Source organism: Cognatishimia maritima, assembly GCF_900129685.1.
Lineage (GTDB): Bacteria > Pseudomonadota > Alphaproteobacteria > Rhodobacterales > Rhodobacteraceae > Cognatishimia > Cognatishimia maritima.
On sequence record NZ_FQWM01000005.1, the window covers coordinates 65,172 to 241,157 of the forward strand.

Consider the following 175,986-nt stretch of genomic DNA (forward strand, 5'->3'; position numbering starts at 1 on the left):
GGCTCTTTGGTGCGGACCGCAGAGTGCGCAATCGCCGCGGAACCAACGCCCGCTTCGTTCGAGAACGCAGCCCGTTTGAAGCCTTGGATCAGTGCACCAACCATACCGCCGGCAACACCGAGGCCTGTAAATGCGCCTTCAAAGATCTGACCAAATGCCCAGCCGATCTTGTCGAAGTTGATCAAGAGGATCACAACCGCAGTCACGACATACAAAACGCCCATGAACGGAACGACCTTTTCGGTCACTTTCGCAATGGATTTCAGGCCGCCAACGATTACAGCGAATACCACTGCAGCAAAGACGACACCGGTGATCACACCAGGGAAGTCGCCAACAACGTTGGTGATCTGCGCGTGCGCTTGGTTCGCTTGGAACATGTTGCCGCCGCCGAATGCGCCAAGGATACAGAAGATCGAGAACAGAACCGCCAGGATCTTACCACCTGGGATGCCGCGCTCTGCGAAACCTTTGGTGATGTAGTACATTGGGCCACCAGAAACGGTGCCGTCTGGGTACTCGTTCCGGTACTTCACACCAAGCGTACATTCGGTGAACTTGGATGCCATCCCCATCAGACCCGCGAGGATCATCCAGAAGGTTGCACCCGGGCCGCCGATGCCAACCGCAACAGCCACACCGGCAATGTTACCAAGGCCGACGGTGCCCGATAGCGCGGTCGCAAGCGCTTGGAAGTGGCTTACCTCACCTGCGTCGTTTGGATCGGAATAGTCGCCTTTGACCAAGGAGATCGCGTGGCCGAAACCTTTCAGCTGAATGAACGCGAAGTAGAGTGTGAATACAGTCGCCGCAACGACCAGCCATGCCACGATCCATGGGAAGGATGTGCCCGGAAATGGAGAGAAGATAAAGCCAACGAACCAGCCAGTGGAGTTGGCAAATACTTCGTTAATCTTCTGGTCAATCCCCTGCGCTGCCGCTGGCATGGCTGCCAGAGAGAGCGCTGTCGCAGCAGCCGCTGCGCGCGTGTAGATGGATGTCATAGTGTTTGTCCCTGTTTTATGCTTTATGGCACGATCGTGCACGGTACAGGCGATGTCTGTACCAACGAGCCCGCAACCGACCCGAAAACACGGCTGCCGATGCTGCTGTGCCCATTACGGCCAATAACGATTTGCGTGGCGTTGTTTGCCGCGGCAACGTCGCCCAGCGTATCCGCGATGTGACCGTATTTGATGACGGTTTGAATCGCGACACCGCTGTCACCCAGCCCATCAAGGACAGGTTTCATTACAGCAGTCTCTGCGCGCTCAAGCTCTTCGGTGCGGCGCTTATGGCGCTCTTCCAGCTCGTTCGGTGTCAAGAAAGAGTAAGGTGACCATTCCAGAACGTGAATGAGTACAACTGAACCCCCTTGCGCCTTAGCGCGCCCGATTGCGAACTCAAGCGCGCGCTTGGCCGCATCGCTACCGTCAAAGCCGACGGCGAATTTTTCGGACATAGTGTCACTCCCTTATTATTATAGGACGCCAGCTTGGCGCGTGCGCAGTGTACCTGTCAACAAATTGCAAAAAATCTTTAAGTTTGCACAATATTCGAAAAAATTCGAAACTGAGCCGAAATTTGATACAAATCTCGGGAAAAATTCCAATGGATAGAATAGACCTTCAAATCCTTTCCATTCTTCAGAAAAATAGCCAAATTTCGATGTCGCGACTTTCAGAGCGTGTCGGTTTGTCCTTATCCGCGTGCCATCGGCGCGTGAAAATCTTGGAGGCTGATGGGAAAATTTCCCATTATTCTGCGCAAGTTGATCGAGAAGCGGTGGGTCTACACATCCAAGTCTTTATCGAAGTGAAGCTAAAGTCTCATGGTCGCGAGGACTTCGATGCCTTCGAGGAAGCAATTTCGCGAATCGATGATGTTTTGGAATGTCATGTCATAACCGGGGAATTCGACTACCTGATTCGCGTCGCGGCCCCGAATGCCAGCAGCTATGAGAGCGTTCTCATGGACCGACTCGCCAAAATCCCGGCGATTCTGCACACGAAGACAATGCTGAGTCTGCGCACCGCCAAAGATTTTCGCGGCTATAACCTGGCAGGCCTTGGCAGTTAATGTGCTGGCGCTCCGCTGCGGTGCCGACAAGGGCCTGCGATGGCCGCCAGCGCAAGCAAAAGCCCAGAGATCGTCGCGATCATCCCGGCTGCGCTTACCGCGTGATTGGCTCCAAGCCAAAGCGGCCCGTACCCAGCGAGGACATAGCCAAGAATTGCGCTGAGCATCGCGAACACCACGGACCAGCCGATTTGTTTACCCAATTGGTTCGTCATCATGCGCGCCGCTGCGGGCGGGCAAATAAACATCGCAATCACGATAATCGAGCCAACCGCATCAAAGGCAGCAACCGCCGCAACGGCAGCCACCACCACCAACGACAGTCCGATCAATCCGGTGCGCATGCCCAAAGCCTCTGCAAAGCCCGGGTCGAAAGTTGACACTTTCAAAGGTCTCCAGAAAAGGCCGATGAATAGGCAGACGCCGATCAAGGTCATAAATATCCGCAGCAACTCGTCAGGCAGCCCGGCAAGTGCCGAAGCGTCCAGCAGGCTCTCCCAACCAATGGCATCAAGCCAGATGAGGCTTTCAAGATTGCCATAAAGCGCATGTTCCACGTCAAGGTGAACGCTGGATGTGTCCGTCTGCTCAAGCAAAAGAACACCACCGGCGAACATCGCTGTGAAGGTCACGCCCATCGCTGCGCCGGGTTCAATTTTGCCAAGGCGTCTGATTGCCTCGATCAGACCCACCGCGACCAAAGATGCCAAGGCCGCCCCGATCATCATCGGCCAGGCGCTGACCACGCCTGTGACAAGAAAGGCAACGACAATCCCCGGCAGCACCACGTGGCTGATCGCGTCGCCGATCAAGGCTTGTCGTCGCAGCACAAGGAAGTTCCCCGGCAAGGCGCAGGCAATTGCCGAAAACACACCAATCAGCAAAGGCGTCAGGCTTAGGGGGACAAACTCTGCTCCGCTCATACCGGCACCCCCTGAGGTCCGCCCAATTTTATGTCGATCTCGGCGATCTGGTCTGCGGTCAGCACGGTTTCGAGGTCGCGCAAGCCATCATATAGCGCCGCTGCGCCCTCCATCGCTTGATCGGCGCGCACGAGTTCCCAGCGCTTTTCGTCGCGCAATGCCTTGGCAGCACGTGCTTTGCCGCGGTCGGTTGCGACCCCATCTGCCTGCACGAGCCCCGCAGATTTCAAAAGGCGCAACGTGTAGCCCTCGTAGATCGGCTGTGCCTGCGCCAGCGCCAGCAATCCCTGCCGCATGTGCACGCGTCGTTGAAACCGCCGGTGCCGCAAGACTGCCGCCAGAACGCCACGTCCGGGCGCGAACAGCAAAGACGCCGCAAAGAACGCGAAGCTGACCAAAACGATAATCGGCCCGGTCGGCAAGGCAGGTGCAGAGGCAGAAAAAGCAGCGCCAATATAGGCCGCAGCTCCGCCCAAAACCCCTGACAATATGACGACATGATCCGTGCGGTCGCTCCAGAACCGGGCGGTGACAGGGGGGATGATCAACATCGCCACAATCAGGATCAAACCGACAATTTTCAGGCCGACAACCGTCACAGCCATAACAAGCGCCATGATCGCCAGATCAATCCGGTCTACATTCACGCCGCGCGCCGCCGCATATTCGGGGTCAAAAGCAACCAAGGTCATCGGTCGACGCATCGCCACCACAAGCAACAACGTGAGCGTGCCGCCCACTGCGATAATGATTGCATCATTCCACAGCATGCCAGCGGTAGAGCCGAGCAAAAAGCTTTCCAGCCCCGCCTGCCGCCCTGCGCTGAGGTTTTGGATGATGGTCAAAAGCACAATGCCAAAGCCAAAAAACACCGAAAGCACCGCGCCTATGGCCGCATCCTCGGCCAGCCGGGTGTATTTGGTCAGCCAGCCGATGCACAGCAGACCAAAACCTGCAGAAGCCGCAGACCCCAGCAGCAAACCGATCAAGCTGCGCCCGTCGCCTCCTAAAGCAACCATCAGCATAAAGGCGATGCCGACGCCCGGTAGGGTGGCATGGCTGATCGCATCGCTGACCAATGCGCGTTTACGCAGAAAGAGGAAGGTGCCTGTCACACCGGCAGCAATACCCAGTGCCATCGCACCCAGCGTGACCAGCGTCGCATTGTAGCCAAGTTGTAGGGTCAGGGCCTCAAGCCACATATCAGCCCGCCGCGAGGTCCAGCTGATCAATCTGTGCTGTGGCCAGCCGACCGCCGTAAGCCGCTATCAGGTTGCCAGACGTAAAGGCCTCTGACACCGGACCCTCAGCCACTTTGCGCGTGTTTATCAGGAATACGTGGTCGAAATATTCTGTCACCGTTGCAAGATCATGGTGCACGGCAACTACGGTTTTGCCCTCGTCGATCAGAGATTTCAGAACCGAGATAATCGCTTTCTCTGTCGCGGCATCGACACCTGCAAAAGGTTCGTCCAGCAGATAGAGGTCTGCGCCCTGCGCTAGGGCGCGGGCCAGAAAAACACGTTGCTGTTGCCCGCCAGACAGCTGACCGATCTGACGATCCGCAAAGTCAGCCATGCCAACGCGGTCCAGACAATCCGTCGCCTTATCGATGTGATGTGCCCTTACGCGGCGCAACAGGCCCAACTCGCGGTAAAGTCCCATCATCACAACGTCGAGCACACGGGTCGGAAAATCCCAATCTACGCTGGCGCGCTGCGGCACATAGGCGATCCGGGCGCGCTGCGTTTTGAGCGACGCGCCAAAAACCGTCGCTTGCCCGGCAAGCGGTTTAATCACGCCAAGCGCGGCTTTCAACAATGTAGATTTGCCAGCTCCGTTCGGCCCGATGATGGCTGTCATCGCGCCTTCGGCCACAGTCATATCCACCGAAAAGACGGCAGGTTTTTCGCCATAGGACACGGTCATGCCACGAATGGCCAATGGGCTTTCCGCAATCAGATCGACCGCCGCGATCCCCTGTTCTGTAGCCAATGCCACTGTCATGCTGATGCCTCCGCCCCTAAGGTCAAGATCCTGCGCTGAGTTTGTCTTGCATCCCGCGCGTTGGGACGTTGCCGCCCAAAGCGGACGCGATAGTTGTGATATTGTGATCAATCATGCCAACGTAGGTGCCTTCATAAGTGCCCTCGATGCCCATGGCGTCACTAAAGAGCTCTCCGCCAATTTTGACGTCATGCCCCTTGGCCGCAGCCCCTTCGATCAATGCGCGAATGCTGCGATCTGACACCGAGCTTTCGACAAACACGGCGGCCACTTTGCGTTCGACAAGCATGTCCACCAACTCACTGATGCGATTCAGACCTGCCTCTGATTGGGTGGAGATGCCTTGAATGCCCAGCACCTCGAACCCGTAAGCCGTACCGAAATAGCCGAACGCATCATGTGCGGTCAGCAACACACGCGCCTCTTCTGGCACTGTCACCATTGCGGTCTGCGCGTATTCGGACAATCTGGAAATCTCTTCCAAATGCGCAGCGGCATTGGCCTCAAAAATCGCAGCGTCTTCGGGGCGCGTTTCGATCAGTGTATCACGCACTTCGGTCACCACTTGCGCCCAAAGCTCTGGGTCCATCCAGACGTGCGGATCAAACTTGTCCGCATAATCGTCATGGCCTTTCAGGACCTCTTTCGGAAGCCCCTCTGCCACCGCGATGACACGCCGTTTGCCTTCGAGGTCATGGAAGAAATCCTCCATCTGCGCTTCAAGGTAGAGCCCGTGCCACAAAACCAGATCAGCGCGAGTCATCGCGACGATATCTGTGCGGGTTTGGCGATAGGCATGCGGGTCAACGCCCGGCCCCATCAGCCCACGCACATCCACAAGATCACCACCGACCTGACGCACGGCATCGGCAATCATACCGGTCGTGGCCACCACGCTCAGCTTTTCAGCAGCATATACGGGCGCTGCGACGATGGCTGCAGCTACGGTCATGAACAGACGACGAGAGAATCGCATTTCGGGTTTCCTTCTTCTTGCAACTGAATATGAGAATTATTCGCAACAAAGTCAACGCAATTGAGAATTATTCGCAATAAGATTTGACCAAATGGACAAAAACATGACGTAACTTCGCCGACTGTCCCTTGAAATGGCGGGGTTTGCATGAATAATTGGGGGTAATCTAAGCTTAGAGACCGTCATGCAAACAACCATCCAGCAAGACGCGACCCATCAGCTGCCGCAAGCTGTTGAGCCGCGCAATCCCGGCATGGAGTTGGACCTCGACTGGGTCCGCGCCGTGCAAGCCAATACGTCGGCCATTGAACGCCGGGCAGCGACGCTGCCGGGGCGGCGGTCTGTAAAGAAAGAACATCAGGCGGCTTGGCTTCTAAAGGCCATTTCTTTGATCGATCTGACCACACTTGCCGGCGACGATACCGAAGGGCGCGTCAAACGGCTTTGCGCCAAGGCAAAACAGCCTGTCCGAGCAGAGTTGCTGGAGAAGCTTGAAATGACCGGGCTCACGACTGGCGCGGTCTGCGTGTATCACGACATGATCGAAACGGCTGTGACGGCGCTTGACGGGACCGGCATTCCGGTGGCAGCCGTGTCCACCGGCTTTCCCGCAGGTCTGTCGCCCTTTCATTTGCGTGTTGAAGAAATCCGCCAATCCGTAGCGGCGGGCGCGGCTGAGATCGACATCGTCATCACCCGCCGCCATGTGCTGCAAGGCAATTGGCAAGCGCTGTATGATGAGATGAAAGCCTTTCGCGAGGCGTGCGGCGATGCGCACGTCAAAGCCATTCTGGCGACTGGCGAGTTGGGTACTTTGCGCAATGTCTACAAAGCCTCGCTGGTTTGCATGATGGCAGGTGCGGATTTTATCAAAACCTCCACCGGCAAAGAAAGCGTGAACGCGACCCTGCCAGTCTCGCTCGTGATGATCCGCGCGATCCGGGAATACTATGACCGCACTGGCTTCCGAGTGGGCTACAAACCTGCGGGTGGCATCTCAAAGGCCAAGGACGCTCTGGTCTATTTGGCCCTCATCAAAGACGAACTCGGAGATCGCTGGCTGCAACCTGACCTTTTCCGCTTCGGGGCCTCATCGCTTTTGGGCGACATTGAACGCCAGCTTGAACACCACGTGACCGGCAAATACTCGGCGGGCTACCGCCATGCGATGGGGTAAGGAAAGACCATGACCGTCAAAGAAATTTTCGAAACCATGGATTATGGCCCGGCCCCGGAATCTGCCGCTGACGCACTGGCATGGCTGGTGGATCAGGGCTCAGCGTTTGGTCACTTCATCAATGGCAAGTTCACAGCGCCTTCCGAAGGGTTTGACAGCAAGAACCCAGCCAACGGCGAAGTGCTGGCGCAGTTGTCCCAAGCATCTCAGGATGATGTCGACACAGCAGTAAAAGCCGCGCGCGCGGCGCAAAAGAAATGGGCGGCACTGCCCGGCCACAGTCGGGCGCGGTATCTCTATGCCATCGCGCGTTTGGTCCAAAAACACAGCCGCCTATTCGCGGTGCTTGAAACGTTGGACAACGGCAAGCCCATCCGCGAAAGCCGCGACATCGATATCCCCTTAGTGCATCGCCATTTCTACTATCACGCGGGCATGGCGCAACTGATGGACAGCGAACTGCCAGACCGCGAGGCGCTGGGCGTTTGTGGGCAGATCATCCCTTGGAACTTCCCGCTTCTGATGCTCGCATGGAAAATCGCGCCAGCCATTGCCATGGGCAACACGGTTGTCCTTAAGCCCGCCGAATACACATCTCTCACGGCGCTACTTTTTGCGGACATCTGTCGCCAAGCGGGCCTGCCAAAAGGCGTTGTGAACATCGTCACGGGTGACGGTGCCGTGGGTGAAATGATTGTGAACCACGAGGGCATCGAAAAGATCGCCTTCACCGGCTCCACGTCTGTTGGACGCAAAATCCGCGAAGCCACGGCTGGGTCATGCAAAGCATTGACTTTGGAACTGGGTGGCAAGTCACCCTATATCGTCTTTGAAGATGCCGACATCGACAGTGCCATCGAAGGACTGGTGGATGCGATTTGGTTCAACCAGGGTCAAGTCTGCTGCGCAGGCTCTCGTTTGTTGGTTCAGGAAGGCATTGCAGATCGGTTCTACACCAAACTGAAAGCCCGCATGGACGGGCTGCGGATTGGCAATCCGCTGGACAAATGCATCGACGTGGGTGCCGTGGTTGATCCGGTTCAACTGAAAACGATAACCGATTTGGTCGACAGCAACGACGACGGCGAAATCTACCGCGCGGCGACAGCGGTGCCGGCCGAAGGCTGTTTCTACCCACCAACCTTGATCACCGGGCTTTCGACCGCGTCCAAGCTGATGCAGGAAGAAATTTTTGGCCCAGTGTTGTGCGCGATGACATTCCGCACACCGGGTGAAGCCGTCGAGATCGCCAACAACACCCGCTACGGTCTGGCGGCAACGCTTTGGACCGAGAATGTGAACCTTGCATTGGACATTGCCCCGAAACTCACCGCCGGTATGGTCTGGGTCAACGCCACCAACCTCTTTGACGCGGCAGCGGGTTTTGGTGGCGTGCGAGAAAGCGGTTTTGGACGTGAAGGTGGCTGGGAAGGCTTGGCGGCCTACACCAAACCAAAAGCCAGCACGAAATCCCTCACGAAAATCGAAGCGTTCATCGGCGAAGATGGCCCTGTCGATCCTCTGGATCGCACCGCCAAGCTTTATATCGGAGGCAAGCAAGCGCGGCCTGATGGTGGTTATTCGCAGAATATCTATGCCAAGAATGGCAAGCTTCTGGGACAGGCACCCATCGCCAACCGTAAAGATGTGCGCAACGCGGTCGAAGCTGCTGCGGGTGCCAGTGCATGGTCCAAAACCACAGGCCACCTGCGGGCACAGATCCTTTACTACATTGCCGAAAACCTCTCTGCCCGCGCCGATGAATTCGCAGCACGCATTGATGCGCTGACCGGCAAAAAGGGTGGCGACAAAGAGGTGCAAGCAGCGATTTCGCGCCTGTTCACCTATGCCGCTTGGGCTGACAAATATGATGGGCAGGCCCATGGCGTGCCGATCCGCGGTGTCGCTTTGGCGATGAAGGAACCCGTTGGAGTCATTGGCGCGCTCTGCGCGGACGAAGCACCCTTGCTTGGCCTTGTCTCGGCGATGGCCCCGGCGATTGCGATGGGCAACCGTGTGGTTTTGACCGCATCCGAAGCTTACCCCCTTGCGGCGCTCGACTTCTATCAAGTTCTGGAAACCTCGGACGTTCCAGCCGGAGTGGTCAACATCCTGTCGGGCAATCATGAGGAACTTGCAAAGACGCTCGCAGACCATCTGAACGTCGATGCGGTCTGGAGTTTCTCAAGCAGCGATATTTCTGGGCTGATCGAAGGTGCAAGCGCGGGCAACCTGAAACGCACTTGGGCCAACAACGGACAAAGCCGTGACTGGATGGGGGCCGCAGGCGAAGGCAAAGACTTCCTAGAGGCAGCGACAGTGGTCAAGAACATCTGGATCCCATACGGCGAATGACCGGGTCGCAGGGCAAGAATGTCGTCATCCTTGGTGCCACCGGCGCGGTCGGCACCGAGGTCCTGCGCGAACTGGCGGTGACGCCTGAAATTGCCAAAGTCACCGTTTTAACCCGCCGGGCGCTGACCGCCGTGCAATCTGACAAATTTGCTGAGCACATTGTCGACCCGCTTGATCCCGAAACCTACCAGCATCTGCTGGCAGGGCATGAGGTGGCCATCTGTACGCTCGGCGTTGGCGCAGTGTCGTCCGTGTCGAAAGAAGAGTTCCTGCGCATCGACCGCGATGCCGTCATCGCTTTTGGCGAAGCCGTGCGCGCAGCGGGTTGCGCACATTTTCAGCTACTGTCCTCTGTCGGGGTCTCCGCCGAGTCGCGGATGTTTTACCTGCGCAGCAAAGGTGAACTTGAAAACGCCCTAAGCGAGATGGAGTTCAAGCGCCTTAGCCTGTTTCACCCGTCAAATATCCTGACGCCGCAAAACCGGTATGGGTTGGGGCAGGCCATCGTTCTTGCGGTCTGGCCGCGATTGACCCCGATCTTATCTGGCCCCCTGCGCAAATTTCGCGGCGTCCGGGTGGAGACATTGGGTCGCGCAATCGCGCGGAACAGCGCTGTTGCCGGGTCTGGGACAGAAGTGCTGGAATGGGACGACTTTCAATCGCTTACGATTGGCTAAACGCGCAATAACTCATGCCTTATGGTTTGTGAAGCACGAACATCTGCGTGTCTTCTGACGAATGGTCATCGCTGATTGTGAATCCAGACCGTTCCAACACCTTTGCAGAGCCGGGATTGTCGTGACCGACACCTCCCATCACAGTGATATTCCGACCTTCGGGCAGACCTTTCACCAGCCCAGCCACCAGTTCAGTCGCAATCCCTTTGCCCCAAGCCTCCTCTGCCAACAGGTAGCCGATATGCAGCTGAATGGGCGCGGGGCTTTCGCCAAAAGCGGCCAAAATCAAGAGACCCAGCAAGGCACCGGAATGGCGATCTTGCACAAGGTATGTCTCACCCTCGCCCGCTTGAAGCGCGACCCAATCGGCAATCTCTGACTTTCCGCCCGACAGTTGCAGCGACGGCGGGAGGTGTTCAAGCACTTTAGGAGTCAGAAGCTGGGCGAGCCCTTTTTCAAGCCAACGCGGAGCCATGCCGTTTGAAAGCACGTCCTTCCAGTTTCGAACCCGCAAGCGGGACGTTTCAAAATCGGTGATCATTTGGCTCCTTCCCAGAGCGACCTTCGCCGCGCCTAGCCGTCATCATTCCGCAAATCGTTACCCTTCTGGCTGACCGACAATCACAAAATGCAGATCTTCCGGGCGCAGAATGCGCTTGGCGACACGGCGGATGTCCTCAAGCGTGACCGCATTCACCTTGTCATTTCGGGTCACCACATAGTCGATGGGCAAGTCATCCATTTGCATGCCGACCAGAATATTTGCGATTGGTCCGTTGCCATCAAACCGCAACGGATAGGCACCGGTCAAATAGGTTTTGGCACGTTCAAGCTCTTCGGCGGTGGGGCCTTCCTCTGCCATCCGGGTCCATTCCGCCCGGATCACGTCGGTCGCCTGATTGATGCGGTCATTGGCGGAGGCAACGCTGCCGAGGTAAAGCTGGCCAAAATCCTTGGCGATCAGGAATGACGAAATGCCGTAGGTCAGGCCGCGTTTCTCGCGCACTTCGTTCATCAGTCGGCTTTCAAAACCAGACCCGCCAAGGATGTGGTTCAGGATATAGGCCGCAAAGAAATCTGGGTCATCTCGTTTGATCCCCTCATGGCCAAAGATGGCGACGGATTGCGGCGTCGCAAAATCAACCAATGTCTCCCCGCCCGCCAGTTGGTAAGTCGCATCGCCTGGCAAAGGCGCAGAGTTTTCCGGCAGCCCGGCCAAAAGCCGGTCGATCAAGTCTCCCAACTCTTCTGCCGTGATGTCACCAACGGCAGAGACATAGACATTGTCTAAGGCCAATGCATTTTGATGTGCTTTGACGATATCATCGCGTGTCAACGCGGCGACGGATTCTTCGTTGCCATTTAACGAGGTCGCGTAAGGATGACCGGCGAATGCCAGCGCGTCGAATGTCTGGCTTGCTATCTTATCCGGGTCCTTCGCGTCCGAGCGGATGATCGACAGCACCTGCTCCCGCACGCGGTCCACGGAGATTTTATCGAAGCGCGGTTCGACCACGGATTTGCGCAGAAGGTCCACCGCCTGATCCCGGTTTTCTGTCAAAAACCGGGCCGAAATGGCAACGACATCGTCATAGGCTTCGTACTCGAACTCTGCTGCCAGTTCTTCGGCTTCGCGGGCGAAGTCCTGCGCGTCCATGTCGCCGGTGCCTTCTTCAAGAAGGCCCACCATCAAGTTTGTCGCCCCACGCTTGCCGGGCAGGTCCAATGATGCGCCGCCCCGGAACCATACATTCAGCGCGACAAATGGGATCGAATGTTCTTCGACCAGCCAGGCCTTTGTGCCTTGTGGGCTGGCGATTTCCTTAATCTCGATTTCAGCGCGCGCCGGGAGGGCCGCCATCAGGACAATCGCTGCCAAAAGATATCGGATCATTGGCTTACCCCCTCTTCTGCGGCCTCAGTCACCGGACGCATCAACCAGCCCGTTACCGAATTGTCGATTTCAAAGACGCGATCTGCCGCCGCTAAAATGTCTTCTTCGGTGACGGCTTGAAGCAGATCGGGCCAAGCCTGAATATCTGCAATTGTCAGCCCGCTGGTCAGTGCACGACCATAACGATTGCCGACACTGTCAGAAGAGTCCCGCGCATAGATCTGCTGCGCACGCAGCTGCATCTTGATCCGTTCAAGATGTTCCGCGTCGACGCCTTCTTGCATGAATTCGGCGACGGCCCCGTCAAGGGCGGCCTCGGCCTCCTCAAGGGTCACGCCCTGCGAAGGCACGATCACCAAATTGAAAGTCGTATCATCCAGTGAAACACCGCTGTAGAACGCTGAAACATAAACCGCCTGCTGCGTGCCAAACTGCAATTTCTGCGCCAGAACAGAGTTGGGACCGCTTCCCAAAACCTGTGCCAAGATCGTCAGCGCAGCGGCTTCCTTTTGATCCCCGGCGTCCCGTTCCGGCGCAAGATAAGAGCGCGTCACATATTCCTGCGCGACGCGCGCATCAAAAAATTGCATGCGCCGAGCAGACGTCTGTGGCGGTTCTTGCGGCCGCGCTCTTTCCTTTAGGTCAGGGTTGGGCGGGATCACACCGTAATAGGTTTCGGCCAGCGCCTTCACGTTTTCAGGATCGACATCCCCAGCGACGATCAGGATCGCATTGTTAGGGGCATAGAACTCTTCGTAGTAAGCCAGCGCGTCCTGCAGATCGAGTGTCTCCATCTCGTGCCGCCAACCGATGATCGGCACGCCATAGCGATGATTGAGATACTGCGCGGCATTGCGTTGTTCACGAAAAAGCGCACCGGCGCTGTTTTCGGTGCGTTGGTTGCGTTCTTCGATGATGACATCGCGCTCGGTCAGAATGTCACCTTCGGACAGGCGCAGATTAACCATCCGGTCGCTTTCCATCTGCATCATCAGTTCCAACCGATCGGCTGCAACGCGCTGATAATAGGCGGTGTAATCGTAGCTGGTAAAGGCGTTGTCACGCCCACCGTTTTCGCTGACCACGCGGGAAAATTCGCCGGGTTCAAGCTTATCTGTGCCTTTGAATAGCAAGTGCTCTAGGAAGTGCGCCACGCCGGAAACACCGGGGTCTTCATCGGCGGACCCAGCTTTGTACCAAACCATATGGGTCACGACAGGCGCGCGGTGATCTTCAACCACAACGACTTGCATCCCATTGCCCAGCACAAAATCCGTAACCGCCTCTTGCGCCTTCAAAGGCAGGGCAGTTGCCATCGCAATCCCGACCAGTACCAGCAAACGCCGCATACAACTCTCCTTGGTTCATCTACAGATGATAGTTACGTCGTGCAGAAAGGGCTTCAACCCCACAAACATCTTTGTGAGGCGCAGGTCAGCTGCTTAACAGATCAATTTGGAGGCGGGGCAGTGGGTGTTTTCACACCGGCTGCACGCCAGCGCGCCAATTCTGAATAAGGGTTCAGATGATAGAACCGATAGACTTCGTTGTAGCGGTCCGGGTTGGCCAAACGCCATCCGGTGAAGCGTGAGAATCGCCCGCGCACTGCCTCGTCATCGGTTGCCAACTGTTCGCGGATGCCCGCTGTGCCGCCATTGCGCGCCACATAGCCAACCAGCGCTGAATCAGCGGCAGCAAACGTGCCTGCCTCTGGTGTGGGCTGCGCACGGCCCCCAAGCGCCACATTGACGTCGTTCAGCGGGTCTTGGTCAGTCAGGTTCGACCCACCGGGCGTTGGTGCAGGCAAGGACGTGTAGTTTTCAGGCTGGGTCAGCGGTTTGGACGGGATGATCGCGAATTCGTCCGGTCCATTATCATCAGAAGACAAAACGCGGATGCCGCGCTCATTGGCACAGGCTGACACCAGAATGGCTACTCCAAAAATGACCGCTCGCGTCGCGCGCATTGAGAAACTCCTGCCGTTTCGCCCAGCTTTACCCCATCACTGGCCCAAGGTCACGCCTGCTTTTGCGACCCGCCCCAAAAGGCAAGGCCTAGCGCGCCCGCGAAGATCGATATGTCGGCGACATTGAACGCATAGGGATTCACAACGCCGCAACAGGACATGTTCAGAAAATCCGCGACCGCACCGTAAAGCAGCCGGTCCACAACATTGCCCAGCGCGCCGCCGATCAAAAGACCTGCGGCGATCAATCCAAGTTTTCCGGGGCGATCTTTGGTGACCCAGTAATACACAAAACCCGAAATCAAGAGCGCAATTGCGATCAGGATCCAGCGCGCGATGTCAGAGCCATCGGCAAAAAGCCCAAAGTTGATACCTTTGTTCCATGCCATGTGGAAGTTCAACAGCGGCGGGAGAACTTCGATCTGCCCAACTTCGCGCAACGCCAATACGTGCACGACGAAATACTTCGTCGCCTGATCCACAAGGAACGCCCAAAATCCTGCCCAAAAGACGAGTTTCATCACTCGTTTCCTTTCCAATAACCACCCCGACCGTGGTTTGCGGTTGTACCGCGATCCCTGGCTGGACCCTTTGGGCCTCTACTGGGAGCCATCTGGCCCGCCCAATGGTCTGGACAGGCCATGTGCTGTGCCACCTTAGTGACGGAAGTGACGCATGCCGGTAAATACCATGGCGATGCCCGCGTCATCTGCTGCTTTGATCACTTCTTCGTCACGCATAGAGCCGCCCGGCTGGATCACGCAAGTCCCCCCTGCTGCTGCGGCTTCGAGCAAGCCATCGGCAAATGGGAAGAACGCGTCAGAGGCAACCGCAGACCCTTTGGCGAGGCTTTCATCCAAGCCCAACTCCTTGGCCATCCGCTCTGCTTTGGCGGCGGCCACGTTGGCACTGTCCAAGCGGCTCATTTGACCGGCACCAACGCCAACGGTTGCGCCGTTTTTCACGTAGACAATGGCGTTCGACTTCACGTGTTTCGCTACTTTCCACGCAAATTGCAGGTCAGCCATCTGTGCGTCGGTCGGCGCTTTCTTCGTCACAACTTTCAATTCGTCTGCAGCCACGGCGCCAACGTCCTTGTCCTGCACCAGCATGCCACCTGCGACTTGTTTATAGGCCATGATCGGCTTGCGCGGGTCGGGCAGGCCATCGGTCAACAGCAGACGTAGGTTTTTCTTGGCCGCAAAGATTTCTTTCGCTTCATTAGACGCGCCCGGCGCGATGACGACCTCGGTGAAAATCTCGGTGATCTTCTTTGCGGTCTCTGCATCCAACGGCTGGTTCAGTGCGACAATGCCACCGAACGCAGAAGTCCGGTCACAGTCAAACGCCTTTTGATAGGCTTCGACCAGTGTTTCACCAACCGCCACACCGCACGGGTTGGCATGTTTGATGATTGCCACAGCAGGGCCGTTTTCTGGATCAAATTCCGCGACCAGTTCAAATGCCGCGTCGGTGTCGTTGATGTTGTTATAGGACAGTTCCTTGCCCTGCAGCTGGGTCGCGGTCGCAACGCCCTGACGACCGGACCCGTCCGTGTAGAACGCTGCTTGCTGATGGCTGTTTTCGCCATAACGCAATGTCTGGACCAACTCGCCAGCAACGGCGCGGCGGCGTGGCGTTTCCTCGCCAATTGCAGCGGCCATCCAGTTGGACACTGCTGCGTCATAGGCCGCTGTGCGCGCATAGGCGATCTGTGCCTGCTTGCGGCGGAAGGCATAGGTTGTCTGACCGTCGTTTGCGTCCAGTTCCGCCAGCAGCGCGTCGTAGTCTTGAACGTCGACGATCACAGCCACATCATCGTGGTTCTTGGACGCCGCGCGGATCATCGCCGGGCCGCCAATGTCGATGTTTTCGATACAGGTCTGATAATCGCCGCCCGCCGCCACGGTGGCTTCAAACGGATACAGGTTCACGACCAGCAAATCGATCCCACCGATGCCGTGCTCTTCCATTGCAGCAACATGTTCAGGATTGGACCGCAGCGCTAGCAAGCCGCCATGCACCTTCGGGTGCAGCGTCTTAACGCGACCGTCCATCATTTCTGGAAAGCCTGTGACATCGGACACGTCTTTGACCGTCAAGCCAGCATCACGCAGCGCCTTGGCGGACCCACCAGTGGACAAAAGTTCCACACCGCGCGCAGCCAGCGCTTGGCCAAGATCAATCAGGCCGGTTTTGTCGGAAACAGAAAGCAAAGCGCGGCGAATAGGTGTCAGGTCGGTCATCAGGTCAGAAGTCCAATCAATAGGTCAGGTCCAGCTCATCCCGGTTGAGGTCTCGAATGGCGATTGACGTTTCCTGCGCCTTGGCCAGTGACCACCGGATGCGCGTCGCATACTCCATTGCGACACCGGATAAAACGATCTGTTTGGCCGCACGGGGCTTTAATCGGCCTTTTTCTAGGTAAACAGAGGAGCTCAGCGTCATAGTCGCCTTTGAGTTGTGGCGAAAGACCCAGATTTCACCGCTTTTGAGCGCGATGGAGACCGCAGCGCCGCCCAAATCAACTGTCGCGTCTACATCAGGGTGCAGATGGAATCGCGCTTGAAAGGGTACGCCTTGAAGGTTCTTGGCATCAAGAACCCGGTCAAATTGCCGTTTGGCCGTGTCATTCAGGGCAAGCAGAAGGTCCTCACCCGCCAGCCCGCGACCATCGAAGGTCAGTTCCAGTGTGCGTGCATGGGTCAAGCCATGGGTGTCGACATAGCCATTGTGCCCACCCTCAAGCCGAATACCATCATTGGCATTGCTCATCTGCACCGGCACTTCTGTCGGCGCATCCACCAGCTGTTCCTCGCGCCAGCCCTTGCCGCTTTCGCCGAGGCGCGCGGATGAAAACCCATCCAGAGAAATTGTGCTGTGGCTTGGCGTGGCGCGCCCGGCACGCCGCCAGTCTTCACCAAAAGAAACGCCGGAACCGCAATTCACAATGACCGGGCGGCGACCACTGGTCATTTCGAACGCCAAGGTGGACGCATGCGCGTTATAAGAATTCTCACCTGTCGGGGGTTTGCTGGCATCCATAATGATGCTCGTGCGTCCGGCTGACAGCCGCGCATAGCCCATCGCCAACCCGTCCGCTTGGCGATCTTTGACACGGCAGGCAGCAAGTGCCGCATCAAGCCGACCCTCTAGGCCGCGCCCGCCGCCATGAAACCGCGCCAGCCCGCCGTCAGCATGGCGCAGGGTGCGCAGCGTGGGCGCAATACGGCGTATGGCGTCGCGGTGCGTGTCACTCGGCGTGCGGCCAACATCTTCAAGCGCCGTGCGCGCCCAAGTGAGCAGCGTCAGCACTTCAAGCAGTTCCTCGGGATTGCGCGTCGCCAAGCCGCCCTGCTCATCAATCTGGCGCTTACATTCACGGGTGAGCGCCTTCAGGGCCGGGTCCACGTGGCGCGCCATGCCTTCCAAAGCAAGACCGGCATAGATCAGCCCGGTCAAAGCCTCGAACTTTGGCAAGCCGGGCACAGCGGTTGAATACCGACGGCTCAGAAAGATCACCTGCTGCCCGAGCGAACGATAGAATGCATCGGTCTTGGATTTATCCTGCCCTTGCAGCAAAAAGATGGCGTGGTTGATCCAGCGGATCAAACGACGGCCCGTAAGTTCCGGCAGCCACCCCGCCCCGCGCCCTGCCCCGCATGTGTCGATCCATTGCCAGGTCCAGGCCTGCGCCTTTTGGCGCGCTATGCTATCCCCTACGGCCGCAAGATCATCAAGCCAAGCAAAGCCGTGCAGGTCGTGTTCAAATTCAAGGTCGGGTGGGTCGATATCCCAGATCGAGGCTTTTGGGGACACAATCAGGTGGCCCGCAAGAAGGAAATTCCCCGCAAGCAACTGCCGCCCCTTCGCAAAAGAGCCAATCGTGCGCGGTTCTGGCATTGATGTCAGCAAGGTGGCAGGGCGCGCCAAAGTGCTCAGCCGCGCTTGAAGGCGGTGCATGGCACGTGTGTATCGCGTCCCAAGGCGATTTGGGTTGAGCATTGGTCTGCCTCTTACGCTCTGGTGGCGTTTCGGCAAAGTCTACCCGGCATTGCGATCAAAGTCACCGATTCAATCACTGGCTGCCCGACAGGCAGATGATCGCCGGTAGCGTGATTAGGCCTTTACGAGACAGGCAATGTAAAATCCGTCCATGCCGCCTTTGTCGGCCCAATAATCTGGGCGTAGTCTCAGGCCGCCTTCTTCGGTGATCCAGTCTTCCTCAACTCCCGGAATTCGCAAGGCGTCGACATCGGCTTTGACATTCGTGTGACGCGTCAAAGCGTCTTCGACCTGGCATTCGCCTTCGTCTGGCAAGAGCGAGCAAGTGCAATAAACCAAGCGCCCACCGGGCTTGAGCAGGTCAATCGCGTGGTCCAGCATGGTGGCTTGCAAATGGATCAACTCCCCAAACTCACTGCCATCTTTGGCATGCGGCAAATCCGGGTGGCGGCGGATGGTTCCGGTCGCAGAACAAGGTGCATCTAGCAGGATCGCCCCCCAGGACCCGGTTTCAACCAATGCATCACCCACCACCAATTCGGCTTCAAGCTTGGTGCGTTTCAGGTTCTCGCGCACGCGCTCCATGCGCGAGGCGTTATTGTCGACTGCGCGCACCTTGGCACCTGCTGCGGCCAGTTGCATGGTTTTGCCGCCCGGGGCGGCGCAGAGTTCTAGAATCGCTTCCTCTTGCTGAGGTTTGAGGATTTGCACGGGTAAAGCCGCCGCTGCATCCTGCACCCACCAGCTGCCTTTCTTAAAGCCCGGCATCATCGAGACCTGCCCGGCCTCCTCCAACCGAACGCTACCGGTCTCTAACAACGTGCCGCCGAGTGAACGCTGCAACGCGCCTTTGTCACCCTTGGCTGTCAAATCCAACGGTGCACCGTCAAAATGCGCTTTCTCGATCGCTTGCATAACATCGCCGCCATAGGCAGAAACCAACGGTTCCCGCAGCCATTTCGGCAGACGCGGAATGCGCAGGCTATCCCATGCCTCTGGTCCGGCGTCGGCCACTTTGCGCAAGACCGCATTGACCAAGCCTTTCATGGTCGCGGTCCGCTTGTTGGCGCCAACGATACTGACGGCACTGTTCACAATGCCGTGCGCCGCTCCGCCTTGGCACAGCTCTACCGTCGCCACCCGCAGCGCATTGCGCACGGTCAGCGGCGGGTACTTCTGCAAGTGTTTTTGCAAAAGGCGATCCGCACGCTCCAACCCACGCAGAGTCTCCAGCGCCAGCCGCTGCGCTGTCGCGCGTTCTGCCGGTTGTAAGCGTTCCAGCGCGCCTGCCGCGATAACTTCAGACAGAAGCCGCCCCTCGCCGATCACCTGATCCAGCAGATAAACTGCCGACCGTCGTGCCTGAACACCTGTTTGCGCCATGTGGGACCTCTTTTGCCATGCCCCACCTTGGTCTTGTCCAAGCGGGATGGGGGCGTATATCAAGAGGCATATTAGAAAGGAAGGCGCACAATGAGCGAATCCGAAAGAGATATCTCGGCATTGCCTGCCGCAGCCCAACGCGCATTGGCAGAGGCAGAGGAGCGCCGCAAGAAAGCTAAGGAGCTGGAACTTGCGCCAGAACTCGGCGGCCGCGATGGCCCGGAACCCGTGCGTTACGGTGATTGGGAAAAAAAGGGAATTGCGGTAGACTTCTGATGTACCCTGCACATCTGTGCCTTGCACTGCGCGCAACCGTGCGCCTTGGTCGCAGGTCTCAGAATTGAACTAACAAGGTTCAAGGCGTAGGTGCAGGTTGTAAACAATTGGAACGCGCTATGACTGAACTGACGATGGACCGCCCATTGATGCCTGCGGTGAAAAAGGGTCTCGCGTTGCGATGCCCAAACTGCGGCGAGGGCAAGATTCTGCACAGCTACCTGAAGGTGCACGACGAATGCTCGGTTTGCCACGAAGAGTTTCATCACCACCGCGCTGATGATGGCCCGGCCTATGTGACCATTCTGATCGTGGGTCACGTGATGATCTTTGCGCTCACCATGATGTGGGAATTCTGGCGTCCATCCGCCTTGACCATGGCGTTGACGATCAGTGCAATCGCGTTGGTAACGGCTTTGGCCATGCTACCGCGCGTCAAAGGCATGATCGTGGCGTATCAGTGGGCCAAACGTATGCACGGATTTGACATCCGCTGACCGCTAAGTCAGAGAATAGCTGGGGTCAAAGCCCCAGCACATCCAACATACTATAGTGACCGGGCATTTTGTCCTGACCCCAAAGTGCCGCCTTTAGAGCGCCGCGCGCGAATATCGCGCGATCGGTTGCGACGTGGCGCAGGGTGATCCGTTCCCCTGCTGCTGCAAAGAGCACATCATGTTCGCCCACGATATCGCCGCCCCGGATCGCGGTGAACCCGATGTCGCCTTTTTTGCGCGCGCCGGTGATGCCATCGCGCCCACGGTCGGACACATCCGCTAGGTCAACGCCACGCCCTGCAGCAGCGGCTTCACCCAGCATCAATGCGGTGCCAGAGGGGGCATCCACTTTGTGGTGGTGGTGCGCTTCGATGATCTCAATGTCAAAATCTTCATCCAACGCGGCCGCGACTTTCTGTGTCAGCACCGTCAGCAGGTTCACCCCAAGGCTCATGTTACCGGCACGCACGATGACCGCATGATAAGAAGCAGGCTCCAGCTGTTTGATCTGTGCATCGGTCATGCCCGTCGTACCGATCACGTGGACCGCACGCGCCTGCGCCGCCAGTTTGGAGAATTCAAGCGTTGCCTCAGGCGCGGTGAAATCGATCACGGCCTGCGCATTGGCAAAGGCTTCAAGCGGTTTGTCGGTCACAGTCACACCCAAGGGTGCGCCCCCCATCGCAACGCCAACATCTTGTCCGATCCAAGCGTGGCCCGTCCGCTCCACCGCGCCCGCCAGTTTCGCCTTATCGCTTTCGACAACAGTCTTGATCAGCATCTGCCCCATGCGGCCCGATGCCCCTGTAATCACGATCCCTGGCAGGTCTTCCATCTTAGTCTCCTATGCGCTATGGCCCTGCCTTTACTGCAATCCGCCCCGCTTGGCAAAGGGGCCGAAAGAGCATAAGTGACGGCTATGGCAAAGAAGAGCTTTCAAGGCGACGCGGGTCCATCCCAGCGTCAGTTGCGGGTCGGTGAGGTTATTCGCCGTGCCCTGTCCGAAGTATTGATGCGTGGCGACCTCCACGACCCGGACCTGAACCGCATGTCGATCACCGTCGGAGAGGTCCGCACCTCGCCTGATTTGCGTATTGCGACGGCCTATGTGCTTCCGCTTGGCGGCAAGGGCAAAGAGGACGTCCTGAAACTTTTGTCTAACAACACTTACGAGTTACGGCGCATCATTGGCAAGAAGCTCGGCCTGAAGCACACGCCGGAGCTGCGGTTTCAGCTTGATCGCACCTATGATCAAATGGACGAAACGCGCCGTCTGCTGGACGATGAACGCGTGCGTCGAGACGTCGGTGCACCGGACGGGGACGAGGGTTGAAGTTTCTGATTGGCCTGATCGCAAGCTTTGCAGTCTGGCCGATTGCCGCCAGCGCGGTCACCTGCAACGAGGATGCCTATCAGGGTGATCGCTACACGGTCTGCAAGGTCGACGCCACAACCGAGGACATCCGACTGTTTCTGCGCGATGATTCCGGCAATATCTACGGTCACTTTGATGCCATCGCGCAAGCACTGCCCGAGACGCAAACCTTAAGTTTTGCGATGAACGGCGGCATGTATCACCCAGACCGCCGCCCGGTTGGATATTACGTCGAAAACGGAAACCAATCTCAGGAGCTTTTTCCGAATGCGGGTCCGGGGAATTTTGGGCTCGTCCCAAACGGTGTCTTCTGCATCCGCGCGGGTCGCGCTGATGTGATTGAATCCAAGCGGTTTCAAAAGGCTGCGACCGCATGTGAATACGCGACTCAATCCGGCCCAATGTTGGTGATTGATGGTGCCCTGCACCCAAAGTTCTTGGAAAACAGCACATCGAAATTCATCCGCAATGGCGTTGGCACCTCAGAAGATGGAACAAAGGTTGTCTTTGTAAAATCTGAGAACAGCGTCACCTTTCACACCTTCGCCAGTTTCTTCAGGGATGCGCTTGGCCTGCCGCAGGCACTGTTTCTGGACGGCAAAATCAGCCGCCTCTATGCGCCATCCATCGGGCGCGACGATCCCGGCTTTTGGATGGGACCGATCATAGGCGTGGTCGAATAAGGCAACCCAAACACCATCGTCAATTGACGACAGGCCCGCTATTTTGTAGGCCGCGCGACTTGTAACAACACCACACGTGAGGACCGCATGGGGCGCACACGCAAAGGCCGCGACATCTCTGGTTGGCTGATCATCGACAAACCCGCCGGGATCACATCAACCGGAGTGGTGAACAAAGTGCGTTGGGCGTTCGGTGCCAAAAAAGCGGGCCACGCCGGCACATTGGACCCAGAAGCGACAGGTGTACTGGCGGTCGCCCTTGGTGAGGCGACAAAGACAATCCCGTTCATCACCGATGCATTGAAATGTTATGAATTCACTGTGCGCCTTGGTCAGGCGACCAATACCGATGACGCCGAGGGAGAAGTGATCGCGGAATCTGATCTGCGGCCCGATGACGGCACGATCAAAGCCACGCTGGGTCAGTTTGTCGGTGATATTCAGCAGGTGCCACCCAAGTTTTCGGCTGTGAAAATTGATGGTCAAAGGGCCTACAAACTCGCCCGCGACGGCGAAGAGGTCGAAATCGCGGCGCGGCCTTTGTGGGTTGAAAGTCTGATCATGCTGGATCGCGAAGATGACGATCATGTGCTGCTTGAACTGACCTGCGGCAAGGGCGGCTATGTGCGGTCCATCGCCCGAGATTTGGGAGAGGCCCTCGGATGTCAGGGGCATGTGCGTGAGTTGCGGCGGGTCTGGTCTGGTCCCTTTGACGTGCAAGATGGAGTGGACCTGGAACAGATCGACGCCCTTGCGAAAACACGAGAGATTGATGACCTTCTCCGCCCGCTGACGGCGGGACTGGTGGACATCCCGGAGGTTACCTGCAGCGATGAGGCCGCCGTAAAGCTGCGCAATGGGAACCCGGCCATGGTGATCACCTCGGGGTTGGACTATGGCGATACCTGTTGGGCCAGCTGTCGCGGCGTCCCAGTTGCCATTGGTGAGTTCAAATCAGGCGAGTTGCATCCAAGCCGTGTATTCGTCCTGCCCGACGCCACATGATCAAGCGACGGTTTCAGAAAGACGACGCGGCCTCTGAGGCGGTTTATTCTGATTGCGAAACCTATCGCTACGCTTTGACGCGCGTTTGGGATGAGCAGAAGCCGCGATTGCTTTACATCATGCTGAACCCCTCAAAGGCGACGGAACAGCAAAACGACCCCACAATTGAACGCTGCGAGCGCCGTGCCCGCGCGCTTGGCTTTGGCGCCTTCTGCGCGGTTAATATCTTTGCCCTGCGCGAAACTGACCCACACCAAATGCGCCGCCACCCTGCGCCTGAAGGTGCAGACAACGCTGCAGAAATCCTGAGGGCTTGCCAATGGGCGGACCACATTGTGGCCGCTTGGGGAGTGCACGGCGCGCATCTTGGGCAAGGACCTCGCACAAAAGACTTTATTCACTATGCAGGTTTCCAATTGCACCATTTCGGATTGACCAAAGGCGGTCACCCAAGGCATCCGCTATATGTACCCTATGCGCAGAAACCAGAACTCTGGCCGCAGGAAGGATAACGATATGACACCTGAGACAGACAAGGCGCTCGACAAGCTGACGGCAGAGGTTCAGCGGCTCAACAGCCATCGCTTTATCCGTGCTCAGAATTCTGTCTGGCGGTTGATCGGCTTTCAGTTCGTGCGTGGCCTTGCCTTTGGCCTTGGATCGGTATTCGGCGCGACACTGCTGGTTTCGATATTGGCATGGAGCATTGCGCAGTTCGAATTCCTGCCTGTCGTCGGGGATTGGGCCGTGCAGATATTGCAATACATCGAGTTGGCGCAATAGATTGCCTGCAAGAAATGGCTTTCAATCCAATAAAATTGGGCTTATACGCCCGCATCCGCCTGTGACTCCGAAGGGAATCGCTGGCACCTCCATGGACCCTGCTGGACGACATCCCGGCTTGTGCCCGTAACCCTTTTGAATAGGAGACCCCGATGTCGATCACTGTTGAAGAAAAAAGCCGCGTGCTGAAAGAATTCGCAACCAAAGAGGGCGACACAGGTTCCCCTGAAGTACAAGTTGCAATCCTGTCTTCCCGCATTGCGACCCTGACAGAGCACTTCAAAACCCACAAAAAAGACAACCACGGTCGTCGTGGCCTTTTGAAAATGGTTGCTCAGCGCCGTAAGCTGCTGGACTACCTGAAGAGTAAAGACGAAGCGCGTTACGCTGACCTGATCAAGCGTCTGGGCCTGCGTCGCTAAGGAATTTCACATTCCGATTTATAGAAACACCCGCTCAATTGAGCGGGTGTTTTTGTTTCTCCGCCCCTGAGAGAATGAACCGATCCGCGTTTCGTGCGTTAGGATTGTGAAGACAGCCAGCACTGAGGGAAAGACCATGAAATGGAGAGGACGGCGGACCAGTCGCCATATCGAAGACCGGCGTGGGCGCAGAGGCATGGGAATCGCCGGAACCGGTGGTCTTGGCGTTCTCGCGATCGTCGTTGTCGGCGCGCTATTTGGTGTCGACCTGACCCCTCTCCTACAGGGGACCTCGACCAGTTACCCGCAAAGCCAGAGCACTGGGACCATTACCGCGGCTGATGAGGAAGCCGCACAATTCGTAAGTGTCACATTGGCGGACACCGAAGAGGTCTGGCAGGCCATTTTTCAGCAGCAATTTGACAGACCCTATGATCCCGCAACACTGGTGCTGTTCAAAGGGGTGACACAATCCCCATGCGGTGGCGCGTCAGGCGCAACTGGCCCCTTTTATTGCCCGGCTGACAACAAGATCTATCTAGATACGCAATTCTTCACAACAATGCGCAGCCGCCTCGGCGCAGGTGGCGACTTCGCAGCTGCCTATGTCGTCGCCCATGAGGTCGCACACCACGTGCAACATGAACTTGGCATTTTGTCCGAAGCAAACCGCATTCGGCGCGCAGCTTCAGAACGTGAATCAAACGCGATTTCCGTGCGTATCGAATTGCAGGCTGATTGTTTCTCCGGCATTTGGGCACGGCGCGCGGATCAGAAATTTGGCTCGCTCGAACAGGGCGATGTTGAAGAAGCTATGAACGCCGCGAAACAAATCGGCGACGACACACTTCAGCGCAACGCGGGCCGTGTTCCACGACCACACACCTACACCCACGGTACAAGTGAACAGCGCCAAAGCTGGTTCTTGCGTGGCTTTCAATCCGGCGACGTGCGTGACTGTGACACCTTCAGCGCGGCCGCTCTTTAACCTCTAGATCAGCAGGACGAGCGTTCGGCATGTGCGGGTGAAATGCCCCAACGCTCACGCAGGTCTGCGACAGGGGTTTTCCTTCCCTTTGCCAGAAAAGTGATGTATGGCCCGAACCTATCTGAGACGAGTGCACAGGCCTCGGCACGCGAAAGAAAGATAGATGAGGTCGGTGGCAATGGGGCCACCATGTAATCGGGAGACCCGGAGGGCCGGGAGTGCTCCTACTTAGGATACGATGATGTTCACAGAAACTAAGAATTCGATGCAGTGGGGGGAAGAAACCCTCACTCTGGAAACGGGCAAGGTTGCCCGTCAGGCAGACGGCAGCGTTATCGCCACTTTGGGCGAAACCAGCGTCATGGCCAACGTGACCTTTGCGAAGGCACCAAAACCAGGTCAGGATTTTTTCCCTCTGACCGTGCACTACCAAGAAAAATACTATGCTGCCGGTAAAGTCCCTGGCGGCTTCTTTAAGCGCGAAGCGCGTCCAACTGAAAAAGAAACACTGACCGCGCGCCTGATCGACCGTCCGATCCGCCCGCTGTTCGTTGAAGGCTTCAAGCACGAAGTTCTCGTGATGTGTACAGTTCTGTCCCACGATCTGGTCAATGACCCAGACATCGTGGCGATGATCGCGGCCTCCGCAGCGCTGACCATTTCCGGTGTTCCATTCATGGGCCCAATCGCGGCAGCGCGTGTTGGTTTCGTAGATGGCGAATACATCCTGAACCCTGAGGTTGAGGATATGGATCAGCTGCGCACCAAGCCAGACCAGCGTCTGGACCTTGTTGTCGCAGGGACCAAAGACGCCGTGATGATGGTCGAATCTGAAGCATACGAACTGTCCGAAGCAGAAATGCTGGGCGCAGTGAAGTTTGCACATGAAAGCTTCCAGCCGGTTATCGACCTGATCATTGATCTGGCGGAAGATGCTGCGAAGGAGCCATTTGATTTCCAAGCGCCTGATTATTCTGAGCTTTACGCAGCAGTGTCTGCCGCAGGCGAAGAGCAAATGCGTGCGGCATTCGCGATCACCGACAAACAAGAGCGCACAACAGCTGTTGCTTCAGCCCGCGAAACGATCAAAGCAGCGCTGAGCGAAGAGCAACTCGAAGACGCGAACCTCGGTTCGGCGATGAAAAAGCTCGAAGCAAGCATCCTGCGCGGTGACGTTGTCAAAGGCGGCAAGCGCATCGACGGTCGTGACACCACAACCGTACGTCCAATCGTTGCGGAAACTGGCCTCTTGCCACGGACCCATGGTTCTGCCCTGTTTACACGCGGCGAAACCCAAGGTCTGGTTGTGACCACTCTGGGCACCGGTGACGATGAACAGATCATCGACGCGCTGCACGGCAACTTCCGTTCGAACTTCCTGCTGCACTACAACTTCCCTCCATACTCTGTTGGTGAAGTTGGTCGTGTGGGTGGCCCAGGTCGTCGTGAAATCGGTCACGGTAAACTGGCATGGCGCGCGCTGCAGGCGGTTCTGCCAGCGGCAACCGATTTCCCATACACCGTCCGCGTTGTGTCTGAGATCACTGAATCCAACGGTTCGTCTTCGATGGCATCCGTTTGTGGTGGCTCTCTTTCCATGATGGACGCAGGCGTTCCGCTGAAATCTGCGGTGGCTGGCGTTGCGATGGGTCTGATCCTCGAAGAAGACGGCTCTTACGCGATCCTGACCGACATCTTGGGTGACGAAGATCACCTCGGTGACATGGACTTCAAAGTAGCGGGTACCGAAAACGGCATCACGTCGCTTCAGATGGACATCAAGGTTGCGGGCATCACACCTGAAATCATGGAAAAAGCTCTGGCACAGGCGAAAGACGGCCGGATGCACATCCTGGGTGAGATGAACAAAGCACTGTCTGGCACATCGGAGTTCTCTGTCCACGCGCCTCGTATCGAGACCATGAACATCCCAACCGACAAGATCCGTGAAGTGATCGGGTCTGGCGGTAAGGTGATCCGTGAGATCGTGGAAGTGTCTGGCGCGAAGGTCGACATCAACGACGAAGGCGTGATCAAGATCGCATCTCCGAACGGTGAATCGATCCAGAAAGCCTATGACATGATCTATGCGATCGTGGCAGAGCCAGAAGAAGGCGCGATCTACACCGGTAAGGTTGTGAAAATCGTCGACTTCGGTGCTTTCGTGAACTTCTTTGGCAAGCGCGATGGTCTGGTGCACGTATCCCAGATCGAAAACCGCCGCCTGAACCACCCATCTGACGTTCTGAAAGAGGGTCAAGAAGTGAAAGTGAAACTGCTTGGTTTTGATGACCGCGGCAAGGTTCGCCTGTCCATGAAAGTGGTTGATCAGGAAACCGGCGAAGAGGTCGTCCCTGAGAAGAAAGAAAAAGCGGACGACTAAAAAGTCGCCTTGCTAGTTTAAAACGCCCCGTTCTTTGCGGGGCGTTTTTTTATGGGCGTTTAATTGAGCCTAATATGCGCTTGGCCGCCGCGCGATATCTGCGAATTACTCTGAGCCGTCCTCGCAGCAACATATCAAGATTGAGACGGTGCCAAGGCTTCCATGAGCCAGTGAAATGTATCACAGCGGGCTGATCCAATGCTCCGACCTCCGACTCGCGCAGGAAATCAAGGTTTTCTAAATTTCTGGAGAGTTTCTGTCTTTCCGCCCATGCGTCGTTCCATCGTAGCGGTAGGAACGATGTTTGTCCTATGAAGAGGGAGTTCAAGTGGTCTTGGTCCAACATTGGATATTGGTTCGCCCGTGAGACATCTGTCATGGCGTCGACAAGTGCTGGTTTTTCGCGAATTCTGTCACAGTCGAATAGCAATAATCCGGCGTTAAAATATTCGCTGATCGGCGCATCGTGCATGATCGATTGAATATGAAGCAAAGTTTTGTCTTCTGCGGACCTACCTTTAGCCAACCGTGACAGCATCAAAGGATCTCTGACGGCACCCAACAGGGACTGCCCCAGATCAATTTCGAAAAGTTTTGCGACGTCGTCACAGATCAACATATCTGAATCAAGATAGAGTATTTTGCCTGTGATCCACTGCGGCAGATACATACGCGCCAATGTAACCAAGGTTATCTTTGAATTTTTCTGCTCGGCTCCAACGAACAATCCGCTGCTAAGTTCGTGAAATGTCAGCCGAGCGTTATGCAGAAGACACAGCTTCTCAATGGCATTTCGATCGACCGCAAGGAGAGCGTATCCAAGAAAATGAACATCAACGCGATGCCTGCAATTTTCCAGAACCGATCCGAGTGCAACTATGGCTGCATCGAGCATGTTTCGGTCGGTCGCAATAGCAATCTGTATTTTGTCTATTTCTGACACGTTTTCCGCTCCAGAGAATTGAGCTAGTTTCGCTTCTTAGCGTCACGATGCAGGATGTCTTGTGCGCGGATTTGTCCACGTCGCACAAGGTCTTCATCTGGAAACTGAGCCGCACATAGATAAGCCATGAAAACGTTGCGATTGCCAAGACTGAACGACCAATTTTCCGGATCCTGAAAGTAATTCCGCAGGTCATCTGGACCTTTTATCTTTTCGACCAAACCCGTAAGCCCAAACATGGCGTTCCCCATGATTGCGACTGGTTTGTCATAAAAAAAACCCTGCAATCCGACTGATGAATTGATGGTAATGACGCCGCGACTCGCTTGAAGTTGCTGCACTGTATCGGTCGAATTGTCTATGCGGAACTTTTCGTTCTGCATTGCCATCAGATCGTTCGTCATTGAGTGACGCGAGGAGGGATGTTCCTTGACTCTTACGTGCCAACCCGCTGGAAGATACGCACTAGCCCGGTAGATTTCATCGACCGAATGTCTGACAGAGCGTACCCAATCTCCGTAGACTGTAATCTGACTGTCGCCCTCTACCTGCAACGGAAAAAAAACATAGTTCTCTTTTCTGAGTTCTGCGCATGCATCATTTTGTCCGACTGATGCATTGTGCGTCGCCTCTCGCGATTTAAGGGCACGACCCATCGCGCGCCATTCTGTGTCATCCACCGTGTTCTCTTCGCACCAATTTTCATAAAATTCTAATTGGTGCGGTAAGCTACTACCGTAGTTTACGCCACGAGTGTCGATAGCGAGCTTCCCTGGTAGAGGAGCTTCCTCGAAGTAAAAAACTCCGATCCCAAGTTCTTTTGCCGCTTCCACAAGGAGAGCCCGGTGACCTTTAATACCGTTCCAAACCAGCAGATATTCTGGCTTCCGTTGTTTAAGGAAGCGATGGCTCCAACGGTATTGTGACTTCAAAACCCATCGCTTTAGAGCCAGCTTCAAACCTTTGGCGCTATTTGAGCGGCTGGATTCCAACGCTTGTTGCAACACCTGACGCGATGGAGCACCTCCCCAAAAAAGTAGCCCGACATTGTCGAAGTATTCGACGGTGTGCCCAGCGCAAAAGCCGGTAGCGATTTCGCGAAATCGCTGTCTGCGCGCAGTGTGGACAAGGAATTTCTTCTGTTGACCATTATTTGCGGGAGCATAATTCAACTAGTTGTCACCGTAGCTAATTTGGGACTTGCTCTTCGACAGCCCAGGTTAAATTACTCTTACTCTGTGTAATTCTCGTAAAGCAAGTGTGCCAGTTTTTAGGTCGCACTCAAACTCTCTGACCAAATGCCAAAAGTCTCATTTGATTGTTGAAGGCACGGAAAAGCAAAGTATCTCAATACCCCGCCTTTGCCCTGAAACTCAGCCCTTTACCGCTCTCAGGATGGTTGATCCGCAATTCCTCGGAATGCAGCATAAGGCGCTGATGCTCTACTGTCGTTTCGGGCGCGTATAGTGGATCACCCAAGATCGGATGCCCAAGCGCCAGCATGTGGACGCGCAGTTGGTGGCTGCGACCTGTTTTTGGGAACAGTCTTATGCGGCTTTCTGAATCACTGACTTTCAGCACACGCCAATCCGTCACCGCAGGCTTGCCTGTTTCGTGGCAGACCTTTTGTAGGGGGCGGTTTGGCCAATCGACAATCAGCGGCAGGTCGACGGTGCCAGTCTTCTCTGCCACCCTGCCCTGCACGCGTGCGACATAGGTTTTCTTGGTGCTGCGTTTTTCAAACTGCATCGAGATATCGCGCTGCGCATGAGGTGTAAGCGCAAAAACAATCACGCCTGATGTGTCTCGATCCAGCCGATGCACCAGCAAGGCATCCGGGAACACCGCCTGTACGCGGCTCAGCAGACAATCCGCCAGATGCGCGCCTTTGCCCGGCACGGACAATAAACCACTTGGTTTATTGACGACAACAATGTGGCCGTCCTCATAGAGGATATCCAAAGGGTCTTGTGGCGGATCATATGGCGTAATCTCAGTCATGCGCCGGGGATAGCCTCCCCTGCACAATTGAACAAGATCACGCGCTGCGCATTTGGCGCACCATGCTGATCGTATAGATCACCAAGGCGGTCCAGATCATCGGGAATGCTATGAGCCGACTTTGATCCAAATCTTCACCAAATAAGAAGACCGCGATGATAAAGATCATGCTGGGCGCGATGTATTGCAGGATACCCGCCGTCGAGAGGCGGATCAGTTTCGCGCCATTGGCATAAATCATCAAAGGCACTGCGGTGACAACGCCAGCCGCCAGTAGGATCCAACTATCGCGCGTGTTGGTCAGGAACACACCGTCACCCATGGCTGCGATGTAGATGAGGTATCCTGTGGCTGGAATGGAAAGGATCAGGACCTCTAGCAGGAAACCTTGGTTTGGCCCAATGGGCAGTGACTTTTTGCAATAGGCATAAAAACCCCAGCTGAGTGTCAGTCCGAGAGGTATCCATGGTGGGGCAGGCGATGCCACAAATAGGACGATGACGGCGAGAGCGGCTAGCGCGATGGAAACCTGCTGCGCCCTGCTCGGACGCTCCCCCAGCAGGACCGTAGCAAGAAACATCGAAAACAACGGATTGATGTAATAGCCGAGCGCAGCATCTGCCGTGCGACCAATCGAAATGGCATAGACGTAGATGCCCCAATTCAGCGACACGAGCGCCGCGGTGACACAGGCCATGGCCAACATGCGCGGGTTCCGGATGGCATCGCGCAAATCATTGGTACGCCCAAGATACCACAAAACAGCACCGGCAATCGGCACGGACCAGATCACTCGATGCGCAACCACTTCGACGGGCGGCACATGCGTCAAGTGCTTCATGTAAAGGGGCAAGAACCCCCACATCACGTAGGCTGTTATGGCCAAAGCCAATCCGCGCGGCGTGTCCTGATTTTGCTGGGTCATTGGCGAAGTCCGTTCAAACGTCTCCGCTACTTAAACCGCTATCGACGGCGACGTCATCACGCATCGCATGAATTTTCGTGATGCTAGAACCCGCCGGAAGTGATGAGTTGCCGCTACCTCTGGTTGCGGCAACTCTGATTTTCGCAAAAATTACGCTTTCACGCGCTCTGATGTCGGGTCGTACATCGGCTTCAGCGAGGCCTCGGCCTTCACGCGTGTGCCCATGACGTCGATCTCATAAGTGGATGCCAAAACATCCGCCGCTTTCTCGCCTGCAGACGGCACGTAGCCCAAACCAATGGCTGCCCCAAGGTGGTGGCCATAGGCACCAGAGCAGAGGTAACCAACCACTTCGCCGTCCCGCAAAACAGGTTCGTTGTGATACAGCAGCGGCTCTGGGTCGGTCAGTTTGAATTGCAACAAGCGGCTCTGTGGACCAGTTTCCTTACGCTCCAGCACCGCTTCTCGGCCAATGAAGTCTGGCTTATCGGTTTTCACGGCAAAACCCAGACCGGCGTCGACCACGTGGTCTTCGCATGTGATGTCATGACCGAAGTGGCGGTAGCCTTTTTCGATCCGGCAGGTATCCATCATGTGCATGCCGCAGAGTTTCAGGTCGAGGTCCTGACCGGCTTCCCACAGGGTTTCAAACGCATGGCCAGCCATGTCGGAGGAGACATAGACCTCCCAACCCAGCTCACCCACGTAGGTCACGCGGTGTACACGCGCGAGGCCCATACCCAGCTCGATTTCCTGAGCGGTGCCAAATGGGTTTGTGGCGTTAGAGAAGTCATTCGGGGAGACCATTTCCAACAGTTTGCGAGAGTTTGGACCCATTACAGCCAGCACGGCTTCGCCAGCAGTCACGTCAGTGATGACAACGTTGAAGTCACGCTTGTTGCGCATCATCCAAGTTTGGTCCGCCAGTCGTGTCGCCGCCGGTGTCACTACCAGATATGCGGTTTCAGAGATGCGTGTCACGGTGACGTCCGCCTCGATACCACCGGTGCGGTTCAGGAACTGGGTGTAGACAATCTTGCCCACTGGCACGTCATACTGACCGCCGCCCACGTAGTTCATGAAGGCAGTCGCATCTGGGCCTTCCACGCGGATTTTACCGAAGGAAGACATGTCATACATGCCAACGTTTTCGCGGATCGCTTTGTGTTCGCGCGCAACGTTGTCAAAGAAATTCTGACGCTTCCAGCTGTATTCGTATTCCGCTTTCTGGCCCGCATCCGCGATCCAGTTCGCGCGTTCCCAGCCTGCGAACTCACCCATGACGGCATTGTTTTGCAGCAAGTGGTGATGCACCGGGGATCGGCGCACGCCGCGTGCAGTGTCTTTCTGCTTGAATGGGAAGTGGTCTTTGAACAAGAGACCCAGCGTTTCGCGAGAGCGCTCTTCCAGGTACTTTGTGTTGCCTTGGAAGGGTTGCATCCGCGCGATGTCAACGTCGCCCAAATCAAATGGACGCTCGCCTGTGTCCATCCACTCTGCCAGCGCCATACCTGCGCCGCCTGCGGATTGGATACCGATGGAGTTAAAGCCCGCCGCGACCCAGAAATTGTCCATCTCTGGCGCGAGGCCAAGGTGGTAGGCGTCATCCGGGGTGAAGGATTCAGGACCGTTGAAGAAGGTGTGAATACCCGCTTCTCCCAAGAGCGGCATCCGCTCAACCGCCATTTCGAGGATCGGTTCGAAGTGATCGAAATCTTCTGGCAGCTGGTCGAATTCAAAGTCTGACGGGATGCCATCGACGGCCCATGGCTTGGCTTCTGGTTCAAAAGCCCCGAGCAGCATCTTGCCGGCGTCTTCTTTGTAATAAGCGTATTCGTCAGGCACGCGCAGAACGGGCAGCTGTGTCATACCTTCGATGTTTTCGGTTACGATGTAGAAGTGCTCACACGCTTGCAGAGGCACGTTCACGCCAGCCATCTTACCGACTTCACGGCCCCACATGCCGCCACAGTTCACAACCATGTCGCATTCAATGGTGCCAGACGCGGAACCGTCATCAGATTCCCAAGTCACGCCGGTGACCTTGCGACCGTCCTTGACGAAACCGGTGACCTTTGTGCGTTCTTTCACCAAGGCGCCGTTCTGTTTGGCCCCTTTCGCGAGTGCCAGCGCGATGTTGGCTGGGTCTCCCTGACCGTCCAATGGCAGGTAAACCGCGCCTTTGATGCCTTCGAGGTTGATGTGCGGATAAAGCTCTTTCACGCGTTCGTTAGAAATCTCTTCGACCTCAACACCAAATGCGCGGGCCATGGCTGCCTGGCGGTAGATCTCTTCTTTGCGCTCTTCGGTCAGAGCGACGGTGATCGACCCGTTGCGCTTGAACCCGGTTGCAACGCCGGTTTCTTCTTCCAGCGTGCCGTAAAGCTCTTGCGAGTATTTCGCGAGCTTCGTCATGTTCTTCGTCGCGCGAAGCTGAGCGATCAGACCAGCGGCATGCCACGTGGTGCCGGAGGTCAGCTGTTTGCGCTCAAGCAGAACAATGTCGTTCCACCCTTTTTTCGCCAGGTGATAGGCGACCGAACACCCGATAACGCCGCCGCCAACGATGACAACACGTGCTTTTGCTGGAATATCGCTCATGACTTATGATCCTCTGAATTCTGGAATCATTGCTGCCATGATTTAAAGACATCTAATGCATTGTTTGCGACTTAAATGGCGGAAATTCCACGCTGGGTCACAGATTCTGCGCGGCCCTGCGTTGCTTCCTGAGGACGGCCGGAGTGATGCCGTAAAAGCTTTTGTAGAGACCTGAAAACCCGTTGCTGAAACCGCAGGCCAGACCCACGTCGCGCACGCTCATCGTGGTGTTCAAAAGCAGGTTATTGGCCTTGGTCAACCGCAGTTCCCGATAGAACCGGTTTGGCGTCGTATTCAGGTGTAGCCGGAATTTTCGCTCCAGCGAACGGTTGGACAGGCTAAGGACCTTGACCAACTCTCCAATCGGCAGTGGGTCTTCGATATTGGCCTGCATAATCTCGATACACTGGTCCAGCTCACAGTCGCCCGTAACCGTCCCCATCGCGCCGGAAAACGGCTGCATGGTCGAGAAATCGCGGATTTTGTCGTGTAACAGAATGTTGGCAACTGCCAGCTTTGTGGCCGGAGAGACGTGCTGGCCAATCATGGCAAGTGTCACGTCATAGGTTGTGCCCATGCCGGCACAGGTCACAATGCCACCATCCTGCGCGGCAATCGCGTGGCCGGTTTCAATCAGGCTGCCGCGTTCTTTCAGAAGTTCGGTGTTTTCCCAATGGGTGGTATGGGAGGCTATCTTGTCGCCGCTGTCCTTGATGTATCGGCTTGCTGCCTCGGCCAACAAGAAAACGATTCCCTGCCGGTTCGTATAGCGATCTATGACCTTTTTCAGGGCAAGCGCAGGGCAATCCGGGTCGGCGTTCCCAATCACAAAAAGATAGGCCGCATCAGGGCGGTCCTCATAGGGCAGCGCATTCACCATGGCGCCGCTGCTAGAGGTGACCGACCCGCCATTGGCGGATCGGTAGTTCCATTTGAAAACAGGCAGGGCACTTACGCGGTTGGCCAATCGCAAAGGGTCCACAACCCCGGCAAGTTCGGTCAGAACGAAGCCATCTGCGACGATGATATCAACTTCTGTAATGTGCCCTGTGCCATTCATGCGCGTAGACGCTCGTTTTCTGGGTCCCAAAGTGGTTGGTCCGGCTGGACAACTGCTTTGCAGCGTTCGCCAAAGATTTCGACCTCGAGTTCGGTACCGGGTTCAGTCAATTCGCTGCGGACGACGCCCAAAGCGATGGATTTGTTCACACGGTAACCGTAGTTGCCCGATGTGGTTTCCCCCACAACTTCGCCGTCTTTCCATACTGTAGACATGTATGGGGCATCGGCGAACGGTGCGTCAACAACCAGCGTGACAAAGCCTTTTTTGGATCCGGCTTCTGCTTCGGCAGCCAAAGCTGCCTTGCCAGGGAAGTCCTGTTCCTTGTTCAGGCGCACGAAACGACCCAAGCCGCCTTCGAACATGGAGTAGTCGGTCGATAGATCGCCCTTCCATGTGCGATAGCCTTTTTCGATCCGCATTGAGTCCAGAGCGAACATGCCAAACGGTGCTGCCCCTGCGTCGCGAATAGCTGTGTAGACCTCTGCTGCGTTCTCGGTTGCAACGTGAACTTCCCAGCCGAGTTCGCCAACAAAGCTGACCCGTGCCAGTAGCGCGTCGTGACCTGCCACTTTGCCGCTCTGCAGGCTCAACCAGCCGCTGGTCAGGTCCGCATCAGAGATCGAAGACAAGAGATCGCGCGACTTTGGACCGGTCACCAGCATGGTGGTGAACTCTTTGGAAACGTCCTTCAGTTCCAGACCTTCTGGCAGGTTGTTCCGCAGCAAGTCAAAGTCGTGCCACTGGGCAACAGCTGCCGTCATCAGGGTGAAGTCATCTTCACCGTGACGGATGCAGGACATCTCTGTCAGGATACGACCACGGGAGTCAGCGAAGTAGATCAGGTTCATGCGACCCGCCTTTGGCAGAGCGCCCGCAACCATGGTCCGCAGCCATTCCGCCGCGCCTTCGCCTTTCAGCGTGAAACGAGAGAAGCCGCACATATCGATGACGCCAACGCCATCACGCACTGCTTCGACTTCTTCTTTGACGCGTGCCGTCCAAGAGCCGTCACGTGCCCATGTTTCGGTCCCCTCTTCAGAGGTATCGTCACCGTCCTTGGCAAACCAGTTCGCGCGTTCCCAACCGTTGTAAGCCCCCATTTGGCCGCCATCAGCAACCAGACGTTCGTGGTTTGGCGACAGCTTTTTGTCGCGTGCCGCAGGCCATTCGTGATGCGGGAAGTGCATCGCGTATTCGTGGCCATAAGTTTCCAGCGCTTTCTTGAGGCTAAAGTCCGCATCCGCGTGGTCGGTGTAACGACGGCCATCAACCGCCCACATATCCCATTCGGTCTCGCCGTGCATGATCCATTCAGCCATGGTTTTACCTGCACCACCGCCCTGCGCGATGCCGAAGGTAAAGCTGTGCGCTTCAAACGCGTTCTTAACACCAGGCATTGGGCCCATCATAGGCAGGCCGTCGGGCGCATAGGGGATTGGGCCGTTGATCACCCGACCAACGCCTTGGGTGCCGAGCAGCGGCACACGTGCCATCGCGTCTTCGATGTACCATTCCAGACGGTCCAGATCGTCCGGGTACAGCTGGAACGAGAAGTCATGCGGCATTGGGTCGTCTTCGGTGATCCAATGCGCTTTACAGTTACGCTCGTATGGGCCGAGGTTCAGACCGTAGTTGTCCTGACGCAGGTAGTAAGACGTGTCCACGTCGCGGATCATTGGCAGGTGGCCGCCGCCGTTTGCGATTGTCCATTCTTTGATCTCTGGGATCTCTTCGGTCAGGAAATACTGGTGAGACATAACCGTCAAAGGCACGTCACGACCACCGTAAGGCTTGAACCATTCGCCAACGCGCGCGGCGTAATAGCCTGCGGCGTTCATCACGTAATCGCAGCTGATGTCGCCTTTTTCTGTGTGCACAATCCAACCGTTGCCATCACGGCTTACGCCGGTCGCTGGGCAAAAACGTTGGATGTTTGCGCCTAGATCACGCGCGCCTTTGGCCATCGCCTGTGTCAGCTGAGCCGGATCGATGTCGCCATCCAGCGGATCCCACAGCGCGCCTTCCAAATCATGGGTTTCCATGAACGGGTAGTAGTCTTGGATCTGGTGCGGCTCCAGCATGTCCATTTGCAGACCTTGGTAGCGGCCCATAGAAGCTACACGCTCAAATTCCTGCATACGCTTCTTGGTGTGCGCCAGACGGATGGCACCGGTCACGTGGTAGTTGATCGGATAATCGACGTCGTCGGCCAACGTGCGATACATTTCCAGCGAATACCGCTGCATGTTCATCACGGCCCAAGAGCCTGCAAAGTTCGGAGTGTTCCCTGCCGCGTGCCAGGTTGACCCTGCTGTCAGCTCGTTCTTTTCGACAAGCACACAGTCAGACCATCCCGCTTTGGCAAGGTGGTAGAGCGTTGAGACACCGACGACACCGCCGCCAATGATCACAACACGTGCAGTTGTTGGAAATTCAGCCATTATTTTCTCTCATTTGAAGTGTGGGGTTTGGCCCCGTTTTCGCAGTAGTGGCCTTGCGCTGTGCAAGGCGCTTTGTTTCAAGCATTGCGAGGCCTTTGCCATCGCTTTGCTCGGAATTCGTTATGACGCCGCGCTGCATGTCGACCTCAATAAACGGGCGGTGCGATCACCCAGATCGCCTTTGCCGGTTCATCAAACGGATTTGCCCAAAGATAGGCTTCGCCACGAATGCGGAAACTGTCGCCGGACTGGATCAGGAATTCGCGTTCACCAATCGTCAGCTGCAGCTTGCCAGAAATCAGGTAGCCGACCTCTTGCGTCGGGCGCGAAATCCGCTGTTTTAGTCTCGAATGCGGCTGAAAGGTGGAGTGCACCATTTCAAAGTCGTCCGTCAGATCGGGCGAGAGCAGTTCTTCGATCAATCCTTCTTCATGGGAGCCAATGGGCCGACGAGACCCGGCCCGCACCACGTAGCCAAGCTCCGCTGCCGGCGTATCGTTTTGCCCAAAAAGCAGCGACATCGGAACATCAAGGCAACGCGCAATCACTTGCAGATCTGAAATCGAAGGCTCTGATTTGTCCCGCTCAACCTGGCTGAGCCACCCGACAGAACGGCCCAGTTGCTCTGCCATATCAATCAGGGTCAGCCCCCGCGCCTTGCGCAGGGCGCGCAGGTCGGCACCCAGTGATTTCGCAAAAGAAGTTGGGCCTTGCAGCATGACTCGTCCGTGAAATTTTCTTTCAGTTTTTCATCGTGCGACATAATTATGAAAATATAAAGCGTTTTTTCACGCAGACCCAAGTGATTGCGCAAACGCACATTTTTTGTGTCGTAAATTGCGAATGTGACGTGTGCGCGGGCTAAAGCGTCGCGTTTTTGAACGCCTGCCGGAGAATCAGATCAATCTGATCCGCATCTTTTCGCGTAAAGGCCGCAGGCTGATCGCTATCGATGTCAAACACGCCCAGTAGGTCTCCGTCGCCGTTTTCAACAGGTATAACCAGTTCTGAACGAGTCGACGTTGAGCACGCAATGTGGCCTGCAAAATCCTCTACATCATCCACCAACTGAATCGCGCGCTGCTTGGCTGCTGCACCACAGACACCACGTGAAAAGGGAATCACAAGGCAGCCATGGCCACCTTGATAGGGACCAATTTTTAGTAACTCCGGCCCGACCACGCGGTAAAACCCAGTCCAATCGAAACGATCATCGGCTTGGTTCACCTCGCAAGCGATGGTGGCCATCAGGGCAACAATATCTGTTTCGCCCTCGGTCAGTGCCGCAATCGTCTGCGCCAGTTCGGGGTAGTTTACGGTTTTCATGTGGCCTCCGAAAAACCGAAGCGCTGGACTGCGCTCCGGCTCTGTTCGTCACATAGCTGACCGATTAGACACGCTCAATCGCAATTGCTGTGCCTTCGCCGCCGCCAATACAAATGGCCGCGACACCGCGTTTCAGCCCCCGCTTTTCAAGTGCGTTCAGAAGCGTCACCATGATCCGCGCTCCAGACGCCCCAATCGGGTGGCCAAGCGCACAAGCGCCGCCGTTCACATTGACCACATCGCGGCTTAGGCCCATTTCATGCATGAAAGCCATCGGAACCACGGCAAAAGCTTCGTTGACTTCCCAGAGGTCAACATCCTCATTCGTCCAGCCGATACGCTCTAGCAGTTTTAGCGCGGCTGGCACCGGTGCTGTCGTAAAGAGGTTCGGTTCCTGCGCATGTGAGGCATGTCCGACGATGCGCGCGCGGATATTCAAACCACGGGCCTGTGCGGCCTCCTCCGACGCAAGAACAAGCGCCGCCGCCCCATCCGAAATCGATGAGGAGTTCGCTGCGGTCACTGTTCCGTCCTTGCGGAAAGCAGGTTTCAACTGTGGGATTTTTTCAGGACGCGCCTTCGCGGGCTGTTCATCCTCTGAGATCACGATCTCACCCTTGCGCGTGTTAAGAGTGACCGGAGCGATTTCACCTTCGAACGCGCCCGATTTCTGTGCCTCTAACGCGTTGGACAGCGATTTCAGAGCGTATTCGTCCTGTGCGTCGCGGGTGAATTGGAAGGCTTCGGCGCAATCCTCGGCAAAGGTGCCCATCAGGCGGCCCTTGTCATAGGCGTCTTCCAGACCATCAAGGAACATGTGGTCGATCACTTGCTGATGGCCGATCCGCGCCCCATTGCGCATCTTGGGCAAAATATAGGGCGCATTGGTCATGCTCTCCATGCCGCCTGCGATCATCACATCTGCATGGCCCAGCGCGATCTGATCAAAGCTCATCATCGCGGCTTTCATGCCAGATCCACACATCTTGTTCAGCGTGGTTGCGGGCACTTCTTTGCCCAGACCGCCCGCAAACCCAGCTTGTCGCGCAGGCGCTTGCCCCTGCCCGGCGGGCAGGACGCAGCCCATCAGGACTTCATCAACGGTGGCAGCACCTGCGTTTTGCAAAGCGCCTTTGATGGCTGCGCCACCAAGGTCTGCGGCGGAAACGCCATCGAAATCCCCTTGAAAACCCCCCATTGGCGTTCTTGCAGCGCCAGCGATTACAACCGTCTTCATGCTTTCCTCCATTGCAGGTTCCTGAGGCAATTGGCCCATTGTCGTCCATTCGCCTGTTGTTCAGTTGCCCTTCACCTAGTCAATCAAAGCCGCTCTGAAAACGGGTCTTCGCAACGACGCTGCGTCGCTTAGAATTTGGTAAGAATTCGATATTACGCTGCAATTGCGAAAATCGAAGGGCTTTTGATGGAACTGCGATCTGAAATAAAACGCGGCGTACTTGTGATATCCGTCTGTGAAAATCGGATCGATGCCGCGGCTGCATTGCAGTTTAAGGATGGCATGCGCCGTGCGACTCAATCCGCACCGGACCGCGTGATCTTGGACCTCAGTGAGGTCAATTTCGTCGACTCCAGCGGCCTCGGCGCGATTGTTGGCGTGATGAAGCAACTTGCGCCAGACCGGACACTGGAAATCGCCTGCCTCTCGGCCACTGTCGCAAAGGTATTTGCCCTCACACGTATGGATAAGATTTTCACCCTACATGGCGACTTGGACGACGCATTTGCTGAGGCGCGGGCGTGAACCGGGTCTCTGCCCGCGCTGGCACCGTGCCGCGCTCGGGTGAAATTTCATTCCGCAGCCCTAGTGGTGCGACGCTCAAGGACATGCGACACGCGGTCATGGCCATCATCGCAGAACTTCAATCGTCTGGCTTTAGGGATGACGAGATTTCAGATGCAGAGATCGTTTTGGGCGAACTGCTAAGCAATATCGTAAAGCATGCGCACCTTGGCAGGGCAAATGGTTGGTTTTTCATCCAGGTGCGATACAGCGACGACGCTTTGCTGGTAGAGTGTCACGACAACGGCTCCGCCATGCCACAACGCCGCGTCCCAGATGGACGATTTCCGAATACGGCACGGCCCACCAATATGTTGCCCGAAGGCGGTTGGGGATGGTGCCTCATTCGTGCGCTTTCCAATGACATTTGCTACGAACGCAGCGCTAACGAAAATGTCACACGCCTTGTCCTGCCAATATTTCCCTCAGCCCATTGAATTTATATGAACACTGGCTACGATCCCTAGAAATTTCGGGGGAGCAGTATGCGGGATTTTCAAACGCCGGGCCGATCTGCGGTCTTCGCGCAGAACGGTATGTGCGCGACGTCGCACCCATTGGCGGCGCAGGTTGCCATTGATATTCTGAAACGCGGTGGCAATGCGATGGACGCGGCCATCGCAGGTGCTGTGGTTCTGGGATTCTGTGAACCGCAGATGACCGGCATTGGCGGCGACTGTTTTGTTTTGATGTCACCTGCAGGTCAGGACAATGTCGTTGGCATGAACGCAAGTGGCACGGCCCCGCTTGGGGCACGTGCTGACCGCCTGCGCGCCCGTGGTGTCCAGCAGATCAAACACGACACGCCCGAAAGCATCACGATTCCTGCTGCCGTCGATGGGCTCTGCCAGATGTCGGAGAAATGGGGAAAATTGGGTCTGGACACGATCCTGCAGCCTGCAATCCACTATGCCGAAGAAGGCGTGCCCGTCGCGCCACGGGTCGCATCAGATTGGAAAGACGACTGTGGTCACCTCAACGAGGCCGCGCGCAACTTCTATCTCTCTGATGGAAAGCCCTTGAAAACAGGCGACATCTTCCGCGCACCCCAACAGGCAGAGGTTTTGCGGCGCATTGCAAAGCAGGGGCGCTCTGCATTCTATTCGGGTGAAGTGGCCGAAGACATGGTCGGCTCTCTGCGGGCCGCTGGCGGGGTGCACCAACTTGCGGACTTTGCAGCCCTAAAGGCGTTCGAAACCACGCCGATCAGTGGCAGCTACAAAGCGCATGATCTGCTCGAACATCCGCCCAACGGGCAGGGCGCAACCGCGCATTTGATCCTGAACATCCTGTCGCATTTTGACCTCAGCACGATGGACCCATTTGGCGTCAAGCGGACGCATATCGAAGCAGAGGCCACCAAACTGGCCTATGACACACGCAACCGGTTCCTGTCGGACCCGGATCACATGCGCAAACTGGATCATATGCTGTCGCTTGAAACCGCCTCAAAACTGGCGGCGCTGATTGACCCCAAACGCGCGATTGCCAACACCACATCTATTTCGGAATCGGTTCACAAAGACACTGTCTACATTACCGTGGTCGACAAAGACCGCATGTCGGTCTCGCTGATCTATTCCATCTTCCACGGCTTTGGATCTGGTATCGCGAGCGAGAAATTTGGCATCCTGTTTCATAATCGCGGCTCTGGCTTTACTCTGACGCCGGGCCACCCCAATGAATACGGACCCGGCAAGCGCCCGATGCATACGATTATTCCCGGCATGCTCGCCAAACAGGGGCGTGTTGTGATGCCGTTCGGGGTAATGGGAGGGGAGTATCAAGCGAATGGCCACGCGCGTCTTCTGACCAATATGCTTGACTACGGCATGAACCCGCAGGCGGCGATCGATGGACCACGTGCCTTTGCCTATGACGGCGTATTGAACCTAGAGCGTGGCCATGCCCCAGATGTTGCGCAGAGGCTTGCGGATATGGGCCACAAAATCGCAACGCCGGGGACGGCCATTGGCGGCGCACAGGCGATTTACCTGCACGAGTCGGGCGTTTTGGAAGGCGGATCAGACCCGCGCAAGGACGGATGCGCGCTGGGGTACTAACCCCGCGCGCTTAGTTCATGTTGAAATGCAGCGGGTATTGGCCGTCTTGGAACGGACCAAAGAGATCGCCAATGTCTGGGTGGTCGACCGGCTCGCCAGAATAATCCGCAACCAAATTCTGCTCGGACACATAAGCCACATAATAGCTTTGGTCGTTCTCAGCCAAAAGGTGATAGAACGGCTGGTCCTTGATTGGGCGGCTTTCTTCGGGAATAGCGTCGTACCATTCTTCGGTATTTGCGAATTCTGGGTCGACATCAAAGACCACACCGCGAAACGGATGCTTGCGGTGACGGACAACTTGTCCGAGGTGGTATTTCGCGTATGCGGTATTCATAAATTCAGCCCCTACCGTCACAGAGTAACGCTTTCAAGGCCAATTTGTCCATTTTGGTGAGCACACTTTTCTGGAAACAGTTTGTGAACATAAAAGCTTAGCGGCGGATTTTGGCCTGTGCATATTGTGGAAATTCCCACAAGTTTCCTGTGAATGTGATTTCAAATTCGCGCTTATTTCGGTATGATAGGAAAAAAACAAAGACATAAGCGAGAGGCCCATGAGCAGACACTTTCGCGCCTTGATTGTCCTTCTTCTGGTCGCCGCATGCGGTGGCGGTAACAATTCGGCGCCCCGAAACCTGAATGACGCGTGTTCGATTCTGAATCAGCGTCCGAAGTATGTCCGCGCCTTTAAGGCGACAGAGCGCCGTTGGGGCGTCCCGACCCACGTTCAAATGGCGATGATCTACCAAGAGAGCAAGTTCATCGCCAACGCGCGCACGCCGTTCCGCTATGTGCTGGGTGTCCTTCCCATGGGACGGCAAACCAGCGCCTACGGCTATGCGCAGGCCCTAGATGGCACGTGGGACGACTACCGCCGCGAGAATCGCCGCTACGGCGCTGATCGGGACGATATCTTTGACGCCTCTGATTTCATGGGTTGGTACATGAACCAAACGCGCGAGAAGAACGGCATCTCCCTATATGACGCGCGCAATCAATACCTTGCCTATCACGAGGGCCACACCGGCTTTGCCCGGGGCAGCTACCGCAGCAAACAATGGTTGCTGCGCGTCTCAAGCGAGGTCGCGTCTCGGTCCGACATGTATCAAAAGCAACTGGCAAGCTGCCGTCGATATCGGTGAATGTAGCTTGAATGAACATAGCTGCCGGGTTGATCTCAACCCGGCAGTTTTGGTTTCAGGGTGTCAGTTATCGTCACGCTGAGGCGCAATCTGATTTGTCATCCGCGTGATGTTGAACAGGCTATTGTCCAGCTCAACCGAACGATCCAGATCCCGCAACACAACGGTTGTCTCCGACCCGCCCTCGTCCTGAATCACCCATTGGCGCAGCTGGACCGGGTTGTCAGTGAAATGCAGTTCTATCGAACCGCGTTCTGGGTTCTTGGGGTCAAGCGCCGTCACCTTGGTTGTCGTACCATCGTAGGAATGCCCAACCACCATATCCCGCGCTTTCAGATCGACATTGCGTTCCAGAATGACCCACAGCGGAGTGCGCCGCAGTGGGTAGTTCTCTGGCGGTTCGTTGGATTTCTTGTCAAAAATCGCGATCTGGCCACCGCCCGCCATCACCAGCGCTGCCGCTGGTGGGTCATATTCAAACCGCGCGCGCCCCGGCCGCTTGATCATCAAGGTGCCGGTGGAAATTGAGTTGTCGTCGTTGACCTGTGTAAAGCTGGTCTGTGCCGCACCAATCCCGTTGAGATAGGCCGATATGTCATCAAGCGACAGCTTTTCAGCAGAGGCGGTGCCTGCCATTACGAGGATCAAACTCGGAGCGATCAAAGAGCGAAGTGTTTTCATAGGTTTTATGTAGGGAGGAAAAAAGGGCGGTTCCAGCCCGCCCTTTCAAAGAATTACCCATTCGGCCTAATTTTGCCGCTTATTGTTCTGGCACCAAGATTTCGCGTTTGCCAACGTGGTTTGCCGCGGACACGACGCCTTCGTCTTCCATCTGCTCCACCAGCTTCGCGGCCTTGTTGTAGCCAATCGACAGTTTGCGCTGAATGTAAGACGTCGAACATTTGCGATCCTTGATTACAATCGCAACGGCCTGATCATAAAGCGCGTCTTCGCCGTTTGTGTTGCCACCTAGTCCAAGCACCGCGTCGATATTGTCGGCCTTCTCGTCAGCAGGGCCATCTAGGACACCGCCGACATATTCGGGCTCACCATAAGACTTCAGGTGATTGACAATCTCTTCGACCTCTTCGTCGCTAACGAAGGGGCCGTGACAACGGGTGATCTTGGCCCCGCCCGCCATGTATAGCATGTCACCCATGCCCAAGAGCTGCTCTGCGCCCATCTCGCCAAGGATGGTGCGGCTGTCCACTTTGGAGGTCACTTGGAAGGAAATCCGGGTCGGGAAGTTCGCTTTGATGGTGCCGGTGATCACATCCACGGACGGACGTTGAGTCGCCATGATGATATGGATGCCTGACGCCCGCGCCATCTGCGCAAGACGCTGAATGCAAGCTTCGATCTCTTTGCCAGCGACCATCATCAGGTCGGCCATCTCGTCAACGACAACGACGATGTAGGGCATCTTCTCTGGAATGATCTCTTCGGTTTCAAAAACCGGTTCGCCGGTTTCATCGTCAAACCCGGTCTGGACAGTCCGGCTAAAGGTCTCACCCTTCGCAAGCGCATCGGCAACGCGGCTGTTGTAGCCGTCGATGTTGCGCACACCCATTTTGGACATTTTGCGGTAGCGATCTTCCATCTCGCCCACGGTCCATTTCAGGGCCACAACCGCCTTTTTAGGGTCTGTAACCACAGGCGACAGAAGGTGCGGAATGCCGTCATAAACCGACAATTCCAGCATCTTCGGGTCGATCATGATCAGGCGGCATTCTTCTGGCGTCAGCTTATAAAGCAGCGACAGGATCATTGTGTTGATCGCAACCGATTTACCCGAGCCGGTGGTCCCTGCAATTAGCAAGTGGGGCATCTTGGCCAGGTTTGCGACAATCGGATCACCACCGATGTCTTTACCCAATGCGAGCGGCAGTTTGCGGTTACCAGATTCATACTCGCGAGAGCTTAAGATTTCGCGGAAGGCCACCATCTCGCGCTTTTCGTTTGGCAGTTCGATACCAATCACGCTGCGCCCCGGGACGGTCGAAACACGGGCTGACAAGGCGCTCATCGAGCGCGCGATGTCGTCAGACAGGCCAATCACGCGGCTTGCTTTCAAGCCCGGCGCAGGTTCGAGTTCATACATGGTCACAACAGGACCCGGGCGGACCGAGACGATCTCGCCCTTCACGCCGTAGTCATCCAGCACGGTTTCCAGCATGCGCGCGTTTTCTTCCAAGGCCTCGTCGCTTAGGACGTGACGCTCGATGCTAGCGGGGCTGGAAAGAAGGCTGAGGGGTGGCAATTCAAACTGCGCCGCACGCTCATCAAACGCCAGCTGTGGCTGGGCTTCTGCCTTCGCACGGGCTGATTGCTGAACCGGTTTGCGCGGCGGGTGCTGCACAACCTTGCGCGCTTCGACCGCTGGGATTTGCTGCGGTGCCTGCGGCATTGGCGCGATGATGTCTGCATCGTCCTCTGCTTCGATATAAGGCGCAACGTCATCGCTGGGCTGCGCGTATTCAGGCGCATGCGTCGGAACTGGTGCAGGCTCTGCCACAGGCGCGGCATGCGCTGCGGTCAAAGGCGGCTCTGCCCGAAGTGGCGACGCGCCGCTTGGTTGCACGACCAGCGGTTCGGGACCACGGCCCAAGCCCTTGGTCACCGGCGCGAGGTCTGGTGCGTAGGTGGGTTTGTTGCTGCGAATGCGGCTTTTGATGACATCGTTGATCTTAGCCTTGATGCGGTCATCGCCCGGCATACTGTCCAGATCATATTCAGCCTCTGACACAACCAATTCTGGCTCTGGCATCGGCTCTGGGCGTTTGATCAGGCTGGGCACGCGCGACAGCAATCCGGGTTTCGGTTGCTCGTCCTGAATTGGAGCGGCTGCGGGCATTGGCTCGTCGTCGATCAGATCGGCATGCACGGCGTGTGACCAATCCTGTTGAGCGGTAGCCTGCGACCGGCGTTCGTTGCGACGCTCTTGCATGGCCTGTACTGCGCTGACGGCACCCGTAGCCCCGCGCCCCAGAAGATGCATGATGTTGGCATAGGTCACGATCACGCCGATCATCAGGAACCGAGCGATCCATGACAGTTCAGGACGTGTAAACCCGGTGACAAACAACATCAGCGCCAGAACGCCCAAACCCATCAGGAAGGACATGATCTTAAGGCCGATGACCGCGCCAACCGGCAGGATCGTCAGCAGCGCGCCCAGCGCCGTATCGCCAAAAAGCCCGCCAAGGCCAAAGGAATGGGTCCATTGCGCATTTGGCACCAAAGTCGCTGCATAGATTGAGCCCAAGGCCAAAACAATCGGTGCAAAGATGGCACGGCTGATGGCGCGTTCTTCTCCGCGGTGCAAGGCAAACCGGACGCCCCAAGCAAGCGCCACAATCGCGACACCCCAGCTGCCCCAACCGATGATCATAAAGAGCGGTGCGGAGATCGACGCGCCTAAGCGGCCCATCCAGTTCTGCACCGGGGCATCTGTTACCGACATCCAGTTCGGATCTTCAGGCGTGTAAGACGCAATCATCGCCGCCGCCATAAGCCCGACGAGGATCAGCGCAATGCCGATCAACTCTTTGCCACGCTTTTCCAATATGGCCTGAGTGTTGCTGTCCAGAAGTGGATCGCGTCCACGTGCCTGATATGCCATCTTTAACCCTCGATACTTATTGGTAAAGGCAGTCACGCAGAGTGATCAGCGCCGCCTTCACGTCGTTTTTTGGGGCCACCAAAGCGACCCGAATATATGGTTTTCCGGGGTTCTCCCCGTTTACGTCACGGCTGAGGTACGCGCCTGGCAGCACGCGCACCCCTGTCTCTTTCCAGAGCTTCAAGCCCGCAGCCTCCCCGTCTTCTGCGGGGAGCCATAAAAAGAACCCGGCCTGAGGTTTCAGGTAGCCCGGAACATCGGCAAAAATCTCGTCCGCGATGTCGAACTTCTCTGCATACAGGCGGCGGTTTTCTTCGACATGGGCCTCATCCGCCCAAACCTTTTCAGACGCGCGTTGCAGCGGTAGCGGCAGCGGTGCACCGGCATAGGCGCGCAGGCGTTTGATGTGTATCATGCTCTCAGGGCCAGCAGCCACAAACCCAGACCGCAGTCCCGGCAGGTTGCTGCGCTTGCTGAGGCTGTGGAAAATCACAACACGCTCTGGATCAGCGCCCAAATCCTGCGCAACCCTAAGCGCGCCGTCAGGCTTCTGGTCGCGATAAATTTCCGAATAGCATTCGTCGGCAAAGACTTTGAAATCGTATTTCTCGGCCAGCTTAATCAGGTTTTCAAGGTAGTCGCGGCTGGCGATGGCCCCTTGCGGGTTGGATGGAGAACATACAAAGGCGATGGCGACGCGGTTCAGAACCTCTTCAGGCAGTTGCGTGTAATCGGGCATGAACCCATTGTCAGTCGTCGCTGCGCAGAAATAGGGTTGTGCATTCACCGAAATCGCACCGATCATATAGACCTGATAAAACGGGTTCGGCATCAGGACGATAGGCTGTTGGCCGTTTTTCGTTTCAGGACACAGCGCCATGGCGGCGTTGTAAAGCCCTTCACGCGTGCCATTCAGCGGCATGATTTGCGTGGCAGGGTCGACCTTTGCACCAAAACGGCGATCCAGCCAATCGGCGATAGCCGCCTGCAGTTCGGGGGTGCCGTCATTTGGCGGGTAGCTGTTAAAACCCGCAGCGTTTTCTGCAATAATATCAGTGACCCACGCCGGAAAGGCATGTTTCGGCTCTCCAATGGTCATATGGACCACTGGACCTCCGGGTTCGTGAGAATCCAGAAGGCTCCGCAGGCGCGGAAACGCATAAGCCGGAAGGTTCGAAAACCGCTCGGGAAACATCCAATACTGCCTCAGTTGTCGGGATCATTTACGCCCCGTTTGGGGATAAGTTACCCAATAGGGGCGCTTTCGTCCAGAAAAACCATGCGCTTGCAGGAAGTTGTGGCTTTTCAGCCAAGCCCTACTGCAAGCAGCTTTCCACAGCCGCCGCGACCCGCAAAAGACGCGCCTCGCCAAAGGGTTGGCCAAGGATCATCAGGCCACAGCTTGCAGCGCCCGTCGGCAATGAGATCGCGCTGAGGCCCAGAAGGTTACCGATACGCGTGTTGCGGAGGGCAAGGATGTTTTCGGTCACGTAATAGTCGGGGTCGTTTTCCAGCCGTTGCAAATTCGGCGGCATGTTTGGCGTGGTGGGGCAGAGCACCCCATCAAAGCCAGCAACGCGCCTGTTCCAACGCAGGCGCGCGGTTTCAAGCGACTGCCACGCGGCCACATAATCCGCGCCAGGCACCTGCCGGCCCAAACGGAAACGTTCCAGAATTTCTGCAAACATCAGATGCGGATTAGCCTCGATCACGTCCTTCCATGTGCCGTAGGCCTCTGCGGTGAACAGTGTTCCGGTCAGCGCCATTGCATCGGCCACCTCTGCGGCGCGGATCGATATGATCTCAGCGCCTGCTTTGCGCAATTTTTCCACGCTCTCATCAAAGGCGATCATGGGCGCGGCCCTAACGTCATCAAGCGCAATGGTCTCTAGCACGGCAAATCGCTTGCCCTGCAGGGCAGCACCGCGCAAATCCACCGGTGCCTGCCCGGTCAAAGCGGCCAACCCAAGAGCGGCATCCTCCACCGTCCGACAAAGGGGACCCATGGTATCAAATTTCGGACAAAGCGGGACGGCACCTTGGGTCGACACAAGCCCGGCAGTGGTTTTTAGCCCCACAAGATCATTCCAAGCCGAGGGAACGCGGACTGACCCCCCGGTGTCAGAGCCGATGCCCATGGCCGCAAGTCCAAAGGCAACCGACGCCGCAGCACCAGAGCTTGATCCACCCGGCGCGGCGCTTAGGTCATTCACACAGGGTGGCGTGGCCGTAATGGGGTTCAGTCCCAGCCCGGAAAACGCCAGTTCCGACATATGGGTTTTACCAAGGCAGACCAAACCGAGGCTGCTTGCCGTCTTGAGCGCGGCCGCGTCTTTGGTAGGGACACGGTCTTTCAGCAGCGCAGAGCCTGCTTCTGTCGCTACACCAGCTGTATCAAACAGGTCCTTCCAGCTGACAGGCACCCCGTCCAAGGGTGACAAACGCAGCCCTGCACGGGCCCGCTCGGCGGCAGCTTCGGCTTCGGCCATGGCGCGATCATGGGTGACACGCGCATAAATCCGGTCGCGCATATCGTGGCTGTCAATTGCGCCCAAAAAAGCCTGCGTCAAAGCGACAGGATCAATCGACCCATTTCCAATTCCACGCCCCAATTGCGCCGCGCTCATCTTCAACCAGTCGAACATGTGGTCTCCTTCACTGTTTGCGGACGGTAGCGGCCCCAAGGCGCATGGACAATCCCGAAGTCATGCACATATTGAAGGGCATGGATTATGACTGCGATATTCTCATTGCCGGTGGCGGGCTGAATGGCCCGGCCTTGGCGCTCGGCCTCGCACAAAAAGGCTTTTCTGTCATCATGGTGGATGCGCGGGCGAAACGCGCGCGGGCCGACAGCAATTTTGACGGACGGGGCTATGCGCTGGCACTGGCCTCTAAGCGCCTGTTGAATGCGCTCGGCGTTTGGGATGACGTCGCGAAAGACGCGCAACCAATGCTGGACATCAAAGTCAGCGATGGCCGCGCTGGCGAGGGCCCCTCCCCTTTCTTTCTGCACTTTGACCACGCCGAACTGGAAGAAGGCCCCATGGGCTTTATGGTCGAAGATCGCTTCTTGTACCGCGCCTTTCTTTCGGCGGTTGAAGAAGAAAGCGATATCACCACACTGAACGAAGACAGCGTCATAGCGCAGGACATCTTTGCTGACGGTGTGACCGTTAGCTTGGCGTCAGGCAAAGCAGTGAATACACGGCTTCTGGTCGGCTGCGACGGGCGTCAAAGCGGGGTGGCGCAGCGCGCAGGTATCAAACGCACCGGGTGGGAATACGGCCAAACGGCGCTTGTCTGCGCGATTGAACATGAACGGCCTCACAACGGCGTGGCGCATCAGTTTTTTATGCCGCCCGGACCGCTTGCGATCCTGCCTTTGCCCGGCAATCGCAGTTCCATTGTCTGGACGGAAACGGATGAGATGGCCAAAGCCATCAACGCGCTAAGTGATGACGACTATATGGACGTCTTGCGCCCCCGGTTCGGAGACTTCCTAGGAGAGATTTCGCTGGCTGGTGCACGGTTCACTTATCCGCTGGGACTGACCGTCGCGAACGAGTTTGTGTCAGAACGCGTAGCGCTCGTAGGTGATGCGGCACACGGCATGCACCCAATCGCTGGACAGGGCCTGAACGCTGGTCTCCGCGATGTTGGGGCGATGGTTGATGTGTTGACAGAAGCAAGACAGCGCGGAGAAGACTTTGCTACGCTGCAAGTGCTTGAACGGTATCAACAATGGCGCCGTTTTGATGTGCAGGCCATGGTGGCCGCTACGGACCTCAGCAACCGGATATTCTCTAACGACAATCCAATTCTGCGCGCGGGTCGCGATATCGGGCTTGGCGTGATCAACCGCCTACCCATGGCGCGTCGGCAGTTTATGAGAGAGGCTGCTGGCCTGACCGGAGATTTGCCAAGCCTGATGCGCTAGCGTTATTCTAGCGGCGTTGCCTCTGACACCAGCATGATCGGGATGCCGTTGCGAATGGGATAGGCCAGCGATGCTGCCTTAGAGACCAGCACCTGCTTTTCGGCGTCATATTCCAGAAGCGTCTGTGTTTGCGGGCAAATCAGCGCTTCGAGCATCTTTCGGTCAAAACCGGGCGTATCACTCATTGCATTCGGTCCTCTGTGTCACCGCCAAGCAATGCAAACTCAAGCAGTGTCGTCAAAATCTTGCGTCGCTCAGCCAGCGATTTCGCTTCGAGCATGGCTTGCTTATCTTCAACCTGCAGTTCCAGCAACATGGCAAGCGAATTGATCAGCATTTCGTCATCCGCTTCTTTCATAGCGTCCCAGTCCGTCGACAGAGCCTGCGCATCAAAATATTTCTGCAATAAGCCCAGGAAGCTCGCGCGCTGAAATTCTGGGTCATGCTCATGCATGCCTAGATCGCGGTCATAATCCTGCCAATCCACCAAACAGCGACGATAGGCTTGAAACCCGGCTTCTTCTTTGAGAATCCGAAAGCGCGAGACGCCCGCCAACGTGATCATATAGCGCCCATCCTCGGTTTCTGAAAACTGGGTGACGCGCCCGGCACAGCCAATGCGATGCAGCGTGTTGTCGCTGTTGGGCAAGGGCTGCACCATGCCGATCAGCCGGTGGCGCGATTTCAGGCAATCATCCAACATCGCGAGGTAGCGCGGCTCAAATATATGCAGCGGCAGCCGAGCGCGCGGCAGCAGCAATGCGCCCGGCAAAGGGAACACTGGCAAGGTCTCTGGCAAATCTGCGGCTTTGAACATGCCTGAAAGTTTAGCGCGCTGCGCCAATTAGGCAAATATCATAGAACTTAGACGACGACGCCCATTCAACACCACCGGATCTTGCGGTTTCAGCGCTTCAAAGATCGTGAAAAGCTGTGCCTTTGCAGCGCCATCGTTCCATTCGCGATCCCGGCGGAAAAGCTCTAGAAGTTCTTCGACTGCAGCTTCGGCGTCGCCGGTTGCATGCAGCGCCTGGGCCAAATCAAACCGCGCTTGGTGATTGTCTGCGTCAGCCTCGACCACTGCACGCAACTCATCCACCGGACCCGCATCTGATGCTTGACGCGCCAGTTCGATCTGCGCGCGCACGGCTTCGATTTCTGGTGCTTCGGCAATCTCAGCCGGGGCGCCGTTTAACACGGCTTCGGCTTGATCGACGTCATCCATCGCAAGATGACACCGGGCAAGCCCCGCAAAGGCTGCGGCACTATTTGGGTCCTCGCCTAAGATGGCCGCGAATGTCTGCGCCGCATCGGTCACTGCGCCTTGCTCCAGCATTTCTTCAGCCGCTTCCAGCGCCTCGCCAAGGCCACCATCAGCTTGACCGCCGCCCTGCTCTACCACGCGGGCAACAAAAGCGTCGATTTCGCTTGGGGGAACTGCACCTTGAAAGCCATCAACGGGCTGACCTTTGTAAAAGGCATAGACCGTGGGGATAGATTGCACGCGCATCTGGCCGGCAATCATCTGGTTTTCGTCCACATTCACCTTGGCCATTCTCACGGCACCCTTGGCCTTGGTCACCGCAGCTTCCAGAGCCGGGCCAAGCGTTTTGCAAGGGCCGCACCAAGGGGCCCAGAAATCCACAATCACCGGCACCTCTTGCGAGGCTTCGACAACGTCTTGCATAAACGTCGCCTCGGACACGTCTTTGATCAAATCAGCGGCGGGTGCGGCGGCACCTTGTCCAAGTTCCAACATCGTCTTTGTTCCCCAATTAGTCGTCAGGCCCTATATGGCGCTTCAATGTGCGGCTGCCAAGGTGTGCCGCGCGTTTGCCGAGATCAGAGATCAAATGTCGCAAGAACCGGGGCGTGATCGCTTGGCTTTTCCCAGCCCCGCGCATCGCGCAAGATCGCACTGGAATGGCCCGCATTGGAAATATCTGATGTGGCCCAGATATGATCCAACCGACGGCCCTTATCAGCAGCGTCCCAATCGCGTGCGCGATAACTCCACCAGCTATAAAGCAGACCCTCGGGTATATCCTGACGCGTAATATCGACCCAATCACCAGCGTCTTGCGTTTCCGCCAGATGCTCGACCTCTATCGGTGTGTGGCTAACGATCTTCAAAAGCTTCTTGTGATCCCAAACGTCATCTTCGCGTGGCGCAATGTTCAAGTCCCCGACCAGTATCGATTTTTTCGGCTTTTCTTGGCGAAACCAATCCCGCATGTCTGTGAGGTAATCGAGTTTCTGTCCGAACTTTTCATTGATCTCACGGTCCGGCTTGTCGCCCCCAGCGGGCACGTAAAAGTTGTGGATTGTCACACCGTTTTCCAAAGTGCCCGCGATGTGCCGCGCGTGGCCCAGTTGAGCGAAATCCTCGCTCCCTGCCTCGACCATCGGAATTTTGGACAGGATCGCCACACCGTTATAACCCTTTTGACCACGTGCAACCATGTGTGTGTAGCCAAGCGCGCGAAACCCCTCCATCGGGATTTTTTCAACCGGACTTTTGCATTCCTGCAGACAGAGCACATCAGGCGCGTTCTCACTCAGAAGCTTGAGCACAATCGGCTCGCGCAGGCGGACAGAGTTGATATTCCAAGTCGCGAGTGAAAATGACATTGCTGGCTCCAGAAGTTCACGGTTTGTGCCAAACTAGACAAACCCAAGGCGTCACGCCACCGCAATCCGAATGTTGTGCAAAAAAAGAGGTCCGGAACATGTCCGGACCAGTCCAACAGGGAGGTACATATCTTAACCCGGATATGCGCGGTGTCTCATATTAATACTACATGGGTGCCATGAGTCCTCTTGCCAAGTCAACGCAGGCAATAATTTTTGCGCTGACCTGTTGCAGAAGAAACTCATCCCATAGTTGTTAGGCCACCAAACGGTATCCGCCGCTCTCTGTCACCAGCAGACGCGCATTTGAGGGATCAGGCTCAATTTTTTGACGCAGGCGGTAGATGTGGGTTTCAAGCGTGTGGGTCGTGACGCCAGCGTTATAGCCCCAAACCTCATGCAGCAGCACATCCCGCGCGACCACGCCATCGGTGCTGCGATACAGGTACTTCAGGATATTGGTTTCTTTTTCGGTGAGGCGAATTTTCTTGTCGTCCTCCGTCACCAGCATCTTCATCGCCGGTTTGAACGTGTATGGCCCAAGGGTAAACACGGCGTCTTCGCTTTGCTCATGCTGGCGAAGCTGCGCGCGGATGCGGGCCAAAAGGACGGGGAATTTGAAGGGTTTAGAGACGTAGTCATTCGCACCAGCGTCCAGACCCAAGATGGTGTCTGCGTCGGTATCATGGCCAGTCAGCATCAAGATCGGGCTTTTCACGCCTTGTTTACGCATCAGACGGCAGAGTTCGCGCCCATCTGTATCGGGCAGACCGACGTCAAGGATGATCAGATCATAAAGACCTTCCTTGGCGCGGGCCATCGCCTCACTGCCATTCCCGGCTTCGAACACATCGAAGTCTTCGGTCATCACCAACTGTTCCGACAGCGCCTCGCGCAGATCGTCATCGTCATCAACCAGCAAAATTCTCTTGAGCTGTCCCATCGGGCGTCTCCGTGTTTCTGTTTCCAAAGACTTGCGCCCGGTGCGGCGCATTCTCAAGGTATGCTGCAATAAATTCACGCCGTCGTGTAAATGCGTGTGGAAATGTTTCACAATGCTTCAAAAGAGGCTACATCAAGCAGGCTGAAACGGGACGAGGCGCATATGAGTTTTGCACCTGACATTTTAGAACGTCTGGCCCGCGCCCGCGCGGACCTGCGCATGGGCGTGCCCATTCTGGTGCTGGATCAGGCGCAAGCTTTCATGGTTCTGGCTTCAGAAACCATTTCAGATCAACGCCTTGCCGCTGCGCAGGCGCTTTCCAACGACCTAGTGCTTGTCTTGACCGCCCGCCGCGCAGAGACCTTAAAGGCCCGTGCCTATGACGCAGATCTCGCGCGCATCAGGATGAGCCGCGACGCGACAACCGACTGGGTGCGTTGCGTTTCCGATCCGGCAGATGACCTGAATACGCCCTTCAAAGGCCCCTTCCAATCGCAACGCGGCGGCGATGCATCGTTACATTTGATGGCTTTGAATCTGGTCAAATCGGCGCAATTGTTACCGTCTGTTGTCATGCTGCCCGTTGATGACCCGGCAAACTTTGCCTTGGCAAACGGGCTGACGGTGATTCCGAAGGTCTTAGCCGAACCCTATCTCTTGGCCTCTAGCCCAATGAACCCCGTCGTCAACGCGCGCCTCCCGATGCGCGCGGCACAGGCCGGACGTCTGCATATTTTCCGCCCGGATGACGGCGGAGAGGAGCACTATGTCATCGAAATCGGTCGCCCGGATCGCAGTAAGCCTGTGTTGGCGCGGCTGCATTCGGCCTGTTTCACCGGGGATGTACTGGGATCATTGAAATGCGATTGCGGCCCGCAGCTAAACGCCGCGTTGGCGCAGATGGGGTCGGAGGGCGAAGGCATCTTGCTTTACCTCAATCAAGAGGGCCGCGGCATTGGCCTTGCCAACAAAATGCGGGCGTATTCTCTGCAGGATCAGGGATTTGATACGGTCGAAGCCAACCACCGCCTCGGATTTGAAGACGATGAACGCGACTTCAGGATTGGTGCCAATATCCTGAAGAAGCTCGGCTTCTCCTCTGTCCGCCTGCTCACAAACAATCCACGCAAGATCAAGATGATGGAGTGCACAGGAATCAGCGTTCCTGAACGTGTGCCGCTGCGCGTGGGTGAGAACGCCCATAACAGCGACTACTTGGCGACCAAAGCTTCTAAGTCCGGGCACCTGCTTTGAGTGATCTGACCGTCACCCCAACCGGGCTGCGTTTTCTTGGGTATAGGTTTCCCTGCGTTGTCGGCAAAGGCGGGATCAAAACAGACAAACGCGAAGGGGATGGGGCAACACCGGTCGGGCAACACCGGATCGTTGGGATCTTCTATCGCCCGGATCGAATTTCTCAGCCACAGCCATGGGCGGAACCCATTGGGCTATCGGACCTTTGGTCAGATGCCAGCGGGCACCGGGACTATAATCATCACGTCCGCAAACCCTATACGCACAGCCACGAAGCCTTGCGGCGCGCAGATCCGCTTTACGATCTGATATTAGTAACAGACTACAATTGGCCAGATTCCGTTGCGGGCAAAGGATCGGCGATATTCCTGCACCAATGGCGTCGTCCTGGCTGGCCGACCGAAGGCTGCATTGCCCTTCGACGCGGCCATCTCCGCTGGATTGCAGAGCGGGTTGAGCAAGGTGCTACGTTGATTGTGCCCGAGGCCTTAGCGGATCAGCCGTAATCGCGCGCGCCAAAAATTGCGGAGCCAACCCGCACATGCGTCGCGCCCAAAGCAACCGCCTTTTCAAAATCGCCACTCATCCCCATGGATAGGCCCGCAACGCCATTACGTTCTGCAATCTTGCGCATAAGCGCGAAATGCAGGCTGGGTTCTTCGTCTACCGGCGGAATGCACATCAGGCCCACAATGGGCAGATCAAGCGCGCGGCAGTCCGAGATAAAGGCATCCGCGTCGGCAGGCAAAACGCCCGCTTTTTGCTCTTCCTCACCGGTGTTCACCTGAATGAACAGATCGGGGCAGTGGCCCAGTTCCTGCGCCAGCCGGGCGATGGTATTGGCAAGCTTTGGCCGATCCAGAGAATGGATAGCTTCAAACAACTGCATCGCCTGTCGCGCTTTGTTGGTCTGGAGCGGACCCAGCAGGTGCACCTTGGCATCCGGGTAGGTCTCTTGAAACGCAGGCCATTTTCCGGCTGCTTCCTGCACTTTGTTTTCACCAAACAAACGATGCCCTTCGTCCAGCACCGCCTCAACCCGTTCGTTGGGCTGCACCTTAGACACCGCAATCAACTGCGTCACGCCGGGCGCACGACCTGCGGCCTCTTCGGCTTTCAGAATGCGCGCTTGAATTTCGGAAAGAGACATTTGCTTTGCCCGCCGGTTGTTATCGCCATTTCGGTTTGAACGGCACAAAACATCATCTGCGGGCAAAAGAAAAGGGCAGGTCCGAGGACCTGCCCTAATTTGGGATCTTCAGCTTCTAAAATTAGAAGGAGAAGGAGATACCCAGGTCTGCAACAGTGTTGCCGCCTGCTTCGCCGATGCCACCTGCGAGGGTTGCGCCGCCCAGGTCGTATGCAACACCAACGCCGTACGCTGCGTCTGCTGCGCCTTCGTTGTCTGCGTATACACCAGTTACAGTTACGTCACCGGAAGTGTAGGAAACTTCAACACCTTGGCCAGTGATGGTGTCGTTGTCTGCGAAGAAGATTTTCGCACCGAACGCGCCAGCAGAGTAGCCCAGAGTGATGTTGGTGTCGTTTGCGCCACCGGTTTCACCGAAGCCAACGTCAACGGAGAATGCGTCGAAGGAAGCAGATGCACCGATCGCCCACTCGTCGCTCATGGAAGAGTCCATGGAAACCGCAACTTTGATGTCGCCGAACGCGTAGTCTACGCGGACGTCATGGGAACCGTAGTTGTTGATTTCTGCGACGTTGTCGATGCCGATGCCGTCATAACCCAGGTCGGCCAGGCCGCCGCGGTCGTTTGCTTCACCAACGTCACCAACAGTCAGTGTCAGGCCATTGTATGCGATGAATACTTCTGGATCAGCTACGGAACCGGTTGTGTTCACGGAGTCATCGGAGGATGCGTCCAGATCAACGGAAGCGCCGAACGTCAGGCCACCGTCAGTTTCACCGGAACCGACAATGTTGAAGTCGATTTCGTTGTGAACTGTTGTGTCTGTACCGTCGTACTTCAGACCCATGTTTGCTTCGCCGGTCACGACAACGTCTGCGGCTGCTACACCGGCGGACAGAACCAGCGCGGTAGAAGCGAAGAGAACTTTTTTCATAGTTTTTCCCTCGGATTTTCAAATTTCTGCCCTAGCCGGGGAATCCGGAAAGGGTATGACGAGGGTTTCGCTTTTTTCGGGGTACTTTTGCAAGCGTCGCAAACAAGGCGATGTGATTGCGGAATATAGTTGATGCATGTTTGTCACACTTCACTGGATGCGCCGGACCTTTCGGCTGCAATTTGCCGATATTTCTATGGCAGCACAGCGATCTAGCACCTGACACCTTGAAACGGCAAAAAACCTTGCTCTGCCTTACCAGCTTGGCTAGGACGGTACAGAACCGGGCAGATTGGGCGGCACTATGACATTCAAATCCGTTGCGAAACTAACGATTCTTGGCGTTGCCCTCGGCGCGCTTGTCTCTTGCGGCGGGTTGCGGCGCGGTGGCGATGCCGATTCCTATGGGCAGGGTGGCTCTGCGGCTGATCCGACCAATCGCGCGATTCCCGTGCAAGAGCGCGAAACGACGATCTGGGACATCTTTAAGAAAGACAACAGCGACATCACCGTGAAGGTGAACAAGTACATCTGGGCGGCGTCGCTGGAAGTGCTGGATTTCTTGCCAGTGGAATCGATTGATCCTTTCTCTGGCGTGATTGTCACCGGCTTTGGCACCCCTCCGGGTGGCGGTCGGTCTTATCGGGCGACAGTTCTGGTTCGTGATCCGGCGCTGGATGCGCGGTCGTTGCACGTTGCGTTGCAAACGCGTGGCGGCGCGGCTGTGTCAGATAGCACTGTGCGTGCGGTCGAAGACGCGATCTTGGCCCGCGCGCGGCAGCTGCGGATCAGAGACGGTCGGTTCTGATCCCAGCCGATAGCGATAAATGTGTCAAAGCTCGGTTCCGCCGGGCTTTTTCTTTGCCAGTTGCGCGATCCACTCCAATTGTCGCGGCAAGCACACTGTCGCAAGATCATAGTCTGCATTGATCAACGCCCGCGCTGCGGCTCCAAGGCGATCCCGCAGAGTTTCATCCTCCAACAAGGTGCAGACCTCAGACACCAAAGCCTCTTGGTCAAAGAAATCCACTAAGCGGCCGGTCTGATCATGTGCAATGACTTCCCGCACGGGAGCGGTGTCGCTTGCAACAATCGCGGCCCCGGTGCTCATGGTTTCCAAAAGCGACCAAGAGAGAACAAAGGGGTAGGTCAGATAGATATGCACGCGGGTTAGCTGCAGCAGAGACAGGAACTCATTATACGGAAGCTTCCCAACAAAATGCACACGCGCCCAGTCAGCGTCTGAAATCTGAGGGCGCACTTCGTCAATAAATATCTGCTTCCACGTCGTTCCTTTTGGGGCGGCAGCACCATAAGAATGGCCGTCCCCACCGACAATCACCACTTGCGCGTTCGGGCGTTGTTTCAGCAGCTGGGGCAAAGCCCGCATAAAGACGTGATAGCCGCGATAGGGTTCGAGGTTCCTGTTCACGAAACTCACCACCTCATCGGCGCGGGTCAGGGTGAGGGTGTCAGAAACCTTCAACGAAGCCGCTGCACTGGGCGCAGCTTGCTTTGTATTAATGCCATCGTGAATGACTTCTATACGATCCTGATATTTCTGCGGAAATGTGCTGGCTTGATAGCGGGTCGGGCTGATCCCCAGATCGCCCAATGGATAATGCAACGCGTTGTTCAGGTTCTTCAGCCGCAGCCGCAGCGGATCAAACGGCCCGGCCGGATTTGGGAATTCCGGATCAAACCCGATGTCCCCGGCCTCGGCTTGATAATAGAGCTCATAATAAAGCCCGATCCGCGCGTCCGGCCAAACATCGCGGAGGAACATGGCCTCTCCCCAACCGGGGTGCGCGACAATCACGTCCGGCATAAACCCGCGCTTCTTCAGGTCAAGCGCCGCCAGCATGCAGGATTCGGCGCGGATGACCTTGGTGTCGAGGTCCTGAAGCCAGGGATGCATACCGCCCCCCTGTTTGCGCTGGATCTTATAAGGCAGGACTTGGACGCCCTGCCATTGCGTCGGCTCCTGAACGCGCAGTGTCAGTGCAACGCATTGGTGCCCTTGCGCCACCAATGCGGGCGCAAGGTGTTTAAATTGACCGGGAAAATTCTGGTGAATGAAAAGAATGTTCATTGAGACGTGTGCCTGAAATCAGTTGTCATTCGTTATAGCCACGTCCATTCGATCCGCGAAACCGCATTTTTTCCTTAATGCACTGGACCAACCGCGCCGCGAGGCCTATCACCTTCGCGACCATGCCCTTGGGATGGGGCCAGAGACAGAAAGAAAAGGGTTCACCCGCATGACGCGTTACACCCCCGCCGAGATCGAAGCAAAGTGGCAAGCCGCCTGGGACAAAGCGGGCACCTTCAAAGCTGTGCGCGATGAGAGCAAGCCGAAATACTACGTGCTAGAGATGTTCCCTTACCCGTCGGGCAAGCTGCACATGGGGCACGTGCGCAACTACACCATGGGCGATGTGATCGCGCGCTATAAGATGTCGACCGGCCACAACGTTCTGCACCCAATGGGTTTTGATGCGTTTGGCATGCCGGCTGAAAACGCAGCCATGGCCTCGGGCGGTCACCCCAAGGATTGGACCTATTCCAACATCGACACAATGGTTGAGCAGATGAAGCCGCTTGGCCTGTCGCTTGATTGGTCGCGCATGTTTGCAACCTGTGACGTGGAATATTATGGCCAGCAACAAGCACTGTTCCTTGATATGCTCGAAAAGGGCCTCGTTTACCGTAAGAACGCCGTGGTGAACTGGGACCCGGTCGATATGACCGTCTTGGCGAACGAGCAAGTTGAAAACGGCCGCGGCTGGCGTTCTGGCGCCTTAGTAGAACGCCGCGAACTGACCCAATGGTTCTTTAAGATCTCTGATATGTCCGATGAGTTGCTTTCGGCGCTGGACGGTTTGGAGAACTGGCCCGCCAAAGTGCGGCTGATGCAGGAAAACTGGATCGGCAAATCGCGTGGTCTGCAGTTCGGCTTTGAACGTACAGACGGCGAAGCTCCGATTGATGTCTACACAACACGCCCTGACACTTTGATGGGCGCGTCATTTGTGGGCATCTCACCCGATCACCCGATTGCTAAGCAGTTGGAAAAGGACAATCCAGAAGTCGCGGCTTTTGTTGCAGAGTGCCGCAAAGGTGGCACCACTGAAGAAGCCATCGAGACCGGCGAGAAGCTGGGCTATGACACCGGCATTCGTGTGAAACACCCACTGGATCCAAATTGGGAACTACCGGTCTGGATCGCGAATTTCATCTTGATGGACTACGGTACCGGCGCGATTTTCGCGTGCCCGGCGCATGATGATCGCGACTTTGAGTTCGCGACCAAATACGACCTGCCAATCATTCCTGTCTTTGAACCAGCCAATGGCGATGCTGTTGAGGGCGCCTACGTTCCGGGCAAGACCGACAAGGTAAACTACATAAAAGGCTATAGTGCCGAAGGCGAAACCACTGGCGAGGAGGCCGTGAATGCCGCCGTAGATGCTGCGGAACAGGCCGGCTGGGGCGAAGGCGTGACGAAATTCCGCCTGCGCGACTGGGGCTTAAGTCGCCAGCGCTATTGGGGCTGCCCAATCCCGGTTGTGCACTGTGATGACTGCGGTGTTGTTCCTGAAAAGAAAGAAAACCTTCCAGTTGAACTGCCTTATGACGAAGACGGCAAGGCGATCGATTTCTCTGTCCCCGGCAACCCGCTGGACCGCCATCCGTCTTGGCGTGACTGCAGCTGCCCGTCCTGTGGCAAGCCGGCTCAGCGTGAAACCGACACGATGGATACATTCGTCGATAGCTCTTGGTATTTTGCACGGTTCACCGCCCCGCGCGCTGAAACGCCAACCGACCTAGCCGACGCCGAATATTGGATGAACGTCGACCAATACATCGGCGGCATCGAGCATGCGATTCTGCACCTGCTTTATTCGCGCTTCTTTGCCCGCGCGATGAACATCACCGGTCATCTGCCAGAGAAATCGAAAGAGCCGTTTGACGCGCTCTTTACCCAAGGCATGGTAACTCACGCGATCTTTAAGAACGCAGAGCGCACAGACGACAACGGCCGCGCGATCTATCACTATCCAAGTGAAGTCGAAGACCGCGATGGCGGCACATTCGTCAAGGAAACTGGCGAAAAGATCACCGTGATCCCGTCTGCGAAAATGTCCAAGTCCAAGAACAACGTCGTGGACCCGCTGGCGATTATCTCGTCCTACGGTGCGGACACGGCGCGCTGGTTTGTGCTGTCTGACAGCCCGCCCGAACGCGATGTAGAATGGACAGCCTCTGGCGCTGAAGCGGCTCACAAGCACCTCAGCCGCGTTTATCGAATTGCCGCTGAGGCTTGCGAAGCAACGGGCGACGGTCAGGGCGACGAGGACTTGCTGCGCGAAATGAACAAAGCGATCCGCGATGTGACGCTTGGTGTCGAAAGCTTTGGCTTTAACGCCTCCATCGCGAAACTTTACGGCTTCACCAACACGCTTGCGAAATCCAAGGCCGGCGCGGCAGCAAAGAAAGAAGCCGCCAAAGTTCTCGCGCAGCTGATGTCACCGATGACCCCACACCTCGCCGAAGACATCTGGCAGATGCTGGGCGGCGAAGGCCTGATTGTTGATGCGCCTTGGCCGGTCGCTGATGAGGCAATGCTGATTGAGGCCAACGTGACCCTGCCGATCCAGATCAACGGCAAACGCCGCGCGGAAATCAGCGTTCCGAAGGACATGCCGAAGGAAGAGGTTGAAAAACTGGCGCTGGCCCACGAAGCTGTGGTGAAGGCGCTGGATGGGGCCCAGCCGAAAAAGTTGATCGTTGTCCCCGGTCGGATCGTGAATGTCGTCATTTAACCGCCGTTCGGTACTATTGCTGGCCGCTGGCCTGCCAACTTTTGGATTAGGGTTGGCGGGCTGCGGCTTTGAGCCTGCCTATGGCCCAAACAGCGCGGCCACCCGGCTGCGCAATGCCATTCTGGTGGATGAACCCAGCAACCAAGACCAATTCGAGCTGGTGCGCCAGCTCGAACATCGCCTTGGCGCAGCGAATGACGCGCGCTTTGGCCTGTCGGTCGCCTTGGACATCCGCGAAGAGGGCGTTGCCCTAACATCGGACAATAGAACGACCCGCAAGGAAGTCATCGGCAAGGGGACATACGCGCTACGTGATCTGGCCAGCAAAGAAGTGCTGCTGTCGGGCAAGGTGGACAGTTTCACTGGCTATTCGACCACGGGTTCAACAGTTTCGGAATTGGCAGCCCGCCGCGATGCGCGGCGTCGCCTGATGATCATTTTGGCCGACCGGATCACAACCGAACTGATCGCCAAAGCAAACACGCTGCCCGGATGAAGCTAAGTGCCCGCGACGCCAGCCGCTATTTCGGCAAACCGGACCCGGACCGCACGGGGCTGCTGATCTATGGCCCGGACGCCATGCGTGTGGCGCTAAAACGCCAAGAAGTCATTGCTGCGCTCATTGGTCCGCAAGGCGAAGAAGAAATGCGCCTCACGCGCATTCCCGGCGGTGACTTGCGTAAGGACCCCGCGCAATTGGTGGACGCCATCAAATCCGTGTCCTTCTTCCCCGGCCCCCGTGTCGCTTTTGTCGAAGACGCAACCGACACCGCCTCCCCAGCGATTCTGGCGGCTTTGGAAGATTGGGCCCCCGGCGATGCGCAGATTATCGTATCGGCAGGGCAACTGAAAGCATCCTCCAAAATTCGCAAGGCGTTTGAAGGGCACAACAACGCCTATGCCGTCGGCATCTACAATGATCCGCCCAGCCGCGAAGAGATTGAGGCTGAATTGGCCAAGGCCGGTCTGAATGAGATCGACCGCGAGGCGATGACGGACCTGACGAACTTGTCAAAAGAACTCGATCCGGGTGACTTCCGCCAGACCCTGGAAAAGCTCGCGCTCTATAAATATGGCGATGCCACTCCGGCAACGTCTGCCGATGTCGTGGCCTGTGCACCCACGTCGACAGAGGCCGCACTGGATGATGTGTTGAACATCGTCGCCGAGGGACGCGCGCAGGAAATTGGCCCTGTGATGGCGAAGCTGCAGGCGCAGGGCACGCAGCCCGTTGGGCTTTGTATTGGTGCGACGCGGCATTTCCGTGCGCTTTATACCGCCGCCGCCGACCCCGGCGGCGCAGCACAGGGCATATCTCGCATGCGCCCACCCATCTTTGGCCCCAGACGGGACCGTATGGTTCGGCAAGCCTCCGGCTGGGGTGCGTCCAAATTGGAACAGGCGCTCACAATCCTAACGGACACCGATTTGCAATTGCGCAGCGCCGGTCAGAACGCCCCCGCCATGGCATTGGTCGAGCGCGCCTTGCTGCGTCTTGCAATGCTCGCACGGCGTTAAGCGGAAAGCCATTCGGCTGCGCGCAACCCTGCCCATCGCCCTGTGGCAAGGCAGGCGGTCAACAGATATCCGCCTGTCGGCGCTTCCCAATCAAGCATTTCTCCGGCTGCAAAAACGCCGGGTTGGGTGCGAACCATTAAGTTTTCATCCAACACATCAAAAGGCAGACCACCCGCCGTTGAAATCGCCTGATCCAGCGATCGCGGGCCGCGTAGGGAAATGGGCAGCGCCTTAAGCATGGGCGCAAGATCACTCGGCAGCGGTCGCCCGAATTCCATCAAAAGCGCCTGTTTGACCGGATCAAGCTTAAGCGTTTTGCGCAAGTGATTTGATAGGCTGGCTTTGCCGCGTGGTATCTCCATACGTTTACGTATGTTTTCAATCGTCATGTCCGGCAATAGGTCGATCTGCAATGTCTCTCCGTCCCGGATAAAGCGAGACAGTTCATAGACACCGCCACCTTCAATCCCGGTCTTAGAGATTACAAACTCACCACGGCTCTCCTGCGGACCCGCCATCAGGCGTACGCCTTTTACAGGAGTACCGAAGTATTTCTCCATATGTGTGGACCATGCCACGTCAAAGCCCATATTTGTGGGTTTGATGGGTGCTATCGGAAGATCAACAAAGTCCATCCACGCGCCATCTGACCCGAGGCGCGCCCAACTGGATCCGCCGCAGGCCAGCACTACAGCGTCCGCTTTCATAGTCAAACGCCCATCCGGCGTTTCAAAGACGTAGCCGTCTTTCATACCAACCCAACGATGGCGGGTTTTGACCTCAACACCCTGCTGCGCCAGTTTGCCAAGCCAATTGCGCAATAGAGGTGAGGCTTTCATGGCTTTCGGAAAAACGCGCCCTGTCGATCCGGTGAAGACCTCTTGGTCCAGACTTTCGGCCCAGGCCTGAACTTCGGGTGGCCCGAAGGCAGAGACGATCGGCTGTAAGACAGAACGCGCCTCACCATAGGAGTCCAAAAACTGATCAAGCGGCTCGTCTTTGGTCAGGTTCAGACCGGACTTGCCCGCCATCAACAGTTTACGTGCCACGCTCGGCTTTGACTCAGCAACCACTACCTTGTGCCCGCGCGCGGACAAAACATCTGCCGCCATCAGCCCCGCCGGACCCGCGCCGATGATCAGGGCTGTTTTGGGTGATGGTGCTTCGTTATTCACTCGCACATCGCTTTGATTTTTTTGGCAATCAATGGATCCGCCGCCAAAGTGTCCTGCGCGATCTGGCGCGCTGCTTCCAAAAGACCTTCGGCGGGGACAATGCGGTCAATCAGCCCGAACGACAGCGCCTCTTCTGCACAGATTTTCTGGCCGCCCATCAGCAAAAGCTTCGTGCGGGCCGGGCCGATTAAGGCGCGCATTCGAACTGGGTCTGAGGGTTGCGGCAGATAGCCAAGCGACATCACGGGGTAAAAGAACTTGGCTTCTGGCACCGCAATACGAATGTCACAGGCCAGTGCCATCCCATTCGCGCCGCCTGCCAGCGTTCCGTTCAGCGCAGCAATCGTAAGTCCCGGCAATGCAGCAATGGCAGAAGACAGTTGCTCCCAAAGCGGACTTGTCGCCAATCCCTTGCTCACTTCTTTCAGGTCAGCACCCGCACTAAAGACGCGCCCGCTTCCTGTGAATATCACGGCACGTGCATCTTGCGCACGTTCAACCGCAGCGATGAGATCGGTCAGCATGTCTGACGTCAATGCATTGGCTTTGTCCGCCCGATCAAGGCGCACAATCCAAAGCCCGTCAGATTGGGTTTCAACGCGGATCAAATCAAGCCCACCTTCTTGCGGATCGCCTCATCGCGCAGTGAAACTTCGCCTCCACACCATGCGTCGGCCGCTGGCCCGCACATCCACAGGAGCGTCTTTGCGACCCACTCGGGTGGGATGTGGTCTTCCCAATCAAGCTTTGACACGGGGTTCATACCACTCGCCTTGATGTCTTTCTGCATCTGCGTCGCAACGGTGCCCGGCGAAAGGCTGATCGCACGGATACCCTTGGCACCGGCCTCAGCATCAACTGTTCGGGTCATCATCAGGGCCGCCGCCTTGGAAGCACAATAGGCGCCCCAGCCCTCATAGGGTTTTTGGGCTGCGCCAGACCCGATTGTCAAAATCGCCCCCGCGCCCTGCGCAATCATCTGCGGCAGCGCCAGTCGCATGCCATTGAACACCCCTTTCACGTTGACATCGATCAGCGTGCTCCATGCCTCTGGGTCGGCGTCGGACATATGGGCAATGGGTTCAAGCAAGGCAGCATTGTTGATCAAAACGTCCAAACCGCCGAAGTGTTCGACACAGGTCTGCACCGCCGTCGCAAGATCAGCAAACTGGCTGACATCGCAGGGAATCGCCAAGGCGTTTGCCCCAAGTTCATCCGCCAGATCGCGTATGGCGGCATCGCTGCGCGCAACCAGTGCGACATTCGCCCCAGCATTGGCAAATTCACGCGCGGCGGCGGCCCCGATGCCACGGCTTGCGCCCGTGATCATCACCGTCTTTCCCTGCAAATCCATCACAAACCCCCGACTGACCCAAATTGCGCCCCTTCGTAGCACGAGAAATCTGATCGTCCAGCCCCTGCCCCCTTGACCCTCGGAGGCGCAACCCCGAGATTGGGAGCGAATTTCATTGTTTGGAAAGGTTCATCATGTCCCGTTGGACTCAATTATCCGGGGCCACCGCACTGGCCTGCGTTTTTTCAGCATCTGCAGGCTTCGCCGATGTGACCGCACAGCAAGTCTGGGGCGATTGGAAATCCTATTTAGAAGGCTTCGGCTACACCGTCTCAGCGACAGAGACCACAGATTCTGACACCCTGTTGGTCAGTGAAGTCACCATGGCATTCTCGGTTCCTGAGGCAGATGGTACCTTCGAAATCACCATGCCCGATATGGCGTTTCAGAACCTTGGTGATGGCACAGTCTCGATTGACATGCCGGGCACTTCAACCATGGTCATCGAAGGCGAGGCCGAGGGCGAAGAGTTTCGCGTGGTCATGGAAATGGACCTATCAAACGCGACGACGCTTGTTTCCGGCGACACAGATGATCTGACCTATCAATATGATGCCACAAGCATCGCTGTGGCGATTACTGAATTCACAATCGTCGAGGAGGACGCCCCCGACGACATCCAGATGTCGATGGTTATGAACAACGTCTCTGGTTCTTCGTCCGTTAAAGTTGGCGCGACGCGCGATATGGCGCAAACCATGTCGGTGGGCAGCCTCACCTACGATATGCAGATTGCGGATGATGGCGTAAACGTCGCTCTAAAGGGCGCGCTAAGCGACGTGGGTTTTGATGGCACCGCGTCGATGCCCATTGAATTCGATCTCGAAGACCCGAATGCGCTTTTCACAAGTGGTTTTTCAACCGGCGGCACATTCACGCAGGGCAGTTCGTCTGTCTCGATGAATGTCGTGGAAAATGAACAGGCTTTTTCATTGCAAAGCAATGCGGGTGTTGGCGAGTTGGAAATGGCGATTGGCGAGGACGGTCTGCGGTATCTCGGCGGAGCGAAGGACCTTTCGATTTCAGCAACGGGTGCGGAACTGCCCTTCCCAATTTCGTTCGCAATGGAAGAGATCGGCTACAAGTTTGTGATGCCGCTAGCTGCCTCTGATCAGCCACAAGATTTCGGTCTTGGCCTGACCTTTGCTGGTGTGGCTGTTCCAGATGTTCTGTGGAATATCTTTGACCCATCCGAAGTTCTGCCACGTGAGCCTGCGACCGTCAGCTTTGACCTCGATGGGACCGCAATTCTGACAGAAGACCTAACGAACCCAGAGATCGAAGATGCCGAGGAATTCCCCGGCGAGCTTCTCTCCCTGAGCCTGAAGGACCTCGTCGTGGAAATTGCCGGGGCCGAATTGACCGGTCTGGGGAACTTCACCTTCGACAATTCTGATCTGGATAGCTTTGACGGTATGCCGCGCCCATTGGGCTCTGCTGATTTCCGACTGCTGGGTGGCAATGGCTTGCTCGACAAAGTCGTACAGATGGGCTTCGTTTCCGCAGAACAAGCCATGGGTGCGCGTATGATGATGGGCCTCTTTGCCGTTGCGGGACCTGCAGAAGATGAGCTTCGTTCGACGATTGAAGTCAACGAAGAGGGTCATGTGCTGGCCAACGGTCAGCGCATTAAATAAAAGCGATCAATGCGAAACCGCGGTGAGCGACAGGCTAGGCTTGGTCGCTCACCCGCAAGAATAGTGCCGCTGGCACAGTCTGATGAACGCGCCACAACGGCACGCTTTGAACCATCCACGGAGATAACATGACCTCCCAGCTCGAAACTCTCACCGCTCAGTTGCTTGACGCAGCAAAGAAAGCCGGGGCGGATGCGGCGGATGCGATGGCTCTAAGCGGGACTTCCGTCTCTATTGATGTACGTGCTGGTAAGCTGGAGCATGCAGAGCGGTCAGAGGGAACGGACATCGGCTTGCGTGTTTTGGTGGGCAAACGTCAGGCGAATGTGTCGGCCTCTGATACCAAACCCGAAACCATCCGCGAAATGGCAGAGCGTGCCGTGGCCATGGCCCGCGAAGCGCCAGAGGACGCCTATGTTGGATTGGCTGACGCCGCACAGCTGGCGTCCGGGTGGGATTTGGCAGCGCTCGAATTATGTGATCCAACGCCAGAACCCGCACCGGAAACACTGCAAGCAGATGCGCAGGCGGCAGAGGCCGCAGCGCTTGCGATAGACGGCATATCTCAGGTTCAATCTGCGGGCGCAGGCTTTGGCAGAACCGAGGTGCAACTTGCCGCCAGCAACGGCTTTACCGGCACCTACACGCGCACAGAACGCGGGACATCCTGCGTTGCAATTGCGGGCACGGGAGCGGCGATGGAACGCGACTACGATGGCGACAGCCGCGTGTTCCAATCAGACCTGCGCGATCCGGCAGAAATCGGTCTGCGCGCTGCCGAACGCGCGCTTGCACGTCAGCATGCGAAACAGCCGCCTACCGGAGCCTATCCGGTGTTGTTTGATGAACGCATCTCGAGTTCGCTGATTGGGCATCTGCTTGGGGCCGTGAACGGAGCAGCGATTGCGCGCGGGTCGTCTTGGCTCCTAAATGCCTTGCACGAAGAGGTCCTTCCCAAGGGTATCTCCTTGGTCGAAGACCCGCACAGACCGCGTGTCTCTGGTTCTCGTCCCTTTGATGCCGAAGGGCTTGCGACCCAAAAACGTGCCATTGTGGATGATGGCGTTCTGACCGGCTGGACTTTGGATTTGGCAAATGCGCGCAAACTTCAGATGACCAGCACAGCCAATGCCGCGCGCGGTGTTGGCGGCCCGCCGTCACCCAGCACGTGGAATGTTGCCCTGACACAGGGCACACAAAGCCGCGATGACCTGATCAAGAACATGGGGACCGGATTGCTTGTGACATCGTTGATCGGCTCGACCATCAACCCAAACACCGGCGACTATTCTCGCGGGGCGGCGGGGCTGTGGGTTGAGAACGGCGAAGTCACCTATGCAGTCAATGAATGCACCATCGCAGGCAATCTGCGCGACATGCTGCGTTCGATTATCCCTGCAAATGATGGCCGGAACCATTTATCGCGCGTCGTACCCTCCCTACTGGTCGAAGGAATGACCCTTGCCGGTCAGTGATTATGCGCGCGACCTGAACCTACTGAAGGCAGCCGCGCAAGAGGCCGGCCGCATCGCCAGCAAGTTTGCGCAGGGGTCGCCAGAGGTCTGGGACAAGCCAGATGGCGCTGGCCCCGTGACCGAGGCCGACCTTGCGGTCAACAAAATGCTCGAAGCCGAGTTACAGGCAGCGCGCCCAGATTATGGCTGGCTGAGCGAAGAAACCCCGCCGCACAACAAGCGGCTCGGGTGTGAACGCGTGTTTATCATCGATCCCATCGATGGCACGCGCAGCTTCATTGAGGGCAGCAACACATGGGCACACTCGCTTGCGATCGCGGAACGCGGACGGATCGTGGCGGGCGTGGTCTTTCTGCCGCAACGAGATCTTTTATATACGGCTGCGTATGGTTTGGGTGCTAAGCTGAACGGTGCGCAAATCAAGCCAAGCAGAAAATCCGACATGGCCACCGCTTCGGTTCTTGCGGCGCGCCCGACGATGGACCCGAAGCACTGGTCAGACCTGCCGCCGGAATTCGCGCGCAGCCATCGATCTTCGTTGGCCTATCGTCTTGCGCTCGTGGCCGATGGTCAGTTTGACGCCATGCTCACATTGCGCGCGACCTGGGAATGGGACATCGCTGCGGGGACTATTTTGTTGCAGGAAGCGGGCGCGACTGTGACCGACAAATCGGGGGCGCCATTGGTATTCAACAACGCTGACCCGCGTCTGCCGGGCGTCGTCACCGCAAATGTTGCACTGCATGGCCAGTTGCTCTCGGCGCTGCGTTAAGCACCGCGACTGTAGCGGGTGACAAAGTTCTTAAGGATCAGTTCAGGCGCATGCACATCGGCCGCGCGGCACATCGCGACCAATTGATCGGCCTCTGTGGGGTCAAAATAGCCTTTGTGTTTATAGATCTCGATCCGCACTTCAAAACCTGCGGCATCTGCCTCGGGATGGAATTGCGTCGCATAGACATTTTGCCCAAAGCGCACCATCTGATAGGGGCAAGTGGGCGACGATACGAGATGTGTGCACCCGTCAGGCAAGGTCTGCATCGCTTCCTTATGGCCGACAAAAGCCTGAAAGGCATCGGGCAACCCTTCGAGCAGCAGGTCGGCGCGCCCGGCATCGGTCAACGTACAATCCGAGGTGCCGACCGGCTCTGCATAAGCGTTTTTGTTGACCACTCGCCCCAGATGGTGACCCAAAACACCAATGCCATAACAGCAGCCGAGAAACGGAAAATCGCGGGCCGTGATATCTGGCATAAGGCCAAGCACAGCCTTTTCGATGCGCGCTTCAACAGGTGTTTTCTTCTCAGGCGCGTCGCTGACACAGCCGGGACCACCACCAACAATCACGCCAGAGTAGTCATCCAATTGCAAATCTTCGGGCAAGTCTTCGCGATCCAACTGAACACGATGTACCTTGTCGCGGCTCAACCCCGATTTTTGCAGGATTGCGGCGAATTCATTATCGCTGGCTTCCGCTTCCGGGCGCAGTTGCAGGATCAGGAAAGGCTTCATCGCTGCCCTCATAGAAATCAGTCGTCGAAGTTAGGTGCCCTATCCATTGGGCAAGGTCAACGGGCAGAGGGCCACTTGTGGTGCGTCAAGCGAGGCAATAGTTTGTCCCCAAATCCGGCTTGCGCCTAATCTGGAGTCTCATGGCACCCTCTCTTTCCCTGAAAACCTATCTGACGCTTGCGCGACGGGAACCATTGGCGTGGAGCCCAAACCTGTCGCGCGACCGGGATAAGGCCCTGATATGGCTCCACTGCGCTGAACCCGGTCACTATCGGGAGCTGTTGCAATTGGGTCAGCGGTTGCAGAAGCAGCGGGGCGGGTGCCAAATTTTGATAACGCAAGGGCCCGATCAGCCACGGATGACCGACTTGCCAGAGGGGGTTTTGTCCTGCAACTGCCCTTCGGAGAATCCGTTGGATGTGGCCAAGTTTCTAAATCATTGGCAGCCGGATGTATTGATTTGGAAGGGGCGGTGGCTGCGTCCTAGCCTACTGTCTGGCGCACAAAAGACCGGTGTGCCCATGGTTCTGGTCGACGCCTCGGAACCTGCGATTGAAAATAAGAGCCTGCGTTGGATACCCGATAGTCTGCGCGCCACGCTTGATCTGTTCGGGCGCATCTATGCGGTTGACCCGGCAAGCGCCTTTCGATTGCGGCGCATTCTGGGACCACAAGCGCTGATCGATGACAGTGGCGCGCTGCAAGAAGACAACCCCGCACTTGGCTGTGTTGAAACCGACCTCGAAGACCTAGGCGAGGCCCTAAAAGGCCGCCCGGTGTGGTTGGCGTCCTATCTGCATAAAGGAGAGTTGGAGGCGGTTCTTACCGCGCACCGCGCCAGCATTCGCCTCTCTCCGCGCATGGTGCTGATCATTGTGCCCAAGGATCCGCTTGATGCAGGGGCCGTTCTGACGGCCTGCGAGGATGGCGGCTGGCGCGTGTCGCTTTGGGACAATGGTGAGATGCCTGAGGAGAAAACCCATATCCTTTTGGCCGAAGATGCGCGTGAACTGGGCTTGTTCTACCGCATCGCACCGGTGAGTTTTCTGGGCAGCTCTTTGGTCTCTGGCCAAGGCGGAAGCAATCCGTTTGAACCTGCAGCGCTGGGGTCGGCGATTCTTTATGGCCCCGGGATCAGCAATTATCTTGAGGCCTACTCACGCCTCGCCAAAGCAGGGGCCGCACGCATTGTGAAAGACGCCGATACGCTCTCCGCCGCCCTCGCCAGCTTGATGGCACCGGATAAGGTTGCCAAGATGGTGCATGCTGGATGGGAAGTGGTGTCCGAAGGGGCGCTGGTCAGCGATCGGATTATCGATCATTTGAACGACGCCATGGATCAACGGGGGATTTCCTGATGCGCGCACCTCGGTTCTGGCAGAACAGTCCGGACGCGCCCGGTTGGCAGGCGCGCTTGCTTGCACCTCTCGGAGCGGCCTACGCGCGTGCAACGGCAAAACGGGTCGCCGAACCGCCATCCTATCGCGCGCCTGTCCCGGTTCTGTGCATCGGTAATATCAACGCCGGCGGCACCGGAAAAACACCCACGGTCATTGCCCTGCTGCAGCGCCTTCAAGCGCGTGGTGTGAAGGCGCATGTGGTGACGCGCGGCTACGGAGGATCGTTGGCCGGACCAGTTCAGGTCAATGAACGTACGCACGCGGCGTCTGAAACCGGGGACGAGCCACTGCTGCTTGCGGCATTTGCACCGACATGGGTCGCCAAAGACCGATCCGAAGGCGCACGCGCTGCGGTCGCTGCCGGGGCGGATATCATCCTCTTGGACGATGGTTTCCAGAACCCGGCGATTGCCAAGGATGCCTCAATCGTCGTCGTAGACGCGCATGTCGGTTTTGGGAACGGTCGATGCATCCCCGCAGGCCCCCTGCGCGAACCAGTCAAAGCTGGACTAAAGCGCGCCGATCTAATCCTGACAATCGGGCCAGACAAGGCACAAGAGCGATTTGAAACGACGTGGTCCACCAGCATCGAATTGCCCCGCGCCAAGGGCGTTTTAGCACCGCTCCCCACCGGTATGGATTGGAAAGGCACACCTTTTGTTGCCTTTGCAGGTATTGGCCGCCCCGAGAAATTTTTTGAAACGCTGCGCGGTCTTGGGGCCAATTTGGTGCAAACCCACGCGCTTGATGATCACCAGCCGCTGACAAACAGCCTGCTGACGCGGCTTGATGCCGATGCCAAACGGCTTGGCGCGCAATTGGTGACAACTGAAAAGGATGCCGTGCGTTTGCCCAAGGCCTATCGGACAAGCGTTCTTAGCCTGCCTGTCCGACTGGAGTTGAACGACTGGTCACCGGTCGATGCTTTGTTGGACAAGCTTTTGGATACCACCCCACCAAAAACATAAACGCCCCCGGCTGGACCGAGGGCGCGAAACGTCGAGGTTCTGGCTGATTAAAGCAATCCGTCCAGAATAGCCTTCATGTCGCCATAGGACATGTTGCTGTATTTTGTGCCATTGATGACAAAACTTGGCGTGCCCGTGACGTCGTCTTTGGCCGCGTTGGTTTGATACCAAGCAACGAGCGTTTTGGCGTTGTCTTCATCCTGAAGGCAGGATTGCAGCGCTTCATCTTGTAGACCTGCAAGGCGACCGATTTTGCGAATCGCGTCTGCAATCTCAACCGGGTCATCTCCACGCGCCCACTCAGACTGGCTCTTCATCAGAAGGTCCGTGATGCCAAAGAAGCGTTCCTGCCCACCACAGCGCGCAATCATCGACGCCCAGAGACCGTAGCGATCAAAGTAGACTTCGCGGAACACAAACTTGACCTTGCCGGTGTCAATGTAATCGGCTTTCAGGTTTGGGTAAGTGTTCTCATGAAAGCTCGCGCAATGCGGACAGGTGAAGGACGCATATTCGATCATTGTGATCGGCGATTCGGCATCGCCCAGGATCATCTCTTGCACGCCAGATGTGTCCATTTCAGATGCATCCGGTGTTTCGACGCTGGTTTGCGCAACAGCGGGTTCGCTGCCTTGCGACAAGTAGAAGGCCCCGCCTCCGATACCGATCAGAAGCGCAACAGCAATGGGGATCAAACGGTTCATACCAGTCAGGTTCCTTAGTGTTTTGATTTCGATAATACGTTTGACGCGAGCTTTTCAAGCGCATCGCGCAAGCCTTCGTCGTGAACAGGCGCCGCAATTTGCGTCGCTTCGCGCGCCACCTCGGGACTTGTTTCTTTCGGAGCGCTTTTTGTTTGGGCGCCAAATTGCGCCCGACCTTCGGAAAACCCACTGGGGGCGGTCTGGGTGATACGCATTCTCGTGATCGCGTTATATCCATAGGCCGCATTCACACGCTGCCGAAGTTGCTCTTTCTGCATTTCAAGCATTGGCGCATTTGCGCCGGTGGTCAGCAGCGTCAATGTCGCGCCAAAGCCCTGACGGCCGTATTTGATATCCACCGGTTTACAGATGGCGGCAATATCCTGCCCCACGATCTCTGCCCAATGGGTCAACACCCGCGTCACTGCAAACCCACGACTTTCGCCCGCCTTGCGAATGCGGTCACGCAACAACGTCGACGTGCGCTGAAAGCCTTTATAAGAAGATTTGCGCATCCGGGCTTGCATCCTTTCCTGCGACACTATTCTAAAGCCCAACGGCCCCATGACCAGAGAGTTTTCAAGAAAGGGTATAACACTTGTGTGAGCAGCCGAAAGCCGCGGATTTGCTAGAGTGGTATGATCGGCATGCCCGCGCCATGCCTTGGCGCGTTGGCCCTGCTGACCGGCAGGCTGGGGTATTGCCTGACCCTTACCGCGTCTGGCTTTCTGAAATCATGTTGCAGCAAACCACGGTGGCGGCGGTCAAAGATTATTTCCTGCGTTTCACCGCGCGTTGGCCGACAGTGCAAGATCTGGCTGCGGCGAAAGATGCAGACGTCATGGGCGAATGGGCCGGTCTGGGATATTATGCACGGGCACGCAACCTGCTGAAATGCGCGCGGCTGGTCGCGCAGGACCATCAAGGCCAGTTCCCGCGCCACTATGACGACCTCCTGAAACTCCCCGGCATCGGCCCCTATACTGCAGGTGCAGTCAGTGCGATTGCCTTTGATCAGCCTTCAACGGTGGTTGACGGCAATGTCGAACGGGTGATGGCGCGGGTTTACGATGTGCACACGCCGTTGCCGGTCGCAAAGCCCGAACTGACCCAATTGGCAGCCGAACTGACACCCAGCAAACGCCCGGGCGACTACGCGCAGGCGGTCATGGACCTTGGCGCGACGATCTGCACGCCGAAAAACCCTGCTTGCGGCATCTGCCCATGGCGCACACCATGTCAGGGCCGCGCCAACGGCACAGCGACAGAACTACCGAAGAAGACCCCGAAAAAGCCAAAACCCACCCGGTTTGGGACCGTCTATATTGCCCGCCGAGTGGACGGAGCGATTTTGCTAGAGCGACGTCCAGACAGCGGTCTTTTGGGAGGCATGCTGGGCTGGCCCGGATCGGACTGGCAAGAGGGCAGCGTCCCAGATCATAGCGCCCCGATCCGCGCAGAGTGGAAAATCTTGCCAACCGAAGCGCGCCACACATTTACACATTTCCATCTGCGCCTCACGGTCAAAACCGCGCTGGTGCCGATGGATCGTGCGCCAAAGGTCGGCGCATTCCTGACACTGGATGAATTCCGACCAAGCGACCTGCCCACCGTGATGCGCAAAGCCTTTGACTTGGCGTCAGCAAAATCTGGCAATTGATCCGCGCCCGATTGCGACGCAATATGCAGATCAAACGCGCGAGGACGAGCAGATCGGAACCGCAATGACAGATAAGAAGACCACCCCATCTCTGGCCAAGGCGCTGCCCTTCTGGCTGCCTTTGATCTTGCCTGCCCTTGTCTGGCTAAGCGCGATCATGGGCGGCTGGTGGGTTGTGATGGTGCCGCTTGCGGCTTGGTATCTGGTTTCCATTCTTGATGCAGCAACAGGACTAAATCTTGAGAACTTGGACCCTAATACGCCTGAAACGGCGCTCCATTGGTATCGCGTCGTAACACTGATCTGGCCACCCCTTCAGTTTGTGACGCTGTTCGGAGCGATGGCCTACGCGATCAACGCTCCGCATCTGGGAACATGGGAAACCATCGGATTGTTCTTTGGCGTCGGTGTGATGACCGGCACAATTGGCATCAACTTCAGTCACGAATTGATGCACCAACGCAATCGCCTTGAACGCTGGCTTGGGGACATCCTTTTGGCCATGGTGCTATATTCGCACTTTCGCAGCGAACATCTTTTGGTGCACCACATCTATGTTGGTACGCCCAAAGACACCGTGACCGCCCGCTATAACGAAGGCTTCCACAGGTTCTTTCCGCGCGTCCTGCGCCAATCTCTGATCAGCGCCTTCGCAGCAGAGAAAAATCTGCTCAGCCGTAAAAACCTGCCTTGGAAAGACCGACGCAACCCGTTCTTTCGCTACTGGGCCCTGCAGGCGCTGATGCTTGCCACCGCGGCCCTCATCGGTGGCTGGGCAGGACTTGGTCTGTTCCTCCTGCAGGCCTTTGTCGCAATCTGGCAGCTGGAACTTGTAAACTACGTCGAACACTATGGCCTGACCCGCGAACACCTTGGCAACGGTAAATATGAGCACGTCAAACCGCGCCACAGTTGGAACGCATCTCATAAAGCGTCCAACTGGCTGTTGATCAATCTGCAGCGTCATTCTGACCATCACTACAAACCCGACCGGCGCTTTCCGCTTTTGCAGAATTATGATCCCGACGAAGCGCCGCAACTGCCCTACGGCTACCCCATAATGACGATGGCAGCGATGGTCCCACCGATCTGGCGGCGTGTGATGAACCCAAAGGTCCGCGCCTGGCGCAAAGCCAACTACCCGCAGATCACCGACTGGCAGCCCTACAAAAACGCCACGAATCCTCTGCCGCGCTAGTTCACCTTTGTAAAAATACTCTGGGGTGAAAGCGCAAAGCGCTGAGGGGCAAAGCCCCTGTAACCCCTCAACCAAAAAACCCCGCCAAAGCTGGCGGGGCAAGTCATGGTGCCTTGTGTAAGTCAGTCCACAGGCACCGGCGGTACCTCTATCAACTGAGGGTCCAATGGACGGGGTATAACACCCCGCCAAAGTATTCCTGTGAAATGACGGCTTAGTTCGGCCGTGCCATCTCGGCACGGATTTCCTGACGCAAAAGGTCAATCGGAACCTTCTTGCCCTCTTTTTTGTAGGTCCAGTAGGTCCAGCCATTGCAACTTGGCGCACCTTCATAGGCTGCGCCCACCTGGTGAATGGAACCCTTGACATCCTTGCCCACCAAAGTGCCATCGGCGCGCACCTTGGCCTTGTAACGCCCGTTCATGGAATAGAGTTCTTCGCCCGGACGCAGCATGCCACGTTCAACCAATTGGCCGAAAGGTACACGTGGCTGCGCACGTTTCGATGTCGAAACTTCCAGCGCTTCTTTGTCGTATTTCTTGACGGACTTGATGCGTTTCTCAGCCACCTCACGGTAAGCCGCTTCGCGTTCGATCCCGATGAACTCTCGACCCAGCATTTTGGCGACAGCGCCCGTTGTGCCGGTGCCAAAGAACGGATCAAGCACAACATCACCCGGATTGGTCGAGCCAACCAGCACGCGATGCAGCAGGCTTTCGGGCTTTTGCGTCGGATGCGCTTTATCACCGTTTTCGTTTTTCAGACGCTCGTGTCCGGTGCAAATCGGCAGCACCCAGTCAGAGCGCATTTGCACGCCTTCGTTCAGCGCCTTTAGCGCTTCGTAATTAAAGGTGTATTTAGAGCCTTCAGATTTGGACGCCCAAATCATGGTTTCATGCGCATTGGTAAACCGTTTGCCGCGGAAGTTTGGCATTGGGTTCGATTTGCGCCAGACGACGTCGTTCAAAATCCAAAAACCCTGGTTCTGCAGCTCTGCACCCATGCGGAACACATTGTGGTAACTGCCAATCACCCAGATCGCGCCTGTCGGCTTTAACAAACGACGCGCCGCAGCCAGCCATTCGCGTGTAAATTTGTCATAGGCCGCAAAGGACGCGAATTGATCCCACTCGTCATCCACCGCGTCGACTTTGGAATTGTCAGGCCGGTGCAAATCGCCCTTGAGCTGCAAGTTGTAGGGGGGATCTGCAAAGATCAAATCGACCGAGTTCTCTGGCAGACTGTTCATCACATCGATGCAGTCACCATCAAGGATCGTGTTTAAAGGGAGCGCTGCCGCGCCCTTTTTCTTGGGTTTATTCGTCATTTTTACTGCCTCAGTAGCGTTGGCCGATTTTTCGGCTCATGTTTTTAACCCGGCATTTTTATGCTCTTGGTTATCCACAGGATCGACGAAACGGGATTCGAGGTCAATTTGTTTTTTGAATCAAGAAGTTAGGTTTTTTCCTTGATACAACATGTTGTGGATAGGCTTAAATGAACGCCTATGATGTGGTGTTATCCCCAGCCTGTGGATAGCTTCTTTGTGCTCTGGCGTCGGATATCCGGCGTTGCGTTCCCAGCCATATCCCGGAAACTGTTGCGCCAAAGACTCCATCCGCTGATCGCGCCTAATTTTCGCCACAATTGACGCCGCTGCGATCGAGACACTTTTTGCGTCCCCCTTGACCACGCCTTCCGCAGGAATGTTCAGCGCTTTGGGGATGAACTTGCCGTCGACCAATGCGTAATCTGGCAAAGTCGTCAGGTTGTGGACGGCGCGTTGCATCGCCAAAAGGCTGGCTTGCAAAATGTTGATCTCATCAATCTCTTCAACCGAGGCTTCACCAAAGCCAACGTCGGCGGTTTCAAGGATCTGCACATAAAGCAGTTCCCGTCGTTTCACACCGAGCTTTTTAGAATCATTCAGCCCCTCGGGAATATGTTCCGGGTTCAGCACAACAGCCGCCGCCATCACCGGCCCTGCCAGTGGCCCACGCCCCACCTCATCTACGCCCACAACACTGGTCGCGCCGCGAAAGATCGCGAGTTTTTCCAATTCATAGTCTGGCTTTATCATGGCCATCCACAAAGCGCATGTGCCCGCCCCCCGCAAGAAAAAACCGACGCCAGTCTTCCGAAAGGCGCCGGTTTCCCGGAACAGTCTGGGGATGCAGGTACCTGCTCCGGTGCTCGATCTCTATGTTAGCGATAGGCGACGGAATACCCGCGCTCACGTAAGCAGTGCATCGGGTAGCCTTTGCGGTATCCCTGATGCGTACGGACGAATGTCAGGCACTGCTGCGGCAGGTGATAGGAATACCGGTAGTGATCTTGCAGGCAATATTGGCTCATCAAACGCACAAGACCTTCATGGGTGCGGTAGCGGCGCATACATTCTGCTGGCAGAATTTTGGTGTGACTATAACGTGCGTCCGGCTTGCGATAACGATGCCGATCCTCGGGCTTTCTGTAGCGATGACCATCGTCTTTCTTCCTATAGTGACGGCCTTCATCCCGGTTCGGCTTTTCCTTTTTCACGGTCTGCGCCTTGGCTTTGGAATTGTTAATCGCGCTGCCAATAATGATCAGCGCTGTTGCCCCAAAAAGAAGCTTTGCGATGTCGTCGTCCCCAGCTTTTGCCGGCGAAGCCATGGCCAGCGAAAAGCCGGTGACCGTAACGGCAGCGATCAGAATAGATTTGATAAATGTGCGTGACATGGCAATGTGCCTTTCCTGGGTGGTTCGGATCCTGCGCCGGTAGCGTGGCGAAGGTGATGCAACCACCCTGGGCCAGCCCACAAAAGTCAGGCAATAACACCCCCCTGATATCGGATAACATCGACGGAAAGACCTGTGGTTATTGAATATCTACGCGTTTCACATCACAGTGAGTGACATGAGAAAACACGCCAATATATCGCTTTCCGCACTTTGCCTGAGCTTGCTTATCGGCACGGCAACGCAGGTGTCGGCCCAAGAGTGCTTTGCGGACTATAAAGCCAAACAGAACAACCCGCTGCGCCTCCACTATGGTGTCGCAGCCGTGAATGGCAGTTGCGAAAAGGCAAATGCCGAAAAGCAACTACCGCCGCGTTTGAATGCAGACGGTTGGGTTTTGCTGAATGTTCTGTCAGTCTTTGACACGTCCGGGTTAGAGGGAAGGAAAGCCGATGCAGGAGAGTTCTACCTCCGCTATTGAGGCGCGCCAGATTGGCAGCCGTGTGGTCACGCTTGGCATCATCGCCATCGTGGCCATTTTGCTTGGCGCGGGTGCTGTCCTGTTGCTGACCTTGCCAGATGCCAATGCCTTCAATGCGCGTGTCGAGCGGCTGTTTGTCGAAAACGATGACCTGACCACGCAGGCCGAATTGAAGCTTCTGGAAATCCTCGCACAGTCCGGCACCAGCTTTGCCGAGATTCTGGAAAGCTACCGCATGGTGATCTTTGTTCTGCTGATCTTCGCCACCGGCATGATGATCGCGGCACTAATCTTTCTGGTGATGCTGATCACCATGAATCGCCGCATGGCGCAGATCGAGCGCTCGGGGATTCAGGTGAATTCCCTGCTGATCAGCCGCGATGAGAAAAAGGTCTACCTGAACAACATGGGCTTTAAGTTGACCGATGCCGCGATGGAGACTTTGTCGATCTTGGCCGAGGCGCGAATGGATGATGAGGTTCTAACCGGTGTGGCTATCGAAGCCATGATTTCTGGCCGCACTGAAGCCGATTGCGAAGAGGCCGCTGGCGCGACACGGATCAAGCGGTTGCGCGACAGTCTTGGCAACCAAATCGTCAGTGAATTGTTGGTCAAAAACATTGCACGCCGTGGCTATATGTTGGGGATTGATAAAGACGTAATTCGGGTTTTGTAGCCGAACCACTTGTTTGGGCTCTGATCACCCCATATGGGTGACCGGAGACAATCAGGAAAGACGCATGGTATTTTGGCTAGTTGCAGCGTTGGCAGCCTTTTTGATGGGCTTGTCAAAAGGCGGCGTCCCGATGATCGCCCTTTTGTCAGTTCCCTTGATGTCGCTTTATATGGAACCTGCAATTGCCGCAGGGCTTTTGCTGCCCATCTACATCGTTGCGGATCTCTATGCAGTCTATCTGTTTCGCAAATCTTTCTCTGCCAAGAACCTGAAGATCATGCTGCCTGGAGCGGCCGCTGGCATTGCCGTCGGATTTGGCTCGGTCAATTTTGTACCGGGTGATTTTGTGAAGCTTTTGGTCGCGACGATCGGCCTTGTCTTTTTGGCGAGCGCTCTGAAGTCGCGCCTTTCCAAAACAGAAATTCCGCCGCGCCCTGCAGACGTCCCTCGAGGAAGGATGTGGGGGGCACTCGCAGGCTTCACCAGCTATATCTCGCACGCCGGTGGCCCACCATTTCAAGCCTATGTCTTGCCGCAGAAGCTTGAAAAAATGACGTACCTTGGGACCACCACCATTTTCTTCGCCGTGGTCAATTTATTGAAAGTGCCGCCCTATATTCTGGCAGGCCAAATTACCTCTCAAAGTACGCTGCAAATTGCAATGGTTGCTCCGGTGGCCCTGTTTGGTGCTTGGGTCGGCATAAATATTTCGCGCCGCATCCCTGATCAAATATTCTTTGTGATTGTCGAGGTGGCGCTGGCGGTTGTGTCGTTGAAACTGCTCTACGACGTCTTTGCATAGTGCCGGTTTGAACGCTGCTAAGGCTTTCCGTCACTCACCCTGCACTTTCCCTCGCAAAGCCTTAACCTCTCCGCGCTCTTTCTTTGCCTTCAAGCGCCGCTGCTTACTCCCATAAGTCGGCTTGGTCGCGATCCGACGTTTCGGCTTCACCAGCGCTTTGCGGATCAATTCTGCCAGCCGTTCGCGTGCCAGGTCCCGGTTCCTTGCTTGGCTACGCGTTTCATCGCATTGAATGATCAGCGCGCCTTCTTTGGTCCACCGCCGTCCGGCCAAACGACGCAGACGATTTTTCACCGGCCCCGGCAGGTTCGGAGACCGCTCGGCCTCAAAGCGCAGCTCAACCGCCGTCGACACTTTGTTCACATTCTGACCACCCGGCCCAGAGGCGCGCACGAACTGTTCGGTCAGTTCCCAGTCTTGAATTGTAATTGTGTCGTTGATTTCCAGCATAGGCGTAACATGGGGGATGTATGGGCAAACGAAAAGGGCTGTTCCACGCGCGGGAACAGCCCTTCGAGATTTGAGGAGGCGCGCCGGTTAGGCGAACACCAATCCGGGTTTTCTGTCAGCCAAGGGCTGCCCTAGCTGCAGTCCTCCCGAACTGTTCCGACACCGTTCTCCATTCCTTCTCTAGACAATGGGCACCTCCTTTCAATTGTTTCGCGTACCCCTAGCCTGCCATAGAATTTTCATTTGTCAAAACAAAATCATGTGGTTTTTTATGAAGGTTTCGCAAAATACTGCGGAGTGCCATAAAGTTGATCACAGAGAATTTGGCGCGTGGATCATCCACGCGGCCAAGGATTTCGATATGCTTTTATCGGCTCAGGACGCCGCCGGGAGCCGGTATTCAACGATCTCGGTGCGTTGATAAAACATAAAGTTGTCGTCTGAGATCATGGTCAGCCGAACCTGACCATCGCTGTCTTCCCACACCGCAAGGCCTTCAAGGTTGTCGTGCACGCCTGTGCGCGTTTGCAACACCGTTTCTTCAGACCGAACCACGCCATCAGAGAGATCAAACCGCCTAACCCGCGTGCGAAACCCGATGCCATTGAACTTCCGCTCCAACAGGTAAAACAACCCATCCGGTCCAAAATCCGCCCCAACCGGGCGAAAGCCGTTGCGCGCGGGCAATGCGAAAGCCTGTGTCCAAACGCCTTTTTCAAAGCGATAAACCGCCAGATCAGCGCCCTTTGGGTTCGGCGTCTCAGCCAATGTGTAAAGCCGCCCATGCGCGTCGATGGCCAAGGCTTCCAAAGAGCCGTTCGGTGCCATCTTCTTAAAATCCGCATGCCGTTTCAGCGGCTTCCCCAGCGTGCCGGGTTTGGCGTATGAAAACACGCGGTGACGGCCCTCAAATGACACGAATAAATGCCCATCTGCCCGTATCGCCAATCCTTCGGTGTCTCGATTGCGATCCCAGCGGATCGGGCCCTTGTGGTCATAGACCGGCAAGGCACGATCCATTTTGACGGCGCTTAGCTGTCCCTGCGCACGCTGCAGCTGACCCATCACAAGCGTGCCGCTATCGCTTAGCGCGGTGAAATTCGCGCCATCCGACGCAACTTCGATGGCGGAAAACCCACCAAACCAAGCATCACTGCGGTTCCACTTCAATGTCGACACGTGCTGCGCCACCCCGTCGGGGGTCGCGCTGACTTGCCAACCGATCAGAACCGCGAGGCCTAGCGCGATTGCAAGACGTTTACGCATTGGTTCGGAAGGTCCGCAATTGTGAGTTCTCTTTTGGGTTTTGGCTTCGGCGCGTTCGGATCAGGCGGTGGCGGGTTCAGGATACGATCGACCCAGCCCTCGGCCTCTTTGCAGCCATCCCCTGCCGGAGGTGGCGCTTGGTTCACGCAACCGGCGGCCCCATTCGGGCAACTGAGACGCACATGGAAATGATAGTGATGTCCCCACCACGGGCGGATTTTGCGCAGGTAGTCGCGATTGCCCGTTTCATCTTTGCACATCTGCACTTTGGCACCAGGGAAGACAAAAATTCGCGCCGTGCGCGGATCTTCGGCCGCAGCCTTCAGAATTTCATGGTGCTGCGGCGTCCAGTCACTGTTTACGTAGGCCCCGTTTGCGCGGCGCATGCTGATCGAACTGATCGCTTCCCGTTCAGCCGGTGTAAGATCCAGCCGTTTCGGCGGCAGCATCCAGATGTCGATATCCATGCCGATCTGGTGGCTCGCGTGCCCGGTCAGCATCGGCCCGCCGCGTGGCTGGCTGATGTCACCGATATAAAGCCCCTCCCAACCGGGCTGGCGCGCGGCTTTGGCGGACAAGGTTCTGATAAAATCGATTGTCTCTGGATGGCCCCAGTTGCGGTTTCTCGAGAGGCGCATCGCCTGCCAAGTCGGCCCGGTTTCGGGCAGCATCGCCGCCCCAGCCATACAACCCTTGGCGTAGCTGCCGAAAGGCGCGGACGATTGCGATGACCCCTGCTTATGTGCCCCAAACAACTGCTTGGCCTCGACGCCTTGCATGGCGGCGGGAATCTCTTGGCGCGTCGACACGCGCGTCGTTTCATGCTCGGATTTACAGGCTGACAGTGCCGCCATCAGGCCTATGAGTGCGAGGATGCGTCCCATTCTGCTCGGTCCCCCTCTGGTTTTACCCAGAATAGCAGCACAAAGCCCACAAGGAAAAGAATGATTAGCGGTGTGATCCCAATCTGCTGGCTTCCGCTTATTGTGGTCGCCAGACCGATCGACAAAGGTGCGATAAACCCGGTGGCTTTGCCTGCCAATGCATACAGTCCAAAGGCTTCGGTCATGTGCTCTGGGTCGGCTTGGCGGACCATCATCGTCCGGCTCGCAGATTGCAACGCGCCGCCTGCTGCGCCAATCAGCGCACCGATCACGTAAAAGACGATATCGGGTAGTTTCGATCCCTCAGCAACGGCCATGCCAAAGACGCTGTCACGCGACACAAAGATGATCGCCACGGCCACCGCTGTCAGCACTAGGATGCAAAGGATGATCACCGGGAGCGGGCCAAACCGTTGGTCCATCCGGCCCCCCAAAACTGCAAAAATCGCGCCTGCGATGATCGCCAAGATAGCAAACTGGCCGATGGCCGGAACACTCCATCCCAACACACCCGCCGCGTAGATGCCACCGAAGGTATACATCCCATTCAACCCATCGCGGTAGAACATTGAACTGCCCAGATAGGCAAACCGAGAAGGCGTCTTTGGCAGGTTGCGCACCGTCTGTTTGACGCGTGCAAGCGCCTCGGACATGGAAACCGACGCCGCTCCGGCAACCGGTGTTTTGTCGCGCACCCAAAGGAAAAAGGGCACCATGAAGACCATGAACCAAATGGCTGTCAGAGGTCCCACAGCGCGCGTGCCTTCTCTGGCGCTCCCGTCCAACAGGCCAAAGCCCGGTGACAAACCGATCAAGGTTTTCCCGGTCTCAGCATTTTCAGCCAGAAACAGAAGCATGATCACCAAAGCAATCAGCCCGCCGAGGTAGCCAAAGGCCCATCCGTTGCCAGAGATGCGGCCGATTTCCTCTTCTGTGCCAAGATCGGGCAACATGGCGTTGGTGAAAATCGTCGCGAATTCCATGCCAAAGAGGCCAATCGCAAAGAGCACCAAGGTCAGCGTCAGGTTGAAGCTATCTGGTGCGGCGGTCCAAAGCCCGGCCGACCCGACGATATACATGACAGAGAAAAGCCAGATCCAGCGCATCCGGCGGCCAGAGCGGTCGGCGGCGGCGCCAAGGATCGGGGCCATCAAGGCAATCACGATCCCCGCAAGGCCCACACCCCAGCCCCAAGCGGCTTGTGCTGCGGCACCGCTGCCCATCAGCTCTTTGACGTAGGGCGCAAAGATGAATGTCAGCAGAAGGGTCGCGAAGGGCTGGCTTGCCCAATCAAAAAAGAACCAGCCCCAAATGCGTCGCCGTGTTGAATCTGCTGTCATGCCAACCCCCTTTATGCAGGCCGACTTACGCAAGGTAATCTATCGAGCGCAAGGTTTTCCTGCCACTAAGCCGCTTTCTGATCGAAACAGGGCTGATCTTGCATCGGGGGCCAAGGGCGGATGTCTTCTGCCTTGATCCATTGTGCAACCCATTCGGGCGGCGCGGCAGAAGCTTCATGGTGCCCCATCGCGTCGGCAACGCGCGCCGGTTTCACGATCCCCTTGGCATCGGTTACAGCGGTGCGAAACACCGCGTGGTTGGCACAGTCGCCGTTCATCTTCCAAATGGATTGTTCCACATACAGGAATTTGTCGTCCCAGCAGAGCCCCCGGCTGCGCATTTCGAACTTTTCAAACGGAAGGATACGGCGGCGATAACGTACAACGCTGCCTGCAACGGTCAGCCCCCACCGCTCGCGTTTCAGGGTGTCCATCAATCCCATCCGCACGGCCATTGGAATGCGCCCCAGATCATACATCGTCAACGTGCGGCCGTTGTTCAGTTCCATCCACATGTCGATGTCCTGCGGCCAGCAGCGGTGAGTGGAAATATGAGTGTCATAGATGCCCAACTCGGGCAGGGATTTGGCACGTTGCCAGCCCCAGATCATACGCAAATACGGGTACACAGGCGGACTCCTTCGCGGTCAGAGATCGACACGCACGGGTTGATCGTCAACCGATGACCTCACGGCACCTTGTGATTTGACGTTACGGTGCTTAATTGTTTGGCCAACCAAACAAAGGAGTGATCGCCGTGGCCGCTATTGGTGCCCTATTCATGCTCGTACTGAACGCAGCGTTTTTCATCATGCTGATCCACATCATTATGAGCTGGCTGATTAACTTCAACGTGCTGAACCTGCGCCAGCAGTTCGTCGCGCAAATCTGGTATGGCCTGAACCGACTGCTAGAGCCTGTCTACCGCCCGGTCCGCAATATCCTGCCAAACACTGGCCCTCTGGATCTTGCGCCGCTGGTGGTCTTTATCCTGATCATCTGGCTGCGCGATTTTGTTGTGCCGATGGTCTTTTTCTGAACCCATAAACCTTGCTGCAACCGGCGGTATGTGATTCATTTCCTGCGAACGAGCAGACGTCATCGCAGGAAAAATCATGGCCGCCGCATCGCTATTGCGCGATATCTTTGGGTTTGACGGGTTTCGCCCCGGCCAAGAAGAGATCGTTGACGCTGTCGCCGCAGGCCAAAACGTTCTGGCAATCATGCCCACCGGCGGCGGAAAGTCGCTTTGCTTTCAACTTCCGGCTTTGATGCGCGATGGGATCACGGTGGTGATCTCTCCCTTGATTGCCCTGATGCGCGACCAGGTCCGCGCCCTGCGCGAAGCCGGGGTCGAGGCGGGTGCCTTGACCTCTGGCAACACAGAGGAAGAAACCGCCGAGGTTTGGGAAGCCATCGAAACGGGCCGCCTGAAACTTTTGTATATCGCCCCAGAACGGCTCGCCTCTGGGGCCGCGTTGGGGATGCTGCGCCGTATTGGGGTTTCGATGATTGCCGTCGACGAAGCCCATTGTGTCAGCCAATGGGGCCATGATTTCCGCCCCGATTATTTGCGGATCGGAGAGCTGCGCCGCGCCCTGAATGTACCCGTCGCTGCCTTCACAGCGACCGCCGACAAAGAAACGCGCGAAGAGATTGTTCAGCGACTGTTTGACGGCGAAGCGCCTGAAACCTTCCTTCATGGATTTGACCGCCCCAATATCCACCTGGCGTTTGGGGCCAAGGACAGCCCGCGCAAACAGATCCTTGACTTTGCAGCCGCCCGCAAAGGGCAATCGGGTATCGTTTATTGCGGCACCCGCGCCAAAACCGAAGCCTTGGCCAAAGCGCTGCGCGATGCAGGCCATTTGGCAGATCACTACCACGGGGGCATGGACCCAGAAGACCGCCGTTGGGTCGAAACCCGGTTTCAGCGCGAGGACGGGTTGATCGTTGTGGCCACGGTTGCTTTCGGCATGGGGATCGACAAGCCCGATATCCGCTGGGTTGCCCAAGCTGACCTGCCGAAATCCATTGAAAGCTATTACCAGGAAATCGGCCGCGCGGGTCGTGATGGGGCACCTGCCGAAACCCTGACGCTTTTCGGCCCCGAAGATATCCGCCTGCGCCGGTCCCAGATTGACGAAGGCCTCGCACCTTCCGAACGCCGCGCCGCCGATCACGCGCGCCTGAATGCACTTTTAGGCCTTGCCGAAGCGCTGCATTGCCGTCGCTCTTCCCTGCTCCGGTACTTTGGCGAAACGCAGGTCACCTGCGGCAATTGCGATTTGTGCGATTCTCCTGCCGAGGTTTTTGACGGCACCGAAGCCGTGCGCAAAGCGCTGTCTGCAATCCTGCGCACCGGCGAATGGTTTGGCACCGGGCATTTGATCGACGTGTTGCTTGGCAATGAAACGGACCGCATGCGCCAAAGGGGGCACGATGCATTGCCAACCTTTGGAGTCGGGCGCGAGTTTGATAAACGCCAATGGCAGGCGGTGTTCCGGCAAATGATGGGCCACGACCTTGTGCGCCCAGACCCAGAGCGCCACGGCGCGCTGCGCATGACTGACGACGCGCTGCCTATTCTGCGCGGCGAAGCATCTATTCAGTTGCGCAAAGACAGCATTCGCAAGGCTTCTCGTGGGCCTTCCGTGAAGTCGCTGGTGAATGAAGAAGACGCGCCTTTGCTGTCTGCTCTCAAGGCAAAACGCCGCGCCTTGGCGGAGGCGGCCAAAGTGCCCGCTTATGTGATCTTCAATGACCGCACCTTGATCGAAATGGCCGAAACACGACCTTCATCGTTGGATGAGATGGCCCGTGTCGGCGGTGTTGGTGCCAAGAAACTTGATCGTTATGGCGATGCTTTCCTTGCGGTTATCAATGGCGAAGCCGAAGCCGTACACCCGAGCCGCCGGAAACTGGCAGGGCGTCAGGCGGGGGATGTCTTTGACCGACTTTTGGAAGCGCAGGCAGATTTGGCACGCGGCCCTGAAGGCATCGACAAACCGCTAAGCTGCTCTGCATCCTTGCTGGCCAAGGTCGCCGAAATACGGCCAAGCGATGAGGGCGCGATGCAGCGGCTGTTGGGGGACAAACGTGCCGAACGCTTTGCGACAGCCTTTCTGGACGTCCTGCAGCGCGCGGACTAAGTGTCTTGAAACCTGAGGTGAAGGAGCAGCCATGTTAGTCGTCGTTTCCCCGGCAAAACGTCTGGATTGGGACCCGGTCGCTACAGAGACCACGACCCCAGCCTTGCATGATGAAGCCGAGAAGCTGGTGAAAACCGCGCGCAACCTGACGCTGGGCAATCTGCAGAAACTGATGGACCTCAGCCCCGACCTTGCAAAGTTGAACCGCGACCGATTCAAAGCCTTCGAGATGGTGCCCGACTCATTTGCAACCCGCCCGGCAGTCTATGCTTTCGCAGGCGACACCTACATTGGGCTAGAGGCCAAATCTCTGGATCAAGACGAAATGACGTGGGCGCAGGATCACCTGCGCATTCTGTCGGGCCTCTACGGTATCCTTCGCCCGTTGGACGCAATCCAGCCTTATCGCTTGGAAATGGGCAGTCGATTAAAAACCCGCCGGGGCAAGAACCTTTATGAATTCTGGCGCGATACCCTGTCCAAAAACCTCAACGCGCAGGCCGAAGAGATCGGGGCCGACACATTGATCAACTGCGCCAGCCAAGAATATTTCGGCGCGGTGGACCTAAAACGTCTGAAGCTGCGGGTTGTCACACCGGTGTTCATGGAACTCAAAAACGGTCAGCCCAAGATCGTCAGCTTCTTTGCCAAAAAGGCGCGCGGCAGCATGGCACGGTTCATCATTCAAAACCGCCTGACCGAGGCCGAAGCGATCAAAGACTTCGAACTTGGTGGCTACGCCTATCAGCCCGAGTTGAGCGAAGGCGATAAATGGGTGTTCCTGCGCGACTACCCGGAAAGCTAACCAGCTAGCTGGTCAAACACTCTCAATCGCCAGCGCAATACCCTGCCCACCGCCGATACACATGGTGATCAGGGCTTTGCCGCCCCCAATGCGCTCCAACTCATAGAGCGCCTTAACGGTAATGATTGCACCTGTCGCGCCAACCGGGTGACCCAAAGCGATGGCCCCGCCGTTGGGATTCACCTTTGACGGATCAAGCCCCAGACCTTTGTTCACGGCAATCGCCTGAGCGGCAAAGGCTTCGTTGGATTCGATGACATCAAAGTCATCGATCTTAAGTCCCGTCTTGGCCAAGAGATTTTCAACCGCAGGAACGGGACCGATTCCCATCACCTCGGGCCGCACGCCGGCGTGGCCATAACCCAGAATACGGGCGCGCGGTATGTGCCCTGCGGCCTCGGCAGCATCAGCACGCGCCAGAACCACAGCCGCCGCGCCGTCGTTGATGCCTGAAGCGTTCCCAGCTGTGACCGTGCCGTCTTTCTTGAACACGGCGCGCAGGCTGGCGAGTTTTTCTGGGGTCGAAGCGGTGGGGTGTTCGTCTGTGTCAAAAGGAACCACCGCGCGCCGTTGCTGAATTTCGACCGGCGCGATTTCCGCCTTAAAACGCCCCTCGGCAATGGCCTTGGCCGCGCGCGTTTGGCTCTCCATCGCAAAGGCGTCCATGTCCTCGCGCGTGACACCATGCTCCGCCGCAACATTCTCTGCGGTGATGCCCATGTGGCCGGTGCCAAAGGGACAATTGAGCGCACCAAGCATCATGTCGAGCGTGCGGACATCCCCCATTTTCTGACCCCAACGTTGGGCGGGCACAACAAAGGGCGAACGGCTCATATTCTCGGCCCCACCTGCCAAGGCATAGTTTGCGTCTCTGAGCATCAAGGCCTGTGTGGCAGAAACGATGGCCTGCAATCCCGACCCGCACAGGCGGTTCACATTCATCGCAGGCGTTTCAATCGGCGCCCCCGCCTGCCTTGCAACAACACGGCTGAGATACATGTCGCGCGGTTCGGTGTTGATCACATGCCCCATCATAACGTGATCGATGTCATCGGCCTGAACGCCTGCGCGTTTAATCGCCGCCTTCGCCGCAACGGTGCCAAGATCAATCGGCGTAACGCCTGCCAGGCTTCCGCCAAAGGCCCCAATCGCAGTGCGAGCGCCGCCAAGTATTACGATATCTGTCATCTGAACCTCCCAATGCTGCGCGCAGTCCTGTCAGTATGCTGCCGCAGCCAGCGGAAAACACAATGCTTTACGTCACGGCGAGTTGACAGAAACGACACTTCGGGGCAGGTCAGTGCCATGAACACCGATAGCGAAATTCTAAATCTTCTTCCGGCCCGCCTGAAAGAAGCCCGCCGTGCGCAGGGGCTGTCTTTGGATGCCGTGGCCAAACTGTCCGGCGTCTCCCGCTCTATGGTCAGCCAGATCGAGCGCGGCGAAAGCAGCCCGACGATTGCGACTCTATGGAATTTGACGCGCGCGCTGCAGGTGGATTTTGCGGGGCTATTGGAAGATGGCGAGGCGACAGACCGCGTCGAGGTGTTGCGCGCCGCCAATACGCCTTCGATTGAGAACCGTGGCGAAGGCTGCAATATCCGCATTCTGTCCCCGCCCGAGGATGCCGGGCACCACGAGCTTTACGACCTGCGCTTTGCGCGTGACGGGAAACTCGACAGCAAAGCGCACAGCCGTGGCACGCGCGAACACCTCACGGTGATCGAAGGTCAGCTTCGCGTGGTCTCCGGCAATGCAATCGAAGAGGTTCACGCGGGTGATACCGCGCGCTATGCCGCAGACGTGCCGCATCGGATCGAAGCGATCAACGGCCCTGCGCGTGCTTTTCTAGTGGTGCAGAACGCCTGATCAAGGCTAAGCGACCAGCCCCAACTCTTCGTCCGTGGCTTTGTGGCCGTACTTGTCTTTTGGCGGCCAGAGACGTTCTTTCCAGTCCGGTTCAAACACAAAACTTGAAAATTTGCGTCCCGGAAGCAAGGCCCCATTCCCTGCGCCCAGCGCGTAATCGTAGTAAAGCTTAACAATCTCTTCCTTGCTGACCTGCGCGGTGGCCGGATGCGCAAGGCAGGCGTCTCGCCATTTACGCACACGATCGTATTTGGCCTCGTCAGGCAGGTCGAACCCCTCGTAGTAGTCCAAGAACCAGAAGCGCATGAACATCGGGGTAAAGACCGCCTCGGCCAGACCAAAGGCGTCAAATAGGAACGTCCCATTTGGATTGTGATGCTCCAGAAAGTCGCTTAGGTCGGCATAAAGCCCCAGCATCTTCTCTTCATGTTTCGCCCGAGCGTCGTGGTCTTGGTTCATTACAAACATGTAGCCCGTTCCCGTGAACGGGCCTTCCTTCGCGACCATCATCGACTCAATTGCATGTTTGACCGGGTCAGCCTGCCGCAACATCGTCCCCGGCAACACCTCATCGAGGTAGCGCAAGATCACGAGGCTTTCCTTGATGATCGCGCCGTCCGGCGTTTCCAGAACGGGCAAAGCCGTCGTCCCTCTTGTCTTCTCCAAAAGCTCTGGGTCACGCGGTTTGGTGATATCCACGACCCGGAATTCAATGGCTTCCGTCATACCCCGCAGCGCCAACATGATTTCCAGACGCTGCGAGAACGGGCAGACGGGGATGTGATAAACAATGTGTTTTGACATGACGATTTATTCCAACGGTGGTCCGGTAAAAGTTAGGTGGTGGCGCTCTCCAGATTCGACAATTTTGGGCATGTCGGCTGGAATTTGAAATTGCTCTTCGGCCATCTCTTCAAAAAATCCCTCAAAGCCGCCGGGTGTCAGGATCACAAGATGTCGCGAGGGTTCGTGGCCGATCACCTTGAAGGTATGCTCTTTGCCGCGTGGGATGAAAACACTTTCGCCTGCTTTGGCTGTCACTTCTTTTCCTTCGATCCATACGAGGCATTCACCGGTCAGGATCACAAAGGTTTCGTCCTCAGCGTGGTGAATATGGCGCGGCGGTCCGCTGTTCACAGGCGAGATGCTATCAACAATCGACATCGCTCCACCCGTGGTCTGAGAGTCGAGGATGGTTCTGTAGGAGACGCCGTTCCACTCTATGGTGCCTTTGGCCAGTTCTGAATCTTTCATTGTTCCAGTCCTTTTGCAGATTTGAAACAAAAGCGCTTTTGTTGACAGAAACGTATCGTAGGCTCAGGCTATCGAGCAAACCGTTATTTGTAATACAAGGTATCGACCAAATGAATTTCGCAACTTTTGACCTCAATCTATTGCGCGTTTTGGACGCTCTCTTGACCGAAGGTTCAACGGTCAAAGCTGGCGAAAAACTGGGCCTATCCCAATCCGCTGTTTCAGCTGCGCTTGCACGACTAAGGCACAGCCTTGATGACCCTCTGTTCATTCGACAGGGCAATCGCTTGGTCGCAACAGAGTTTGCAGAAAACCTCCGTCACCCTTTGCGGCAGGAACTGGAGCAGTTGGAACAGATATTGTCGCCACCAAAAGCCTTCGACCCGATGACCGCCAGTGGGAACTTTAAGATATCCTCTTCAGACTTCTTTGCAGAGATGGTGATGCCGCAACTAGGTGACATGCTTTACAAGAAGGCCCCTAACATCACCGCGAACCTCGTTGACTTGGTCCCCTATGACTATCTCGACAGCCTAGAACGTTACGATGCGGATCTCGCCATTATTCCAGACACCGAACTGCCCGAGTGGATTAACAAGCGCGCGCTTTTCTATTCGCCGTTCCTTGTGATCGCGCGAGATACAAACCCTCATGTCGACTCGCTTGCGACGGGTGACACGATGCCGCTCGACCTGCTTTGTGATCTGCATCACGTCTTGTTTTCTCCAGAGGGTAAGACCAGTAGCATCGGCGATGCAGCGCTTGCCAAAGTGGGGCGCCGTCGACGCATCGCTATGACGGTGCCGGTGTTTTCTGGCGTCTGCCGCGTCGTCGCCGAGAGTGACCTGATTGCGCTCATCCCCTCGCAGCTAGCGTTCAAGGTCGCCTCGGAGATTGGGTTGAAATATTTCGAGCCGCCGATGGACCTCCCTGCGCCGCTGATTGTTGGCGTTTGGCACAAGCGATTTGACAAAGCTCCGCTTCAAAGCTGGGTGCGCGAACAAGTGTTTGACCTGATGCGCCCACTTGATCCGGGGCTGCTGCCGGCGCGCCATCCGGCATAACGGATTTTTTCCGCCATGATGAATTTCCCCTATTCCGGATTCGCATCCGCTATGATAGATGTTCGTCCGTAATCAAGGAGACTCGCTCATGTCTGATCAATTCATCGCGCACATCAACGCCACTTTGGAACAGATCGAATCCGAAGGTCTGATGAAACGCGAGCGAATGATCACCTCCCCTCAGGGGGGCGAGATCGAGGTTGGCGGGCATAAAGTCATCAACCTTTGCGCCAACAACTACCTTGGGCTGGCGGATCACCCCGATCTGATCAAATCCGCAAAGGATGCGATGGACCCCAAGGGGTTTGGCATGGCTTCCGTGCGCTTTATCTGCGGCACGCAGGATATTCACCGAGAGCTGGAACAGCGTATCGCGAAGTTCCTGAACAAAGACGACAGCATTCTGTTTGCCGCTTGCTTTGACGCCAATGGCGGGCTGTTTGAGCCACTGCTTGGGCCAGAGGACGCGATTGTATCTGATAGTTTGAATCACGCGTCGATCATCGATGGCGTCCGCCTGTGTAAGGCGAAACGCTATCGCTACATGAACAATGACATGACCGATCTTGAGGAATCGCTAAAGCACGCGCGCAACGAAGGCGCGCGGCAAATTATGATCGCAACCGATGGCGTTTTCTCGATGGACGGCTATCTGGCGAACCTGCCGGAAATCACACGACTGGCGAAAGAATACGATGCCGTGGTCATGGTGGACGATTGCCATGCGACCGGCTTCATGGGGCCTCGTGGCGCGGGAACGCCGGATCACTTTGGCGTGGATGTCGACATTCTGACGGGGACGTTGGGCAAAGCACTTGGGGGGGCCATCGGCGGTTATATCGCCGGGCCGCAGCCAGTGATTGACCTTTTGCGGCAGCGCGCGCGGCCCTATCTTTTTTCTAACTCGCTGCCGCCAAGCATCGTTGCCGCCGGGATCGAAGCCATTCGCCTTGTCGAAGAAGGTGAGGCCCTGCGTGCGCAACTGTTTGAAAATGCCCGCTACTGGCGCGAAGGTCTGACGGCGCTGGGTTTTGACCTGCTTGAAGGTGAACACCCAATCATTCCCGTCATGCTTGGTGATGCTAAAGTTGCGCAAGAAATGGCACGGCAGTTGTTTGAAGAAGGCGTCTATGTCTCTGGCTTCTTCTTCCCTGTGGTGCCGCGCGGGCAGGCCCGTATTCGCACGCAAATGAACGCAGCTCTGACCAAGGATGAACTCGACCGTGCCCTTGCAGCCTTTGGCAAGGTCGGCAAAGCGATTGGGGTATTGAAATGACACGACCCAACACGATGAAAGCGCTTGAGAAATCCAAACCCCAAGAGGGGCTGTGGATGGTGCAAGCGCCGGTGCCTGAGATCGGTGATGATGAAGTGCTGATCCGCATCAATAAAACCGGCATATGTGGGACGGATATCCATATCTGGAACTGGGATGAGTGGGCTAGCCATACGGTGCCGTATCCAATGATCACAGGTCACGAATTCGCGGGCGAAATCGTTGAGATCGGCAAAGACGTGACGGGCCTCGAAATCGGTCAGCGCTGCTCTGGCGAGGGGCACCTGATCGAAACCGACAGCCGTCAAAGCCGGGCAGGCAAGTTCCACCTTGATCCGGGCACACGTGGCGTTGGCGTGAACGTGCAAGGGGCGTTTGCGCAGTATCTTAAGCTACCCGCCTTTAACGTCGTCCCCCTGCCCGATGATATCCCCGATGAAATCGGCGCCATCCTTGATCCATTGGGCAACGCCGTGCACACCGCGCTAAGTTTTGATCTTTTGGGTGAGGATGTTCTGATCACCGGTGCTGGTCCGATTGGTATCATGGCCGCCGCAGTAGCGCGTCACGCCGGTGCGCGGAACGTGGTGATCACCGACATCAACGACGACCGACTGACGTTGGCCAAACACGTTGTGCCCTCGGTGCGGCCAGTGAATGTCACCAAAGAAGAACTGAAAGACGTCATCAAATCGCTTGGACTGAAACAAGGGTTTGACGTTGGATTGGAAATGTCGGGCAGCCAACAGGCGCTAGATCAGATGGTCGAAGCTCTCGTGATGGGCGGCAAGATCGCGCTGCTTGGCATCCCACCCGGCAAATCCCCGGTCGATTGGAGCCGCATCGTCTTCAAGGCCATCACCATCAAAGGCGTCTATGGCCGCGAGATGTTTGAGACCTGGTACAAGATGATCGCCATGCTGCAGAATGGATTGGACGTCAGCCGGGTCATCACCCACAACTTTGACGTGGACGATTTCCAACAGGGTTTCGCCGCGATGAAATCAGGGCAGTCCGGTAAGGTCGTTCTGAACTGGCGTTAAAACAATAACGCCGCCCGGTTTGGGCGGCGCTTTTTTTGTTTGAGTCAGATGATCAGGCGACGTCGAATTGCAGCGCCTTGACTTGCTTGAACATGCCAGTGTCGCATAGCTTTTGACGGATCGGCTCTGGCACTTCGTCGTCGACATAAAGCAGCGCAATCGCCTCGCCGCCGACAGCCGAACGGCCCAGTGTAAAGTTCGCGATGTTCACGCCGTTTTCGCCCATGGTCTGACCCAGTGTACCGATGATACCGGGTTCGTCTTGGTTGGTCGTGTAAAGCATATGTGCACCAATTTCGGCGTCCACCGTGATGCCTTTGATCTGAATGAACCGTGGCTTGCCATCAGAGAAGACCGTGCCCGCAACCGAGCGTTCGCGCTTGTCGGTGACAACGGTCACTTTGATATAGCCATCAAACGCGCCGGACTTGTCTTGGTTCGTGGTGGAAATCTTTACACCACGCTCTTTCGCGATCACTGGCGCAGAGACCATGTTCACGTCTGGGTTCGCCTTCTTCATGATCCCGGCAATCACAGAGCAATTCAGCGCTTCGAGGTTCATGCCCGCCGCGACACCGTCATACAGGATGTTGATGGCTTTGATCGGCTCGTCTGTCATCTGACCGGCGAAAGCACCAAGGTGATCGGCCAGTTTGATCCAAGGCCCCATGATCTTGGCTTCTTCGGCAGTCACAGACGGCATGTTCAGTGCGTTTTCAACGGCACCGGTCAGCAAATAGTTTGACATTTGCTCTGCCACTTGCAGCGCCACGTTTTCCTGCGCCTCGGTGGTTGCCGCGCCAAGGTGCGGAGTCACAACAACGTTTGGCAGGTTGAAGAGCGCGTTTTCTTTCGCTGGCTCAACAGCAAAAACGTCAAACGCAGCGCCTGCCACATGGCCGTTTTGCAGCAGTTCTGCCAAAGCTTCTTCGTCAACCAAGCCACCGCGTGCACAGTTCACAATGCGCACGCCTTTTTTGGTTTTCAGAAGGTTTTCACGCGACAGGATGTTGGCTGTGCTTTCGGTGTATGGCACGTGCAGCGTGATGAAATCTGCGCGGCTCAGCAGCTCGTCCAGCTCGACCTTTTCGACACCCATTTTGTCGGCTTTTTCCTGTGACAGGAACGGGTCAAAGGCGATGACTTTCATCTTCAAGCCGCGCGCGCGGTCACAGACGATGCCACCGATGTTCCCGGCGCCGATCACACCAAGGGTCTTGTTGGTCAGCTCAACGCCCATGAACTTGGACTTCTCCCATTTACCTGCGTGTGTGGACGCTGAGGCCTCTGGAATCTGACGCGCCACAGCAAACATCATCGCAATTGCGTGTTCTGCGGTGGTGATCATGTTGCCGAAAGGTGTGTTCATTACGATCACACCTTTCTTGGACGCCGCTTCTTTGTCGACGTTGTCGGTGCCGATACCCGCGCGGCCAACAACTTTCAGGTTGGTCGCTGCTTCCAGAATGGTCGGCGTCACTTTGGTGGCAGAGCGGATCGCAAGGCCATCGTATTGGCCGATCACTTCGGCCAGTTTCTCTTTGTCTTTACCGAGGTCCGGCATGAAGTCGACATCGATGCCACGATCACGGAAGATCTGAACGGCGGTTTCGGACAGTTTGTCAGATACAAGAACTTTAGGGGCCATGGTTTTGGTCCTTTTTTGTCGGGCGGTGGGGAAAACCCCACCCTACGGTTATGGGAATGTGTAGGGTGGGGTTTCACCCCACCACCACGTTAAGCTTGTGCTTCGATTTCGGCGTCAAAAGCCCACGCGAGCCATGGCAGCATGGCTTCGATGTCGGCAGTCTCAACCGTACCGCCACACCAAATCCGCAGACCGGCTGGCGCATCACGATAGGCACCAATGTCCAGCGCGATGTTTTCCGCTTCCAGACGTTTCGCAACTGCTTTCGCGAAGGCTGCGCCGTCTTGGATACGATCATCGGTGAACTTCAGGCAAACCGACGTGTTGGAGCGTGTCGCGTCATCTTCGGCAAGATTCGCGATCCAATCGTTGGCCTCACAGAAATCAAAAACGGCTTGTGCGTTCGCATTTGCACGCGCAATCAAACCCTCCAAACCGCCAACAGAGCGCGCCCAATCGAGTGCAAACAGGTAATCTTCGACCGCCAGCATCGATGGGGTGTTGATGGTTGCACCGGTAAAGATACCTTCGATCAGCTTGCCGCCTTTGGTCATGCGGAAGATCTTTGGCAGAGGCCATGCAGGTGTGTAGCTTTCCAAACGCGCCACAGCGCGGGGGGATAGAACAATCACACCATGCGCCGCTTCGCCGCCCAGAACCTTCTGCCAAGAGAAGGTGGTCACATCCAGCTTGTCCCAAGGCAGGTCCATGGCAAATGCAGCGGAGGTCGCGTCACAGATCGTAAGGCCTTCGCGGTCGTCTGCAATCCAGTCGCCATTTGGCACACGCACGCCAGACGTGGTGCCGTTCCAAGTGAAAACAACGTCGTTGGCAAAATCGACAGAGGCGAGATCAACGATCTGACCGTAGTCAGCAATTTTGGCTTCAGCGTCGATTTTCAGCTGCTTGACCACATCTGTGACCCAGCCCGCGCCAAAGGATTCCCAGGCCAGCATCTCTACCTTGCGTTCGCCCAAAAGCGACCACATGGCCATCTCGACCGCGCCAGTATCAGACGCAGGAACGATGCCGATCTTGTAATCAGCAGGAATGCCCAGAACCTCGCGTGTGCCTTCGATGGCATCCTTCAGCTTGGCTTTGCCAACAGCTGCGCGGTGGCTGCGACCCAGAGGCGCGTCCGCAAGTTTAGACAATTCGAATGTCGGGGGTTTGGCACATGGGCCAGAAGAAAACCGCGGATTTGCCGGCCGCGATGCCGGTTGTGCAATAGCCATTTTAGCTACCCTTCCAGATAAGCGCCTCTCGTTGGGGAGAGGTGTCCCGCAGCCGGAAATAGTCGGGCTTTGCGACTCGGGCAATCCCAAAAGATGCCGGTTTTGATCGAAGATGCGCCGTTTTCAGGAGCGTTTGTCTCCGATCGGAAACATCACGGGTCTGGCTGGTAATGGCATTCAAGCTACGGTAATGGGCGGATAAAGCTGCTTTAGAGGGACGGATCATGTATATCGCAACGCTTTTGACGAACCCTGCCGCGCCGTCCCTAGACGCTGCCACGGTAGAAAACCTACGCAACGCGTGGGGTGGCGGTGACGCCCAATGGCTCGCGACCGGCGAAGCGGCAGAATTTGCACTTGGTCAGATACCCGATAACCTTGAAGACGTCTGGACTGCCCTGCAGGCTGAAAAGATTGACCTGATCCTTCAGCCTGCTGAAGGGCGCAAGAAGCAGATGCTGATTGCCGATATGGACAGCACCATGATCCAGCAAGAGTGCATTGACGAATTGGCGGCCGAGGCAGGTGTTGGCGCGCGTGTCGCTGAGATCACGGCGAAGGCAATGAACGGCGAACTCGATTTCGAGGGAGCGATTGACGAGCGAGTCGGCCTGCTGAAAGACTTGCCAGAAAGCATCATCGATCACGTCCTGCAAACGCGGATCGAATTTATGCCGGGTGGCAAGGCTCTCGTGCAAACCATGAAAGCCAATGGGGCCTATGCGGCGCTTGTGTCGGGTGGTTTCACTGCCTTCACCGCCAAGGTTGCGGCTGAACTTGGGTTTGATGAAAACCGCGCGAACACGCTTGAGATCGCCGATGGCGTCCTAACCGGCAAGGTTGTGCGCCCGATCCTTGGCCAAGAGGCAAAGCTGGAAGCGCTAAACGAGATCACGGCGAAACTTGGTATCTCGCCAGCCGATGCACTGGCTGTGGGGGATGGGATGAACGACCTGCTTATGCTGAAAACCGCAGGAACAGGCGTCGCACTGCATGGCAAGCCCGCCCTGCAAGCCAAGTGCAAAGTCAAGATCAACCACGGTGACCTCACGGCGCTGCTTTACTTACAAGGCTACGCCAAATCCGAATTCGTGGCGGACTAGATGTTCGAGGTCAGCACCGAAATTCTGCTGTTCCTGATGGTCGCAGGTTTCTTTGCCGGATTTGTCGATTCCATTGCGGGAGGCGGGGGTCTGATCGCCGTACCCGCCATGCTTTTGTCCGGCATGCCCCCCCTGACCGTGCTTGCAACCAACAAAATCCAAGGCCTATTCGGGGCGGCCACTGCGGCCTTTAGTTATGCCCGGGGTGGCCATGTCGATCTCCGCAAACAGATCGGACCCGCCGCTATTTCATTTGCGGCGTCAATCGTTGGTGCGCTGATCATCTCGCAATTGCCGACAGATCTTATTCGCGTTGTCCTTCCCCTGCTTCTTGTTGGTGTTGCCATATTCTTTGCCCTGCAGCGGGGTCTTAGCGACACCGACCGAGTGCGCCGCATGTCCCCGCTGATTTTCAATGCCAGCATGGTGCCCCTGATCGCTGCTTACGATGGTGTTCTTGGGCCGGGCACCGGCAGTTTCTTCATGCTCGCGTTCGTTTCGCTTGCAGGCTACGGCATTCTTAAGGCGACAGCAAATACGAAACTCCTGAACTGCGCCTCAAACGCAGGGGCGCTTTTGGCTTTCGCTATTGTTGCAACACCTTGGTGGATGACGGGCCTTGCTATGGGTGTTGCCCAAATCTTTGGAGCGCGTCTTGGGGCCTCCCTTGCGCAAAAGATCGGTGCGCGTTTGATCAAACCGCTTTTGGTCTGCACCACCTTGGCCATGGCCGCGAAACTCCTCTGGGACTTGATCTAAGCCCCTCGTTTCATCTTTCCAAAATACTCAAAGTACCCGCGCGCAAAATACATCCACGCCCGATTTTAGGCGTCATCGCCCCTGCACATGCGCTAGAGTTTGGGCATGATGTTTGATTTGCCAGATACCGACACGCTCTACACCGCGCTTTGTGCGCGCGACGACAGCTATGAAGGCCGCGCATGGGTTGGGGTGACCTCGACCGGGATATTTTGCCGGCTGACCTGCCCCGCCCGCAAACCCCTGCCTGAAAATTGCCAATGGTTCGGCTCGGTCGGCGCTTGTATTGAGGCAGGCTTTCGCCCCTGCAAACGCTGCCACCCGCTTGCCCCCATGGCTAAAGCAGAACCGGTCATCGACACCTTGCTTGCGGCGCTTGAAAAACGACCAACCCATCGCTGGGGTGAGGGCGATATCCTGCGGATGGGACTGGATGCCTCCACCGTGCGCCGCGCCTTCAAACGGCATTTCGGAATGACCTTTCTGGAAATGGCACGCCAGCGTCGATTGCGCGAAGGTTTCACAACGCTGGCCAAAGGCGGGCCGGTCATCGAAGCGCAACTGGATGCAGGCTTTGACAGCCCCAGCGCCTTTCGGACGGCTTTTGCCAAATTGCTCGGGCAAAGTCCCGGCACATTTGCCACCAATGCCCTTTTGCGTGCGGATTGGATCGATACGCCACTCGGCCCGATGGTGGCTGTCTGTGACAGGCAATCTGTCCACCTTCTGGAGTTCGTGGACCGCAAAGCATTGCCCACGTCTTTGAAAAAACTACAAGCTGCCGCAAAAGGCTCGCTTGGCATCGGGCGTTTTGACATCAACGACCAGTTGGAGGATGAGCTTCGGGCGTTTTTTAGCGGGAATAGAGCCGCATTTAACGTGAAGCTTACCTACCACGGCTCCCCCTTTACCCAAGGTGTTTGGGATGCGTTGCGCACCATTCCCGCCGGAGAGACGCGATCCTATTCTGAACTTGCGCGCACGATTGGGCGACCGCAATCCGTACGCGCCGTGGCCCGGGCGAATGGGGCCAATCAGATTGCCTTGATTGTACCCTGCCATCGCGTCATAGGGGCAGACGGGTCGTTGACGGGCTATGGCGGTGGACTATGGCGCAAGCAGCGGCTGATTGAATTGGAACATCGATTTAAGGACCAAAGCGCAGCATGAGTGAAACAGTCTCTATTCAAGCCGAAAAGGCCCGGAAATTTGCTGACTTGCACCAGCCCGGCAACCCCTTGGTGCTGTACAATATCTGGGATGCAGGCTCTGCAAAAGTCATTGAAGAGGCCGGGGCAGAGGCTGTCGCCACAGGGAGTTGGTCTGTCGCGGCCGCACAAGGATTTGATGACGGAGAAAAGCTGCCGCTTGAAATTGCTCTGATGACCGCGCGGCGGATTTGTCAGACGGTTGATCTCCCCGTCTCTCTTGATTTTGAGGGGTGTTACGCCGTTGGTCCAACGGGCGTCGCCACCAATGTCACGCTTGCTTTGCGGCAAGGCATTGTCGGCATCAACTTCGAAGATCAGGTCGTCGGTGGAAAAGGCTTGCACAAAGAAGCAGAGCAAGCCAAACGGATCGCCGCCGCGCGGGCCGCTGCGGATGAATTTGGTGTACCGCTGTTCATCAATGCCCGCACGGACCTGTTCCTGCATGAGGCAAATCAAGATTGGCATGCCGGTCTGATGCCGCAGGCCTTGGAACGGCTGGCCGCCTATACGGACGCTGGGGCCAGCGGCTTCTTTGTCCCCGGCTTACAAAACCCAAATCTGATCGCTCGCATTTGCGAGGCTTCGGACCTGCCCGTCAACATCCTCGCCAAACCCGAGGGGCCGAGCGCAACAGACCTTGCGGCGCTTGGCGTCGCCCGGATCAGCCATGGCCCAGCCCCATTCCGGCAAGCGATGCGCGATCTCGCCGCACGCTATGTTGAAACAATGAACTAGTGCATTTCCTGATCAGGCGCTTATATCAGGCGTCAGATCAGGAGACGTCCCAGATGAAAATCGCCTATACGATGACCGAAGGCAAAGGTGACCTTGATGAGGTACTCTACCGCTTTGCCAAATCCGAAATGGCAAACGGCACCAGGGTCGTCGGTGTGGTGCAGGTCAACACAGATCGTGATGACTGCCCGCTTTGCGATATGGATGTTGAGGTGCTGCCGGATGGCCCCACCATCCGTATTTCGCAGGACCTTGGACCCGAAGCCAAGGGGTGTCGTCTTGACCCAGACGCATTGGAAACGGCTGTCACCGAAGTCGAGAAGCGCCTGACAGATGATGTCGCGCTTCTCGTGCTGAACAAATTTGGGAAACACGAGGCCGGGGGTCGCGGCTTCCGCGATACGATTGCAAAAGCGATGGCGCTTGAGGTGCCGGTGGTTTGCGGCGTCAACGCCCTGAACCGCGAAGCGTTTGAGGCGTTTTCTGGCGGCACCGCGGAATATGTGGAGCCAACGCCCGCAGCCTTGGCGGATTGGTTCAAACGCTAGGCACGCGCAGTCGTCCAACAATCAAGCTGAAAGCGAACAAACCTGCTGCCACGCAAACGATGCTTGGCCCAGCGGGCGTATCATAGATCAGGCTCATCCTAAGTCCTAAAATGGCCGACAGACCGCCAATCGCGGCCGCAATCATCGCCATGCTTTCTGGCGTTCGCGCCAATGGGCGCGCGGCGGCAGCGGGGATAATTAGCAAGGCAACGATCAGCAATACACCCACGACCTTAATGGCAACCGCGACGACGACTGCAAGGCAAAGCGTCAGGATCAATTGCTCTCGCTTAGGGTCAATACCGCTTGCCATAGCGAGGTCCACGTTCAGAGTCGCCGTCAAAAGCGCCGACCAACGCCAGAGCATGAATAAGATCACCAATCCCGCGCCCGTCCAGATCACTGCCAAGTCTGATTTGGACACGGCAAGGATATCGCCGAAGAGATAGCCCATCAGGTCAATACGCACGCCTTGCAAGAAACTGACGGCCACCAAACCAATCGCCAAGGCAGAATGCGCCATCACACCCAAAAGCGTGTCCATTGCATAGCCACGGCCCGAAAGTGCCGAGACCGTCAGCGCCATGATCAAGGCCACCGCCAGCGCCCCGGTAAAAACTGACATCGACAGCGCCAACGAAAGCGCGACTCCTAAAATCGCCGCATGGCTGGTGGCGTCGCCAAAATAGGCCATGCGCCGCCAGACAACGAAACATCCCAGCGGGGCCGCCGCCAAGGCAACACCAATGCCCGCCAATGTGGCCCGCAACAGAAAGTCATCAAGCATGGGTGCACCCTTCGTGGTCATCAACCTCATGGCTGTGATCATGGTCGTGCCGATAGAGCGCCAGCGCACCATGGGTGCCGGTCCCGAACAAGGCGCGGTATTCCGGGGCAGAGGCAACAATGTCAGGCGCGCCGTGACAACACACATGCCCATTTAGACAGACCACACGATCAGAGGCGCTCATCACCACGTGCAGTTCGTGGCTGACCATCAGCACAGCTGCGCCCGTTTCACGGCGCAGGTCTTCGATCAGGGAATAAAGCGCAGCAGAGCCGGGTTGATCCAACCCGGTGGTCGGCTCATCTAGGATCAGGATTTCAGGCTTTTCCAACAGCGCCCGCGCCAGCAGAACACGCTGAAATTGTCCGCCTGACAGGGAATACATCTGTTTGTCATCCAGATCGCTTGCGCCCACTCGCGCTAAAGCAAATGCGATGTCGTCTTCCGCGCGTTTGTGCGGCAAAGACAGAAACCGCCGCACTGTCAGGGGCAGTGTCGGGTCGATATGCAACCGTTGTGGAACATAGCCAATGCGCAGGCCGGGTTTACGGGTAACTTTGCCCTCACTGGCCCGCACCGCGCCGATCAACGCCTTTAATAGGGTCGATTTTCCCGATCCGTTCGGGCCAACCACTGTCACGATTTCACCCGCTGAAATCGCAAAATCGACGTTGCGCAGGGCAACGTGACCACCAAGGCTGACGCTCATGTTTTGGGTCGACAGCAGACTCATTGGGCGGGACGGCAATTGGGGCAAAGGCCCTCGGCTTCGATCACGGTCGCCTCAATGGCAAAGCCCAGATCATGCGCTGCGGCGTTCAAACCCACACCCGGACGGCTTTCGGTTTCCACCACCCGGCTGCATTCGCGGCAGATCATAAAGGCAGGGGCATGCTCGGTTCCCGGGTGCATGCAGGCTACGTAGGCATTCAAGCGCTCAATTTTATGCACGAAGCCGTTGGTCGTCAGAAACTCAAGTGCGCGGTAAACGACAGGCGGCTGCTTCCCCAATCCCTCTTCGCCAAGGATCGGCAGAATATCATAGGCCCCCATTGCGCGATGCTCTTGCAGCAGAATTTCCAGAACGCGACGGCGCACCGGCGTGAACTGCAAGCCGTGTTCGGCACAATGGGTCTGTACCGCAGCCAATGTCGTGTCGATGCAACTGCCGTGATCGTGATTTTGGAACCCGTGAGAAGCCATGCGCCATCCTTCAAGAATGCAGTTGATATAGTATAACATCTTCTGTACATGCAACCAGATGTTATATCATAACGCGAGTTGTCCATGTTCATCCGTCTAGTAACCGCTCTTTCCTTCGTCGCGCTACAAGCTCAGGCAGAGACGCCAACCGTCGCCACCGACATTGCACCCGTGCATTCGCTGGTGTCCCGCGTGATGAGTGGTGTCGGGGAACCGATGTCGGTCATGCCCCAAGGTGCATCCCCACATGGGTACAGCTTGCGCCCGTCCGAGGCGCGGACGCTCTCGCAGGCCGATCTTGTGATCTGGATGGGAGAAGACCTGACCCCTTGGCTGGAAGACGCAATCGAGAACCTGGCCCCGGACGCAAAGTCGCTGGAACTGCTGCATCTGACAGAGACTCATGTGCTGGAAACCCGAACCGAAGCGGTGTTTGAAGATCACAACGACGATTATGCCAACGAAGAAGACCACCACGCGGACGAACACGGCGACCATGGCGACCATGGCGACGACCATAAAGATGAAGATGGGCATGACGAGCACGCCGAAGACCATGAGGATGACCACGGTCATGGTCATTATCACGACGGTCACGATCCGCATGCTTGGCTTGATCCAGAAAACGCGGTGATCTGGCTGACCTCGATCGCCGCTGCTCTATCAGAGTTGGACCCGGCGAATGCCGAACTATACGCCATGAACGCCAAGGTCGCGGCGACAGAAATCGAAGCCGTCGCAGAAGACAGCCGCCGCCTTTTGGCTCCCCTACAGGACAGGCGTTTTGTCGTCTTCCATGACGCCTATCAGTATTTTGAACACGCCTTTGACCTAAACGCGTTGGGTGCATTGCAACTGTCTGATGCCACCCCTCCGAGCGCCGCACGATTGGTGCACCTGCGCGACGAAATTGCAGAGCATGGCGTGGTGTGCGTCTTTGCTGAACCGCAGTTCAATCCCGAATTGATTGCATCAGTTGCGCCAGAAGGCACTAACACAGGTACGCTGGACCCGCTTGGGACACAGCTGCCCATGGGGCCGAGTTTCTACACGCTCCTTTTGCGCGACTTAACCGAACGGGTGGCGAACTGCCTCAGCTAAACTAGCGGCGCGTCTAAATCCGACCCCGACTTCGCCCCCTGTCACCTGCCAAAAGTTTGCAGCGATGCCCCCGTGCGTGGTATCACTGGAAAAAAGAGCAGTAAATTAATGCCCGTGTAAGGGCGTGACAGGTAATATCGCCCATGCAGGCCGCCTTTCATCACATCCAAATTGCGCATCAGCGCGTTGGCGATGCTGTTGTGCTTAATGCGGTCGCAACCGCGAAACGCGGGGGTGTCAGCAAGGGCTGGGTGTTCTTTGCGGCGGGACGGGACGAGCAGGCACCAGAACCCGCTGGCGACACAAAGTTTACCCAGCGCCGTACCCTCGGGGCGACCCTTGCCGTCCAGACAGCGAGCCCCGAACCGCCTGAGGTCGTATGCGGGGATCACTCGGGAACTATCCACCTTTCCGCCGCACAGCATCGCCTGCTCAAAGGTCAAAACACTGCGCTAGCGTTTCGCAATGGTCAGACCGCCGAGATCACGCTTGATTGGCTGAAGTGGCATGTCACCCATCACGGGATGACGGCTGCATTGATTGTCGACAGGGCCAAACCGGGCGAGAACGACGCATATCTGGCTCAGCTCCGGGATGGCCTCAGTGCAATTACCGGATTGAAGACGGTTGTGGTTGTGCAATTTGACCACCCGCTCGGACGCCACGACCTCCCGTCTGAAATGCACCCTTTTTGTGCCCCCGACGCGCCCGGCAAAGACCGGATGGAGATACCAGAGGCGGATCCATGGACCGCACCGCTTGGCGAACTCGGGATATTTGAACTCTTGCGTCACCGGTTTCTGGCAAAGGCGCGCGCCGTTGCGCAGATCGACCTCACCGACCTGTTGCTTATTAAGGATGATGCGCAGGACGAGACCGTGTTTGACCGCGCACAGCAGTCTGGCGTCGTACCATTGGTGGGCCAACACGTGTACCCGTGGCGCGTGAGGTCCGGGCAAACTGCCCATTTCGCGGACCACGCCTGCCGACAATTTGACAAAGACACCACAAGGGACCGCTGGTGCGTCGCGCCTGAGAAAGTTTCAAAGAACACAGTCTGGCGGTTCGTGCGCATCGTCGGCGCTGTGACGGATCGCGCAGCCGCACAGCCATTCGCGCGCTTCATGGGTTTGCGTCATCCGGGACACAGCGTGTCGCAGATCGTGCCCAAATCATCGCTCATCGAAGACATGCGCCTTCTGTCCATCGCTCAGGATCATTTCGCACATGACCCGGTGCGGATGCCGACCTTGGCTGCTCCGGTCGTGGACACAACGAAAAACGCCGTAACCATCATCACCACGATGAAAAACGAAGGGCCGTTTATTCTTGAATGGATCGCCTACCACCGCGCCATTGGGGTGGAAAACTTCCTTGTTTACACAAATGACTGCACTGACGGCACCGACGACTTTCACGATCTCTTGCAGGCCAAAGGCATCGTGCAGCACCGGCAGAACCCCTATCGCGACAGCGGCATGAAACCCCAACACGCCGCGTTGCAGGCGGGCGAACAGGAAGACGTGATCAAAAACGCTGGCTGGGTCATCTGCATGGACGTTGATGAATTCATCAACGTAAAAACAGGCGACGGCACATTGGCTGCGCTTTTTGACGCCACCGGTGACGCCAATATGATTTCGCTGACATGGCGGCTGTTTGGCAATTCGGATGTGCATGCGTTCGAAGACAGGCCAATTCTTGAGACCTTCACGAAATGCGCCCCGGAAATGGCGCGCAAACCGCATCAGGCTTGGGGATTTAAGACCCTGTTCCGCAATATCGGCCTCTACAAAAAGCTTGGCGTTCATCGGCCAAAAGGCCTCAACCCGCAGCTTTGGCAGGACATCAAATGGGTCAATGGGTCCGGCCACCCAATGCCCAAAGACACTTACCGGAATGCATGGCGGTCCACCCAAAGCACTGTGGGATATGACCTTGTCAGCCTGAACCATTACGCGGTGCGGTCTGCTGAAAGCTTTCTGGTGAAACGGGACAGGGGCCGCGTCAACCATGTCGACCGTGATCAGGGCCTCAATTACTGGTTCCGCATGAACCACAACGTGACGCAGGACACCTCTATTCAACGCATCTTGCCCGCCCTGCGTGCCGAGATGGATCGCCTGTTGCAAGACCCAGAGATCGCCGCCATGCACCGGCGCTGCGTCACGGCGCACCGTGAGAAAATCAATGCGTTGAAAGCCACGCCCTCCTACGCTGACTTTTACGAAACACTGACCAGCGACCGCATGCAGCGGCTTTCGAAACTGCTGCCTAACTTCGGCGCAAACGTCTTTCTGGCAGGCCCGGATGTCGTGCCAGATCATATGATCTTTGAGGATCAACCCGGTGATTTTTTCTTTACGGTCGGTCTGGAAAATGAGGCCGCAGAATGATCGGATGCCGACAGATCATCGTTAAACGCTTTCACCCAATGACGCAGGCAGACCATGGCGCATAACCCAGAAATCGCGAGCCTTTGGATCGGCGGCGAATTGACGTGGCTCGAACAACTTTGCCTTAAGTCCTTTGCCGACCACGGCCACAAAATCACGCTCTATAGCTACGATCCCATATCAAACATTCCGCCAGGGGTGGCGTCCGGCGACGCCAACGAAATCTTTCAAGCCGATGAAATTCATCGCCACGCGGTAACCGGTAGCCCAGCCATACACGCCGATATCTGGCGTCTGAATTTGCTCCGGAAAACAGATAAAATCTGGGTCGATGCGGATGTGCTTTGCCACCATCCCTTTGGTTTTGACACCCCATTTGTATTCGGCTGGGAGAAAGACGATTTGGTCTGCAACGCGGTGCTTGGACTACCGTCTGAAAGCAAGGCCCTCGCAGGCCTAAACGACTTTTTTGAAGACCCTTATGCGATTGGTCCGTGGCTGAGGCCAAAACAAATTGCCCACCTCGAAAAGCAGCGCGACGCAGGGAAGCCCGTGCATATGACCGAACAGGAATGGGGCTTTACCGGGCCCGCCGCTGTCACGTGGTTCCTGCAAAAAACAGGTGAAATCGAATATGCCAAGCCGCAAGAGGTTTTCTTTCCCGTCAGTTATAAGCGACGCAATCACTTGATCCTTAGCCGATTTGCGCCGGAAGACAGGTTCACATCCGAGACCCGAGCGGTTCATCTTTGGGCACGCCGCCTGAAAGCGCGTGCGCTTGAGCTTCCGGGGCGCAAGCCACGACGGGGGTCGTTTCTTGATCGTATGTTGCAGCAACATGAGATCGTCCCCGAGGACGCACCTCTGCCTGACCGCCGAATTCGTTTGGCGGGCGATTCGAAAGACCCGAGGTTCCGCGCAATGCTTGCGATCGAAGCGTTGAAAGGAGATGCCTCCATCCGCCAACTCGCGACGGACAATAATGTTGAACCAAAAGACATTCGAAAGTGGCGCGCGAAGCTCGTGTCAGACGCGGCCATAATATTTGAGCAGGACAGCACCAGATGAATAAAGCGACAAAGCAGTTTCAGTCCTCTCTTGCCCAGCTTGGTGCGGAATATGGGTTTTTTGAAACCTTAGGCGATCAGCATTCTGCGCTTTTCATTGAAGGCAATGACACTCTGATTGTGACCTTCGAAAACCTCGATCACGTTTATCGCTATACCGACGACCGGATGCCATGGGGGCATAGTTTTGTCACTGGCCAAGGCTGGTCGATGCTCGGCATGATGGCGCATGATTGGACGTGGTATCGCGACGAAGCGGTTTATGATTTCTTTGATCGGCTGCGCGACGAAGGGTTTTTTGCGCGATTCAAAAGGGTTGTGTTTTATGGCGCCTCGATGGGCGGCTATGCGGCGGCGACGTTCAGTGCGGCGGCGCCCGGATCGACTGTCATCCTGATTTCACCACAGGCCACCTTATGCCGCGAAACCGCCCCGTGGGAGCAGCGCTACCTGAAAGGCTGGAGCCGTAATTTCAACACGCGCTACGGCTATGCGCCCGACCACCTTCGCGCGGCGGAACAGGCTTATCTGTTCTTTGACCCCCGGATCGCGCCCGATGCGATGCACGCGACGCTGTTTCAGGGAGACAATTTGATCAAATTCCGATGTCGCTTTTTTGGGCACCGGATGGCATCTCTCTGGCTGCAGATGGGGGTGCTGAAAGAAGTTATCACGTCTTGCGTAGACGGATCATTAACGCGGCTGAAATTCTTCCAACTGATGCGCACTCGACGCACCAGCGGACGGTTTATGCGAGAGTTTCTGGAAACGGTCGAAGCCAAGAACAACCCGCGACGCACAGCCTATTTTTGCCAAGCTGTGCTGAACCGGCGCAAAGGCCCGCGCTTCCGGCAGGCGCTTAAACGGGCTGACGCGGCGCTTTCAAAGAAGCAAAAGGGTTGATCAGCGCCGCTTGAGCGTGTCGCCAAAGGCAATCTTTGGCGTCAGTTCAACGATGTGGTCGCAAGGCTTGTTGTTGACCCGCGCCGCGATAATTTCCGCAGCTTTCCGGCCAGACTCGCGGCGGCATGCATCCATGCTGGCCAGTTTGCGCGGCAGACCTTGCAACAGTTCCACACCGTTAAAACCCGCCAATCCAATCTGGCCCGGAATATCAATGCCCTGATCCAGCAGGTACAAAAGACCACCGGCCCCGATCATGTCGTTTGAATAATAAAGGAAATCAATGTCAGGCGAACGTTCCAAGATCGTCTGCGTCATCTCGCGCCCTTTGGCCAAGGCCGAGCCGCCGGAATAGAATTCCTGATCTATGACTTCGACGCCACCCTTGGCCAGCGCCTCGGTGAACCCTTCAAACCGTTTGCGGGCGCGGTGATCGAGCGGCATCTTGGTCCCAAGGAAGCCGATGTTCTGATAACCCGCTTTCAGGATCGCCCGTGCCATTTCGCGGCCCGCCCGGCGGTGGGAGATACCAACCGCGGCATCCACAGGGGTGCCGTCGACGTCCATGATTTCAACCACCGGAATGCCAGAGGCGCACAGCATGGCCTTAGACGCGTCGGAATGCTCCAAGCCAGCGATAATCACCCCAGAAGGTCGCCACGAGAGCATCTCGTAAAGCACCTTCTCTTCCTTTTCCGGAAGGTAGTCCGTGACGCCCACAACGGGCTGCAACTCGGTGTCTTCGAGAATTTCACTGATGCCACTCAGGACTTCTGGGAAGACCATGTTCGAGAGCGACGGAATGATCACCGCGACGAGGTTGACCCGTTGGCTGGCCAGCGCGCCAGCGATCTTATTGGGCACATATCCCAGATCTTTGGCCGCCCGCAGCACCTTTTGGCGTGTCGCGTCAGAGACATCGCCCCGGTTACGCAGCACACGGCTGACAGTCATTTCCGACACGCCGGAAGCTTCGGAGACGTCGCGCAAAGTCAGGGAACGGTGTTCGTCGGAGGCCACGATATTTTCCTTTACTTGTTAGGGCTATGTTATCGTGAGGTTTTCACCTTTTACAAGCGAGACCGACACACCGCGACAAATGAAAACGGGTCGCGCATCTGCTCGACCCGTATTTTGATCTTATCCGCCGAAATCATCCAGCATAATGTCTTCGCGATCCACGCCCAAATCCAAGAGCATATTGATCACGGATTGGTTCATGATTGGCGGGCCACACATGTAGTATTCGCAATCTTCAGGATTGGGGTGATCTTTCAGGTATTCTTCGTAAAGAACGTTGTGAATAAAGCCGGTATAGCCGCCCCAGTCATCTTCTGGCAGCGCGTCTGACAGCGCGACATGCCATGTGAAATTGGGGAATTCCTTGGCCAACTCATCGAAGTCCTCAACAAAGAACATCTCTTTCTTGGACCGTGCACCGTACCAGAAGGTGATCTTGCGATCCCGGTTCTCGAGGCGCTTAAGCTGGTCAAAGATATGGCTGCGCATCGGGGCCATGCCCGCGCCGCCGCCGACAAAGACCATTTCCTTGTCTGTATCGCGCGCAAAGAATTCGCCGAACGGACCGGAAATTGTGACCTTGTCACCCGGTTTCAGGTTGAAGATGTAAGACGACATCTGACCGGCTGGAATGCCTTCGGACCCCGGAGGCGGAGACGCCACACGGACGTTCAGCATGATAATGCCTTTCTCGTCCGGGTAGTTCGCCATGGAATAGGCACGTTCGATCGGTTCCGCGACCGTGGACTCATACTGCCACAGGTTAAAGCGATCCCAATCTTCGCGGTATTCTTCTTCGATGTCGAAATCGGTGTACTTCAACTTGTGCGCAGGCGCTTCGATCTGAATGTAGCCGCCCGCACGGAAGTTCACGTCTTCGCCTTCGGGCAGTTCCAGAACCAACGCTTTGATGAAGGTGGCGACGTTTTCGTTGGAACGCACGGTGCATTCCCATTTCTTGACGCCGAACACTTCTTCGGGGACTTCGATGTCCATATCTTGCTTGACCGCAACCTGACAGGACAGACGGTCGCCGCAAGAGGCTTCGCGTTTGGTGATGTGGCTTTCTTCGGTCGGCAAGATCGACCCGCCGCCAGAATGCACACGCACACGACACTGCGCGCAGGTGCCGCCGCCGCCGCAGGCAGACGGCACGAAAAGTTTTTGCTCTGCCAGCGTCTGCAACAGTTTGCCGCCCGCTGGCACAGAAATGGTTTTCTCACCGTTGATCGTGATGTTCACATTGCCCGACGACACAAGGCGCGAGCGCGCGGCAAGAATGATCGTGACCAATGCAAGAACGATCAGCGTGAAGAGGATGATACCAAGGCCAAAGGTTTCCAATGTCTTTGCTCCCTCAGAGTTTCACGCCAGAGAAGGACATGAAGGCCATCGCCATCAGACCTGCGGTGATAAAGGTGATGCCAAGGCCCTGCAGACCGTCTGGAATGTCGGAGTATTTGAGTTTTTCGCGCACACCCGCCATCGCGGTGATCGCCAACGCCCAGCCAAAGCCAGAGCTGACGCCATAGGTCACAGATTCCCCGAAGTTATAGCCCCGCTCCACCATGAACAGCGAACCACCCAGGATCGCACAGTTCACCGTGATCAGCGGCAGGAAGACACCCAAAGCGTTGTAGAGCGGTGGAAAATACTTATCCAAAACCATCTCAAGGATCTGAACCAGTGCGGCAATCACACCGATGTAGGAAATCAGACCAAGGAAGGTCAGGTCGACATTGTCAAAGCCTGCCCAAGATAGCGCACCCGGCGCCAACAAATAGGTCAGGATCAGATTGTTCGCAGGCACGGTGATCGACTGCACAACCATCACAGAAATACCTAGGCCGATTGCGGTCGAAATCTTTTTCGAGACCGCAATAAAGGTACACATGCCAAGGAAGAAGGACAGCGCAAGGTTTTCGACGAAAATCGCCTTAACCGCGAGGGAGATATAGGCTTCCATCAGTGTGCCTCCACCTGCTGGATTTTATATTCGCGTTCTTCGACCTGTTGTGGCTTCCAGGACCGGAACGCCCAGATGATCAGGCCGATGATAAAGAATGCGGATGGTGGCAGCAGCAGCATGCCGTTTGGCACATACCAGCCACCGTTATTGACGGTTTCCAAAATGGTCACACCGAAAAGGCTGCCAGAGCCAAAAAGCTCGCGGAAGAAGCCAACCAGCATCAGGATCAGGCCGTAGCCCAGACCGTTGCCGACACCGTCAATAAAGCTATCCAGCGGCGGGTTCTTCATCGCAAAGGCTTCGGCGCGGCCCATCACTATGCAGTTCGTGATGATCAGGCCCACAAAGACCGACAAAGTCTTGGAAATCTCAAAGGCATAGGCCTTCAGCACCTGATCCACCAAGATCACAAGGCTCGCGATGATGATCATCTGCACGATGATCCGGATCGACCCCGGGATCTGGTTGCGGATGATCGAGATGAACATAGAGGCAAATGCCGTCACCAAAGTCACCGCGATGGTCATCACCAAAGCAACTTGAAGGGAAGAGGTCACCGCAAGCGCCGAACAGATGCCCAGAACTTGCAACGTGATCGGGTTATTATCAACCAGCGGGTCGATCAGCATGGTTCTGCGTGTCTGGGCCATTACAGATTCCCCTCATTAAGGTTTTTCAAGAACGGCTCGAAACCAGCCTCACCCATCCAGAACCGCACGAGATTGTGCACTCCGACGGAAGTAAGTGTTGCCCCGGCCAGCGCATCAATATGGTATTCGGGACCGGCCGGCGGCACAGTCTTAGAAACACTGATTTTCAGATCGCCGCTCTCGTCGGTCAACTTCTTGCCGTTCCACTGCGACTTCCAACGAGGGTTATCGACCTCGGCGCCCAGCCCCGGGGTTTCTGCATGTTCGTAAAATTGCAGCGCAAAGATGTCGTTGCCGTTTTCTTCCAAAGCGATGAAGCCATAAAGCGTCGACCACAGACCATAGCCATGAATCGGCAAGATAACTTTGTCGATGGCACCGGAGTCATCACGCAGCAAATAGACGGTTTTGAATTGCGCCTGGCGACCAATGCCAGCTGGGTCATCCGCCAAGGCGACAGAGATTTCGGGGTCATCTGACGCCGCACGGTCATCGAATGTCTTGGGATCAAAACGGTCGACGAATTTGCCGGTCTCAAGCTCCACGACCTTTGGTTCAAACGCTGCGAACGCCTCGACCACATCTGCTTCGGGATCATAAATACCCGCGACCTGCAGAATATTGATCTGCTTGTCTTTCAGGGCGTTCACTTCTTGAATCGGACGCAGGGCAACCGCCGCTGCGGAAACGATCATGGAGGCGACAAGGCACAGCGCGACCGCGACGATCACGGTTTTGCTGACGGAATCAGGCGGCGCATCTAGAAAACGACGAATGAAACCTTTGTTCTCTGTATTTTCAGACATTGCGTTTCGCCCTGCGTTTGATGTTTGCCTGAACGACGAAGTAGTCGATCAACGGAGCAAAGACGTTTCCGAACAGAATGGCCAGCATCATGCCCTCTGGGAAGGCCGGATTGATCACACGGATCATCACAACCATGAACCCAATCAGCGCGCCATAGATGTAGCGACCCATGTTGGTGTGGGAGGCCGAAACAGGCTCTGTCACCATGAAGGCCAGACCGAAGGCATAACCACCAACGACGAGGTGCCAATACCAAGGCATCGCGAACATCGGGTTGCTGTCAGAGCCGATTAGGTTGAGCAGGCTAGAGAAGGCGATCATGCCCACCAGACAGCCGACAACCAGACGCCAGTTGGCGATCTTGGTGATCAGCAGGAAGGCAAGGCCGATGAGACAGGCCAAGGTGGACGTCTCGCCAATAGAACCCTGCATCAAGCCAAAGAAAGCGTCGGACCATTCGATCCCGCGTTCCGGCAGCGCTGCGTAGCCGTCTGATGCGCCAATCGACAACGCTGTCGCGCCAGAAAACCCATCAACTGGCGTCCAGATCGTGTCGCCCGACATCTGCGCCGGGTAGGCAAAATACAGGAACGCACGACCCGTCAGCGCCGGGTTCAGGAAGTTCTTGCCGGTGCCGCCAAAGACTTCTTTACCAATCACAACACCAAAGATAATGCCCAACGCGACCTGCCACAGTGGCGTCGACGCAGGCATGATCAACGCGTAAAGCATGGACGTTACAAGGAAGCCTTCATTGACTTCGTGGCCCCTTACCGTGGCAAAGATCACTTCGAAAATGCCGCCAGCGACCAACGTCACGATGTAAATCGGCAGGAAGTAAAGCGCGCCGTGCAGGATATTCGCCAGCGGGTTTGCAGCGTTAAAACCAATGCCGAACGTGTCAATGATCCACGCCCTCCAGCCCGACGCGCCAAATTCTGCAATGGCAGAGTTGGTCTGCAGACCAACGTTGTACATGCCCCAAAGGATACAAGGGATCGTCGCAATGACCACATAGGTCATGATCCGCTTCATATCGATATAAGACCGCGCATGGGGCGCGACGGTGGTGACGGCTTTTGGGGTATACAGAAAACTCTCAACCATCTCGTAGATGGGGAAGTATTTCTCGTATTTTCCGCCCTTGGTGAACTGCGGCTCGATCCGGTCGAAGAAACTACGTAGGCCCACGGCTTAGCCCTCTTTCTCGATCTTGGTGAGACAGTCGCGCAGGGCGATGCCATATTCATACTTGGCCGGGCAGGCAAAGCCAACGAGACCTAGGTCTTCTTCGTCCAGCTCTAACGCGCCCAGCGCCTGCGCCTGATCGGTGTCCATCACAAGCATCGCACGCAAAAGCTGCGTCGGCAGGAAGTCCTGTGGCATCAGCTCTTCAAAGGTGCCAATCGGCACCATCGCGCGGCGACCCCCATTCAGGTTTGATGTCAGCGCATATAGTTTTTTGCTAAAGGCAGACCCCAGCACGGGTTGGAAAGCATATTTTGACGGCATTGGACGAATCCAGCCCATCGGAATTTGCTTTGCATCTTCCTCGATCAAAGTGATCTGACGTGCGTACCGCCCCAGATATGCTGTTTCGCCTTCGCCCATTCGACCGCTTAGGATCGAACCAGAGATCATACGAACCGGTGCTTCACCAGTGATGTCCCCTGCGGTCAAATCCACCATGGACGCACCCGCAACGGTGCGCACGAGGCGTGGGTTGGCGCAAAGCGGACCGGAAATCGCAATGACGCGCGAGGCATCGTAGTGACCGGTCTGCAGAAGTTTCCCGATGGAGATCACGTCATGGAACCCAATGGTCCAAACAAGTTTCGCAGCGCTTGGCGGCTCCAAAAAGTGCATATGGGTGCCAGCCAGACCCGCCGGATGCGGGCCAGAGAAGCCAACCGCCTCTACACCGTCGACCGTCGGAACATCTGCGCCGGCCTCTTGGCACAGGTAGGTTTTGCCGTCTGAAAGCTTCGCAATCGCAGCCAAGCCAGCCGCAAAGGCCTCTGCATCTTGGGCAATGATCTCTGCCGCATCGCCAGACAGCGGTTCGGAATCCATCGCCGTCACATAAAGAGCGGCAGGACGCGTCTCGGGATTAGGGACTTTGGAATAAGGCCGTGTGCGGAACGAGGTCCAGAGACCGGCGGCACACAGGCGTTCTGTCAGGCCTTCGGCGGTGCTCACGTCACCAACGTTTGAAAAATCAATCGCTGGGGCTGCCGATTCATCAACTTCGATTTCAACGCTGACCAGAACACGACGCGCGCCGCGGTTGATCGCCTTCACGCGTCCTGAAACGGGCGAGGTCACCATCACATCAGGCGTGTCCTTATGGGCAAAGATTGGCGCGCCTGCGCCCACCACGTCACCTTCGTTCACAGCCAAGCGCGGCTTGAGCCCAATGTAGTCTGCGCCCAGCAGTGCAACCGTGCCGACCTTCGGGGCATCAGATATGCCACCTTGTGGTTGGCCGAGCACCGGAACGTTCAGACCCTTCTTTAAGGAGAATATCTGCACGTTGAAATGATCCCGTCCATTTTTTGGCGTCTTATGCGCGTTGAAGGCGCGCTCTGGAAGGCTTATTTGGCTCAAATCGGCAATTTTTTATTGAATCGGCTCCTAAAACACCTCAAAAGCGCCCCAACTGTTGTTCCATGACACAAATTTTTCCGCCGGAGACTGAAACCGTGACCCTGCAGCCCCTTTTCTCGCGCCGTAGCTTTCTTATCATGCCACTCGCGTTGGCCGCTTGTAAGAAAGGCTGGTCCTTGCTGGAGCTGACCGGGCTGACCATGGGCACCACCTATTCTGTTGCGGCCATTGATCACTCCAAATCGGTGGATAAGACAGAACTGCAGGCCGCAATCACCGCCAGCTTGGCCAAAGTGAATGCGCAGATGTCTAACTGGGACGCCTCTTCGGAAATCGCGCGTTTCAATGCTTCCAAATCGACCGCGCCCTTTGCCGTGTCGCCTGAACTCGCAACCGTGATGCAAGCTGCACAAGACGTACATGTGGCCTCCGAAGGGCGCTTTGACGTTACGCTGGGCGGCCTGATCGACCTTTGGGGTTTTGGCGCGGGTGATGCCAAAGGCACTGCCCCAACAGAAGCAGAGATTGCTGCGGTGATGGACATCACCGGCCACGGCAATTCCCTGCGCGTCAACAACACTTCGCTGCAGAAACTCAATCCGGGCGCAGAAGTTTACCTCTCAGCCATCGGTAAGGGCTTTGGCGTTGACCAGGTCGCCCGTACCATCGAAAGCTTTGGCATTCGCGATTACATGATCGAAATCGGCGGCGATCTTTATACGGCAGGCAAAAACCCTGACGGCATGCCTTGGCAGATCGGGATCGAATCCCCTGTCGCGCATGATCGCGGTGTTCAGCAGGTGGTCAGCGTCTCTAACTTGGGCATGGCGACCTCTGGCGACTATCGCAACTATTTCGAACAGGATGGCGTGCGCTATTCCCATATCCTAGACGGTACAACCGGCCGCCCTGTAACCCACAAAACAGCATCGGTCACCGTGCTGACCGAAAACGCCATGCTGGCTGATGCCTGGGCCACAGCGATGCTGGTGCTGGGCACCGAGCGCGGCCTGAAAATCGCAAACGAGCGCGACCTCGCGGTATTGTTTATTGATCGCAGTGCCGATTCTGCGCAGAAGGGCTTTGTCACAACCCCAAGCGCGCGTTTCGCGGCGCTGCAAGCCTAACAGCAAAGGTCAGACCCTTGGCGACATTCGCACTCACATTTGGCATTTTGCTCGTGATTATGACGGGTATGGCTGTGGGTGTGATGTTCATGGGCAAAACCATCAAAGGCAGCTGCGGTGGCTTGAATGCAATTGCAGATGCCGACAAATGTTTGGTTTGCAAGAAAGACATCGACCTGGACAGCCCGCTGCGGGAACGGCTCGCCTGCCCCCGCGCGCGCAAGATGCTGGATCAGATGGACGCGGAACAGACCTAAGCGCAAACCTCTGCGATATTTTCAAACGCCCTTCGGGGCGTTTTTTGTTCCGCCACCTACCCCTCGGCCATTGGCACAAATCCCAACACCAATAGCGCTACCGCCGCAAACAGCCCAAACACCCACAATTGCCAGCGGGGGCCTTCGGCTTTCCAAACACGGCGATATTTGTAGCCTGCAAGACAGGCCAGAACGAAAAGTCCGGTGGCGATGGCGGGCGTTAAAGCGAATTCATTCAAAGCGCGGGCTTCCCAAAACAAAAATTACCGGTAGGCTAAGTGTCACGCCGCAGGAACACAATCAAGGAGGGCTCCGCTGCATGCCAACATCCTATCGCGCTTCAAACCGAGGCGACCAAGCTCGCTCAAAGACCGTCAGCCAATCGACAAACACCAACCTCTCCGCCGGAGAAGCGCGCGTTGGTGATATCCTCTCCAAAAAGGGCAATGCGATCTTTTCCATCCGCCCCCAAGACACGATTGGTCACGCCGTCGAAGTCCTGCGCGACAAACACATCGGCGCGGTCGTGGTCGTAGATGCTACCGGCGCCCTGGTCGGCATCTTGTCAGAGCGCGACATCGTCCGAAAACTGGCCGACACACCGGGCCGGACTCTGCCGCACAAGGTCGAGGACGTGATGACCAAGGATGTGCAAACGATCTCACCAAATGAAACCCTGGTCTCAGCCCTGCAGATCATGACCAAAGGCCGCTTCCGCCACGTCCCGGTCACAGATGACACGGGACTGATCGGCATGATCACCATCGGCGACGTCGTCAACCACCGGCTCACGGCGCTGGAACACGAGGCACTGCAACTGAAACAACTGATTGTTGGTTAGGTGCTTGCGGCAAATCCGCTAGATCCTCCACAGGCCCTCCGGGGCCTGTTTTGTTTTGAGGTTAATAACTGGCGACCCCGGCAGGATTCGAACCTGCAACCTGCCCCTTAGGAGGGGGCTGCTCTATCCAGTTGAGCCACGGGGCCGCGCGTGCCTTCCGTAAAACATTCGTAGCTCAAGTTCAAAGTCGTTTTCATAGATCGCGGCCTGCAACGTGCCCGCTGTGCGAACGGGTCACGAAAACGCGCACAGCAAAACGCAAAAGCGTGACAGGAATTGAGCGGTGCATCTCTGGATCGGGAACCTGGCAGGCCCCATTTAAGTTCTACTCATAGCCACCACCTGGATGTTTTCGCCATGTTGAAACCCGTTTTCGCAACCATGAATGCTGCGCTTGCCCTATTGGTTCTTGCAACAGCGCTTGCTGCACCAGCACTTGCACATACCGGTCAGCAACATAAAGAAACACTGCGCGACATGCTGGGCCTATCACATGTGCAGCAGCTCTACCGGCATGTCGACGTAAAGCGGATTGATCCATTGACAGGCACCGCAATTTCGTTGGCAGATTTGCAAAATGTCGGATCAGCTGAGAGGACGCTTGACCCGAAGACAGCGCTATTGTCGTTTCAAAGTGTCGATGAAGCCCCAAAGTGAAATCATCACAGGCGTCGCCAACTTCGGATATTTAAGGGGTCGCTCCAATTATTGGGGCGGCCTTTTTCGTCTTAGGCTTTCCCCTTTGTTGCTTTGCCGCTAAATGGGTCTCTGAAGTAGGAGAGCGCGTATGTCCGTGAATACATTTGGCCATCTTTTCCGTGTGACCACCTGGGGCGAAAGCCACGGGCCGGCGTTGGGTGCCACTGTGGATGGCTGTCCGCCAAATGTGCCTGTGACGGCCGAGATGCTGCAGGTCTGGCTCGACAAACGCCGTCCGGGGCAGAACAAGAACACCACGCAGCGGAATGAACCGGATGCGGTGAAAATCCTGTCTGGCGTCTTTGAAGACAAAACCACCGGCACGCCGATCCAGCTGATGATCGAAAACACTGATCAGCGCAGCCGCGATTACGGGGAGATTTCGCAGACCTTTCGCCCCGGCCATGCCGATATCACCTACCACCTGAAATACGGCAACCGCGACTATCGCGGTGGCGGGCGCAGTTCCGCGCGCGAAACGGCGGCGCGGGTTGCCGCAGGTGGTGTTGCGCGAGAAGCGATCAAAGCGCTGGTGCCGGGGCTGGAAATCAAGGGCTACATGACCCGTATGGGCGACATGGAAATTGACCGCGCCGCCTTTGATTGGGACGCCATCGAACAAAACGATTTCTGGATTCCGAACGGACCGGACAAAGCCGCCGAGTGGGAGGCCTATTTGCAGTCTCTGCGCAAGGCGCATGACTCGGTTGGGGCAGAAATCGAAGTGGTCGCGCGCGGTGTTCCGGCGGGAATTGGCGCACCGGTTTACGGCAAGTTAGACACTGATTTGGCGGCGGCCATGATGTCGATCAATGCCGTCAAAGGCGTTGAAATCGGCGAAGGCATGGCAGCGGCGCGCCTGAAAGGCACCGAGAACGCGGATGAAATCTATATGGGCGCTAATGGCCCAGAGTATTCGTCTAACCACGCGGGCGGCATTCTTGGTGGCATTTCAACCGGACAGGATGTGGTGGTGCGCTTTGCGGTCAAACCGACCTCGTCGATACTGACGCCGCGCAAATCGATCCGCATTGACGGAACAGAGACCGAAGTCATCACAAAGGGCCGTCACGACCCCTGTGTTGGCATCCGCGCCGTTCCAGTCGCCGAAGCCATGATGGCCTGCGTGATCTTGGATCACCTGTTGCTGCACCGTGGCCAGATTGGCGAGAACCAAGGCACCATCGGCTGATGAAGACCCTACGCGCGCAACTGCGTGATGTGATCCAGCAGGAAATGACTCAAGACCCGGCGCATGATGTTCTGCATCTGGATCGCGTCTGGGCGAATGCGCATCGTATCGCCAAAGACGAAGGTGGCATTAACCTGCGTGTCCTTGTGGCCGCAGCTTACCTGCATGACCTCGTGAACCTTCCGAAAAATCACCCGGATCGCAAACTGGCATCCGCCATGTCAGCTGAAAAAGCAGAGCCTATCTTGGCCAAACTTGGCTATTCGGCAGAGGATATCGCGGCGGCGCAACACGCCATCACAACGCACAGCTACTCCGCCAAGTTAGAGCCGAAATCGCGCGAAGCTGTCATCCTGCGCGACGCAGACCGGCTTGATGCTTTGGGGGCCGTTGGCATCGCCCGCACCTTTATGGTCGCTGGCCAAATGGACCGCCCCTTGGCAGACCCACGTGATCCTTTTGCCGCCAAACGGGCGCTCGATGATCAGCTTTGGTCCATTGACCACTGGCATCTGAAACTGCTGCAACTGCCGCATGAAATGGCAACGCGTAAGGGTCGCAAGATTGCGCGCAAACGGGCGAAACTGATGCTGGCCTATCTGCAGCAACTTGCGAAAGAGATGGACACGGAATTGCCCGCCCATTGGTCAGAATTGCTGGAATAGAGTCTCAATCGCGTATTACCCAAAGAGCGTTGCGTAGGTTTCGCGGAGCGCTTTCTTTTGCACCTTCCCCATGGTGTTGCGCGGCAATGCATCAACCAGAACGATGTGTTTAGGTTGCTTAAACTTTGCGAGTTTCGTCTCTAATTCAGCCGAAATCGCCTTTGACGTCAGGCGATCGTGTTCTGGTACAACAACCGCAACAACACCTTCTCCAAAATCAGGATGTGGCACGCCAATCACGGCGCTTTCCTTCACGCCCTCGATGTCATCAATCAGGCTTTCAACTTCTTTCGGGTAGACGTTGAAACCACCGGTGATCACCAAATCCTTCTCGCGCCCAACGATGGTGACATAGCCGTCGGCGTCGATTTTGGCGAGGTCGCCAGTTATGAACCAGCCGTCTTCCATCAACTCTTCAGCGGTTTTTTCGGGCATCTGCCAATAGCCCTGAAACACATTTGCGCCGCGCACCCAAAGTACGCCGGTTTCGCCCGTCGCAACCTCTTGGCCTTCAAGCATGACCTTGGCCTCGACCCCCGGCAGCGGAAAGCCGACCGTGCCGGCGCGGCGATCACCGTCATAGGGGTTGGAGGTGCTCATATTTGTTTCGGTCATGCCGTAGCGTTCCAATATTCGGTGCCCGGTGCGCGACTCCCATTTTTCATGGGTATCCACCAATAGCGGAGCCGAGCCGGAGATGAAGAGCCGCATCTTCGCTGCACGTTCCTTTGTTAGGCGGGGTTCCTCCAACAGACGCGTGTAAAAAGTTGGCACGCCCATCAACGCCGTGGCCGAGGGCATGGCCTTTAAAATTGCGTCGGCATCAAACCGCGGCAGGAACACAACTGAGGCCCCTGCCAGCAAAGCGACGTTCGTTGCGACAAACAATCCGTGCGTATGGAAGATCGGCAATGCGTGGATCAGCACGTCCTCAGCCGTAAAGTGCCAATAGTCGCGCAACATTTCTGAGTTTGAGGAAAGGTTATTGTGGCTCAGCATTGCACCTTTAGAGCGCCCCGTGGTGCCCGAGGTATAAAGGATCGCCGCCAAGTCATCCGGGCCACGTTCAACTGGCGCGATAGCACCCGCGCCTGCGGCAATGTCCATCAAGCTGCCTTTGCCATTTCGATCCAAGGTTAGCAGATGCGCCCCACCTGCGATCTGCTGCAGGTCATCCTTCTTATCCGGATCACAAACCAAAACGCGCGGTGCAGCGTCACCGACGAAATAGGCCAATTCAGAGACTGTATAAGCCGTATTCAGCGGCAAAAAGATACCGCCCGCCATGACAGTGCCAAGGTATAGCTGAATCGCCTCGATGGTCTTTTCGACCTGCACCGCAACACGGTCTCCAGGTGCGAGGCCAAGCGAGACCAGCGCGCTGGCGATGCGCAACGCCCCGTTAAACACGTCGCCGAAGGTCACTTCGCACCCGTCCTGCAAGCGCGCAAATATATCGTTCTCACGACCAAGACTTGCCGCTCTCAATTTGGAAATAAGATGATTGTTCGACGACATTGACCCGGCCCCCTAAAAGCTTGCCCTAATCTGCAAATTGATCCGCCCAGCGCAAGGTCGATTTCCAAGATCAGCCCTTGCCATCGGCGCATTCGCCGATACGATCCGCAGGCAACCCAAAGAGACGCGCGATGAACCCGACCAAAGGCATAATCTTCAAGGTGTCTGCCTTGTTTCTGTTTGCGATCATGGCCTCGCTGATCAAGGCCACCTCTGATCACGTGCCCTCGTGGCAGGCGGTCTTTTTCCGTGCCTTTTTTGCAATGCCGGTCATCCTGATCTGGCTTGCTCAACGCGGCGAACTCAGGACCGGCCTGCGTGTGTCCAACCCTTGGGGGCATTTTTGGCGCGGGGTGATTGGGACGACGGCGATGGCCTTTGGCTTTGCTGGGTTGGGCCTTTTACCATTCCCCGAGGTGACGGCCATCGGCTTTGCTTCGCCACTCTTGATCGTGATCCTCGCGGCGTTGTTGCTTGGTGAAAAAGTGCGCATTTTCCGCCTGAGCGCTGTCTTTGTCGGATTGATCGGCGTCGGCATCATCCTCTATCCGCGTATCACGGTTTTCGGATCTGGGGGTGCTGAATCCCTCGCACTGCTGGGTGCGGTCTTTGTGCTGGCCTCTGCCGCCTTCCGGGCCCTTGCGCAGGTGCACATTCGCAAACTGGTGCAGACGGACCAGACGTCGGCCATCGTGTTTTACTTCTCGCTGACCTCGTCCTTGCTGGGCCTCTGCACGATCCCCTTAGGGTGGGTGATGCCAACGACAACAGAAGTGCTGTTCATGATCGGCGCCGGGTTGATCGGTGGCATCGCGCAGATATTGCTGACCAGTGGCTACCGCTACGCAGAAGCGTCATTGCTTGCGCCATTTGACTACACATCGATGATTTTTGCTGTGGTGATCGGATATTTCGTGTTTTCGGAAATCCCGACCTCGGCAACATTGACCGGCTCGGCAATCATTATCACAGCCGGCATCGCCATCATATGGCGCGAACATCACCTTGGCTTGAAACGCGGCAAGGCACGGCCAAGCGTGACGCCGCAGGGGTAAAGCCGGGCGCCGTCAATGCGCGCGTTTTTTTGGTGCAAACGCGCAAACCACCCACTCTGGGCTTGCCAATATGGGCACAATCGCCGACATCGGAGTATATGTTTTTGAGCAGGTGAACCATATGTCCGCGCTTTCACTATCGGTTGTCATCCCGGCAAAGAATGAGGCCAAGAACCTTCCGTCTCTGATCGAAGGGATCAACGCCGCATGCGCTGGCATGGCGTTTGAAGTAATTGTTGTCGATGATGGCTCTGACGATGACTCTGTGTCTGTGCTACGTACACTGGCCGAAAACATGCCACATCTGCGCGTCGTCGCGCATGACCGTAGTGCCGGTCAAAGCGCTGCCGTGCACAGTGGTGTTCTGGCCGCGAAGTCCAACGTCATCTGCACTCTGGACGGAGACGGGCAGAACCCCCCTTCTGAACTGCCAAAGCTTTTTGGCCCCATATTGAAGAACGATGGGACTGGGCGACTGGGGTTGGTCGCAGGGCAGCGGGTCAATCGTCAGGATACGGCATCCAAGAAGCTTGCATCAAAGTTTGCGAACCGGTTGCGGTCATGGATATTGAAGGACGCAACCCGAGATACTGGTTGTGGACTAAAGGCTTTTCGGAAGGATGGCTTTCTGGAACTTCCCTATTTTGATCACATGCATCGTTACCTTCCTGCCCTTTTCGCCAGAGCCGGATGGGAAATTGCACATGTTGATGTCACCCACAAAGCGCGGGAAGCCGGGGTGAGCAAATACAATAATCTGAACCGCGCCTTGGTTGGGATAACGGACTTGATGGGTGTCGCCTGGCTTTTGAAACGCGCAAAGAAATCTACTGCCAGTGAAATTGACTTGGGGCACTAATGGAAAATCTTCTAAAGTTTCTGGGTGCCGAGAACTGGACCGAATTTTGGTGGATCGCCATCGGTCTTGGCGGGCAGCTTTTGTTCACCGCACGCTTCCTTGTGCAATGGATCGCATCCGAGCGGGCCGGAAGATCCGTGGTACCGTTGGCATTCTGGTATTTCTCGGTGGGTGGCGGTCTAATCCTTTTGACCTACGCGATCTATCGCGCTGATCCCGTGTTCATTCTGGGACAGTCGATGGGACTGTTCATCTATGCACGAAATCTCTGGCTTATACACAAAGAGCGTCGAGCAGGCGGTCAAGGCGCTTAGCTGCCCGAGAGCAATGCCAGATGGATCGAAAACTCAGAGTCGTCAAACCTGTATGGCGCTGAAAAACTTAGGGTGGACCCAACCACAAACCCTTGCTCGCGATACCGCGATAGGGTTTCCAGCGCATTGACTGACTCCCTTTTGCCCGTCCAGGCGACTGCGTAATTTTGATCGACTAAAAGCGGTCTCGTCGGATTGGTCAATGCGAGCGCGCCGTTCTGATAAAGCAGGTTGCCACCAGCCCAATCCCCTACAATAAGCTTATAGCCTACTGGCAACGCTGTGGTCAGCTTAGGTGTGAGCACGCCATATGGCGCAGCACGATAAGCTTTTCCCGCCAAACTGTGGTACGGTTGGCCCACCATCACCACAACGGCAAGGCCCGCATAGACCATGCAGAGCGCACGCGAGGCTCGGGGCCCGACTCGCGCAAGCCAAAGCCAGACCAGAAGCGGTCCAACTGGCATCAATGCAGCCTGAAGCCATCGGTCTTTTACGTTTGTGGTCTGGGACAAAATCACAACCAACAAAAGTGTCACGATCGAAGCAATGACAGTCACTGTAAGCCAAGTCATAAGCGGGTCAGACACGGCTTGGCGCGGCGCTCTGTGAAAGATCCATAAGATACCCAGAACAAGCAGCGCGAGCAGAGCAAATGAGAGCACGGCAACCGTAAGGCTCGACACACCCTGAAGGGCGATATCTGCCGCGCTCGCGTCAACACCACGTGCGAACTTCCAAGCGGATCCAAAAGCAGCGTCAGCATTTGCTGCGATCCATGCGAGGTGGGGGCCGACTACGAGGACCGAAGTAATCAAAGAAATCCCCACCCCCTTGAGTGAGAGGCTCGACCGAAATCGCCGGATTGAGATGGCGGCGACGAAGGTGCCAACCGGAACGATCAGGAATGTAGCCTTGGAGAGAACGCCAGCGCCGATCAGCAAGCCAAGAACAACGTAGGCAAAAAACCCAACGCGGCGCTCACTTAGGATTTGCCAGAACCAAGAAAAGTATAATGCCGTAATTGTGCCTGCCATAACGGAATGGGTGAGCGCGCGCTGACTCTCCCAGCTGAACTGAGGAATGAGCATGAACGAGCAGGCTAATAGCCCTGCTGTCGCCACACCCAACACGGATCGGAAGAGGAAAAACCAAACCGTCACCGTTGTAAACAGCAACATGTTCTTCAGAAGACTTAGTCCAAAGAGCGTATCACCGGTGACTTGAAACACCGCAAACTGAAGCCAAGCGTAAAGCGGCGGCTGTGGACCATACCCCCAATCCAAGAACTGCGCATGGCGATAGATCTGCGCCTCATCGAGGCCCAAGGCCCCGCCTGTGCTTACCCGTATGGCGACGTGCACAGCGAAATAGGCCGCGAACATAAGCAACCAAAACTGGGGCTTGTCATGCAGTTTCATGGAAACCAGTTCTAAGAATGCGTGTGTCGAACCGGGGCCGGATGGCCCCGATCATCCTGTAGTCGTGCGCAATTAGGCCCGCACCATCGCTTCATAGCTTTCGGCCACGTCGCGGGTGATGTCGCCGACTTCGAATGTGTAGTCGCCAATCTGGCCAACAGGCGTGATTTCTGCCGCCGTGCCGGTCAGCCAGCATTGTTCAAACCCTGCCAGTTCTTCGGGCATGATGTGGCGCTCGTGCACTGTGATGCCTTTGTCCTTCAGCATCTGAATAACGGTCTGGCGGGTGATGCCATTCAGGATCGCGTCAGGGATCGGCGTGTGCACTTCGCCGTCTTTGACAAAGAAGACGTTTGCGCCGGTCGCCTCGGCTACGTAGCCGCGATAGTCAAAGAACAGCGCGTCAGAGCATCCTTTGGCTTCGGCCGCGTGTTTGGACATCGTGCAGATCATGTAAAGACCCGCGGCCTTTGCGGCGGTTGGGATGGTTTCCGGGCTTGGGCGCTTCCACTTTGCAATATCGAGTTTCGCGCCCTTCATCTTTGCGTCACCATAGTAGGCGCCCCACTCCCAGCAGGCGACCGCCATGCGCACTGGGTTCTTGGAGGACGCCACTCCCATATCCGCGCCAGCGCCGCGCCATGCGACCACGCGAACGTAAGCGTCGGTAAAACCGTTTGCCGCCAACGCGTCATATTTGGCTTTCTCGATTTCTTCGACGGTGTAGGGGATTGGCATGTCCAGCAGCTCGCCGGATTTCAGCAGACGCTCTGAGTGTTCAACGCTTTTGAAGATCTTGCCGTTATAGGCGCGCTCGCCTTCAAAAACAGAACTTGCGTAGTGCAAAGCGTGGGTCAGGATGTGGACGTTGGCCTCGCGCCACTCCACCAATTTGCCGTCCAACCAAATCTTACCGTCGCGATCGTCGTAAGTGCCCGCCATGGTCCACCCTCTGTGCCAGAATATCAAAAGTTGCGCGAAATAAGTCCGTTACGGACATAAAGTTTCGCAGAAACTGGCACTCGCTACCAATTCACTCTTGGAGTGTCAACAAGGCTGACTTAATGTGGGTGTCAAACCAATTATTAAATGAGCGGGCATTGGGTTATGGGTGAACCGATTGGCAGTGAACGGCTGTTCCTGACGGACGAGCAAATCCGGCAAGGGATCGAAGCGATGTATTTTGCCTATCGCGGCCTGACCAATGAGCCGGACCAAATCCTTGCCACGCTGGCCTACGGGCGGGCGCATCACCGTGCAATCCACTTTATCAACCGCGCGCCGGGCACAACCGTCACCAACCTGCTGGAAATGCTTGGGGTGACAAAACAGTCGCTAAACCGCGTATTGCGGACATTGATCGAAGACGGCTTGGTCGAAAGCCGCGTTGGCAAGGTCGATAAGCGAGAGCGCAACCTCTATTTGACCGAAGAAGGTGTTGCGCTAGAGGCGCGGTTATCGGACGCCCAGCGTACCCGCATGCGCGCGACCTACCGGGAAGCGGGGCCAGAGGCCGTAGCCGGTTTCAGACGCGTGTTAGAAGCGATGATGGATAACGAACTACACCGCAAATACATGTCCCTGCGCGAGACAAATTGACGATGGAACTGCAACCTCACCTTTTGATCGTCGATGACGACGAACGCATTCGCGGGCTGCTGCAAAAGTTCCTGATCCGCAATGGCTTCCTTGTGTCTGCTGCGCGCGATGCCGCGCATGCGCGTCGCATTCTGGAAGGCTTGGATTTTGACATGATCATCCTGGATGTGATGATGCCGGGCGAGGATGGCGTCAGCCTAACCAAGGCCATTCGTGAAAGATCCTCCACACCGATCATGCTTCTGACCGCCAAGGGCGAGACCGAAGACCGCATCGCAGGTCTGGAAGCCGGGGCAGACGACTACCTTGCCAAGCCTTTTGAGCCAAAAGAACTGCTGCTGCGCATCAACGCGATTTTGCGCCGTGTACCAGACGCTGGAAAGCATGACGCCACCCCCAAAATCCTCAATCTCGGGCCTATTCGCTATGACATTGAACGGGGTGAAATGTGGCAGGGCGAGGACCTCGTGCGACTGACCGCGACCGAGAGCCAATTGATGAAAATCTTCTCCGCCCTGCCGGGTGAGCCGATCAGCCGCGCGAAACTGGTTGAGGACCTGGGCCGCGACAGAGGTCAAGCGCAAGAGCGTGCGGTGGACGTGCAAATCACCCGCTTGCGCCGCAAGATCGAAAGCGACCCCAAGCAACCGCGCTATCTACAGACGGTGCGCGGGGCGGGTTATATGCTCGCGCCGGATTGATCCCTACTGCACCTCGCAGCCCTTTGGCAGCGGGGTGTCTATTGCCCACTCTGTAACCTGTGGCGCACCGCCTTCGACCCTGAACCATTTTTCGGGTCCATTGCCTCGTCGGGCAAAGCCCTTGCCAGTCAGAAGGTTCACGTCACAGGTGCCAAAGGCTTCCAGGTCCAGCGTATCGCGCCAGGTGTAGGTCACCCCGGCAACCCGAATGGCGCCCTGCCGATAGGCGAGTGTCAGCACGTGCCGCCAGCGATTGCGGCAGCAGCCTTCGTTCTGCGAGATCACCTGAACAGACCCGTTTGATGCCAGTGCCAATTCCGGATCTTGCCCGGCGAGGCCGCCTTTCCAAACAAGGTCTGGCGCTTCAGCGACCAGCTTATCCTTTTCCCAAATGCGCAGCGTCACAGTGTTTTTGTAGTCATGGGTTAGCTCATAGCGTTCCAACGCCCCGTCGCCATCCAAGTCCGCCCTCACTTGGGTTTCGGCCAAAGCAGGCGTCGCAAGGAAAAACAAAAAGAGCAGGAAGATTCTCATCGCGGATGCCTTGCGTTGCCGGTGAACTTGCGGCTTTGATGCCGACCATGACAACCGCACTCTATACACATCCCGATTGCCTTGACCATGTGACACCAGCTGGCCACCCGGAACAGGTGGCGCGCCTGAAATACATCGAAGCCGCATTGCGCGACGTGTCCGGCCTTGACCGCCGAGACGCGCCTGATTGCGACGATGACGACATTCTGTTGTGTCACCCATCTGACTACCTCGACATGCTGACGGCTGCGGCCCCGACATCGGGATGGCGGTCACTGGATGGCGACACGCATATGTCGCCCGGAACACTCCGCGCTGCGCGACGTGCCGTGGGGGCAAATGTTGCTGCGGTGGATGCGGTGATGTCGGGGGAAGTCGACAATGCCTTTGTCGCCTGTCGCCCGCCGGGGCACCATGCAGAGCAATCCACACCGATGGGCTTCTGTCTGTTCGGCAATCTCGCCATTGCCGCAAAACATGCGCTGGAACGTCATGGCCTGTCGCGCGTGACGATTGTCGATTTTGATGTGCACCACGGCAATGGGACGCAGGCGCTTTTGTGGAATGAGCGGCGCATACAGTTCTTTTCCAGCCACCAAAGCCCTCTTTGGCCCGGCTCTGGCCATCCAAACGAAACTGGTGGCCACAACAACATCTGGAACTACCCACTAGAGCCCCATTCAGGCGGGCAGGAGATGCGGCAGGTTTATGAGGCCGAGATCTTCCCGGCGATTGACCGCTATCAACCCGAACTCATTCTGGTGTCTGCTGGGTTTGACGCCCATGCCGTCGATCCGCTTGCAAATCTGAATTGGCAGACCGATGATTTCGCATGGCTGACGGAACGCATCTGCGACCTCGCGTCTGTGCATTGTGGCGGGCGGCTAGTCTCGACTCTTGAGGGCGGATATGATCTGAGGGCGCTGGCGGACTCTGTGGCCGCACACGTGACTATTTTGATGGAGAGAAGCGCATGAGCGAGACGCCTGTTGAGGAAATGAGCTTTGAGCAAGCCATGGCAGAGCTAGAGCAGGTCGTGAACCAGTTGGAACGCGGAGACGTCGCGCTTGAGAATTCCATTACGCTTTATGAACGCGGTGCTGCGCTGAAAGCGCGCTGCGAAGCCAAGCTAAAAGAGGCCGAGGAAAAGGTTGCAGCGATCACCCTGGATGCCAATGGTGAACCCAATGGGTTAAAGCCGGTCGAAGGGCTGTAAGATGTTCAAATCCCGATTGATGGACTGCGCTGCGCAGGTGCAGCTGCATCTGGATTCTGTTCTGGTCCCGATGGGTGATCTGCCGGTTGTTCAGGCGATGCGCTACGCGAGCCATGGCGGCAAACGACTGCGCGCCTTTCTGGTCATGGAAAGTGCCCGCATTCACGGGATTTCTGATGCGCAGTCAATTTGGCCTGCAGCCGCGATTGAAGCGATGCATGCCTATTCGCTGGTACATGACGATCTGCCCTGCATGGACGATGACGACATGCGGCGCGGGCAACCAACAGTACATGTGAAATGGGACTATGCGACCGCGGTACTGGCGGGTGACGCGCTGCAAACGCTAGCGTTTGAAATGGTCTGCCATCCAGAGGTGTCGTCGGACCCTGCGGTGCGTGCCGAACTCGCTTTGACATTTGCACGTGCCGCTGGCGCGCAGGGCATGGTCTTGGGGCAAGCGCTGGATATGGCGGCAGAGACAGCCGACACACCTTTGACGCTGGCCGAAATCACCCATCTTCAAGAAGGCAAAACCGGCGCGCTATTCGGTTGGTCGGCACAGGCAGGCGCGCGGATGGCCGGCGCTGATACCAAACCTTGGGCAACTTATGCGGCCGGTTTGGGTCTGGCATTTCAAATTTGGGATGATGTCCTAGATATTGAGGGAGACGCCGCAAAGGTCGGCAAAACCCTTGGCAAGGACTCTGCCGCTGGCAAGGCCACCTTTGTGTCGCTGTTGGGAATGGACGCCGCCAAGGCGCGCGCGCAAGAGCTGATCGACGAAAGCTGTGCCGCATTGGACCCTTTTGGCGAACAGGCCGAAACCTTGCGGGACCTCGCGCGTTTCGTTATTGCGCGGGAAAGCTAGAAAAGGGGCGCTGATGTCCGCCAGACCAGAAACACCGCTGCTGGACCGGGTGCAAAAACCCGAAGACATGAAGCAGTTTTCCGACGCCCAGCTTGCAAAGCTGGCGCATGAACTGCGGCTAGAGACGATCTCTGCCGTGTCGGAAACCGGTGGACATTTGGGCGCGGGTCTTGGCGTCGTGGAACTGACGGTCGCCCTGCACGCGGTCTTTGACACACCGCGCGACAAGCTGATCTGGGATGTCGGGCACCAGTGTTATCCGCATAAGATCCTGACGGGTCGCCGTGACCGTATTCGCACCCTGCGTCAGGCCGAAGGCCTTAGCGGTTTTACCAAGCGCAGCGAGTCTGTCTTTGATCCGTTTGGCGCGGCGCATAGTTCGACCTCAATCTCTGCAGCGCTTGGATTTGCTGTCGCGCGCGACTTGGGTGGTTCTTGCGAAGGCGGCCTTGGCGATGCGATTGCCGTCATTGGCGATGGCTCGATCAGCGCGGGCATGGCATATGAGGCGATGAATAATGCGGGCCATCTGAACCGCCGCCTATTTGTCATTCTGAACGACAACGACATGTCGATTGCGCCGCCGGTTGGCGCGATGTCGTCCTACCTGTCGCGGCTTTATGCCGGTGAGCCGTTCCAGGAATTGAAAGCCGCCGCCAAAGGCGCGGTTTCCCTGCTGCCCGAACCCTTCCGTGAAGGGGCGAAGCGCGCAAAGGAGATGCTCAAGGGCATGGCTGTCGGCGGAACGCTCTTTGAAGAGCTTGGTTTCAGTTACCTTGGGCCGATTGATGGCCACGACATGGAACAACTGTTGCCTGTCCTGCGCACGGTCCATGATCGCGCCACCGGGCCGGTGCTGCTGCACGTTGTTACGAAGAAAGGCAAAGGTTACGCCCCTGCCGAAAACGCCCGCGACAAGGGCCATGCGACCGCGCGGTTTGATGTACAGACCGGCAAACAAAAGAAGGCGCCCTCGAACGCGCCAAGCTACACATCGGTGTTTGGCCAAACGCTCGTTGATCTGGCGGCTGATGACGACAAGATCGTTGCCGTTACGGCCGCGATGCCGGATGGCACCGGGCTGAACCTCTTTGCAGAGCGCTACCCGAGCCGCTGCTTTGACGTTGCCATTGCCGAGCAGCACGGCGTGACGTTCTCTGCCGCGCTGGCAGCAGGGGGGATGAAACCCTTCTGCGCGATGTATTCGACGTTCCTGCAGCGGGGCTATGACCAAATCGTGCATGACGTGGCTATCCAAGGGCTGCCCGTGCGCTTTGCCATCGACCGAGCGGGTCTTGTCGGCGCGGATGGCGCGACCCATGCCGGATCGTTTGACATTTCCTATCTGTCGAACCTGCCGGGCATGGTGGTGATGGCTGCAGCGGATGAGGCTGAACTCAAACACATGATCGCGACGGCGGCGGCCCATGATGATGGCCCGATTGCCTTCCGCTACCCCCGTGGCGAAGGCGTTGGCGTCGATATGCCTGAGCGGGGTCAGGTTCTGCCCATCGGCAAAGGCCGCATGATCCAAGAAGGCAAGCGCGTGGCGCTGTTGTCCTTTGGCACCCGTCTGGAAGAAGTCCGCAAAGCCGCCGAAGCGCTTGCTGCCAAGGGCATTACACCAAGTATTGCCGATGCGCGCTTTGCCAAACCACTGGACCGCGACATGATCCTATCCCTCGCAGAGTCCCACGAGGCGTTGATCACCATCGAAGAGGGTGCCGTGGGCGGCTTTGGATCACATGTCGCGCAGTTGCTGGCCGAAGAAGGCGTTTTTGATCATGGGCTGAAGTACCGCTCCATGGTGCTGCCGGATGTCTTTATCGATCACGCCTCCCCATCGGCGATGTACGACCACGCTGGGCTGAACGCAAAGCACATCGAGGAGAAAGTGCTGAACGTTTTGGGCGTTGCGACACTCGGCAGTCAGCGCGCTTAAGAAGCGCCAGCGGCACGTTCTTCTTCTAGCATTGCCTTCAGCGCAGATTTGAAATCTGGGTATTTCAACGTCACGCCAAGTTCATCCTTGATGCGATCATTGCGCACGCGTTTGCTGTCTGAATAAAAACTGCGCGCCATGGGGCTCATGTCGGCCTCTTCAAAGGGCACGGCGGGCGGCGGTGACATGCCAAGCAGCTCGGCGGCGTATTCGATCACCACTTCGGGCGGCTGCGGATCGTCGTCACAGACATTATAGATGCGCCCCGGATTGGGCTGGGCAATCGATGCCGCGAGCACCTGCGCGATGTCATCAACGTGGATGCGCGAGAAGATCTGATTTTTCTTGATCACCCGATGGGCCACGCCTCGGCGCAACTTGGCAAAGGGGCCGCGCCCCGGTCCATATATTCCTGCCAAACGAAAGACATGCACAGGCAGGCCGGGAATGGCGAGCCACTCTTGCTCGGCTTTCACCCGTCGCTGGCCGCGCACTGTGGCGGGGTCAAGTTCTGACTCCTCATCGACCCAACCGCCATCGTGGTCGCCGTAAACCCCGGTGGTCGACAGGTAGCCGACCCACTCCAAATGTGGTGCGGCCTTGGCAATCAGATCACCGGCGTGCCGCAGCATCGGATCACCGTCCGCATCGGGCGCGGCGGACACCAAGACATGGCGGACCTGCGGCAGCACCTCTGTCAGGTCGCAGGGCCAGAGAAGCGGCTCAACACCACCGGCGCGCAGCCGCTCTGCCTTGTCGGCTTTGCGCGTGGTTCCGATCACGCGCCACCCGTCGGCGTGCAAATGTTTGGTTAGGGTTTGCGCTGACAGCCCGTGGCCAAGTGAAAGTAAGGTCTTCGTCATGGCGCTAATGTGCGACTGAGGGCAGGGAGTTGCAAGCGCCTAAGCGTCGTTTGCGTTGGTCAGCAAGGCTTCTGTTCTCGGGCAGCGCATGTCGCCGAAAAAGCTTTTGAGAATATCATTAAACACATCCGGCGCGCCGGGCACCTGCGCAAACAAGGTCGCAGAACTTTGCAGTTTCAGCGCGTCGACAGGGCCAAGAATGGCCTCAGGTGTATTGTCGCGATGCATCATCAAAGCGATGCACATTTCCAACAGATGTGGCCCCAATGTGGGGTGGGCAAGGTAGCGCGTTGCCTCGTCCAAATCCGCCAGCCCGTAGGTCTTGGCACGGTAGGACCGACCCAACCCGCGCAACTGTGGAATTTCCCACCACATCCAGTGGCTGAGTTTCAGACCACCCCGCAGTTCCGCAAGCGCCTTGGCATGGGTCAGCATCTGCGGTTCCACAAAGCGTTCAAGGTCAGATTGGGATGGCATCGCAGTCCTTTCGGTCTTAGCCCGTCAGGCAGAAATCCCGTGGCGATCAATATGGCCCAAGTCCCGATCCGGGTCGATCTTGTCGCGGATCAGCGCCTTTAGCGTGCGTGCATCGGGGAAACCGCCATCTCGCTTGCGCTCCCAGATCAGCTCGCCATCAAGACGCACCTCAAAGATGCCGCCCAAATCGTTTGGTACCAGCGTGACGGCACCAATATCGGCGGTGAAAGTCGACAGGATTTCTTGCGCCAGCCAACCAGAACGCAAAAGCCAGTTGCAGCCGGTGCAATAGGTGATGGTGATCGTGGGTTTGGTCATTTATTCGTGTCCATTCATAGGCCTTCTGACCTTAGCATCTCAGCGATCAAGATCAATCCAACGCCGCAAAGCCGCTGTTCTTTCACAGCAATGGCTCACCATTTAAGCCCCCGAATTGAAACTGTTTTTGCAAAACCGTCATGGGCTGCCCGCTTGATCCCCTCAAAGAGCCGTGGCAACGTGAGCTATGGAGCGAACAATCTTAAAATCTTGGGCGGACTGCGCCGCAAATCTTGTTGCTGTTGCCGCCGGGCGCGCAGCGGCTGATCTTGTGATCAAGGGCGGGCAATGGGTGAATGTGCACACGCGCGAAGTGCTGCCGGACCATGACATCGCCATTGCCGACGGGCGCATCGCCTATGTTGGACCGGACGCCAGCCATTGCATCGGCACTGATACTACGGTGATCGAGGCCAAGGGGCGATTTATGATCCCCGGCCTGTGTGACGCCCATATGCACATCGAAAGTGGCATGCTGACGCCTGCCGAATTTGCGCGCGCGGTCATTCCGCATGGCACCACGACGATGTTCACCGACCCACATGAAATCGCCAATGTGCTTGGTTTGGAAGGTGTGCGGATGATGCATGATGAGGCGCTTATGCAGCCCATCAATATCTTTACCCAAATGCCCAGTTGCGCGCCCTCTGCACCCGGGCTTGAGACAACTGGCTATGAGATCACGCCTGAAGATGTCGCCGAAGCTATGCAGTGGCCGGGTATCATTGGTCTGGGGGAGATGATGAATTTCCCCGGTGTGGTCAACGCCGATCCAAAAATGCTCGCCGAAATCGCGGCGGCGCAAGTGGCGGGGAAAACCGTTGGCGGGCATTATGCCTCTCCTGATCTGGGGCCAGCCTTTCACGCTTATGCGGCAGGTGGGCCTGCGGATGATCACGAAGGCACCTGCGAAGCCGATGCCATTGCCCGCGTGCGTCAAGGCATGCGGTCGATGATGCGGCTTGGGTCTGCGTGGTATGACGTGGAAACCCAGATCACAGCGGTGACCGAAAAGGGTTTGGACCCCCGCAACTTCATTCTCTGCACGGATGATTGCCACTCTGGCACATTGGTGAATGATGGCCACATGAACCGCGTGGTGCGCCATGCAATCGACTGCGGCTGTGACCCGTTGGTGGCGCTGCAAATGGCCACGATTAATACCGCCACGCATTTTGGATTAGAGCGTGAATTAGGCTCTATTACACCCGGAAGGCGGGCCGATGTGATCCTGACCAGCGACCTAAAGACCCTGCCGATCGAACATGTGATTGCGCGCGGACAGACCGTTGCGCGGGACGGAAAATGCCTTGTTGATTGCCCGCATTATGATTGGCCCGATACCGCACGGCAGACAGTGCACATGGGCCGAGACCGCACCGCCGACGATTTCATTGTCCCGGCACCCGAGGGCGCGAACCGGGTGACGGTAAACGTCATTGGCGTGGTCGAAAACCAAGCGCCGACCAAAGCCCTGAAAGCGGAATTGAACGTAAAGGACGGGCGTGTCCAAATGGACCGCGAGGCCGATATCTGCCAGATCGCTTTGGTTGAACGCCACCGCGCCTTGGGCACCACTACAAACGCCTTTGTCAGCGGCTTTGGCTACGCGGGCAATATGGCCATGGCCTCTACGGTGGCGCATGATAGCCACCATATGATTGTGGTCGGCACCAACCGCGAGGATATGGCGCTGGCCGCCAATCGCCTAAGCGCAGTGGGCGGGGGTGTGACGGTGTATAAGGATGGCAAGGAATTGGCGCTGGTTGAGCTGCCCATTGCCGGTTTGATGTCTGACCAGCCCGCCACGGACGTTGCCGCCAAGGCGCAGAAAATGGTCGAAGCGATGCAGGCTTGCGGCTGCACGCTAAACAACGCTTATATGCAACACTCTCTGCTGGCCCTCGTGGTGATCCCGGAACTGCGTATTTCCGATCTGGGCCTTGTGGATGTGACTAAATTTGAAATGACAGACGTTATACAGGCCGACACATGACCCCGATCCATCTATCCGTAAAATCTCCGTCTGTCAGAACGCCGGAGTCTTTCACCGATGCCGAGACAGCGGTCGAACGGCTCTGTGAGCTTTATCAAACCGCCGCCGACTTCCTGTGTCAGGAATTCACAGAAGCGCTGGCGCATGGCGCGCCGGGAAAACGTATTCGGGCCTACTACCCGGAAATCCGTATCACGACGACAAGCTTTGCCAAGATTGACAGCCGCCTATCGTTTGGCCATGTCGCGGAACCCGGTGTCTATGCCGCCACGATCACCCGGCCCGACCTGTTTCGCCACTACTTGAAACAGCAAATCGCGCTGTTGATTGAAAACCATGACGTGCCGGTTGTCATCGGGGCTTCTGATACACCGATCCCGGTGCATTTTGCCGTGGCCAACGATGCATCAATCACCGTGCCGCAGGAAGGCGCAGCCGCCTTTCCTTTGCGGGATGTCTTCGATGTGCCGGACCTGTCGACCACCAATGATGACATTGTGAATGGGATCAACCCGTCGGTTCTGGGTGCGCCCAAACCACTGGCCCCATTTACAGCGCAGCGTGTGGATTACTCGTTAGCACGGCTGGCCCATTACACTGCGACGGCGCCGGAGCATTTTCAGAACCATGTGCTCTTTACCAACTACCAATTCTACGTCGCCGAATTCGAAGCCTATGCGCGCGAGATGCTGGCCGATCCCAAAAGCGGCTACACCAGCTTTGTGTCTACGGGGAACGTAGAAATCACCAAGCCAGACGCCGTGATACCGCCCGTCGACAAGCAACCCCAAATGCCGACCTATCACCTGAAACGCGCCAACGGGGCGGGGATCACTTTGGTCAATATCGGCGTCGGGCCGTCCAACGCCAAGACGGCGACGGACCACATCGCGGTACTGCGCCCGCATGCGTGGCTGATGGTGGGTCACTGTGCGGGTCTGCGCAATTCGCAAAGCCTTGGCGACTTTGTTCTGGCCCACGCCTATCTGCGCGAAGACCACGTGCTGGATGACGACCTGCCCAATTGGGTGCCAATCCCGGCGCTGGCCGAGGTGCAGATTGCGCTGGAGCAGGCGGTGGCGAATGTCACCGAGCTGACCGGCTATGACCTGAAACGGATCATGCGGACGGGCACCGTCGCGACGATTGACAACCGCAACTGGGAATTGCGCGAACATACGGGGCCGGTGCAACGGCTTAGTCAGTCGCGCGCCATTGCGCTTGATATGGAAAGTGCCACCATCGCCGCCAATGGCTATCGCTTCCGGGTCCCTTACGGCACGCTTCTATGCGTCTCTGACAAACCCCTGCATGGCGAATTGAAGCTGCCGGGAATGGCATCGGATTTTTACAAAACGCAGGTCGCGCGGCACCTGATGATCGGAATTCGCGCGATGGAGTCTTTGCGCGAAATGCCCCTTGAACGCCTGCATTCGCGGAAACTGCGCTCATTTGACGAAACAGCCTTCTTGTAAAGAGGGAAAATTCGCAAAAAAAGCGCAATTTTCTTAGGAAATCGGCAGCAATTCGTTGTCATCTGAAAAGTAATTCCTTTAAATGCCGCCATGAGGCCCAAAAATGACGGGCAGAACCAAGGAGACAAACAAAAATGGCAAAGCCAATGACCAAGACCCAACTCGTTGCTGCACTGGCCGAGGAAATGGGCGCCGACAAGAAATCTGCGGGTGCTGCACTGGAAGCGGTCTGCGCTCTGATCACCCGTGAAGTGTCGGCTGGCGGTGCTGTCACCCTGCCAGGTGTCGGCAAAATCTATTGCCGTGAGCGTCCAGAGCGTATGGTACGCAACCCAGCAACCGGTGAGCAGATCAAGAAAGAAGCGGACAAGGTTGTTAAGATGACAATCGCGAAAGCTCTGAAAGACAGCGTCAACGGCTGATCAGATATTTCCATCTGAGTTCGAGATACGAAGGGTCGCCAGCGGGCGGCCCTTTGCTTTTTGCGTGAGCGAAACATGACGGCTGCTGGTCGACATCACGCACTGGCACACGGAAACTTGAAGCTTCATATTCCCAGTTTTGAATGACAAAGCCTGCCATGTTCGGCATTTTCCCGACATGGATCTGATCTTTGCCTATGCTGCGGGGCTGCTGACGCTGATAAACCCCTGCGTGTTGCCCGTTCTGCCGATTGTACTGGCGACGGCTTTGCAAGCCAGCCGGCACGGGCCGCTTGCGATTGCAGCGGGCATGAGCCTGTCGTTTGTCTCGCTGGGTTTGCTTGTCACCGCCTTTGGGCATGCCATCGGGCTGACAGTGGATACATTGGCGCAGATCGGGGCGGTCCTGATGGTGGGGTTTGGTTTGGTCCTTCTTGTCCCGCGATTCTCGACAGGGTTTTCGCTCGCAACCGCCGGCGTTGCTGCACGCGCAGACCAGCAGTTGGATCTGGTCGACAGATCGACCCTGCGCGGCCAGTTTGTCGGGGGATTGCTACTTGGTGTGGTGTGGAGCCCCTGCGTTGGGCCGACACTTGGCGGCGCGATCTCATTGGCCAGCCAGGGGCAGAACCTGGGGTATGCCGCCGACATCATGGCTTTTTTCGCGCTTGGCGTTTCAAGCATTATCCTTGCTTTGGGCTACGGCGCGCGTGGCGCCTTAATGCGCAACCAAGCGCTGATGCGAAGCATCGCCATTCGGGCCCGGCCGGTCATGGGGGCTGTTTTCCTGCTGGTCGGCCTCGCGCTGTTCTTTAAGCTGCACTACCTCGCCGAAGCTTGGCTGTTGGATCACATGCCGCTTTGGCTCATCGATTTCTCTGTTTCCCTGTAAAGGAGTGTCTTATGTATCGTCGTCATTTCCTAACGCTTGCAACCGCCGCTGTTGCGCTGCCCACGATCGGCTTTGCGGCTGCTGACTACACACCGGGTCTGGTGCAAAAGCATCTTGATCGGGGCGATACGGTCTTCCTTGATTTCAAGGCCTCTTGGTGCACAACCTGCCGCGCGCAAGAACGCGTGATCAAGGCGTTGAAAGCTGAGAACCCTGACTACGAAGCCAAGATCGTGTTCATCAACGTCGATTGGGATCAATACGGCGGATCTGATTTGGTCAAATCACTGGGCATCCCGCGCCGGTCGACCTTGGTCGCCCTTAAGGGCGACAGCGAAATTGGCCGCATCGTCGCTGACACCAGTTCCAAACGGATCAAAGCGCTGATGGATGCGGCCCTCGCCGCCTGAGGTCTGCGATCACAAGCCAGTCACCCGGCTGAAATATCCGTTTGAATTTCCCCGCGACGCTCCATCTAATGGCTGTGGAAACGAATAAGGGAGACCTCGTGTGAGCACCTATCGCAAAGACCCCGATGCCATTGCGAAGCTGACGGATGAACAATTCTGGGTCACTCAGGAAAACGGGACGGAGCGCCCGGGCACTGGCAAATTGCTGAAGAACAAGGAACCCGGCATCTATGTCGATGTGGTGTCTGGAGAGCCATTGTTTGCAAGTTCGGACAAATATGAATCAGGCTGCGGCTGGCCGAGCTTTACCAAGCCCATAGACAATGTGACCGAACATCACGACGCCACGCATGGGATGATCCGCACCGAGGTCCGCTCTAAGCACGGTGACAGCCACCTTGGGCATGTCTTTCCCGATGGACCTGCCGACCGTGGCGGGCTGCGGTACTGCATCAACTCGGCCTCGCTGCGTTTTGTGCATCGTGACGATATGGAGGCTGAGGGCTATGGGGCCTATCTTGATCAAGTGGAGGATGTGACATGACCGAACGCGCGGTTCTTGCGGGCGGATGTTTCTGGGGCATGCAGGATTTGATCCGGCGTCAGAAAGGCGTGGTTTCAACCCGTGTCGGCTATACCGGCGGCGATGTGCCCAACGCGACCTACCGCAACCACGGCACCCATGCCGAGGGGATCGAGATCATTTTTGACCCGGCCCTGACCAGCTATCGGGACATCCTGGAGTTCTTCTTTCAGATCCACGATCCGACCACAGTGAACCGCCAGGGCAATGACATTGGCACCTCCTATCGGTCGGCGATCTATTATGAAAATGAGGACCAAATGGCTGTCGCGAAAGACACAATTGCAGATGTCGATGCCTCGGGGCTTTGGCCGGGCAAGGTGGTGACCGAACTCGAACCGGTCGGTGATTTCTGGGAAGCTGAGGATTATCATCAGGACTACCTTGAAAAAAACAAAGGCGGATACACCTGCCATTTCCCGCGGGCCGATTGGGTGTTGCCAAAACGGGCCTAGGCGCATCTTGCCTGAGGGGCGCTGCCCCTCGGCCTGCGGCCTCACCCCGGAGTATTTGCGCAAAGGTGAATGCGGACGGATATCTTAGGTAAGCTGACGGCGCGCCCAGCGCGCGGCGTCGGCAACCGTGTCATCCGGGTCATGTGTCAGCGTTTCGATCTGCGGTAGAAACGCTGGCTGGCCCGAATTCCCCATCGCATAAAGCACATTTCTGACAAATCTGTTGCGACCAATCCGCTTGATCGGGCTTCCGGCGAATTTCGCGCGGAACGCGGCATCATCCAGCGCTGCAAGCTCTGAGAGTTTGGGAGCCGCCAGATCGTCGCGGGCGTGGTATCTGATCTCGCGCGCATCGACCGCGAATTTGTTCCATGGGCAAGCGGCCAGACAATCATCGCAGCCGTAGATACGATTTCCCAACAGTGGGCGCAGGTCTTCATCAATCGGGCCGTGATGTTCGATCGTCAGGTAAGATATGCAGCGCCGTGCATCAATCTGATTGGGTGCCGGAAAGGCATTTGTCGGGCAGGCATCGAGACACGCCCGGCAAGACCCACAATGATCGATTTCGGCTGGATCAGTGTCTAATTTGAGTGTTGTGAAGACCGAACCGATAAAGAACCAGCTGCCCAGATCGCGGCTGACGAGGTTGGTGTGTTTGCCCTGCCATCCCAGACCTGCCGCCTGCCCGAGGGGTTTTTCCGGCACCGGGGCGGTATCAACGAAAACTTTGACTTCGACCTCCGCCCCGGCCTCGGCAATCAGCCAGCGCGCGAGCCGCTTCAAGCGTTTCTTGACAAGGTCGTGGTAATCTTTGTTCTGGGCATAGACAGAAATCGCTCCACGTTCAGACATGCGATGGACAGCCAGAGGATCATGCAGCGGCGTGTAGCTTTCCCCGAGCATGATGACGGACTGCGCCTCGGGCCAAAGGGCGGCCGGATTTTCGCGCCAATGAACGCGATCCGCAAGCCAACCCATCTGCCCGTGATAGCCTTTGCCCAGGAACCCGCGGAGCCCGTCAGGAACCTGCGGCACGGCATCTGGGCGGCAAATCCGGCAGAGGTCAAACCCGATCTCTTGCGCTTCAGCCACCAGTCTTGCTTTTAGGTCCACAGCCGGGCCTTAAAAGTCGAGGTCAGCGTAATGGGGTGGCGGCGGAAAGCCCGGAATTTGGTCGGCGAGGATTGACCGAAATGCGGGGCGCGATTTGACTTTCGCGTACCAGTCTTTGACCGCCTCCGACCGGTTCCAGTCCACATCACTGATATAGTCCAGCGATGACAAATGCGCGGCGGCGGCGAAATCGGCCAAGGTCATGCTGTCGCCCGCGAGCCACCGGCGATGATCCAAAAGCCACGCCAAATAGTCCAGATGATACTTGATCGCCTTTGCCCCAGCTTTGACATTGGCGCTATCCGGATATCCGGTGCCGTGGACCTTGCGATAGACGCGCTCATACAGAAGCTTTCCGGTGACTTCGTTGTAAAACTTGTCATCGAACCAACCGACCAACCTGCGCACCTCGTGGCGGGCTTCAGGCGATGTTGGCATCAAGGCCGGTTCAGGGTGGACCTCTTCCAAGTATTCACAAATTGCAGCGCTTTCAGCCAGAAACTTGCCGTCGATTTTTAGGATCGGCACCTTGCCTGCCGGGTTGCGGCGCATGAAATCTGCGTCTTGCTCCCAATAGCGTTCTTCCACCAGCTCGCATTCAATCTTTTTCTCCGCAAGGCTCAGGCGCACCTTGCGACAGAAAGGAGAAAGCGGAGCGTGGAACAGACGAGCCATGTGCAAACCATCATGAAATGAAACTCTGTCCTAATTGCCGAAATATGGCAGCAGTTTCAACTCGCTTGTCAGAAAATCGCCGGCGGTTATTGGAAACAGTCCGCGCGACCGTCCCGATCAATGGTCGCCGCGCCGTCGACAATGGAGGCCACGCGCCGGGCTTGAGCGTTGGTGATGCGGCTTGCAGACCGGGTTTTCGGGCTGGGTAGAACAGAGGCCAAACGCGCCGCTTGCGTGGCTGACAAATCGGCTGGCGCTTCGTCAAAATAGTGCTGCGCTGCCGCGCCAATACCAAAGACACCTTCATCAAATTCCGCGACGTTCAGATAGACTTCGACGATGCGGCGCTTGCTCCACGTCATTTCGACCAAGGGTGTGATCGCGGTTTCCATGGCTTTGCGCAGCCAGCTGCGCCCTTGCCAGAGGTAGGCGTTCTTGACGACCTGCTGGCTGATGGTCGACGCACCTCGTTGTGCGCCAGCGTCAATCGCCGCGCGGATCGCATTGACGTCAAAGCCCCAGTGCCGGCAGAAATTGGCGTCCTCTGCCGCCACAACAGAGCGTGCCACGACAGGCGCGATGTCATCCATGGGTACCCAGAAATGATTGACCTCTCCGAGGCGAGAGCGTTCGGATTGGATCGTCCATGTCGTCGGTGGATTAAAAAGGGAATAGGCAAGAACCAGCACCAGCAAAAGCGCCAAAGCCCCAGCGCTGCCAAGCAGGACATAGCGCCGCAAGCGGCGTGTCATGCGCGCGCGCCAGCCCTCTTTCCGCTTGGTCTTTGAATTGGTTTTCTTTGCTGTCTTTGCCATCTGTCAGCCACTGCCCTGTTCCTTGGGCATAGTCAAACCATGGCAGCGGTGCAAGAAAGTCTGCAAATCGTCGGTCAGCGAGAACACGCCCAGACGACGGTTTTGCAACTGTGGGAACGGCCATCGCACAGTTTGTGCGCGGTGCGTTCGGCACCACTACGTGTCCGTGCTCGTGCCCAGCTCCAACTGCCGTTTTCGCCTTGGGCAATAGCTGCGCAGCTGTTCTTAAAGGTCCGCATTTCGGCGCAATCCCAGCCACAGTGTTCTTGCGCGGTCCGGTAGGCACCTTCTTCAGACCAATGGGAATAGGCGACGCCGATTTTCCCATCGCCATTGAACCCGATGGCCCCCCAGCAATGTTCAAACCCGCATTGCCCCGCAGTTGCCGGTGCCGCGGCAAATATTGAGAGGGTAAACCCCAGAATTTGAAGAGATTTCAGGCTCATGCGCTGAAGGTAACATAAAAAATGTACCGAAAATGTGGCAACTCTCGTTATGGGAGAGCGGCGTTACATTTCGGCAACAAAAAACCCCGCACCAAGGCGGGGTTTTCTGGTTCTTTGGGCGCTTTGCCTTATTCGGCAGGGATTGCCGCGTTCTCTTCGCTCAGCGGATAGGCGAGTTTGTTCAGCATTTCCTTCGGGCAAACCTGAATGAAGTTGCCTTTTTCAATGTCCCAATGCTGCAGAATGTCCTGCGCTTTGCGCGACCCGGTTTCCGCCAGGTGGCGTTCGATCAGAGATTTCAACTGTGTCTCCCAATGATCGACGGTGACCGGGCAGGTGACCAAGGTTTCCTTGTTCATCAGCGCCTCTGACATGCCCTCTGGGTCATAGAGGTAAGCCATGCCCCCGGTCATGCCTGCGCCAAAGTTTGCGCCGATAGAACCGAGGATGACAGCAACGCCGCCGGTCATGTATTCACACCCACTGGCACCGCAACCTTCGATCACAACTTTCGCGCCAGAGTTCCGCACGGCAAAACGTTCACCTGCGCGGCCAGCGGCAAACAAGTGCCCGTCCGTCGCACCATAAAGCACTGTGTTGCCGATGATGGTGTTTTCCGATGCCGTCAGAGGTGAGTTCATTGGAGGACGCACCACCACAACACCGCCAGACAAACCTTTGCCGACATAGTCGTTGGCATCACCCGAGACCTCGATTTTCAAACCGGGTGCCGCGAAAGCGCCCAGAGACTGACCCGCAGACCCAGTCAATTTGACGGTCAGGTGGTCTTCTTGCAGGGCGTTGCGCATGCCGAAGTTGCGCACGATATGGCTTGAGGTGCGCGTGCCCACGGTCCGGTGCGTGTTTTGCACCGCGTAAGACAGTTGCATCTTTTCGCCGTCCTGCAGGAACCGCGCGGCATCGCGCACGATTTCCGCATCAAGCGTATCAGGCACGGCGTTGCGGTCTTTGTCGCGGTTGTAGACGATCTCGGATGCGCCATCGACGGTGATCAAAAGCGGATTGAGATCCAGATCATCCAGATGGGCAGAGCCACGAGACACCTGCGCCAGAAGGTCTGCGCGGCCAATGACATCATCCATCGACCGAGCACCGATAGAGGCCAGAATCTCTCGGACTTCTTGCGCGTAGAAGGTGATCAGGTTCACGACCTTATCGGCATTGCCGGTGAATTTCTCACGCAGCGATTCATCCTGCGTACAGACGCCAACCGGACAGGTGTTGGACTGACACTGGCGAACCATGATGCAGCCCATCGCGATCAGGGCTGCGGTGCCGATGCCGTATTCCTCGGCCCCTAGCATCGCCGCCATGACAATGTCGCGCCCTGTGCGCAGACCGCCATCGGTCCGCAGAGTCACACGGCCACGCAGGTTGTTCATCGACAGAACCTGATGTGCCTCGGTCAGGCCCATTTCCCACGGCAGACCCGCGTATTTGATCGAGGTCGCAGGGGAGGCACCGGTGCCGCCGTTGTGGCCTGAAATCAGGATCACGTCTGCCTTCGCCTTGGCAACACCTGCCGCGATTGTGCCAACGCCCGAGGACGCCACCAGTTTTACTGTGACCTTACAGCGCGGGTTGATCTGTTTCAGATCATAGATCAGCTGCGCAAGGTCTTCGATTGAATAGATATCGTGATGTGGTGGCGGAGAAATCAGCGTCACACCTTTGGTCGAATGGCGCAGACGCGCAATCAGGTCGGTGACCTTCATGCCTGGCAGCTGACCACCCTCACCCGGTTTTGCACCTTGGGCGACTTTGATTTCCAGTTCTTCACACTGGTTCAGGTATTCAGCGGTCACACCAAAACGGCCAGACGCCACCTGCTTGATCTTCGCAGAAGGGTTGTCGCCATTTGGCTCGGGCACGAAGTGTGCCGGGTCTTCGCCGCCTTCACCAGAGTCTGATTTCGCACCGATGCGGTTCATCGCAACGTTCAGGGTTTTGTGTGCCTCTGGTGAAAGTGCGCCCAAAGACATGCCCGGCGTCACGAAGCGTTTGCGGATCGAGGTGATGGATTCCACTTCTTCGATCGGAACTGGCTTGCCGATGGCCTTGATGTCCAGAAGGTCACGCAGGTGGATCGGCGGCATGGACCGCATTTTTGCGGAATATTGCTTCCACAATTCATATGACGCGCGGTTACACGCCGCCTGCATCATATGCATGGTCTGCGCTTCCCACGCGTGGGTCTCACCCGATTTGCGCGCTTTGTAAAAGCCACCGATGGGCAGCACATTTTGCACCGCGCCAAAACCACGGCTATGCACTTCTTCGGCTTTCTTTTGAATGCCCGAAATACCAATCCCGGAAATACGTGAGGTCATGCCAGGGAAGTATTCAGCCACCATCGCGCGGCTGAGACCGACAGCTTCGAAGTTCAAACCACCACGGTAAGAGGAGATCACAGAGATACCCATCTTTGCCATGATTTTCAGAAGGCCCGCGTCAATCGCTTCGCGATAGCGGGCGACGGCTGTGGTCAGGTCGATATCCAGAAGACCACGCTGAATACGGTCGGCGAGGGAATCCTCGGCAAGGTAGGCGTTTACAACCGTTGCACCCGCACCGATCAGAACCGCGAAGTAATGCGGGTCGATACATTCTGCGGATTGCACATTCAACGAACAGAAGGTGCGCAGACCCTTGCGGGTCAGGTGGCTGTGCACGGCAGAGGTTGCCAAGATCATTGGCATTGCAACGCTGTCTTCGCCTTGGTCCTTGTCTGTCAGAACAATGTGGCCAGCGCCTGCACGAACGGCATCTTCGGCCTCGGCGCGAATACGCTCCAGGTGAGTGCGCAGCACACCTGCCTCAGACCCAGCTGGGAAGGTACAATCGATGCGCACAACCGTGTCGTCAAAGGCATCAAGCAGCGCCTCGAACTGGGCGTTGCCAACAAATGGGCTGTTCAGCAGGATGATTTCCGTCTGGCTGCCGTCTTCGTCTAGCACGTTCTTCAGGTTACCAAACCGCGTCTTCAGCGACATCACGCGGTATTCCCGCAGAGAGTCGATGGGCGGGTTCGTCACCTGAGAGAAGTTCTGGCGGAAGAAATGGCTCAGCGGGCGATACTTGTTGGACAAAACCGCGCTTGGGGTGTCGTCACCCATAGAGGCGAGCGCCTCTTTGGCGTCCTCGGCCATTGGCGCAAGGATTTGTTCCAGTTCTTCGATTGTGTAGCCAGCCGCGATCTGACGCTTGCGCAGCACATCCCCTGTGAACAGCGGCTTTTCCGTTACCTTGCTAAGTTCGGAATCAAGGTCACGGATTTTGCCAACCCAATCGCCATAGGGGCGTGCCTCTGCCAGAGCGTTCTTGATCTCTGTGTCGCTGTATAGCTTGCCTTCGGCCATATCGACGCCGATCATCTGACCGGGGCCAAGCGCGCCTTTTTTGACGGCGGTCGCTTCGTTGATCGGCACCATGCCTGCCTCAGATCCAGCGATCAAAAGGCCATCGCCTGTCACGACATAGCGCATCGGGCGCAGACCGTTGCGGTCCAAACCGGCACAAACCCAACGGCCGTCGGTCATCGCCAGTGCAGCCGGACCATCCCAAGGTTCCATGACAGAGTTGCAATAGGAATACATGTCGATCCAAGACTTCGGCAGCTCCACTGCCTGTTTGGACCAGCTTTCTGGCACCAGCATGGTCTTTGCCATCGGCGCAGAACGGCCAGAGCGCACAAAGACCTCAAACACGCCGTCCAGCGCTGCAGAGTCAGACGCACCGCTTGGAACAATCGGTTTAATGTCGCCAGCCAGATCGCCGAAATAGTCGGACGCCATGCGGATTTCGTGGCTCTTCATCCAGTTGAGGTTGCCCTTCAACGTGTTGATCTCACCATTGTGCGCCAGCATGCGGAAAGGCTGTGCCAGCCACCATTGTGGGAAGGTGTTGGTGGAATACCGCTGGTGATAAATCGCAAAGGCGGATTCAAAACGTTCGTCTTGCAGGTCCGGATAGAAGACCGCGACTTGCTCGGCCAGCATCATGCCTTTGTAGATGATCGAACGGCAGGACAGCGACGCAATATAGAGTTCCCCAACACCGGCACCCGCAGCAGCTTTTTCGATCCGGCGGCGGATGACGTACAGCTCGCGCTCAAAGGTTTCTTCGTCCACACCTTTGGAGTTGGAAATCAGGATTTGCTCGATCTCTGGACGGGTCGCGTTGGCTTTCTCACCCAGACAGGTGATGTCGACCGGAACATGGCGCCAGCCATAAATGCGGTAGCCCATACGCAGCACTTCGGATTCCACGATGGTCCGGCAGGTTTCCTGTGCGCCAAAATTTGTACGCGGCAGAAAGACCTGACCAACAGCGATCAACTCATCTTGCGCTGGCTCATGGCCTGTGCGGCGGATTTGATCGTAAAAGAACGGAACCGGAATTTGAACGTGAATGCCTGCGCCATCGCCGGTCTTGCCGTCTGCATCCACCGCGCCACGGTGCCAAATGGCTTTCAACGCGTTGATGCCCGCTTCAACCACCTTGCGGCTTTTCTTGCCGTCAACGGCGACAACAAGGCCCACACCACAAGAGGAATGTTCCTCGGCTTCGCTATAAAGGCCGTTTTCGGCAAGATACTTGCGCTTGGCTTCTTCGTTGCGAACCCAGTTTTCATCATATTTTGTCATTTTCGAACCCTTCCCCAATCTGGCAGGTCACATTATCTGGCTGGCGGCGTTTGGATGTCACAGCGCGCCAGCGCAAATCTTAGTTATTCTGCAGCGATAGCTTTCGCGGCGTTAAGTTTCTTTAGGATCGCCTCGGCGCAATCGCGCCCGTCGCGGATCGCCCAAACCACCAGCGACGCACCGCGTACGATGTCACCAACGGCATAGACGCCATCAAGATCGGTCGCACCGGTTGTGAAGGCGGCCTTGATGGTGCCCCAACGAGTCACAGATAGCGCCGGTTCATTCCAAAGCGCTGGCAGGTCCTCTGGTTCAAACCCAAGGGCTTTGATCACCAGATCTGCCTCTTCGACATAATCCGCGCCTTCAATGACCTCTGGGCTTTGACGACCGGACGCGTCAGGCTGACCCAGACGCATGCGCTGCACCATGACGCCATTGACCGGATCACCGGTAAAGCCTTTGGGCGCCGCGAGCCATTCAAACACCACGCCTTCTTCTTCTGCGTTCTGCGTTTCACGCTGCGAACCCGGCATATTGGCGCGGTCACGACGGTACAGACATTTCACGCTTTCCGCACCTTGGCGGATCGCGGTGCGCACACAGTCCATCGCTGTGTCACCGCCGCCGATCACGACAACTTTTTTGCCTTCGGCGTTCAATTCGCCACTGTCAAATTCGGGCACCGTGTCGCCAAAGCTCAGGCGGTTAGAAGCGGTCAGATAATCAATCGCCTTGACGATCCCAGCAGCCCCTGCTCCCGGTCCTTGCAAGTCGCGCGATTTATAAACGCCGGTTGCGATGATCACCGCGTCATGCGCCTTGCGGATCTCGTCAAAAGAGATGTCCTTGCCGATTTCGCAATTCATTTTGAAGGTCACGCCGCCCGCCTCAAGCTGGTCGTTGCGACGCATGACGATGTCTTTTTCCAGTTTGAAGCCCGGAATGCCATAGGTCAGCAGGCCACCCGCACGATCGTAGCGGTCATAGACAGTCACCTGCACACCAGCCCGGCGCAGCATGTCTGCCGCAGCCAAGCCACCGGGACCCGCGCCGATAATGGCCACGGATTCTTCTCGCTCAGATGTCGGAGCCGGCGGCTTGACCCAACCGTTTTCCCAGGCCGTGTCGGTGATGTATTTCTCAACCGAGCCAATGGTCACGGTGCCGTGGCCGGATTGCTCGATCACACAATTGCCTTCGCACAGGCGGTCCTGTGGGCAAATCCGACCACAGATTTCCGGGAAGGTGTTTGTCGCCTGCGAGACTTCATAGGCCTCTTCCAGTCGACCTGTCGCCGTCAGACGCAGCCAGTCCGGGATATTGTTGTGCAGCGGGCAATGCGATTGGCAATAAGGCACCCCACACTGAGAACAGCGGCTTGCCTGTTCTTCGGCTTTGGCTTCGGCATAGGCCGCATAGATTTCATGGAAATCTTTATTGCGCTCGTCCGCCGCCCGTTTGGCGGGCATGTCACGGTCGACGCTGATAAATTTAAGCATGGGTTGCTTGGCCACGGCGGCTGCCTCCTGCAAAGATCTTGGTTCGGTCTGTGTAAAGAAAGCGAAACAACTATAAAAGTCAACTTGGCTGACCTATATTTACTTTTTTTGATGAAAACAACCTGCGGGGCGCGGATTTTCACAGGATTTTAGGTCCGATACAGGACTAAATACGCGGTTCCCTAATTTTTTCACTGGTTTATACGGGAAATCAGTAACTTTTGGAAAAGATCAATGGCCTTGTATCACCTGATTCTGCTTGCCGTCGTGCAGGGTATTACAGAGTTTCTGCCGGTATCCTCCTCTGGTCATTTGATCCTTCTTCCCAACGCGCTCGGCACCGCAGATCAGGGCCAGTTCCTAGATGTTTCCGTGCATGTCGGCACGCTGGGTGCTGTCATCCTCTACTTTTGGAAGGATGTGCGCGGCGCGTTGCTCGGATTGCCGGCCCTCGCACGAGGGAACACCAATGACCCCGGCGCGCGACTTGCGCTCTTACTGATTATCGCGACCATTCCGGTCATCTTCTTTGGTGTTTTCCTTGCCTTGACAGGCCTTAATGATCTGCTGCGCTCCGTCGCCGTGATCGGCTGGACGATGCTTGGCTTTGGCCTTGTGCTTTGGTGGGCAGACCGACGCGGCGCGCAGACCCTCCGAACAGAAGACTGGTCGATGAAACACGCCATTCAAATGGGGCTCTGGCAGGCCATCGCTTTGATCCCCGGCACCTCTCGCTCCGGTATCACGATCACAGGTGCGCGTGCCCTAGGGTATGATCGAGAAAGCAGTGCCCGCCTTGCCATACTGATGAGCATCCCCGCCATTATCGCAAGCGGTGGCTATCTGTTGTTGGACACGGGGCTTTACCTGACGGGCCCGCAAGCCCGCGATGCCGCGATTGCCGCAGTGCTGGCCTTTGGTGCGGCTTTGTTGGCTTTGAAACTGATGATGCGACTTCTGCAGTCGGTCAGTTTCACCCCCTATGTCATCTACCGGGTGTGCCTTGGGCTGATCCTGCTTTACGTCGCCTACAGCTAGACGCAGGCACAACGAAAAACGGACCCCGAAGGGCCCGCTTTCTGAAAATTTTGACCTCAGGCGCGAAGGTTTTTCGCAGAATCCTTGATGGCGTCGTATTGCCCAGAGGGGCGGAAGCGCCAAAGATATTCTTCGATGACAGCCGCTGCGGGTGTAGGCTGAATGCCAAGGTCGGCCAAAGTCTTGGCGCCCTCGCTGACAACGTTATCGTTCTGCAGAAGTTTGACCTGATCGCGCGTCAGGACTGAATTCTGCCACAGACCAAAGGTCACCTTTTGCAAAAGATCAAAGCCGAACCCCATCAAACGCCCAATCGCAAACGGCAGATTCAGAACCAGTCGCCGACGGTGGATGACGTCCAGAATATCTGCAATCCATGCCTCAAGCGGTTTGGCAGCCGGTCCGCCCAATTCGTAAAGCCCCTGCGCCTGACCGAGCACCCCCTGAACGGCGGCTTTGGCAACATCATCCACATAAACTGGCTGAAACTCTGTCTTGCCGCCAACCAGAGGCAGCACAGGGCCAAACTTCGACATCGCTGCGAAGCGGTTGAAGAACATATCTTCAGGTCCGAAAATGACAGATGGGCGCAGGATCATCGCGTTTGGCATATGCTCCAGAACCGCAGCTTCGCCGTCAGCCTTGGTGCGGGCATAGGCGCTTTCAGACTCTGCATCTGCACCCAAGGCAGACAAATGCACCATCGTCGGGATACCGGCCGCTGCAGCCAGACGTGCGATGCGCGCAGCGCCTTCTGTTTGAACGGCTTCAAAACGATTCTTTCCGCCCTCCGCCAAGATACCAACGCAATTGACCACCGCGTCGGCCCCAGCCATGGCCGCCGCAACCGACGCCTCATCGCGAATATTGCACAGCACCGGCTCTACCTGACCAACAGAGCCATAGGGCTTGACGAACATCGCCTCATTCGGCCGCCGAACAGCGACGCGCACGCGCCAGCCCTGCTTGGCCATCCGCCGCGCAATATAGCGCCCAACAAAGCCAGAGCCGCCATAAATGGTAACGAGTTGCGACATGTCAGTTCCCCGCTTTTGGATTCCAAAAGAGAGATACAAGCCGACACAGAGTTGAACAAGTTGCAAATCGGCGCGGCGGCTAAGAAACACAGGCGTCCTAGCAGCCCCATGGGTTCAACCCATAGCCGCTCCAGAGGCAGCGCTTCTACAAATTTCTGTTTATTTACAAATGCCTAACCAGCGCACAAACGAACCTCAATGGGCCACCGATTATTTTTACAAATTCTTCAGAATTCGCGTTGACTCTATTTGCCCATAGTTCTAAATCCCCCTTCACGACATCTAAGCCCAGATGGCGGAATTGGTAGACGCGCTAGCTTCAGGTGCTAGTGTCCGTATGGACGTGGAGGTTCGAGTCCTCTTCTGGGCACCATTTTCCCTTAGAATATTGATATTATTTTTAAGCCCTCGATAGGCAGTCCCCCCAGTCATCCACCCCATCTAACTCGATAAAAAATCAGTTGGGCTGGTTACTTGGTAACAAAATTCAGATCGCCACTCACAGCCAGTCGGGTAGGAAATCTGCCGTTCACGCGGCGGGTCCGTTGCAGTCTCATACCTCTGCCCTTTTGTCCGCGACATCCATCAGATGGCGGATGTGCCGCGCAAAGTACCATGTCGCGGGCACGCCGACGACTGCGCCAATGAGAACCGCCGAGCTCGTGGACAGCACAGGTCCGCCTATCCAACTGAAGATCAGTGAGGCAAAGAACACATTGACTGCTGCCGCGCCCGCGCCAAACGGGTATAGCGAAACCGCGATTTTGATTGTGGACCATCCAGCCTTTGTCATCTGCGCGACACCAACCATTGCACCACCACCATGCTCAGTACAAGTGTGATGCAGGCCAAGGCATACCAGAGTTCCGCAGTCGCGGATTGCGCCTGTGGGATCGGTCGGTCGAAGCTTTCTGCAAAGAGGCGCGAGCCTGCGAGAACGAAGAAGCCTGTGAGGGGAAGAAAGAGGCGCATATCAAGTCTCCTGTGTAAGCGATCTGTAGATGTCGGGCAGCGCGCGTAGCAGGCGATTGGGATTCGGCAAAAGGGCAAACCCACCGCGCCCGAAAATGCGCGCGAACCAGTCTTGTCCGTCTTCGTCGATCACAACACCATGCAGGCTTTGGCCCGCAGCGCGGGCTTCTCGAACGGCCATGTGGCTGTCTTCGATCCCGTGCTGGCCTTCGTAGTGGTCCAGATCGTTGGGCTTGCCATCGGTCAACACGATAAGCAGCTTGCGGACGCTCGGTTCCTCGGCCAGTTGCGCGCTGACATGGCGGATCGCTGCACCCAGACGGGTGTAGTGACCAGGCTTCAATGCGGCAATATTGGTGGCAATCGCCGGTGACATCGGGTCTTCGAAGCCCTTGCAGCGGGTCAGGAACACTCGGTCACGGCGCAGTGATGAAAAGCCCCAAATACCGCAGCGGTCGCCCGCCGCGTCGATCCCGGTGGCCAATGCCGCCATCGTGTCACGTGCCACGTCGATGACGCAGGTGTTGCCGATCGCCGCTTCTGTGGACCGCGAGGTGTCGATCAGGAAAGCAACCGACACGTCGCGATCCACTTGCCGCGCGGCCTGCCAGATACGATCCGATCCACGCCCGGTCGCCACCATGTCGGTACGTGCGGTCAGGACCGCGTCAAGGTCCAGCTCTGTCCCGTCGATCTGGCGCGGTTGCAGCACGCGGCGCGGGCGTAGGACCTCGAACTGGCGGCGGACTTCTCGCACATAGCGCGCGTTCGGTGTGTAGGTTTCGCCACCCGCCAAAGCCGGCGCATCAAGCACACGGCAGTGATCTTGCATGTAACTGCGCGAGCGGTGGTTCCATTCGGGGTATGTGTGCTTACCCGCCAGAGCCTCGTGATCAGCATCTGCCGGCGACAGGTCGAGATGCAGGCGCAGCCGCGTGGCGACTTTGCGGTCCTGTTTCGACAGGGTGATCCGGTCCTGATCGTCGGCTGCCTTCTGAGCATTTTCATCGTCGTCGTCATCGACACTGCGGTTGATGTTCATCGACTCGACCCATGACAGGATCGATTCAAACCGATGTATGATGAAGCTATCCTTGCGATTCTGCTGGTCTTGATTCTTGCGCTCGCCCAGCTTGCGTTTGCCGAAAGCGGCATCGGGTGCCGGTGGGGCGGGGTCAGCTTCGGCATCGTCGGCTGCCTGCCCTCCCGTGCCTGGGAGTTCAAAGCGCAGCCAGATGGAAACAGGCGCGCATGGCTTGAAGCTGCGTGCATCTGCGTCATTAGCATCAAGCGCGGGCCTCTTGCCGCACAACTGGTCGCGGATAGCCTGTTCCATTGCGGCCTCTTGCGCGGGGCGGTGCATGTCTGTTCGAGCCTCAGCACAGAACGTGGCCATGGCGACATAGCGGTCGCGCAATCCGGGGCAGGCCGAATAAGCCTTGTCTGCGGCCGCTGCGTTCGCGCGAATATAGGCGCAATCCCGCATAGCGCCGGACGCTCCCGGATCAAGTGCATCGACCTCGGTCACAGCGGCAAGCGCCGTGAGCCAGAAATATGCCGCGCGATTGAGTTCAGCATCGGGAAATGCCTCCATGACGGGCGGCAATGCCAGCCGTTCGCCATCGAAGCGAGCCACCCATTCGCGATCCCGCTCGGCCCCAAGCTTGCGGCGCATGACTTGCCGATGCTGCACGATGCTTGGTGCAACTTCGGCCAGTTCGACTCCCGGGTTACCGCCGAGCGCGCGGAAGAGAATCGCGAGGCTGGGTCGGACCGAGGCCAGCGCGACACCCGCTTCGGGGTATGTGACTCCCGCCCCGATCCCGCTGGCCATGTCGTGCCAGAGGTTTCCAACCGTCTCTTCGGGTTCCATGAGGTCGCGCAGGTGCATTGTCGTCACCCGTAGATCGTGCTGACCAGATCGCGCAATGATTGCTGCACGTCCGGCTCGTCGCTCAATGGTTCGATGACTGCCGCCTCAAGCGCCTCGGTCACCCCCATACCGCCAGCCATCAGCGTGGCGGCGTAGATCAAAAGGCGGGTTGAGACGCCTTCCTCAAGATCCATCCCGCTAAGATTGCGGATATGGCCTGCCAGGCGGACCAGAGGAGCAACGCGTCCCGGCTCCAGCCTGCTTTCCGATGCGACCACTGCGATCTCGGTTTCGTTGTCGGGAAAATCGAAACTGATCGAAAGGAACCTTTGGCGTGTCGATGGTTTGAGCCGCTTGAGCACGCTCTGGTAGCCAGGATTGTAGCTTGCCACGAGCATGAACGCCGCAGGTGCAACCAGCTCTTCGCCGGTGCGGTCGATCATCAGCGTGCGGCGCGTGTCGGTAAGCGGGTGCAGCACCACCGTTACGTCCTTGCGTGCCTCGACGACCTCGTCAAGGTAGCAGATGCCCCCCTCTCGGACAGCGCGGGTCAGAGGACCATCGACCCAGACAGTCTCTCCGCCTTTCAAAAGATAGCGCCCGATGAGGTCCGCGGCGGAAAGGTCGTCATGGCAGGCGACCGTATAAAGCGGTTTACCGAGCCGCGCTGCCATATGCTCGACAAAGCGGGTTTTCCCGCAACCAGTCGGCCCCTTCAGAAGAAGGGGCAAACCGTTTTCATAGGCCGCCTCGAACAGGTCGCATTCGCGCCCCGTGGGGTGGTAGAACGGCAGTTTGGGTGTGGTCGCGATGTTCATGACCTATTCTCCCGGAACCGAGGCGGCGGGCCCTGGTGCGATGATCTCGCGATCACGCACCACCAGCATCGAATAGATGAACAACAGTGCGCCGATCACCACGGCCGCCCCAGCCCCGAAGCGCATCAGGTAAAAGACCGACAGGCTGTCCTGCACGTCCATGTAGTAATCCCCGACCACCCGCTGCATATGCGTCTGGATGGTGCCTGCGAAGGTCAGCACAAAGGTCATGAACGCCATGCCGCCGGTCATCAGCCAGAACGACACCATGTTCAGCACCTGGTTGTAGGGCGCCCGTTGGCGCAGCATCGGCATCGCGTAGGTGAACACCGCGAGATTCAGCGCCACATAGGCTCCGAAGAAGGCCAAGTGCCCGTGGGCTGCAGTGATCTGCGTGCCGTGGCTGTAGAAGTTGACGCCGTGCAGCGTGTGCAGAAAGCCCCAAACGCCCGCACCAAAGAAGGCAACAGTTGAAGATCCGAGCGACCACAGCAGTGCCGCCTTGTTCGGGTGGTTTTTGCGGCCCTTCCAGACCATGACGAAGGCGAAGCTCATCATCAGGAAGAACGGGATAACCTCGAAGGTCGAGAAGATCGAACCAATCCACTGCCAGTAGCCTGGAAGGCCGATCCAGTAGAAGTGGTGTCCGGTGCCAAGTATTCCAGAGAACAATGCGGTAGCGACAATGACATAAAGCCATTTCTCGACCACCTCGCGGTCAACACCCGTCAGTTTCAGCAGTAGAAAGGCGAGGATCGCGGCCATCACCAGCTCCCAGGTGGCCTCCACCCAGAGGTGCACGACGAACCACCAGTACATCTTGTCGAGGCTCAGGTTGTCGGGGTTAATGAAGGCAAAAATCCAAAGCAGCGACAGAAGCCACAAGCCCATCAACAGCACGTTAGTGATGGCCGTCTTCTTGCCCGCGAGCACCGTCATCGAGATGTTGAGAAGGAAGATCAGTGCGGCCACGAGGATACCGAACTTCACCCAAAGAGGTTGTTCCAAAAACTCGCGCCCACCGTGGATGCCGACGAGGTAGCTGCCGACCGCGCCAAGTGTGCCAACCAAAAGGATGATCAGCTGAACATAGGCCAGTTTGGGCGACCAAAGCTCACGATCCGATTCCTCCGGGATGAGGAAGTACGCCGCGCCAAAGAAGCCAAGCAGCAGCCACACGATCAGCGCGTTCGTGTGGATCATGCGGATCACGTTGAACGGCAAAAGCTCGGACAGGAAATTGGGCGAGACATAGACCCAGCCCGCGAGAAGCCCGCCCAGCACCTGAATGCCGAACAGCGCCATGGCCGCAAGGAAGTACCAGTAGGCCACTTTCTGTGATTGATATTTCATTGTTTCCTCTCCTTATCCGGCCTCGTTCGGCGGCCAGCCCTGGGTATCGGTCTGATCCGCCCAGCGGAGAAACTCCGCGAGACTGCGCATGTCCTCGTCCGTCAGTTCGTATTTCGGCATTTGCCTGCGCCCTTCGATTCCGCTGGGCTGGCTTTCGATCCAGGCCTTGAGAGTTTCGAACGCGTCTTCAGGGCTGTCGAGCACGCCCCAGCGTGTCATCACGTTGCCGACTTCAGGCGCGAAATACGCGCCCTCGCCATGCAGGCTGTGACAATTGATGCAGGAATTTTTCTCCCACACATGCTTGCCGCGAACCACCTCTTCGCTCAGCGGCATACCTGCCGTCGAGACGTTCACGACATATCTATGGGAGTGGACGGTCATCGCCACGAAAACCACGACAAAGAAAATCGAGCCCCCGTAAAAGATGTTTCGCGCCCGTGATTTTGTCAGAATTTCCGCCATAAGCCGGTCTCCTTGAATTCGGGATGACCGATCTCTAGCGCGGCACGAAACGTAAAAGTTTGCGCCAGCACAACGTTTTGCCTCTTTGGGAGTTTAGCCTCGGGTCATCAGGAGAAACACATGCGAAAAAAGAAACTCGATGATTACGATCTGCCGTTGTCAGAAATAATGTCCCGCTGGCCGCAGACAATTGCCGTTTTTAACAGGCACAAGATGCTTTGTGTCGGGTGCCTCATCAGCCCTTTTCACACGATCGCAGATGCCTGCGTCGAGTACAGTCTGGATGATGACGTGTTTGTCGCAGAGTTAATGGAAGCTGTGGGGCTATAGATCACTCTTGGGTTGGGAAATCACGACAAGCGCGTGCGGGTCCAGTACCTTGATGCGTTTACGCTTACTTTGCACCAGGCCCTGTTTCTCCCAGGCGCTGAGAAGGCGACTGGCCGTATGTAACGTGGTTGCGGTGAGTTCCGACAGGTCCTGCCGCGTGATTGGAAAATCAATCTCGATCCCGTCCGATACTTTGCGCCCTGTCTGATTGATCAGCCGAAGCAGCGCATTCGCGACCCTCTGCTCGACCTGCTGTGTTGCCATCTCCATCACCCGGTTGTGGATTTCACCCATACGGTCGCCAACGGTTTTGTAGGTCTCCGTCGCAAACCCGTCATAATCTGCAACAAACCCATCCCAAAGCCGGGTTGGCCAACTGAGCACGATCGATTCGGTCGCGGTCACAGCCGTTGCTGGGTAGGTCTCTCGCCCAATCGCCTTTGCAATTCCTAACAACTGCCCTGCGGGAATATGCAAAGCCGTCACTTGCTCCCCTGTCGGAGTAACCCGCACCACCCGCACATATCCATCAAGTAACATGAAAAAGCGTTCGGCGGGTGCGCCCTCATCAAAAATCGATACGCCTTCATCGTATCTGCGCGATGTCGCCTGATCCAGAATGCTGCGAATCTCGCGCTTCTCCAGTTTGGAGAAGGGTGTCAGATACGTCAGCAGGCTTTCATCGAGCCGCGGCAGAGTCTTGCGATGTGTTAAATCAGTCATCCTCGCAGTCATGCCACAACAGCTACCGTAATTTCCATCGCTTATCGGTTCGCAGTCATCAGCGGCGCGATCGAGTTTGAATTTGAGCCAGCGCAACGTTCTCTTCGGCGAAAATCTTTATCTTGTCCTCAACGAACAACGCGAACCGAAAGGAAAACGAAATGCTTCGCACTGTTGTATCAGGTCTCGCTCTCGCCGCCATGTTGGGGGGCGCAGCTCTTGCCGAGACCTTTGAGGTTCAGATGCTCAACAAGGGCGCGGATGGGGGACGGATGGTCTTCGAACCTGCTTTCATCCATGCGCAACCCGGCGACACGATCAAGTTCATCGCGGCGAATAAGGGCCACAATGCCGAATTGAACAAGGGCATGATGCCGGCGGGCGCAGAGGGTTTCAAAGGCAAGATCAACGAAGAAATCGAGGTCACTTTGGACGCGGAAGGCATCTATGGGGTGATCTGCAAACCGCACTTTGCAATGGGCATGGTGATGACCATCGCCGTTGGCGACGCTGAGGTGCCCGAAAACTTCTTCGAAGGTCGGGTTCCACAGAAAGCCAAAGAGCGGTTCGAAGCACAGCTCGCCAATCTCGCAACGAATTAACGGATCCGCGGGCCTGATGTCCGCCTTTCGAAACCAACCCTGAAGGAGGGTCCCATGACCAAATTCACCAATCCCGGCCTCATGAAGACAAGCCGCCGTAATGTACTGCGCGGCAGCATGCTCGTCGGTGCCGCTGCAATGACGGGATCCGGGGCAATGGCTGCACCTCGGGCACCAAAACTGCACGGCATCAATGCCGCGTCGGCCAAAATCTACAACGCTGCCGGCAAGGAAGAAGTGGCAAGCGATGCCAAACCAGCGGACCTTTCCGGCTACACCCGCGTGAAGCAGGAACTGGTCGCACCCCCCTTCGCGCCTGTGCATGAACAGGTTGCAACTGGGGGTCCGAAGATCGTTGAGATCACCATGGAGACCGAAGAGCGGCTTATTGTTGTCGACGAGGACAACGGCGCAAGCATCTGGGCTCTGACCTACAACGGCTCGGTGCCGGGCCCACTGATCGTTGTCCACGAAGGCGACATGGTCGAACTCACCCTGCGCAACCCCATGTCGAGCATGATGGAGCACAATATCGATTTCCACGCATCAACCGGCGCTCTGGGTGGCGGTGGCCTGACCCATGTCTATCCCGGCGAGGAATGCGTGCTGCGCTGGAAGGCAACCAAGCCTGGCTGCTTCACTTATCACTGTGCTCCGGGCGGAGACATGATCCCCTATCACGTCACGCATGGTATGAACGGAGCCATTATGGTGCTGCCGCGCGATGGCTTGAAGGACAAGGACGGCAATCCGCTGCGCTATGACAGCATCGCCTATTTCGGCGAGCAGGACTACTACCTGCCCAAGGACGAAAACGGCGCCTACCGCACCTACGAAGCAGCAGGCGACGACTATGCCGACAGCCTTGAGGTGATGCGTGGCCTTATCCCAACCCATTCGGTGTTCAACGGTGCCGTCGGTGCCCTGACGGGCGAAGGCGCGATCAAAGCCAAGGTTGGTGAGACTGTGCTGATGGTCCACAATCAGGCGAACCGGGACTCCCGTCCGCACCTGATCGGCGGGCATGGCAACTATGTTTGGGAAAGCTCGTTCACTGACGCGCCGTTGCAGGACATGGAAACCTGGTTCGTGCGGGGCGGCAGCGCTGTTGCAGCGATGTACACCTTCGAACAACCGGGTGTCTATGCCTACGTGAACCACAACCTCATCGAGGGTGTAATGCTCGGTGCGACCGCTCACGTGGTGGTCGAAGGACAGTGGGACAACGCACTAATGGAGCAGGTTGTCGCCCCGCGCAGTTTCGAAACCTAAGAGAGGAGCAGGACGATGTCGGCCGCTGCAATAACTGAGACAAGACTTGCTAAGACGTCCCTTGGTTTTGCCATCTTAAGTCTTGCAGCGGCAAGCATCGTCTGGGTCGCGCTTACGCAACGCGGCCCGGTTTCAGCCTATATGCCCGCGATGGCCGAGCGGGCCGTCGTTTTGCCAAATGGGCGTTCGGTCTACGTGCAAAAGTACGAAGTCACCGTGACCGAATGGAACAGATGCGCGAAGGACGGTGCCTGTGAGCTGACCTTGCGCGCACGACCCGACCAAGACCCTGCCACAACACCGGCAACCGGGCTGAACTATGTCGACGTTCAGCAGTATGTCTCTTGGATCAACAAAAGAAGCCGCCACGATTTCCGGCTACCAACTGTTGAAGAATGGAACTCGATGGCCGCACCTGTTCTTCCTGAGAAACCTGATCCAATCTTTACGGACCAGTCGTTAACCTGGGCGTCTAGCTATCTGGTTGAGGGCCTGGCCCCGCGAGCGCTCAGGCCTCAAGGAAGTTTTTCTGCTTCCCCCGAAGGCGTCGTCGATCTCGACGGCAGCGTGTGGGAATGGACGATGGAATGTTACGACGGATTGGATAGTGGCACTGCCCCTGATCGCTGTCCAGCATTCTTCGTCGGAGGCGAGCATTTGGCAGCGATGTCTTATCTGATCCGCGATCCCGCACGTGGAGGATGTGCCGTCGGTACGCCACCCGCTCACCTCGGGATGCGGCTGATCAGCGACAAAGCTGTTTGAGAGAGGCGCACTGTTGTCGAATTGTGTCATCGGAAGACTGCACCGAAGTGCAACTCACAAATCAAACGAATTCGCCGCAACAGCACAGATTTCCTGCGGCAATTAAAGCCGCGGCTACACAAGTCGGCTTCCTCCGCACCTTACCCATTCGCGGAACCCGAGATTTCGCTACCGCAGAGAAAAGCCACGACACCGGCTGCGACCGCAGCATTTCGACCGCCTGTCCAATGTCCTCTCTGGGTGGTCCACGGCAGCAGGTTACGAGCTACTGTCTTGTTTCAACGAAATATGAAACTAAAGTTTTGACGAGGTTTCAGAACTGGATGGAAAACATGTGGATTTGCAATTGCAACTGTGGTTCGGTTGAATTCGAAATCAAAACGCCACCTATGGAAATCTATGTCTGTCATTGCAGCATATGCCGAAGGTTTTCGGGCGGCGCCGGATTTCCTGTTGTTATTCTCAAAAACAAAGATTTCCGCTGGCTGAAGGGCGTTGAAAAGGTGCAGGTTTGGAAGAAGCCCGACGCAGACTGGGAATCTAATTTTTGCTCTATCTGCGGATCAGCACCTCCTGGCAAGAACGACAATGAACACACGTTCGTTCCAGCCGGGATGCTTTCTGATGCAATTGACGGTTTGGAAGTCAAACATCACTTATTTGTAGGCTCAAAGGCGAATTGGGACAAAATCGGTGATACCGGCAAACGACATGAAGGGTGCTTCACCAGCTAAAGATTATGAGCTTTTCACGGCTGCCCCGTTTATCACACAAAAAAGGGGATCGCTGCCATTGCCATCAAACTACCGGAAGGTAGCTTCCTGAGCGTTCAGAAATTTGCAGTTCTGATTAGGGCCGTTTGTCTCACGATACCGGGTCTGGCGGTAGTTCTGGTCAGAAACGCCTGCAACTGAACAAGGCCGATGAAAAGAGATTGAGTTGCCGTTTCCGAGCGCTGCCGGGCACTGCCGGGCACTGCCCGAGATCAACCCTTTTCTCGTTTTTTGCTTCGACCACAAGAAACGGATATTTTGCCACGCGAGGTTCCGGCTTTTTACCCTCAGACATCACTGAGGAGTAAAACAGGATGCAACTCAAAGACAAAACCGTGATCATCGCAGGCGCAAGCAGTGGCATCGGCGCCGCCGCTGCGCTTTTGTTCGCAAAAGAAGGGGCAAATCTTGTTCTTGGCGCACGTCGCGAGGGCGAACTTCGTTCGATCGCCAGCCAGATCACGCAAAGCAACGGGCGGGTCGTTTCCCTGCCTGGTGACGTGGGCGAAGAGGGCTATGTCAAGGCGTTGGTCGATCTTGCCGAAGGTGAATTCGGAGGCCTGAATGCTGCGCTGAACAATGCCGGCGCGATCGGCGATGCCGTTCCGGTGCCGGACATGAGCTCGGAGAATTGGGACGCGGTTGTCAAAACCAACCTTACCAGTGCCTTCTATGCCGCCAAACACCAAATCCCTGCCATGAAGCGCAGCGGGGGTGGGTCGATCATCTTCACGTCCAGTTTCGTTGGCCATACCGCCGCTTTCCCCGGAATGGGGGCTTACGCCGCCAGTAAGTCGGGTCTGATCGGGCTTGCCCAAGTTCTGGCAACGGAACATGGGGCCGATGGAATCCGAGCCAACACTTTGCTGCCGGGTGGCACAAAAACGGCGATGGCGGGAGACTGGGACACCAACGAAGGCACGAAGGGCTTCTTAGAGTCCCTTCATGCGCTCAAGCGCATGGCTGAACCAGAAGAGATCGCGAAAGCGGCGCTGTTCCTGGCGTCGGACAATTCTAGCTTTGTCACCGGAAGCGCCATGATCGTGGACGGCGGAAACTCGATCAACAAGGTCTGATCGGGTGCAATGCGCAAGAACCGGGCTGCTTTGCAGCCCGGTTCATCCCATGTGTCGCATAAGTGACTACGGAGAGGTTAAATGCAGACAGAGCTTTTCCCACTGGACGACACCAGACTTCTGCCGGACGGGGCCAAGATGCTGCGCGCGTTCGGCCAGCCATATCTTGCAGATATCAAAACTGCCTTGGACGATGTTCTGGTTCAGGCACCGACCCGGCACATGATCACGCCCGGAGGGCACAAGATGTCGGTCGCAATGACGAACTGCGGCGATTTCGGATGGGTCAGCGGCCCAAGCGGATATGCTTACCTGGATAGGGACCCTCTGACGGGGCGGCATTGGCCAAACATGCCGGAGGTATTCATGGCCCTGGCGCTGGATGCCGCTGCGCGGGCCGGGTACCCGTTGTTTACCCCGGACGCATGTCTGATCAATCTTTATGTGCCGGGAACCCGGCTGTCCCTGCACCAGGACAAGAATGAACGCGACTTTGATCACCCGATTGTCTCGGTGTCGCTGGGCCTGCCCGCGACGTTTGAAATCGGCGGGCTCAAGCGCAGCGACCCAGTTCAACTTGTCCCGATGCGGCACGGCGATGTGCTGGTTTGGGGCGGGCCATCGCGGTTGGCTTTTCATGGGGTACGCACCATTCGCAAGGGCATACATCCTGAGTATGGCGCGCAGCGCCTGAACCTTACGTTTCGCCGATCGCAATGATCGCTGGAACCACAGCGTCCAGGAGGGGCGCAGCTTTTCGCAAGTATTGAGCGAGGACATCATGCAAAACACTGATTATATGTGGGACGCCGTCGTGAACCGTGTTCCCAATCCAGACCCCCAATTTTTTTATGCCGTCGCCTCGACTGGCATCTACTGCCGCACCGATTGCCCATCGCGACGCCCCAAGCGCAAGAACGTAGCGTTCTATGACACGCCGCGCAGTGCTGAATCTCACGGCTATCGCCCCTGCCTGCGATGCAAGCCGGATCAGCAAGCCGCGCGCGACAAATGGGCCGAAATGATTGCCAAAGCTTGCCGCCTGATCGAGCAGGCCGAGGAAGAGCCAAAGCTGACGGAAATCGCAGACACGTTCGGCGTGAGCCCCTTCCACTTCCAGCGCAGGTTCAAAGCCGCACTTGGCGTGACACCCAAGGCTTATGCCAAGGCGCACCGCGTCGAAAAATTCAGGGCGCAGGTGGCGCAAAGCGAGGTGTCGATCACCACGGCGATTTATGATGCGGGTTACAACTCCAGCAGCCGGTTTTATGAGAACGCGACGCAGTCCCTAGGGATGACGCCAACTCAGCTGCGCAAGGGCGGCAAGGATGTCCGCATCCTCTTTGCAATCGGAGACTGCTCACTGGGCTCCGTGCTCGTCGCCAGTTCCGCAACCGGAGTCTGCGCGCTTCTTTTCGGCGACACGCCAGAGGCCGTACTCGAAGATCTTCAGTCGCGCTTTCCGAACGCCGATCTGATCGGCGACGATCTCGACTATCAGCGCGTGATCGGGCATGTGATCAGGTTTGTGGATGATCCATCGCGCGGTTTCGACCTTCCGCTCGACATTCGCGGCACGGCCTTTCAGCAAAAGGTTTGGGAAGCTCTGCGCGATATCCCGACCGGGGTCACGGCCAGCTATCAGGACATCGCCAACCGGATTGGCGCGCCCAAATCCTCTCGCGCGGTGGCGCAGGCCTGTGGTGCCAACAACATCGCCGTCGCGGTCCCCTGCCACCGGGTGGTGCGCTCGGATGGCGACCTGTCCGGATACCGCTGGGGCATCGAGCGCAAACGAGACCTTCTGCAACGCGAGGCAACGGCATGACACTTCAGCCATCAACCGACAACCTCGTCTCAGATCTTAACCGTTTTGGCTGTGCGACGCTAAAGGGGCTGCTTTCACCAGCCGAATGCACCGCGCTGTCCTCGATCTATCCGGGGAGTGACGCGTTTCGGAGCCACATCCACATGGCCCGGCATGGATTTGGAAAGGGCGAGTACAAGTATTTTTCCTATCCCCTGCCGCAACTTGTTCAGGATCTGCGCACGCAACTTTACCCATTGCTTGTTCCGGTCGCCAACGCGTGGAACGCGCGGATGGGATTGGACAGCCGGTTTCCCACCGATCATGCCGACTACCTGAAGGCCTGCCATGCTGCTGGACAGCTGCGCCCGACGCCACTGTTGCTGCAATACGGGACTGGCGATTTCAATTGCCTTCATCAGGATGTCTACGGAGAGCTGCTGTTCCCGCTTCAGGTCGCGGTGCTACTGTCTCAGCCCGGTGCAGATTTCGAAGGCGGGGAGTTTGTCCTGACCGAGCAACGACCGCGTATGCAAAGCCGGGCAGAGGTTGTAACGCTGAATCAAGGTGATGCTGTCGTCTTTGCAGTGCGAGACCGGCCCGTCGCCGGCACCAAGCGCGATTATCGCGTGAAGATGCGCCATGGCGTCAGCCGCATCAAAAGCGGGACCCGGCACACATTGGGTATCATCTTTCACGACGCCCAATAGGGCTGAGCCTACCGCAATCGCAGGGAACCCCGAACGCCCTCAATCTGGCGTTCGGGGAATTTTTCAGGTGAGCCATGGGTTAGAGCGTCTGACAATGTGCGAAAAAGGGCTCATTCCACGGAGAACGACAAAACAAACTGATCGGGAACCGTGGCGACCACTGTATTCGGGGCAACATCAAAAGGTGTTCGGAACGAGTTGCCTGACACGTCTTCGAGATCGGCCTTGATCACAACCCGGTAAGACCCGGCGGCCCAGTCTCGATCTGGCATGAAGCGCCAGCCGGGGGTGCCCAAGTCGGTCTCGATCCGGCCCGCAACCTCATTCCCGATCGCGTCCAGAACACGGACATTCTGCTCAAGACCCACTTGATCTAGGGAAACATCGGTACCCACCAAAAGTGGGTCGGTCCGGTCCAGCGGTGGCATCACATCCCAGTCTTCAAGGTCCAGTTGGGCATAGACCGGCGATTCCACCGCAAAGGCAAATTCATGATCCGCGCCCAACGGCGTCCCGTCGGCGGCGCGCATGTCCCCCGAAACCATCAGCGTATATGTCCGACCGGGCTCAAGCGGCGTTCCAACCGTCAGGTTCGGACCAACACCCCGCTTAAGCCGACCGGGATCGAATAGGATGGTCAGCCGCGTTTGCGTGTCATTCCAAAGACCGCGCCGAAGATTAAGGAAGGGATCGCGAAGCGGCACCCCCTTTTCGTCGAGGATTGAAATATGTCGATAGACATCACCTTGCGCCATAGGTTGAGAGTACCCGACGTGGATGCGCAGCACATTGGACGGCAAGACCTTTGAGGGTGGGTGGATCGCAAGCACCCGTGGTGCGGATTGCGCTGCCGGACTTTCCATCGCGAAACGTGCCTGAGGCTGCCAGCCTTCCCTGCACCCCCCTGTGGGACAATCCGGGTGTATCTCGACACGGTAGAAGGTGTTCGCGCGAAATGGGAACTGCGGTTGGAATAGGATGTGCGCGGTTTGCCGCTGCGCAACACCCGCAAGCGGAACCGTGGTGGCAACGCCTTCGAGAAATACGCGGACTGCCATGCCATCAGGCAAGGGGCGGTCGGCCTCTGCTTGCACAATCAGTGCTTCGCCAACCGATGTGGGGGGCAGGACCGCGACCCCCTCCAGCGCAAATGCGGAATGCACCGGCGCAAAAAGCGCCGATGCAAAAGCCAAGATTGGCCAGAGACCCGATTTCATCGTTTCAGCCGTTCGTGATTGCGGAAGCCAAACGGATCCGCGGCGCCTTCGAAGTTCATCTCGACGACGTGGATCGCGCGATCCAGGAAGAACGGAACCGGGATCGAAACTAGGTCCAGCTTGCGCGAATCCTTCACGTTCCGACGCACCGCAACCGACCAGTACGGGTTCAGCATAGCCAAGTGCTCGGCTTCGGTCGGCATCGGGAATTGGCCGATACCGGCAGGGCCGAAGTTGTTGGGTGCCTCCGTTGGCATGGCCTCGACGCTGCCGATGTCCGCCAACGAAACACGCTTGGCCGAACGACTTGTGCTGGTGATCAGAACATAATCGTTTTGATCCATCGGATCGGTATAGCTGATCATGTCGATCGGGGTGCTGCCATAGCCCAGTTCTCCGATCATCTCACCCCGCACATGCGCCCCATCCTTCAACTCGCTCAGGGGAATACGCACGAGGGGCGTACAGGCATAAACCGCCACAAGAGTCGGTACGCCGTTGATCTCGTGGATCTGCTGGCTGATGATAGGAGCGCAGGTTTCAAACTGGGCGTGGACCGCATGCCAGATTTCGATTGAAGATGTGGCGACCTCACCAGTGAACGGATAGGCGATGCGGCGAAGGTTCGACGCAAAGTCACCAGTGCCGACACCGGCGACAAAGATCTCACCCTCGTAGAAGTCGATATCGGTGATCGCGAGGTCGCGCAGGTCCTGCCCGAACTCCAGCCCGTCAGATCCGGGCAGATCTCCAACCGATGTCTGGCTGTAGGACGCCGCCGTCAGATCGACAAGTGCCACAGTGCCCTGATCGACTTTGACGATCACCGGCTCGGCATCCGGGCCAACACCCCGATGCACCGACAGAAACACCTGTTGGCTGGACGGGTGTACTGCCATGTCATTGATCATGACGTCATAGGGGTGAACCCCCAGAAGCCCGGCAATCTCGGCGTCGATATTATTGACAAGCGTCCAGCCTTCAGAGGTTTCCATCCGCCCCAGGAAAACCTCGGACTGATTGGCGAAATCCTCGGCGTCGAAGTCGAAGGCATGCACAACACCGGCTTTGCTGTCGCCCACAAAAAGGACGTCGCCGTCCCCGAATGCAAGCGCCCCGGCGGAGCGCATCGCACCCACCTCATCCGCCGAGATCGTCGTCGCGGCACACAAAATTCCGGCCAGAGACGTGGCTCTGGCAACTGACTTTAGTTTCATCATTTTCCCTTTCGCTGCCAAATGGCAGTCTCGCAGTTTGGAGGTGCGATGAATCACATCGTGTGGCAAAATCGGTGGCACATGGAGCACAGCCGCAATTAGGCCTTCCTCGTCCGTTTTGCCGACGTGTCCTCATCGTCACTCACCAGGTTTTGGCAGCGCGTGACCGAACAAGAACTCCGGTTCTTGCGGCCATAGTGGTTTTCTAGTGCCGAAGGGAATTGTCAGAGACGCGTTTTGCCGTCGTGAAGGCATTTACCGGGGTGACTACTACAAATGGTCAAAGGGCTTCATAGACGCCTGGATGAAGCAGCTCGCTGGTGACACGGCCCGGGCCGCCGCCAACACGGACGAAGTGAAGGATACTCTTGATCTGGCCTTGCTGGCATCTGACTGCAACCAAGTTCATGTCGTGCATAAGCCGCGCCTGCTCATAACCAACGTCACACCTGCCGACGTCTATTTCGGGCGTGACAAAGCCATTCTAAAACAGAGAGACGGGGACGAACGAAAGACCCGCGAAGCACGCCATTTGCATCACAGCCAGCGCGCCGCATAGTTAAACCAATTAGAAGGGCCAAACTCTCTCTTAGTTTAAGCTGCCATTGCCTCCAAAAACCCTGACGGCGGACAGTGTCAGAGCAATCAGCGCATACGCACAAACATCCTTTTTGTGATGGCTTATGCGTCGTTTTTAGGCGCCTCAGCTTTCTCGGAAACTTGCGCGAAGGCTATCGACGAATGGAGTGATGAGATAATCAAGCACTGTGCGTTCGCCGGTCAAAAGCATGACGTCGGCGGGCATGCCAACGCTAAGTGAGACAGCATCACCCATTGCAGCGACTTCGTCCGCGCGGACAGTGACTTTCGCGAGAAAATATGGCTCGCCGGTGCGTTCATCCACGAGACGGTCAGCTGAAATGCTTTGAAGCGCGCCGTACAGCCGTGGCAGATTGCGTTGCGTATAGGCTGTCAGAAGGACCTGCGCCTGCATGCCCGGGTAAACAGTGTCGATGTCCTGTGGGCTGACACGTGCATCAATGATCATGACAGAGTCGTCAGGCACAATATCCAAGATCGCATCCCCTGGTCGCAGCACGCCGCCCGATTCCGTGGTGACCTTAATATTCAGAACCTGCCCAGAAATCGGCGCGACCACCGTTGTGCGCCGTAATGCATCCTGACGTTCAGGAAGTTGAGACCGCAATGTCGCGACCTCATTGCGGACACGGCTGAGTTCCTCGCTGACCTCTTCACGGGTTTGTTGATTCAGGGCCGAGAGCTGCAGCTCCGTCTCCCCTATCTGTTGACCCAAACGTGCAATGGAGGCGCGGTTTGAGGCACGTTCTGCTTTCAGGTCCGCTTCCTGACGTTGTAGGGTCAGCAAAGGCGACAAGCGTTGCAGCCCTTGCTCATACAGTCCGCGCGTAACGTCAATTTCTTGGGTCAACAAGGCAAGTTGTTCGTTCTGTGCAAGGATCACTTCATCCAGACCTGCGATTTCCTCATTTAGCTGATCAATACGCTTGGCAAGAATACGGGCCTGTGCCGACAGACTATCCCGGCGGCTTTCAAACAGCTGTTTCTGCCCCTTTTGTGCAATTTCGACCTGCGCGGGCGCTACTTCGGTCAATGTGTCGGGAAAATTGAAAGAGACCACGGATTGTTCGTTAATTTCGGCAATCAAGCGCGCCTCGGTTGCCAGCAAAAAGATCAATCGCTCTCGGAGTTCGTCAAGGCGCGCAAGAGCGCGCACGTTTTCAAGTGTAATCAGCGTTTCGCCGGAGGTCACTTTTTGACCCTCTCGCACATGAATACGTTCAATGATGCCACCTTCCAGATGCTGAACCGTTTTGCGAGATCCATCAGGGCTAACGACACCCGGTGCAACCGCGGCGCTGGACAAAGGCGCGTGGGCCGCCCAACCGCCAAAAAATCCAAAGAAGAGTAGCGCAACGATCAGGCCAAGCCAGCGCGCGCTGCGTGTCACATGCGCGAGCGATCCACCCGTTTGGTCAGGGATATCTTTCCGCAGCAAAACGCGTACCAGCAAAAGCGCGACGAGGAAAAAAATGACGCCAAAGGTGATAATGGCGGCGTCCCCGGCGGAAAGCGTCGTAGGGTTTGCCTCACTAAATTGTGCTGACTGATTTTCAACATCAGCGAATAGGTTGAACCACATGTCTTTCAAAGTAGTGAGACTGCGCATTTGTCACTCCGCTGCGTGAGGTTTCTGGTGCGGCACACGGTCTTTCGGAATCATGTCTTTCAATATTTCATCACGGTCTCCGAATTTGATCATCGTCCCGGCGTTGACGACGGCGATCTTGTCCGCCTGCTTTAACAAGGACGGCACGTGGGTGACGACGACAACCGTCTGAGCTGCCGCTTTCATCAATTGCAAAGCCTTTTGCAGCGCGATCTCACCGTTCCCGTCAAGGTTTGAGCTCGGCTCGTCCAGAACCAAAAGACTTGGGTCCCCATAAAGTGCACGCGCGAGGCCTATGCGTTGCTTCTGGCCGCCAGAAAGCTGATCGCTATAGAGCCCGAGTTGGGTTTCATAGCCTTCGGGCAGCGAAAGGATCATATCATGGGCACCGGACTTTTGGGCCGCAGCGAGAACCTTTTCGTCAATGACGGGACCCATACGTGCGATGTTCTCTGCAATTGTGCCTGAGAAAAGATCGACATCCTGCGGCAAAAACCCGACATAGCGCCCACGTTCTTCACTTGGCCACTCTTGCATATCCGCACCGTCAAGGCGAACCTCGCCAAAGCTCGGCTTCCACGCCCCGACGAGTAGCCGGCACAGGCTGGATTTACCGCTGCCTGACGGCCCGAGAACCGCGCAAATCTGACCCGGAGACAACTGGAATGTTACGGTTTTGATCAAAGCTTCCTGTGTCTCTGGCGCGAGATACCTAAGCTCCCGTGCACTCAGTCGGCCTTTTGGTTTCTCCAGGCTAATGCGGTCAGCCGGCGCATCCGTAATACGAAACAGATGTGCAAGTTTGGCCTTGGCAAGTCGATAAGACCCAAACCCTTTCCATGCCGATATCGCACGTTCAACAGGTGAGAGCGCGCGCGCAAGAATGATTGACGCCGCGATCATTCCCCCCGCTGTAAGTTCCGCCCGCAGCACCAGTGCTGCCCCAGCTCCAAGGATTGCAATCTGAAAGCCTAAGCGGATCGACCGTGACATATTGTAGAGGATAAGCGCCGCTTCAACGGCACCCGCGCCCTCGCGCTCGGCCTCACCATAGCGTTGCCTCCATCGCTGCGCGACGGTTTCCGTCATGCCCATCCCTTCTAGCACATCGGCGTTGTGCACAAAGGCTTCAGCATCGCCATAGACTTGGCGCATATGCGCGTTGGATTGCGCCATTGGTCGGCGCGTTATGACATCATTTAGGATCCCAATGGTCAGCAGGACCACAGCGCCGGTAACAGCTATGACGCCCAGAATAGGGTGCATGAGCCAAATGATTGCAATAAAGACCGGTGACCAGGGCGCATCAAAGAACGCCAATATGGCGTCGCCACCGACAAAATTGCGCAGATCACGTACGTCCCCTAGGCTGGCCGGGCTGCGCCCCACTTTGAGGCGCGCAGACACATTCCGGCGCAGAATTTCAGGCGACAGGTTCTCGACAATCCAAGTACTGTTACGTGACAGGATCTTGCGGCGTGCAAATTCAAGAAACCCGTATGAGAGAATGGCAAGCACAGCGATGATTGTCAGCCAAATTAAGGTGTCGATAGACCCGCTCGCCAGCACGCGGTCAAAAACCTGAAGCATATAAATTGAAGAGACCAGCAAAAGCAGGTTTGTCAGAAAACTAAGGACAAAAAGGCTGGGAAACTGTTGTCGCCCAGCTTTCAGAATCTTTTCCAGCAGATTTCGTTGCGCCATCAATATCCCTCAAACCATCGTATGGATCGCAACGATGCGATCGGTCGTGCACGGCTCGCCCCAGAAATGGAAAGGGCGACCCGATCGGGTCGCCCTGATTCCGGATTATGCAACGAACAGCTCGTAAGCGTCTTCGGCATCAAAGTAGTTCTGAGCCGTTTGTTTGGATAGATCATCGCCATCCATCACGGTTTGAACAAAGGTTCCGCTTTCCGCGTCAAAGACCTGTCCGTTGTTGTTGTAGGCATCAAGCTCATTGTGCGCTGCAGACCCGTAGTCCTTCCAGTCTTTCTGCATCGCTTTTTTGCTGCCCTTCATTTCATTATCCATGATGAACATGATCGCAGCTTCGTAGGAGTCCTCGATGTCGCCATCCATGATCACATCATCGCTGCCCGCCAAACTGGAGTTGTTCAGCAGATTGAGGAACGTCGCACCAACATCGCGCTGCAGAACTTCGACATAGTCACGTTTGCCGGTCCCGCCACCTTCGACCCAGCCGCAAAGCTCTTCGAACGTCAGGGCAATGTCGTCGCCGTCCAATACTCCGTTGCCGTTTTCATCCCAGACAAGGAAGTGATCGTTAATCCCGTCGCCTCCTTCAAGGTCGATGCCATATTTGATCAGTAGATCCTCTTCACTCCATCCTTCTTCTTCGAAGTCTTTATTGCCATCTGGAATGCCGTCGCCATTAGCGTCGCCTTGGTTGTCCGGGTCGCCATCATAAAGCGACTTACCCAAGGTGGACTGCCAGAAGCCCGGCGTCCGGTTGGCACCTTCCATCATATGGTTCCCGAAGTTGCCATCTTCGGTTTCCCTATAGGTCCCTTCGACAACCGCACCGCTGGCGACATCAATGCTGTATCCGCCATAGGTTTGGGTATAGCCCGGCTCCACGCCTTCATAGACATAGAGTGTTGTGGCACCGTTGATCTCAGCAGGGGTGACATCTTGGAATGAATAGAAGCCATCGTAGGTGCCATCATTCTCTGTGGTCATCATACGGATGAAACCATTAGTTGGGTCTTCGTCGGTATCTAAGTAGATTACGAAGTCGTTCAGCCCTTTTTCACCTTCATCCCAGACTCCGTTGCCGTTGATATCGGCCCACTTGTAGCCAGTGATATCGATGTTATCGAAGTTGCCGAAGTTCAGCGCTTCCGCAACGCCCTGCGTGCCATTCGCATCCTGACCTGACACACCAAC

At 56.8% G+C, this 175,986-nt stretch carries 178 protein-coding genes and 2 tRNA genes (1 of these 180 cut by a window edge); 85 read left to right on the forward strand and 95 right to left on the reverse strand.

Annotation, left to right across the window (positions count from 1 at the left end):
- Window positions 1-1,004: the 5' portion of an alanine/glycine:cation symporter family protein gene (locus tag BUA39_RS11475; RefSeq protein WP_084604945.1), read on the reverse strand. It extends 553 nt beyond the left edge of the window; only the first 1,004 of its 1,557 coding nucleotides appear in the window; the start codon lies at window positions 1,002-1,004; its stop codon lies beyond the left edge, outside the window.
- A 23-nt stretch (window positions 1,005-1,027) separates the two neighbouring features.
- Window positions 1,028-1,462, reverse strand: a complete 435-nt coding sequence (locus tag BUA39_RS11480) for a universal stress protein (protein WP_072793355.1) — start codon at window positions 1,460-1,462, stop codon at window positions 1,028-1,030.
- 149 nt (window positions 1,463-1,611) lie between these two features.
- Here BUA39_RS11480 and BUA39_RS11485 point away from each other — a divergent pair, with 149 nt between their 5' ends.
- On the forward strand, window positions 1,612-2,079 hold the full coding sequence (locus BUA39_RS11485) for an Lrp/AsnC family transcriptional regulator (protein WP_072793356.1): 468 nt from the start codon (window positions 1,612-1,614) through the stop codon (window positions 2,077-2,079).
- Here the strand turns inward: BUA39_RS11485 and BUA39_RS11490 are convergent.
- From BUA39_RS11490 to BUA39_RS11505, 4 genes are read right to left on the reverse strand one after another with little or no spacing between them, the layout of a single operon-like run.
- The gene (locus BUA39_RS11490; protein ID WP_072793357.1) at window positions 2,076-3,002 is read right to left on the reverse strand and encodes a metal ABC transporter permease; all 927 of its coding nucleotides are present in this window, start codon (window positions 3,000-3,002) and stop codon (window positions 2,076-2,078) included. The genes BUA39_RS11485 and BUA39_RS11490 overlap by 4 nt on opposite strands.
- The gene (locus BUA39_RS11495; protein WP_072793358.1) at window positions 2,999-4,204 is read right to left on the reverse strand and encodes a metal ABC transporter permease; all 1,206 of its coding nucleotides are present in this window, start codon (window positions 4,202-4,204) and stop codon (window positions 2,999-3,001) included. The genes BUA39_RS11490 and BUA39_RS11495 overlap by 4 nt, the downstream gene beginning before the upstream one ends.
- A gap of 1 nt (window position 4,205) precedes the next feature.
- Window positions 4,206-5,009 carry a metal ABC transporter ATP-binding protein gene (locus BUA39_RS11500; protein ID WP_072793359.1) on the reverse strand — a complete coding sequence of 268 codons (804 nt, stop codon included), beginning with the start codon at window positions 5,007-5,009 and terminating at the stop codon, window positions 4,206-4,208.
- Window positions 5,010-5,031: 22 nt separating this feature from the next.
- Window positions 5,032-5,985: a metal ABC transporter solute-binding protein, Zn/Mn family gene (locus tag BUA39_RS11505; RefSeq protein WP_072793360.1), complete on the reverse strand. Its 954-nt coding sequence runs from the start codon at window positions 5,983-5,985 to the stop codon at window positions 5,032-5,034.
- A 184-nt stretch (window positions 5,986-6,169) separates the two neighbouring features.
- On the opposite strand from BUA39_RS11505, the gene deoC reads away from it, so the two are divergent.
- The 3 genes from deoC to BUA39_RS11520 are packed head-to-tail and all read left to right on the forward strand — an operon-like array spanning window position 6,170 to window position 10,194.
- A complete protein-coding gene (deoC, locus tag BUA39_RS11510; RefSeq protein ID WP_072793361.1) occupies window positions 6,170-7,162 on the forward strand; it encodes a deoxyribose-phosphate aldolase in 993 nt (330 codons plus the stop codon).
- Between the two features lie 9 nt (window positions 7,163-7,171).
- Window positions 7,172-9,517, forward strand: a complete 2,346-nt coding sequence (locus BUA39_RS11515) for an aldehyde dehydrogenase family protein (protein WP_072793362.1) — start codon at window positions 7,172-7,174, stop codon at window positions 9,515-9,517.
- Window positions 9,514-10,194: an NAD(P)H-binding protein gene (locus BUA39_RS11520; protein WP_072793363.1), complete on the forward strand. Its 681-nt coding sequence runs from the start codon at window positions 9,514-9,516 to the stop codon at window positions 10,192-10,194. The genes BUA39_RS11515 and BUA39_RS11520 overlap by 4 nt, the downstream gene beginning before the upstream one ends.
- Window positions 10,195-10,213: 19 nt before the next feature.
- Here BUA39_RS11520 and BUA39_RS11525 read toward each other — a convergent pair whose 3' ends face one another.
- From BUA39_RS11525 to BUA39_RS11560, 8 genes are all read right to left on the reverse strand, one after another.
- Window positions 10,214-10,735 (reverse strand): GNAT family N-acetyltransferase, encoded by a 522-nt coding sequence (locus BUA39_RS11525; protein WP_072793364.1) that lies wholly within the window; start codon window positions 10,733-10,735, stop codon window positions 10,214-10,216.
- A gap of 57 nt (window positions 10,736-10,792) precedes the next feature.
- Window positions 10,793-12,088: a M16 family metallopeptidase gene (locus BUA39_RS11530; protein ID WP_072793365.1), complete on the reverse strand. Its 1,296-nt coding sequence runs from the start codon at window positions 12,086-12,088 to the stop codon at window positions 10,793-10,795.
- Window positions 12,085-13,437, reverse strand: a complete 1,353-nt coding sequence (locus BUA39_RS11535) for a M16 family metallopeptidase (protein WP_072793366.1) — start codon at window positions 13,435-13,437, stop codon at window positions 12,085-12,087. The genes BUA39_RS11530 and BUA39_RS11535 overlap by 4 nt, the downstream gene beginning before the upstream one ends.
- 101 nt (window positions 13,438-13,538) lie before the next feature.
- Window positions 13,539-14,054, reverse strand: coding sequence for a DUF3035 domain-containing protein (locus tag BUA39_RS11540; protein WP_072793367.1), 516 nt, complete (start codon window positions 14,052-14,054; stop codon window positions 13,539-13,541).
- A gap of 50 nt (window positions 14,055-14,104) precedes the next feature.
- Complete coding sequence (gene lspA / locus BUA39_RS11545) at window positions 14,105-14,575, reverse strand: signal peptidase II (protein ID WP_072793368.1); 471 nt, start codon at window positions 14,573-14,575, stop codon at window positions 14,105-14,107.
- A gap of 135 nt (window positions 14,576-14,710) precedes the next feature.
- The gene (gene purH / locus BUA39_RS11550; RefSeq protein WP_072793369.1) at window positions 14,711-16,300 is read right to left on the reverse strand and encodes a bifunctional phosphoribosylaminoimidazolecarboxamide formyltransferase/IMP cyclohydrolase; all 1,590 of its coding nucleotides are present in this window, start codon (window positions 16,298-16,300) and stop codon (window positions 14,711-14,713) included.
- 16 nt (window positions 16,301-16,316) lie between these two features.
- On the reverse strand, window positions 16,317-18,059 hold the full coding sequence (locus BUA39_RS11555; RefSeq protein WP_072793370.1) for a heparinase II/III family protein: 1,743 nt from the start codon (window positions 18,057-18,059) through the stop codon (window positions 16,317-16,319).
- A gap of 114 nt (window positions 18,060-18,173) precedes the next feature.
- Window positions 18,174-19,442, reverse strand: a complete 1,269-nt coding sequence (locus tag BUA39_RS11560) for an RsmB/NOP family class I SAM-dependent RNA methyltransferase (RefSeq protein WP_072793371.1) — start codon at window positions 19,440-19,442, stop codon at window positions 18,174-18,176.
- A 90-nt stretch (window positions 19,443-19,532) separates the two neighbouring features.
- On the opposite strand from BUA39_RS11560, the gene BUA39_RS11565 reads away from it, so the two are divergent.
- Window positions 19,533-19,718, forward strand: coding sequence for a DUF1674 domain-containing protein (locus BUA39_RS11565; RefSeq protein ID WP_072793372.1), 186 nt, complete (start codon window positions 19,533-19,535; stop codon window positions 19,716-19,718).
- Between the two features lie 119 nt (window positions 19,719-19,837).
- The gene (locus tag BUA39_RS11570; RefSeq protein ID WP_072793373.1) at window positions 19,838-20,215 is read left to right on the forward strand and encodes a DUF983 domain-containing protein; all 378 of its coding nucleotides are present in this window, start codon (window positions 19,838-19,840) and stop codon (window positions 20,213-20,215) included.
- Between the two features lie 25 nt (window positions 20,216-20,240).
- On the opposite strand, the gene dapB is transcribed toward BUA39_RS11570, so the two are convergent.
- Window positions 20,241-21,050 carry a 4-hydroxy-tetrahydrodipicolinate reductase gene (gene dapB, locus BUA39_RS11575; RefSeq protein WP_072793374.1) on the reverse strand — a complete coding sequence of 270 codons (810 nt, stop codon included), beginning with the start codon at window positions 21,048-21,050 and terminating at the stop codon, window positions 20,241-20,243.
- An 84-nt stretch (window positions 21,051-21,134) separates the two neighbouring features.
- Here dapB and rbfA point away from each other — a divergent pair, with 84 nt between their 5' ends.
- The 8 genes from rbfA (at window position 21,135) to pnp (ending at window position 27,854) form a co-directional block, all read left to right on the forward strand.
- Window positions 21,135-21,548 (forward strand): 30S ribosome-binding factor RbfA, encoded by a 414-nt coding sequence (gene rbfA, locus BUA39_RS11580; protein WP_072793375.1) that lies wholly within the window; start codon window positions 21,135-21,137, stop codon window positions 21,546-21,548.
- Window positions 21,545-22,273 (forward strand): phosphodiester glycosidase family protein, encoded by a 729-nt coding sequence (locus BUA39_RS11585; protein WP_110721846.1) that lies wholly within the window; start codon window positions 21,545-21,547, stop codon window positions 22,271-22,273. Before rbfA ends, BUA39_RS11585 begins: the two co-directional genes overlap by 4 nt.
- 87 nt (window positions 22,274-22,360) lie before the next feature.
- Window positions 22,361-23,278, forward strand: coding sequence for a tRNA pseudouridine(55) synthase TruB (gene truB, locus BUA39_RS11590; protein ID WP_072793376.1), 918 nt, complete (start codon window positions 22,361-22,363; stop codon window positions 23,276-23,278).
- Window positions 23,275-23,790, forward strand: coding sequence for a DUF1643 domain-containing protein (locus tag BUA39_RS11595; protein ID WP_110721847.1), 516 nt, complete (start codon window positions 23,275-23,277; stop codon window positions 23,788-23,790). The genes truB and BUA39_RS11595 overlap by 4 nt, the downstream gene beginning before the upstream one ends.
- 4 nt (window positions 23,791-23,794) lie before the next feature.
- Window positions 23,795-24,061 carry a DUF5665 domain-containing protein gene (locus tag BUA39_RS11600; RefSeq protein WP_072793378.1) on the forward strand — a complete coding sequence of 89 codons (267 nt, stop codon included), beginning with the start codon at window positions 23,795-23,797 and terminating at the stop codon, window positions 24,059-24,061.
- A 152-nt stretch (window positions 24,062-24,213) separates the two neighbouring features.
- Entirely contained in the window at window positions 24,214-24,483 is a 270-nt protein-coding gene (gene rpsO / locus BUA39_RS11605) for a 30S ribosomal protein S15 (RefSeq protein ID WP_072793379.1), read from the forward strand.
- 136 nt (window positions 24,484-24,619) lie between these two features.
- Window positions 24,620-25,471: a KPN_02809 family neutral zinc metallopeptidase gene (gene ypfJ / locus BUA39_RS11610; protein ID WP_072793380.1), complete on the forward strand. Its 852-nt coding sequence runs from the start codon at window positions 24,620-24,622 to the stop codon at window positions 25,469-25,471.
- Between the two features lie 241 nt (window positions 25,472-25,712).
- Complete coding sequence (gene pnp / locus BUA39_RS11615; protein ID WP_072793517.1) at window positions 25,713-27,854, forward strand: polyribonucleotide nucleotidyltransferase; 2,142 nt, start codon at window positions 25,713-25,715, stop codon at window positions 27,852-27,854.
- Between the two features lie 49 nt (window positions 27,855-27,903).
- Here the strand turns inward: pnp and BUA39_RS11620 are convergent, their stop codons facing one another.
- The 10 genes from BUA39_RS11620 to BUA39_RS11665 form a co-directional block, all read right to left on the reverse strand.
- Window positions 27,904-28,797: a glycosyltransferase family 8 protein gene (locus BUA39_RS11620; protein WP_072793381.1), complete on the reverse strand. Its 894-nt coding sequence runs from the start codon at window positions 28,795-28,797 to the stop codon at window positions 27,904-27,906.
- A gap of 23 nt (window positions 28,798-28,820) precedes the next feature.
- A complete protein-coding gene (locus BUA39_RS11625) occupies window positions 28,821-29,969 on the reverse strand; it encodes a capsular polysaccharide export protein, LipB/KpsS family (RefSeq protein WP_072793382.1) in 1,149 nt (382 codons plus the stop codon).
- 175 nt (window positions 29,970-30,144) lie between these two features.
- Window positions 30,145-30,798, reverse strand: a complete 654-nt coding sequence (locus BUA39_RS11630; RefSeq protein ID WP_072793383.1) for an RluA family pseudouridine synthase — start codon at window positions 30,796-30,798, stop codon at window positions 30,145-30,147.
- A 37-nt stretch (window positions 30,799-30,835) separates the two neighbouring features.
- A complete protein-coding gene (rarD, locus tag BUA39_RS11635; RefSeq protein ID WP_072793384.1) occupies window positions 30,836-31,723 on the reverse strand; it encodes an EamA family transporter RarD in 888 nt (295 codons plus the stop codon).
- Window positions 31,724-31,873: 150 nt separating this feature from the next.
- Window positions 31,874-34,324, reverse strand: a complete 2,451-nt coding sequence (locus BUA39_RS11640) for a GcvT family protein (RefSeq protein WP_072793385.1) — start codon at window positions 34,322-34,324, stop codon at window positions 31,874-31,876.
- A 97-nt stretch (window positions 34,325-34,421) separates the two neighbouring features.
- Entirely contained in the window at window positions 34,422-35,384 is a 963-nt protein-coding gene (locus BUA39_RS11645; RefSeq protein ID WP_072793386.1) for a GlxA family transcriptional regulator, read from the reverse strand.
- Window positions 35,381-37,828 carry a GcvT family protein gene (locus BUA39_RS11650; protein WP_072793387.1) on the reverse strand — a complete coding sequence of 816 codons (2,448 nt, stop codon included), beginning with the start codon at window positions 37,826-37,828 and terminating at the stop codon, window positions 35,381-35,383. The genes BUA39_RS11645 and BUA39_RS11650 overlap by 4 nt, the downstream gene beginning before the upstream one ends.
- Window positions 37,829-37,974: 146 nt before the next feature.
- Entirely contained in the window at window positions 37,975-38,547 is a 573-nt protein-coding gene (locus BUA39_RS11655) for a helix-turn-helix domain-containing protein (RefSeq protein WP_072793388.1), read from the reverse strand.
- A gap of 142 nt (window positions 38,548-38,689) precedes the next feature.
- Window positions 38,690-39,154, reverse strand: coding sequence for a GAF domain-containing protein (locus BUA39_RS11660; RefSeq protein ID WP_072793389.1), 465 nt, complete (start codon window positions 39,152-39,154; stop codon window positions 38,690-38,692).
- Between the two features lie 64 nt (window positions 39,155-39,218).
- Window positions 39,219-40,391: a thiolase family protein gene (locus tag BUA39_RS11665; protein ID WP_072793518.1), complete on the reverse strand. Its 1,173-nt coding sequence runs from the start codon at window positions 40,389-40,391 to the stop codon at window positions 39,219-39,221.
- A gap of 186 nt (window positions 40,392-40,577) precedes the next feature.
- Here BUA39_RS11665 and BUA39_RS11670 point away from each other — a divergent pair, with 186 nt between their 5' ends.
- The 3 genes from BUA39_RS11670 to ggt are packed head-to-tail and all read left to right on the forward strand — an operon-like array spanning window position 40,578 to window position 43,018.
- Complete coding sequence (locus BUA39_RS11670) at window positions 40,578-40,916, forward strand: STAS domain-containing protein (RefSeq protein ID WP_072793390.1); 339 nt, start codon at window positions 40,578-40,580, stop codon at window positions 40,914-40,916.
- Window positions 40,913-41,392, forward strand: coding sequence for an ATP-binding protein (locus tag BUA39_RS11675; protein WP_072793391.1), 480 nt, complete (start codon window positions 40,913-40,915; stop codon window positions 41,390-41,392). Before BUA39_RS11670 ends, BUA39_RS11675 begins: the two co-directional genes overlap by 4 nt.
- A 48-nt stretch (window positions 41,393-41,440) precedes the next feature.
- Entirely contained in the window at window positions 41,441-43,018 is a 1,578-nt protein-coding gene (gene ggt / locus BUA39_RS11680; protein ID WP_072793392.1) for a gamma-glutamyltransferase, read from the forward strand.
- A 10-nt stretch (window positions 43,019-43,028) separates the two neighbouring features.
- Here ggt and hspQ read toward each other — a convergent pair whose 3' ends face one another.
- On the reverse strand, window positions 43,029-43,355 hold the full coding sequence (hspQ, locus tag BUA39_RS11685) for a heat shock protein HspQ (RefSeq protein WP_072793393.1): 327 nt from the start codon (window positions 43,353-43,355) through the stop codon (window positions 43,029-43,031).
- A 220-nt stretch (window positions 43,356-43,575) separates the two neighbouring features.
- Between hspQ and BUA39_RS11690 the strand changes: the two genes are divergently transcribed.
- Window positions 43,576-44,163: a transglycosylase SLT domain-containing protein gene (locus tag BUA39_RS11690; protein WP_072793394.1), complete on the forward strand. Its 588-nt coding sequence runs from the start codon at window positions 43,576-43,578 to the stop codon at window positions 44,161-44,163.
- 63 nt (window positions 44,164-44,226) lie between these two features.
- On the opposite strand, the gene BUA39_RS11695 is transcribed toward BUA39_RS11690, so the two are convergent.
- The 4 genes from BUA39_RS11695 to BUA39_RS11710 form a co-directional block, all read right to left on the reverse strand.
- Window positions 44,227-44,844, reverse strand: a complete 618-nt coding sequence (locus BUA39_RS11695) for a LolA family protein (RefSeq protein ID WP_072793395.1) — start codon at window positions 44,842-44,844, stop codon at window positions 44,227-44,229.
- Between the two features lie 79 nt (window positions 44,845-44,923).
- Window positions 44,924-47,785 carry a DNA translocase FtsK gene (locus tag BUA39_RS11700; RefSeq protein ID WP_072793396.1) on the reverse strand — a complete coding sequence of 954 codons (2,862 nt, stop codon included), beginning with the start codon at window positions 47,783-47,785 and terminating at the stop codon, window positions 44,924-44,926.
- A 16-nt stretch (window positions 47,786-47,801) separates the two neighbouring features.
- Window positions 47,802-48,980, reverse strand: coding sequence for an aminotransferase class I/II-fold pyridoxal phosphate-dependent enzyme (locus BUA39_RS11705; RefSeq protein WP_072793397.1), 1,179 nt, complete (start codon window positions 48,978-48,980; stop codon window positions 47,802-47,804).
- A 121-nt stretch (window positions 48,981-49,101) separates the two neighbouring features.
- Window positions 49,102-50,430 (reverse strand): amidase, encoded by a 1,329-nt coding sequence (locus BUA39_RS11710; RefSeq protein ID WP_072793398.1) that lies wholly within the window; start codon window positions 50,428-50,430, stop codon window positions 49,102-49,104.
- 44 nt (window positions 50,431-50,474) lie between these two features.
- Between BUA39_RS11710 and BUA39_RS11715 the strand changes: the two genes are divergently transcribed.
- Window positions 50,475-51,725 (forward strand): UbiH/UbiF/VisC/COQ6 family ubiquinone biosynthesis hydroxylase, encoded by a 1,251-nt coding sequence (locus BUA39_RS11715; protein ID WP_110721848.1) that lies wholly within the window; start codon window positions 50,475-50,477, stop codon window positions 51,723-51,725.
- A gap of 2 nt (window positions 51,726-51,727) precedes the next feature.
- On the opposite strand, the gene BUA39_RS11720 is transcribed toward BUA39_RS11715, so the two are convergent.
- From BUA39_RS11720 to BUA39_RS11740, 5 genes are all read right to left on the reverse strand, one after another.
- Window positions 51,728-51,910 carry a Trm112 family protein gene (locus BUA39_RS11720; RefSeq protein ID WP_072793399.1) on the reverse strand — a complete coding sequence of 61 codons (183 nt, stop codon included), beginning with the start codon at window positions 51,908-51,910 and terminating at the stop codon, window positions 51,728-51,730.
- The gene (locus BUA39_RS11725) at window positions 51,907-52,542 is read right to left on the reverse strand and encodes an LON peptidase substrate-binding domain-containing protein (protein ID WP_072793400.1); all 636 of its coding nucleotides are present in this window, start codon (window positions 52,540-52,542) and stop codon (window positions 51,907-51,909) included. Before BUA39_RS11725 ends, BUA39_RS11720 begins: the two co-directional genes overlap by 4 nt.
- 27 nt (window positions 52,543-52,569) lie before the next feature.
- Window positions 52,570-53,484, reverse strand: a complete 915-nt coding sequence (gene trxA / locus BUA39_RS11730; protein WP_072793401.1) for a thioredoxin — start codon at window positions 53,482-53,484, stop codon at window positions 52,570-52,572.
- A gap of 83 nt (window positions 53,485-53,567) precedes the next feature.
- On the reverse strand, window positions 53,568-54,356 hold the full coding sequence (locus BUA39_RS11735; RefSeq protein ID WP_072793402.1) for an exodeoxyribonuclease III: 789 nt from the start codon (window positions 54,354-54,356) through the stop codon (window positions 53,568-53,570).
- A 256-nt stretch (window positions 54,357-54,612) separates the two neighbouring features.
- Entirely contained in the window at window positions 54,613-55,299 is a 687-nt protein-coding gene (locus BUA39_RS11740) for a response regulator transcription factor (RefSeq protein ID WP_072793403.1), read from the reverse strand.
- 162 nt (window positions 55,300-55,461) lie between these two features.
- Between BUA39_RS11740 and ribA the strand changes: the two genes are divergently transcribed.
- Both ribA and BUA39_RS11750 read left to right on the forward strand, forming a co-directional pair.
- Complete coding sequence (ribA, locus tag BUA39_RS11745; protein ID WP_072793404.1) at window positions 55,462-56,553, forward strand: GTP cyclohydrolase II; 1,092 nt, start codon at window positions 55,462-55,464, stop codon at window positions 56,551-56,553.
- Entirely contained in the window at window positions 56,550-57,059 is a 510-nt protein-coding gene (locus BUA39_RS11750; RefSeq protein ID WP_072793405.1) for a L,D-transpeptidase family protein, read from the forward strand. Before ribA ends, BUA39_RS11750 begins: the two co-directional genes overlap by 4 nt.
- Here BUA39_RS11750 and BUA39_RS11755 read toward each other — a convergent pair.
- Entirely contained in the window at window positions 57,050-57,703 is a 654-nt protein-coding gene (locus tag BUA39_RS11755) for a YggS family pyridoxal phosphate-dependent enzyme (RefSeq protein WP_072793406.1), read from the reverse strand. The two genes, BUA39_RS11750 and BUA39_RS11755, sit on opposite strands and share 10 nt — an antisense overlap.
- A gap of 121 nt (window positions 57,704-57,824) precedes the next feature.
- A complete protein-coding gene (locus tag BUA39_RS11760) occupies window positions 57,825-58,637 on the reverse strand; it encodes a porin (RefSeq protein WP_072793407.1) in 813 nt (270 codons plus the stop codon).
- 304 nt (window positions 58,638-58,941) lie between these two features.
- Here BUA39_RS11760 and BUA39_RS11765 point away from each other — a divergent pair, with 304 nt between their 5' ends.
- On the forward strand, window positions 58,942-59,445 hold the full coding sequence (locus BUA39_RS11765; protein WP_072793408.1) for a DUF3576 domain-containing protein: 504 nt from the start codon (window positions 58,942-58,944) through the stop codon (window positions 59,443-59,445).
- Window positions 59,446-59,469: 24 nt separating this feature from the next.
- Here the strand turns inward: BUA39_RS11765 and BUA39_RS11770 are convergent, their stop codons facing one another.
- Window positions 59,470-60,729: a glycosyltransferase family 4 protein gene (locus BUA39_RS11770; protein ID WP_072793409.1), complete on the reverse strand. Its 1,260-nt coding sequence runs from the start codon at window positions 60,727-60,729 to the stop codon at window positions 59,470-59,472.
- 169 nt (window positions 60,730-60,898) lie between these two features.
- On the opposite strand from BUA39_RS11770, the gene leuS reads away from it, so the two are divergent.
- The 3 genes from leuS to holA are packed head-to-tail and all read left to right on the forward strand — an operon-like array spanning window position 60,899 to window position 64,981.
- Window positions 60,899-63,463 carry a leucine--tRNA ligase gene (gene leuS / locus BUA39_RS11775; protein ID WP_072793520.1) on the forward strand — a complete coding sequence of 855 codons (2,565 nt, stop codon included), beginning with the start codon at window positions 60,899-60,901 and terminating at the stop codon, window positions 63,461-63,463.
- Entirely contained in the window at window positions 63,450-63,959 is a 510-nt protein-coding gene (gene lptE / locus BUA39_RS11780) for an LPS assembly lipoprotein LptE (RefSeq protein ID WP_072793410.1), read from the forward strand. The genes leuS and lptE overlap by 14 nt, the downstream gene beginning before the upstream one ends.
- The gene (gene holA, locus BUA39_RS11785; protein ID WP_072793411.1) at window positions 63,956-64,981 is read left to right on the forward strand and encodes a DNA polymerase III subunit delta; all 1,026 of its coding nucleotides are present in this window, start codon (window positions 63,956-63,958) and stop codon (window positions 64,979-64,981) included. Before lptE ends, holA begins: the two co-directional genes overlap by 4 nt.
- Here the strand turns inward: holA and BUA39_RS11790 are convergent.
- The 3 genes from BUA39_RS11790 to BUA39_RS11800 are packed head-to-tail and all read right to left on the reverse strand — an operon-like array spanning window position 64,978 to window position 67,510.
- Window positions 64,978-66,156, reverse strand: a complete 1,179-nt coding sequence (locus tag BUA39_RS11790) for a TIGR03862 family flavoprotein (protein ID WP_278246311.1) — start codon at window positions 66,154-66,156, stop codon at window positions 64,978-64,980. The two genes, holA and BUA39_RS11790, sit on opposite strands and share 4 nt — an antisense overlap.
- Entirely contained in the window at window positions 66,153-66,764 is a 612-nt protein-coding gene (locus tag BUA39_RS11795) for an enoyl-CoA hydratase/isomerase family protein (RefSeq protein ID WP_072793413.1), read from the reverse strand. The genes BUA39_RS11790 and BUA39_RS11795 overlap by 4 nt, the downstream gene beginning before the upstream one ends.
- Complete coding sequence (locus BUA39_RS11800; RefSeq protein WP_072793414.1) at window positions 66,761-67,510, reverse strand: SDR family oxidoreductase; 750 nt, start codon at window positions 67,508-67,510, stop codon at window positions 66,761-66,763. The genes BUA39_RS11795 and BUA39_RS11800 overlap by 4 nt, the downstream gene beginning before the upstream one ends.
- A 134-nt stretch (window positions 67,511-67,644) precedes the next feature.
- Between BUA39_RS11800 and BUA39_RS11805 the strand changes: the two genes are divergently transcribed.
- The 3 genes from BUA39_RS11805 (at window position 67,645) to BUA39_RS11815 (ending at window position 71,394) form a co-directional block, all read left to right on the forward strand.
- Window positions 67,645-69,147 carry a DUF2125 domain-containing protein gene (locus BUA39_RS11805; RefSeq protein ID WP_072793415.1) on the forward strand — a complete coding sequence of 501 codons (1,503 nt, stop codon included), beginning with the start codon at window positions 67,645-67,647 and terminating at the stop codon, window positions 69,145-69,147.
- Between the two features lie 128 nt (window positions 69,148-69,275).
- The gene (locus tag BUA39_RS11810; RefSeq protein ID WP_072793416.1) at window positions 69,276-70,622 is read left to right on the forward strand and encodes a TldD/PmbA family protein; all 1,347 of its coding nucleotides are present in this window, start codon (window positions 69,276-69,278) and stop codon (window positions 70,620-70,622) included.
- On the forward strand, window positions 70,609-71,394 hold the full coding sequence (locus BUA39_RS11815; RefSeq protein WP_072793417.1) for an inositol monophosphatase family protein: 786 nt from the start codon (window positions 70,609-70,611) through the stop codon (window positions 71,392-71,394). The genes BUA39_RS11810 and BUA39_RS11815 overlap by 14 nt, the downstream gene beginning before the upstream one ends.
- On the opposite strand, the gene BUA39_RS11820 is transcribed toward BUA39_RS11815, so the two are convergent.
- Window positions 71,391-72,134: a glutamine amidotransferase gene (locus BUA39_RS11820; RefSeq protein ID WP_072793418.1), complete on the reverse strand. Its 744-nt coding sequence runs from the start codon at window positions 72,132-72,134 to the stop codon at window positions 71,391-71,393. The genes BUA39_RS11815 and BUA39_RS11820 overlap by 4 nt on opposite strands.
- Before the next feature lie 140 nt (window positions 72,135-72,274).
- On the opposite strand from BUA39_RS11820, the gene BUA39_RS11825 reads away from it, so the two are divergent.
- Window positions 72,275-73,492: a 3-deoxy-D-manno-octulosonic acid transferase gene (locus BUA39_RS11825; protein ID WP_072793419.1), complete on the forward strand. Its 1,218-nt coding sequence runs from the start codon at window positions 72,275-72,277 to the stop codon at window positions 73,490-73,492.
- The gene (gene lpxK, locus BUA39_RS11830; protein ID WP_072793420.1) at window positions 73,492-74,502 is read left to right on the forward strand and encodes a tetraacyldisaccharide 4'-kinase; all 1,011 of its coding nucleotides are present in this window, start codon (window positions 73,492-73,494) and stop codon (window positions 74,500-74,502) included. The genes BUA39_RS11825 and lpxK overlap by 1 nt, the downstream gene beginning before the upstream one ends.
- A gap of 47 nt (window positions 74,503-74,549) precedes the next feature.
- On the opposite strand, the gene BUA39_RS11835 is transcribed toward lpxK, so the two are convergent.
- Entirely contained in the window at window positions 74,550-75,206 is a 657-nt protein-coding gene (locus BUA39_RS11835) for a thioredoxin domain-containing protein (RefSeq protein ID WP_072793421.1), read from the reverse strand.
- Between the two features lie 14 nt (window positions 75,207-75,220).
- On the reverse strand, window positions 75,221-75,721 hold the full coding sequence (locus tag BUA39_RS11840) for a DUF721 domain-containing protein (RefSeq protein ID WP_072793521.1): 501 nt from the start codon (window positions 75,719-75,721) through the stop codon (window positions 75,221-75,223).
- A gap of 83 nt (window positions 75,722-75,804) precedes the next feature.
- Here BUA39_RS11840 and mutY point away from each other — a divergent pair, with 83 nt between their 5' ends.
- Window positions 75,805-76,866: an A/G-specific adenine glycosylase gene (gene mutY / locus BUA39_RS11845; RefSeq protein WP_072793422.1), complete on the forward strand. Its 1,062-nt coding sequence runs from the start codon at window positions 75,805-75,807 to the stop codon at window positions 76,864-76,866.
- Between the two features lie 64 nt (window positions 76,867-76,930).
- Window positions 76,931-78,064, forward strand: a complete 1,134-nt coding sequence (locus BUA39_RS11850) for an alkane 1-monooxygenase (RefSeq protein WP_072793522.1) — start codon at window positions 76,931-76,933, stop codon at window positions 78,062-78,064.
- 214 nt (window positions 78,065-78,278) lie between these two features.
- Here the strand turns inward: BUA39_RS11850 and BUA39_RS11855 are convergent, their stop codons facing one another.
- From BUA39_RS11855 to BUA39_RS11865, 3 genes are all read right to left on the reverse strand, one after another.
- Window positions 78,279-79,391, reverse strand: a complete 1,113-nt coding sequence (locus BUA39_RS11855) for a site-specific DNA-methyltransferase (protein WP_072793423.1) — start codon at window positions 79,389-79,391, stop codon at window positions 78,279-78,281.
- A 120-nt stretch (window positions 79,392-79,511) separates the two neighbouring features.
- The gene (locus BUA39_RS11860) at window positions 79,512-80,144 is read right to left on the reverse strand and encodes a ribonuclease HII (RefSeq protein WP_072793523.1); all 633 of its coding nucleotides are present in this window, start codon (window positions 80,142-80,144) and stop codon (window positions 79,512-79,514) included.
- Between the two features lie 125 nt (window positions 80,145-80,269).
- On the reverse strand, window positions 80,270-80,785 hold the full coding sequence (locus tag BUA39_RS11865) for a hypothetical protein (RefSeq protein ID WP_072793424.1): 516 nt from the start codon (window positions 80,783-80,785) through the stop codon (window positions 80,270-80,272).
- 178 nt (window positions 80,786-80,963) lie between these two features.
- On the opposite strand from BUA39_RS11865, the gene BUA39_RS11870 reads away from it, so the two are divergent.
- The 3 genes from BUA39_RS11870 (at window position 80,964) to BUA39_RS11880 (ending at window position 82,744) form a co-directional block, all read left to right on the forward strand.
- Window positions 80,964-81,266 (forward strand): hypothetical protein, encoded by a 303-nt coding sequence (locus tag BUA39_RS11870; RefSeq protein ID WP_072793524.1) that lies wholly within the window; start codon window positions 80,964-80,966, stop codon window positions 81,264-81,266.
- Window positions 81,238-81,942, forward strand: coding sequence for a hypothetical protein (locus BUA39_RS11875; protein WP_072793425.1), 705 nt, complete (start codon window positions 81,238-81,240; stop codon window positions 81,940-81,942). The genes BUA39_RS11870 and BUA39_RS11875 overlap by 29 nt, the downstream gene beginning before the upstream one ends.
- A 64-nt stretch (window positions 81,943-82,006) precedes the next feature.
- Complete coding sequence (locus tag BUA39_RS11880; RefSeq protein WP_072793426.1) at window positions 82,007-82,744, forward strand: sulfite exporter TauE/SafE family protein; 738 nt, start codon at window positions 82,007-82,009, stop codon at window positions 82,742-82,744.
- A gap of 30 nt (window positions 82,745-82,774) precedes the next feature.
- On the opposite strand, the gene arfB is transcribed toward BUA39_RS11880, so the two are convergent.
- From arfB to BUA39_RS11905, 5 genes are all read right to left on the reverse strand, one after another.
- Window positions 82,775-83,194 carry an alternative ribosome rescue aminoacyl-tRNA hydrolase ArfB gene (arfB, locus tag BUA39_RS11885; protein ID WP_072793427.1) on the reverse strand — a complete coding sequence of 140 codons (420 nt, stop codon included), beginning with the start codon at window positions 83,192-83,194 and terminating at the stop codon, window positions 82,775-82,777.
- 375 nt (window positions 83,195-83,569) lie between these two features.
- On the reverse strand, window positions 83,570-84,460 hold the full coding sequence (locus tag BUA39_RS11890; protein ID WP_072793428.1) for an esterase-like activity of phytase family protein: 891 nt from the start codon (window positions 84,458-84,460) through the stop codon (window positions 83,570-83,572).
- Window positions 84,433-85,239, reverse strand: coding sequence for a penicillin-insensitive murein endopeptidase (gene mepA / locus BUA39_RS11895; protein ID WP_423219943.1), 807 nt, complete (start codon window positions 85,237-85,239; stop codon window positions 84,433-84,435). The genes BUA39_RS11890 and mepA overlap by 28 nt, the downstream gene beginning before the upstream one ends.
- A gap of 80 nt (window positions 85,240-85,319) precedes the next feature.
- Window positions 85,320-86,684, reverse strand: coding sequence for an MFS transporter (locus BUA39_RS11900; RefSeq protein ID WP_072793430.1), 1,365 nt, complete (start codon window positions 86,682-86,684; stop codon window positions 85,320-85,322).
- A gap of 65 nt (window positions 86,685-86,749) precedes the next feature.
- A complete protein-coding gene (locus BUA39_RS11905) occupies window positions 86,750-87,313 on the reverse strand; it encodes an acyl-CoA thioesterase (protein WP_072793431.1) in 564 nt (187 codons plus the stop codon).
- 152 nt (window positions 87,314-87,465) lie between these two features.
- Here BUA39_RS11905 and BUA39_RS11910 point away from each other — a divergent pair, with 152 nt between their 5' ends.
- The 3 genes from BUA39_RS11910 to yaaA all read left to right on the forward strand — a co-directional run bounded on the left by BUA39_RS11910 (window position 87,466) and on the right by yaaA (window position 90,641).
- The gene (locus tag BUA39_RS11910; RefSeq protein WP_072793525.1) at window positions 87,466-87,723 is read left to right on the forward strand and encodes a YggT family protein; all 258 of its coding nucleotides are present in this window, start codon (window positions 87,466-87,468) and stop codon (window positions 87,721-87,723) included.
- Window positions 87,724-87,799: 76 nt separating this feature from the next.
- Window positions 87,800-89,836 (forward strand): DNA helicase RecQ, encoded by a 2,037-nt coding sequence (gene recQ / locus BUA39_RS11915; RefSeq protein WP_084604946.1) that lies wholly within the window; start codon window positions 87,800-87,802, stop codon window positions 89,834-89,836.
- A 31-nt stretch (window positions 89,837-89,867) separates the two neighbouring features.
- Window positions 89,868-90,641: a peroxide stress protein YaaA gene (gene yaaA, locus BUA39_RS11920; RefSeq protein ID WP_072793433.1), complete on the forward strand. Its 774-nt coding sequence runs from the start codon at window positions 89,868-89,870 to the stop codon at window positions 90,639-90,641.
- A gap of 12 nt (window positions 90,642-90,653) precedes the next feature.
- On the opposite strand, the gene BUA39_RS11925 is transcribed toward yaaA, so the two are convergent.
- Window positions 90,654-91,829, reverse strand: a complete 1,176-nt coding sequence (locus BUA39_RS11925; protein ID WP_072793434.1) for an acetyl-CoA C-acyltransferase family protein — start codon at window positions 91,827-91,829, stop codon at window positions 90,654-90,656.
- A 117-nt stretch (window positions 91,830-91,946) separates the two neighbouring features.
- Between BUA39_RS11925 and BUA39_RS11930 the strand changes: the two genes are divergently transcribed.
- Window positions 91,947-92,510, forward strand: a complete 564-nt coding sequence (locus BUA39_RS11930; protein WP_072793435.1) for a helix-turn-helix domain-containing protein — start codon at window positions 91,947-91,949, stop codon at window positions 92,508-92,510.
- Between the two features lie 6 nt (window positions 92,511-92,516).
- Here BUA39_RS11930 and BUA39_RS11935 read toward each other — a convergent pair whose 3' ends face one another.
- Together BUA39_RS11935 and BUA39_RS11940 are read right to left on the reverse strand one after the other, a co-directional pair.
- A complete protein-coding gene (locus BUA39_RS11935; RefSeq protein ID WP_072793436.1) occupies window positions 92,517-93,314 on the reverse strand; it encodes a glutathione S-transferase family protein in 798 nt (265 codons plus the stop codon).
- A 6-nt stretch (window positions 93,315-93,320) separates the two neighbouring features.
- Window positions 93,321-93,764, reverse strand: coding sequence for a cupin domain-containing protein (locus BUA39_RS11940; RefSeq protein WP_072793437.1), 444 nt, complete (start codon window positions 93,762-93,764; stop codon window positions 93,321-93,323).
- A gap of 110 nt (window positions 93,765-93,874) precedes the next feature.
- Here BUA39_RS11940 and BUA39_RS11945 point away from each other — a divergent pair, with 110 nt between their 5' ends.
- The 3 genes from BUA39_RS11945 (at window position 93,875) to tdh (ending at window position 97,147) form a co-directional block, all read left to right on the forward strand.
- Window positions 93,875-94,828 carry a LysR family transcriptional regulator gene (locus tag BUA39_RS11945; protein WP_072793438.1) on the forward strand — a complete coding sequence of 318 codons (954 nt, stop codon included), beginning with the start codon at window positions 93,875-93,877 and terminating at the stop codon, window positions 94,826-94,828.
- Between the two features lie 88 nt (window positions 94,829-94,916).
- Complete coding sequence (locus tag BUA39_RS11950) at window positions 94,917-96,104, forward strand: glycine C-acetyltransferase (protein WP_072793439.1); 1,188 nt, start codon at window positions 94,917-94,919, stop codon at window positions 96,102-96,104.
- A 14-nt stretch (window positions 96,105-96,118) separates the two neighbouring features.
- A complete protein-coding gene (gene tdh, locus BUA39_RS11955) occupies window positions 96,119-97,147 on the forward strand; it encodes an L-threonine 3-dehydrogenase (protein ID WP_072793526.1) in 1,029 nt (342 codons plus the stop codon).
- A gap of 52 nt (window positions 97,148-97,199) precedes the next feature.
- Here the strand turns inward: tdh and serA are convergent, their stop codons facing one another.
- Together serA and BUA39_RS11965 are read right to left on the reverse strand one after the other, a co-directional pair.
- Complete coding sequence (serA, locus tag BUA39_RS11960; RefSeq protein ID WP_072793440.1) at window positions 97,200-98,795, reverse strand: phosphoglycerate dehydrogenase; 1,596 nt, start codon at window positions 98,793-98,795, stop codon at window positions 97,200-97,202.
- 89 nt (window positions 98,796-98,884) lie between these two features.
- Complete coding sequence (locus BUA39_RS11965; protein WP_072793441.1) at window positions 98,885-100,030, reverse strand: phosphoserine transaminase; 1,146 nt, start codon at window positions 100,028-100,030, stop codon at window positions 98,885-98,887.
- Between the two features lie 224 nt (window positions 100,031-100,254).
- Here BUA39_RS11965 and serB point away from each other — a divergent pair, with 224 nt between their 5' ends.
- From serB to BUA39_RS11990, 5 genes are all read left to right on the forward strand, one after another.
- The gene (gene serB, locus BUA39_RS11970; protein WP_072793442.1) at window positions 100,255-101,133 is read left to right on the forward strand and encodes a phosphoserine phosphatase SerB; all 879 of its coding nucleotides are present in this window, start codon (window positions 100,255-100,257) and stop codon (window positions 101,131-101,133) included.
- A complete protein-coding gene (locus BUA39_RS11975; RefSeq protein ID WP_072793443.1) occupies window positions 101,134-101,892 on the forward strand; it encodes a TSUP family transporter in 759 nt (252 codons plus the stop codon).
- A gap of 105 nt (window positions 101,893-101,997) precedes the next feature.
- Complete coding sequence (locus BUA39_RS11980; protein ID WP_072793444.1) at window positions 101,998-103,062, forward strand: bifunctional transcriptional activator/DNA repair enzyme AdaA; 1,065 nt, start codon at window positions 101,998-102,000, stop codon at window positions 103,060-103,062.
- Entirely contained in the window at window positions 103,059-103,838 is a 780-nt protein-coding gene (locus BUA39_RS11985) for an isocitrate lyase/PEP mutase family protein (protein WP_072793445.1), read from the forward strand. Before BUA39_RS11980 ends, BUA39_RS11985 begins: the two co-directional genes overlap by 4 nt.
- Window positions 103,839-103,891: 53 nt before the next feature.
- The gene (locus BUA39_RS11990; RefSeq protein WP_072793446.1) at window positions 103,892-104,386 is read left to right on the forward strand and encodes a DUF2478 domain-containing protein; all 495 of its coding nucleotides are present in this window, start codon (window positions 103,892-103,894) and stop codon (window positions 104,384-104,386) included.
- Here BUA39_RS11990 and BUA39_RS11995 read toward each other — a convergent pair.
- The 3 genes from BUA39_RS11995 to BUA39_RS12005 are packed head-to-tail and all read right to left on the reverse strand — an operon-like array spanning window position 104,376 to window position 106,376.
- Entirely contained in the window at window positions 104,376-105,173 is a 798-nt protein-coding gene (locus tag BUA39_RS11995) for an iron chelate uptake ABC transporter family permease subunit (protein WP_072793447.1), read from the reverse strand. The genes BUA39_RS11990 and BUA39_RS11995 overlap by 11 nt on opposite strands.
- Window positions 105,166-105,906 carry an ATP-binding cassette domain-containing protein gene (locus BUA39_RS12000; RefSeq protein ID WP_072793448.1) on the reverse strand — a complete coding sequence of 247 codons (741 nt, stop codon included), beginning with the start codon at window positions 105,904-105,906 and terminating at the stop codon, window positions 105,166-105,168. Before BUA39_RS12000 ends, BUA39_RS11995 begins: the two co-directional genes overlap by 8 nt.
- Window positions 105,903-106,376, reverse strand: coding sequence for a transcriptional repressor (locus BUA39_RS12005; RefSeq protein ID WP_072793449.1), 474 nt, complete (start codon window positions 106,374-106,376; stop codon window positions 105,903-105,905). The genes BUA39_RS12000 and BUA39_RS12005 overlap by 4 nt, the downstream gene beginning before the upstream one ends.
- Window positions 106,377-106,460: 84 nt before the next feature.
- On the opposite strand from BUA39_RS12005, the gene BUA39_RS12010 reads away from it, so the two are divergent.
- The 4 genes from BUA39_RS12010 to BUA39_RS12025 all read left to right on the forward strand — a co-directional run bounded on the left by BUA39_RS12010 (window position 106,461) and on the right by BUA39_RS12025 (window position 111,843).
- Window positions 106,461-107,477, forward strand: coding sequence for a zinc ABC transporter substrate-binding protein (locus BUA39_RS12010; RefSeq protein WP_072793450.1), 1,017 nt, complete (start codon window positions 106,461-106,463; stop codon window positions 107,475-107,477).
- A gap of 143 nt (window positions 107,478-107,620) precedes the next feature.
- On the forward strand, window positions 107,621-109,873 hold the full coding sequence (locus tag BUA39_RS12015) for a glycosyltransferase family 2 protein (RefSeq protein ID WP_072793451.1): 2,253 nt from the start codon (window positions 107,621-107,623) through the stop codon (window positions 109,871-109,873).
- A 54-nt stretch (window positions 109,874-109,927) separates the two neighbouring features.
- Window positions 109,928-110,941, forward strand: coding sequence for a hypothetical protein (locus BUA39_RS12020; RefSeq protein WP_072793452.1), 1,014 nt, complete (start codon window positions 109,928-109,930; stop codon window positions 110,939-110,941).
- Complete coding sequence (locus tag BUA39_RS12025) at window positions 110,938-111,843, forward strand: hypothetical protein (RefSeq protein ID WP_072793453.1); 906 nt, start codon at window positions 110,938-110,940, stop codon at window positions 111,841-111,843. Before BUA39_RS12020 ends, BUA39_RS12025 begins: the two co-directional genes overlap by 4 nt.
- Here BUA39_RS12025 and BUA39_RS12030 read toward each other — a convergent pair whose 3' ends face one another.
- From BUA39_RS12030 to BUA39_RS12060, 7 genes are all read right to left on the reverse strand, one after another.
- Entirely contained in the window at window positions 111,844-112,863 is a 1,020-nt protein-coding gene (locus BUA39_RS12030) for a LacI family DNA-binding transcriptional regulator (RefSeq protein ID WP_072793454.1), read from the reverse strand.
- Window positions 112,864-112,983: 120 nt separating this feature from the next.
- On the reverse strand, window positions 112,984-114,207 hold the full coding sequence (gene nqrF, locus BUA39_RS12035; RefSeq protein ID WP_072793455.1) for an NADH:ubiquinone reductase (Na(+)-transporting) subunit F: 1,224 nt from the start codon (window positions 114,205-114,207) through the stop codon (window positions 112,984-112,986).
- A gap of 13 nt (window positions 114,208-114,220) precedes the next feature.
- A complete protein-coding gene (gene nqrE, locus BUA39_RS12040; protein ID WP_072793456.1) occupies window positions 114,221-114,829 on the reverse strand; it encodes an NADH:ubiquinone reductase (Na(+)-transporting) subunit E in 609 nt (202 codons plus the stop codon).
- Window positions 114,829-115,482 (reverse strand): NADH:ubiquinone reductase (Na(+)-transporting) subunit D, encoded by a 654-nt coding sequence (locus tag BUA39_RS12045; RefSeq protein WP_072793457.1) that lies wholly within the window; start codon window positions 115,480-115,482, stop codon window positions 114,829-114,831. Before BUA39_RS12045 ends, nqrE begins: the two co-directional genes overlap by 1 nt.
- Window positions 115,482-116,288 carry a Na(+)-translocating NADH-quinone reductase subunit C gene (locus BUA39_RS12050; RefSeq protein ID WP_072793458.1) on the reverse strand — a complete coding sequence of 269 codons (807 nt, stop codon included), beginning with the start codon at window positions 116,286-116,288 and terminating at the stop codon, window positions 115,482-115,484. Before BUA39_RS12050 ends, BUA39_RS12045 begins: the two co-directional genes overlap by 1 nt.
- A complete protein-coding gene (locus tag BUA39_RS12055; protein ID WP_072793459.1) occupies window positions 116,281-117,480 on the reverse strand; it encodes an NADH:ubiquinone reductase (Na(+)-transporting) subunit B in 1,200 nt (399 codons plus the stop codon). Before BUA39_RS12055 ends, BUA39_RS12050 begins: the two co-directional genes overlap by 8 nt.
- Window positions 117,481-117,483: 3 nt before the next feature.
- A complete protein-coding gene (locus tag BUA39_RS12060; RefSeq protein ID WP_072793460.1) occupies window positions 117,484-118,821 on the reverse strand; it encodes a Na(+)-translocating NADH-quinone reductase subunit A in 1,338 nt (445 codons plus the stop codon).
- Window positions 118,822-119,033: 212 nt separating this feature from the next.
- Between BUA39_RS12060 and BUA39_RS12065 the strand changes: the two genes are divergently transcribed.
- Window positions 119,034-120,023 carry an FAD:protein FMN transferase gene (locus BUA39_RS12065; protein WP_110721853.1) on the forward strand — a complete coding sequence of 330 codons (990 nt, stop codon included), beginning with the start codon at window positions 119,034-119,036 and terminating at the stop codon, window positions 120,021-120,023.
- Between the two features lie 17 nt (window positions 120,024-120,040).
- Window positions 120,041-120,280: a (Na+)-NQR maturation NqrM gene (gene nqrM / locus BUA39_RS12070; protein ID WP_072793461.1), complete on the forward strand. Its 240-nt coding sequence runs from the start codon at window positions 120,041-120,043 to the stop codon at window positions 120,278-120,280.
- A 56-nt stretch (window positions 120,281-120,336) separates the two neighbouring features.
- On the opposite strand, the gene BUA39_RS12075 is transcribed toward nqrM, so the two are convergent.
- On the reverse strand, window positions 120,337-120,519 hold the full coding sequence (locus BUA39_RS12075; protein WP_072793528.1) for a hypothetical protein: 183 nt from the start codon (window positions 120,517-120,519) through the stop codon (window positions 120,337-120,339).
- An 80-nt stretch (window positions 120,520-120,599) separates the two neighbouring features.
- Here BUA39_RS12075 and BUA39_RS12080 point away from each other — a divergent pair, with 80 nt between their 5' ends.
- Complete coding sequence (locus BUA39_RS12080) at window positions 120,600-121,121, forward strand: CBS domain-containing protein (RefSeq protein ID WP_072793462.1); 522 nt, start codon at window positions 120,600-120,602, stop codon at window positions 121,119-121,121.
- 69 nt (window positions 121,122-121,190) lie between these two features.
- Here the strand turns inward: BUA39_RS12080 and BUA39_RS12085 are convergent.
- A tRNA-Arg gene (locus tag BUA39_RS12085) sits at window positions 121,191-121,267 on the reverse strand.
- 211 nt (window positions 121,268-121,478) lie between these two features.
- Between BUA39_RS12085 and BUA39_RS12090 the strand changes: the two genes are divergently transcribed.
- The 3 genes from BUA39_RS12090 to BUA39_RS12100 all read left to right on the forward strand — a co-directional run bounded on the left by BUA39_RS12090 (window position 121,479) and on the right by BUA39_RS12100 (window position 123,677).
- On the forward strand, window positions 121,479-121,778 hold the full coding sequence (locus BUA39_RS12090; protein ID WP_072793463.1) for a hypothetical protein: 300 nt from the start codon (window positions 121,479-121,481) through the stop codon (window positions 121,776-121,778).
- A 130-nt stretch (window positions 121,779-121,908) separates the two neighbouring features.
- Window positions 121,909-123,012: a chorismate synthase gene (gene aroC / locus BUA39_RS12095; protein WP_072793464.1), complete on the forward strand. Its 1,104-nt coding sequence runs from the start codon at window positions 121,909-121,911 to the stop codon at window positions 123,010-123,012.
- Window positions 123,012-123,677, forward strand: a complete 666-nt coding sequence (locus BUA39_RS12100; protein ID WP_072793465.1) for an HD domain-containing protein — start codon at window positions 123,012-123,014, stop codon at window positions 123,675-123,677. The genes aroC and BUA39_RS12100 overlap by 1 nt, the downstream gene beginning before the upstream one ends.
- A 15-nt stretch (window positions 123,678-123,692) precedes the next feature.
- Here BUA39_RS12100 and BUA39_RS12105 read toward each other — a convergent pair whose 3' ends face one another.
- Window positions 123,693-125,195 carry a malonate--CoA ligase gene (locus tag BUA39_RS12105; protein WP_072793466.1) on the reverse strand — a complete coding sequence of 501 codons (1,503 nt, stop codon included), beginning with the start codon at window positions 125,193-125,195 and terminating at the stop codon, window positions 123,693-123,695.
- 131 nt (window positions 125,196-125,326) lie between these two features.
- On the opposite strand from BUA39_RS12105, the gene BUA39_RS12110 reads away from it, so the two are divergent.
- The 3 genes from BUA39_RS12110 to BUA39_RS12120 all read left to right on the forward strand — a co-directional run bounded on the left by BUA39_RS12110 (window position 125,327) and on the right by BUA39_RS12120 (window position 127,423).
- Entirely contained in the window at window positions 125,327-126,250 is a 924-nt protein-coding gene (locus tag BUA39_RS12110) for a DMT family transporter (protein ID WP_072793467.1), read from the forward strand.
- A 70-nt stretch (window positions 126,251-126,320) separates the two neighbouring features.
- Entirely contained in the window at window positions 126,321-127,109 is a 789-nt protein-coding gene (locus BUA39_RS12115) for a glycosyltransferase family 2 protein (RefSeq protein WP_084604948.1), read from the forward strand.
- Window positions 127,109-127,423, forward strand: a complete 315-nt coding sequence (locus tag BUA39_RS12120; protein WP_072793468.1) for a lipid-A-disaccharide synthase N-terminal domain-containing protein — start codon at window positions 127,109-127,111, stop codon at window positions 127,421-127,423. Before BUA39_RS12115 ends, BUA39_RS12120 begins: the two co-directional genes overlap by 1 nt.
- Here BUA39_RS12120 and BUA39_RS12125 read toward each other — a convergent pair.
- Both BUA39_RS12125 and BUA39_RS12130 read right to left on the reverse strand, forming a co-directional pair.
- Window positions 127,420-128,844 carry an ArnT family glycosyltransferase gene (locus BUA39_RS12125; RefSeq protein ID WP_084604950.1) on the reverse strand — a complete coding sequence of 475 codons (1,425 nt, stop codon included), beginning with the start codon at window positions 128,842-128,844 and terminating at the stop codon, window positions 127,420-127,422. The genes BUA39_RS12120 and BUA39_RS12125 overlap by 4 nt on opposite strands.
- Window positions 128,845-128,916: 72 nt before the next feature.
- Complete coding sequence (locus BUA39_RS12130) at window positions 128,917-129,786, reverse strand: branched-chain amino acid aminotransferase (protein ID WP_072793470.1); 870 nt, start codon at window positions 129,784-129,786, stop codon at window positions 128,917-128,919.
- A gap of 165 nt (window positions 129,787-129,951) precedes the next feature.
- On the opposite strand from BUA39_RS12130, the gene BUA39_RS12135 reads away from it, so the two are divergent.
- On the forward strand, window positions 129,952-130,443 hold the full coding sequence (locus BUA39_RS12135; protein ID WP_072793471.1) for a MarR family winged helix-turn-helix transcriptional regulator: 492 nt from the start codon (window positions 129,952-129,954) through the stop codon (window positions 130,441-130,443).
- 2 nt (window positions 130,444-130,445) lie between these two features.
- Window positions 130,446-131,144 carry a response regulator gene (locus BUA39_RS12140; protein WP_072793472.1) on the forward strand — a complete coding sequence of 233 codons (699 nt, stop codon included), beginning with the start codon at window positions 130,446-130,448 and terminating at the stop codon, window positions 131,142-131,144.
- A gap of 3 nt (window positions 131,145-131,147) precedes the next feature.
- Here BUA39_RS12140 and BUA39_RS12145 read toward each other — a convergent pair whose 3' ends face one another.
- A complete protein-coding gene (locus BUA39_RS12145) occupies window positions 131,148-131,678 on the reverse strand; it encodes a hypothetical protein (protein WP_072793473.1) in 531 nt (176 codons plus the stop codon).
- A gap of 47 nt (window positions 131,679-131,725) precedes the next feature.
- Here BUA39_RS12145 and BUA39_RS12150 point away from each other — a divergent pair, with 47 nt between their 5' ends.
- Genes BUA39_RS12150 through dxs form a run of 4 tightly spaced genes read left to right on the forward strand, consistent with a single transcriptional unit; the run spans window position 131,726 to window position 135,707 of the window.
- Window positions 131,726-132,655 (forward strand): histone deacetylase family protein, encoded by a 930-nt coding sequence (locus BUA39_RS12150; RefSeq protein ID WP_072793530.1) that lies wholly within the window; start codon window positions 131,726-131,728, stop codon window positions 132,653-132,655.
- Window positions 132,652-132,894: an exodeoxyribonuclease VII small subunit gene (locus BUA39_RS12155; protein ID WP_072793474.1), complete on the forward strand. Its 243-nt coding sequence runs from the start codon at window positions 132,652-132,654 to the stop codon at window positions 132,892-132,894. Before BUA39_RS12150 ends, BUA39_RS12155 begins: the two co-directional genes overlap by 4 nt.
- Window position 132,895: 1 nt before the next feature.
- Window positions 132,896-133,765, forward strand: a complete 870-nt coding sequence (locus tag BUA39_RS12160) for a polyprenyl synthetase family protein (protein WP_072793475.1) — start codon at window positions 132,896-132,898, stop codon at window positions 133,763-133,765.
- 13 nt (window positions 133,766-133,778) lie between these two features.
- Window positions 133,779-135,707, forward strand: coding sequence for a 1-deoxy-D-xylulose-5-phosphate synthase (dxs, locus tag BUA39_RS12165; RefSeq protein ID WP_072793476.1), 1,929 nt, complete (start codon window positions 133,779-133,781; stop codon window positions 135,705-135,707).
- On the opposite strand, the gene BUA39_RS12170 is transcribed toward dxs, so the two are convergent.
- From BUA39_RS12170 to BUA39_RS12180, 3 genes are read right to left on the reverse strand one after another with little or no spacing between them, the layout of a single operon-like run.
- Window positions 135,704-136,570 (reverse strand): SDR family oxidoreductase, encoded by an 867-nt coding sequence (locus tag BUA39_RS12170; protein ID WP_072793477.1) that lies wholly within the window; start codon window positions 136,568-136,570, stop codon window positions 135,704-135,706. The two genes, dxs and BUA39_RS12170, sit on opposite strands and share 4 nt — an antisense overlap.
- A 39-nt stretch (window positions 136,571-136,609) precedes the next feature.
- Window positions 136,610-137,047, reverse strand: coding sequence for a DUF1810 domain-containing protein (locus tag BUA39_RS12175; RefSeq protein WP_072793478.1), 438 nt, complete (start codon window positions 137,045-137,047; stop codon window positions 136,610-136,612).
- 24 nt (window positions 137,048-137,071) lie between these two features.
- On the reverse strand, window positions 137,072-137,365 hold the full coding sequence (locus BUA39_RS12180; RefSeq protein ID WP_072793479.1) for an Rdx family protein: 294 nt from the start codon (window positions 137,363-137,365) through the stop codon (window positions 137,072-137,074).
- A 187-nt stretch (window positions 137,366-137,552) separates the two neighbouring features.
- On the opposite strand from BUA39_RS12180, the gene ade reads away from it, so the two are divergent.
- From ade to msrA, 7 genes are all read left to right on the forward strand, one after another.
- Window positions 137,553-139,361, forward strand: a complete 1,809-nt coding sequence (ade, locus tag BUA39_RS12185; protein WP_072793480.1) for an adenine deaminase — start codon at window positions 137,553-137,555, stop codon at window positions 139,359-139,361.
- On the forward strand, window positions 139,358-140,836 hold the full coding sequence (locus tag BUA39_RS12190) for an AMP nucleosidase (RefSeq protein ID WP_072793481.1): 1,479 nt from the start codon (window positions 139,358-139,360) through the stop codon (window positions 140,834-140,836). The genes ade and BUA39_RS12190 overlap by 4 nt, the downstream gene beginning before the upstream one ends.
- A gap of 134 nt (window positions 140,837-140,970) precedes the next feature.
- Window positions 140,971-141,258 carry an HU family DNA-binding protein gene (locus BUA39_RS12195; protein WP_072793482.1) on the forward strand — a complete coding sequence of 96 codons (288 nt, stop codon included), beginning with the start codon at window positions 140,971-140,973 and terminating at the stop codon, window positions 141,256-141,258.
- 178 nt (window positions 141,259-141,436) lie between these two features.
- On the forward strand, window positions 141,437-142,150 hold the full coding sequence (locus BUA39_RS12200) for a cytochrome c biogenesis CcdA family protein (protein ID WP_072793483.1): 714 nt from the start codon (window positions 141,437-141,439) through the stop codon (window positions 142,148-142,150).
- An 11-nt stretch (window positions 142,151-142,161) separates the two neighbouring features.
- Window positions 142,162-142,560: a thioredoxin family protein gene (locus tag BUA39_RS12205; RefSeq protein ID WP_072793484.1), complete on the forward strand. Its 399-nt coding sequence runs from the start codon at window positions 142,162-142,164 to the stop codon at window positions 142,558-142,560.
- A 100-nt stretch (window positions 142,561-142,660) separates the two neighbouring features.
- Window positions 142,661-143,104 carry a peptide-methionine (R)-S-oxide reductase MsrB gene (gene msrB / locus BUA39_RS12210; protein WP_072793485.1) on the forward strand — a complete coding sequence of 148 codons (444 nt, stop codon included), beginning with the start codon at window positions 142,661-142,663 and terminating at the stop codon, window positions 143,102-143,104.
- Complete coding sequence (msrA, locus tag BUA39_RS12215; protein WP_072793486.1) at window positions 143,101-143,598, forward strand: peptide-methionine (S)-S-oxide reductase MsrA; 498 nt, start codon at window positions 143,101-143,103, stop codon at window positions 143,596-143,598. The genes msrB and msrA overlap by 4 nt, the downstream gene beginning before the upstream one ends.
- An 84-nt stretch (window positions 143,599-143,682) precedes the next feature.
- Here the strand turns inward: msrA and queG are convergent, their stop codons facing one another.
- The 6 genes from queG to BUA39_RS12245 all read right to left on the reverse strand — a co-directional run bounded on the left by queG (window position 143,683) and on the right by BUA39_RS12245 (window position 152,834).
- Window positions 143,683-144,693: a tRNA epoxyqueuosine(34) reductase QueG gene (gene queG / locus BUA39_RS12220; RefSeq protein ID WP_242648589.1), complete on the reverse strand. Its 1,011-nt coding sequence runs from the start codon at window positions 144,691-144,693 to the stop codon at window positions 143,683-143,685.
- Window positions 144,694-144,723: 30 nt separating this feature from the next.
- Window positions 144,724-145,389 (reverse strand): FtsZ-binding protein FzlA, encoded by a 666-nt coding sequence (gene fzlA / locus BUA39_RS12225; RefSeq protein WP_072793488.1) that lies wholly within the window; start codon window positions 145,387-145,389, stop codon window positions 144,724-144,726.
- An 86-nt stretch (window positions 145,390-145,475) separates the two neighbouring features.
- Window positions 145,476-146,204, reverse strand: a complete 729-nt coding sequence (mtgA, locus tag BUA39_RS12230) for a monofunctional biosynthetic peptidoglycan transglycosylase (RefSeq protein ID WP_072793489.1) — start codon at window positions 146,202-146,204, stop codon at window positions 145,476-145,478.
- 74 nt (window positions 146,205-146,278) lie between these two features.
- Window positions 146,279-146,650 (reverse strand): DUF4189 domain-containing protein, encoded by a 372-nt coding sequence (locus BUA39_RS17100; RefSeq protein WP_072793490.1) that lies wholly within the window; start codon window positions 146,648-146,650, stop codon window positions 146,279-146,281.
- A gap of 128 nt (window positions 146,651-146,778) precedes the next feature.
- On the reverse strand, window positions 146,779-151,317 hold the full coding sequence (gltB, locus tag BUA39_RS12240) for a glutamate synthase large subunit (protein WP_072793491.1): 4,539 nt from the start codon (window positions 151,315-151,317) through the stop codon (window positions 146,779-146,781).
- A gap of 83 nt (window positions 151,318-151,400) precedes the next feature.
- Window positions 151,401-152,834 (reverse strand): NAD(P)-dependent oxidoreductase, encoded by a 1,434-nt coding sequence (locus BUA39_RS12245; protein WP_072793492.1) that lies wholly within the window; start codon window positions 152,832-152,834, stop codon window positions 151,401-151,403.
- 219 nt (window positions 152,835-153,053) lie between these two features.
- Here BUA39_RS12245 and BUA39_RS12250 point away from each other — a divergent pair, with 219 nt between their 5' ends.
- Window positions 153,054-153,857, forward strand: coding sequence for an undecaprenyl-diphosphate phosphatase (locus BUA39_RS12250; protein WP_072793493.1), 804 nt, complete (start codon window positions 153,054-153,056; stop codon window positions 153,855-153,857).
- Between the two features lie 56 nt (window positions 153,858-153,913).
- Here BUA39_RS12250 and BUA39_RS12255 read toward each other — a convergent pair whose 3' ends face one another.
- Window positions 153,914-154,894, reverse strand: a complete 981-nt coding sequence (locus BUA39_RS12255) for a complex I NDUFA9 subunit family protein (protein ID WP_072793494.1) — start codon at window positions 154,892-154,894, stop codon at window positions 153,914-153,916.
- Window positions 154,895-155,180: 286 nt separating this feature from the next.
- Between BUA39_RS12255 and BUA39_RS12260 the strand changes: the two genes are divergently transcribed.
- Window positions 155,181-155,267, forward strand: a tRNA-Leu gene (locus BUA39_RS12260).
- Between the two features lie 180 nt (window positions 155,268-155,447).
- Here BUA39_RS12260 and BUA39_RS12265 read toward each other — a convergent pair.
- Genes BUA39_RS12265 through BUA39_RS12290 form a run of 6 tightly spaced genes read right to left on the reverse strand, consistent with a single transcriptional unit; the run spans window position 155,448 to window position 160,375 of the window.
- Window positions 155,448-155,687 carry an NnrT protein gene (locus BUA39_RS12265; RefSeq protein WP_072793531.1) on the reverse strand — a complete coding sequence of 80 codons (240 nt, stop codon included), beginning with the start codon at window positions 155,685-155,687 and terminating at the stop codon, window positions 155,448-155,450.
- Window positions 155,684-155,866 (reverse strand): hypothetical protein, encoded by a 183-nt coding sequence (locus BUA39_RS12270; protein WP_072793495.1) that lies wholly within the window; start codon window positions 155,864-155,866, stop codon window positions 155,684-155,686. Before BUA39_RS12270 ends, BUA39_RS12265 begins: the two co-directional genes overlap by 4 nt.
- A gap of 1 nt (window position 155,867) precedes the next feature.
- Window positions 155,868-157,757, reverse strand: a complete 1,890-nt coding sequence (locus tag BUA39_RS12275) for a nitric oxide reductase activation protein NorD (RefSeq protein WP_072793496.1) — start codon at window positions 157,755-157,757, stop codon at window positions 155,868-155,870.
- Window positions 157,758-157,762: 5 nt separating this feature from the next.
- On the reverse strand, window positions 157,763-158,557 hold the full coding sequence (locus tag BUA39_RS12280) for a CbbQ/NirQ/NorQ/GpvN family protein (RefSeq protein WP_072793497.1): 795 nt from the start codon (window positions 158,555-158,557) through the stop codon (window positions 157,763-157,765).
- 3 nt (window positions 158,558-158,560) lie between these two features.
- Window positions 158,561-159,910 (reverse strand): cbb3-type cytochrome c oxidase subunit I, encoded by a 1,350-nt coding sequence (locus tag BUA39_RS12285; protein WP_072793498.1) that lies wholly within the window; start codon window positions 159,908-159,910, stop codon window positions 158,561-158,563.
- Between the two features lie 12 nt (window positions 159,911-159,922).
- A complete protein-coding gene (locus tag BUA39_RS12290; protein WP_072793499.1) occupies window positions 159,923-160,375 on the reverse strand; it encodes a c-type cytochrome in 453 nt (150 codons plus the stop codon).
- A 120-nt stretch (window positions 160,376-160,495) separates the two neighbouring features.
- On the opposite strand from BUA39_RS12290, the gene BUA39_RS12295 reads away from it, so the two are divergent.
- Window positions 160,496-160,705 carry a DUF1858 domain-containing protein gene (locus tag BUA39_RS12295; RefSeq protein WP_072793500.1) on the forward strand — a complete coding sequence of 70 codons (210 nt, stop codon included), beginning with the start codon at window positions 160,496-160,498 and terminating at the stop codon, window positions 160,703-160,705.
- Here the strand turns inward: BUA39_RS12295 and BUA39_RS12300 are convergent.
- Entirely contained in the window at window positions 160,700-161,428 is a 729-nt protein-coding gene (locus tag BUA39_RS12300) for a Crp/Fnr family transcriptional regulator (RefSeq protein WP_110721851.1), read from the reverse strand. The two genes, BUA39_RS12295 and BUA39_RS12300, sit on opposite strands and share 6 nt — an antisense overlap.
- A gap of 161 nt (window positions 161,429-161,589) precedes the next feature.
- Here BUA39_RS12300 and BUA39_RS12305 point away from each other — a divergent pair, with 161 nt between their 5' ends.
- The 8 genes from BUA39_RS12305 to BUA39_RS12340 all read left to right on the forward strand — a co-directional run bounded on the left by BUA39_RS12305 (window position 161,590) and on the right by BUA39_RS12340 (window position 168,433).
- Window positions 161,590-162,030, forward strand: coding sequence for a pseudoazurin (locus BUA39_RS12305; RefSeq protein ID WP_072793501.1), 441 nt, complete (start codon window positions 161,590-161,592; stop codon window positions 162,028-162,030).
- A gap of 54 nt (window positions 162,031-162,084) precedes the next feature.
- Window positions 162,085-163,302 carry a copper-containing nitrite reductase gene (nirK, locus tag BUA39_RS12310; RefSeq protein ID WP_072793502.1) on the forward strand — a complete coding sequence of 406 codons (1,218 nt, stop codon included), beginning with the start codon at window positions 162,085-162,087 and terminating at the stop codon, window positions 163,300-163,302.
- Between the two features lie 15 nt (window positions 163,303-163,317).
- Window positions 163,318-164,067 carry an SUMF1/EgtB/PvdO family nonheme iron enzyme gene (locus BUA39_RS12315; protein WP_072793503.1) on the forward strand — a complete coding sequence of 250 codons (750 nt, stop codon included), beginning with the start codon at window positions 163,318-163,320 and terminating at the stop codon, window positions 164,065-164,067.
- A gap of 47 nt (window positions 164,068-164,114) precedes the next feature.
- Entirely contained in the window at window positions 164,115-164,801 is a 687-nt protein-coding gene (locus tag BUA39_RS16925) for a GFA family protein (RefSeq protein WP_207546227.1), read from the forward strand.
- A 353-nt stretch (window positions 164,802-165,154) separates the two neighbouring features.
- On the forward strand, window positions 165,155-165,916 hold the full coding sequence (locus tag BUA39_RS12325) for an SDR family oxidoreductase (protein ID WP_072793504.1): 762 nt from the start codon (window positions 165,155-165,157) through the stop codon (window positions 165,914-165,916).
- Window positions 165,917-165,997: 81 nt separating this feature from the next.
- Window positions 165,998-166,636, forward strand: a complete 639-nt coding sequence (gene alkB, locus BUA39_RS12330; protein ID WP_072793505.1) for a DNA oxidative demethylase AlkB — start codon at window positions 165,998-166,000, stop codon at window positions 166,634-166,636.
- 61 nt (window positions 166,637-166,697) lie between these two features.
- Entirely contained in the window at window positions 166,698-167,744 is a 1,047-nt protein-coding gene (ada, locus tag BUA39_RS12335; protein ID WP_072793506.1) for a bifunctional DNA-binding transcriptional regulator/O6-methylguanine-DNA methyltransferase Ada, read from the forward strand.
- The gene (locus BUA39_RS12340; RefSeq protein ID WP_072793507.1) at window positions 167,741-168,433 is read left to right on the forward strand and encodes a 2OG-Fe(II) oxygenase; all 693 of its coding nucleotides are present in this window, start codon (window positions 167,741-167,743) and stop codon (window positions 168,431-168,433) included. The genes ada and BUA39_RS12340 overlap by 4 nt, the downstream gene beginning before the upstream one ends.
- 110 nt (window positions 168,434-168,543) lie before the next feature.
- Here the strand turns inward: BUA39_RS12340 and BUA39_RS12345 are convergent, their stop codons facing one another.
- Window positions 168,544-169,650: an Ig-like domain-containing protein gene (locus BUA39_RS12345; RefSeq protein ID WP_072793508.1), complete on the reverse strand. Its 1,107-nt coding sequence runs from the start codon at window positions 169,648-169,650 to the stop codon at window positions 168,544-168,546.
- Window positions 169,647-170,867 (reverse strand): hypothetical protein, encoded by a 1,221-nt coding sequence (locus BUA39_RS12350; RefSeq protein WP_131814600.1) that lies wholly within the window; start codon window positions 170,865-170,867, stop codon window positions 169,647-169,649. Before BUA39_RS12350 ends, BUA39_RS12345 begins: the two co-directional genes overlap by 4 nt.
- A 304-nt stretch (window positions 170,868-171,171) precedes the next feature.
- Between BUA39_RS12350 and BUA39_RS16610 the strand changes: the two genes are divergently transcribed.
- On the forward strand, window positions 171,172-171,426 hold the full coding sequence (locus tag BUA39_RS16610) for a hypothetical protein (protein WP_084604954.1): 255 nt from the start codon (window positions 171,172-171,174) through the stop codon (window positions 171,424-171,426).
- 144 nt (window positions 171,427-171,570) lie between these two features.
- On the opposite strand, the gene BUA39_RS12360 is transcribed toward BUA39_RS16610, so the two are convergent.
- The 3 genes from BUA39_RS12360 to BUA39_RS16840 all read right to left on the reverse strand — a co-directional run.
- A complete protein-coding gene (locus tag BUA39_RS12360; RefSeq protein ID WP_084604956.1) occupies window positions 171,571-173,076 on the reverse strand; it encodes an HlyD family type I secretion periplasmic adaptor subunit in 1,506 nt (501 codons plus the stop codon).
- 3 nt (window positions 173,077-173,079) lie between these two features.
- Window positions 173,080-174,780 carry a type I secretion system permease/ATPase gene (locus BUA39_RS12365; RefSeq protein WP_072793510.1) on the reverse strand — a complete coding sequence of 567 codons (1,701 nt, stop codon included), beginning with the start codon at window positions 174,778-174,780 and terminating at the stop codon, window positions 173,080-173,082.
- Window positions 174,781-174,885: 105 nt separating this feature from the next.
- Window positions 174,886-175,986 (reverse strand): hypothetical protein (locus tag BUA39_RS16840; RefSeq protein ID WP_207546228.1); only part of this gene is annotated, 1,101 nt, incomplete at its 5' end.

Coding starts and splice junctions, on each gene's coding strand:
- lspA (WP_072793368.1), bottom strand. CDS start 14,575: ATGAAACTCGTCTTTTGGGCAGGATTTTGGGCGTTCCTTGTGGATCAG.
- BUA39_RS12135 (WP_072793471.1), top strand. CDS start 129,952: ATGGGTGAACCGATTGGCAGTGAACGGCTGTTCCTGACGGACGAGCAA.
- BUA39_RS11665 (WP_072793518.1), bottom strand. CDS start 40,391: ATGAAGACGGTTGTAATCGCTGGCGCTGCAAGAACGCCAATGGGGGGT.
- BUA39_RS11530 (WP_072793365.1), bottom strand. CDS start 12,088: ATGATCCGATATCTTTTGGCAGCGATTGTCCTGATGGCGGCCCTCCCG.
- BUA39_RS12080 (WP_072793462.1), top strand. CDS start 120,600: ATGCCAACATCCTATCGCGCTTCAAACCGAGGCGACCAAGCTCGCTCA.
- arfB (WP_072793427.1), bottom strand. CDS start 83,194: ATGCTGGAAATCAACGACACAATTACAATTCAAGACTGGGAACTGACC.
- serA (WP_072793440.1), bottom strand. CDS start 98,795: ATGGCCCCTAAAGTTCTTGTATCTGACAAACTGTCCGAAACCGCCGTT.
- BUA39_RS12200 (WP_072793483.1), top strand. CDS start 141,437: ATGGATCTGATCTTTGCCTATGCTGCGGGGCTGCTGACGCTGATAAAC.
- BUA39_RS12100 (WP_072793465.1), top strand. CDS start 123,012: ATGAAGACCCTACGCGCGCAACTGCGTGATGTGATCCAGCAGGAAATG.
- BUA39_RS11995 (WP_072793447.1), bottom strand. CDS start 105,173: ATGCTTGATGACTTTCTGTTGCGGGCCACATTGGCGGGCATTGGTGTT.
- BUA39_RS11975 (WP_072793443.1), top strand. CDS start 101,134: ATGTTCGAGGTCAGCACCGAAATTCTGCTGTTCCTGATGGTCGCAGGT.
- BUA39_RS12015 (WP_072793451.1), top strand. CDS start 107,621: ATGCAGGCCGCCTTTCATCACATCCAAATTGCGCATCAGCGCGTTGGC.
- BUA39_RS11805 (WP_072793415.1), top strand. CDS start 67,645: ATGTCCCGTTGGACTCAATTATCCGGGGCCACCGCACTGGCCTGCGTT.
- lptE (WP_072793410.1), top strand. CDS start 63,450: ATGTCGTCATTTAACCGCCGTTCGGTACTATTGCTGGCCGCTGGCCTG.
- BUA39_RS12305 (WP_072793501.1), top strand. CDS start 161,590: ATGCTTCGCACTGTTGTATCAGGTCTCGCTCTCGCCGCCATGTTGGGG.
- dapB (WP_072793374.1), bottom strand. CDS start 21,050: ATGGAAGACCTGCCAGGGATCGTGATTACAGGGGCATCGGGCCGCATG.
- BUA39_RS12145 (WP_072793473.1), bottom strand. CDS start 131,678: ATGAGAATCTTCCTGCTCTTTTTGTTTTTCCTTGCGACGCCTGCTTTG.
- BUA39_RS12275 (WP_072793496.1), bottom strand. CDS start 157,757: ATGCACCTGCGCGACCTCATGGAACCCGAAGAGACGGTTGGAAACCTC.
- gltB (WP_072793491.1), bottom strand. CDS start 151,317: ATGACAAAATATGATGAAAACTGGGTTCGCAACGAAGAAGCCAAGCGC.
- BUA39_RS12045 (WP_072793457.1), bottom strand. CDS start 115,482: ATGGCCCAGACACGCAGAACCATGCTGATCGACCCGCTGGTTGATAAT.
- BUA39_RS11600 (WP_072793378.1), top strand. CDS start 23,795: ATGACACCTGAGACAGACAAGGCGCTCGACAAGCTGACGGCAGAGGTT.
- BUA39_RS11860 (WP_072793523.1), bottom strand. CDS start 80,144: ATGATAAAGCCAGACTATGAATTGGAAAAACTCGCGATCTTTCGCGGC.
- dxs (WP_072793476.1), top strand. CDS start 133,779: ATGTCCGCCAGACCAGAAACACCGCTGCTGGACCGGGTGCAAAAACCC.
- serB (WP_072793442.1), top strand. CDS start 100,255: ATGTATATCGCAACGCTTTTGACGAACCCTGCCGCGCCGTCCCTAGAC.
- BUA39_RS12285 (WP_072793498.1), bottom strand. CDS start 159,910: ATGAAATATCAATCACAGAAAGTGGCCTACTGGTACTTCCTTGCGGCC.
- lpxK (WP_072793420.1), top strand. CDS start 73,492: ATGCGCGCACCTCGGTTCTGGCAGAACAGTCCGGACGCGCCCGGTTGG.
- BUA39_RS11770 (WP_072793409.1), bottom strand. CDS start 60,729: ATGAACATTCTTTTCATTCACCAGAATTTTCCCGGTCAATTTAAACAC.
- BUA39_RS11925 (WP_072793434.1), bottom strand. CDS start 91,829: ATGACAGATATCGTAATACTTGGCGGCGCTCGCACTGCGATTGGGGCC.
- BUA39_RS12000 (WP_072793448.1), bottom strand. CDS start 105,906: ATGAGTCTGCTGTCGACCCAAAACATGAGCGTCAGCCTTGGTGGTCAC.
- BUA39_RS11760 (WP_072793407.1), bottom strand. CDS start 58,637: ATGAAAAAAGTTCTCTTCGCTTCTACCGCGCTGGTTCTGTCCGCCGGT.
- BUA39_RS11690 (WP_072793394.1), top strand. CDS start 43,576: ATGAGCAGACACTTTCGCGCCTTGATTGTCCTTCTTCTGGTCGCCGCA.
- purH (WP_072793369.1), bottom strand. CDS start 16,300: ATGACCGACCTGACACCTATTCGCCGCGCTTTGCTTTCTGTTTCCGAC.
- BUA39_RS11650 (WP_072793387.1), bottom strand. CDS start 37,828: ATGGCTGAATTTCCAACAACTGCACGTGTTGTGATCATTGGCGGCGGT.
- BUA39_RS11875 (WP_072793425.1), top strand. CDS start 81,238: ATGCAGGAGAGTTCTACCTCCGCTATTGAGGCGCGCCAGATTGGCAGC.
- BUA39_RS11800 (WP_072793414.1), bottom strand. CDS start 67,510: ATGGATTTGCAGGGAAAGACGGTGATGATCACGGGCGCAAGCCGTGGC.
- rbfA (WP_072793375.1), top strand. CDS start 21,135: ATGGCAAAGAAGAGCTTTCAAGGCGACGCGGGTCCATCCCAGCGTCAG.
- BUA39_RS11670 (WP_072793390.1), top strand. CDS start 40,578: ATGGAACTGCGATCTGAAATAAAACGCGGCGTACTTGTGATATCCGTC.
- rpsO (WP_072793379.1), top strand. CDS start 24,214: ATGTCGATCACTGTTGAAGAAAAAAGCCGCGTGCTGAAAGAATTCGCA.
- BUA39_RS11990 (WP_072793446.1), top strand. CDS start 103,892: ATGAAAATCGCCTATACGATGACCGAAGGCAAAGGTGACCTTGATGAG.
- BUA39_RS11810 (WP_072793416.1), top strand. CDS start 69,276: ATGACCTCCCAGCTCGAAACTCTCACCGCTCAGTTGCTTGACGCAGCA.
- BUA39_RS12290 (WP_072793499.1), bottom strand. CDS start 160,375: ATGGCGGAAATTCTGACAAAATCACGGGCGCGAAACATCTTTTACGGG.
- deoC (WP_072793361.1), top strand. CDS start 6,170: ATGCAAACAACCATCCAGCAAGACGCGACCCATCAGCTGCCGCAAGCT.
- BUA39_RS11835 (WP_072793421.1), bottom strand. CDS start 75,206: ATGAACCGTTTGATCCCCATTGCTGTTGCGCTTCTGATCGGTATCGGA.
- BUA39_RS12120 (WP_072793468.1), top strand. CDS start 127,109: ATGGAAAATCTTCTAAAGTTTCTGGGTGCCGAGAACTGGACCGAATTT.
- BUA39_RS12115 (WP_084604948.1), top strand. CDS start 126,321: ATGGGCACAATCGCCGACATCGGAGTATATGTTTTTGAGCAGGTGAAC.
- BUA39_RS11935 (WP_072793436.1), bottom strand. CDS start 93,314: ATGTCAAAACACATTGTTTATCACATCCCCGTCTGCCCGTTCTCGCAG.
- BUA39_RS11945 (WP_072793438.1), top strand. CDS start 93,875: ATGAATTTCGCAACTTTTGACCTCAATCTATTGCGCGTTTTGGACGCT.
- BUA39_RS12295 (WP_072793500.1), top strand. CDS start 160,496: ATGCGAAAAAAGAAACTCGATGATTACGATCTGCCGTTGTCAGAAATA.
- BUA39_RS11820 (WP_072793418.1), bottom strand. CDS start 72,134: ATGAAGCCTTTCCTGATCCTGCAACTGCGCCCGGAAGCGGAAGCCAGC.
- BUA39_RS11695 (WP_072793395.1), bottom strand. CDS start 44,844: ATGAAAACACTTCGCTCTTTGATCGCTCCGAGTTTGATCCTCGTAATG.
- ribA (WP_072793404.1), top strand. CDS start 55,462: ATGAGTTTTGCACCTGACATTTTAGAACGTCTGGCCCGCGCCCGCGCG.
- BUA39_RS12020 (WP_072793452.1), top strand. CDS start 109,928: ATGGCGCATAACCCAGAAATCGCGAGCCTTTGGATCGGCGGCGAATTG.
- tdh (WP_072793526.1), top strand. CDS start 96,119: ATGAAAGCGCTTGAGAAATCCAAACCCCAAGAGGGGCTGTGGATGGTG.
- BUA39_RS12025 (WP_072793453.1), top strand. CDS start 110,938: ATGAATAAAGCGACAAAGCAGTTTCAGTCCTCTCTTGCCCAGCTTGGT.
- yaaA (WP_072793433.1), top strand. CDS start 89,868: ATGTTAGTCGTCGTTTCCCCGGCAAAACGTCTGGATTGGGACCCGGTC.
- BUA39_RS11645 (WP_072793386.1), bottom strand. CDS start 35,384: ATGAATGGCACAGGGCACATTACAGAAGTTGATATCATCGTCGCAGAT.
- BUA39_RS11485 (WP_072793356.1), top strand. CDS start 1,612: ATGGATAGAATAGACCTTCAAATCCTTTCCATTCTTCAGAAAAATAGC.
- BUA39_RS11570 (WP_072793373.1), top strand. CDS start 19,838: ATGACTGAACTGACGATGGACCGCCCATTGATGCCTGCGGTGAAAAAG.
- BUA39_RS12005 (WP_072793449.1), bottom strand. CDS start 106,376: ATGGCTTCTCACGGGTTCCAAAATCACGATCACGGCAGTTGCATCGAC.
- trxA (WP_072793401.1), bottom strand. CDS start 53,484: ATGTTGGAACTTGGACAAGGTGCCGCCGCACCCGCCGCTGATTTGATC.
- leuS (WP_072793520.1), top strand. CDS start 60,899: ATGACGCGTTACACCCCCGCCGAGATCGAAGCAAAGTGGCAAGCCGCC.
- BUA39_RS11520 (WP_072793363.1), top strand. CDS start 9,514: ATGACCGGGTCGCAGGGCAAGAATGTCGTCATCCTTGGTGCCACCGGC.
- hspQ (WP_072793393.1), bottom strand. CDS start 43,355: ATGAATACCGCATACGCGAAATACCACCTCGGACAAGTTGTCCGTCAC.
- BUA39_RS12090 (WP_072793463.1), top strand. CDS start 121,479: ATGTTGAAACCCGTTTTCGCAACCATGAATGCTGCGCTTGCCCTATTG.
- BUA39_RS11900 (WP_072793430.1), bottom strand. CDS start 86,684: ATGACAGCAGATTCAACACGGCGACGCATTTGGGGCTGGTTCTTTTTT.
- BUA39_RS11880 (WP_072793426.1), top strand. CDS start 82,007: ATGGTATTTTGGCTAGTTGCAGCGTTGGCAGCCTTTTTGATGGGCTTG.
- mtgA (WP_072793489.1), bottom strand. CDS start 146,204: ATGGCAAAGACAGCAAAGAAAACCAATTCAAAGACCAAGCGGAAAGAG.
- BUA39_RS11755 (WP_072793406.1), bottom strand. CDS start 57,703: ATGTCTCTTTCCGAAATTCAAGCGCGCATTCTGAAAGCCGAAGAGGCC.
- BUA39_RS11655 (WP_072793388.1), bottom strand. CDS start 38,547: ATGCTGCAAGGCCCAACTTCTTTTGCGAAATCACTGGGTGCCGACCTG.
- BUA39_RS12270 (WP_072793495.1), bottom strand. CDS start 155,866: ATGCGCCTCTTTCTTCCCCTCACAGGCTTCTTCGTTCTCGCAGGCTCG.
- BUA39_RS12265 (WP_072793531.1), bottom strand. CDS start 155,687: ATGACAAAGGCTGGATGGTCCACAATCAAAATCGCGGTTTCGCTATAC.
- BUA39_RS11720 (WP_072793399.1), bottom strand. CDS start 51,910: ATGAGTGATACGCCCGGTTTTGACCGAAAGATGCTCGAAGCGCTGATT.
- nirK (WP_072793502.1), top strand. CDS start 162,085: ATGACCAAATTCACCAATCCCGGCCTCATGAAGACAAGCCGCCGTAAT.
- BUA39_RS17100 (WP_072793490.1), bottom strand. CDS start 146,650: ATGAGCCTGAAATCTCTTCAAATTCTGGGGTTTACCCTCTCAATATTT.
- truB (WP_072793376.1), top strand. CDS start 22,361: ATGGGGCGCACACGCAAAGGCCGCGACATCTCTGGTTGGCTGATCATC.
- BUA39_RS12350 (WP_131814600.1), bottom strand. CDS start 170,867: ATGAAACTAAAGTCAGTTGCCAGAGCCACGTCTCTGGCCGGAATTTTG.
- msrA (WP_072793486.1), top strand. CDS start 143,101: ATGACCGAACGCGCGGTTCTTGCGGGCGGATGTTTCTGGGGCATGCAG.
- BUA39_RS11535 (WP_072793366.1), bottom strand. CDS start 13,437: ATGCGGCGTTTGCTGGTACTGGTCGGGATTGCGATGGCAACTGCCCTG.
- BUA39_RS12180 (WP_072793479.1), bottom strand. CDS start 137,365: ATGACCAAACCCACGATCACCATCACCTATTGCACCGGCTGCAACTGG.
- BUA39_RS11965 (WP_072793441.1), bottom strand. CDS start 100,030: ATGGCTATTGCACAACCGGCATCGCGGCCGGCAAATCCGCGGTTTTCT.
- BUA39_RS11480 (WP_072793355.1), bottom strand. CDS start 1,462: ATGTCCGAAAAATTCGCCGTCGGCTTTGACGGTAGCGATGCGGCCAAG.
- BUA39_RS12345 (WP_072793508.1), bottom strand. CDS start 169,650: ATGAAATCGGGTCTCTGGCCAATCTTGGCTTTTGCATCGGCGCTTTTT.
- BUA39_RS11735 (WP_072793402.1), bottom strand. CDS start 54,356: ATGTCATTTTCACTCGCGACTTGGAATATCAACTCTGTCCGCCTGCGC.
- BUA39_RS11725 (WP_072793400.1), bottom strand. CDS start 52,542: ATGTTCAAAGCCGCAGATTTGCCAGAGACCTTGCCAGTGTTCCCTTTG.
- BUA39_RS11985 (WP_072793445.1), top strand. CDS start 103,059: ATGAGTGAAACAGTCTCTATTCAAGCCGAAAAGGCCCGGAAATTTGCT.
- BUA39_RS11890 (WP_072793428.1), bottom strand. CDS start 84,460: ATGCGTAAACGTCTTGCAATCGCGCTAGGCCTCGCGGTTCTGATCGGT.
- BUA39_RS12340 (WP_072793507.1), top strand. CDS start 167,741: ATGACACTTCAGCCATCAACCGACAACCTCGTCTCAGATCTTAACCGT.
- ade (WP_072793480.1), top strand. CDS start 137,553: ATGGAGCGAACAATCTTAAAATCTTGGGCGGACTGCGCCGCAAATCTT.
- BUA39_RS12130 (WP_072793470.1), bottom strand. CDS start 129,786: ATGGCGGGCACTTACGACGATCGCGACGGTAAGATTTGGTTGGACGGC.
- BUA39_RS11495 (WP_072793358.1), bottom strand. CDS start 4,204: ATGTGGCTTGAGGCCCTGACCCTACAACTTGGCTACAATGCGACGCTG.
- BUA39_RS11525 (WP_072793364.1), bottom strand. CDS start 10,735: ATGATCACCGATTTTGAAACGTCCCGCTTGCGGGTTCGAAACTGGAAG.
- BUA39_RS12205 (WP_072793484.1), top strand. CDS start 142,162: ATGTATCGTCGTCATTTCCTAACGCTTGCAACCGCCGCTGTTGCGCTG.
- BUA39_RS12065 (WP_110721853.1), top strand. CDS start 119,034: ATGCCACTCGCGTTGGCCGCTTGTAAGAAAGGCTGGTCCTTGCTGGAG.
- BUA39_RS11980 (WP_072793444.1), top strand. CDS start 101,998: ATGATGTTTGATTTGCCAGATACCGACACGCTCTACACCGCGCTTTGT.
- BUA39_RS12195 (WP_072793482.1), top strand. CDS start 140,971: ATGGCAAAGCCAATGACCAAGACCCAACTCGTTGCTGCACTGGCCGAG.
- aroC (WP_072793464.1), top strand. CDS start 121,909: ATGTCCGTGAATACATTTGGCCATCTTTTCCGTGTGACCACCTGGGGC.
- BUA39_RS11910 (WP_072793525.1), top strand. CDS start 87,466: ATGCTCGTACTGAACGCAGCGTTTTTCATCATGCTGATCCACATCATT.
- ypfJ (WP_072793380.1), top strand. CDS start 24,620: ATGAAATGGAGAGGACGGCGGACCAGTCGCCATATCGAAGACCGGCGT.
- ada (WP_072793506.1), top strand. CDS start 166,698: ATGCAAAACACTGATTATATGTGGGACGCCGTCGTGAACCGTGTTCCC.
- BUA39_RS11540 (WP_072793367.1), bottom strand. CDS start 14,054: ATGCGCGCGACGCGAGCGGTCATTTTTGGAGTAGCCATTCTGGTGTCA.
- BUA39_RS12010 (WP_072793450.1), top strand. CDS start 106,461: ATGTTCATCCGTCTAGTAACCGCTCTTTCCTTCGTCGCGCTACAAGCT.
- BUA39_RS12160 (WP_072793475.1), top strand. CDS start 132,896: ATGTTCAAATCCCGATTGATGGACTGCGCTGCGCAGGTGCAGCTGCAT.
- BUA39_RS12190 (WP_072793481.1), top strand. CDS start 139,358: ATGACCCCGATCCATCTATCCGTAAAATCTCCGTCTGTCAGAACGCCG.
- BUA39_RS12325 (WP_072793504.1), top strand. CDS start 165,155: ATGCAACTCAAAGACAAAACCGTGATCATCGCAGGCGCAAGCAGTGGC.
- rarD (WP_072793384.1), bottom strand. CDS start 31,723: ATGACCCAGCAAAATCAGGACACGCCGCGCGGATTGGCTTTGGCCATA.
- ggt (WP_072793392.1), top strand. CDS start 41,441: ATGCGGGATTTTCAAACGCCGGGCCGATCTGCGGTCTTCGCGCAGAAC.
- BUA39_RS11950 (WP_072793439.1), top strand. CDS start 94,917: ATGTCTGATCAATTCATCGCGCACATCAACGCCACTTTGGAACAGATC.
- BUA39_RS11715 (WP_110721848.1), top strand. CDS start 50,475: ATGGACAATCCCGAAGTCATGCACATATTGAAGGGCATGGATTATGAC.
- BUA39_RS12155 (WP_072793474.1), top strand. CDS start 132,652: ATGAGCGAGACGCCTGTTGAGGAAATGAGCTTTGAGCAAGCCATGGCA.
- BUA39_RS11705 (WP_072793397.1), bottom strand. CDS start 48,980: ATGTTTCCCGAGCGGTTTTCGAACCTTCCGGCTTATGCGTTTCCGCGC.
- BUA39_RS11565 (WP_072793372.1), top strand. CDS start 19,533: ATGAGCGAATCCGAAAGAGATATCTCGGCATTGCCTGCCGCAGCCCAA.
- BUA39_RS12360 (WP_084604956.1), bottom strand. CDS start 173,076: ATGCGCAGTCTCACTACTTTGAAAGACATGTGGTTCAACCTATTCGCT.
- BUA39_RS11630 (WP_072793383.1), bottom strand. CDS start 30,798: ATGACTGAGATTACGCCATATGATCCGCCACAAGACCCTTTGGATATC.
- BUA39_RS11515 (WP_072793362.1), top strand. CDS start 7,172: ATGACCGTCAAAGAAATTTTCGAAACCATGGATTATGGCCCGGCCCCG.
- BUA39_RS12175 (WP_072793478.1), bottom strand. CDS start 137,047: ATGCCATCCCAATCTGACCTTGAACGCTTTGTGGAACCGCAGATGCTG.
- mepA (WP_423219943.1), bottom strand. CDS start 85,239: ATGCAAGGCGTCGAGGCCAAGCAGTTGTTTGGGGCACATAAGCAGGGG.
- BUA39_RS11555 (WP_072793370.1), bottom strand. CDS start 18,059: ATGCTCAACCCAAATCGCCTTGGGACGCGATACACACGTGCCATGCAC.
- BUA39_RS11850 (WP_072793522.1), top strand. CDS start 76,931: ATGACAGATAAGAAGACCACCCCATCTCTGGCCAAGGCGCTGCCCTTC.
- BUA39_RS11930 (WP_072793435.1), top strand. CDS start 91,947: ATGAACACCGATAGCGAAATTCTAAATCTTCTTCCGGCCCGCCTGAAA.
- BUA39_RS11500 (WP_072793359.1), bottom strand. CDS start 5,009: ATGACAGTGGCATTGGCTACAGAACAGGGGATCGCGGCGGTCGATCTG.
- BUA39_RS12050 (WP_072793458.1), bottom strand. CDS start 116,288: ATGTCTGAAAATACAGAGAACAAAGGTTTCATTCGTCGTTTTCTAGAT.
- fzlA (WP_072793488.1), bottom strand. CDS start 145,389: ATGGCTCGTCTGTTCCACGCTCCGCTTTCTCCTTTCTGTCGCAAGGTG.
- BUA39_RS12300 (WP_110721851.1), bottom strand. CDS start 161,428: ATGACTGATTTAACACATCGCAAGACTCTGCCGCGGCTCGATGAAAGC.
- BUA39_RS11710 (WP_072793398.1), bottom strand. CDS start 50,430: ATGTTCGACTGGTTGAAGATGAGCGCGGCGCAATTGGGGCGTGGAATT.
- BUA39_RS11825 (WP_072793419.1), top strand. CDS start 72,275: ATGGCACCCTCTCTTTCCCTGAAAACCTATCTGACGCTTGCGCGACGG.
- alkB (WP_072793505.1), top strand. CDS start 165,998: ATGCAGACAGAGCTTTTCCCACTGGACGACACCAGACTTCTGCCGGAC.
- BUA39_RS11870 (WP_072793524.1), top strand. CDS start 80,964: ATGAGAAAACACGCCAATATATCGCTTTCCGCACTTTGCCTGAGCTTG.
- BUA39_RS11490 (WP_072793357.1), bottom strand. CDS start 3,002: ATGAGCGGAGCAGAGTTTGTCCCCCTAAGCCTGACGCCTTTGCTGATT.
- BUA39_RS12250 (WP_072793493.1), top strand. CDS start 153,054: ATGGCCTTGTATCACCTGATTCTGCTTGCCGTCGTGCAGGGTATTACA.
- BUA39_RS11940 (WP_072793437.1), bottom strand. CDS start 93,764: ATGAAAGATTCAGAACTGGCCAAAGGCACCATAGAGTGGAACGGCGTC.
- BUA39_RS12280 (WP_072793497.1), bottom strand. CDS start 158,557: ATGAACATCGCGACCACACCCAAACTGCCGTTCTACCACCCCACGGGG.
- nqrE (WP_072793456.1), bottom strand. CDS start 114,829: ATGGAAGCCTATATCTCCCTCGCGGTTAAGGCGATTTTCGTCGAAAAC.
- BUA39_RS11740 (WP_072793403.1), bottom strand. CDS start 55,299: ATGGGACAGCTCAAGAGAATTTTGCTGGTTGATGACGATGACGATCTG.
- pnp (WP_072793517.1), top strand. CDS start 25,713: ATGTTCACAGAAACTAAGAATTCGATGCAGTGGGGGGAAGAAACCCTC.
- BUA39_RS12315 (WP_072793503.1), top strand. CDS start 163,318: ATGTCGGCCGCTGCAATAACTGAGACAAGACTTGCTAAGACGTCCCTT.
- BUA39_RS11560 (WP_072793371.1), bottom strand. CDS start 19,442: ATGGCGCAAACAGGTGTTCAGGCACGACGGTCGGCAGTTTATCTGCTG.
- BUA39_RS11865 (WP_072793424.1), bottom strand. CDS start 80,785: ATGTCACGCACATTTATCAAATCTATTCTGATCGCTGCCGTTACGGTC.
- BUA39_RS11765 (WP_072793408.1), top strand. CDS start 58,942: ATGACATTCAAATCCGTTGCGAAACTAACGATTCTTGGCGTTGCCCTC.
- BUA39_RS16610 (WP_084604954.1), top strand. CDS start 171,172: ATGAAGCAGCTCGCTGGTGACACGGCCCGGGCCGCCGCCAACACGGAC.
- recQ (WP_084604946.1), top strand. CDS start 87,800: ATGGCCGCCGCATCGCTATTGCGCGATATCTTTGGGTTTGACGGGTTT.
- BUA39_RS11660 (WP_072793389.1), bottom strand. CDS start 39,154: ATGAAAACCGTAAACTACCCCGAACTGGCGCAGACGATTGCGGCACTG.
- BUA39_RS11640 (WP_072793385.1), bottom strand. CDS start 34,324: ATGAGCGATATTCCAGCAAAAGCACGTGTTGTCATCGTTGGCGGCGGC.
- BUA39_RS11595 (WP_110721847.1), top strand. CDS start 23,275: ATGATCAAGCGACGGTTTCAGAAAGACGACGCGGCCTCTGAGGCGGTT.
- BUA39_RS11505 (WP_072793360.1), bottom strand. CDS start 5,985: ATGCGATTCTCTCGTCGTCTGTTCATGACCGTAGCTGCAGCCATCGTC.
- BUA39_RS12150 (WP_072793530.1), top strand. CDS start 131,726: ATGACAACCGCACTCTATACACATCCCGATTGCCTTGACCATGTGACA.
- BUA39_RS12255 (WP_072793494.1), bottom strand. CDS start 154,894: ATGTCGCAACTCGTTACCATTTATGGCGGCTCTGGCTTTGTTGGGCGC.
- BUA39_RS12365 (WP_072793510.1), bottom strand. CDS start 174,780: ATGGCGCAACGAAATCTGCTGGAAAAGATTCTGAAAGCTGGGCGACAA.
- BUA39_RS12110 (WP_072793467.1), top strand. CDS start 125,327: ATGAACCCGACCAAAGGCATAATCTTCAAGGTGTCTGCCTTGTTTCTG.
- BUA39_RS11840 (WP_072793521.1), bottom strand. CDS start 75,721: ATGCGCAAATCTTCTTATAAAGGCTTTCAGCGCACGTCGACGTTGTTG.
- holA (WP_072793411.1), top strand. CDS start 63,956: ATGAAGCTAAGTGCCCGCGACGCCAGCCGCTATTTCGGCAAACCGGAC.
- BUA39_RS12105 (WP_072793466.1), bottom strand. CDS start 125,195: ATGTCGTCGAACAATCATCTTATTTCCAAATTGAGAGCGGCAAGTCTT.
- BUA39_RS11700 (WP_072793396.1), bottom strand. CDS start 47,785: ATGGCATATCAGGCACGTGGACGCGATCCACTTCTGGACAGCAACACT.
- BUA39_RS12140 (WP_072793472.1), top strand. CDS start 130,446: ATGGAACTGCAACCTCACCTTTTGATCGTCGATGACGACGAACGCATT.
- BUA39_RS12125 (WP_084604950.1), bottom strand. CDS start 128,844: ATGAAACTGCATGACAAGCCCCAGTTTTGGTTGCTTATGTTCGCGGCC.
- BUA39_RS11855 (WP_072793423.1), bottom strand. CDS start 79,391: ATGACGAATAAACCCAAGAAAAAGGGCGCGGCAGCGCTCCCTTTAAAC.
- BUA39_RS12170 (WP_072793477.1), bottom strand. CDS start 136,570: ATGACGAAGACCTTACTTTCACTTGGCCACGGGCTGTCAGCGCAAACC.